This window comes from Tumebacillus amylolyticus, from assembly GCF_016722965.1.
In the GTDB taxonomy this organism is placed as follows: Bacteria; Bacillota; Bacilli; order Tumebacillales; family Tumebacillaceae; genus Tumebacillus; species Tumebacillus amylolyticus.
Genome location: NZ_JAEQNB010000002.1, coordinates 225786 through 454403 on the forward strand (window position 1 = coordinate 225786; position 228618 = coordinate 454403).

The following is a 228618-nucleotide window of genomic DNA, read 5'->3' on the forward strand; positions in this document are numbered from 1 at the left end:
CACGGCGAAGGCATCCGGATCGAGACCCCGTTGCAGTTCCTGAGCAAAGCGGGCATCGTCAAACTCGGAGCCGAGCTGGGAGCCCCGCTTCAATTCAGCCACTCCTGCTACTTCGGTACCGACCCGTCTTGCGGCGTTTGCGATTCTTGCTTGCTGCGGATCAAAGGTTTCCAAGAAGCCGGCGTGAAAGACCCGATTCCGTACGCTGTCGAAATTGAGTGGAATCAGCAGTAAAAACGTGGACAATCCCCGTCTCTTGGAGGCGGGGATTGTTTTTTTTGCGCACAAAAAAACTCATGATCCCGTATCACTATGGGTACACTCACCAGAAATGGAGGGATTCCGATGAGCCAACTGTCTACGCTGAGTGCGGGGGCGTGGGAAACGCTCTCCATCCTCGTCCTCGTGCTCCTCTTGCTTGTGACGAACAAAGTACGCATCGATTTCATCGGGATTTTTATTCTGCTTGCTCTGGGCATCGGCGGCCTCGTCAAAGAGGAGAAGCTGTTCGCCGGATTCGGCAGCGAAGCGGTGATCGTGATCGCCGCCATGCTTGCCATCGGGGAAGCGCTGGTTCGCACCGGCCTCGCCGACCGTTTGGCTTCGTGGATGACACGCCTCGGAGGTCGTACCGAGCGCCGTCTGCTTCCCGTGATGATGGTGATCGTCGGGGTCTTGTCCAGCTTCATCAGCGACTTGGCCATCGTCGCCGTGTTCTTGCCCGTCATGCTCGGCTTTGAACAACGCTTGAAAATTCCTGCCTCGCGCCTGCTTCTGCCGCTGGCTCTGGCTTCTACGCTCGGTCTGTTCACCGTTGTCGGCTCTTCGTCGATCATCGTCGCCAACCAAGCGTTGATCTCTTCGGGAGGGAAGTCTCTCTCGCTGTTCTCCGTCGCCCCGCTGGGCTTGGCTTTGCTGACGGTCGGGACGCTGTACGTGTGGCTGTTTCGCAAATGGATTCTGCCGAAAGCCACGGGCGAGACCGATACCACCCGTGCCGCAATCGGCGTACCGGAGTATCTGACCGAACTGCTCGTCTCCTCCGATTCGTCCTGGAACGGACTGTCCTTGAAAGACATCTCCTACTTCAAAGAAAACGGCATCAACATCGTTCGCATCTTGCGCGAAGAGCCTGTCGATTTCGTCAAACCGACCACGGTCTTGCACGAGGGCGACATCCTGTTGGTGACCGCCCGTCGTGAAGACTTGCTGAAACTGCGCAGCACCCCCGATTTCTCGGTGCAAAAAGAAGTTCACAAGAGCTTGGAGGAAGCGGACATCCACCTCGCCGGAGAAGCAATCGTCCGTCAAGGTTCCGTGTTCGTCGGACGGACGCTGCAACAACTGCGCTTTCGAGAGGAATACGACGTCACCGTGCTCGCGTTGTACCGGGACGGCCATTCGATCTCCCGCCAGTTGGCCACCACCCCGCTTCGCACAGGGGACATGCTGCTCCTGCAAGGGTCTCGGGACGCCATGTCGGAAATCAACGACGACACGGGGTTGCTGATGATCTCCCAGACCTCTCACAACCCCCAAGCGCGGAAAAAAGGACCGCTCGCCCTCGCGGTCCTCGCCTTGATGCTGACGCTCTCTGCGACCAACTGGATGCCGATCACGACCGCCGCCGTCCTTGGCGTCGGGTTGATGGTGATGGTTCGCATCATGAGCATGAACAACGTCTATCGGGCGATTGAATGGCACATCCTGGTCTTCGTCGCGGCGATGATTCCGCTGTCCACCGCGATGAAAGACACAGGGCTGATCGATCTCATGTCACACGCCATCGTCTCGGCCGTCGGAAGTCTGGGGCCGTATGCGTTGCTCGCGGTGACGTTCTGGATCGGAGCGCTGATTACGCAGGTTTTGAGCAACACGGCGACGGCGCTGTTGCTCGCCCCCGTGGTCATCGGAGCGGCGACCACGATGGGCGTCAACCCGGTGCCGTTTGTCATCGGCATCATCACCGCCGTCAACGCCGCCCCGATCACGTACATCGCGCACAAAGTCTACCTCGTCGTCATGGCACCCGGCGGCTACAAGTACAAAGACTATGTGAAATTCGGCTTGCCGATGACTCTGCTCTCCTTCGGGATCACGATGCTCCTCGTTCCGTTGATCTGGCCGTTTTAAGCAAAAAAAAGCCCTCGTCCGCAACACGTAGGACGAGGGCTTTTTTTCAATATCTACTTCGGCAACACCAGCGAAACCGAACGGCGGTCCGGCACGAGGTGGTCGCGCAGGCGTTGGTTGACCTGTTCCAGCGTGATCTCTTCAAGCACGGAGACGATGTCGAAGTACTCGGCGTCCTTGAATCGGTACGAGGTGAAGTTGCGGGCGATGCCGCGCGGGGAGTCGAGTTCCGCCATGCTGCGGCCGATCAACTTGGCGCGCGCACGCTTGAAGTCGGCTTCGGAGATGCCGTTTTTGACCACGTCGGCAAATGCTTTCTCAACTTCGCCGAGCAGTCGCTCCGGGTCCTTGCTGTCCCCGCCAAACACCGAGTGTGAGAAGTTCGGGGTCGAGTCGTAGGACCAGCCGAAGTTTTTGTCGACCACGCCGGCTTCGTACAGAGAGTTGAACAACGCCGAGCTGCGGCCGATGATCGACTCCAGACCAATCGCCGTCGAGTACTCGTTGACAAGCAGCTCACGACCGGTCAAACGGCTCGGGTCTTTGTACCCGAACTGCACTTTCGGGATCGAAACCGACATGTGCTGTTCCACACGCTGCTTGTCGGCACTCGGCTTCTCCTCGGGGAAGAAGCGCTGAATTTCCGGTTGGCGGGTGAAGTCCTTCGCCGCTTGGTTGTCGCGGACGAGGGTCATCATCTGCTCGGCGTTGACGTCGCCGACGAGCACGAAGTTCATGTTGCTCGGGTGGTAGAACGTGTTGTAGCACTGGTAGAGCGTGTCTTTCGTGATGTGCGAGATCGACTCCACAGTCCCGGCGATGTCAATTTTGATCGGGTGTTGCTCATACATCGCGGCGAGCAGGTTGAAATACACACGCCAGCCCGGATCGTCGTCGTACATGCGAATCTCTTGGCCGATGATGCCTTTTTCCTTCTCCACGGTCTGCTCCGTGAAGTACGGGGCTTGCACGAAGTTCAACAGCGTTTCGGTGTTCTCCGCGAGGTTGTCGGTGCAGGAGTACAGGTACGCCGTCATGTCAAACGAGGTGAACGCGTTCGCCGACCCGCCGTATCGAGCGAAGGTGTTGAACACGTCTTCGCCGTCCTCTTGCTCGAACATCTTGTGCTCCAAGAAGTGGGCGATCCCGTCCGGCACGACGATCGCGTTGTCCTCGCCCGGCACGACGAATTCACGGTCGATCGAGCCGTACTTGGTCGAGAACATGGCAAACGTTTGCTGGAAGCCCGGACGCGGAATCACGTAGACGTTCAGCCCGTTGCTCAGTTGTTCGTGAAAGACACTGATCTCCAATTTCTCATGGCGCATCTCACGCATGGGACTCTCCCTCCTTGTCTCGCAGCATGTACACGGTGTCGAGTTGGACGCCTTGGGCCACGCGGACGATATCGTCCTTGGTCACTTTCTGCAACTGCTCGATCAACTCTTCGTGGCTGCGCATCTTGCCGCCCACCAACCCGTTCAAGTGGCTGTCCGCGAGCGTCGTCGGCTGGTCGAGCGAGGTCTTGAAAGCGTTGATATAGCCTTTGAGCGTGAAATCGAGCTCTTGGTCTGTGATGTTGCCCTTCTTCATCTCTTCCAACTGCTCTACGATGATCGCGAGCGCTTTCTCCATGTTGGCGAATTCAACGCCCGATTGCACATAGAGAATTCCTTTCAAGCCGTCGTGACGAGACGACGCATAGTACGCGAGCGAGTTTTTCTCCCGCACGTTGAGAAACAGCTTCGAGTGCGGGAAGGTGCCGTAGATGCCGTTGAACATCAGCATCGCGCAGTAGTCGTCCGAATCGTAGTCCAAATTCGTCCAGAAGCCGACGTTCAGTTTGCCTTGCTTGACGTCCATATGGTCGACGACGCGCTTCACTTCGCGTTTCTCATGCGCTCTCTGCGACGGCGCGAACAGATCCTGCACCGTGCGCTCAAAGCCCAATGCGCGGAAGATCTGCTCAAACACTTGCTCCGGCTCTACATCGCCGATGACGTAGACCTGCGTCGGAGCGGTCTTGATGACCTTTTGGTAGAGGGAGTACAGCTCTTGCGGGGTGATCGTTTCCAGTTCGTTTTCAAAGCCCAGACGCGGGAGAGAGAACGGTTGGCCCTTCGTCATCTCTTCCAAGCATCGCTCTCGGGCGTACGAGTTTTTGTCGTCGATGATCGCAGCCATGCGTTTTTTCTGCTGTTCTTTCTCCGCGTTGACGTACTCCGGTGAGAAGCCTCCGTTTTCGGTCACGGGGTCGATGAACACACCTGCGATGATCTCCAACGCTTTCTCGAACAAGTTCTCTTCGGTGTTGAGGAACTTTTCATTGGGGACGGACATCGTGAAATCGATGACCTGACGATCGCCTTTTTTGAGGATGGCCGTATGTAGAGTGGCGCCGTAGAGATCATCCAGTGCAAGTTGGAGTTTCTCCGCTGTCGGATGTTGCTTGGTGCCGCGCATGAGCACGTACGGGATCAATGCCATGCCCGTCACGGTCTCCGCTCGAATCTCCTGAACGAGGTCTACCACGATGGTGGTCATCTTGTATTTCTTGGTCGGCAGGACGTGGACGTGCATGCCATGTCCCTCGCGCGTAACGAACTGACTCATCCTGGTTCATCCTTTCTGCCTTGTGCCTTCGCCTGATGCCGGGTCTTGGCATATTATATTCCTAGTAGTACCATATCAGCCGTGCAAAAGCAAAAAACCCCCTGAACCGTAACAGAGGGGTTTCAATTCACTCCTGAGTCTAACTGCGCTTGACCAGCGTGCGCGCGGCAGCCTGAGCTACATCGAAGTCTACCTTCGAGATGATCGAGGATTCCTTGATCCATTTCTGAACATCTCGACTCATCGTCGGAGAGACGTACTTCGGAGCGCCATAGTGGTTGATTAGTTCCTTTTTCGACAAACCATGCTGGGACAGACAGTGAAAGTTGGTGAGGATCTCCATCAACTCTCCGCAAGCAGGGCACTGAAACATGGACACAACCTCCTGTAGTCAGGATTCGGCCATTCGCAGACCGTGAACTTCCTACACGCCGTTTTCAGAAAACATATTCTATTTTACTATCCAGTTTACACGGCTTGGCCCCAACTCTCATGAGTCTGCAGTCCCATTCTTTGTAAAAAAGCTCCCTCCAATTGTGGAGGGAGCTTTTTGAACAAGTTAAAGCAGTTTGTTTTTCAGGTTGCTGAGCTGTTTCCAAACGACGCCGAGCCCTGTGAGGTAATACCCGATGAGCACGATCCAACCCGTCGAGTCAACCCCCATCGCCCAAGCGAGAACCAGCATCGGCAGTACCGTCGTCATCATGTCGCCAAGCACGCCGGACAACGTGTCAGCCGAGAATGTTTTGCCGACAAGCGAACGATACATATCAACCAACCAGTTCAAACCGATCAAGCCGAGAACCGCCCACATTGTGTACAGCATCCACCCGGTAAGCATTTTTGCTTCCCCTCCGTTACGGATTTAGATGAAAAGATCTTGTACTGTACAATATGAGAGGAATGGCGTTCTCGGCGATAGGCAACTGCGGAATTTTGAGCTTATGCCTTCTTGAATTTGCTGAGGATTTCCAAGCGTTCCTCTTCGGTGCCGGAGAAGTTCGCCGGGGTGAAGCGATGCTCCGCCCAACGGATCATCTCTTGGCGCGACGTGAAGTCATATGTGTGCTCGCCTTCGATGGAGGAAATCTCCGAAACGACGAAGCGTCGGCCGTGTGCGTGGATGTTCATCTGGTTCCAGTTGTCTTCCTTGTACACGTTCAGACGTTTCCCGTCATTGTTGTTGTTGTGACCCATCTTATGTACACCTCCTGATGTTGGAAAAAAGTCCTTCCACGCAGGCGAGGAAGGACTTTTGATTGTTGGTGGAGATTACTTCTTGAAGAGAGCGCCGATCGTGCTCAAGTACCGCAGTTTGGATGCGTCCTTGATGCGATATGCGACCCAGCCCTTCGGCTTGAACTTCGGCGAGAGGTTCGCGACCGCTTCCTTGCGTCCCAGAGATGCGACTGCGCCGTAGAGGTGCGGATCGAACTTCTCCAGTTTGATGTGCTTCATCGTCGCGTAGATGTTGACGGCAGCGTTGGCGCCCATCTGCGTGGAGATCTGTGCGGTCGGCGGGTACGGACGGCCTTCCGGAGTCAGAACGAAGCAAGCATCGCCGATGATCCAGACGTTTTTGTGACCGAGAGCGCGCATGTGCTCGTCCACTTTTGCACGGCCGCGCGGTTCGGTTTCAAAACCGGCGTCGATGACTTGTTGCACGCCGCGTACGCCGCCGGTCCAGATCATGGTGTCGGTTTCGATGATGTCGCCGCCCTTGAGGTGGACTTTGCCCGGCTCAACTTGAACGACCGGAGTCCCGATCGAGAACTTGACGCCGCGCTGTTCGAGCGATTGCTTCGCAAAGTCGACAAGTTCCGGATCGAAGCCCGGCATGATCGACGGAGCTGCTTCGACGGAGAAGACTTTGACTTTGTCCTTCGGGACGTTGTACTTCGCGGTCAATTCCGGCAGCTTGTCCGCCAGTTCGCCGACGAGTTCGATCCCGGAGAAGCCCGCGCCGCCGACTACGAAGGTCAGCATGGAGTCGCGCTTTTCCTTGCTGTAGTTTTCGAAGCACTTCTCGATGTGCTCACGGATGCGGTTCGCTTGGTTGACCGACTTCATGGTGAAGGAGTACTCCTTGAGACCCGGGATGCCGAAGAATTCGGTTTCGGAGCCCAGTGCCACCACGAGGTAGTCGTACGCGATCGTCGAGTGTTCCAGTTCCACGGACTGCTGTTCTTTGTTGATCGAGACGACGGTGTCTTTGATGAACTTGATCGGCTTGGAGCCCAAGACCGAGTTCAGCGAGACCGTGATGTCTTCCTGCTTTTTCGCACCGACAGCCGGTTCGTGCAATTGCGTGATCAGTTGGTGATAATCATGTTTATTGACAAGGACAATTTCAGCATCTTGCGAGGTGGCCAGCTTGTTCAGTTCCAATGCGCAAACCAAGCCAGCGTAACCGGCGCCCAGAATCACAACTTTTTTCGCCATAATTCCCCACCCTAATTGTGTCGAATTTCACATACTACAGTAATTCTATCAAAAATGTGACAAACGTCAATCGAAACTGTTACTTTTTTATGACTTGTATTGTCTGACAACTTGAAGTCAGACTTCTTCGTGTGCTACAATAGATGAGGTTGATTCCAACTTGACGTAAATTGTCAGACATTGTCGATTTTGAACGAGACAGACGGAGCGAGGAAGTGGCTCCGTCTTTTTTTGTTGAACTGTCGGTGTCAGTAGCTTGTACGGAGCACCACTCTGTTAGTCACAATTCACGAGATTGAGGGCGTAGACAAGTTTTGGAATGGAACTTTCTTCTACGGTTGCCCCGTATTGGTTTTTGAAACTCGACACGATTTGGTAGAGGCGTTCTTCGCTTCCGTCCACCAATTCGAACTCGATTTCATAGAGTTTGTATTCGCGGCAGGTGCCGACGATGGAGACGTCGTCGAAGCAGACTTCCGCTTTCACGCCTTGTTCTTCGATTTCGTAGATGAACCGCTCGGTACGCAACATGACGAGCGGCGCGATGTCGTCGTATTGGATGCCGACTTCGGTCATCAGCTCTTGCAACGCCGGGCTGTGGGGCGGCAACGACTCGGGCGCGTCCTCGTAGGTTTCTTCGATCTCGATTCGCTTGTGTGCTTCGTCTGTGGAGCGCTTGACGGCGAGGATGGAGCGGTCTTCCAGCACCCGCAGTCGCAACCCGATTTCCTTCGCTCCCAGACGCCGGTCCGAGGTGTCGTAGTATTGATTCGATTGGCGTTCGATGTGATGCAGGTCCCGCTCGCGATCGTAGTCGGACTTGATCTTGGCCCACGTGTCCGCATCCATGCGGAATTTGACTTCCATTTCAATAGCCATGAGGTTGCCCCTCTCCTTTTTCCCCCATTGTACCAAAAAGTGTGAAAAAAAAGCCGCCGGGTCACCCCCCGGCGGCTTTTTCCTATTGGCGAATGAACTCCTGCGTCCAGTAGTAGCCGTATTGGCCGCCGACCGCGACGCCGCAGCCGATTTGGGTGTATTCTTTCTTGAGGATGTTCGCGCGGTGACCCGGCGATTTCATCCACGCATCGACGACCGATTCCGGCGTTTGCTGGCCGGCCGCGATGTTCTCCCCTGCGTACGAGAAGTGGACGCCGAACGACTTCATCATGTCAAACGGCGACCCGTATGTCGGGCTCTGGTGGTCGAAGTAGTTTCTGTTGCGCATGTCCTCCGATTTCACGCGGGCCATGCGTTGCAGTTCCCAGTTCATCTTGAGCGGCGCGAGACCGTACTTGGCGCGCTGGGCGTTGGTGAGCGAGACGACTTTGTTTTGGAACGACGTGACTTTCGGGTTGAGCGTCGGGATGATCAGATGTTGACCCGGATAGATCATGCTCGGGTTTTTGAGGTTGTTGGCTTGGACGATTTCCGTCACGCCGATTTGGTACTTGGTGGCAATCTTCCAGACGCTGTCCCCGCTCTTGACGGTATAAGCGACGGAGGACTCGGCGTGCGCCGGAGCCGGGGTTATTGCGTTTGCAGGCAGGAGCACGGCGGCGGCCAAGGTCAGAGCGGCGAGAGCTTTGAATGGTTTTGCAAAGCGTTTGTGCATGGTGGCACCCCTTTTCGTTGAACTTCGTTCGTAGTTTGTGTCCCCGTTGCCACTCTGCATCATGGAAGTTCTGGTACAATAGGAGTACAACTGCCAACTGCTCAGGAGGTGCATGCCATGATCACCGCCCATCTGCTCGTGTTCGTCACGGTCGCGGAGAAAAAAAACTTCTCGCGAGCGGCAGAGGCGCTGTCTTTGACTCAACCCGCGATCTCACAGCAGATTCAATCACTCGAAGACTATTACGGCACCAAGCTGTTTGAACGCACCAGCAAACGCGTCGAGCTCACCCGCGCCGGCGAAGTGCTGTTGCCTTTTGCCAAGGAAATTCTCAACGTTTCCGCCGTCGCCAAGGGCGCTCTCGACGACCTCGTCGGGAAAGTCACGGGCAAGTTGACGATCGGCGCAACGTTCACGATTGGCGAATACATCCTGCCTTTGGTCCTTGCTCAGTACACGAAGAGTTTTCCCGACGTGGAGGTCAGCGTCCTGATCGCCAACACCGAAGAAATCGGGGAAAAAGCGCTCGATCACTCCATCGACATCGGACTGGTCGAAGGTCGGCTCGTCCATCGCAACTTGAACTTGACGCCGCTCATGGAAGATGAGATGGTATTGTTCGCACCCGCAGGACATCGTCTTGCAGGACAGGCTGTGACACGTGAAGAATTGAGCCGAGAACCCTACATCTTGCGAGAGCCCGGTTCCGGAACGCGCGTGATCGCCGAGGAAGTCTTGGTGAAACTCGGCGTTGTGCCCGCGAAAGTATTTTCCATGGGCAGCACCCAGTCGATCAAGGAAGCTGTCGAAGCAGGGATGGGTCTCGCGATTCTCTCCAAGTGGTGCATTCGCAAAGAACTGCTCTACGGCACGCTCGTACAACTGACGCCGGACGGCTTCTCCTTTACTCGTCCGCTCCAAGTGTTGGAGCGCAGCGGTCACTTTCAAACCAAAGCGGTGGAGGAGTTCCTGACCCTCGTCCGCGCATTTCCCCCCACTCACAACGCATCCTAACTCTATATTCAATCAAGGAGGACGTTCTCAATGCTTTCCAACATCGGCGTACCCGGCCTGATTCTCATCCTCGTGCTCGCCTTGATCATCTTCGGCCCGAACAAACTCCCGGAACTGGGCAGATCGTTTGGCAAAGGTCTCAAGGAATTCAAGAACTCCGTCAAGGACATCACGGACGACCACGACGACGCACCGAAAAAATAGACCGCTCGCATTTGCGAGGCGGTCTTTTTTTTACTCTTCTCCGCCCGTGATGGCCGACAGCGGCGGGATGAACTTCTCGATGGGGTCTGTCGGGCTTGGCAACCGAACGCCGAGAAAAAACAGCGTGCCCACGACCGTCACGGTGCCGAGGATCGCGAGGTAGATGTAGTAGTCCCGCTTGCCGTTTTCCTGTTTGACCCGTTTGCCGTCGAGCCACGCCACGCACCCGATCACGAAGAAAAAGAGCAGCAGCGTCACGACTTTCATCGGACCACCTCCGAGGAGGGCAGTTCCAATTGCGGGCCGAGCATCCCGATTTGGCGGACTTGCGCTTCGACGGTGACGGCAAACTTTTGCTTGGCGAACACGTCCGGCCAATTCTTTTTCAACTTCTCCCATTCATCGGGATAATGGCGGTAGATCTCCGTACCGGAGGCGATGCCGTCGCTTTTGTATTTTTGCAGTTGGTGAATGGCGTCTTGGATGTCGAGGACGATCTTGTCGGAGAGCGCACGGTTGAGTTCCTCGATGTACTTGGGATTCATGAGGTCGAGGCGTGTGGTGTTGTGTACGACGACTCCCTCCGCTTTGATGTGGTAGGAGACGACCGGCTTGCCGCGTTGCAGCTCAACTTTGGCGGTGGGATGGACTTTTTTGAGCTGAACGGTGAGAAAGTGTTCGCCGCCGGATGGAATCTTGAGCGTGACGGTGCCCTGCTTGAATTTATCCTTGAGCATCAACAGCCCTTGCACTCCATCTCCCTCGACGAACCCCACCAATTTCAGATCGCGAAACACCGCGATGCCCTCTGTCTGGAAAAGTCTCGGCTTTTTATCCGACAGTTTGTAGGACGTGACGACCGGTTGCGAGCCCGGTTGTGTCGCTTCGATGAAAAAGTCACGCAACGTGCTGCCTGTGCCAAGGCCCATTTTTTCCATCTCGCGAATGGCCTCCGACGGGTACGCTTCAATCGGGTAAGTGATGTTCAGGAGATCGCGTGCCTGTCGCCCGCGTGCAACGATGAGATACGTTCGCAGGCGGTTGGCGGGACTGCGGCTGAGTTCATCGAGCAAATCTTGCAGCCCGTACTTCGCCATGTCCTCGCCGACAGCCAGCACCCGGCGATGTGACGTGTTCAATTGCCGACTCATTTGCTTTTGAAGGTCCCACGTCAGATTGGTAAAGTCTTCGCCCTCCGCTTGCACCATCATGACCGGCTCCGTGCCTTGGTTGCTCATGCCGCGCGCCGATTGGGACAGTGCGGTCGGCACGGCGACTTGGACGGTGAACAGGAACTTGCCGTTGGACTGGCGATCCATCGCCGTTGCCATCGCAAACCCGACGTCGTTGATTTCTCGGCGGTCCCAGCAGCCGGTGAGCAGGACGACGGAGAGCAGCGTCATCAACCCAAGTCGTTTCCTCTTCATGCGTTCGACCCCCCGGGCGGTTGCGAGTTCGTGTCCGGTTCTGCCTCTTGCGGTTGGAGACGCTTGCGCATCATCCAGTGCGGCACCCGGACCAGCGTGTCTTTGACCCCTTGGAGTGAAAACGGGGAGACGGGCGAGAGATAGGGCACGCCAAAGGAACGCAGGCCGCTTAAATGAATCAGCAACGTCATCACCGCAAGCACGATCCCGAACAGCCCGAGCGTCCCCGCCAGACAGATGATCGGAAATCGGAAGAGACGCATCGCAATTCCGAAGTTGTAGCGTGGGATCGTGAACGACGCAATGCCGGTGATCGAAACGACGATGACCATTGGAGCTGAGATAATCCCCGCTTCCACCGCCGCTTGTCCGATGACCAACGCCCCGACGATGGAGACCGCTTGGCCCACCGATTTCGGCAACCGAACGCCCGCCTCGCGCAACGCTTCGAATGTGACTTCCATCAGCAACGCTTCCACAATCGCCGGAAACGGGGAGCCTTCCCGCGCAGACGCAACAGAAAGCAAGAGGTTGGTCGGCAACATCTCTTGGTGATACGTCGTGATCGCGACGTAGATCGAAGGGAACAACAACGCCATCGCTAAAAAAATAAACCTCAACCAGCGCAGAGCCGTTGCAATCGTGAAGTGGCTGTAATAATCCTCCGGCGACTGCAACGCCCCCCAAAACGTCAGCGGTGCCACCAAAGCAAACGGCGTGCCGTCCACCAAAATGGCGAACCGTCCCTCCGTCAACCCGCCCGCTACGACATCGGGGCGCTCCGTGTTTTGAATCGTCGGGAACAGACCGAACGGGGAGTCCTCGATCAACTCTTCGATGTAGTTGGATTCCAAGACGGAATTCACTTCGATCTTCTGAATTCGCTCCCGTGCCTCGCGCAACCGCTCCTCCGGCGTCACACCGTCGAGGGAGAGCAGTTGCACCGTGGTCTTGGTGAACTCGCCCAGATGAAACTCTTCCACACGCAGGCTCGGCGTTTTCATCCGGCGGCGAACCAGCGAGAGATTCAGTTCAATGTCTTCGGTGAACCCGTCGCGAGGACCGCGAATGACCGCTTCGGTCTGCGGTTCTTCGATGGAGCGATGGCGAGCGTTGTTCATGCGGACGGAGAACACTTCGTCCGCTTTTTGCTGCAAGATCAGAGCAGACCCTTCCAGCATCTCGTGAACGGCTTGCCCGAGGTTGTGGACACGTACGATTTCAGCAGCCGCCAACTTGTCCAAGCGCAGACCCTCTTGCAGCGTGGCGAGCACCGTCTCTTCCAGACGCTGCATATCGACGATGGTCCGCAAGCAGACGAGGTGTCCGGAAGGGAACGGTCGGGTGATGAAGTCGGGCGAGTTTCCGAAGATCTCTTTGAGTGCGTCGAGGTTCTGTTGAATCGAAGAACTGAGCGGGCGCTGTTGCAAGTCTTGTGTGCGGAGAGTCGGGGCGCGCTTAGACGACATCCGCATTCTCGGCGTTTTTCGTTTGGACATGCTCCCCCTCCTCTCTGCGACGAAACTTCGCCAACAGCCATACCAGCAACGGCACGAGAATGAACAGCGGCACCCAGAGCAACCACGGAACCCATCGCAGTCCAACGAAGACATGCTCGGGCAAATTGTCAGACATGAAAAAGGAGAGCAACAGGACGACCAGCGACAACGGAGCCGCTACGGAGCGGTACTCTTGCAAACGAAACAGAGAAGCCGTCCCGACGGCCGCCGCGTACAGAAACACCGAAACTTTGAAAAAAGCGGCGATCCCGATGTACACGACGATCATCGAATCCAAATTCTCAATAAAATCGGCGAGCGACACCTGCTGAACCGCGGTGATCATCGGGTAGATGTTGCGGGCAAAAAGTTCCGGCCCGAGCACGGAGACGGCAACCAAATTCAACAACGTCAACACCAATCCCGCTCCAAGCACGGAGAAAAACAGCAGGAACCGCAACAACTCCTGACGTTTGACTTGCTTGTAGAACATCACAAACGCGATGGTCTCTCCAAAAGGAACGGTCAGCCCCAACGGAATCCAATTCTCCAGCAACTTTTTTTTGTCATGCGCAATCGGCAAGAGGAACTCAAAGTTGCTCATCTTCGACCCCATCATCAGCACCGATTGAACCAGCAAAAACAAACAGAACAGGAAAAACATCAACTCCGCCATCCGCCCCACCACTTCAAGCCCGCTGCGCAACCCGTAATACACGAGGAGCAACATGCACACGAGCACGACCAGCATCGGCGTCCTCGGCAAGATGAACGAAGTCACCAGTTCCCCGAAGTCGCGCAAGACGCGCCCCGCCACGTAGAGAAACGCGAGCAGATACAAACTCGCCATCAAACGGCCGAGCCAAACGCCCAGCGTCGCTTGCAAGATCTCGACATACTCACGCCCCGGAAACTTGGCATACAAGCTGTGATAGAGCAACGTCAGAAAAAGTCCGCTTCCCGTGCTGAGCAGAGCGACAATCCAAGCATCCTGTTTCGCCGAAGCTGCGAACCCGAAGATCACATAGCTCCCGATCTGAAACAGAATTAAGAGCGCAACGAATTGAATCGAGCTGATTCTCTCCATACTATCTATGGCAACCTTCCCCAAGTAAGTGAATTCCTGTGTTTGATGTTTAGAATTGCTATAGAGTCTCTCCGCTATGCAAATTCGCCCGAACGGAGGTGCACGTGTGAGCCGCAAGCAGATCAGCTCCGGTGGGTTTACATCTCTCTTGGCCTTGGTCGTGGAAGCGACTCCCAACGCGTACGGCATCACTCCGATCGTCCAACTGGCTCACGAAGACGCCTGGATGTCTCCGCCGCTTGCCATGGCGTTTGCATTGGTGCTGATGTTTCCCCTGTTCCATCTGTTTTCCGCATTCGGAGAGGCATTGTCCCGCGAAGAGCAAGTGCTCCCGAGTTGGACAAAAACGTTGCTGGTCCTGCCGTTGATCCTCGTCTTGCTCTATTGGTTGACGTTCAACGTTCGGGTGTTCTCCGACATCATTCGCATGGCCTATCTCCCGCTCACACCGGAATGGGTGATCTACGCCGGATTCCTCGCCGTCTGCGCGTTCGCCGCCTATCACGGTCTGGAAGTGTTGACGCGCGTCGCCGTTCTCGTGGTGGCGTTGCGAGTGGCTTTCGTGGGATTCGCCCCCTTCACCGCCTACCAAGAAGGCCATTTTGCTCACTTGCTTCCTCTGCTCGCCCGCGGGCCTCTGCCTGTGCTTCAATCCACCCTCCCCCAAGTGGGTTGGTTTCTCGAAAGCGCTGTGCTCGCCCTGTTCTATCCCATGATCAAAAAACCTCGCTACCGCTCGGTGGTCTCCGGATTCGGGCTGACATTCATCACGTACTACACCCAGTTCCTGCTCACCCTGCTGGTCTTCACGGCTCCCCTGGTCTCCCGCATGATCTATCCGGCGCTGGAACTGGTCGAGATGGTGACGATTGGAGAATTTTTCGAACGGGTAGACCCGGTGATGGTCGCCGTCTGGTCGTTTGCGATGCTTTGCAAGTCGTCCGCGTTTTTGTTGATCATCACCGCTTTGCTCAACCGACTCCTGCGGGTGAACATTCGCACGCGGCTCACGTGGGTAACGGCCTTGCTGGCGTTTTTTGTGACGGCACTCGTCATCCAAGATGTCGTGGATGAGATTCGGCTCTACAGAGATTGGTGGCTGTGGACGTCGTTGTACGTGCTGCTCGACCTCTACCTGTTGGCGTGGGCCTTGCACACGCATGCGAAGAAATCTCGCGGGGAAACTAACAACGAGTCGTGGAATGTGACCGAGGGGAGTGTGACAGATGGATCAACGTGAGATGCAAGCGAACATCGAGACGTATGTCCGTCAACAGGTGGAAGCGGGACAGACGATCGAGTCGGTCGTAGACGTCGCCCGCCAGTTGGACGTGCCGGTCACGATGGTGGACCGTGCGATGCGCAACCTGTCCGTACAGGGCGTGCCCGGATTGCCATACACAAACGCAACGGAGTTCTAGCCTCAAAAAAGGGCATGAAAAAAAGCGGCTGCCATGGCCGCTTTTTTTATTTCCAGATGTCTTGGATATGTTCGGCGAGCGCTTGCGTGTTCATCGAACCTGCGCCCCCTTTGGAAATCTGGTTGGCGTAACGGTTGAAGCTCTCCGCATGCGAGGGGTTGTCGGTGATGTAGACCGTGTTGACGAGCGGGTCCATCTTGCGCAGACTTTTGGAGATGGATTCTTGCTTTTTTTTCGTGATATCGCCTTCGGTTTGCACACGCAGTTTCTCGTTGGTCTCCTTGGGCGCGTCGCGGTCGTACTTTTGCTTCTCCCCCGTGTAGATCGCCACGTAGGCGTTGTGCTCTTCGTCAAGCAGGACGGTACTGCTGACGATGCCTTCCAGTTGGGACACTTCGGAGGACAGCGTTTGACTGTAGAGCAAGTGCGGGTTTTTGTCGTCGTTTTTCTCTTGCAAGATCGCGAGCGGGTCGTTTTGCTTGCGGGGGGTTGATTCTATTTTCGCTTTGTCCTTTTTCTCTTGTTTGCTTTGTGTCGTAGCGGTGTCGCCGCCGCTTTCGCCCTTGCCGCCGCTTTGTTTCTTGTCTTCGCCGCCGCTTGATTGGTCAGAGCCTTGACCTTCTTGCTTTTTCTTGACTTGACCGCCGTTCTCGGCGATTTTCTGCTTCTCATACGGGGTGCGCAAGACCGTGCAACCGCTGGTGGTACCGGCGACCAGCAGAGCCGCGAGGGTCAGCGCAATCCATGATTTCTTCATCTCAGGGCCACCTCCGACGCTAGTATCCCCTGGCAAAAAAAGAAGCATTCGCCACAGGGCGAACGCTTCTACTTTTCAATTACCGCTTGTTGAGGTTGGAACGTTTGCGCGAGTAGCCGAAGTAGACCACGAGGCCGACGACCAGCCAGATCACGAACGCCAACCAGGTTTGCCATTTCAGTTGCACCATGAGGAACAGGCAGAACAGCACGGCGAGAATCGGGAGCACCGGCACGAACGGCACGCGGAACGAGCGCTTGAGGTTCGGTTGCTTCTTGCGCAAGACCATGACGGCGATGGAGACCAAAGTGAACGCTGCGAGCGTCCCGATGTTGGTCAACTCGGCGAGCGTGTCGAGCGGAACCAAACCGGCAATCAACGCGCAGATGATCCCGACCAACCACGTGGAGCCGTACGGAGTCTGGTACTTCGGATGAACTTTGGAGAACATCTTCGGCAGCAGTCCGTCGCGGGACATTGCAAACGAGATGCGGGTCTGTCCATACGTCATGACGATCAGGACGGTGGTGATCCCGAGAATCGCGCCCAAGTCCACGAAACCGGCGAACCAGTCTTGGCCTGCCACTTGCAGAGCCAACGAAATCGGATGCGCGATGCCTTCAAACTGCGGGTACGGCACGATCCCGGTCATGATCAGCGTGACGATGATGTAGAGCGCGGTGCAGATCAACAGGGAGAAAATGATCCCGCGCGGCAAGTCGCGCGCCGGGTTCTTAGCTTCCTCCGCCGCAGACGAGACCGCGTCAAACCCGATGTAAGCGAAGAACACGAGCGCTGCGGCTTGGAACACACCGGAGAAACCGAACGGCATGAACGGATGCCAGTTGCCCGGCTTGACGAAACGGAACCCGACGATGATGAAGAGCAGAACGACGATGACTTTGACGACAACCATGATGTTGTTGACGCGGGTCGATTCCTTGACACCGCGCGAGAGCAAGAACGCAACCAACAACACGATCAGAAACGCCGGCAAGTTGAACGCGGTGCTCACTCCCGGAACGGCGCCCGGCGCTGCAGTGAGCGCGGTGGGGAGTTCATAGCCTGTGATACCTTTGAGTAAGGATTGGAAGTATCCTGACCACCCGACGGCAACCGCGCAGATGGCCAGCGCGTATTCGAGCATTAAGTCCCACCCGATGATCCAAGCGATGAACTCGCCGAGGGTGGCGTAGCTATAGGTGTAAACCGAACCTGAGACCGGAATCATCGACGCAAACTCTGCGTAACAGAGCGCGGCGAATGCACAAGCGAGACCGGCGAGGATGAACGAGAGAACCAGTGCGGGACCTGCGGTCAGCGCACCTTTTCCCGTTAGAACGAAAATCCCCGTGCCGATGATCGCCCCAATGCCAAGCATGGTGAGGTCGAACGTACCAAGTGATTTCTTGAGCGTCTGCCCAGATTGCGATGTGCGGATTAAGTCGTCAATGCTTTTCGTGCGAAATAAGCTCATCTCGTTGCCTCCTTGATCGCTGTGTAGTAGCTAGATAGTTTAGTAGTAGGAAGATGGCATACAAGTCATTGTAGGGAGTAGTTCGAATTTTGTCAAATACCCGAAAAAACGTGATCCCTCTGTCTATGGTACACTAAAGTAAGAAGGTACCAGAAAGGAAGAGTGTACAAATGAGTGCAGGAATGCTTGCCGATATCGCGCAGATTTTCATAGATCAAGTGTCGTCCGAGTGGGGACTTGATTATTCGGAAGAAAGTTTGAAACAGGTGGACCGCTTGCTGAATTTGGTCTCAAAGCCGGGACACGCTCCCGACCCGACGCTGGTGCTGTCGGTCGGAGCCTACTTAGGGGAAACGACCGTTCGCCTGTTGGACGGTGAGTGGAAACTGGACGAGGCCGATATCGCAGACTCAAGCGTCGTTGTCAACGACTGCGAGATGTGGCCGTTCCGCCGTGCCCGCCAACGACTCTACTACGGCACGGATCGTCCGCTCTACGCCTGGTTTGAGATGGCAAAGTCCGCCAAAACCGATGAAATAAAAAAGCTCCTGCAAGGGCAGGAGCAAGTGACCATGATCCGCCCGACCGGGCAAGACCCTCTGATCATCAAAGTCGAGAAAACGAAAAAGTAGTTATAAGATCTCTTCGCAGCCGGTGATCATCAAGTTCAAGTGTTGCGACAAGTCGATCTCGCGGGTCGGAATGTCCTCGCCGTCCTCGTTCTGCAACACGCGCAGGATGGGGCGGTGAGGGAATTTCGTGTTGATGTCCACGACGACCGCACGTTCGCCGGTGTTGAGCACGACGGTGAGACCGATCGGGTAGAGCGCAACGTTGTCACGGAATTTGCGAATCAATTCGTGATCGAACCCGTTGCTCGACGCAAACAGCATCTCCAACGCTTCATGAGGCAGGAACGCTTTGCGGTACACACGGTGCGACGTCAACGCATCGTACACGTCTGCAATGCCGACGATCTGCCCGTAGAGGTGGATCTCGTCCGCTTTGAGACCGCGCGGGTATCCGCTGCCGTCGAGACGTTCATGATGCTGAAGCGCGCAATGAGCCGCAATCAGAGGAATATCAGGATGCTCACGGAGCATGTTATAACCGATGGTGGTATGCTCCTTCATGATGGCGAACTCCTCCGGGGTGAGCTTGCCCGGCTTCATGAGGATCTCCATCGGAATCTGCGTTTTGCCGATGTCGTGCAACATCGCGCCGATCCCGAGGTCAAGCAGTTGATCGTGCTTGAGACCCAAAGCCAACCCTAAAGCCGCCGAGTAGATCCCGACGTTGACCGAATGGCTGTACAGATAGTTGTCTGTCGTGTAGATCTGGGTCAAGTTGATCATGACATTCCGATGAGTTCGCAGTTCTCCCAGAATGTCCTCGAACGCGCGACGGAACTCACGTCCAAGACGCGGATTGGCAACCGTTCGCGTCCACTTGCGCGCTTCGATCATTTCGTTAAAGGATTTGTACACGGCACGGACGGCACGGTTGCGAGTCTCTTCGGAGACCGCTTCCTGAATCTGCAGGTCGTCCGTGCGTGGATCTTGGATATAGACCTGCGAAATTCCGAGATCGAGTAGGCGTTGAATCATCGCTTGGCTCAACTCCTTCCCTTCCGCCAACAGCACGTTGCCATTGCTCATGTAGATGTTCTTGCCGAGCTTGGCACCTGGCTGCAGTGATTGGGTTGTCGTGATATGCATCTATGACATCACCCTCGCTGGATGGAAATATGGATCGAAAAATGATGTACTCTCGATGTTTTTCGACATCGACCCCCCTTTCACCTGCTGGATTTACGAACTGCTTAAAAGAATTAGACGGCTCTTGCTAAACAGAGTTTCATCCTTACAGGAGGAGATGTCGACGATGTACATACAGGAATTGTTTGAGCTCGACGCGCACCTCCCCATCTTGGACGAGTTGGAGGATGTGGTCATGAAATCGGGCGGGCACTTTGAACTGGTCGCCCACAAGCCTCTGCGCTTTCTCGTCTACAGCGAACCCGAGCAGGTGGAAGTGCTCGCCGATCTCTTGATCCGCAAAGGTTGCACACGGTTGCACTCGACAGACTTGGACGTACAGCCCGCCCCCAAAGACGGCGTCGTGCCAAACGACTTTCACTCGACTTCCAACTTCCCGACCTATGTATTTCATGAAGGGTCATGGCAACGGGTCGAGCAATTGCGCATGGACGGCTGTGTGATTCTCGCAAACGGCAAACCGGTCTGCACCCTCATGCGCAATGTCAAAGGAGGCGACCTCGTCGTCTGCGGCGAATCGGGCGTCCGCATCTCCGTGCTGTCCCTGCCCAACAACGAAGAAAAAGAATTCGCCTTCATGACCTCCGAAGTCTCCTCCGAGCGACAAGTGCCCGTCCTCATCCGCAAGATCGCCCGCGAGATGAAAGACATCCGCGACGCCGGTGGCCGCATCGTTTTCGTCGCAGGTCCGGGCGTCGTGCATACAGGCGGGATGAGCGCATTCTGCGGCTTGATTGAAAAAGGCTACATCTCCGCCGTCCTCTCCGGCAACGCATTGGCCACACACGACATCGAAAACGCGTTTTTCGGCACTTCCCTCGGGGTGAACACCGCCACGGCTGTCGGCGTCCCCGGCGGACATCGCCACCATCTGGTCGCCATCAACAGAATTCGCTACCACGGCTCGATTGCGCAAGCGGTGGCAGCCGGAGAGTTGACGTCGGGCATTATGTACACGCTGGTCAAACACAACGTCCCCTACGTGCTGGCCGGTTCGATTCGCGATGACGGGCCGCTGCCGGACACGCAAATGGATTTGATTCAAGCGCAGAACGACTATGCCAAGCTCGTCCAAGGTGCGAACATGGTCATCATGATCTCGACGATGTTGCATGCCATCGGTACGGGCAACATGATTCCGGCGACTTGCAAGACGATCTGTGTGGACATCAACCCCGCCGTCGTCTCCAAACTTGTCGACCGCGGCTCCACCCAAGCAACGGGTGTCGTCACCGACGCCGGCTTGTTCGTCGAAGGTCTCAACCGCGAACTGCAAGCCCTCGAAAGATCCTCGTAAAAAAACCCGGCGATACCGCTCGGGTTTCTTTTTTGCGATCTATTGTTGGTATTTCCCAAATGTTTTCGTGATTCGTTCCATCGCGTCGGCTTGCTTCGTGATTCCGCCCCCATAGAGGATCACGTTGCCGTGTTGGAACAAAGGCAACGGCGCACTCTCTTCGAGTTTGCGACCTTGCAGTTTCGCGATCTTCTGGTCGTAGCGCTGTTGGTCTTCGAATTCCTGGCGCACTGTCAACGCCTCTTCGTAGGCCGTTTGCGCATCCGAATAGACGTAGACCTCCGTCCAGCCGTTGTTGACTTCATACTGATCGATATAATCGATCTGCAAAAGATAATGAGTCCCCGTTGCGTTGGGCAGCAACTGTCCGTTGCCCTGATCAATCGGATAGTGAGCCGTAATGCCGAACTGCTTCAAGGTCTGGAGCAATGAGTCCGTCGTATATTGCGGTCCCTGTACATTCAGGTCACACCCGCTCAGCACCACCATCATGATCCCCACGATCAGATACAGGCACATCCGTTTGAATTTCCCCTGATTCAATCTGAAAATGCCCCCTTTCCCCATACCCACATTCTATGCATAGCTTACACTAAAAGACAGACAATTCACAAGAGATAATTTATTTGTACAATTTTAAATAAGTGCTCAAATGGAGGCAGAACCTGCTTATGATTCTAGGAGTTCCGGCGATTTTACGTTATACTGAATGGGCTACTTAGGAAAAAGGAGGAACTCACTTCGTGCTATCCTTACTTCGGGCTTTGTTGATCCGCCCTCATGCCATCCTCGCTCACATCTTGAAGAATCCGAGCCCGGAAGCTTCCTCGCGACTGAGCTTCGTCATCATCGTCATGACGATGATCGACACCGCCATCGTCGTCGGACAGAGTTCGGAACTCGACAAATACTTTGGCACCGAGACTTCTTGGCTCAAGTGGTTGCTCGTGCTCATCGCGCCGCCTGTGCAATTCGCGTTGCAACGCTTCTTCTACCTGTTGTCAGCCCGCCTCGGACTGCTGATGTTCGCGTCCGACAAGCTGCCGAAAACTCCGGAGGAGCGCCGTCAGAAACACCACTTGCTCCGACTCGCTTTTCCGTACATCATCTACCCGATGACGTTCTTCTCGTTGATCTCGTCTCCGTTCTTGGATTTCGCATTTGTACAGAATTGGTTTTTTATTCTAGGCTTAGTATATTTTTTCCTGCTTTCTGTTTACTCGTTGATCACACTTTTTGGAGTTTCTTCGAATGTCGCGTTCTGGGGCCCGCTGTTGGTGCAGTTTTTGATCTTCCTCGCCCTGGTCATCGTCGTGATGATCGTGCTGATGTTCTTGCTTCTCGGCGGTGTCATCAACCTCCCGGACTTGCCCTCTATGTAAAAGTAAAAAAGGTAGTCGCCCGCACATGCGGACGACTACCTTTTTTCATGGACCGGCTCTTACATGTTGCGGCGGTATTGACCGCCGACTTGGTACAGGGCACGGGTGATCTGGCCGAGCGAGCAGTGTCGGACCGTTTCCATCAGCTCCGCGAACACGTTGCCGCCCGAGACGGCAACTTCCTGGAGGTTCTGCAGTTTCTGGGCCGAGGTGTCGGCATGCGCTGCGTGGAACTCGCGTAGGTTGTTGATTTGCAGTTCTTTCTCTTCCTTGGTTGCACGAGCGAGTTCGATCTTCGGCGCTTCGTAGTCGTCGGCGAGGGTCGCCGGGTTGAGGTACGTGTTGACGCCGATGATCGGGAGGTCGCCGTTGTGCTTGAGGGTTTCGTAGTACATCGACTCTTCTTGGATCTTGCCGCGTTGGTATTGGGTCTCCATCGCGCCAAGCACGCCGCCGCGGTCGTTGATGCGGGAGAACTCGGCGAGCACCGCTTCTTCGACGAGGTCGGTCAGCTCTTCAATGATGAACGCGCCTTGGTAGGCGTTCTCGTTTTTCATGAGGCCGAATTCTTTGGTGATGATCATCTGGATCGCCATCGCACGGCGTACCGATTCTTCGGTCGGCGTGGTGATCGCTTCGTCGTACGCGTTGGTGTGCAACGAGTTGCAGTTGTCATGCAGAGCGATCAGCGCTTGCAACGTCGTGCGGATGTCGTTGAAGTCGATCTCTTGAGCATGCAGCGAACGGCCGGACGTCTGTACATGGTACTTGAGCTTCTGCGAACGATCGTTGCCGTTGTACTTGTTCTTGATCGCGGTCGCCCAGATGCGGCGCGCAACACGGCCGATGACGGTGTACTCCGGGTCCATGCCGTTGGAGAAGAAGAACGACAGGTTCGGCGCGAAATCGTCGATGTTCATGCCGCGGCTCAAGTAGTACTCCACGTAGGTGAACGCGTTCGACAGCGTGAAAGCGAGCTGCGAGATCGGGTTCGCTCCCGCTTCGGCGATGTGGTAGCCGGAGATGGAGACGGAGTAGTAGTTGCGGACTTTTTTGTCGATGAAGTATTGCTGGATGTCGCCCATCATGCGCAACGCGAACTCGGTGGAGAAGATACAGGTGTTCTGCCCTTGGTCTTCCTTGAGGATGTCCGCTTGCACGGTGCCGCGCACGGTTGCGAGGGTGTACGCTTGAATTTGCTTGTACTCCTCTGCATCCGGTTGGCGGCCGTTTTTGGCGACGAAGAGTTCCAGTTGCTGGTCGATCGCCGTGTTCATGAACATCGCGAGGATGATCGGGGCCGGGCCGTTGATCGTCATCGAGACGGACGTGGACGGTGCGCAGAGATCGAAGCCCGCGTAGAGTTTTTTCATGTCGTCCAGCGTACAGATGGAAACGCCGGATTCGCCGATCTTGCCGTAGATGTCCGGGCGGTAGTCCGGGTCTTCGCCGTAGAGCGTAACCGAGTCGAACGCGGTGGAGAGGCGCTTGGCGTCATCGTTTTTGGACAAGTAGTGGAAGCGGCGGTTGGTGCGGTCCGGGGTGCCTTCGCCCGCGAACTGACGCTTCGGGTCTTCGCCTTCGCGCTTGAACGGGAACACGCCGGCGGTGTACGGGAACTCGCCCGGCACGTTCTCGGTCATCAGCCAACGCAGCAGGTCGCCCCAGTCTTCGTACTTCGGCAGCGCGATTTTCGGAATGCGGGTGCCGGAGAGCGATTCGGTGAAGAGTTGGGTGCGAATTTCTTTGTCACGAATTTTGGTGACAAACTCGTCGGCGGTGTAAAGTTCCTTGAGCTTCGGCCAGGAGTCCAGCAGTTGCTTCGATTGCGGATGCAGGTTGAGTTCCTGTGCGGCAATCTGCGCGTCGATCGCGGCCAGAGTCTCCGGCTGTGCTTCGAACAGGGAACGCACGCCTTTGAGTTGGAAAATTTTACGAGCGATCTCGACTTGCTGGTTCACGAATTTTTTGTACGAGTGAACGGTCGAGACGATCTCGCCGAGGTATTGCACGCGCTCGGTCGGGATGATGTAGTTTTTCTTGGAAGTGCCGTCGGTGACGACGACCGAAGATTCCCAGTTCAGGCCGAGCTTCTCGTTGATGGTGTCGACGAGCGCACGGTAGAGCACGTTGGTGCCCGGGTCGTTGAACTGCGAAGCGATTGTGCCGTAGACCGGCATCTCGTCGGTGTTCTGCTCCCAGAGGTTGTGGTTGCGTTGGAACTGCTTTTTGACATCGCGCAGGGCGTCTGCCGAGCCTTTGCGTTCGAATTTGTTGATCGCGATGAGGTCGGCGAAGTCGAGCATGTCGATTTTCTCCAACTGCGACGGGGCACCGAATTCGGACGTCATCACGTACAGCGAGAGGTCGACGACTTTGGTGATTTCCGCGTCGCCTTGGCCGATCCCGGAGGTCTCGACGATGACGAGGTCATAGCCCGCCGTCTTGACGACGTCGATCGCTTCCTTGATCGCCGCCGAGAGTTCGGAGCGGGAGTCGCGGGTTGCCAGCGAACGCATGTAGACGCGCGGGTTGTGGATGGCGTTCATACGGATGCGGTCACCCAGCAGGGCGCCGCCCGTTTTTTGCTTCGACGGGTCGACGGAGAGGATCGCGATCGTCTTGTCGGTGAAGTCGTTCAAGAAACGACGGACGAGTTCGTCGGTCAGCGACGATTTCCCCGCACCGCCGGTTCCGGTAATGCCGAGCACCGGCACGGTTTGCGCTTTTTCGGTCAGTTCATGGAGCAGTTGTTTTTGCTGCTCGTCGTTCGTGGTGACCGTTTCTTCGGCGAGGGTGATCAACTTGGAGATGGCGAGGACGTTTTTCTCCTGCACTTGGCTCACCAGTTGGTCGAGTTGCTTCGGCGTCGCGTAGTCGGAGTTCTCCAACATGTGGTTGATCATCCCTTGCAGGCCCAAACGGCGGCCGTCGTCCGGGGAGTAGATCTTGACGACTCCGTACGCTTCCAGTTCGCGGATCTCGTCCGGGACGATGACACCGCCGCCGCCGCCGAACAGCTTGATGTGGCCGGCGCCGCGCTCGTTGAGCAGATCGTACATGTATTTGAAGAATTCTACGTGGCCGCCTTGGTACGACGTGATGGCGATGCCTTGCGCGTCTTCTTGGATCGCTGCGTTGACGATTTCCTCAGCTGCACGGTTGTGGCCGAGGTGGATGACTTCCGCTCCGGAGCTTTGCAGGATGCGGCGCATGATGTTGATGGTTGCGTCGTGCCCGTCAAACAGAGCAGACGCGGTGACGAAGCGAATCTTATGTTTGGGTTTGTACAAGGTGGTTTGCATTTCACCTGTCCCCTTTCTCAATGGGAATGGATCTCGTGAAGCAAGAGCGTGACTTGACGCTCGGTGTACTCTTCCAGCGAATAATGACGGTGCAGGGCCCAGCGGCGGAATGTCCACATCTGGCCGAGCACGATGATGTTGTGCGCCGTCAACTTCACATGTTGGGGCGCGAGTTGGATCGAGCCGTCTCTGCGGCCACTCTCCAAGATGTCGGCGAACAGTTGGGTAATCTCTTCTTCCTTCTGCAACACCAACTTCAACGTCTCCGGCGGAAGCGACTTGGTCTCTTGATAGATCAAGAGCACATAATCTTGCAGTTCATCGACACAGGCGAAAAACCGCCGGATCGACATCACGAGCAGGTCGCGCCCGTTCTCTGCTTGAAGCCGTGCTTCCGTCAAACGCTTCTCGACTTCGGAGTGGATGTACGCACAGACGAGATAGAGCACGTCTTCCTTGGACTGTAGGTATTCATAGAGCGTCCCGATACCGATCCCGCTCGCCTTGGCGATCTCCCGCGTGGTGGTTTTGTGAAACCCTTTGTCCACAAACAGCTCGACAGCCGCTTGCACGATCTGCAAACGGCGCGCTTCCACCAACTGCGGGTCGAGTACGCGCGAGGGAATCGGTTTCTTGGCATCCTTCGACATGTGCCGTCACCTCCCGACCGAGCGCTCGTTCGGTTCATCTATATGTTCAGTGTATTCGCTTACGTTGTGTTTCGTCAAGGACTGAAAAAGCGCAGACACGGGGTCTGCGCTTCGAAAAAACCGTATGAGGACGAGTACGAAATTACTTCGTGAGCGTGCCTTCTTTGGAGGTCACTTTGAAAGTGGTGCCGGACTTCTCCAAGGTGTATTTCAGGCCTTTGTACTCGAGGGTGTATTTGTTGTCTTTGCCATCGATCTTCGCGTCTGCAAATTGTGCTTTCGCGCCTGCGAGGTTGTTCGCCGAGAGCTTCTTGGAGTCAGCAACAGCGGTGAGGGGAGTGAATTTCTTTTTGTCCTCTTCCTTTTTCACTGCAGCGTTGTCCTTGGTGACTTTCGCTTCGATTTGCTTGTTCGCAGTTGCGAGGTAGGTTGCGTCGCCGAGAAGCGCGTCGTATTCCTTGCCTGCTGCGTCCTTGCCCCAGTACGGGTCGAGGAAGGTCAATGCATCGTCTTTGGAACGGGACGGAGCGGAGTAGGTAACGTCTGCGCCTTTGTCGTCGATCCCTTTGACAGCTTTGCTGAATTGAGAAGTCATTTTCTCATCTGCAATCAGAGCTGCTGCAAAGACTGCGCGGTTTACTTTTTCGGTATCCACTTTCGTATCGGTCGTCGTGGTGCCGGACTTGGCGGTGTCATCGGTTTTGGAGCAACCAACGCCTGCTGCAGCGGTCAGAACGAGCATAGCAGCCAGTGCAAGTTTGGTGAAGTTTTTCATGCTGGTAATTCCCCCTTTTCAGGCTAGAGTTTATCACATACATTTTAGAATTGGAATTGATCTGGCAATTTTCGGAATATTCATTGAAACTTTTGAATAAAGGAAACACTTGGTGTTACACAACATTTACACGAAAAAAAACCGATTTCTCGCCAGCACGGCTTGCTCTGAGAAAAATCGGCCTGGTACGAAACCCTTATTCTTCGTTCCCGCCCAATTCGCGATACGCGCGGCGCAAGGCGAGTTTGGAGTTGCGGAACTCGTCATCCTCGACGGTTTTGGATTCGAAGAGGTCGTCCAATTCGAGGTCCATCAACACGATGTCATCGAGTTGGTTGCCGGTGTAGATGAGGATGTTGAAGCGCTTTAACACGGTGCGCACATACATGATGCCGTCGTGCGCTTCTTTGCTCAACAGGTTCAAGGTCTGCGTCCTCCTTGGATCAGGGTGTGGAGTTCATCGTAAAAGGGGGCCCCGTACAACTCCGTCAACAACTGCCGCCCTTCCACATAAGCCGGACGGTACGAGTCCGGCGCGAACACGTCGGGCGGCAGATTCTCTCGGATGTTCGGAGAGTCTGCCGATGCGAGGTTCTCGCGCAATTCGACGTTGGCGCAGAGATAGTCAAGCCGATAGTCCGGACCCCAGCGGGAGAACGCTGCGGTGCGTTCGGTCAGAGCGGTCAGCAGCGTGCGACCGTCCTCTTCGCTGTAGATCAAGTCGAGCGGGTAGAGCAGGCACGAGAGCGGCTTGACCGACATCGGGTTGAGGTCGGACTGCAACGCGTACCGGTGCGCCATGCAGGCAGGGCCGTTTTTTTCCACGATACAGAAATTGCAGTTGCCGTCAAACGTGCCGATCGTGCGATGACCCGCCGTTTCCAAGTGCCGTTCGTACAGCCCTTTGCGCAAGAGATGGCGGATGACATCGAGAGGCAACAGTGCGGCGATGCCGTCGAGGTGTTCGTCGAGGACGGGAAGCAGCTCCGCAGCCGGGGGAAAGGGAAACCCGCCCTCGCAACACGAGGCGACGTGCGCGAGATGGCAGTTGGCGCAGTCGAGTTGGACGAGGGTGCGCAGCGCGTCGAGATCGACGTCCACGTCAAATGCGGCAAGCGACTGAATGCTGTGCGCTTGCCGCCCTTTTTTCCAATATTTGCGGAGGTGGTAGGCTTCTCCGTCGGTCAACTCCAAGGGAGTGCCGGTGAAGAGGAAGCCGGGCTGCGTCATTCCGGTTGCGGGACCGGGAACAAGGTTTGGCCGACGTCGCGCAGGGCGAGCATCTCTTCGACCGATTCGTTCGAGCCCATGAGGATCGTGCGGAAGACGATGCAGTTGCGGCCTTGAAGTTCGACTGCGTAGAGGTCCATGCAACGCCCGATCAACACCATCGACTCGTCTCCGATGTAGACGGAGTTGATCAGTTCGAGAATCGTCTCGATGATTTTCTCCGCGCCTTGGTCGCGCAGCTCCGGCGTGAGCTCATCGAGTTGGCACAGCAAATCGACGATGCCATAGGTTTTGCCTTTGTGTGTAAATGAATAGACGTCGTTGACCGGATACGGCACCAAGCGCGTCGGTTCCCACATCGCCACCATCAGCGATTGTCCGAACTGAACCTGCCCGTTCTCCATCATGACTTCCACTTCGATTTGATTCTGGTTGTCGCTCATTGCAATTCACTCCGTTTTCGGCAAGGTGTTCCTATTATAGCATACCGAAGCGAGACGGCGTGGGAACGCGCTTACGGTTTCGGTTTTGCAAAATTGCCTGCGACTTTGGCGACGACTTTGCGCGGGAGGATGCGCGGCAACGTGGACGAGATGGCGTTCGAAGCGCCGTCCACGACGAAACTGCGACCTTGTTGGAGAGCCCGCAGCGCGGTGCTCACGACTTGCTCCGGCGAACGCAATTTGCCAAACGACGGTGCCTTCGCCACTTCGAAGAAGTTCGTCGCCGTCGCTCCCGGACAGAGGCCGAGCACTTTGACTCCGTACTTGCGATTCTCTTCCCACAACGCTTCGGACAACGACAGCACGAACGCTTTGGTCGCGCCGTACACCGCCATATGCGGCACCGGTTGGAACGCAACGAGAGACGCCACGTTGATGATCGTGCCGCTGCGCTTCTCCACCATCGCGGGCAAGTATTCGTGGATCATGTCCACGACCGTCGTGACGTTGACCATGACTTGCTGATGCTCTTGCTCGGCGTCATTGTGTACAAACTCCCCCGCCGAACCAAATCCCGCGTTGTTGATCAAAAAGTCGACGTGCAAGCCCTTCTCCCGCGTCTGGCGCGACACTTCCTTCGCCGCACGCTCCGCACTCAGGTCTGCCGTGATGACATGCGCGGTGATCCCGAACTGGCTGCTGAGTGTTGCCGCCATCTCTTCCAACTTCGCCCGCGAGCGAGCCACCAAAATCAAATCCATCCCCTGCCCTGCCAAGCGGCGAGCAAACTCCTCCCCAATCCCCGAAGAAGCTCCCGTAATCAATGCGGTTTGCTTTGCCATCTCTTTCGACACCCCTTATGTTTATTGGTTCAAACTTATAAACCAATGATTCTAAAAAAAGACTGTCTTCACAGACAGGCCTTCTCTACCGTTTCCACAAGTTGTTTGATCGTGACAAGCGCGTCGCCCAACTCCAAGCTGTAGTTGTTCTCCGTGCCTTTGCGGTCCACCGACACGAGACCGACGTCACGCAGGATCTTCAAATGATGAGAAATCGCCGGTCGTGACAACTCGATGTGCTCGGCAATCTGGTTGACGTTCAAGGGCTCATGCTCCGCCAGCAACAAGATGATATCTTGCCGCTTGGCATCGCCCAATGCGCTGAAGATCGGGATGCAGTTGCGAAACGTGCTCACTGCGAAGTCGTTGTCATCTGGGGTGTTTTTCATGTCCCTCACCTCACAATACTTATTGGTTTAAACATACGAACCATTACGTTCATCGTACAAAAAAATCGGCCCGCCTGTCAACAGGCGAGCCGCTTTCTCACACTCACACTCACACCACAACGTCGAGCAACAGGATCAGCACCAACGCGACCAGAGAGAGAATCGTCTCCATCGCCGTCCACGTCATCAGCGTCTCTTTGACCGTCATGCCGAAATACTCCTTGATCATCCAGAACCCCGAGTCATTAACGTGCGAGAGAATCAGCGAACCCGCGCCGGTTGCGAGAACGAGCAGTTCGATGTTGACCCCGGTCATCGTGTGCGCAATCGGCGCGACAATCCCGGCCGCCGTCAGCATCGCCACCGTGGCGGAACCTGTCGCGACGCGAATCAGAGCGGCAACCGACCACGCCAGCAAAACAGGGGACATGTTGGAATGTGCGGAGATTTCCGCGATGTATTTGCCGACGCCGGAGTTTTGCAAGACTTTGTTAAACGCCCCGCCCGCTCCGATCGTCAGCAGAATTCCCGCAATCGGCCCGAAGCTCTCATTGGTAAACTTCAACACCGCGTCGCGGTTGAATCCTTGGAAGTACCCCAGCGAGAAAAACGCATAGATCGTCCCGATCAACAGTGCCGTCACCGGATCGCCGAAAAAGTCGAGATAGTTGCGCGTCCAACTGTCTTTCGGATACGCGATGTCCGCCCACGACCCCATCAGCATGAGCAGAACCGGGATTAAGATCGTGAACATAACGTTTGCAAAGCTCGGCGTTTTGCGATTCGGGTTGTGACTTTGCATGTCGGCAAACTCGGCGGGAACCGTCTTGTGGATACGCTTGCCAATCCACGAGCCGTACAACGGCCCGGCGATGATCGCCGTGGGAATCCCGACGATCAACGCGTAGAGAATCGTCCGGCCTGTATCTGCACTGTACAACCCGATCGCAGTCATCGGCGCGGGATGCGGCGGTACGAGACCGTGAACGGTGGAAAGACCCGCCACGAGCGGAATCCCGATTTTCACAAGCGACATGCCGGTTTCCTTGGCAATCGTGAACACCAAGGGCACCAACAAGACGAACCCGACTTGAAAGAACACGGGGAGACCGACCAGAAACGCAACGACCATCATCGCCCAGTGGACGTTGCGTTTTCCGAAGCGGTTGATCAACGTGTGGGCAATCCGATCGGCCCCGCCGGACTCGCCCATCATTTTCCCAAGCATCGTGCCAAGCGGCAGGACGAGCGCGAGCAAGTTGAGCGTTCCGCCGATCCCGTCTTTGATCGACAGGACGATGTCGGTCGGCCTCATGCCACTGGCGAATCCGACCCCCACCGCCGTGATCAGCAAGGCGATGAACGGATTGAGTTTCCACAACGTGATCATGAGCAAAAGTGCGACGACAGCAATCACGACTATGACGAGCGGCACTGTTGATTCCTCCTTTGACTGCTCTGACTACGGTTTCGAGAACTGCCCTTTGCGTTGAAAGGCGGAGATGAGGTCGAACTCCTCCGCCACTTTTTCATAGAGGCGTTCGTAGAGGTAGTACAGTTCGAGATAGGTTTCGGTGTTTCGGGGATTCGGTTCATGGCGTTCGGAGATCTGAATCCACGATTTCACGATGTTCAGGTCGTCGATGTCTCCGATGCCTTTCAAGGCGAGCACCGCCGCCCCCAGCGCCGACGCTTCATGACTTTGCGGCACCATCACTTCCCGTCCCAGCACGTCGGAGAGAATCTGCCGCCACAGCGGAGACCGCGCAAAACCGCCCGATGCGCGCACGTCTTTGGCGTGTCCCGCCAGATCGCGCAGGGCGATGCCCACGGAGAACACACCCAAAATGACGCCTTCGAGCGCCGCCCGGACGAGATGCTCCCGTTTGTGATGCAACGACAAACCGAAAAACACGCCCCGCGCATTGGCATTCCAATACGGAGCCCGCTCCCCCGAAAGCAACGGGAGAAAAATCAACCCCTCCGCCCCCGGCGGGATGCGTTCCGCCGATCCGATCATGAGATCGTACGGATCGACGCCCAGCCGTTTGGCGACTTCCGTTTCGGCCATGCCCATCTCATCGCGCAACCAACGCAACACGATGCCCCCGTTGTTGGTCGGCCCTCCGATGACCCAATGCTGCTCCGACAGCGCGTAGCAAAACGTCCGCGCGCGCGGGTCGGTCAAGGGACGATCGACGACCGTCCGAATCGCACCGCTCGTGCCGATCGTCACGGCGACTTCGCCCGGGCCAATCGCTCCCACGCCGAGGTTGGCGAGCACGCCGTCACTCGCTCCGACGATGAACGGCAAGTCGGTCCGCACGCCCATACGCTCTGCGAGGTCGGGTTTCATCCCCGTCAACACGTGCGTCGTCGACACAGGCTCTGCCAGTTGTTCGGGAGAAATTCCGAGCAGTTGCAGAGCTTCCTCGTCCCATTGCAAGCGTTCGAGGTTGAACATCCCCGTGGCCGAGGCGATGGAGTAGTCCACGACGAACTTCCCAAACAGACGATACAGGACGTACTCTTTGATCGAGACAAACTTCGCGGTCTGCTTGAACAACTCCGGCTGCTCCTCGCGCATCCAGAGAATCTTCGCGAGCGGAGACATCGGGTGAATCGGGGTGCCGGTTCGCTGGTAGATCGCGTGGCCGCCCAATTCGGTTTTGATCCGCCGCGCTTGTTCCACGCTGCGGTTGTCCGCCCAGATGATCGTGCGGGTGAGCGGCGTGCCGTCCGCTTTCAAAGCGATCAGCGAGTGCATCGCACAACTGAACCCGATGGCCCGCACCTGGGAAGCTTCCGTGTTTGCTTTGATCAGCGCTTGTTTCACACTGTCGAGCACCGCTTGCAAAATCTGTTCAGGGTCTTGTTCAGCCCATGACGGGTGTGGTTGCAAAATCGGATAATCAACAGCATGCGCCGCGATGACTTTACCCTCTGGGCCGAATACGACCGCTTTCGTAGAGGTCGTTCCGATGTCGAGTCCCAACACGACTTGGTTGTCTATCATGTCATTCCCACCTTTTTGTACCTGTCTGGCATAGTGTTGCGTGCAAGTCCATGATTTATGAAAAAAAAGCTCTCCCCGCACCGAAGTACGGGGAGAGCTTTTTTGGGTACCAGATTCTATCGCAGGGACCTCAACCGCCAAGGTATGCTTTCTTGATCTCGTCGGAAGCTGCCAGTTCCTGTGCCGCACCTGCGAGCACGATCTTGCCGGTCTCGATGACGTACGCACGATGTGCAATCGAGAGCGCCATGTTCGCGTTCTGCTCGACGAGCAGAACGGTGGTGCCGGACTGGTTGATCTCTTCGACGATGTTGAAAATCTCGCGGACGAGCAGCGGAGCCAGACCCATCGACGGCTCGTCGAGCAGAAGCAACTTCGGGCGCGCCATCAGCGCACGGCCCATCGCAAGCATCTGCTGTTCACCGCCGGAGAGAGTGCCTGCCATCTGCTTGGAGCGTTCGCGCAGACGAGAGAAGCGCTTGTAGACGCCTTCCAAGTCTTCGGCGATGCCCTTTTTGTCCTTGCGCAGAAACGCGCCGAGTTCGAGGTTCTCTTCGACCGACATGTTCGCAAATACGCGACGGCCTTCCGGGCAGTGCGACATGCCGCGCTTCACGATCTCTTGCGCCACTTTGCCGTGAATCGCGTCGCCCGAGAACTCGATGGTGCCCGACTTCGGCTTCAACAGGCCGGAGATCGTTTTCAAGATCGTCGATTTGCCGGCGCCGTTGGCACCGATCAGCGTGACGATCTCGCCCTCCTTGATCTCGAAGGAGACCCCTTTGAGCGCATGGATCGCGCCGTAGTACACGTTGATGTCCTTAACTGCTAACATCGGGCTACACCTCCTGGCCCAGATAGGCTTCGATGACTTTCGGGTTGGTACGAATCTGTTCCGGGGTCCCGGAGGCAATCATCTGTCCGCGGTCGAGCACATAGATGCGCTCGCACACGCCCATGACCAGACCCATGTCGTGCTCAATCAAGAGAATCGTAATCTTGAACTCATCGCGAATCCAACGGATCAAGTTCATCAGATCAACCGTCTCTTGCGGGTTCATCCCCGCCGCCGGCTCATCGAGCAACAGGAGCTTCGGCTTGGCTGCGAGTGCACGGGCGATCTCCAGACGGCGTTGTTCGCCGTACGGGAGATTTTTTGCAATCTCGTCCTTTTTGCCTTCGAGCTTGAAGATTTTCAGGAACTCGATCGCTTTCTCCGCCATGTCCGCTTCCCCTTTGAAGTGCTTCGGCAAGCGGAAAATCGAAGAGAACAGACCGTGCGACGCGTGCATGTTGTACGCAACCATGACGTTTTCCAAAACGGTCATGTCTCCGAAGAGGCGGATGTTCTGGAACGTCCGTGCCGCACCGCGCTTGGTGATTTGATACGGTTTGAGTCCGTTGACGCGGGAACCGCCGAAGAGAATCTCGCCTTCGGACGGCTCGTAGACGCCGGTCAGCAAGTTGAACAGGGTGGTTTTGCCCGCCCCGTTCGGGCCGATCAGCCCGACCAGTTCGCCGTCTGCGACTTCCAAGTTTACATCGGAGACTGCCTTCAGACCGCCAAAGATACGGGAGACTTTCTCCGCTTTAAGGAGTTGTTGTTGTGCCGCCATTTTTGGTCGCCCCCCCTCTCTTCTTGAAGAGCTTCATCACGTCTACGTTGCCAAGCAAACCCTTCGGACGGAAGATCATCGTCAGGATGAGGATCAGCGAGTAGATAATCATGCGCCACTCCGGAATGTCCTGCAAGAAGGTGAAGAGCAACGTCAGCAACACCGTACCGACCACGACGCCCAGCGTACTGCCGAGGCCGCCGAGTACGACGAAGACGAGAATTTCGAAAGACTTCATGAAGTTGTAGCTGCCCGGTGCGATTCCGTAGAAGTAATGAGCGGAGATGGCACCCGCCATGCCGGCGAAGAACGCGCCGACAACGAAGGCGATGACTTTGTAGCGAGTGACGTTGATCCCCATCGCTTCTGCGGCGATTTCGTTTTCACGAACGGAGATCATCGCACGGCCGTGCGTGGACTTGACGATGTTCTGAATCACGATGACCGTGATCAAAACGAGGAAGAAGACCCACGACCAGTTCGTGACGCGCTCGATGCCGTTGAGGCCCGCCGCGCCGCCGACGTAATCGTTGTTCAACCAGACGATGCGGATGATCTCCCCGAAACCGAGCGTTGCGATGGCGAGGTAGTCGCCTTTCAAACGAAGGGTCGGGAAGCCGATGATCAGACCGGCAACCGCCGCAGCCAGACAGCCGCAGATCAAAGCGAGCGGGAACGAGTAGCCCAAGTTGGTCGTCATGATCGCCGAGACGTACGCCCCGATCGACATGAAGCCCGCATGGCCGATGGAGAACTGACCGGTGAAGCCGTTGATCAAGTTCAAGGAAACCGCCAAGATGATGTTGATCCCGAGCATGACGAGAGTATCAACATAGAAGTCATTGAGGATCTCGCCCGAGATCAGTGCTTGGACCACCCCATAGAACACAAGGCTGATCGCAATTCCTAAGAAAAACCGCTTGTTCATTGAGTCTCCACCTACACTTTCTCGCGGACGTTTTTACCGAACAGGCCGGTCGGTTTGAAGATGAGGATCAAGATCAAGATGCCGAACGCAACGCCGTCGCGCCACAGCGACATGCCCGGAATCGATTGAACGCCGGTTTCGACGACGCCAAGCAGCAAGCCGCCGACCAATGCGCCCGGGATGATCCCGATGCCGCCGAGAACCGCTGCAACGAACGCTTTCAGACCCGGAATGATGCCCATCAGCGGGTCAACGGACGGATACATGACGGCGAAGACGACACCCGCCGCACCTGCCAGAGCCGAACCGATGGCAAACGTGGCCGAGATCGTCGAGTCAACATTGATCCCCATGAGGCGTGCAGCTTCCATATCGAAGGAAACGGCGCGCATCGCTTTGCCGATTTTGGTGCGGTGTACGACGAATTGCAGAACGGCCATCAAGATGACGGTAACTGCGAGGACGATGATCTGGATGGAATCGATGGTCACATCGCCCCACAGGGTGTAGGTCGATTTCGTGACGATTTCCGGGAAGCCCTGCGCTTGTGCGCCGAGGGTGATGATCCCGAGGTTTTCCAAGAGGAACGAGACGCCGATTGCCGTGATCAAAATGACGATGCGGGCCGCGTTGCGCAAGGGCTTGTACGCCAAACGCTCGATGAGGACACCGAGAATGCCGCAGACCACCATCGCAAGAATCAGCGAGAGAATCAGTCCGAGACCCGCTTTCGCCGCGAAGTACCCGGTGTACGCACCGACGAAGAAGACGTCGCCGTGTGCAAAGTTGATCAGTTTGATGATGCCGTAGACCATTGTGTACCCCAACGCGATCAAGGCGTAGATCGAGCCGATGGAGATCCCGTTGATGAGCTGTTGGACGAGATAATCGAAAGTCATGAGTACAACACCTCTCTTCGTTCAAGTCTGTATTGAATTATTCATTTCATGAAAAAAGGGGAGCTGTCGTGTCGCTCGACACCGGCTCCCCTCCAAAAAACGCAACCTACGGTTGGACTTTGGTATTGAAAGTTTGCTTGCCGTCCTTGTATTCGAGGACAACGGCTGCCTTGACCGGGTCGTGGTTTTTATCGAGTGCAATTTTACCGGTTACGCCTTCAAAGTCTTTGGTGTTTGCGAGTGCTTCTTTTACTTTTTCCTTGTCCGTGGAGCCTGCGCGCTTGACTGCGTCAGCTACCATGAAGGTCGCATCGTAGCCGAGAACGGCCATTGCATCCGGAACGGTGTTGTACTTCGCTTTGAATGCGTCGATGAACTTCTTGACTTTCGGGTCCGGATCTTCAGCGGTGTAGTGGTTGGAGATGAAGGTGTTGTTCAGGTTGTCTTTACCTGCAATCTCCACGAGTTGCGGAGCATCCCAGCCGTCGCCGCCTTCGATTGCTGCGGTGATGCCCATTTCGCGGGCTTGCTTGACGATCTTGCCGACTTCTTCGTAGTAGCCCGGTACCCAGATGACATCCGGGTTCAAGGTCTTGATGCGGGTCAGGACCGCTTTGAAGTCGGTGTCTTTGGTTTGGTAGGACTCGGACGCTACGATCTTGCCGCCCTTGGATTCGAATTCGGACTTGAAGGACTTCGCCAGACCTTTGGAGTAGTCGGAGGAGTTGTCGATATAGATAACTGCGTTCTTCGCTTTGAGGTTGCCTGCGGAGAAGTCCGCCATGACTTTCCCTTGGAAGGAGTCGATGAAGCAAGCGCGGAACACGTAGTCGTTGAGTTTGTTTTTCTTGCTGTCGAACGTGATGTCATCGTTCGTGGCCGACGGGGTCAGCATCGGGATTTTCTTGTTGTTCGCCACTTCAACTGCAGCGAAGGTGTCGCCGGAGATCGCAGCGCCCATCAGCACGTCGACTTTGTCTTCGGTGATCAGTTTGGTTGCGGTACGGGTGGACTCTTCCTTTTTGGACGCGTTGTCCGCGGAGACGATCTCGATTTTCTTGCCGTTTACGCCGCCTGCTTTGTTGATTTCTTCGACTGCGAGGTTGATCCCGTTCAACTGGGATTGGCCAAACGCAGCGACCGCACCGGTCAACTCCAAGTTGGTACCGATCTTAATGGTGTCGCTGTTGGAGGAAGAGGTGGTTGCCTTGGAACCGCAACCTACCAGTGCAGTCGTCACAGTCAGTGCTGCCGTTACGGCGATAAACTTTTTGCCCATCATCATCGAAAAAAGCCCCCTTTTTCTTGGTCAAACCGTTATTGTGTCTGTCTATGAACAATAACGTTGTAGATTGTTACATGAGTGTAAAAGTTCAGAATTATTTATGGATTCATAGTACACGAAATATTTTGAGCCTTCACCTGCCATATCTCTTAATTTTCGACTATTTTCGCCTGAAATGAGATATTAGGATTGAATTGCGCTTGTTTTCGCGCTCCCACCTCGATTCTATGCAGGACAAGATCAAGAGATGCTAGGAAAACATAGAATCTCGTAGTATATTAACCAGAGAGACCTGAACCATGAGGTGAAAGAAAACATGAGGATCGTCTATGATACGCCTTGGTTGGATGACGGATATTGGTTGTTGATTGTCGGACTTCCGGTCTTGTTGTTCATCGGCTTTTTCTTGGCCAAGATTCTGTTCAAGGACCGGGAGTACGATGTGCCGCAGAACGTGGTGGTCATGCCGCACGATCTTTTGTGGCGGACCTATACCAATGATTACCGTATCATTATGGAAATCTCGCGAGCGGTCGTCCAAGTGCAATCGTTTCCACCCGTTACTTATCACCAGATCTACCTCCATCTGCAATCAGAAGAAGCACACCGCGTGGCGTCAACCATCGGCACGTTCCACGTCTATCGCGAGCATGACATTCGCTCGTATTTAGACGAAGTGGATGCCCTCCGCCAAAGCCAGTTCCGCGGCTGATCCCGCCGGGAGAAAGGAACGACCTCGATGCCTGCCTCTTCGTCTACCAAACAACCTTCACTTCTACAAAAATGGGTACGGGCCGTTCGACCGCCGTCCCTGATCGCGGCGATTCTTCCGGTGTTGCTCGGCGGCGGTTTGGCACTGCTTGACCGTGGCTTTGACGGCTGGACTTTCCTGCTGACGATGATCGCAGTGCTGCTGATTCAAGCGGGCAGCAACCTGCTCAACGAATACTACGACGATCTCAAAGGGGCCGACGCCCACGGCGTTTCCGACGGCGTTCTGCACAAAGGCTGGCTGCTGCCGCAACAGCTCTGGGTCAGCGCCTGGACCTGCTACATACTGGCCCTTCTGCTGGGCGGATATCTCGTCTCCGTCGGCGGCTGGCTGGTTCTCGTGCTTGGCATCGTCGGACTGCTCGGCAGCATCTTGTACTCCGCCACTTCATGGGCGCTTTCGTATCATGCCCTCGGCGAAGTGACGATGTTCCTGCTCAGCGGGCCGTTGGTGACGCTCGGCACGTACTATGTCATGGTCAAGATCGCCTACACCTACGTCTTGCTCTCCGGCGTGCCGTACGGATTGCTTGCGATGGCGGTCACGCACGTTCACAACCTGCGCGACATTCGCCACGACAAAGCGATCGGCAAGCGCACTCTCGCGTCTGTCTTGCCACAACGTCCGGCGAATCGTCTGTTCTACATCTTGCTCCTGTTCGTTTATGTGATTCCCGTCGTGCTCTGGGCGATGGAAGTCATCCCGACGCTGTCTCTGCTCCCCCTGCTCACGTTTCCGCTGGCGGTGCGCATCATCCGCACCGTTCGCCCGACGACCGATCCGGTGGAGTTGAACATGGCGTTTGGGCTGACCGCTCTGCTTGAGCTCTTGTTCGGGATCTTGCAAGTCTTCGGCGTCTTTTTGTACTACTTCACGCACCTATAGCACGCATAGAAAAAAGCCAACGTCCTCCTCGCGGGAGAACGTTGGCTTTTTTTGTTAGACCCATACGATATGCAGAAGCCACGCGACGGCAGAGCCGATGAGAGCTCCGGCTGTCACGTCAAAGGGATAGTGGACGCCGACGTAGAGGCGGGCGTACGCCATGAGCGCGGCAAGCACCAGCATCCCTGCACCCCAAATCGGCGCACCCAAAAAAACCGCGACGGCGAGCGCAAATCCGCAAGCGCTGTGGTTGCTCGGGAACGAGAAACTCGGCTCGTGCTCCAGCAGCGGTTGAAAACTCTCTTGCACGAACGGACGGTCTCGATGTTTCAAGCGTCCGATGCCTTCGTTGATCCCCCGTGTCAGAACCGCCGCTGCAACCGCTTGCAGGACGAGCCACGCGCCTGAGGTGCCCGAATACACCACCACCAACCCCATGACGAGAAACAGCCAGAGCGGGCCCTTGGAGGCCATGTGGACCATCATGCGGTCCACGGAGCGTCGACGCCCGACTACACTGCGAATTTTTTGAAGGATGATCTTGTCCATATCCCCATGATACCACAGGCTGTAGGACTAGTTCCGCTTGTCGAGGATGCGAACCGCTTTGCCTTCACTGCGTGCAATCGATTGCGGCGGGTGAATCTTCAAGCCGATGGAGACGCCGAGCGCATCTTTGAGCATATGTCCGACTCGCTTGGAGAGAGTCTCCGTTTCCGAGGCAATGGCGAGCTCTTGGAGAACTTCGACGTGCAGTTCCACTTGGTCGAGCGCCCCGTCTCGGGACAACACGACTTGGTAATGCGGAGCGAGTTCCTGTACGGTCAGCAAGATGGCTTCCAACTCGCTCGGGAAAACGTTCACACCGCGGATGATCATCATGTCGTCGATGCGGCCCTTGATCCGCGCCATCCGACGCGTGGTCCGCCCGCAAGAGCATGGCTGTGAAGTCAACGCCGAAATGTCGCCCGTGCGATAACGGATCACCGGGAACGCTTCCTTGGTCAACGAGGTGAACACCAACTCGCCAAATTCCCCCTCCGGCAGCGGTTGCAGGGTCTCCGGGTCGATGATCTCCGCATAGAAATGGTCTTCGGCAATATGCAGGCCGTTCTGCTCTTCGTGACATTCACAAGCAACACCCGGTCCCATCACTTCGCTGAGGCCGTAGATGTCGATCGCCTTCAAGCCCCAGACGCGTTCCAATGCTTGACGCATCTCATCCGTCCACGGTTCCGCACCGAAGATGCCGTATTGAATCGAGCTTTGCGCCGGGTCAAAGCCTTGGCGTTGCATCTCTTCGGCAATGTTCAACGCGTAGGAAGGCGTGCAGCAGATGCCGCGCGGTTCAAAGTCTTGGATCAACGTAATTTGGCGGGACGTCTGTCCACCCGAAACAGGCACGACCGTCGCGCCCATCGCTTCAGCGCCGGCATGCAAGCCGAGTCCGCCTGTGAACAACCCATAGCCGTATGCATTATGGAACATATCTCCCGGACGTCCGCCCGCGAGGCAAATGGAACGGGCGACGATCTCCGCCCAATTTTCAAGATCGCGTTTGGTATAGCCGACAACGGTCGGTTTCCCCTTGGTACCCGAGGAACCGTGGATGCGCGCCACTTCGTCGCGGTCGCACGCAAACAGACCGAAGGGATAATTGTCCCGCAGGTCTTTTTTTACGGTAAACGGCAGAGAAGCTACATCATCCAAAGAGTGAATCTCCAGTGGATTCACACCCATCGCTTCAAACTTCTCCCGATAAAAAGGCACGCGCTCCGCGACGCGCTTGACCGTCGCACGCAGACGCTCCATCTGCAATTCCTGTAAGCGCTTTCGCTCCAGCGTTTCCATTCGCTCGTTGAAGATCATCGCAGTTCTCCTCCTCAAACTTTGAAACTACTAAAAAGCAAAGTCGTTCGATAGGTACGAATATTCTATTTCTTGATTGTCGTTGAAATTCCTCTACGTAACCAAAAAACCCCCTCTCAAAATCGGAGGGGGTTGCTGGAATTATCGGTTGGCTTCGACGCGGCCCGAGTTCGAGGCGAGGTCGATGGAGATCGAGATGTTCGACGCGCCGGAGTAGACGTTCGACCAAGTGGAGGTCGAACCGCTGCGCGACGTCGCGTTCGCTTGGCTCATCCCCGCCATGCCCAACATGTAGGTTTCGTAGTAGGCACGGTCTTGACCCGGCGGGTTGAAGCGATCGAAGCGAAGCGTGACGTGCGTGGCAATGCCGCCGGAAATCGTCACGTCAACCGACATCGAACCTCGGTAGTAGGACAGCACGTTGCCGTTCTCACCGAGCGATTGGTTGTAGCGGAAGAAGTTCTGTACGTCCGATTTGCTGGAACCGAGCACCGATTTCAACAAACCACCGTCTACCAACGTGCCCGCTGCCGGCGGTTGCTGGACAGGCGGAGTCGGAGTTGGGGTCGGTGTGGGAGTCGGCTGAGGTGTCGGTTTCGGAGTGGGATTCGGTGTCGGGGTGGGCGTCGGCGTCGGATTCACCGGCACCTGTTGCTCCTGTGTCGGCGTGCCGCTGTTCGACGGTGCAGGTGCCGGGCTCGTACCGTTTCCGGTCGTCGAAGTTGCTGCGCCGCTGCCCCCGCTGTATGGAGACTGCGGAACATAGTTCGAGGCGGTCGCACGAGGCGATGCCTTGCCTTGGTCGCGGGCGATGGCGGTCAATTGAGTCGCCAACGGTTTGGAGATGCCCTGCGTTTGCCCCGATGCCGCCTGTTGCGTCGCGAGGCTTTTGCCGCCGTCGGGCAGCATCGCCATGTACTCCTGTGGGATCGGTTGCCCGTCTTTGAGCGCTTGCATGACGGTCAGAAGCCAACCGAGGTCTTCGCCCTCTGCGTTGCCTTGGCCCTTGAACTCGCCAATGCCTTGCGTATTGCCGGTCTCGCCGCCCTGGGCGGTCGAGGACGTTTTTTCCGGTTCAGCAGTTGTGGTCGTAGGGTTCGTTTGGGACGCGGTGTGTTGCGGTTCTTCGGACTTGGCCAATGCGGTGGGCGCGAACTTGTTGAGCAGCAAGAGACCTCCGGCCAACACGATGCAAACGCCGCCCAATGCAGCCCAAGCACCTCCGTACTTGCCCTTGCGCAAGACATTGCCCATCATCATCACCACAGAAAGTGCGGAGAAAATTCCGAGGACAATCATACCAATGACCGTCAAACTGATTTTGTCGAGAATCGAGGCTAAATCCATGGGACATCTACACCCCCAAATCTACGCTTGTTATTCGAACATCTTCGACAGATCTCCCGAAAATCCTCTTTGTGTTATTTTCTATACATAAGCGTTTACAAAGTATCCGTAATGCCATATACTGGTGCCAAGAAAGAAATTCTTGGAAAACAAGGGGGTGACCCTCATGCTTAGCGGAATGTTTGGCGGATTTGACAGAAGCATTTGGATACGGTTCTGGGGCATGACGTTGCTCAATGTCGGGACCTTTATGATACGGCCTTTTTTGGCACTGTACTTGGCAAACGGTTTAGGGGCGGGGCTGACGATCATCGGATTTGTGTTGACGGTGCGCCCGCTGGGAGCTTTTTTCGGAAACATGCTCGGCGGGTATTTCGCCGACAAGATCGGCCGCAAGCCGGTGATGATTGCAGGTATGCTGCTCGATGCGGCGGCGCTGGGCGGGTATGCATTGACCGACAGCGTGCTGTGGTTCGCGCTTCTCTCGTTCTTGCAAGGATTCGGTTCCTCGTTCGCCGAACCAGCGGTCAGCGCGATGGTGGCAGACGTCACGAGTGAACAAAACCGCGCCCGCGCATTTTCCCTGATGTACATGGGCAACAACGTCGGTTGCGCCGTCGGCCCGTTGCTCGGCGTCTCGTTGCTCCTTGCGCATCCGGCCACGTTGTTTGGCATCATGGCGACGGCGACGGTGGCCTTCGCGGTCGTGATTGCCCTCTTCATTCCCGAATCGAAGCCGGAGAACATTGTCTGTGAATCGGACGCGTGCAAACGGTCGCAGAACAAGATCGGCTACGGGTTCATCTTGCAAGATGTGAAGCTCATCCTCTTCCTGCTCGGTTCGTTTGCCATCACGCTCGGTTACAACCAGATGTCGTCGTACTTGCCTCTGCATCTGGAAAACATCCTCCCGGACGCCTCTTGGCTCTACGGGGTGATGCAATCGCTCAACGGCATCCTCTGCGTCGTGCTCTCCATGCCTGTTGCACGCTTTCTGTCGCGCTTCAACCCCTATCATGTCATGAAAGCGAGCGGCGGGGTGTATACGCTGGGAATCTTGATCCTCGCGCTCAACCACAGTTCCTCGCTGATGCTGATCGGGTTCACGGTGTTTACGCTCGGTGAGATCATCTCGGCGTCCGTTTCGAAAAAGTTGCTCGCCGACTTCGCGCCGGACGACATGCGTGCCCGTTATATGGGGGCCAGCGGCTTCTCGTGGATCGTCGCCGCCACGATCGGTCCTCTGCTTGGCGGGCAGTTGATGCAGCAATTCGGCGGGCATGTGATGCTCTTGGTCTTCACGTTGATCATGGCGCTGAGCGTGCCGGTCTACCGAATGCTCTGGATCAAGCGCAAAGCCGAGTTGCAACCTGCCTTGGAAGTAAAAAAAGCCGTTCCCCTCGCTTGAGGGGGACGGCTTCTTTTTCGTAAAAAGGACTAGCAGATGTAGGATTCTTGCTCGACGATCTTCGCCGCGAGTTCACGCTTGACTTTGACAGCGTTGATCGGGGTGGAACGAGCGAGTTTCTTGAGGACGGAGAGTTGGGTTTTGAGGACGTCGCCCCCTTCCATCGCAGCAAGGGTTTCCTTGGCAATCGCTTCGATGCGACCGAAGGATTCGTTGACGAAGACGCGGGACATGGCGATCTTGGTCGCCGCTTTTGCTTCGCCGTCGCGTGCGATTTGCTTTTGCGCACGCAGGAGTGCAGATTCAGCCGCGAAGATTTCGATCGCGATGTCTGCGACGTTCGCGAGGATTTCTTGTTGAGCTTCCAGCGCCAGTTGGTACTTCTGCACGCCGTAGCCTGCCACCATCAGGAAGATTTTCTTCGCACGGTCGATGAGGTCTTCTTCGACTGCGAGCGGGATGTCTTCGTCAACCATGCCCGGCATCAGGGACATCAGTTCTGCTTGCAGACCTTGTGCCGCTTGCAGCAGAGCGATTTCGCCTTTCATCGCTTTTTTGACGAGCGTGCCCGGGATCAGGAGACGGTTGACTTCGTTGGTGCCTTCGAAGATGCGGTTGATGCGGGAGTCGCGGTACATTTGCTCAATCGGGTATTCCTGAATGAAGCCGTAGCCGCCGTGGATTTGCACGCCTTCGTCTACGACGAAGTCGAACGCTTCGGAAGCGAAGACTTTGGAGATCGAGCATTCGATTGCGTATTCGGCAATCGCCGCGGTCACGTCACGGCCGTTGGAGGTATCCACGTCCGCCAGACCCGCTTCGATCATTCCGCCGATGCGGTAGATCATCGATTCGGTTGCGTACGCTGCGATGTTCATGTCTGCGAACTTCTCGCGAAGCAGCGGGAAGGAGGAGATCTCTTTGTTGAACTGTTTGCGTTGGTTTGCGTATTTGACGGAGTGCTCGATCGCCAGTTTGTTGGAACCGACGCAACCTGCAGCCAACTTGTAACGGCCGATGTTCAAGATGTTGAAGGCGATGTGGTGGCCTTTGCCTACTTCGTAGAGCAGGTTTTCAACCGGCACGGCTACATCTTCGAGGATGAGCGGACGGGTCGAGGAGCCTTTGATCCCCATTTTCTTTTCTTCCGGGCCGGTGGAAACGCCCGGGTAGTCTTTTTCCACGATGAACGCGGAGAACTTGTCGCCGTCGACTTTTGCGTAGACGACGAATACGTCTGCAAAACCTGCGTTGGTGATGAACTGCTTCGTGCCGTTGAGCACGTAGTGGGTGCCTTCCGCGTTCAGGATCGCGGTGGTTTTCGCGCCCAGTGCGTCAGAGCCGGAGCCCGGCTCGGTCAGGCAGTACGCTGCGAACTTCGCGCCCGATGCGAGGTCCGGCAGGTAGCGTTTCTTTTGATCGTCGTTGCCGAAGTAGACGATCGGCAGGGTCCCGATCCCGACGTGCGCGCCGTGGGACAGGCCGAAGGAGCCTGCGCGGGTGATGTTTTCGGTGATCAGGGTGGAGGAGATTTTGTCGAGGCCAAGGCCGTCGTACTCTTCCGGAACGTCTGCTGCCAGCAGGCCGAGTTCGCCCGCTTGCTTGAGCAGATCGATGGTCAGTTCGAGGTCGAGTTTCTCGATCTCTTCACGGCGCGGTTCGACTTCGCCCTTGGCAAAGTCGGCCGTGGTTTTCGCGATCATCAGTTGCTCGTTGTTGAAGTCTTCCGGAGTGAAGACGTCAGCCGGAGAGGTCTTCTCGATCAGGAACGCGCCTCCGCGTTTTTTGGTTTTTACTTCGCTCATGGTAGTTGCCTCCTCAAATGTGTGGAATTAGTTCAACAGTTCGAATACGCCTGCTGCGCCCATGCCGCCGCCGATGCACATCGAGACCACGCCGTACTTGCCGTTGCGGCGACGGAGCTCGTTGAGAATCTGGACGGTCAGCTTCGCGCCGGAGCAGCCCAGCGGGTGACCGAGCGCAATGGCGCCGCCGTTGACGTTGACTTTTTCTTCGTCGAGACCGAGTTCGCGCACGACGTGGAACGCTTGCGACGCGAACGCTTCGTTGACTTCGAACAGGTCGATGTCGTCGACCGACAGACCTGCTTTTTGCAACGCTTTCGGGATTGCGACGACCGGGCCGACACCCATGATGTCCGGGTCCACGCCGCCGATGGCGAACGACAGGAATTTCGCAAGCGGCTTCAAGCCGAGTTCTTGCGCTTTTTCAGCAGACATGACGACGACTGCCGCTGCGCCGTCTGACGTTTGCGACGAGTTGCCCGCCGTGACGGAGCCTTGGACGTGGAATGCCGGGCGAAGTTTCGCAAGACCTTCCATCGAAGTGTCCGGGCGCACGCCTTCGTCGGTGTCGAAGAGGTACTCGTGAACTTTCACTTTGCCCTTCTCATCGACCGTTTGGAACTTGACCGGGACCGGAACGATCTCGTCTTTGAACTTGCCGGATGCAATGGCAGCGGCTGCACGTTGGTGCGAGCGAACGGCGAAACCGTCTTGCATTTCGCGGGAGACGCCGAAGCGTTGCGCGACTTGCTCTGCGGTGTGACCCATGCCCATGTAGATTTCCGGCATGTTGTCGACCAACCACGGGTTCGGAGCGAGTTTGTTGCCAACCATCGGAACCATCGACATCGATTCGACGCCGCCTGCGATCATGACGTCCGCTTGGCCGGTGAGAATGGCTTGTGCAGCCAGCGCGATGGTTTGCAGACCCGAGGAGCAGAAACGGTTGACGCTCATGCCTGCGACGTTCGTCGGGAGCCCGGCGCGCATCGCTACGATGCGGCCGAGGTTCATGCCTTGTTCGCCTTCCGGAATCGCGCAGCCGATGATGACATCTTCGACTTCACGCGGATCGAGTTCCGGAACGCGGTTCAGTGCTTCGCGCACAACCAGAGCCCCGAGGTCCTCCGGGCGGGTGTGGCGCAGGGAGCCTTTATGAGAACGACCTACGGCTGTACGGACAGCCGATACGATCACTGCTTCACGCATGATTCTGTACCTCCTTCAATCGCCTCGCAAACTAGTTGCGCAGCGGTTTGCCTTTCGTCAGCATGTATTGCATGCGTTGTTGCGAGAGCGGTTCGCCGCACAGCGAGAGGAACGCTTCACGCTCAAGGTCGAGCAAGTATTGCTCGCTGACCACGGAGCCGCCGATCACTTGACCGCCTGCGAGAACGTTTGCCACTTTAGATGCGATCTTCACATCATGATCGGATGCGAAGCCGTGGAGCTTCATGGTTTGCGCGCCGAGTTTGAGCAGCGCGTAGCCGTTTTCACCGACGACTTTGATTTTCTTCGGCGTCGGGGCTACGTAGTTCGGAGCCATCGCGAGCACCGCTTGCTTCGCGTCGTGCAGCAGGTAGTCTTGGTTTACGGTCATCTCGTCAGACTTGCGGAAGTAGCCGAGTTTTTGACCGTCGCGGAACGAGGTGGACACTTTCGCCATGGCAATCGTCTCGAACGCACGGGTGACGTACGGTTGGAGGTCGATGCCCTCCGGCACGTTCTCGATGTTGCGCAGGAGAATTTCCTTGTTCCCACCGCCGCCCGGAAGCAGACCGACGCCCACTTCGACGAGACCGAAGTACGATTCTGCCGCACCGACGATTTTGTCGGCCGGGAAGCAAACTTCTGCGCCGCCGCCAAGGGTCATGTTGAACGGAGCTGCGACCACCGGACGATCCATATATTTGAGAGCCATCGTCGCATTTTGGAACATGCGAACGGTCAGATCGAGTTCATCCCAATCGTCGTCTTGCGCCGCCATGAGAATCATCATGAGGTTGGCGCCCACGCAGAAGTTGTTCGCTTGGTTGCCGATGACGAGGCCCTTGTAGTTTTGAGAAACTTCTTGTGCCGCGTAGTTCATCATCGCGACGATGTCGTTGCCGATCGCTTGGTTCGGAGAGTGGAATTCAAGAGCTGCAACGCCGTCGCCGAGGTCGATCAGAGACGCGCCGGAGTTTTTCTTGATCACGCGGCCTTGCTCTTTGAGAGCGGCGAGCGAGATGATTTCCTTTTTCTCTTCCAGACCTTTGAACTCGCCTGTGAGGGTGTAGAACGACTTGACGCCGGCTTCTTCTTCGTAGAACGATTTCTTGCCGGATGCCAGCAAGTTTTTCACCAGTTCCGGGATGGTTTCGCCTTCTGCTTCCATACGAGCGACCGATTTCTCGACGCCCAGCAGGTCCCAGGTTTCGAACGGGCCGGTCTGCCAGTTGAAGCCCCACTTCATCGCGCGGTCGATGTTGACGATGTCGTCCGCGATTTCGGATGCGTGATTGGCGGAGTAGATCAAGGTGCGTTTCAAGACGTTCCACATGAAGAGGGACGCTTGGTCTTGGCCGTAGACGAGGGTGCGCAGTTTTTCCTTCAGAGACTTCTGCTGTTTCGCCATTTCCAGAGACGCGGACTTGATCTTGGTGCGCGGACGGTACTCCATGGTGTTGTAGTCCAGCGCATGGATGTCCTTGCCGATTTTTTGGAAGAAGCCTTTTTTGACTTTCTCCCCGATCCAGCCGTTCTCGACCATTTTTTGCAGGAAGGACGGGATGACGAAGGTCGATTTTTCCTCCCCGTCTTCTACGGAATCGTGGACGTTGTTCGCTACATGAACGAACGTATCGAGACCGACGATGTCGAGCGTGCGGAACGTGGCAGACTTCGGACGGCCGATTACCGGGCCGGTCAGCGCATCGACTTCATCGACGCCAAGGCCCGCTTTCTCCATCTCTTGAACCGAGACCATCAGACCGTAGGTGCCGATGCGGTTGGCGATGAAGTTGACGGTGTCTTTGGCAAACACGACGCCTTTGCCGAGGTTTTTCTCTGCGTAGTTCGCCATGAATTCGATGACACTCGGGTCGGTATCCGGACCCGGAATGATTTCGAGAAGTTTCATATAACGCGGCGGATTGAAGAAGTGCGTGCCGAGGAAGTGCTTGCGGAACGATTCTCCGCGACCTTCTGCCATCGCAGCGATCGACATGCCGGACGTGTTGGACGAAACGATCGTGCCCGGACGAACGGCTGCTTCAATTTTTTCATACACTTGACGCTTGATGTTGAGGTTCTCGACGACAACCTCGATCACCCAGTCGCACTCTTGCAGACGATGCAGATCGTCTTCGAAATTGCCGATCTCGATGAGATCAATCACTTCCGGTGCGTACAACGCAGCCGGTTTTTGCTTCAACAGACCGTCGCGACCGCGCTTGGCAAACAAGTTGCGGTCTTGCTCCGGATCTTTGGGCACGATGTCGAGCAGCAGGGACTTCACCCCTACGTTGGCGAGATGTGCGGCAATGCCGGCACCCATGACGCCGGCGCCGAGCACCGCGACTTTGCGAATCTTGCGTTCCATGTGTCCGTGACCTCCTTCAATGGTCCCCTCTATCCCTCAACCGAACAGTCGGTCGAAGATCGATATAGAAAAGTACAAAGCGTCAGAAACAACATTGACTGTTCAGTCTAACTTTCTGATATATCGTATTCTTCACGGCCTGAAAATATCCTTCTCCGATATTCGAAAAATTCCCCCACGACGAAATTTTTTTCTGACTTCCGAGTTTTCCGGCACTGGTAGGTTTATAGACTCCCAAAACTGGCAAGTCTAGTGACAGGAAAACGTAACCAAACGGAGGTAGAAACCACATGAAAAAAACCCTGCTGGCATTCGTCTTTTCTCTTGCTTTGCTGTTCTCTCTGCTTGCAACACCAAGCTACGCGATGTACGAACTGCCCGCGCCCTACGGCGCTCCGCATACTTATGATCTCGGCGGCGTTGTGTACGGTCCGCCGCTCCCGAGCAATCTCCCGCCGGTCATCGCCCGCTCCGGCACCGATCTTTTGAAAAAAGTCGAAGAGGCCGTCCCGGAAACGCTCACCTACAAAGTGAAGCAAGGCGACTCGCTCTCGTCCATCGCCGCTTCGTTCAACACCAAGACGGAGACGCTCGCACAGTTGAACAACTTGCCCAACGCAAACGTGTTGAAAATCGACCAAGAACTGCAAATTCCGAACTTGGAACGCAAACTGCTCCAACCGGGACTCGCGGTCAAAAACGTTCTCAACGCCGACCTGACCGCCTACACCGCCGGTTTTGAGTCGACCGGCAAACATCCGGGTGATCCGGGCTATGGGGTCACTGCGTCCGGCAAAGTCGTGCAAGACCACCAAACCATCGCCGTGGACCCGTCTGTCATCCCGATCGGCACCAAAGTCTATATTGAAGGAATCGGTGTGCGCGTCGCCGAAGACACCGGCGGGGCCATCGTCGGGAACCGCATTGACGTCTATATGAGCGACCTCTCGGCCGCCATTCAATTCGGCTACAAGAAAAACATCAAAGTCTACGTCCTCGACGCTTCTCAACAATCCGCATAACCCAAAGTAGGAAAAAGGCGATGGGACCCCTGTCCCCTCGCCTATCTGAATATTCCCTCATCATGTCAACAAGAGCCGAACCAACGCAATTCCGCCCATTCCGGTAATCACCGTCAAAAACAAATTGCGCGTCTTCCACGCCACCGCAATCGTCGGCAAACTGACCCAGAAATACAAATTCGACCAGGAAAAGTCGAGATGCCCTTCCTGAAGCACGAGCGACGGAGCCAGCATCGCAGCAAGCACGGCGACGGGCACATAGCGCAGCCACGTTACGACCAGCGGCGGCAACGTTCGCCCCGCAAGCAACCAGACGGGAAGCAGGCGCGGGATCACAGTCACGAGCGACATTCCGAGAATCGTCAACCAGATTGTTTGTTCGTCCACGACTCCAACACCACCCCAAGCGTCGCGCCGAGTACAGTCGCAAGCATGACCGACCACGTCGCAAAGCCCAATAATTGAAACACAACCGCTACGATCCCGCTGAACAAAGCGACTCCCACCGCTTTCACATGATGAATCTGCAAGAGCAGCAGCGCGACGAACATCGCGGGCAACGCGTAATCCAGACCGAACGGCTTCACGTCGGTCAACATCGTGTTCGCGACGAAGCCCAACCACGAACCGAGGACCCACGAGAGATGCGACGTCACGTTGACGGCGAAGACTTGTCTGGCCCCCGGCACCCGTTCTGCAAATTGCAGGCTGTGCAGAGCGAACGTCTCATCGGTGAGTTCGGTCGCAAACAAAAGCCGTTTGGCTTGCGGCCACCGCGACAAGTACGGCGAGACCGCCGCCGCCATCAACAGATGCCGCAAGTTGACGATGAACGTGGTGAAGAGGATCGACAGCATCGGCTGCCCGCTGGCAAACAACCCGGCTGCGATCAACTGCGACGAACCTGCATAGACAATGAACGACATCAACAGCGTGGAGAACAGCGACAAGTGCGCTTGCCCGGCTAACACTCCGTAGGCGAACCCGATCGGAATGTAGCCCATCACCACAGGCAAAGCTTGCAACACGCCGCGTGTGATCGGGGAGGAACTTGGCCGCTCCTCCGAATTGACAACGCTCTGTGACATGAAAGGAAGTTCCTCCAAGGAAGTAGTCCGATTTTTTGTACATCTTGGTATATAGTCTATACAAAAACAGACTTGCACACAACTTCGCGCAAGCCTGAAAGTTAGAGCCGTTCGACACGAATGGCAAACAGATCGTGCGTGCGCAGTCGAATGCGTTCGTGAGGAGAAACGTCTTGCAAAAGTTTACCGGGGCAATAAAAACGGACTTGTTCGCCCGCGACGCCGAGCGTGACTTGGTACAGCATGCCGATGTAGGGCATTCTGACTCGAGAGACACTTTCCAACGTGCCGGTGACGAGGTCGAGGTCCTCGGGAGCTTCCAGCATTTGCGCATACGCGGCGTAATACATCGCGACCAGCATCGTGTTGGTGTACGCGGTGAGCGACCCGACGCAGACGACCAGCGCCAAGGCGAAGAGACTGATCACAACCGTCCAGCGAATGTCTTGGTGGGCGTAGAGTTTATAAAGCACAACAGACAGCACCGCTGCGACGGTGAGAGCGGCGACCGTTACCGTGCGCTTCAAGCGCAGGCGTTTGCCTTGCCACTGCGCGGCACGTTTTTTCATTTCATATGCGTTCTTCATGGAACCTATTCACCCTCTCTCCTCTACTATCATTCTACTACGCCCGCCGCGCGTTAGGAGCTGAAAAATGGTGGGAACCCCGTCTTGACCTTGCTTTTCTGCAGGGCTATATTGGGAGGAGTGGTATTTGTACTACATAGTCTAATTCAGTTTCTTTGGAGGTCCCGCAATGAGCGCAGAATTTCTAGATGGGTTTCGCTTTTATTCGCTTGTCAAAGTCCGCTTTGCAGAAACGGACATGAACGGCCACATGAGCCACGTCTCCCCGATCATCTACATGGAGCAAGCCCGCGCCGAGTTTATGGAGTCCCTGGACGTCTTCACGCCGGAGTTGCTCATCAAGGAGCGCAAAACGTTCGTGCTCGCCGGTCAATCGATCGACTACAAAGCACAGGCCTATTACAACGACCGCCTGCGCATCTACTTGCGCGTCTCACGCATCGGATCCTCGTCGCTTGACATGGAGTACGCCATCGTCAACGAGGACAAGCAACTGCTCTGTTGCACCGCTCGTTCCACGGTCGTCTTTTTCGACGCCAACATGCAAAAAAGCACTCCCTTGCCAGACGATCTGGCGGAGCGCATCGAAGAGTTGGAATCCAAGTTTGCGACCGTCTGACACGGTCGCTTTTTTATGTAGCGGGAGGGTCTTGAAAAAAGAAAAAGCCCCTTTCGTCACGTCTCTTGGCGAAAGGGACCACCTCCCATAGTGAGAATCCGCGATACGGTCGCGTGTAGATTCTCAAAAAATATTTACTTGTCAGAACAAGTTCAGAACGAACAGGCTCTGGTCGTGGACAGCTTATCGAATGATCTCGATCGGCCCTTCCCCACGCTTGAGGAGTTTCGGGTATGCTGTCTCCGGTTTGAGGATCGAAAGCAAGTAGTTAATTGCCACTTCCGGATCAACGGTATCGCCACAGGTGTAGCAATCCATAGCTGCAAAGCCTTTCTCCGGGTACGTGTGGATCGACAGATGCGACTCAGACAACAATACAAGAACGGTAGCGCCTTGCGGTTCGAATTGCTTGTACTGCACAGACAGAACGTGTGCTCCCGATTTCTCAGCTGCTTCGACCATGCGGGACTTGAGGAACTCCGCATTGTTGATCAATTCAAAATCGATACCCCACGCGTCTACAGCACAATGTCTCCCGAAAGTAGAGTATTCTTCCATCATCTACCTCTCGGCCCCCTTCCTATCAAACAATTTTTCGTCATTGTTCGCTAGGACCTACGTCATTCACTAGGGGGGAAGGTTAGTCCAAAGAGGTCCCAACCCTTTTCAGTGAATCCTGGTTCCTATTGTTCTTGACTCAACAGCAAAGAGAATATCATGTTTCCAAGGGAACTTCAATAGGTTTCTCAAAAGTTTTTCCGGAGAAATTTCTGAGAGGTATATCGAGTGCATGAAAGGGCTTTCTTGTCGATAAATGACGAATATTTATTCAATATGTCGAGATTTCGTTGTATGAGCCAAATCCACGCTTCCACGCGTATCTTATGTGCGTGAAACTTCTTTTGCCATCCGCGTTTGTAAAGATTTTGTGGAAATTAGCGAACCAGATTTCGAGCATACTACGAGCAAAGGGAGGAGGATGCACAATGGAACATGGAGAGTTGCATGAGGGCGAGTTGCACGGCGAAGTCGGTGCTCACCTCGACGAGTTGTGCCAGTCGATCTGGGATCACTACGAAGAGAACCCGAAGTCGGGTCCGGTGGAAGTGACGATCAACAGCGTCGGCACCGGCATTCTGGCCAAGAAGGACGAAGACGGGTTGTTTTTTGAAGCCAACGGAGACGAGTTTGACATCGAGGAGTTCTTTATGGAGAACAACTTGACGTCCGACACGGTGAGTTTCCAACACAAGCACTAGAAAAAAGAACCCCAGGGAGCTCTCGGCCCTGGGGTTCTTCCTCCTGCAACTTAGGTGAGGCGGTTCAATTTCATGAACAGCGCCGGACCGGCTTGTTTGACGGTCTCGATCAGCGCTTCGGTGATTTCGGTGCCACGGGTCGCAAGAACGTTGCCCCCGTCGTCGGTCAAGTCTTCACGCAACTGCTTGCCGATCAAGTAGGCGTACTGGCCACCGGGAGTCGGTGCTTCGGCTCCTTGCGGGCTTGCAGCGTCCGTACGGGTCGCTGCCGTTTCTTGGGCTGCGTGCGTGACTTCAAGCGATGCTGTGAGCGGGATGACGTTGTCTTGCGGGGCCGGCTCGTCTTGGAGCGAATCGAAGATGCGAGACTCGTCCTTGATGACGAGGACGTCGCGTCCGAAGGTCATGATGTTGTCACGGTGAAACACGCGGACCGACTCGGTGTTGCTGTGCTCTGCGAACGTGCAGGCGGTGACGGAGCCGGTTTCCTCTTCTACATAGTATTCTTGGACGACGCCCATCAGTTGACCCTTGCGAGAGAGCACGCGGGTGCCGATGATCTTGTAGCCGAGCAGAACGAGTTCGCGTGCTCCGGCGACGTCGTGCAGGTCGCGGATAGACTCGCTTGATTCAACGGTCACGGCAAAATCGCCGACACCGATGACAGATTCATACGGGAGAACGTGAACCCCGATGGCATCTTGGTCGTTGTCGACTTGGAGGAGTCGGACGGAACCGGAGGACGGTTCGAGTACCAGTTGTTTGACGCGGCCGATCTCGGCGCCTTCGGTGAGGGAGAAGATCGGGAGACCTTGAATTTGTTCAGTGCTTTTCATAGACACATTACGCCCCTTGCTTCAATTCTTCGGATGCATCCTGTAGATAACAATCGGCAATTTCCTCATCCAGCATCGCGGACAAGCTCGCCTCGGAACAATACATACGAGCTTCTTGGAACGCCAGCACAGCCTGGCAAAACTCCCCCGTCGCCTTCGCCATGTACCCCTCCGTGATTTTTTCATTCAACCACTCAGGAGACACAGCCTCCACAACAGGTGCCTCAACAGGAACTACTTCTACTTCCACCTCAGGCTCTGCTTCTACCTCAGGTTCTGCTTCTACCTCAAGTTCTGCTTCCACCTCAGGTTCTGCTTCCACCTCAGGTTCTGCTTCCACCTCAGGTTCTGCTTCCACCTCAGGTTCTGCTTCCACCTCAGGTTCTGCTTCCACCTCAGGTTCTGCTTCTACCTCAGGTTCTGCTTCTACCTCAGGTTCTGCTTCTACCTCAGGTTCTGCTTCTACTTCTGGTTCTTGTCCTATAAGTACAGGTGCTTGTTCTTGATCTTCATATGTAGTATTGCGGCAGAGGCTTAGCGCGAGGATGGCACAGGAGCATGTCGCGGCCAGCGCGAGGTGTGACACTTGCGGGGCCAGCAGCGGAACCAGTGCGAACGTCACCAGCGCGACGACCAAACTCCCCAACCAACGCATCGCCACCGACCAATTTCGGTAATACGATACCTCCTGATACAACCCCGTACACGCCAGAGACAAGCCAACAGCCAATGCATAGGTCACAAACATTGCAAGTCGCGGCCTCCCAACACACAAGTTAAAGAAACGGTGCGCCTCATGATTAACTTCTATCTTAATCTCCCCCACAAGTTTGCGCGTGAGACAAAAGGATTATTTTAAAACAACCCCCACACACCTTTAGTCCTACCTTCAATCCATAAAAAAACACCCCGGACTCCTGAGAGTCCGGGGTGTTTTTTGCAAGGAAGAAACCCTCGCTTACGCCATGCCAGCTTTCTTTTTCCATTCAAGAAGCTGATCTTCCATGGTGTTGAACGGTTCGTTAGAACCTTCGGTCTTGTAGGACATCGGTGCGGAAGAACCCTTCTTACCTGCGCCCTTCGGACCTTTGTTGTTGGTACCGCCGCCACGGCGCGGACGGTCGTTAGAACCTTCCGGCTTCGGTTGGGTTTCTTTGATCGAAAGGGAGATCTTGCCGCCCTCTACGTTCAAAACCTTAACTTGAACAACATCGCCGACTTTGAGAACGTCGTTGATATCATTGACGAAGGTATGAGAAACTTGGGAGATGTGGACGAGACCGGTTTGGCCCTCGGCAACTTCCACAAATGCACCAAACGATTTAATACCCGTGACTTTACCTTCAACGACAGAACCGACTGTGATAGACAAATTGCAACGCTCCTTTTTTGACAAACAAAAGATGTTTCCTATTATACAATTTCTTTCGCACAAACACCACAAAAAAATGATTTGAAATCAACATGTCTTTTTTGCTACAATTTAGTGTATCAACCTGTCCTAAGGCAGGTTTCGAGGAGGTAGCATTACATGCAAGGTACTGTTAAATGGTTCAACGCAGAAAAAGGGTACGGTTTTATCGAGCAAGAAGGCGGCGAAGACGTGTTCGTTCACTTCTCCGCAATCCAAACCGAAGGCTTCAAAACCCTCGACGAAGGCCAAAAAGTTGAGTTCGAAATCATCGACGGCCCGCGCGGCAAGCAAGCTGCGAACGTAACCAAGCACGCTTAATTCCCACGCACTCCACGAGAACGTTTCGTTTACTATAAAGGAACTGGACGTTTTCTACTGCGAAGAGGAACACACAGCAAAAAAGTCTCCGGCGACTCACCTCGCCGGAGACTTTTTATTAGAACGTGTAGCTCACAAAGTGCCTTCTTGTTGCTCCGCCCACCACAAATACGCGTCATGCAGGGTCGGCGAAACATGGCTGACTTCACCCTCGGGCACACATTTCGCAATCTCGCGCACGCAGACATGCGTCTCGTCTTGCTTCAACGCGAGCACCAAGCGACCGTCTTCGGACGGCACTTCCTCGGTCAAGTAGACGAAAACTTTGCCCTCGACCCACTCATACGCCGTGTGGGTGTCGACGACGACCGCGTCCTTGCCGGGATGGAGGAGGCAGACTTTGTCGAGCAGTCCTTCTACAGCATGGTCCGGTGCGTCGGCAACGACGACGACGCGGTCCTTGGCAAGCTCGCGCAGGAAGTGACCGATGAACAAGCGTTCCGACTCGCTCAAGCCGTTGAGCACTTCATCGAGCAACAGAAGCTTCGGATCGTGCAACAGTGCGCGCGCGACCAACGCTTGGGCCTTCGCCAACTTCGGCAGATTTCCAACCGTTCGCTCGGCATACGCGGTCAAGCGCATCCGACTCATCGCGTCCAACACGAGATCCGGCGTAACTCCTGTCTCCAGCAGATAATCCAACACGGTATATGTTTCAAAAGCCTCCAACTCCTGCGTGACGTAACACACCTCGCCCGACGCGTGAGCAGCGTCCGACTCGATGATCTGCTTCAAAAGCCGTGTCTTCCCCGCACCACGCGGACCCAACACTGCGTTGAAACCCGTCTCGAATTGCAGACCGTTAACTTCGATCATCATTGCAACAACACCCCCGTTTTCTAGCTCTTCCCCTTCATGACTGCGTAGACCGTACATATAAATACAGTTGGCTATGTACTCAAGTTTAGCGTCATTGACTATTTAGACGCTTGAGACCCCCATTCGGTTTCACTTTTCCGCAAACATTTTGCAAAAAAGCCTCCTCCTATTAGTCAATATGTATTATAGACTAGATTCATATTGCCAACAATCGACTTTTTTGACCCTTTACGTGTCGAAAAAATTTTGTTTACAAGGTAAAGGGTTTCCAATCATTCCATCGAACTATATGGACAATCCCCCGTCCCTCTTTTCGAATACTTTGTCGAAGGGAGGCATGAGAGATGACACAACTAAGCAGCGCGTTTCTCCGCAAACGCGATTTGGATCAATTGAAGGACGAGGAACTGGAGGACCTGGACTACCACCTGCAGAACCGTCGCAAAGGTCTGTTGCAGAAGCTGGATCAGATCAACCGCGACCTCCTCGACATTGAGGCCGATCAACAAAAAGTCAACGACACGATGTCCAAACGACAACATCTCGCCTAAATTTCAAGGGAAGACGCAACAAACTTTGTGGCGTCTTCCCTTGACTATGATTAAATTCTTGTAAATAATAATACATATAAAAATAAGAATAAGACCAAAGAAAAAGTGATTCCGATATCGAGAGTTTTTGGGGAGGGGATATCGTGTATGCTTCCAGAGGTTGGACGCGGTTTGGCCTCTTCGTTTTGCTGGTAGCCGGGACAGGCTCCTTGGTGTTGAAAGCCAAGGCGTGCGTTCACCTGCTGCGGAATTCGTCCGAAACGCCTTGGGGGGCGCTTACGGAATGGGGATTCACCTCGGTTTTTGTGCTCACCACGCTTTTGTTTTTCATCAACGCCGCACGTCGCAAATCGAAAAATCTCGACTCCGACACGCTCGTGCAATTGATCACGCCCTTTATGGACGAAGGGGTCGAGCACGTGCATGGCGAACCGAGAAAAGTCCCCCCCTCTGTCTACCATTTGTTGCAATCGCTCGATGTTCAGCGCAACATCATGCGCCAGTGCTTTGAGCATGCGCCGTTTGGCGTGTTGTTTCTCGCCCGCCGTCAGTCGATCGTCTACGCCAATCCCGTTTTTTTGCAAATGGCCAAACGATCTGCTCAAGAGCTCTACAACAAGCAGGAGGAAGCGTTTCAATCGTTGTTCGTCCAAGACGGGGCGGAGACTTGGTTCTCCACGCACGGAACGGCGCAAGGGACGCTGAAACGCAATTCCGGCTTCTTGCGCACCGTTGACGATGCGCTGCTTCCCGTGCTGGTCACCGGATTTCCGCTAACGGGCAACCAGCTCACAGAACCGGCCGGCTTCATCCTGTTCATCGAAGACATCTCACCTTCCCATCAATTACGCATCTTGCAGCAACAACATTCCTTCGTTTTGAACTCCCTGCACCACGGAGTCGTCGTCACCGACCTCGACTTTGAGGTCTCCTACACCAACGACTCGTTCGCCGAGATGTTTGGTTTGGAGAATTCCACGATGGTCGGGCAGAGACTTGGGCAGATCGTACCGCTTGAAGCAGGCCTTTCTTGCCAACTGGCTCGACAAGCTCTGGCCGCTGACGAGAGCAGGTTCGCCCAGTTCGAGTTCCCCATGAAGGAGGGCGGCGTGCGCCATCTCCAAATCACAGCGACCCCGCTTCGGGACGCGACGTCTGCCCACATGGGCATGCTCTTGCTCTACCAAGACCGTTCCGCAGAAGTGGAGTTGCAAGAAACGATGCGGCGCAACGACCAGTTGGAGACCGTCTCCCAGATGGCCGCCTCCATCGCGCATGAAGTGCGCAACCCGATGACCAGCGTCCAAGGTTTCTTGCAATTGATGGCCCGGGAGATCGACCCCAAGCACACGCACTCCATGTACTTGTCGGTCATGGAAGAAGACCTCAAGCGCATCAACGGCATCATCACCGAATACTTGAACTTCTCCCGCATGGACAACGGCGCCAAGGAACCCATTCAGATCGGCACACTCCTTCATAATACATACACGCTGTTGCAAAGCGAGGCCAATCTCAAGGGAATTCAGATTGAGCTTCGTCTGCCGGACACCGATCCGTTTTTGACCGCCAACACGAATTCGCTGAAGCAAGTCTTGATCAACCTCGCCCGCAACGCCATGGAAGCGATGAGCGAAGTGGGCGGCGGCCTGCTGACGCTCAGTCTCGAAGAGACGCCCGACGGCGTCTGTCTGCTCGTGCAAGATACGGGACCAGGCATCCAGCCTGAACATCTCGCGCGAATCTTCTCTCCGTTCTACACCACGAAGCACACGGGGACGGGTCTCGGACTTTTTATCTCCAAGAAGATCATCGAGGAGCACAACGGCACCTTGCAAGTCACCACCGAACTCGGCGTCGGCACCGCGTTTCGCATCTTGCTCCCGAGCTGAGTGAAAAAAGGAACCAAACCGCAACGGCGGTCCGGTTCCTTTTTTTATTCCAACCCCGCTCGCAGAGAGTTGATGTGCATGCGCAGCCAGATGTTGTCCGGGTCACGCTCCGCCACTTTCATCAGACATTCCAACGCTTGCTGAGGACGTCCGTCGAGGTGGTAGAGTTCGGAGAGCACGACGCACGAACTCTGGTGCTCGGGAAGCGTTTCAAGAAGCGATTCCAAGAGGCCGATCAGCCAACTGCGGCCTTTTTTTTGCACATCGGGCGGCGGCGCTTGTTCGCCAAGCCAGCCATGCACCCCATCGACGAGGCGTGTGGCGAGGTCGATCCGCTCATCCGGTCGCTCGACGAGCGCTCGAACTCCTTCAAATAACACCTGCACCCACTCCAGCGGTCGTCCCGACTCCGCCAAGAGCTCGGCGTAATTCACATAGACATTCCAGTGCGGGTCGAGGGCCCGCATCCCGTTTTGAAACGCCGTTTCCGCTTCTTCCAACCGGCCCAGCCTCTGCAACGTGACGGCGAGATTGGCATGAAACGCTCCCGAGATCGGGGAGAGTTCGACCAAACGACGGAAGAGGGTCGCCGATTCCTCATGGCGGTCGCATTCGCCGAGTACGACACCCAGTTCGTTGAGCAACGGGATGTTGTCGGGGTCGCTGACCAAGCCAAGTCGCAGTTGGGCTTCCGCTTCTGCAAATCGCCGAGACTCTCGATAGGCGGAACTCAAACGATGATGCGAGTTGAACGCAAGCGGCGCGAGTTCGCGGGCTTGCTCCATGACACGAATGACGTCTTGCACTCGTCCGTCCGCATGGTACAGCCATCCGAGTGCTTCCCATGCTTTGTGCATCTGCGGTCTGACGCCCACCAAGCGTTCCAACGTCCGCACGCCAAACGCCAACTCTTCCTCAAGTCCGACATCGAGCGCAGCCCCGATCAATTGTTCCGCGCCTTCCTCCCACGTCGGGTCTTGCTCGACCGCTTCGAAAAAATCCTCGAACACGTCCTCGCGCTGGATCTCCTCCCCCACTTCGGATGCCAGCATCCGATCCAAGGCTCCAAAAAACGCCGCATTCGCTTCCCAACGCGGCGAGAGGTCCTCGCATCCGGGAGCCAAGTGCGCTCGCTGCGGCTCGATCTCCGCCAGCATCTCTTGCAAGACCGTTGCAAAAAACGCTCGGCATTCGCCAAGCGATCCAATCACCGTGCGCGACGTTTCGCGTCCGCTCCTCACTTCAACCACTTGCAATCCGATCCGTGCGTCCTCATCGGCCAACACCAATTCCCCGCCGACCACGAAATCCGCCTCGTACTGCTCGCCAATTTCACAAAGCTCTGCCACCTGCTGCGTCTGCCCGGAGATCACCAACTGCGGGCCGTCATCCCCATCCAAACAGAACGGGGCAAAAACGGCCTCGAGCTTCTCCATCGCTTCCAGTCGTAAACTTAAATAGCGGGGAATTTGGCGCGCATAGGCGCACATTCTCTCCCCTTGTGAGTCCGGCAAACTCCACGGCAACATCAGCACACGCAACACACGCAACATCCCCCTTTCCAGAAAAAACCGACCAAAAACCCTAACATCTGACAGGATTCAACCCGCTCATTGACGAAGTACGTACAGGTAATTTAGAAATTTAATACCAAAGGAGGAAACCGTGTTGGCTCAGCACCGTCGCACATCGCGTCTCGCGATCGCCCTGCTGACCGTTCTCACCCTGCTCTTAGGCCTGCTCCCCGGGTTTGCGGAACGTGTCTCAGCCGCCGAACTGATCTCTTTGTCCAGAAGTGACTTTGTGATCGGATATCCGCCGACCACCGTCACGCTGACCGGGACCGATCTGTACAAATTCAGAAGCGATACGCGTGTCTATCTGTTTGATTCCAGAAACCAAGACACAAATGCGATCGCAGGGGTCCAAGTGGTGGACAGCAAACATCTGAACTTTACGTTGCAACCGGGGCTTGCGTCCGGAAAGTACACGATGCTGATCGTCTCGTACACCCAAACGACGGTCAACCTCAACGTCCTGACCAGCTACGATCCGACCAACATCACCGTCACACCGGGGGCCAATGACGATATTCGTGTCGATTGGAACGATCCAAGCGCCCTCGAAATCAACGACATTGTCATTCAGTATAGTCTTATCGATCAGAATTCTTACGTGTCGCCGGTTCACGTTCCTCGTGGCGTGGGCACCTACACGATCAAGAATTTACCGAACAACAAAACCTACAAGATCATGATCTATGCCACAAAAACGAACGGCTCCCGCACAGACGGAGTGGAGTTGACCAACGGCGGCCTCGGCTACAAAGCGGTCGATACCACGCCGCCGGGCGACATCACCAATTTGAACGTCTCCACGATTCCGAACGGATTCGTGCTGAACTGGCGCGATCCGATCAACCCGGACTACCCGACCAACCCGGCGCTCTCCGACTTGAGCCTCATCACCGTCCAGTATGCGGAGCACGGCACAACCAATTGGTCGGACGGCTTCGTAGTCGCCAAAGGGGTCCAGACTGCCACGCTCTCGCCGATGAACACGGCGAAACGCTATGACTTCCGCTTCACCAAGCTCGATGTAAACGGCAACTGGAACTACCAGGTGGACAATCACAACGGATACGGCTATACGGCAGATATTGTCCCGCCAAGCGATGTGTCCCAGTTGAGAGTCTCTGTCGCGTCTGACACCAGTGCGTATATCACATGGTATGACCCGACGGCGACAGACTTTCACCACGTCAACTTTTACTTGAAAAGCCCGTTGTCCCCAGACTGGATCTTGGTCGGACGTGCGGACAAAGGCTTGCAGAACTTCCAATTGAACGGCCTCACACCGGGAATCGACTACACGCTGAAAGCGACGTCCGTCGACCAACTCGGCTACGAGACCTCCGGCACGCAAGCCAACACGTTCCGCACGAATTCGCTGAGCGACATCTCCGATTTGACCAACGTAAGCATTGCGCAAGAAGTCAGTGGCGGGCTTCAGATGACTTGGCTCTCTGACGCCGTCTCTTCCGTCAACTTCAACCGCTTCAAGATGTACTACGCACCGGTCAACTCGACCAATTCTGCAGACTACAAACCGACCAGCCTCTCGAACTTGGGCACCAAGACCGCTTCGCTTCGCGACATGCCGCGCGGTCTCTACCAACTCGACATGCGCGTTGTGGATTCGTTCGGTCTGATGCAGAGCCTCAAAACCTACAACAACAACAGTTCCGGCTACTACGTCTCCGGCACCGGCAGCTCGCTCCCGACTGAAGTCGGCAACGTCAAAGTGCTCGCCACGGACGGCTCCAACCTCGACGTGACATGGGACGCTGCGACGAGCAACGGCTCGCACGTCGAAGTCTTCCTCGCCGAACGCTCTCAATTCCCGTCCTGGCGCCTCTTGGGCAAAGTCGACAAGCGCAACCAGCGCTTTACGGCGACGGGCCTGTCTTCGTCGAAGGATTACTTTTTCAAACTCGTCGTGTTCGATTCCGCCCGCAATGTAGAATCTCCTGGCGTAATCTATGACAACAGCGGATACGGCTACAACATCATCGGCGGCGACCGCTATGCGCCGCACGAAGTGACGGAAGCAGGAGCCAACGTCTACATGAACTCGCTGGTGATCTCGTACACCGAACCGACGGATACCGATTTCAACCTCGCCAACGTCTATGTACAGAAAATGAACTCCACCGATTCGATCAACCCGGTTGCCGTCGTGCGCGGCAGCAACGGCACGACGATTCGTGACTTGGTTCCGGGGGCCCTCTATACGGTTCGCATCACGACCGTGGACAACTATGGCAACGAATCAACCGGGATCAATTTGAACAACAACGGCGCAGGCTATTTGATCGGTTCCGGAAGCAACCAACCTTCCAATGAAGTTCGCAACGCCATCGCCATTCCGAACACCACGTCGATGACCGTTCGTTTCTCCGATCCGGTCAACAACGACTACGCGAAAACGTTGGTGGCGATCAAGAAAGTCGGCGACACCTCCTACTCGTCTGAACGATTTGTCAACAAAGGCACCAACGAGACGATCTTCACGGGTCTGGATTCAAATCAATCGTACCAAGTGCGACTGATCACGATGACGAGCTCCGGCAAAGCGTCAACCGGCCTCGATCTCGGCGGCGCCAACGGAATTTCGATGATCCCGATCTCGAACGTGTTCCTTGCAAACGTAACGCCGGGCGTCAACCGCCTGAACGTCTCTTGGTCCGACCCGACCACGACGACACCGACCGCCATCGCGGTCGAAGTGATGGCGAACGGCAAAACTTCATGGAGCGAACCGCAGTACGCAGATCCGGGCACCGGATTCTTGGTCCTCAACGGCCTCTCCGATTCGCAATCGTACAAAGTCCGCATCACCGCTCTGCGCAATGAAATCGGCTCGCCGAGTATCCTCCTCGACGCAAGCAACAACACGGGCAGCGGTCCGGGCTTCACACCTCGTGACGTGGGAATCGCAGCGGCACCGTCTCATCTGCAACAAGGTTCGTCCAACGACACGCAAGTTGTGACCGTCGTCGGTCGCAACACCCAGATGAGCGGAATTCTCCAAAGCGACGTCACGCTCTACGATCAAAACAACGGCATCCTCCCGAACGCCGTCAAGCAAACGACGCTGTACAGTTCCACTCGTCTCGATGTTCGTTTGACCCGCAACCTCAATCCGGGTGTCTACACGCTGAAAGTACACACCGGATCGAACGGAGACTTGACGACACAGATCACGGTGCAAAGCGATGCTCCGAAGTCGGAAATCTCCTCGTTGAGCACACCGGAAGTCACTTACTCGAGTTCTTCCTTCACCATGACTCTCAAGGGTAGCGGCTTCACGAGCAACTCGCGCATCATTGTCGACAACCGTTCGCCGCTTGCACCGTCGAGCTATGATGACAAAACTTTGACGTTCATGATGCCGTCCGGTCTGTTGCCCGGCGTTCACAAAGTCGCCGTCTCCACAGACGGCATCACCACCGTGCCGATGAATTTCACCGTCCATCCGTTCAAGAGTTCGATCGGCTTCCTGAACGTGCCGGCGATGCGCAACGGCACGTACCACGGCGAATGGAACATCTCCAACATGGACCCGAATGCACGCACGGCAAAAGTGATCTTGATCATCCGACGCAACGGAGAATTTGTGGAACAGCAAGAGCAATCCCTCTCCTTCATCGGCTATGAAAGCAAGAAAATCAAACTCGACTTCGGCGGGGCCAACACCCCGTACGCCAACGGACCGACCCAGTCGATCTCGGTGCAAGCGTTTATCGTAGACGCAAACACCCAGACTCCGCTGTCTATTCCGTCGGTGTACCGCACCGAGCTCAACCTGTAAGTAGGAGGACTCGCGATGAACTTAAAACGGATGACTCTGACCGGATGCCTGACCGCGGGACTCCTGCTCTCCGGCATTCCGTGGAGCACCGCTGCCCACGCAGACACCACCCTGAGCCTGCAAAAGCAAGGCTCAGGGGTCCTTGCGAGCGGCGTCTACACGCTTAATGGTCTTGCGCTTGGCGGCACGCCGGCGTTTCTCACCGTCAAGGATGGAAACGGCCGCCTCTACTATGCGGACCAGACCCTGACCGACAACTATGGACGCTACCAATTTCAATGGTCCATGCCAAACGCAGCACCCGACGGTACCTACAACGCGGAAATCCACATCCAAGGCGATATCGAGATCTCCACGTTCAAGTACACCGCAAGCCAGAACCACGGCGGCGCCGTCCTGCCGGTCGGCGACGGTGCGTATCGCTTCACAGGCGAGTTGAACGCCGGAGCGAAGCAAGCGGTGCTCTATGACACCAAGACCGGTCTGAGCTATGCCACGCCGATCAACAACGCCGTAAACGTCACGCTCGACACGACCAAAGCGAACTACCAAATCATGTCGAACCAAAGCTCCACGACCTACCTGACGATCTCGGTCCCGACCGACACGACCAAGAACACGGTCAACGTGCCGTCGGCCGTCCTTCGTCAGTTGGTCAGTTCCTATGGCAACAATGCACACATCCTCGTCGCAACGTCGGTCGGCTCCTTCGACCTTCCGCTGGCCGCCGTGCCGAGCGTCCTGCTCGACAACGTGAAATCCAACGGCGACGGCGCGCTGGTCTTCACCATTGACCGCGTAGACGCCACCCGCTCCAACTCGCTGCTGGGCGAGTACCAAGCGCTCGGCACGTCTCCGTTGCTGTTGCCCGTAGAGTTCGGCCTCAACGCCTACTACGGCGGCCGTAGCCTGCCGATCAAAGACTTCGGCAACTCCTACGTCCGTTGCTCGCTCGACATGACCGGCGCCAAACTCACAAGCGGCTATGTAACGAGCGCCCAGTTCTTGCAACCGTACACCGGACACCTCGTTCCGACGCCGTCTACGATGTTCCGTGACGCAGTCGGCCACGGCAAGCTCGTGATCTCCCGCACCGGACCCGGCCTGTATGTCCCGATTCAGAACGTGAAGTCGTTCGATGACACTTCGTACACCGCGCTCAAAGGCCGCATCCACGAACTCGCCGCCAAAGCGATCGTCAGCGGCAAGAGCTCGACCAAATTCGATCCGTACGGCCCGATCACCCGCGCTGAATTCTCGACGCTGATGGTCCGTGCGCTCGGTCTTTCGGACAAGACCGGCAGTTCGAATTTCTACGACATTCCGAACGGCCAATGGTTCACCGAGTACGTGAACATCGGGTCGAGCCTCGGCCTGATCGCCGGGTACACGCCCATCCAGTTCGCACCGGAAGATTCGATCACCCGCGAACAGATGGCCGCCCTGCTCGCCCGCAGTCTCAACTACGTTCAGACCCGCCCGTTCGTCGATACCACCCGCGTCCTTGGCAGTATCAACGACGCAAGCGACATTTCGGGCTGGGCACGCGAGGACGTGGCGTTGGCGATCCAGACCGGCATCTTGCCAAGCACAGGCAAGATCGAACCGCAACGCAACGCCACCCGCGCGGAGAGCGTGGACATGTTGTACAATTTGCTGAACTACCTGAAATTCATTTAATCCATACAAAAAAGTACCATTCGCCTGCGGGCGGTGGTACTTTTTTTACCCCGTGAAAAAACAGCCCCATATGCAAAAAGGGTACCTTCGCTCCTTGGCGATGGTACCCTTTTTAATCACTGGTTCGTATCATAGACCTGTTACCACAGATCCGTCCGATGCAGGTTCGACTCGACTCTCACGCTCCCTCTTTTTACAGGTTGGAAGTGATTGGGCTGGTCTCTGCTTGAGGCGCTCCTTTCATCTCGTGTTGAAAATTCACACCATGTAGAACGCGAGTATCGGACATATTCGGTGGTCGTTGCCTCCTCTCTCCCCTCACCGCTTTGCCGTGGGGGATTTCTTGTGTTTAGTATATCCAAACATTCAGATAATTCAAACACCGTTATTTCGACTCCTTTCGCAGTCTCCCCCGATCTTCGTGACTTATCTCCCTCTGACGACAAATTCCTTACGAAATCTTCACATTACAGAAAAAAAGGCCGGATGCGCTCGTGCGCGTTCCGGCCTCTTTTTTCACGAGGCTTACTTGCCTTGGATGTAGGTGGTTTTGAGTTCGTAATCGACGCCAAACGGGAACGAGATCAGGCCCTTGACGTACGGCTTGGTTGCATACGCTTTGCCACGGAAGAAGATCGGACCGATCGGCATGTCTTTCATGAGCAGCTTCTCTGCGTCCACAAGTTCTTGTGCGCGTTGCTTCGGATCTGCCGTGATCTTCGCTTCGTTGATCAACTTGTCGTACTCCGGGTTGGAGTAGTTGACGGAGTTGAACTCGTTTTTGGTGACGAACATGTCGAGGAAGGTCATCGGGTCGTTGTAGTCCGCGCCCCAGAGGGTGGACGAGATGATGTAGTCGCCCTTGCGTTCACGTTCCAGACGCAGTTTGAACGGTACGTTTTCGATCTCGACATCAACGCCGATCTTCGTGCGCCATTGTTCTTTGAGGAATTCGCCCGCTTTTTTGGCAACGTCAGTATCGTCGATCAGCAATTTCAGCTTGAGGTCGGAAGCGGACATCCCCGCTTCTTTCAGACCGTCTTGCAGCATTTGCTTCGCTTCTGCGTCGGTGTGCTTGGTCAGGGTGTCGCCTGCCGTCTTGCGGAAGTCGCCGCCTGCGGAGTCCGAGGTGCCGTTCGGAACGAAGCCGGTCGCGCCCTTGGTGCCGTTGTGGTAGATGATGTCCGCGTACATGTCACGGTCGACCGCCCACGTCAGCGCGGTGCGGATCTTGCTGTTTTCAAGGCCCTTGATCGCCGGGTTGAAGATCAAGTAGCCGTTGGTCAGTTCGTTCTCCACGGAGTACTCGTCCGCTTTGTCCTTGTATTGGTCGATGAAGTCACGGACGAGGCCCACGCGGTCGATTTGACCGGATTCGTACATGTTGACCATCGCGGAGGTGTCCTTGACGACGTCAAACGTGACTTTCTGGAGCTTCACGTTGCCGACATCCCAGTAGTCTGCGTTTTTCTCGATGTTGACGTTCGTTTCATGCTTCCAGTCCGTGATCTTGAACGGACCGTTGGACAGCGAAGTTTCCACCGAGGTTCCGAAGTCTTTGCCTTTGGATTCGACGAACTTCTGGTCGAGCGGGAAGAAGGTCGGGAACGCCATTTGGTTCAGGAAGTACGGAGTCGGGTTGTTCAGGGTGACTTCGACCGTTTTGTCGTCGACAGCCTTGATGCCGATCTCGTCGGCAGAGCCCTTGCCGGAGTTGTATTCCTTCGCGCCTTTGACCGAGGAGAGCATGAACGCGTATTGCGATGCGGTCTTCGGGTCGAGGGTGCGCTTCCAGGAGTAGACGAAATCGTTGGCGGTTACAGCGTCGCCGTTCGACCATTTCGCGTCACGCAGGTGGAACGTGTAGGTTTTGCCGTCTTGGGAGATGTCCCAGTTGGTGGCGAGACCCGGAACTGCTTTGCCGTCCTTGTCGAGACGCACGAAGCCTTCCATGGTGTTGGACAGGATGTTGAACGAATACTGGTCCGTTGCCAGCGCGATGTCTGCAGACGGCAGGTCATCCCCCATCGTGAGGTGCAATTCTTGGGCGCTGTTGTCGCTTTGCCCGGACGCGTCGTTGTTTCCGCAACCGACCAGTACGGTCCCCATGACGACAGCCACCATTGCGGTGCCAAACCATTTTTTGTTCATAGTGCTACTCCTCCTACAATCTATCGTATTCTCATCATTTCTAGCGTTAGGTATACGAAGTATGATAGGGGAGTCTGGATTTTTAGTCAACGAATGTACCAAATGTCCCAACCTTGCGAACCTTGCCAACAATAAAAAAAGACCCATTAGCGGGTCTCTTCGAAAAACTTCAATACCTCCACCGCCACTTCGTTTGAATGGCAACTAATAAAAAAAAGAGCCACTTTGGACAGTGGCTCTTTTTCCAAGACCGAATTAGCCGCGGGTTTTGCGGAATTCCGGGTTGTGCTCCGCTTTGACTTTGGTGTAGATGCCGCCGCGGACGTTGAAGTCGCCTTCCACTTCCATCCAACGCGGGTCGAGTGCTTCGACGAGATCGTTGAGGATCAAGTTGGTCACATCTTCGTGGAAGTGACCTTCTTCACGGAACGTCCAGAGGTAGAGTTTCAGGGATTTCAGCTCGATGAGCTTCGGGCCCGGTACGTAACGGACGATGATGGTTGCGAAATCCGGTTGGCCGGTGACCGGGCAGAGCGCGGTGAATTCCGGGCAGCGAATTTCCACTTCGTAGTCGCGGTTCGGATGCGGATTCGGAACCGGATGCAATTCTTTGGACGGTTTAGTAGTCATATGTAAGGACCTCCAAGCAGGTGTAAAAGTCTAAATTCCAATATATATCAGAGCACGGATGCGGTCAAGGCAAAAACAGCCTGCACGAGGCAGGCTTAGAATTGTTGTTGCATCGGATCGTTGTTCATCGGGTTCATGCCGGTGCCTTTTTGCGGTTGGTGTTGGTTGAGTTGGTAGGTCGGAGCGGCTTGGCTGAGTTGGCTGTACATGCGGTCTGCCGATTGTTGCAGTTGGCGCAATTGAGACTCTTCTTGGCGTTGGTCGAAGTACATTTGTTGCGGGAATCCTTGGCTGCCCAACTGAGTGGACATCATGCGGGTGGTGTTTTGCTCGTGGCGGATCAGGGAACCGATCATCTGGCGGACTTGGCGCAGTTCCACTTGCAGGCGTGCGATCTCCGATTCGAGTTGATGCATTTGTTGTTGCATGGGTGTTGTTCCTCCTGACGCGGGTTCGAGTTTACGTTCCTTCACTACGATGCCCGTATTGGATGAGTTTTAGTAAAAGGCGATGCATATTTGTTCCATGATGCGGGTCAGGATAGGGTAGGAAGATTTTTTTGAACCGAGGAGGCAGATGTCTGATGCAAGAGAGCATTATGCGCATGTCGGGACAGGTGCAAGCGATGCAACAAGAAGTGATGGAGTTGCAACACCTCGCCCAACAATTGACGCAGTCGAACATGAGTCGGTTCCAGCAATTGCAAGGGATGAGCCAGCAGAGCAACGACTTCTACCAACTGGCGGGCAATGAGCAAGCGTCCGTGCAGATGTTGTACAACTTGACGCGGGTGTGTGAAGAGATGAACCAACATCTGCGCAATATTTCGACGCAGATGAACAGTGGCGGGCAGCAGCAGAGCATGAGCCAAGGCGGTGTGCAAGGGTCGAACCGAACGTTTGCGATGCAGCAATCCTCGCAAGGGCAGATGATGCAACAGCAAGCTCCGGAAGGACCGATTGCCACCGACACGACGCATATTCGTCGGATGACTTCGGCGACCGATCTCAACAACCAACTGGATTCGACGATGACGTCTTCGTCGGATACGAACCAAGGCGGTTCGATGCAGAGTCAAGGCCAAGGTCAAAGTCAGAGCCAAGGTGGTTCCTCCTCCCTGTCGCAACTGGCGATGATGCAGCCCCTGCTGAGCACCTCGCAAATTCAACAGCAGCTACAAGGCGGAAGCACGAACCAAACCTCCATGAGCCAAGGCGGGGGCATGGGTCAAGCCTCCATGAGCCAAAGCGGTGGTATGGGTCAAACCTCTATGAGCCAAGGCGGTGGTATGGGTCAAACCTCCATGAGCCAAGGCGGTGGTATGGGTCAAGCCTCCATGAGCCAAGGCGGTGGTATGGGTCAAGCCTCCACTATGAACCAAAGCGGAGGTATGGGTCAAACCTCTATGAGCCAAGGCGGGGGTATGGGTCAAACCTCCATGAGCCAAGGTGGTGGTACGAGCCAAACCTCCTCTATGAACCAAAGTGGTGGTATCGGTCAAACCTCTATGGGCCAAGGTGGTGGTACGAGCCAAGCCTCCTCTATGAGTCAAGGCGGGGGCATGGGTCAAACCTCCTCTATGAACCAAAGTGGTGGTATGGGTCAAACCTCCATGAGCCAAGGTGGTGGCACGAGCCAAGCTTCCTCTATGAACCAAGGCAATGGCATGGGTCAAACCTCTATGAGCCAAGGTGGTGGTATGGGTCAAACCTCCTCTATGAACCAAAGTGGTGGTATGGGTCAAACCTCCATGAGCCAAGGTGGTGGTACGAGCCAAGCCTCCTCTATGAACCAAGGCGGTGGCATGGGTCAAGCGTCCATGACCCAAGGCGGGGGCTCGAACAACTCTTCTGTGGGGAAAGGCTTCGTTAGCACGCAAGGCACTACGAAGGGCTCTATGAGCCAAGACAGCATGAATCAAGGCAGCATGGGTCAAACCTCGATGGGTTCCATGAGCCAAGGCAGCATGGGGTCGCAATCGAGCCAGATGAAGTCCGGCCAACAAGGGCTCATGAGCATGCAACAGATCGGTCAGCAGATCGAATCCGATCTCAAAGGCAACTCCAACGAAAATCGCGAAGAACCGCACCACCAACTCTACCCGTACAACCGCTTCACCACCTGATCCCCTTTTTACCGAGTAACGAAAAAAGACCCTGCTCCCTCACGGAGTCGGGTCTTTTTTTATGTACCTAATGAACCTGCCCTTGACGCTTCTTCAGCGCCTCTTGGTAATGCTCGTACAGCATCTTCTGCCGCTCGCCGTCCTTGATCGTGGACAGGTAGGCATCCCGCAAATCCATTCGCTCATCCGGCGTCATGATCGCCTCAAAGTCGGCCGCGATCAACGCCACGACCTGCTGCCGCTCCGTGGCGGTCCACGTCAAAAACTGCTCATACGGCAGCATCATCATATCGCTCCGAAACTGCGCCAACTGCTCCTTGGGAAATTCTTCGTACTTGATGCCCACGACGTTGTCCCCCTTATACGTTTCCGTTATCGTATCACAAATTCCCGAGCCAACTCCAGAAAAAAGCTCCCCGTCCCGCTGCTCTGCCGACTTTTGTACCTCACTTTTCGTTGGCGAGACTTCCGCCTTGGTAGACGACATGGTCAATGAGCCAGCCCGTTGCGTACTTTCGCAACGTCAACGTGGCGGTAGAAGGGTCGGAGCCCGGCATAGTCAGTTCGAGATCGTAGACCGACTCGGAATCGTTGGTGTGCGAGATGTGCAAAATTTTGAACCCGCTCGGGTTGGGTTTGGACACGCCGATGGACCATCCTGCTTCGCGGTAGAGTGAGCGGACGCGTTTTTTCAAGGCGGGTGAGAACAGGCGGAACTCTTCGACCCCGTTGCGTTTCTGCAGGGCTTGCACCCAGAGGCTCAGCAGTCCGTCCGGCACCGTCTGTTTCAAACTGAACTCATTGCGGTCGTACACCACGCCAAACCCTCCGTCTACGTGCGAGAGCTCCACGACCGCTTCCTGCCTGCCTTGCGTGTAGTTTGTCGCTACTCCCGGTTGCAGGTCGACGTCGAGTGTCGCCGTACCGACGATGTCTTCGCTGTACGTGCCGTCCTGTTGAAAGTCCACAATTGTGACGCGGCGCACTTCCTCCCGATTCAAGGTTTCGGTCAAAAACTTCGCAATCGCTTGCGTCTCGGGCGTTTTCAATTGAACGTCTACCCAAGTGCTTCCCATCTCTTGCAACGGAGCCGCACACTTGCACTCTCCACCTCCCGTTCTCAAAAAAGCTCCCATGTCTGCGCGATGCAATCCGTACCCAACACCCGCGCCGAGCAAGATCGTGATCCCCACAGCGACCGACGAAGAGCGCAACGTGCGACGGAGGCGGTTTTTTCGAACGGTGCTGCGGATGAGGGCTTTGGAGGGCTGCAGAGGGCGTGTCGACAGCGGAGCCTCCTCCAGCGCTCGGATGCCGCCCAGGCGCGCATCCGCCGCGTCTTCCCACGACGTGGACGGGATGTCTGCTTTCAACGCCTCCGCTTGGCGGAGTTTTTTCTTGCGCAGTGGGTCGCGATGGGTGTTGACGACCATCGTGTACACCCACGTTTGCAACGTGCTGTCTCCGCGAAACGACGTCAACCGCACGCAAATTTTCGCCAGCACCTCTTGCGCCAAATCTTCGGCGTCGTGTTGATGGAGGGTCAAATGAAACGACAGGCGAAACACGAACGGCTCCAAGTCCACGAGCAACCGCGCCATCTCCGCCTCGTCCACCATTGCGCGCCTCACGATCTCATGTACCACATCATCGCCCCCTCTCTGTCTCGTCTCTTCTAAAGCGTTCGACGTCGTGCAACTTCCTTCGGTTACATCCGTATATAAAAAAAGACTGAATGATCGATAGAAGGAGAACTCTCCATGAACTTTTTGGGACGTGTCGGCTTTTGGTTTGATGTGATCCGCACGTGGTGGCTGGACCGTCCGTTCCGTCCGGGGCGGGTGCTCGGCAGGCGTTATGAAATCGAGCGGTGCTTGGGGATGGGCAGTTACGGCATTTCCTACCTCTGTCGGGATCGGGAGAGCGGGCAACGCGTGGTGTTGAAGCAAGTGCGCCCTACGAGACGGCACGGGGCAAAAGGCTATCCGATTTTTGAATATGAGACGACGATCTTGGAGTCGTTGCAACATCCGGCGATCCCTCGGTTGTTTGAAAAGTTTCGCCATCGGGGGCATTGGTTTTTCGCGATGGAATATATGGAGGGCCTGAATGTAGAAGACGCGATCTTCGCCGAGGGCTTGAAGTTTGGCGAGCGGGAGTCGTTGCAGATGATTCGCGACTTGCTGGAGATCGTGGCGTACGTGCATGAACAGCGCATCGTACACCGCGATGTGCGGATTCCCAATGTCATTTTGCAAGACGGCCGCCTGAAACTGATCGACTTCGGCCTCGCCCGCCGATTGGGTGACCACCCGACACAGGTGGCGGAGGACTTGCGCGACTATCAGATCGAAAAGCAGATCAAGCGCGAAGTGGAGTTTCGCAGTGACTTTTACTCGATGGGTCACTTTTTGCTGTTCTTGCTGTATACGAGCTTTGAGCCCGCGACGGAAGAGGAGCGCAGTTGGGAGGAAGAGTTGGACCTCCACCCGCTCACCAAGTCGTTGCTCAAGCGGATGTTGCAGTTGGAAACGCCCCACTTCGTCCATGCGAACGAACTGGCGGCGGCGTTGGAAGAGGCCATTCGAGAGACGGAGGCGTCGTCGTGATCTCCCCGCAGAACGAAGAGCGTTTCATCCAACTGCTTCTCGAACAGAACCCCAAGATCGTCATGAAATAAAAAAACCTCCGCCCGTCTGTTGCCGGGTGGAGGTTTTTTCGCCTCATTAGGAGGAAAAGATGCTGAAGCTCAAGCTGTGGTGCTTTTTCTTGTAGTGATGGTGGCCGTGGTTGGAATGGCCGTGGTGACCATGGTGGTGGTCGCTGGAGCTATAGTGATGCACCGGGCGATGGTGGTGATGATCGCTGCTGCTGTAGGAACGATGGTGGTGCGTGCGATGACGATGGTGGCTGGAGCTATAGTGATGGGTGGCTTCATGAACGACTTTTTTAATGAATTTGCCAAACAACGACATTGCGGGTTCCCCCTCAAAAGGTTTTATACCTCTATGTACGGAGCAACTCCCGAAAAGTTTCAAGTCGGTCCGTTTTTATTCCGGCCATTGGAATTGCGGGATGGTCATCTTGCCGTCGGTCAGCGTATACTGGGAAAGGCTCCCTTCTTTGGCTTGAATCACGATGTAGTGCAGGTCTTCAGAGGAGTTGTTCCGCCAGCAGCGTACACCGTTTGGAGCCACGCGAACGGTGGAACCCTCGCCGACTTCGAGCACTTGGCCGTCGATGTAAAATTGGCCTTTGCCTTTGACGAAGATGTAGAGTTCTTCGTTTTGCTTGTGCTCGTGTGCGTACGGCACTTGCGTTCCCGGTTTCATGACGCCCAGCGAAACTTCCATCCCGTTGAGACCCAGCGCTTCGTTGAGAAACACTTTGCCCGGGAATTTGAATTGCGGGGCCGGGGAAAATACATAGTCCATCATCTCATCCCACGGACCGGCATGCGCCGCCGTGAAGTTCTCTCCTTGTACGATTCCGCCTTTCATTTCCATCTAAAATCCCTCTTTTCATTTGTAGTTGTACTTAGAATAGTACAGGGCTCGCTTCCAGTAAAATGTTTTTTGATTGGAGAAGGGAACTGCAGGCTGATTGACGTATTTATATATTGATTTACTTGGTGAGACGAAAGGAAACAGGCCATGGTATGGATCGATAAATTTTTCATTAACTTATGTATTCTCGTAACGTGCTTGTTTTTTTTACATCAGGTCTTCAAAGACCGCAACGTTACCCCTACAGACAAACTGTATAAACGAATCAACTTCGGACTGGTACAGGGTGTGCTCGGCTGGTTGCTGATGCACTACTCCCTGCAACTTGGCGGGGGCGTGGTGTTCGACTTGCGCATGATCCCGATCTTCCTCGCTGCGGCTACCGGTGGTTGGGCTGCGGCACTTGCCGCCGCGTTCGCAGAAGCGCTCGGGCGCATCATCCTGTTCTCGTGGACTCCGGCGACGATGGTGGCGACCGTAACCCTCACCCTCACCGCGATTGTGTCGGGTTCGATCACACGGTGGGTCTCAAACGCTCCCCGTAGTTGGATGTATATGGTCTTCGCGAACTTGATCGTGGTCTGCGTCGGGTCGATCTATGCGGTGCCCGACTCGCATCTGCGCTTGCTGATCATGTTGCAGTACGCGCTCGTGCTCTCCATCGCGAGTTTGTTCACCTACCTGCTCGTTCATCGTTTGACGAGTTCCCATGAGATGTTTGTGAAAATTCGCGACTCCGCCCGCGTTGACTTCCTCACGGGGCTGAACAACGTCCGCTCCTTCGACGAAGCGATCAACTCGCTGTTGCAGAAAAACATGGACTACGGAGAAAACCTCTCCTTCCTCATGATCGACATCGACCATTTCAAAAAAGTCAACGACACCTACGGCCATCCGGCCGGTGACGAAGTGCTCAAGCAGTTGGGCGAACTTTTGACGCACACCTCCCGTGGACGTGATATCGTGTCGCGCAACGGCGGCGAGGAATTCTCGGTCATCTTGCCCGGCTGTTCGCGGGAGAATGCCCTGCACGTCGCGGAACGTCTGCGCGCCGTCATTGCACGCCATCCCTTCCAATTGCCCGATGACCAAGTGATCAAAGTGACCGTGTCGCTTGGATTGGCCGTTTCGACGCCCGACGTTCCCTTGACGGTCGATGAGTTGGTCCACCTCGCCGACGAAGGTCTCTACCGGGCGAAACGGACCGGACGCAACCGAGTCTGCGAGTTTCAACCGCTCGAAGGCTAACCAGTTTGGAAAAAGAAGACCCAACCGCGCGGGCGGTTGGGTCTTTTTTTTCGTGGGAATTACTTGCCGGCGAGGATTTGGTCCCAGAGGGCGCCGTCTTGGTAGAGGTCTTTGCGAACTTGGTCCCAGCCGCCGAGGTATTTGATGTCGTAGAGGCCGGCCGGGGTTTTGTATTGGGCTTCGTATTGCTTGGCGACGGTCGGATCGACGGAACGGAATCCTTTTTCGGCGAATGCTTTCTGGGCTTCGGCGCTCCAGAGGAACTCGACGAACGCGTCGGCGACTTTGCGCACGCCGTGTTTGTCGGCGTTTTTGTCCACGACGGCCGCCGGGTTCTCGATGAGGATCGTGTAGTTCGGGACGACGATGTTATAATGCTGGCCTTCGAGGTTGCGCCCGATCAGTTCGTTTTCGTAGGTGACGACGACGTCGCCGGTGCCGTTTTCAAACGTGGTCATCGAGGCGCGGCCCGATTTGTCGAGGGCTTTGACGTTTTTCTGGATGCGTTTGAGCAGGTCGGCGGCGTAGGCGGGGTCTTTTTTGCCTTTTTCTTCGGAGATTTTCAGGCCGGAGCCGTAGATGGCGTTGACGTCCCATTGGGCGCCGCCAGACGTTTTCGGGTTCGGGTAGAGCACGCCGATGCCCGGTTTCGCGAGGTCTTCCCAGTCTTTGATGTGTTTCGGGTTGCCTTCGCGGGTGCCCAGAGCTGCGACCGAATCGGTGATCATGCCTCCGTGCGGTTTGGTGCGCCAGTCGGTCGTGATCAGGCCGGCTTTTTGAATCGTGTCGATGTCCGCTTCGAGCGAGAGGGCTGCGATGTCCGCTTCAAAACCGCCCGCAATCGCACGCGCTTGGGTGCCGGATGCTTCGTAAGACTCTTGGAAGTTGACGGTCTGCCCTGTTTTTTCCTTCCATTGTTTTTGGAAGGCGGGGATGATGACTTTGAACGCTTCTTGCGGGGTCGAGTAGGCGCCGAGGATGAGGGTGACGTCCCGGGCGTCGTCCATCGTTGCGGCGGTGGTTTCTGTGGAAGAAGAGCCGCACGCGGTCAAGACGGTCATCGATGCGAGCAAGAGGCTGGTCAGGGCGAGCTTGGTTTTGTTTTTCATGAGGTGGAGTCTCTCCTTCTAGATCGCGCGGGTGTTGGCGCGTTTGAGTTCGTTTTCGAGGAACAGGCTTTCGTCGTTTTGGAAGAGGTGCAGGGAGTGGATGAGCACGGCGACTTTTTCGCCGGTCAACAGCGTTTCTTTTTCAAGCGAGCGGTGGGCGATCAAGCGGTGCTCGCCGACTTCGACTTCCACTTGCCAGAGCGTGCCGCGGAACTGGACGCTTTTGACGATGCCCTTGGTGGCGGCGGCGAGGTTGGAAATCTCGTGCTCGCGTCCGACTTCGATCGACTCGGGGCGGATCAGCACGCGGGTTTTGGCGAGGCGTTTCTGAAGGACCGATTCAAAGCCGACGAGCTGTGCGGTGTCGGACAGGAGGTTCGATTCACCGAGGAATCCGGCGACGAACGGAGTTTGCGGTTCTTTGTAGACTTGCCACGGTGTGCCCTTCTGTTCGAGACGGCCCTTGTTGATGATCATGATTTCGTCGGCGACTTCGACGGCTTCCTCTTGGTCGTGGGTGACGAAGATCGACGTGACCCCCACGCGGGAGATCATCTCGCGCAGCCACGTGCGCAGTTCTTTGCGAACTTTGGCGTCGATGGCGGCGAACGGTTCGTCGAGCAGGAGCAGTTGCGGCGACGGTGCCAAGGCGCGGGCAAACGCCACGCGTTGGCGCTGACCTCCGGATAATTGGTGGGGGTAGCGGTCGTGGAGCCCTTGCAAGCCGATCAATTCGATCAGTTCGAGAACGCGGTTGTGGATCTCACGCTTGCTTTTTTTCTGTACGGTGAGCCCGAACGCGATGTTGTCGAACACGGTCATGTGTTTGAAGAGCGCGTAATTTTGAAAAACGAAGCCGATGCCCCGCTCCTGCGGCGGCAGATGGTTGACTTTGCTCCCTTGGAAGAGGATGTCGCCACATGTGGGGGTCTCAAGCCCTGCCAACATGCGCAAGATCGTGGTCTTGCCTCCTCCCGAGGGGCCCAGCAGACCGATCAGTTTGCCTTCTTGAATTTCAAAATTGACGTTCTCGACGGCGGAGAATTGCCCGAATTGCTTGGTCAGATTGCGCACTTCGATCTGCATCGTCAGCACACTTCCTTTCTTTTCTTGGCCCATTCGAGGAGCAGAAGCACGACGATGGAGAACGCCGCGAGTACCAGCGCGATGGAGTTGGCGGCGACGAAGTTGAAGTTCTCGACTTGTTGGTAGACGAGCGTCGTGGCGGATTGGGTTTTGTTGATGATGTTGCCGGAGACGACGAGCACCGCTCCGAATTCACCGAGAGCGCGGGCGATGGTGAGCACGACGCCGTAGAGCACGCCCCAGCGAATCGCCGGCCACGTGACGCGCCAGAACGTCAGCCACGACCCGGCACCGAGCGTGTAGGCGGCCTCCTCTTGCTGCGTGCCGACTTCCTGCAGCACCGGCATCACTTCGCGCACCATCAGCGGGAACGTCACGAACAGCGTCGCGAGGATCATCCCCGGCATGGCGAAGACGATTTTCAGACCGTGAGCTTCAAAAAAAGTGCCCAGCGCCGTGTGCGGGCCCATCAGCAAGACGATCATGAGCCCGCCGATGATCGGAGAGACGGCGAACGGCAAGTCGACGACGGAGTTCAAAAACTGGCGGATGCGACGCGAGATTCTCGTCTCGCGCACCAGCAACACGGCGAGCAAGACGCCGAACAGCGTGTTCACCACGGTGACGGTGCCGACGATCAGACCGGAGACGAGAAACGCGTGCAAAGCTTCCGGAGTGGAGAGCGCGTGCCAGAAGCCTGAGCCCCCCGTGGAAACGGCGCTGGTGAAAATCTTGCCAAGCGGGATGATCAACAGCACGAGAAACACCAAGTACGTGATGGAAATGGACAGTCGTCTCATCGTGCATCCCTCCCGGCGGTCAAGAGATTGACGCTCCACAACACGACGAACGAAAGCGTGAGGAGCAGGACGGAAACAGCGGCGGCTCCAGTCGAGTTGGCACTTTCGACGTTGCCGTAGATTTGAACGGAAGCGGTCAGCGTTTTCCCCGGAATGTTCCCGGCGACGAGTACGACGGCACCGAATTCAGCGAGCGCTCGGGAAAAAGCGAGCATCGCGCCGCCGACCACACCGGAGCGCATCGCGGGGAAAATCACGCGCCAGAACGTGCCGGAGCGCGAGGCTCCCAACGTGAAGGACGCCTCCTCTTCCGTTGGGTCGAGTTCTTCGAGCAGGGGCTGGATCGTGCGGATTACAAACGGGAACGTAACGAAGATCATGGCGATGACGATGGCGGTTGGCTGGTAGACGATTTCAATGTCATACCCCTTCAAAAAACTGCCGAGCCAACTCTGCGGCCCGAGCAGGAGCAAGATCATCAACCCGCCGACGGCTGTCGGCAAAGCAAACGGCAGATCGACCAACGAGTTGAGGAGACGGCGTCCGGGAAATTTGTACCGAACGAGCACCCAGGCGATCAGCGTGCCGACGGCGGTGTTGATGACGGTGGCGATCAACGCCAATTTGATGGTGCGGTACACGGCATCCCACGCAATCGGCTGCGTGATGCTCTCGACGAACTTCGCCCAGCCGCCGGACAGTCCTTGGACGTAGACCCCGACGATCGGCACGACGATCAACAGCAGGAAATAGACGAGCACGGTGCTTTGTACACTGCGCTTCAGCCAGGAGTTTTTGACAACCATGACTTGGGATTGGCCCCCCTATTCATAAGATTTTCTAATGGGCGGTATTAGGATTTCTTATCCTGACGATACACAGCGTATTACAGACACCTGTCCTGTGTGACTTCATTCGACCGTTTTTTTTGAGAACAAGAAAAGGCTCCACCGCAACTCAAATCAGCCACGGCTCACGTTGTCGCTTGTCGCGTGGGTTGATGTAAGTGCTGGTGGAGCCTTCGGTGGTCCGATCGGCTCGTGTCGCATCTACGATTTTTCAAGTTCATTCAAGACTTTGCGGCCAGTTTGATGGGAGCCTTTGAGCTTTCGAGCGGGAAGCGGTGCTTTTCGGTGCGCTCGATTTGTGTGATTTGCGCACTGTGGACGGTGATGAGCACCGTTCCGTACTGCATGCCTTCCAACGCGTGCAAGATCTGTTGGACTTGCGGGGAGTTCGGGTCGGGTTTCAAAACGTTCTCCAACTGGATCACCTCTTGTATCAGTTTTTCTAATGGTTGTGATAAGATTTTGTTTTTCCTACAAAATCACTATGAATTATTGGTTTTACTATAAAATGGGCGACCGCCTTTTGTCAATCTTGTTCGAAAAAAAAGATCCCGACGCTATTGGCGCGGGATCACATGGTTTGCGACGATCTCGCCAACGGCGTGGGCGTCGCTTTTTTTCGCGGTGAGGTCTTCGTCGTGGTCGAGCGGGAGCAACGGGAAAAGCAACTCGGCCACTCGGTACGCTTCTTCCAGATGCGGGTAGCCGGAGAGGATGAACGTCTCGATCCCGAGGTCGGCGTACTCTTGCATGCGGGCAGCGACTGTTTGCGGGTCCCCGACGAGGGCACAGCCTGCACCGCTGCGCACGAGTCCGACGCCTGCCCAGAGGTTCGGGGAGACTTCGAGCGCGGCACGGCTGCGGTCTTTTTTGCCGCCGTGCAATTCTCCTTGGCGGCGCATGCCGACCGAGTCGTACTTGGCGAAGATCGCTTGGGCTTTCTCGATGGTCTCGTCGTCGACATAGGTCAGCAAGTCTTCGGCAGCCTCCCACGCGGCTTCCTCGGTTTCGCGCACGATGACGTGCAAGCGAATGCCGAAGCGAACGGTGCGGCCCTGCTCGGCGGCGAGGGCGCGGACGCGCTCGATTTTTTCCTTGACTTGGGCAGGCGGTTCGCCCCATGTGAGATACACGTCGATGTGCTTGGCGGCGACGGGCAGAGCGGCCGGTGACGAGCCTCCGAAGAACAACGGCGGGTACGGCGATTGCACGGGCGGGAGCATCTGCTGCCCGTCTTGAATCTTGAGATGGTCGCCGTCGAAGTCGATTTTTTCACCGCTGCACAGCGCACGCCAGACTGTCAGGAATTCGTCGGTTACGTCATAGCGCGCGTCATGGTCGAGGAACAGACCCTCTGCCGCAAGTTCGACAGGGTCGCCGCCGGTGACGACGTTGATCAAGCAACGGCCGTTTGAGAGACGGTCGAGGGAATTCGCCATGCGGGCGGCGGTGGCGGGCATCATCAGGCCGGGACGCATCGCAACGAGAAATCGCAGGCGTTCGGTGGAGGAAAGTAGAGACGCGGCGGTGACCCATGCGTCCTCGCAGGAGCGTCCGGTGGGGAGCAAGACCCCGTAATAGCCGAGATCGTCCGCCGCCTGGGCGATTTGGCGCAAGTAGTTGAACGTCGTCGCACGACCGCCGACAGACGTCGCGAGATACCGTCCGTCGCCGCCCGTGGGGATGAACCAGAACACTTTCATTTCTATCTCTCCTTAATGGCTTGTATTCGGGTTGATTTACTCTGAGAGTACCACGAATTCCGAAAACGTTCTACCTCCTCTCCCCCCGCTCATACCCTAAAAGGTACTCTACACATCGGACAAGGGAGGGCTTGCCTGTGGCGTTGCCGATTCGAGAGTCGGGGATTTTGAGCATGGCGGATTTGGTGGCGCGGATTCTGGGCTTGTTGTTTCTCTCGCGGTTTTTGACAGAGATGGGCTTGGGCGCGAGTGCGTCGTTTCGAATACTACTGCCGTTGATCGGCGTGGCGGCGAGTTTCGGGAGCATCGGGGTGCCGCAAGCGTTGACGAGGCTGTTTGCCGGGGGTCATGGAAATTGGCGAACCGCTTGGTGGAGCACCGTCGCGGCGGCGGGCGTGTCGGTCGCGGGACTTGGCGCTCTCGCTTGGGTCGCCGTTTGGCAAAGCGGGCACAACGTCGAGGGCATCGTGCGCGTGACGATCGCCGCCGTTCCGCTGTTGGTGCTGACTTGTGTGAACGGCAGTCTGCGCGGAATTCTGTTTGGACTGGGCCGGACGATGGCGCCGGCGTTGGCGCAAGTTTTGGAGATCGGCACGCGACTTTGGGTGCTCACCTACATCTGGCCTCTATTAAAAAGCGACCTGCCCACCTCCGGTGCGCAAGTCGGTCTCTATGTGCTGACCACGGGCGAAGTGGCGGCGATGGTGTTTTTGGGGCTGGCGTTGTGGACAGCGGCACGCCGCGCGAGGGGTCGGGTCGCTTTTTTGCAAGAGGCGTCACCCTATCGCCTGCGTTCCGTGTTGCGCATGGCGTGTGCTCCGGCGGGACAGGCGTTGTTTGCGAGTTTGGGGTATGCGATGGAATTGCCGCTGGCCGAGGCGTGGATTGCACAGACGCATGGTGTGGAGACGGCAAAGCACTTGATTGCCGATTACTCGGCGGTCGCTCTGCCTCTGCTCTGTGCGCCGATGGTGCTGACGGACGGACTGGCGACGGCGTTGTTGCCTGCAGAATCGGCAGGGCGCGGGAGGACCGAGCGCGAGGAATCCCGTACCCTCGCCGCTCGTCGAGCTTCCCTGCAATTGCGCCGTGTGATTGGGGCAGTCGCCCTCATCGCGGTGCCCGCTACGGCAGCTCTGCTCGTGTTGGCACCCGTTCTCACGCAGACGTTCGGCTCCTCCACCGCCGCAGACTTGCTTGTCAAACTAGCACCTCTCACTCTCCCGCTCTACTTGCAAGCGCCTCTCGCTTCTCTCCTTCAAGCGCACGGACGCAGCCGGTCGCTGCTGTTCGCGGGGATGTTGGGCGACGGAGCACGACTTGGCGCGTTGTACTTCGCGATTCAGAGTTTGCATCTCACACGCGCCGCTCTCCCCTTGGCTTTTGCGGCATCTGTCTGCGTCCAGACGGGACTTTTGTTGCTCGGAGCGATCAAGCTGACCTCCAAACGAACTCGCACACGACTCCCGTGGCGAACGTTGATCCACTCCGCAGGTGCCGCTCTGCCCTTGACGGCCCTGCTCCTGCTCGGCTTGCACGGCCCTCATCCGTTTCTCTGGTGCCTCCCTGCCGTCGCAGCCGCTTTTCTCCATCTACGCTGGGCAGGAGAAGTTCCGCCGTTGCCGCATCTCTTACGTCGTTTTACAGAAAAAGAACACCCCTGAGCTCCGGCTCAGGGGTGTTCCTTTTTTCCACATCCTACATGGCAGCTTGCTTCGTTACCTCTCGATGAGACCGCCAGCGCAAATACGCGAGGCAGGCCACCGTCACCAGCACCGGCACGAGGAGATATCCCTGTGCGAACGGCGCGACGCCCAGACAGAACAGCGCCGACAGCATCGACGTCCACCGCCCGACTTTGTCGTTCCACAGCAGTTTCACACAGGCAAACGTCGTGATGATGTACACGAGGATGCCGAGCGTCACCGGCACGAGGATCAGTTTGTCGACGGACAGGTCGAACACGTAGCAGATCAACAGCGTCACCGTATTGGTCACGAACAAAAACCACACGGCGCGGTTCGGGACATCCCGGCCGCTTTTTTTCTCAAACCAGCGCGGAAACACGCCATCGCGGGCGAGTGCAAACGCCAACCGCGACGACGATGCGAGATAGACGTTGACCGTGCCGAGGCAGACGATGCACGTGATGACCGCCGTTACAACTCCGGCCCCGACGCCGAGCGCTTGGCTCATCAGCACGGCAAGCGGTGCGCTCGATTCGCTTCCATCTCCCGACGTGCCCGTTCCGATCGTGACAAACGCAAGCAGCGTGTACACCGCTCCGACCAACACGACCGAAACCCACGTCGCTTTCATGACATCGCGATGAGGATTCTTGAATTCCGGCACCAAGTGCGTGATCGATTCCCAGCCGAAAAACGCCCAGAAAATCAACACGCAAGCAGAGCCCACTCCCGACAACCCATGCGGCGCAAACGGTGTAAAATTCACGCTCTCCACATGCGGCATCGAGAAGAGAATCGTCGAGACCAGCAGGAGCAACACCACGCCGCTGAGCAAAAGCGACAGGTTGCCGCTCATCTTCATCCCGATCAGCGCCGTCACGAGCGCCACGACCAGAAAGGAAAACGCAAACCCGTACATCGCGTCACGCCCCAGATGAAACGCCGACGTGATGTAACTTGATCCGGTCACACCGACGACCGCTTCGCCCACCGAGACCCAGACCATGAAGTACCAGCCGACGATGGCACCCATCGTGCGGCCGAATGCGTTTTTCACAATGACGGAAATTCCGCCGAGGTCTTGGTAGCGCAACGCAAGTCGAGCAAACGTGTACGCCAGCGGAAAACTGAGCAGGGACAACAACAACCAGGACACCACGGCGGCGGGTCCTGCGGCATGAACCGTGTAGCTTGGCAAGATCAAAATGCCCGACCCGAGCACCGCTCCCATGTAGAGGGCGATGCCTTGGGCGAACGTGATCGTGGGACGAGGAGAGGAACTCAAATTTCTACTCCTGTACCAGTTCGCTTTGGAGGTACGCCGTGATCAAGCGCACCGAATTGTCGAGTGCGTCCTTGTGGCAACGCTCGTTGGCGTGAGAAGCGTCGATGCCCGGCCCGATTAGGCCGTGCTTGACGTCAACACCTGCACGCAGGGCTGCCGAAGCGTCAGAGCCGTAGTGCGGGTAGAGGTCCACTTGGTAGTAGATGTCGTTTTTCTTCGCGAGTTCCACGAGGTGTTTGCGCAGAGCGTAATGGTACGGGCCGGAAGAGTCTTTCGCACAGATCGAGACACAGTATTCGTCGGTGGTTTGACCGCGACCAATCGCGCCCATGTCGATGGCGAGCATCTCGACCGTCTCCGGGGTGATGTTCGAGTTCGCGCCGTAGCCGATCTCTTCGTTGTTGGACACGAGGAAATGCGTGGTGTACGGCAGTTCTTCCCCTGCTTCGCGAATCGCTTTGATCGCACCGAACATGCAAGCGACCGACGCTTTGTCATCGAGGTGGCGGGTTTTGATGAAGCCGGTCGGAGTGACTTCACAACGCGGAGCAAACGAAACGAAATCGCCGACGTCGATGCCGAGTTTTTTGACATCGTCCGCGTTTTTCACAACGGCGTCGAGGCGGACTTCCATCGTGTCTTGGCTGCGCTCGATGGAACCTGCGTCCTTGTAGACGTGAACCGACGCGTTCGTGGAGAGGATCGTACCGGTGAAGATGTCGCCGGCAGACGTTTCGATTTCGCAGTATTCGCCTTCGATGGAGTTGAACGTAAAGCCGCCGATCAGCGAGAGTTTCAGACGGCCGTTGCCTTTGACTTCCTTTACCATCGCGCCGAGGGTGTCGACGTGCGCCGTCAGGGTACGGTGGATGGAGTTGTTCTTGCCGGGCACGGTCATGAGCAACGCGCCTTTGTTGTTGCGCTTGTGGGAGATGCCCAATTTGGACGCTTCCTCCTCGACGAAGCGGATGACGCGCTCCGTGTTCCCAGACGGACTCGGGATGTTGACGAGGTTTACGAGCAGGTCGAGCACATAGTCGACATTGGCTTTTACGGTCATGAGAGCAGCACTCCTCTTGGTATGTATCTTCTCAGATTCTACCATAAAAAAAGCCCCCCCGGCGCATGTCGGGGAGGCTTTTTCTCATCTCAGGGACCGCTGGAAACGTTGTCGATCTGCCAAGGTCCGTCCTGGTTCTCTTGCACGACGGTGAAGAACATCGCGTTGGGACCGCCGTCCACTTCGTAGGTTTTCATCGCGGCGTACCGTCGATTTTTGACCAAATACCCGGCGGTGACGTCCACCTGACCCGGCGTGTTGTCTTCGCGGAATTTGACGGTGTATTTCACGCCCGTCTGAATCTGCGGCCCGTAGTAGTTGTCGGTCACAATCGGCGTCGGAGTGCCGCGGTCCACACCGTTGGTCTGCAAGTAGAACTGGTACGACAAACTGAGCAACGAGGACATCGTGGCACGGTCTTGTCGGTCGTTGGCTTGGAGGTACTTGGTAATCACTTGATCCGGCGTCCACTTCACCCTGTCGCTCGTGTACGATTCCAACTTCTCCGCTTTCGTCCACTCGCCCCATGTCTGCTTCGTGATCTCGCCGAACAGTTTGTTGTCCAGCGAAGCCATCGCACTTCCGCCAAGCGACCGCATCCAAGCGCCGACCAACCGCTTCCCGGAGAACACCCCAATCACTTCGCTGTCTTGGTAGCCCTCGATCCGACCTCCTGCGAACGTCTCTTTCAACGGGAGGATGTACACGGTGACCGACTGTCCCAGATACGGCGTCAAATCATAGCCGATCTGCTTTGAGAGCACGTTGGCGTAGTCATAGTACAACCCGAACGGCGGAGTCCCCGGCACCGGTTGGAACGAAGCCGGCAGATCGGTGGTGACAATCGTCGGACCGGTCGAACTCAACGAGTAGTGATACTGGCCCAGCAAGTCTTGTATCTGTTGCACAGGCTCTTTCAATTGCGTGACCGTCTGCGGCGGCTGTTTCTGGTTCGGTTGCGTGACGACATCGCTCTGGCTCTTGCCCGAGCCGAACAACGCCGGGACTTGGGTCGCCGCCAACACCACACAGGCCGCGACCGCTCCGGCCGACAACCACTTGGTGTAGCGACGGCGTTTGTGTGAAGTAATCACCGCTTCAATCTCGGCAGGTGAGGGCAGCAACGAACGAGTCGGCCGAGGAATCGCCACCCCTTCGACCGCAATCCCCAACTCGGCGAGCGACGCTTGTTCGGAGCGGCAGCGGGCACAGCTTTGCAGATGCTCTTGCACCTCCGGCGTGATCTCGCCACACCACATCAACTCTTGGATTTCTTTGCAGTTCACAACGCTTCACCTCCCGTCGGACTTAATTGTTCGCGCAGTCGGTCCCGCAAACGGAACAACCGCGTCTTGACCGTCGCTTCCTTCATCTCCAACATCTGCGCCACTTCCTTGACGGACAGGTCCTGCTCAAAACGCAGGATAAAAATCTGCCGGTCCAACTCAGGCAAGTCCTTCAACAGCTTCTGCACCGACAATTTCAACGACAACGTCCCTTCAAAACCTTCGGACGTTGAGGACGACTCTTGAATCTCCACGAGCGAGACGTTTTTTTTCTTGCGCACGGCATCGCGCTGCGTGTTGAGACAGATGCGATACACCCACGATTGAAACGCACAATCACCGCGATAGGAATGCAGATTGCGACAAACTTTCAACAGCGAGTCTTGCGCGAGGTCTTCCGCATCTTGTCGGTGCCCCGTCAGGTGGTAACTCACCCGATAGACGAACGGTTCGAGTTCCCGCAGAAACTCCGTCATCGCCTCGGCACTCTGCAAGGCGCGCTGAATCTGGTGCTCCATCTGCTCACCCCCTTCTCCACGTACTCTCTTACCACGTAAGACGCACAATTTCGACGTCAGGATTCAACATTTCGAAAAAAAAAAGCACCAAACCGTCACCCGGTCTGATGCTTTCTCGCTTATGATTCGTTGGCTCGCTGTGCTTCCGGCGAACTCTGCATCTCCAGCGGTGTCGGCAAGTCTGTCTCGCCCGGAGTCGGCATGATGTCGAGGTCGTCCTCGTCCAAATCCTCCGGCTCCTCCGCCATCGACTGGTCCACGTCGCTGTCTTCCCAATGAAGTTTCAACGTCAGCGAGTGGTCACGGCCTTCCTTTTTGTAGTCCTGTCGTACAAACACCACGTTGGCGAGCGGAATCGGAATGGCGTCCAGCGTGACGATGCTCTCCGCGTCGATTTGGTTCGCCCAATGGCGCAACAGGTCGGCCACCTCACGCGTAGACATCACTTCGCGGCGCTTGATTTTGATCTCCGAACTTCTCATCGGGCATCCCTCCCTCTCGTTAGTCTACCCGAACCAAGCCGGCTGTAGAATTACGAGTACGGCAGTTGAATCGTAAACGTACTGCCTTCGCCGATTGTCGACGTCACGTGAATCGTGCCGTTGTGACCCTCGATGATGCGGTGCGAAACGGCGAGTCCAAGGCCCGTGCCGTTCTGCTTGCGGGTGTAGAACGGCTCGAAGACGCGCTCGATGGTTTCTTTGTCCATCCCGACGCCGGTGTCTCTGAAGTGGACGGCGACGTGCGAGATGCAATTCTGCATCTCCAACTCCAAACGTCCGCCCTCGCTCATCGCATCGATGGCGTTGTTGGTCAAGTTCAAGAACACCTGCAACATCTGGTCGCGATCCAACGCCACACGTCCGCTCAAATGCTCCGCTTTGATCACCGAGAGCTCGACGTTCTGCATGATCGCTTGCGGTTGAATCAACGCCGCAAGATCGTCGATCAGATTCGGCAGCGAGTCGATCTTCAATTTCGGTGCGCTCGGTTTGGCGATCATCAGGAAATCGGTGATGATCTCGTTGGCGCGGTCGATCTCCGGGATGACGACTTCCTTCAGTTGGCGAATCTTCGGGTCGGGCGAATCGCTTGGCAACAGTTGCAAGAAGCCTTTCGCCGTCGTCAACGGGTTGCGAATCTCATGCGCAATCCCCGCGGCAAACTTGCCCAGCACGGAGAACTTCTCCGCTCGGCGCACTTGCTCTTCCAGGAACAAACGGTCTGTCAAATCCTCGAATATCCCGATGGCGCCGAGAATTTCGCCGTCCTCGCCCATCAGCGAACGCGTCGAGGTCTTCAAGATGCGCTCCACTCCGTCGGACGACGAAATCGTCTGTTGAATGTCTGTAAAATGACTCCCCGTACGCAACGTCTCATGCAACAGACTGAGATGATCGTCCATCTGCAACTTCTCCAAGAACAGCGAACCTTTGTGGTTGACCATCTCATTGCGCGAGATGCCAAACAACTGCTCGGCGCGCGAGTTGAACGTGGTGATGATGTTGTCCTTGTCGAGAATGACCAAGCCTTCGGTCATCGCGTTGAAGATAAACTCCGTCTGCGCTTGCAAGATGCGGTAGTATTCCAACTCCCGCACGATCGGATAGCCGATCAGAATCGAACCGCGTCCGTCGGAGAGCGGGATCAGCTCTTGCGTAATCCAGATCTTTTTCCCCGAACGGGAGTAGCCTGGGAACGGCAACAAATTGTCGAAGTGACGGCCGATGATGTCGTCCTCGTCCACTTCCATCAATTCGAGCGCCGTGTGGTTGGCATACGTAAGCAAACCGTTCTCGTCGTAGGTCAAGATCGAGTTCGGAATGGAGTCGAGGACGATCTCCAAGTTCTGCAGATGCGTCTCTTCCATTTTGCGTTCGCGGTTGATCACATAACGTTCCAACAATTCGGAGTGGTTCACTTCGAGCAATTTCATCGAAGCGTCCATGATCTCAAACGGATCGCCCGCGTCCTCCGACAAGCGGGAGACTTCGCGGATGACGATAAACAAAATCCGGCGCGTGCCTTCCAAAATCTCGCGGATCTGCTGAAGAGAGGCTCCGTGATCGCCAAGCACGTCTCCAAGCTCCACAAATTCCGGGTGGACCACCACACCGACTCCCTCTAATAGACAATCCATCAACCAGTGCGTAAATTCACGTATCGGAGCGGCCAATAATTTGGTCTGCGCAAATGTCTCTGTGTTCGCTGCGCAATCAATAATCTCTTCCAACTGGTCGCGTACAAATGAGTTCAACTCGATGTGGCTCACGATCCCACCAACCTTGTTTTGTATAAGTCGTCCCTACTCCTTCTCCTTCACAATTCGTCATATGGGTGCATTTTCCTCCTTGATCATTAAAATTAATACTTACTTTCGACCCACCAAAAAAAGACCCACGGCACTTGGCCTGTGGGTCTTTTTTCTCTACTTCGCGAACGTCTGGGCCAATTGGATCAGCGTTCGGGTGGAGAACGCCGTGCCGCCGGTAACGGTGTAGCCCTTGGTGGAGTTTGCACGAGACATGTTCGCCATGTCGATGTGGCAGAACGGAACGTCGTCTGCAAACGCCGCGATGAACACCCCGCCGGCAATCGCGCCTGCGTTGCGACCGGAGTAGTTGATGTAGTCCGCGACTTTGGAGTCGATCAAGTCTTGGTACTCTTCGAAGTTCGGCAGCGTCCAGAGCTTTTCGCCGACTTCTGCGCCCGCCAGACGCACTTGCTCGACGAACGCGTCGTCGTTGCCGTACAGCGAAGCCGATACATAGCCGAGTGCCGAAACGACAGCCCCCGTAAGCGTTGCCGTATCCACAATCGCCGTTGCGCCGAGATGTTTCGCATAAGCAACGCCGTCCGCGAGAACGAGACGCCCTTCGCAGTCGGTGTCGATCATTTCGACCGTCTTGCCGTTGAACGCCACCGCCACATCGCCCGGTTTGAACGCACGACCGGAGATCATGTTCTCCGCGAGGCAGAGGATGCCGATGACGTTGACTTTCAATTTCTTGCGTGCGATCGCTTGCATCGCAAACAGCACGCAGGCGGCACCGCCCATGTCGGTATGCATGTTCGGCATGCCGGCTTCCGGTTTAATGATGTACCCGCCCGTGTCGAACGTTACGCCTTTGCCGACCATGCCGAGAGTTTCTTGGCTGTCCGGTGCGCCAACGTATTTCAAAACGACGAGGCGCGGCGGAATGTCAGACCCAACCCCGACGGCGTGCAAGAGGTTCAGACCTTGCTCCTTGAGTTGGTTTTCGTCGAGAATTTCGACGGTCAAGCCTTCCGCTTCGCCGACTGCCTTGGCTTTGTCCCCAAAAATCACCGGGTCGAGCAGGTTCGCCGGCATGTTCACGTAGTCGCGGGCCACATTGACCGCCTCTGCGTGAATTTGTGCAGCTTCAACGACAGACGCGATGTCGCCGTTGGAGAGCACGAGCAATTCGGAGAAGCGCTTGTCTTCCTCCGGCTTCGATTTGTGAGCCGAATAGACATAGCGACCCATCAACAGACCTTCCACCGTCGCCAGCGCGAATTCATCGGTGAACGGAGCCACCGCCACGGTGCGGCCCTTGAGCGAGCGAGCGGCGCTGCCGGCGGCCTCTCGCACTTTTTCCGCATCGAGTTTGTCCGATTCGCCCAAGCCGACGAGGAACAGATGCGTCGCTTGCAGACGTCCGGACGTGCGGATGTGCGCGACCGAGCCGTTCTTGCCGGACAATTCGCGGTCTGCAAACATCGCTTTCAACTCGCCGCCAAGCTCCGTATCCAGTTCGAGCAGTTCCGGCGAGAGTGCATCGCTTTTCGTGTAGAACACAAGCAGGGAGTCGGCTGTAACCGCTTCCAAGCTCGTAAAAGTATGTACGTGTACGTTCATAAAAAAGTTCCTCCTTGGTGCTAGTCCTTCTCAGTATACAATACCCATCGGGTTTTTACGATTCATCCCGGTCCGTCTTCATGCTATACTGAGAAAAATAACAAAGAGAGCCGAGCATTCGGCTCTCTCTTGTTTTTTTTCAAAAAGGCAGTCATACACTAGCCGTAGGAGGTGAGCGACATGGATCAGAATCCTTACAAGACAGACGGCAAGGAAGCGTGGCAAGCGTTTGGGCTGGTTTCCGCAATCGGGGTTGATCTGGCGTCGTGTGTGGTCGCCGGGGTCTTTCTGGGCAAATGGTTGGATGGATTGTGGGGTACAACTCCGTGGATGTTGTTGCTGGGGATCTTGCTCGGTCTCACCGGCGGCGTCTTGGGTGTGGTGAAATTGCTTCAGAAGTACGGCCCGGAAGCCCGCTCCAAAAAGCAGTAAGCAGGGGATGGGGTTAGGTTTCTTTGTTGAAGCGGTTGTTTTTCAAGATCTCGTCGACTTTCTGGACCTCTTCTGCAAACGACCGCAGCCGCTCCGAAGCTTCTGCTTCGAGATCGGTCAGCCCCAGCCGCTTGGCATTGGCGTACTCATCGAGCACGATGTAGATGTGGCCCAGCAAGATTTCGCGGCTCAACCGCAGATCAAAATCGGGCGCGAGTTTGCGCTCCGCGAACGGGCCGTCATCCATGATCAATCCATTCAAGTAGAGCGTTCGATACAGCTCGCCCCGTATCGTCTGGTACTTTTCCCCTCGCAATTGCAGGTCGGTGATCAGCGCATCGATCACTTTGACCATCCTGCCATCGCTTTTCTTCACTCGCATGTACTCAATCAACACATGCAACGACTTCCCGTTCTCATACATGTAAAAAATCACTTCGTCGTCCTTCACGTAGAGGTGAAAGATCAACGTCTTGCCCTTTCCCTTCTCTTCCATCTGAATCCCGGAACGAGCAACCCGCGTCTTCCATTGGTCTACTTGGGCACGGGTCGTCTCGCCTGAAATGTTCCGATAGATGACAATCTGGTTCTCCATCTAGCGACACCTCCCCTTCGTGCCCGCCGCGTGTAGTACCATCACTATATGCGTGGAGAGGTCGGTTTTGTTCAAACAAAAAAAGCCCTCGGCCGAAGCCAAGGGCTTTTCTTATTGAAGTTTGACGAGCGCGGACGTCACGTAGCCGTACATGCCGGTCGAGGTCTGTACATAGTACCAGTCGTTGACTTGTTCCTCGACGGTCAGCACATCGCCTTGGAACACTTGCCCGATCACTTGGTACTCGGTGCCCGGCTTTGCGCGCAAGTTCACCGTTTCTCCGGTGACCACGGCGGTCTGGCCGGAGCCCGACTGAGCGGTGGAGCTGCTGCCGGTGCCGCCGGTTCCGTTTTTGCCTGAACCTGTGCTGGTGCCGCCAGTGCCGTTTTGACCCTGGCCTGTGCCGGAACTCCCGGTCCCATTTTTCCCGGAGCCCGTGCCCGAACTCCCGGTTCCATTTTTCCCGGAGCCCGTGCCGTTCGCATCTTGCGCGGCACCGGCGTTCGGATCGTTGAGTATCCCCTGCACATAATCCCGCACTTGACCGACGTTTGGCATCAGCACCGCTTCGTCGCCCACGTACGTCTCCGTCAGCGCTTCCACCGGCGGAATCTGCTCGGTCTTCATATTCGACGAATCCAACGACATCGCCAACGTCCCCAGCGAGAACAAGTTGTCTCCGAGATTGGACTGCGTATAAGGCTCAATCGTTTTGAGAATCTGCGGAGCTTTCATCAACATGCTCGGCGACTTCATTTTCTCCGCAACCAGTTTGACGACTTCGCGCTGGCGCTCCGTGCGGTCAAAGTCTGCACGCGGCGTCCCACGGAAGCGCACGTATTCGAGTGCCTGCTGCCCGTTGAGGTGCTGCTGGCCTTTTTTCAAATTGATGTCGTAGATCCCGTCGTCGGCGTGTACGAAGTCCTCCGGCACGTTGACGTCAATTCCGCCAATCGAATCGATGATCTTCGCAAACCCTTCAAAGTCGGTCGCCACGTAGTAGTGAATCGGGATCTTCAAGAAATTCTGGATCGTATCGATCAACAACTCCGGACCTCCGTCGGCAAACGCCGCGTTGATCTTGGACCTGCCGACTCCCGGGATGTCCACATACGTATCCCGCATAATCGAGAACACCGAAACCTGCTTCGTGTCCGGGTTGAGGCTCGCCAACAGCATCGTGTCCGAGCGCGGACGGTCATTCGGATCGCGACGGTCCACCCCCATGAACAGGATGTTGACCGCACCCTTGCCCTCCCATTTCGCCGTGTTCAACGGCTGGTCTCCGGTCGAGAACGGTTTGTTCGCCGAAACCGTATGGAAGAACGAAAACATCGAATACACATTGTATCCGGCAAACAGCACCACAACCACCAGCACGAAGCCAATGAGGCGCCACCATACTTTTTTCTTCACTGGAATCTCCTCCACATCATCTTCTATTCCACGCGTCGGCGACTTTTCCCTTCGAATCTGGTACTCTACATACAGGACAACCATATCGTGCCAAGGAGGAATTGTTTCATGGATTGCATCTTCTGCAAAATCGTCGCAGGTGAAATTCCGTCGAAAAAAATCTACGAGGACGACCACGTTTTCGCCTTCCACGACATCAACCCGATCGCCCCGGTCCACGCCCTCGTCATCCCGAAAAAACACATCCAAAACGTGCTGGAAATCACGCCGGACGACAGCGAGACCCTGCTCAAACTGCACCAAGGCATCCAACACGTCGCGCGCGAGCTCGGGGTGGCCGAATCCGGCTTCCGCGTCATCACGAACACCAACGAGCACGGCCAACAGACCGTCTTCCATCTCCACTACCATGTGGTCGGCGGACGACAATTGGAATGGAAGATGTAAAACTCTTCTACTTTTTTCAACAAAATGGTACACTGGATGTAACTTGATGTAGAGAAGAGGGGATTGTTTCGTGGCGAAGTTCGCTCCATTTTTCAACACGTTGCTGTTCACATTGGTTGCGACGCTCGGCGTTTCTCGTATTCTGGCCCATACACCAGTTTCCCCGTATCTTCCCTATATCAACGTCCTCATCTCCGCCTTGATCGTGCTGTTCTTCTACCGCAAGATGAAGATCAGCATCGAACGCTATTACCAGGCGAGCGCCCGTCGGCGCCGTTCCTCCAATTCATGAAAAAAGACCGCGCCCGTCACTCGGCCGCGGTCTTTCTTTGTACTTTCGCCCGAATTTTGCGGAGCAGCGAGCGGTACTGGGCCACTTCGTCCGGTTGCAGGTAGAACAGTTTGCGCACAGGATAGCCGGTCAAACGTCCAAAGCTGTACACCGTAACGAGGAACATCGTCATATACGCGAGCGTCTTCGCCCACGCACTGCCCATCATCCCCAAGTGCGGAATCAGCAACACGGAAACCACGACGTTGGTGAGAATCGAAACGAACTGCAACATCGTCGTCACACGCGGACGTCCGAGTTGGTTGTTGAAAAACGTCGTCAGCACCGTCGTCAGTCCGTACAGGGCAATCCCCGGAATTACGACGTGGAAGATCGGTGTCGCCGCCATAAACTTCGCCCCATACGCCAACTGCATCACCCACGTCATGATCGTGTACATCCCGATCACCGAGAGAATGACGACAACCGCCGTATGGCGGAAGATCCTCGCCGTCAATTGCGTGGAGTCTTTCTCTTCGAGCGTCGACATCCGCGTCAGCACGACTTGCAGAATCGACGAGGAGAGCACGTTCAACAGTTCCGCCGTGATGATCGCCGTCGAGTACACGCCCATGTTGGTCGGTCCGAGCAGCCAGAACACCAGCGTCATGTCGATGCGCGCATTCAGAATCCAGAGCAAGTTTGCGCCGACCAAATTCAAGCCGAAATTCATCGTCTCGCGGCGGATCGTTTTGTCCCCACGAAGCGTAATGCGGAAGTTGGTCTTGCGCCGGACCACATAGAGCGAGAACATCGAGGTCAGCACGTAGGAGCCGAACCACGCCCCGATCACATAGATCGTCTGGCTGGCTTCAATCGGTCTGAATCCGAACACCACGAGGAGCATCAGCAGAAGGAACACGACCGCCTGCACGGTGTTCAAGCGGTTCAACCATTCCAATTCGTTCATGCCCCACATCAGACGCGTCACATAGACGTGGAACATCGCAAACGGTGCCATGATGCCCACAATCCAAGCGCCGCGGGTCGCCAATGGGTCGATGCCCCAGAAGCCGCCCCACAGCCATTTCGTCCCCAAAAGCGCCAAAGCAAACAGTGTGCCTGCGAGCACCGCGTAATATTGAAGCGATGTCGAGAAGACCGCCTGTGGATCGCGCTTCTGCTTGTTGATCCCGTATGGAATGTATTCACTGAACGTTCCGATTACCGGCGAATAATAGCTGAAATAGTTTTGCGTGTTCGTCAGATACCCTCGCCCCGTCGGGCCCAGATAGCGAGCGGTGATGATCGAGGTCACAAACGACACCCCGGAGAGGAAAAACTTATAGAACAATGCCCAAAAGATCCGCATCAACGGAGTCATTCTCTTACACCTTCATTCGACTTGACTTTGTTACACTCCTCACATTGTAGCATAGAGCAGAAAAAAGGGCATCGTCCGCAAGCGCGGAGATGCCCTTTTTTAGCCAATCATCAGGCTCTCATCATCTTCTCGACATCTACGCCGCTTCCGTATTGGGAGCTCCGACGCCGTTCTCACGGCGAATCACACGGCTGAAGATCGCGAACAAAACCACGCCCGAAAGCGCTGCCAATCCGCCGCTGAGCAAGATGACCGGCCGGATCGTGAACGCTTTGAGCAACCAGCCGGACGACAGCATCGTCATCACCATAAACCCGTTGAAAACCGTCGAGGCCGACATTTGCGTGCGTCCTTGGAACGTAAAGTCCACTTTGGTTTGCAGAATCGTCGTGATTCCGACATTGACCATCATCAGTCCAAACGAGAACACCACAAGCGACGCCGCCGTCATGTAGAAGTTGTTGACGGCGACCATCCCGGCGAGAAAAGCTCCCGCAATGAGCATCCCCATCGAAACCATACGATGCAGCGGTACTTTCAATTTGCCGATGATCAGTGAGGACACGAACATCCCCGCCCCCTGCACCGAAGCCAGAATCGCCATCATTTCCTTGGGCAAGCCGAGGAAATCGGTGACGATGAACACTTCCAGCACGTTGATGATGCCGGCAGCCATCCCGTACATCATGTACACGAACAGCACCGGACGAACGTACGAATTGCCCCACGAATACTGGAATCCGGCTTTGACATCCACCCAAATTCCACTGAATGTCCGCACCTTGCTCGATTCCGGTTGATCGACACGGATGGTCGAAAGCAGCCAGACCGCCACGAGAAACAGCGTAACCGTCACAGCCAGCCCGCCGCTCGCCCCGATGAGCAAATAAAACGCCGCCCCCGCCGTCGGCCCCAGCAGTTGGACCGCCGAGCTGGATGCTTGACGCAAACTCGTTGCATATTTGCGGTCCTCCGCGTCCACGAACAGCATGAAAAATCCCATGTTCGAAGAGCGGAAAAACAACGTGCCAATCGCGGAGACGAAGGCACAAGCATAGATCATGTACAACGATCCGTTCAGATAGGCAACGACCAACAACGCCATAATGAGTGCTCGGAATAAGATCGCTCCCATAACCGTTCGCTGGCGATTCCATCGATCCGCCAACGCGCCCACAAACAACCCGAAGAGGAAGATTGGAGCGTACTCACAGAACAAATTGAATGAAAGTGACAGCGCAGAGCCCTTTGAGAGGTCCAGCACCAAGAACATCATCGTGATGTTTCGCACCCAGTCCCCGAGATCGGAAGCCCATGTGGCCAACCAAAACCGGAAGAATCTGGGGTTGCGTTTCATGAAAGCAATCATTCTGACACCCCTCCCCTTGTCCATTTTATCTTACCTCTTGCAAATTCCCAAAGAGTATAGTCAAAAATTTTTTGTATGCTTCGATTGTATTCTTAACTTATCCCTCGTGTAAAGTACAAATTCTCTGAAAACACAAAAAACCCCAGCCCCCATTCCCTTTCGCATGTCCGCGTTTTGCACCGCATAGAATCCCAAAGAGGGACAACTGTGGACAGGGGGGAGATCGCGAATGCCCTTTTTCAGTACGGTCGTGTTGGACTTTTTCGTGGCGCTCGGGATCGTCCTCGGCGGTTCGATCATTGGCGCCCTCGGCGCTTTTCTCATGCATCACCCGCCCATGAATTCCATGCTCAAACTCGCCGAGCAGTTGAAAATCTGGGCGTTGGTCGCAGCCCTTGGCGGCACGTATGACACGCTCAAACTGATCGACACCGGCGTGTTCGATCTGCAGTTCAACGGGATCGTCAAACAGTTTTGCTACCTGCTCGCAGCCTTTTTGGGCTGCAACGCCGGATTCTATATCGTGAAGTGGTTGGTGGGAGACATCCGATGAAGAACCGCCAATTTTTTGCCACCCTTGCGGTCGGGACGCTGTTTGGCGCGGCCGCCCTGCTTGCGATGCGCGGGCATGACCTCGACTTGCTCTATCTCAAATACCTGCAGTGCCGGGAGACCGCCCAACAATTGCTGGAAGACAAGCAAAAACTCGAAGACGAACTCTCGCACGCACAGAAGTACAAAGACCGCCGCCTGCGCAAATTGAACATCGTCGTCGAACAGGCCCCCGACGAATTCGCCAAAGTCGCCGTCCAGCGGGAAGTCAAACGCCAGCTCAACACCATGCTCGACAAAGAACTTTCCCTGCTGGAGAACGACCCCAACTTGTTCAAAAGCCTCCTCGAAGGCAGAAGCCTCGAAATCGGCGGGCAGACCCTGCACCTGCAAATTACATCCGTCATCATCGGCGAAACCACCACGGTCTACGTCAACGCCCTCAAGGAACAAAAAACCATCAAACACGAAAGCGAGCCCCCAACGGTGCTTCCCTAATAAAAAGAGACCCTCGCGGCCGAGCCGCATCGGGTCTCCTTTTGCTTACTCGGCCAGGAATTGCGCTTGTGCATTCATGCGGATCATCTGAATGCGCAGACGGTGCAACTCCTGTTCCTCCAATTGGCAGACAAACGTCGGGACGTTGGACAGATAGGCGACCAGTTGTTCACGTTCGGCGAACTTCGGCGGTACTTCATCGCTCAAGACGAGGATGCCCAGTTCGGCGACCGATTCGAGCATCGCTTTGTCCGCTTTCCATTCCAAACGGAACAGCGCGGTGTGCTCCGCTTCACGCAGCGCATAGTCGACACGTCCGATCAAATGGAACGTCTCTTCGAATACGACGAGGCCCGTCACCATGCCATACGTCAATTCCTGCTCGTCGCCTTGGTGTAGACGAATCTGCACACCACCCTGTGGCACCAACATCGGCCACGTCAACTCCTGGTCGGGGATATGTAGAATGCCTGTGCCGACAGGCAAGGGATAGTTGCGAAGCTCCGCCAACGCGTCCTGCCCGGAGAGCAGGCCGAGATAGGGTTGTTTCTCCATGTGCGGTCATTCCTCACTTCTACTCTAGGTTCACTTTCTACTATTAAAATGCTATTGCAGTTTGATCTTCAAACTGAGCATGTCTGTGCGGGAGCCGTCCTTGGCGCTTTTGGTGTAAAAGTCCACGGTCAGCGTCTGCCCTTTGTACTCGGGAGGAAGCGAAAGATCGGCTTTGATCGTGCCCCATTCCGGTGCGCCGGCGCTGGCTTTGATCCCGCTTTCCGATTCGATGACCACCTTGTTCTGATCACGAACACGGAAGTACCCCACCGCTTCGAAAGCGCGCATCTTGCCGATGAACGAAAGCGTCTTGCTCGATTCGCTCCAATCGATGCGTTCGAGTTGGAAGGAGTTGTTCGAGAACGCCGCCCCCTTCAAGGGATACGAACCGCTTCCCGAATACGCGGAGAGTGTGATGACATCGGACGTACTCGGTGTGGGCGTGGTCGTCCCTCCCTCGGAGGGTGACGGATCGTTGGTGCCGTTGCTTGGGGTCGTGCTGTTGTCTTGAGGAACAGGGGCCGGTTGCGCTGGTTTCGTGGAGTCGGAAGGTTGCGACGGAGTGGAGTCGACCGGTGCCGTGACGAGTTTGTCACCTTGGGTGTACTGGTACGCCGTGAATCCGCCGCCGCCGAGCACGATCACAACGGCTCCGGCTGTTGCCCATTTCTTGAAGCTCATTCTAACGCCCCCTTGCCTTGTTAAGAATCGTATTAGTTCCTAGTCTATACCATATAGCCTCTCGGAGACAACGTCTGGAGATGTGGTATACTGGATTCATCTTACTTTTGATGGCAAGGAGTCTTCTAAGATGGCGAAATTGTACCGAGACATGACCCACGAAGAACTAGAAGCAGAAATGACCCGCCTGCAAGACGAAGGGCACCGGGCCCTCTCCGACGAGCGGTATGAAGAACTGGACGTCTTGGAGCGCAAGTACTACGTCGCGAAATCGTACCTGCTTCCGCTCGATGCCGTGGAAATTGGCAAGACGTACACCGTGATTGACACCACCGACCGTTTTGAGATCACGCGCATGGACGGCGTGATGGCATGGGGCTATCGCAACGGGGTGCGTTTGGAAGAAGCGTACCCGATGGCGATGCTGGTATAAGCACATGGCCAAGAAACACCGTCACCGCGAAAACGGCGTGACCAAAATGCACACGATCATCGGCGGCTACGAAGCTGTTCTGGACGACCTCGCGAAAATTCCCGGCGTGCAGTCTGTCATCACCGGGGTCATTTCGCCGAACAAGTCGGAGCACGAAGAGCTGACCTTCCAATACTTCACCGACAGCGGCCTCAAGTTGCTGGCCAAAACGACCGTGGCTGTCCAAGAAGTCTTTCTCGTCACCAAGGACAAACAGGGTGTCCTCGCCGAGCTTCGAGGACGTGGACACTTGAATGAAAGGGTGAAATCCACGATGAGCACCAACAAGAAAAAATCCGGCAAGAAGCCGGCCACCGGCGTGGCGGGCAATACCCCGCGTCACGACCAACGCTACAACCAAGGCGACCTGCCCAAGGACAAACCGACCACGCTCAAAGACCTCCTCTCCCCCGAACAACTCGCCAAACTGACAGAACAGTCCAATGAGTTGAAGGAGCAGGAAAAAACCGCCCAAGAAACCAAACGCAAAGCCGAACTCGACCGCCGTGAGAAAGAGAAAAAGGAATTGGAGAACAACTTCGAGTACCTTCTGAACAACACCAAGATGGACTGGAAGAACTACAAATAAGTAAGTCGAAAAGTGTCGATCATACTCACGTGATCGACACTTTTTTTATGTGAAGAATATCCTTCTCTCCCCTTGCTCATTCTATCATCGTTGAACGGAGGTGATAAACCCATGACTGTTTCTCAACAGGTAAAAACCACACTGGCTTCCTTGAAAGGCGCCCAAGCGAGCTTGGAAACATTCGCACTGGGCACGCAGAACCAAAAAGCCAAACAGATGTACACCCAAGCCGCACAGCAAACCCAATCGATCGTCAACACCATGCAGCAACGAGTCAACGAATTGGAAAAAGAAGAGCCGACCTACAAAGGCTTCTAATCATGTTTTTGGAAAAGGAGAGGTCTCTGCCTCTCCTTTTTTTGAGGAGGAATGGAGATGCCGGAATGGGTGACGATTGTCATTCGGTCCATGGTTTCGATCGTAGCCGTGTTTATTTTCACCAAAATGATCGGCAAACGCCAACTGTCGCAGATGACATTTTTCGAATATACAGTAGGGATTGCCATCGGGGACATGGCTGCGATCATCGCGGACGATGTCAACGGGCCGATGTACAAAGGCCTCCTCGCGATGTCGATCTACGCCCTCTTCCCGATCTTGCTCGGCTGGTTGGCTTTGAAGAGCAAGATCATCCGCAACTTTGTGGAAGGCAAAGGCCGCGTCTTGATCAAAAACGGCAAAGTCATGGAAGAAAACCTCAAAAAAGAACGCATCTCCACCGACGAACTGCTGGAGCAACTGCGCCTAAAAAGCGCGTTCAAAGTGGCCGATGTCGAGTTCGCGTTGATGGAGACCAACGGACAGGTCTCCGTGCTGCTCAAAGCCGAGAACCAACCGATCACTCCCAAGAAAATGAACTGGCAAGTCGCACCGGAGAAAGAACCGCAAGCGGTCATCATGGACGGCACCATCATGGACGAATCGCTCGCCACCTTGGGCATGAACCGCCGGTGGTTGAAAAGCGAATTGGACATGCAGGGCATCGCTTTGGAGAACGTATTTCTCGCGCAAGTCGATTCGAACGGCGAGATGTCTGTCGATCTCTACGACGACAAACTGCAAGTCCCCAGTCCCCAACCGCGCCCCTTGGTCTACGCAACGCTCAAAAAATGCCAAGCCGACTTCGAACTCTACGCGCTCTCCACCCAAAACGAGCAAGCCAAATTGCTCTATGAAACCGGCGCCCAACAACTGCAAGAAATCCTTGACGAACTCACCCCGTACCTCATGCGCTGAAAGGTGTGATCCCCTTTGGCAACAGCAAACAAGAAAAAACTCACCCTCGTCCAACAGCAATACCAACAACTGGCGAAGTCTCACGAACCGCCTCGCCCGCTCGCCAAAAACTTCGTCCGCGCGTTTTGGGTCGGCGGGTTGATATCGGTGCTCGGACAAGGGATTCAGATGTTTTTCATCCACTACTTCAACTTTACGCAAAAAACGGCCGGCAACCCGACCGTCGCCGTGCTGATCTTGCTCGCAACACTGCTGACAGGATTTGGTGTGTTCGACCGCATCGCCCAATGGGCCGGTGCAGGAACTTCCGTCCCCGTGACGGGTTTCGCGAACTCCATCGTATCAGCCGCGTTGGAGCACAAAAGCGAAGGCTATGTCCTCGGAGTCGGCGGGAACATGTTCAAACTGGCAGGCTCCGTCATCGTATTTGGCGTCGTGGCGGCATTTGTGATCGGCTTGCTCCGCACGATCATCGGAATGGGAGGGTAACATCGCATGCTCAAAGGACACCAAACGTGGGAGTTTGCAAGCAAACCTGTGATCTTGGCCTCGGCCGCCGTCGGCGGGCCCTTTGAAGCAAACGGGCCGCTCGCCAATGACTTTGACTTGTTGCACGGCGACATGCTGTTGCAACAAAAAAGCTGGGAGCAAGCTGAAAAAGTGCTTCTCGAAGAAGCCTGCGACAAAGCGTTGGAAAAAGCGGGCGTCCTCAAAGAACACGTAAACTTTTTCCTCGGCGGTGATCTGATGAACCAGATCATCTCTTCTTCGTTTGCCGCACGTTCCTTGGCAGCTCCCTACCTCGGGTTGTTCGGAGCCTGCTCGACCTCTATGGAAGGCTTGGCGTTGGCTTCATTGCTCGTCGACAAACAATCGGCCGACTACGCATTGGCGGCGACGTGCTCGCACAACGCATCCGCAGAGAAGCAGTTCCGCTATCCCACCGAGTACGGATCGCAAAAACCGCCGACCGCTCAATGGACGGTCACGGCAGGCGGTGCAGCGGTCGTTGCCCGAAACGACGGAACCCGCAATCGCGTGCATGTCACGTCGGCGACGATCGGCCGTGTCGTCGACATGGGTCTGACAGACCCCTTCAACATGGGAGCGGCGATGGCACCTGCTGCATTTGATACGATCGAGGCGCACTTTCGCGACCGTAAGTTGCCGTACGATACATATGACTTGATCGTGACCGGCGACCTCGGACGCGTCGGGCACAGTATTTTGTGCGACTTGTTCGAGAGGCACGGGATCACCATTCCCTTGCAGACCTATCAAGACGCCGGCATCATGATCTACGGCGACAACCCCGACGTTTGGTCCGGCGGAAGCGGATGCGGATGCTCGGCGGCCGTTACATACGGACATCTCTTGAACCGAATGCGACAAGGCGCATGGCAAAAAATCTTGGTCGTCGCCACGGGTGCGCTGCTCTCTCCGCTGTCGTTTCAACAAGGAGAAAGCATTCCTGGCGTCGCGCATGCCGTTTCGATTGAGATGTAGAAAAGGAGGATGTCCTCATGATGATTTTCGTTTGGGCCTTTTTGGTCGGGGGGGTCATCTGTCTGATCGGCCAATTTCTCATGGACGTAGGCAAACTCACCCCCGCGCACACGATGTCCACGCTGGTCGTCGTCGGAGCCGTGCTTGGGGGATTGAATCTGTATGAACCGCTGATTCAATTCGCCGGAGCCGGAGCCACGGTGCCGATTACCTCCTTCGGCAACGCACTGGTACAAGGGGCGATCGCCGAAGGGAAACTGCATGGCGTCGTCGGCGTGCTGACGGGGATCTTTGAAGTGACGAGCGCCGGAATCTCTGCGGCAATCGTGTTTGGATTTCTGGCATCGCTCGTCTTTCGGGCGCGCGGGTAGAAAAAAAGCTTCTGAATCCCCGCGGGGTCCAGAAGCTTTTTTTGTCTCAACGACTTTATAAAAACGTGTCCGTAACATTGTTGATCAGTGCGTACAGCGCGTAGAACGGAGCGATCGCAACAGCAGCGAAAGGCAGAACGATTCCCAATAGAAAACCACCGAGTTTCTTCATGGCTAAATCATCTCCTTCATATGAAATTGCAAGCTCAGACAAGTTCCTTCGATGCACGAAATTATCTGGTTTGAAACCCATTATACGCCTCTTGCGATATTTGTCAAACTTTTCAAAAAAGAGCCTGACTTCGCGGGATGCGGAGTCAGGCTCTTTTTTTATGCAAGGCGAGCGAACAGTGCATCGCGGAATTCCGCTTCCACGTCGGCGAGCTCACGGATTGTGGTTACCAACGCTTGAATCTGTTCGGAGAGAAGCACCGTATGCGCTTGGCCAAACAGTCGGGCTTGGCGTTTTTTGATCGAGGCAAGTTCCGGATCGCGGGTTTGGAAGTACGCGGTGTAGTCGAGGGCGCGCTTGGCTCCAAGGCTGAAGAGGTAGTGCGCGAGATGCCCGCGCATTTCCGGAGAGACTCCCTCTGTGGCGATCGTCTCCGCCAATGCGAGGATCGCGTCGCGGCCTTGTGGCACGCCGTTTTGGTCCGCGTAGGCAGAAGCGTCGTCATAAGTGGATTTGAAATAGCGCAGGGCTCCCTCGTAAGTCTCTTCCTCACTTGGCGTTTTCACACGCGCCGGTGCCATCCAGCATTGGTACGCCTCAGGACGGTAAGAGAAGCAATCTGTACGCCACGCCGGAATCAACTGCTGAAGCGTCAGTCCCACATGAGGAAACCCTGCCGGATCGTGGAGGTAGAGATACTCGTCGTCCATGTCGTACGCGAACACGTAATGGTCAGTGCCGAACAGCCCTTGCGCGTTCGGGTTGTAGCTGAGATAGCCCATGTCGAGCGGCCCGAGCACGACGGGGCCTTTTTTCAAATCGGCACGCAGTTCAGCGAGTACGGCGGACGGGTCGGCGTCGCGAGTTCGGACTTTCTCGGTGTAGGTGAAGCCGAGCATCTCCAACGCTTTGCCAATTCCCGTGTACGGCGCGCAGTCCCAGTTTCCGAAATACAGCATGGAGTATTCTTCAAGCCACAGCCCGCCAAGCCCCACGCCCGTGAGCACTTCGATCAGCGACGGCGAAACCTCCTCGCCGATGCTCTGCAACAACATCGCAGTTGAATCGGCGTAGCTGTACGCCCCGTTTCCTATGTAAGGAGTCATACTAGGCACGCAACCAATTCTCGAAAAAGTCGCGGTAGCCTTGCTTCATCACCGTCGCCGAGAATTTCTCGAACCCGTACTGACGGTTGTCCATCGAGAACTTCTGCGAGGACGCCACCGCCATGTTGACCAGTTCGAACCAGTTCTTCTCATTGCCCGCAAACGAATGCGTCGACGAGATGTGATCATAGCAAGGGTGCTCCGGCTTGACCACGATCTTGCCCATCGCCAACGCTTCTGTGAGCGGCATCGCGAACGTGTCGAACTTCGAGCAGCTCCAATACACTTTGGCCGAGTTCATCAGCGCGAAAATTTCATCTTGCGTCAGCGCGAATCGAAGTTTCACGTTGAGCGGGATGTCGTACTTTTTCATGCTCTCTTCGTAGCGGCGACCGCCGAAGACCATGTAGACTTCCTTGTCCGGGTTCTGTCTCGCGTACTCCAAGACGAGGTCGGGACGGCGGTTCTCTTCGTCACGTCCGATCCACAACACGCGGTTGTCCACGATCTGCGAAGGATCGAAGTGCCGTTCGGCGAGGTCTTCGTTGAACCCGATCGGGATGACGTTCACATCGGTGACGCCAAAATTGCGGTGAAGTTCACGTTTGAGGAACTCCGTCTGCACCACCGCCTTGTCCACAATCGAGTAGAACGGTTTCATCATCTCATAGCCGGTCAACGCCGGGTCCGGGAAACTGTGCGGGAACAACACGCTGTTTTTGACAAACATCTTGAGGAACGTGAAGCCGGACACCGTGTAGATGACATGCTCGATGTTCTGCGAATGAATCTGGTCGAGGATGATGTCGTAATTGACCAGATCGCCTTTCTCGTGTTCGAAGCCGGGCAGCCAGTCATAGCCGCTGACATTTCGCTCCGGAGACAGGAATACGATTTCCACGCCGAGTTCGCGGGAGATGTCCTTCAACCGATCTGCAAATACACGCGGGCCCTGTGCTTCTGTAAACTGGATCTTGCGCATCACCAAACCGACTTTTTTCATAGAGTCCCCTCTCTCTGCTTCCTTGCGCGTTTCGCCGCCGGACGAATCAAATACAAATGTCGGTCATAGAATCCCTGACGAGCCAAAAAGGTATGCAGCGGGTCTTCCACGAACATGCGCCACAGCACGCGGCGGGTGCCCTGTTCCGGGAAGATCACATACCGACGAATGATCTCCGTCCGATGGTCGGCCAGCCACAGCGACGTCGTGTCGCCGAAATCGCAGATTCGCTTGAACAGCACCGCTTGGCGACAGCGCGGGCACACCCCCGCTTGCCACAGCACGTCTTCAAACGCTCCCTCCGACACCGGAATCTCATCAAAATACGCACCCTTCGCTTCACAATGCGGGCACGTCACCCGATCTCCGTATCGCTCTTCATAGACCATCATCTGACGGACACTCCTCTCCTCATCAGCTCCGGCAAACAAATACAAAACCGCCTGAGCTCGGTCGAATTCCTTCGTCCCTTTGTGCCCAGGCGGTCCGGCTTATCTACATTCGCACTCCCTCGTGGTTGCTTCCACGTTTCCGCCAGTCATGCGAATTGACTCTTGCGTCTACATTAGGTATTTCCATTCTACCGCAGGGTTCGGCTGGGGTGCAAGACCCGCTTGGTTTTCATCTCGAACAGCCCTTGGGACGACAACCGCACTTCCGGCAAGTGAGCCGAAGAGAGGAACAACAACGTGTAGATCGGGTCGTAATGCGGATGACCCAGCTCTTTGAGCACAGCCAAGAGCTCTCTCGATGCTTTTACCAACTCTTCCACGGTCTGGTCGCCCATCGAACCGCCGATGATCAGCGGAAGTTCGTAGATCACGTTGTGGTTCTCGTCGACGATGACAATTCCCCCGCCGATTTCTTGGACGCGTTCCAACGCGGCGGCCATCGCTTTTTTATCACGACCCAGCACGAGATATTCGCGCGCGCCCGTGTAGCTCGACGCTAGCCCCGCAAGACTCGTTGCGAAGTGCTGAATGACGCCGTTGCACACCCACTCGGCTTCGCGTTGCAGAAGCGAGACATAGCAGAGGTCTTCCGAATTCTCCACCAGTCCCACGACACGCCCGCTTGCGTCTTTCTCCACGGGCATTTCTTCGCGGCGGGTAATCGCCGGATTGCTCAGGCGCATGACGGGGAACGTGTCTCCGTCCGTATAGACATCAAACCAGTTCGGCTGAATCGGCGATCCCAGTTTTTTCACAGGCGGCATGCCGATTTCGGCCCACGACGGGCCTTTCAAAGGCTCGACCAATTCACCGTCTCGCGCCACGATGCGGCCTTCGGCGATGACGAGCTCCGGCGTCGGATTCAGCAAATTCGACAGCACATTGATGTCGGCGATACGGCCCGGTGCCAAACCGCCGATCTCTGCATCGACTCCGTAATACGTCGCCGGGTTGATCGTGACGAGTTGATACGCCGTAATCGGATCCATGCCCAATTCAATGGCATGACGAATCAAAAAGTCGGTATAGCCGTTCTGCAGGTATTCCGGTGTCGGGCCGTCTGTCGTCATCATCACACGGCTCCAATTTTTCACTTGCGGGATCAGTTCGGGCAGAATCTGCGGAAAGTCCGGACGCAACGAAGAATGACGCAAAGTCGTCCACACTCCAAGTCGCAAACGGCGCAAGGCTTCCTCTGCGTTGATCGCTTCATGGTCGGCGGTGACCCCCGCCGCCGTCAACACGTTCAGCGTATCCCACGAAACGCCCGCTGCATGGCCTTCGACCCGCTTGTGCATCGCTCGGGCGGTCAGTGCGTTGTCGCGCATCTCTTCGTCGCCGTCGATCCATGATTTCCAGTCTGTCACTTCTCCGACTTGCCATACGTACGGGTTTTTCAACAGGCGCGAAACCGGGATGTGTCCGAACTTGTGTTTTTTCTCCGGCAGATGCGCCTGCGGGTCGAGTCGCAAGCCCCAGATCATCTTGATCGGCAACTGCGCCATCAGTTCAAAAAAGCGCCCGACCTGTGCAAATTCCATCCCCAGCACCAACATCAAGTTGTCGTTGACGCTGAGCGTCGTCCCCCGCGCGAGAATCGTCTCGGCATAGCGCATCGGGTTGTACAATTGGAACGGGTGCGCATGCGGTTCAATGTAGCCGGGCGACACCACTTTGCCTCTTGCGTCGATCACTTGCGCTTGCGTGCCTTCGTAGACGCGCGGTCCCAGATACGCGATGCGATTTCCCACGACCCACAGGTTGGCTTCCATCAACTCTCCGCTGTAGACGTTTAGGATCGTGCCGCCTTGGACGACCAAATCCGGCTCCGTTTGACCTTTGGCACAAGCCACCAGTCTGCCCCATTCTTGCTCCGTGATGCTGCGCACTGTATTTGCCGCCATGCCGAACCCTCCTACCTCGTTCAAACTCTATCTCTCAACAACTACGACAAAACGCCGTCGGCCTCCTCTGAGGGCAACGGCGTTTTTATGAACTTTATCGCAAAATTTGGGCTGTTAGGTAAAAAACAAGCGCATACGCCACGCCGATCGCCAGCCAAAGCCATGCTTGCGTCTTGCCGGAGCGGGCGTGATAGCGGTACGGCAACAGAGCGCCAAGCAAACCGGCTTCCACGACTGTAATCGCGGAGATCGTCGACGCGAGGCCCGATTGCGGGGTCCCGATGCTCTTCAGGACGGAGATTCCGAGGTAAAAAGCAAACATAATCGTCAAGATCACGCCTGCGAGGTAGATGACGAACATCGCCCCGCCTTGAAACGAAATCAAGTTGTCGTTTTGCAAAGCGCGTCTACGGATGACGGCAAACAAAATGACCGCCATCGCGGCCCCGAAAATCAACGTAAACAACAGCGGGCCCCAATGGGTCGCCGTCGCGACGACAGGTTGGTTCATAGGGTTCATGTCGTGCTCTCTCCTTTTGTATCGCGATCATCCGATTCAGACCACTTCCCGGCAAAACGCTCGACATATTGGCGGAACACCTGCTCCGTGATCGGGCCGAGATTCACTTTGTACATCCCAAGCGAAATCTCGAATCCGTCGCGGTTGTCCCGACTCTCAAACGAGGCATGCAACGTGCGGCCATCTTCGACTCTGTATGTAGTGTGATAAGACATGGGTTGATACGCTCCTCTCTCCCTTCTTACTATACTTCATTTGCGGGGAAAAGAAAAAATCATTCCCTTCGTTTTACGGTAGGCAAAGCTTGTCTAAAACACTATAATGTAGTGGAACCTCTCAATTGAAAAAAAATCACAAAACCATATCCACAGAAACGAGGTCAGACATGATCCTTCTTCCCACGCTGAACCCGCGCTTGGAACAACGCTTGATCGAACTGTACCAAGATCATCTCACCCGCGCAGCGGCGATCGACTGGAGCTACCACGAGTTTGTACCGTGGGGCCAGGGCCAATGCTTCAAAGAGAATCCTTGGTCGCTCGAACAGCGCAAACTGCCCCCGGCGATCTATACGGCGATTGAAACTGCCCTTTTGACCGAAATCAATCTGCCGTGGTTCACCACGTATCTGAGCTCGACGTTTATCGGCTCGCTGAACGTAATGAGGGAGTTTATCCATACTTGGGTAGCGGAGGAAGACCAACACAGCAACCTCTTGGAGAATTACCTGATCCTCACTCGCAATTCCAATCCGACCGAACTGCACCACCTGCGCAAAACCGTTGTGCAAGGCGGATTCGAATCGAACTTCACCACCCCGATCGAAGCGATCACCTACGCTTCGTTCCAAGAGCTTTCCACCTTGGTCTTCTACAACAATGTCGCCAAGGCCGCAGCGCCTTATGATCGCACGCTGAGCACCCTCCTGCGCCGTCTGGCGAAGGACGAGTCTCTGCACTATGCGTTCTACCGCGACGCTGTCAAAGCACATCTCGACTTGGAACCGAACTACATCCTCTACGTGCGCAACGTCCTGCTCGGCTTCTTCATGCCGGGTGAGCACATGCCGGACTTCGAAGACCGCATGAAGACCATCGCCCGTGAAGCCAGTTACGGTCCGCAGAATTACTACCAACAAGTCGTGCAAGTCTTGGTCGACTATTGGGACCTCGCGAACCTCAAACCGAGCGCTCCCGAAGCCGAATTGGCACGCCTTGAGATCCTCAAATACTGCAACCGCTTGGAGCGAATCGCCAAACGTTACGCATAAAAAAAACCGCTGGAAGCCCTGTGCTTCAGCGGTTTTTTATCTATATGATTACTGAGCCGCCGTGTCGGAAACGCCAAATGCGGCCGTGATCAATTTGTCGTTGTCGGCGGTGAGCTTCCACGAATTCCCCGACTTCTCCAAGTTCACCGTCACATCGGTGGTTTTCTTCGGCGTGTTCGGGTCTTTGATGGCTTTGCTCAGGGCGTCTTGCGCTTTTTTCTCCATCTCGGCTTGATCCGGAGTCTTGGTCGGGTCAGCCAATGCCGCGCTCATCGCTTCGCCCATCATGTCTTGCATCATCTTCGTCATCAGGTCGGTGAAATCGACCGCGTTGACTTTCACTTGGACGGTCGCTTTGTTGCCGTCCACTTTTTCTTCCCCGATTTCGTAGGTCATCGAGCCGAGCATGTCGGTGAGAACTTGTTGCGATTCCTTGGTTTCTTCGCTGTTGAACAGATCGGGATTGTCACCGGTGGTGAACTTCGCCGCTGCGTCGAGGTCTGCTTTTTGCAGCGTGGTCAGGAAGTCTTTGACGACGTCCTTCGGTGCCGTAGCGGCTGCTTCCTTGGTGGCCGTGGTGCCTCCGTTCGACGACGTGGTCGTCGAAGAACCGCCACACCCGATCATCATCGCACTGACGACCGCCAACAAACCGATTGCAATTGCTTTTTTCACTTTTAAACCCCCACCTCTCTATTTGCTTGAAGAATAACATACTTTTCCAATTGTCGCATCAGAAAGGACATGACAAAAAAAGCGCAGGAGGCTTCCCTCCCGCGCTTTTCCTTTGTTTTCTATGAAATTCAAGGGTGATCCGTTACTTTCGAACCATTTCAAATGTGTCCGTGACACGCACATAATCGTTCGCGGCGAGACGACCGATCGGTTGGAGACCTTGCACGTCGATCTTGCCGCCGGGTAGGTGGATGTCGTCGTCGACGTGAATCTGCACGACTTCCCCGATGATCAGAGCAGACGCGCCCGCTTCGTCACCGCCGACTTCGACGATCTGGTGCAGTTTGCATTCGAAATTGATTTTGGACTCGGCGACGCGCGGCGGTTTGACGACCGTGCTCGGAGCCGGCGTGAGACCTGACATGTCAAACTCCGAAACGTCCGGCGGGAACTCGGTTGCGGTGACGTTCATCGGTCCTGCGAACGATTCGCTGACGATGTTGACGACGAATTCCTTGGTGGCTTCGATGTTGCGCAGCGTGTCTTTTTTCGCTCCGTCTGTACCGCGACGCATGACGGAGATGCAAATCGTCAGCGGTTTGGCGGCAACGGCGGTGAAGAACGAAAACGGCGCGAGATTGAGCGTGCCTCCCTCGTCAACAGAGGAAACGAAAGCGATCGGGCGCGGAAGAATTGCGCCGTTGAGGTATTTGTAAGCGTCTCTCCACGGGAGGGACTGCGGATCGATTTGCATCGCGTGGTGCCTCCCTTAGCCCTGCGGGTTCCAGGACATCATGTACTTCGGATCTTCCACGTTCGCCGCTTGCTTTGCAATTTTGAGCGGGCGGAACGTATCGACCATGACGGCGAGTTCTTGCGTGTCTTTTTTTCCCAGCGAGGCTTCAATCGTGCCCGGATGCGGACCGTGCGGGATGCCCATCGGGTGCAGGGTGATCGAGCCTTCCTCAATCCCTTTGCGGCTCATGAAGTTGCCGTCCACGTAGTAGAGCACTTCGTCCGACTCGATGTTCGAATGGAAGTACGGCGCCGGAATCGACTCCGGATGGTAGTCATAGAGACGCGGTACAAACGAGCAGATGACGAAGTTGTGCGCTTGGAACGTCTGATGAACCGGCGGCGGCTGGTGCAGACGTCCGGTGATCGGCTCGAAGTCCTCGATGTTGAACGCATACGGGAACAGATAGCCGTCCCACCCAATGACATCGAGCGGATGGAAGTCAAAAAAGTACGCGGTCAACATGCCGCGAGCTTTGACACGGACTTCAAACTCGCCCTGCTCCGTGTGCGTTTCCAACGCGGACGGCGGACGAATGTCGCGCTCGCAGAACGGAGAGTGTTCGAGCAGTTGTCCAAATTCGTTGCGATAGCGCTTCGGCGTCTCGACGGCGCTTGCCGATTCGATGACGAGAAACTTCGACGGGAGTTCGGTGACGACACGGTATGTTGTTCCCATCGGGATGACGAGATAGTCGCCCTTGCGATACGGAATCGTGCCAAATACAGTCTCCAGCTTCCCTTCCCCATCGTGTACAAAAAGGACTTCGTCCTCTTCGCCGTTGCGATAGAAATACTTCATCGGCTCCATCGGTTGGCAGAGGCCGATGGTAACGTCGTCGTTGAAGAGGAGCGTGCGGCGTCCGTCAATCGGGTCGCCGCCTTTTTCCAAACGGGAGGTGAAAAAGTGGCGATGTGCCAGCGGGACTTGTGCTTCAGCTTCCAACACGATGTCGCGGACTTTCTCCACGCGCTTCACCTGCGTCGGCGGGTTGGAGTGGTAGAGCAGCGACGAGATGCCGGAAAAACCCTTGGTGCCCATCAGTTGTTCACGATACAGCGTACCGTCCGGTTTGCGGAACTGCGTATGGCGCTTGTGCGGAATCTCGCCAAGAGAATGGTAGAAAGGCATGGGACGATGCCTCCTTTTTTAGATGATGGAATTGCGGAGGATGCCGAGGCGTTCCACTTCGAGCTCGACGACATCTCCCGGTTCCAGCCAACGATGAACGTTGGTGGTCAATTCGAGGATGCAGCCGGTGCCGACGGTGCCCGTGCCGAGCACATCGCCCGGATAGAGCGTGACGCCGTCCGATGCGCGGGCGATCAATTCGCCAAGCGAGAAGTAGATGCCTTTGAAGTTGCCGCGCGAAAGTTCAAGGCCGTTGACGCGGGCGGTCATTTCCAGTGCCCAGCGATTCCCGTCGCGCACGTCTTCCAACTCGTCCAGCGTGAGCAAGTACGGGCCCATCGACGTGGCAAAGTCCTTGCCTTTGGCGGGGCCGAGTCCGACTTTGACTTCCTGCATCTGAATGTCGCGGGCACTCCAATCGTTCAGGACCATCAAACCGGCGACGTACTCGTGCGCATCTTCCGGTGCGATGTCACGGCCTTGCTTGCCGATGACGATGCCGATTTCCAGTTCATAGTCGAGCGCTTGGGTGTAGCGCGGACGCTCCACTTGAGCTTCCGGCCCGACGACAGCTTGGTGGTTGGAGAAGTAAAACACCGGGAAGTCGTACCATTCAGGGACCATGTCCGCCCCGCGATTGCCACGCGCGGTCTTGACATGCTCTTCAAACGCGTAGAAGTCTCGGAAGGAACGCGGATTTGGGAGCGGAGCGAGCAAGTTCGCTTTTTCAAGAGGTGTGGCAAAATCCTCTGCCGTCCACGTGGTTTCTTCTCGGAAAAACGCGGCCAATTCACGCGCGTCACAGCCCAATTCCAGAAAACGGAGAAGAGACGCGGGGTAGGAACGCTGCTCGAGGCAACGTCCCTTCTCCTGCGCCCATTGAAGTCCCCGTTCCAAGTCGGCGATGTGCCCGCCGATCAACAGACCGGCGCGGGCATCGCCTGCGGTATCGAGGTAGGTGACGTATTTCATTAGAGGGTTCCGCGCAGCTCTTGTTCTTTTTCAATCGCTTCAAACAGCGCTCGGAAGTTCCCTTTGCCAAAGGAAGTTGCGCCTTTGCGCTGGATGATTTCAAAGAAGAACGTCGGACGGTCCATGACCGGCTTGGAGAAGATCTGGAGCAAGTAGCCGTCTTCGTCACGGTCGACGAGGATGTTCAGTTCCTTGATTTTCTCGATTTCTTCGTCGATGCTGCCGACGCGTTCTTTCAGTTCTTCGTAGTAGGAGTCCGGTGCTTGGAGGAATTCCACGCCGTTGGCACGCAGTTTCGCCACGGTGTCGATGATGTCGTGCGTCATCAGCGCCATGTGCTGGGCACCCGGAGATTTATAGAAGTCGAGGTATTCCTCGATTTGCGATTTCTTCTTGCCTTGCGCCGGTTCGTTGAGCGGGAACTTGATGCGGCCGGTGCCGTTTTGCATGACTTTGGACATCAGAGCGGTGTATTCGGTGGAGATGTCCTTGTCATCGAAGGAGAGCAATTGAGAGAAGCCGAGGATGTTGGCATAGAAATTGACCCATTCGTCCATTTTGCCTTCTTCGACGTTGCCGACGATGTGGTCGCAAGCGACGAGACCTGCGTTGTTGACTTTCATGTTGCCTTTGTACGGCATGAAGCCCGGGAGGAAGATCCCGTTGTAGTCATCGCGTTCCACGAACGTATGCAAGGTTTCGCCGTAGGTGTAGATGGCAGCGGTTTTGACCGTGCCGTGCTCATCGGTGTGCGTTTGCGGAGCTACCGCAGAGACTGCACCGCGCTTGATCGCTTCGTTGTACGCAAGTTCTGCGTCGTCCACGCGCATTGCGATGTCCTTGACGCCGTCGCCGTGCAGTTTTACGTGTGCTGCAATGTCGGTGTTGTCATCCAACGTGCCCGTCAGGACGACGTGGATATCGCCGGAGACCATATAATAGGAAACGCGATCGCGGCTTCCGGTTTCCAAACCTTTGAATGCGACCGGGCGGAACCCGAACGCAGATGCAAAGTAGAACGCCGCTTGCTTGGCGTTGCCCACCCAGAATTCTACAAAATCAACGTGACGAATCGGCAAGAAATCGTATTGGTCTGCCATGTTTATGAACCTCCCCAAATTGTCAGAGAAACCGTTTTCAGATAGTTGTCAAAGTTAGAGTATCAACCGAATGGTTGGTCACGCAAGCATGCACGTTGCAACGAAAAGGTTTTCAAGCGTTAAAGCATCATAGTCTTCGGGTAGGATTTGCAAAGAGAGGTCATACTACGCCTAGACCCAATTTGAAAGGAGTGCATGTGGATGCCGGAAGTACGTTGTTCTGTTTCGAACTGCAGTTACTGGGCAGAAGGCGGTGCGTGTGCAGCGAACGCAATCCTCGTAGACATCGATGCTCACGCCAACCGCGATTTCCAAACCGAGTTCGGCAACGACCTCGGGGAGAACGTGCACGAAGATACGGCAGCCAACAGCCGTTGCACCATGTGCCATACTTTCAAAGCGAAAGAGTAGTGAGGGTTTATGGAGAGAGCAACCACTTTTGGTTGCTCTTTTCGTTTTGAAAAGGATACACTGGGGAGTAAGAATACAGATTCGGAGTTGATCGCATGAAGATCGAGTGGATGAAACTCGAAAATTTTCATGGTTTTCGGGAAAAAGAGATCACGTTCCACCCCCAGTTTACCGTGCTCGTTGGAGACAATGCCTCCGGGAAGACGGCGGTTCTTGAAGGGGTTTCGGTGGCGATTGGGGAGTATGCAAATCAACTCATACAAAACTACAATGATAAGAGAGAGATAGAGCTGGAAGAAGTACGCTTACAAAAATATCAGCATGATGAAATACCGACCCTTGAGCCGCAGTTTCCTGTTTACGTGAAATACGGATTCAAGATCCATGACAGACACATCGATTCACTTCTGATTAAAGAAAAGGCCTACGGTCATGCTAAAACTTTCATCGATAAAATGGATCTGTATCTTGCAGCAAACGAACTCTTAGCCAAAGTTAGTACGGGCGAACAGATCGAAATTCCTATTTTCTCCTTTTTTAAAACGTCACGGCTTTGGAGTCAAGAGGAGTCCACGAGCAAGGATCATCACTCACCCGGTTCCAGATTCGAAGGCTACCGCAATTACCTGAACCCGAACGCCAACGAATCTTATTTCACAAAGTGGTTCATTCAGATGTCGATTGCCGAAATCAGAAGACGTGAACCACTTAAGGTGCTTGAATCCGTCCGTAGAGCCATTGTCAGTTGTATGTGCAAACTTGGCGTTCAAAAAATCGACTACGATCCACTGCGTAATGAAATCCAAGTCTTTCTTGAGAACGGCGAACAGATTCCCTTCCGTCTCCTCAGCGACGGTTATCGCAACACGATGGGCCTCGTCGCAGACATCGCACATCGCATGGCAGTTCTAAATCCTTTTTTAGAAGACCATCTCCAAACTCCGGGCATCGTCCTCATCGACGAACTAGACTTGCACTTACATCCAAAATGGCAACGCCACATCGTAGAGGACTTGAAAACTACGTTCCCCAACGTTCAATTTATTGTAACCACCCACTCCCCTTTTGTTGTGCAATCCTTGGAAGAAGGGGAACTTCGAGTGCTCGACGAGGACATCGTAGTCAAAGACGTCCCCCCTTCCACCTACGTCAACAAAAGCGTCGAAGACGTCAGCGAACATGTCATGGGCGTTGATCTCCCTCAACGGAGTGAAAAACTACAAGAGTTATACGAGTCTACCAAGCATTACTACCTCTTACTAGACCGCCTGAACGACACGCAAGAACCCGAACTGCGTGAACAACTTAATGCCGAAATCTCAAAAACCAAACATAGAATCGACGAACTTGATTCCCTTTTCAGTGACAACGTCGCATTTCACGCCATTCTAGAGCTGGAACGTTTACGGTTGCTTAGAGGAGCAAACAATGAGACCGATTGAAAAAGGTAGTCACCCCAAGGATGATTCCAACCAAGACGTTCTTTTTCAGAAGTACCAACAAGCACACCCAGAACTTATCTCCCGACTCGGTGAGTTCTGCTCCTACTGCGAAATGCGGCTGGAGGCTGGTCTTGCTGTCGAGCATGTTCAACCCAAAACGTTATATCCCCAATTGGCCCTGCACTGGGACAATTTCTTATTAGCCTGCCCTCATTGCAACCCGACAAAAGGACACAAAGACGTACAACTGGCGGACTACGTTTGGCCAGATTTGGATGACACGCACATGATCTTCGCCTATCTTGAAGATGGTCGAGTGAAAGCCGTCGATTCTCCCTATCACGCCAGAGCCACCAATTTGATCAACCTCGTCGGACTCAACAAAAACCCCACGCCCTCGGAAAGCAATGACCGAAGGCTACATAACCGTAGGCTCAATTTTGAGTTAGCGAAACGCTATCGGGACTCATTTGCCTCCCGCCCTACTGACGACCTGCACGTGGATTTGCTCGTAACAGCAGCTCAAAAGAGCGGCTACTGGTCCATCTGGTACACGGTCTTCCGTGACTACCCGGAAATTATCCGCCGCTTCAACGAATCCTTCCCAGGCACCAGTCCGCATTGCTTCGAAACCGATACCTACCAAGCTAAATCACGACACAACAGACCCTAGCACCACACGGAGGCACGCCATGTCAAACCAACCATCCCCGACCCGTCGCTGGGTCGAACACACCATAACCGACGCGGAAGTCGGCAGATCGGTCGAGGAAGTTCTCATCGGCACCCTCTCCATCTCCCGTCGCATGATCCAAAAACTCACGCGCAGCAAAGGCATTCTGCTCAACGACAAGCCCGCTTTTCTCAGCAAAAAAGTCCGCGTGGGCGACGTCCTCCGAGCGGCGTTGTCTTTCACGGAGGAAACGGGTCTTGAAGCGGTCAAGATGCAGCTTCACATCGTGTTCGAAGATGCCGACCTGATCATTTTGAACAAACCGCCGTTCCTGCTCGTTCACCCGACTTCCCCGCAGCAGACCGGCACGCTTTCCCACGGCCTCGCTTATCATTTTCAAGAGCAAGGTCTGTCCACCAAGATTCGCCCCGTCCACCGAATCGACCGCGACACTTCCGGACTGCTCGTCGTCGCGAAAACGGCATTCGCCCACCAGCACCTCGACCGCCAATTGCGCGACCGAGAACTAAAGCGCGAATACCTCGCCTTCGTGGACGGCACGTTCTCTGAAGACAGCGGCGTCATCGACGCCCCCATCGGCAAAAACAAAAACGATCCCAACCTGCGCGCCGTCCGCCCGAACGCAGGTGAATTCGCGCTGACTCGGTACAAAGTCGTCGAACGCTACGACGATGCCACCCTCGTCCACCTCGAACTCGAAACGGGCCGCACCCACCAAATTCGCGTACACATGGCCCATCTCGGACACCCGTTGCTCGGCGACCGCCAGTACGGAAGCGCCGGCCTGACGCTGTTGAAACGCCAAGGTCTGCACGCCTCCCGCCTGTCGCTCACGCATCCGACAACAGGTGAAGCCATGACGTTCGAAGCCCCGCTTCCCTTAGACTTAGCCTCTCTGCAGGCCCATTTGAAAGAAGGAACACAGGCATGAAAAAAAAGCAACGCCTCCTGCTCCAAAACCTCCTCACCTTCGTCTCCTTTCTCGTCGCCGTCTCCGGCACGGTGATCTGGTGGCGATTTAAATCAGCCGGGACCCCCGCTCCGCTCTGGTTGCTCGGCGTCATCGGGTACGGCTGGACCTTCCTCGCCCTGCTCGGCATGAACCGAATCGGCAAGTTCTACTCCCGCAAACGCCGCTACTAAAAAAAGGCAAGGCCCCGAAGAGGTGCCTTGCTTTTTTTTCATGCATCAGCGGTAGATCTTGCCTCCTGATTGGAGAAACTCTTCCGATTTCTCTCTCAGACCCAGTTGAACTTCGGCAGATTCGCGAATGTCATGCGAGATGCGCATCGAGCAGAACTTCGGCCCGCACATCGAGCAGAAATGCGCAGTCTTGGCAGGTTCCGCGGGCAACGTCTCGTCGTGGAACTCGCGTGCGCGCTCAGGATCGAGCGAGAGGTTAAACTGGTCGTGCCATCGGAATTCAAAGCGGGCTTTCGACAGCGCATCGTCCCGATACTGAGCGGAGGGATGTCCCTTGGCCAGATCGGCGGCGTGGGCGGCGATTTTGTACGCAATGACACCGTCGCGGACGTCTTGTTTGTTCGGGAGCCCGAGATGTTCCTTGGGCGTGACATAGCAGAGCATCGCCGTTCCGTACCAGCCGATCATCGCCGCACCGATCGCAGACGTAATATGGTCGTACCCCGGTGCGATGTCGGTCGTCAACGGACCCAGCGTGTAGAACGGTGCTTCGTGACAGATCTCCATCTGGAGGTCGACGTTTTCCTTGATTTTGTGCATCGGCACGTGGCCCGGCCCTTCGATCATGACCTGCACGTCGTACTCCCACGCGATCTTGGTCAGTTCGCCCAACGTCTGCAGCTCGGCAAATTGCGCCTCATCGTTGGCATCCGCGATACTCCCCGGACGCAATCCGTCCCCCAGCGAAAACGCAATGTCATAGCGGGCGCAGATCTCGCAAATCTCGCGGAAGTGCGTGTAGAGGAAGTTCTCCTCATGATGCGCCAGACACCACGCCGCCAGGATCGAACCTCCGCGGGACACGATGCCTGTCACACGGTTCACCGTCAGCGGAATGTAGCGCAAAAGCACGCCCGCATGAATGGTAAAATAGTCGACGCCCTGCTCCGCCTGTTCGATCAACGTATCCCGGTAGACTTCCCAGCTCAGATTTTCGACGATGCCGTTCACTTTTTCAAGAGCTTGGTAGATCGGCACGGTGCCCACGGGAACCGGCGAGTTGCGGAGAATCCATTCGCGCGTGGTGTGGATGTCCTTGCCTGTAGACAGGTCCATGATCGTATCTGCACCCCAGCGGATTGCCCACGTCATTTTTTCCACCTCTTCGGAAATGGACGACGTCACGGCGGAGTTGCCGATGTTGGCGTTGATCTTGGTGTGAAAATGACGACCGATGATCATCGGTTCGCTTTCCTGATGGTTCACGCAGTTCGGGAGAATGGCACGTCCGCTTGCAATCTCCGATCGCACAAACTCCGGGCTCAACCCTTCACGGATGGCGACGAACTCCATCTCCGGTGTGATCATCCCCTGCTTGGCGTAGTGCATTTGCGTCACGATCCGGCCGGGCTTCGCTCGAAGCGGTCGAACCTTCTGCCCGGAAAAAGCCTCGTACTCCTCGACATCGCCCCGCTCAAGAATCCATCGACGACGCAACGCGTCCAACCCTTGCTCGATATCCGTCTCCACTTGCGAATCCGTGTACGGCCCGCTCGTGTCGTACACGCGGATCGGAGCGTTGTCACCGCTTTGCTCGATCTCGCGCATTGGCACACGCACATCGGCGCGCGACCCTTCGACGTAGACCTTGCGGCTGTTGGGGAACTTCTGAATTTCGGTGGACATGAAACATACCTCCCAGTCTGAGGATCTGCTCAACTTCATGCCTTCCCGGAGGACAATAAAAAAACGCAAAGGGAGGTCCCTTCGCGTTCTACACACGTGCGATCCCTCCGCTGGAATTACCCAGATCAGGTTAAACGGTCGATGGTAGACTTCCCATCCTCTCAGCCTGGTTCAACCAAGCTCCCGTGTCTCTGAAGTTGTCTTTGTCAATGTATCTTAAAATGAAAAAAACCGCAAGACTTTTGTCCGCGGTTTTGTTTTTTACTCGTGCATGTTCATGTTCATGTGGCCTTGTGCATCATGAGCGGCCATGTTGCCACCGCAACCGGTGAACGTCAAGGAGACGACGACCAGCAGACCTACCATCATCAATTGGCGCAGTTTCATAGTTCCGAAACACCTCCATGTCCTTATTGTATCACGAAAGCGGAGGTTTCCATGCCAACAGCGCCAAAAAATCTTGAGCCGCTCTTGGCAATTCCTTGTTGCGCGGCGTGATGATATACGTGCTTACCCTTGGCAAACGCAGATCAGGCGTCGGCAATTCCACCAGCCGCCCCTCTCGCAGATCCTCCTCAATCGCCATGCGCGGCAAAAACGACACCCCTAAACCCTCGATGATTAATTTGCGCGTGATATGCGTCTGGTTGACCGGCATCGGGCGGATCGGCGCTTGTGTTTCATGCAGTTGATGCAGAATCTGCTCCCAATACTCGGGATGATTCTCTGTCAAAAGCGGATGATCCAACAGCACCTCGCGATAATCGGTACGCGCAGGGTCAATCGAACGCGGTGCCACCAACACGACTTCGCCTTCGGTAAAAATGCTGGTCTCCGTATCCGGATGCTGGGACGGCAACAAGCCGATGCCCACATGGGAACGCCCGGCTGCAATGCCCGGCCCGACAGAAGGGGAACGCGTCGTGTAGATTCGAACTTCTACATTTGGATGCACCGTGGCAAATTGCTTCCACAGCGGCGGCAAGAGATGCTCGGCACAAACGGGAGAAAGCAAGAGATCGAGCCGGTCGTCATACCCTGCCTTCCAACGAGCCAAGTCTGACAAAGCCTCGTCATGCGCTTGCAAGATTCGTTGGGCATGCAGACGAAAACGTTCACCGGCAGCGGTCAAGCGAACTTTGCGCCCCGATCGCTCGAACAGCGGATAGCCCACCTGCTCCTCCAATTGACGGATGTGAACCGAGACGGTCGGCTGAGCCAGAAACAACCGTTCTGCCGTGCGATGGAAGTTCAATTCTTTCGCCATCATCTCAAACGTGCGGAGCAGTTTGACATCCATGCTCTCACCCCCTGTGTTATTTTCTCGAAACCAAGAACACGCTCATGAGGATCAAGAGCATCCCCACGAAGACCTGCCCCGTAATCGCTTCCGCCAAGAACAGAGCCCCCCAGATCGTGCCAAACACCGGAACGATAAACGTCACCGTCAACGCCTTGACCGGTCCGACACTTTTCATCAACCCGAAATACAACAAGTACCCGATCGCCGTGCAAAAAACGGCCAGAACCAAGACCGACCAGACCACATCCATCGACGGAAACTCACTTGGCAGCACGAACAACGAAACCGGCAACAAGACCAGCGCAGCCGCCAACTGCTGCCCGATCGCCATGTCCATCGAAGTCTCTCCCTTGAACGCTCGGGACGAGAAAACGCCCGCGACGGCGTAGAGCAACGCAGCCAGCAAAGAACAGACCACCGACCAGAGAATGGACTCTCCGCTGTTCTGCGGGTCCCAACCGACGAGCACCACAACGCCGAAGATACCGAAGAAGATGCCGAGCAGTTTTTTGAACGTGAACGGTTCCTTCAACCATCCCCACGCCACAACCGCTGTAAAAAGCGGCGTCGTTGCGTTCAAGATCGCCGCCAGAGAAGCAGACAGATGCAACTCCGCCGTCGCGATGAAGCAAAACGGCAACGCGGCGTTCAACGTGCCGAGCAACAAGTATTTTTTCCACAGGTGAAGAATCCGGATCTTGTGCTTGAGCACCGCTGCAAACCCGAGCAACGTAATCCCCGCCAACAACACGCGAAGTTCAATCAAGACCACCGGCCCCAGAGCCGGAGCTCCCACGCGCATGAACAAAAACGAAGAGCCCCACATGGCGGCTAGTGAAAACAGCATGAGATAATCTTTCGGTTTCACAAAAATCCCTCCCGGAAATACGCTCTAGTACAGTTATAGAGGATTTTTGCGCGCCTTGCTTTGGTATTCTTGGGTTCTCATCCCGAACAAGGTCCACAGATCCAATGATGTTTTACCTCTATTTCGATTATAAACGATTAAGAAACGTAATCGAAGCCCCTAAAAACCTCTATTTCCCCTTTCGAAATTGTGTCGATATACTGAAGATAGAAGAAAGGGGATGGAAACTATGGCAGATACTCTCGTTTCCCTCGGTCTGGAAAATGTAGTGGTAGCAGAGACCGATCTCAGCCTTGTAGACGGGCAGAACGGTCATCTCGTATATCGTAACAATTGGGCGCGCGACCTCGCGATCCATCATACGTTCGAAGAAGTTGCACATCTGTTGTGGTACGGGCACCTCCCGAATGCGGAGGAATTGAAAGCGCTTGTAGACGCTCTGGCGGCTCAACGTGAACTGCCGGCTTACATTCAAGCTTTGATCGATTCGATTCCGGCGGATGTGGAGATGATGTCGGTGTTGCGTACGGCCGTTTCGGCTGTACACGTTTCGGGCGAAGCATTCCCGCCGACACTTGCTCAAATACTTGAATTGACGGCGAAATTGCCGACGATCATCGCACATCGATACGCTCGTTTGAACGGTCGTGAACCGATTGCACCGCGTGCCGATCTGAATCATACGGCCAACTACCTGTACATGCTCAAAGGAGAAGTACCGTCTGCGGCGCATGTTCGTGCTCTGGATGCGTACTTGATTTTGACGCAAGAACACGGTCTGAACGCTTCGACGTTTGCAGCACGAGTTGTTGCCTCTACGCAATCCGACTTGGTTTCGTCGATCACGGCGGCGATCGGTGCCTTGAAAGGCCCGCGTCACGGCGGAGCTCCGTCGGAAGTCACGGAGATGATTGAAGCGATTGGAACCAAGGAAAATGCAGAGCCGTGGATGCGCAAACGTCTGGAGAGCGGCAATGTCCTGATGGGCTTTGGGCATCGCGTATACCGCACCCGCGATCCGCGTGCAACGGCACTGAGCGTGGTGGCACAGGAATTGGCCAAGGACGATCCGTGGTTTGACCTCGCTCTTCATGTGGAGAACACTGGGTTGAAGTTGTTGCAAGAATTCAAGCCGGGCCGTCAGTTGAACGTGAACGTGGAGTTCTATGCGGCGATTGTGATGCGATCGATTGGATTGCCGGATTCGCTGTTTACGCCGACCTTCGCCGTGTCCCGCACAGTCGGTTGGAGCGCGCACATCCTCGAAGCGGCGCAGATGCGCATCATTCGTCCGCAATCCACTTATACCGGGATCATGCCGGACTAACAAATTGTCAGAACCAGCAAGAGCGAAAGTGCTTGCTGGTTCATTTTTTTATGTTGCAAGGAGCTCTTGACCCTTAACAGAAATCCAAGCTAGGATATGATTATCCTATTGGAGAAGGGACGTCCCAAACTCATGACAGATTCCCAAAAAATCGACCTCCTCGTCACCGCCGTCACAGGCATGCAACATCAAATCACAGGCATACAACATCAAATGACAGGCATGCAACAACAAATCGACAGCCTCCAAGACGAAATGCGCACCGAATTCGCCAACGTCCGTTCGGAGATGCGTACCGAATTCGCCAACGTCCGCTCAGAAATGCGAGCCATGCACGACAAACTAGACAGCAAGATCGACTCAGTCAAACACGAACTGGACAGCAAGATCGACTCCGTCAAACACGAACTGCAAGAGGAGATCTTCCTCAATCGCCAGGCGATTTTTGAGTTGAACGAGCACGTCAGGGAACGTGACACCCACAAAGGCCTCGACATCGAACAACTCAAACAAGCCCACGAAGACTTCCGCCGCCGTTTCGCTCACTTGTACAAGCAGCAACGCCCGCCCTTCACAGAGTAACCCCCACCCATCGCCAAAAAAAAGACCTGGCCTCCGTCGCCAGGTCTTTCACTTTCTACACGCGAAACTTCCCGATCTCTGCACGTAATTGGTTGGACATCTCAGCGAGCGACTCCGCCGAAGCCGCGACTTCCTCGATGGAAGCCGACTGCTCTTCGGACGTGGCCGCCACCGTTTGCGCCGAGGTGGACGACTGCTGTGCAATCTCCATCATCTCATTGACCGTATCCAAAACCTGCTGCGAATTCGCCGTCATCTCTTGCGAAGACGCCGAAACATCTTGAATCTGATCGGAAACCAAACGACCGGCCGTCAGAATGCGCGTAAACGCATCCCCCGCTTCCGAAACCGCGTGCGTGCCCGACTTCACTTCGCCGATCACGCCGTCCATCGAATACACCGCTTTCGAGGTCTCCTCTTGGATCGAACGAATCAACTCGGAAATCTGTCCCGCCGACATGCTGGACTGCTCCGCCAATTTGCGCACTTCGTCTGCAACCACGGCAAACCCTCGCCCTTGCTCTCCCGCACGCGACGCTTCAATCGCAGCGTTCAACGCGAGCAAATTGGTCTGCGCGGCAATTCCCGTGATCACTTCGACAATCTGTCCGATTTCCAGCGACCTCGTCTCCAATTGCTTCACACCGGTCGCCGTCGTGTTCACAGAGACCGCGATGGTTTCCATCTGACGAACCGCCTGCTGCACCGCATCGTTCCCGACTTCCGCTTCACGCGTTGCTTCCAAGGAAGTCTCGGCAACCGCCACTGCAGTCTCGGCGATTTTTTCGATGCCCATCGACATGTCTTCCAACGCCCGCGCCGCTTTGGATGCGCTGTATACTTGGTGCTCGGCACCCGTTGCCACATGCTGAATGCTGTGCGTAATCTGCTCGGTCGCAGCGGCGGTCTGGTCGGTCGTCGCCGAGAGCTCCTGTGACGAACTGGCCACTTGCTCCGCCGTTTCGCCGACATGCCCGATCAGGCCCCGCAAATTCGCGACCATCTCGTTGACGGAGTTGCCCAATTCGCCAAACTCATCCTTGCGGGTGGAGTTCAACGCTTCCACCGTCAAGTCTCCCGCCGCCACACGCTTCGTGATCGCCGTCAAACGACGAAGTGGACGGGCATTGAATTCCGCCACCAGAGCGGCCACCAAAATTCCCACGAGCAAACCCACGATCCCAAAGATCCAAACTTTGTTCTGGAACCGGCCGATGATCGTGTCAAAAGCCGTGCTCGGCACGCCGACAAACCAAATTCCGATGATCTCGCCCTTGACGTTTTTGATCGGCTCATAAGCCGTTTGGTTCGATTTGTTCACAACGGTCGCTTCCCCGACATACGTCTCGCCGTTTTTGAGCACTGCAGTCGCTACCGTTTCGCTGACTTTGGTCCCGACTGCGCGAGAGCCGTCGTCTTTTTTCACCGTCGTTGCGACACGGGTGTCGTTCATGAAGATCGTTACATTATCCCCCGTCGCTTTTGAAATCTCATCCACGACTGTGAAATTGTCATTCATCGCCGTGGTCCCTTTGTAGAGTTTGCCGTCCTTGAGTTCCCAATCTCCGCTGTACTTCTCCTCAATCAACGTCCGACCCATCGCCAAGTCCGACTTCAGCTTCTCCTGTGACGCGCTGACGATGTCACTTTTGATCGAGTAGCCGGCAAACGTCCCCATCGAAGCCGTTCCAACGGTAATCACAGCCGAAAACATCAGAATAATCTTCGTGCGAAGTTTCATGGTCTCACTCCCAACTATAAGTCCATAGACACACATATTATGACACGTAACCGGAATGTTGTCATCGCTTCTTCAAACGAAATTCCCACAACACATTAATAAACTACAAAAACTTAATCACACAGAATTTTCGTAAAAAAACACCCCGCACGCCGAGGCGAACAGGGTGCTTTCTTTTTCGATATACGTCTTACTTGCTCTTCTCTTTCGCACGCGGGAGAATTTTCTCCACGTTGACTTTAAACGTCGTATCCCACGTGGACTCCTCTTCCGGGTCATACTGTTCGAGGAAGTCGATCACTTCCTTGGTCACTTGCGTAGGCGTGGAGGCACCGGAGGTGACGGCGACTTTTTTCACACCTTGCAGCCAGTCGCGTTGCAGTTCGGAGAGGTCGGCGATGCGGTACGACTTGGTGTTCGCAATCTCTTCGGAAACTTGTGCGAGACGGTTGGAGTTGTTCGAAGCCGGGTCGCCGACGACGATCGTCAGGTCAGCTTCTCCCGCTTGCTCCGCCACCGCTTCTTGGCGAACTTGGGTCGCGAGGCAGATCTCGTTGTGAATTTCGACGTGCGGGTAGCGTTTGAGCACTTCGTTCATCAGCGCTTTGGTGTCCCACTGGCTCATCGTGGTCTGGTTGGTGACGAGAATGCGCGACGCTTCAATGGACAGCGATTCCACGTCCGACACTTTCTCCACGAGATGGACTTTGTCCGGGGCCACGCCCATTGCGCCCTCCGGTTCGGGGTGTCCCTTTTTGCCGATGTAGACGATTTCGTAGCCTTTGGCTACTTTTTCACGAATCAGGTCGTGCGTTTTGGTCACGTCCGGGCAGGTGGCGTCGACGGTGGTCAGGCCCTTGGCGATGGCTTTCTCCTTGACTTGCGGCGAAACGCCGTGCGCGGTAAAAATCACCGTGCCCGTTTCAATCTCATCGAGCAGCGCGAGACGGTCTGCGCCGTCGAGGGTGATGATGCCTTGCTTGTCGAACGCGTCCACGACGTGCGAGTTGTGGACGATCTTGCCAAGTATATAGATCGGACGGGGCAGGTCGAGGTCCTTGGCCGCTTGTTGAGCCAACACCATCGCATCCACCACGCCGTAACAGTACCCACGGGGCGAAATCTTAATGACTTCCATGTGCGTTCCTCCTCTGTATATCCTCAAAATTTAGTATAGCACAGTCATTGACAAAGGAAGGGGTTGTCGCGCATAATCGAGAGCAAGAGTAAATTCTAGGAAATGAGGGATGTGCCATGGCAAAAGTTCTGATGAACGCTTTCGACGTTTACGGGATCACTATGTCCATTTTTGGCGCATCACTTACCCCGCCGGCTCCCTGAGTCGGTTTGCAACGTGCTGAGGAGTACAGCCGTGGGTGGTGTAGCCGCCCGCGGCTTTTTTTGTTGCCTTTTTTGAGAGGAGTGTGTTTGGAATGTGGAAGGATTTGCTTTTGTATCGCGATTTGATGCGCAATCGGAACTTCGGGTTCTATGCGTTCAGCTATTATTTGGCGTCGATCGGCGGGGCGATGACCTTGTTCGCCATTTGGTCCCAAGCGGCGACCTTGACGGAGAACAACCCGATGGCCATCGGCTTGTCGGGCATCCTCGACACCCTGCCGTCGATTCTGTTCGCTCCTTGGGCGGGGTTGCTTGCCGACCGTTATAACAAACGGACGCTTCTAATCGCGTCTCGCATTCTACAAGCGGCTGCTGTGCTTGGCATGGTGTTCACCACCGAGCTCTGGCAGTTGTATGTCCTGGCCGCGTTGCACTCGACGTTCACCGCTTTTGAAACGCCGCCGCATCGGGCGTTGTTGCCAACCTTGGTTCGCGAAGACCAATATGTGACGATGAACTCGTTTATGGTCACGATGAATTCGCTGACCCAGTTCTTCCGCCCGGCCCTCGCAGGGCTTGTCGTCTCGACATTTGGCTATCACGCGGGGTTCTCCGTGAATGTCGTCGTGCAACTGCTCGCAGCGGCCGCGTTGCTGTTCGTCACCGTCAAACCGTCCACCCAACCGGCGGCCGATGAATCGGGAGAAAAAACCGGCATGTGGGGCGGCGTGCGCGAAGGGATGGCGTACATCCGCACCGAGCCAATCCTCATGTATCTGTTTTTCTTCTCCGTGATCATGACGTTCTGCTTCTCCACTCAAGGCCCTCTGACGCAGGTCTTCGTCGGACAGTACCTCGCCGACTCCCCCGATCAAGTCAGCGCCCGCGTGGGATGGTTGTTTTCCAGCATCGGGGTCGGCGGCGTGCTCGGGGCGTTGGTGACGCCGAAGCTGATCTCCCGCCTGCCTGTGTTTCTGCTGTTGATCGCGTCGTTTGCGTTCGACGGACTCGTGGTCATCGTGTTCTCCCAGAGCAACACCCTGTGGCTTGCGATGGTCTGCTACTCGCTGTTTGGCATCATCGGTTCGGTGAACATGATCGTCACCGATACGCTGATTCAACGCATCGTCCCGGAAAACTTGCGCGGTCGGGTCTACGGTGCATTCGGCCCGATCAACGGGCCGTTCTCGATGCTGTCGATTGCGTGCGGCACCTCTCTGGCGACGGTGATTGGCGTGCGCGGCGTCTTTCTGCTCTGCGGATTGCTTGAAATTCTGGCACCGATCGTCTGTCGTTTGCTTCCCTCGTACGGAAACGTCCGTTCAAAACTTCAAGAAAAAAGTGGATAAATGCAAAAAAACCGGGGTTGCCCACCCGGTTTTTTTCATACACTTTTTGTACTTAGGAGTCGAACGAAAGGAGGGGGACGTCGAATGAACATGCCGGAGATTTCCGAAGGCGAAGCGCGAGGTCGCTTGCGTCAGTTGTATCACACCATCAAAGCGACGATGCGCGTCCCGCTCGTCAGTGAACCCTTGCGTGCGTTGGCGTTGTATCCAAATTTCCTGCATCTGGTGTTTGAGGCGAGCCGACCGAATTTGCTCTCCGTCCATGTGGAACGAATGGTCTCCGAACTCACCACGTACCGCAAACCACCTCTGCAACCTCCGCCTATGTCCACTTCCGTATTGCCTCGCGACCGCCGGGGCGCGCTTGCACTGCTGCCTGTGTTTCGCTATGAGACGGCCAAACTTCTCCTGTTGCTCACCGCCTGGCAAGAAACACTCGCAGAGCGTCCGATCTCCGGTCAGAACCACGAGGACGCATTCTGGCCACCGGGCATTTTGCCGCACTTCCCTCGCAACATCCCACTCCTGCGCATCGAACACGCAACGCACACCCAACGACACGTTTTCCAAAACATCCTCGCCGCTCACGACCTCTTCACTCTGCCCGATGTCTATCGAGCCCTCGCTCATCACCCGACATTTCTCACCGGCGCTTGGGAGCCGCTGCACCCGCTGGTGCAAACGGACGCCTACGAAGACGCCGCCCGACACATCCGCCGTCGCGCCAAACAACTCGTCCACGCCTTGCCCCATCCCCTGCCGCTGACTCCCAACCGCTTGCTGCTGCAAGTAAGCGAACGCGAAGTCACCGCCGGAATCGGGCTGATCACCGCTTACCGTCACACTCTGCCGCGCCTCCTGCTCGACGTGGAGATGATGACGCAGATGTTGCAAGTGTAAAATTACGTCGCTTTTTTCACAGCCAGCGTGACCCACTCGTCGCCTTGCAAGCGGGATGTGACGTGCCAACCGAGTTCGGAATAGGTGCTGACGACTTGCTCTTCGATCCATTCGACGATGCCGGAGAGCAACAGAGTTCCGTCCGTTCTCACGATGCGCAGGCAGAGCGCGGCGAGATCGATCACTTCCTGACCTCCGATGTTGACCGCGACCACGTCGAAGTGATCTACAGTCTCTGCAAATTCGGCAAAAACGTCCGCAATGCGCACGTCAATTCCCGAAACGCCGTTGAGTTCCATCAGATACTCCACGGCACTCTTCGCCGATGGATTCAGATCAATCGCCACCACTTCGCTTGCACCCTTCATGCGCGCAAACAAACTCAAAATCCCCGAGCCCGCCCCAAAGTCAGCAAACGCTTCTCCCTCTTGCAAGAGCTCGTCCAGCAATTCCAGACAGTGCCGCGTCGTCGGATGTTCCCCCGTGCCAAACGCAGCTCCCGGCTCGATCACAATCGTTCGTTCCCCCTCGCGACGCTCTTCGTCCCACGGGGGACGGATGACGAGATCGGGCTTGATCTCGATCGCGTTGAATTGGTACACGGGGTCTTCCGTGACGGCTTGCGGAATTCTTGCTTCTATAGAATACGCGAGATTCCCCATCCACTCGGTCATCTCGATACGCAGTCGTTCCAGAACCTCCGGAGTCAGTTCCTCCTGCGTCTCTTCATAGGCGCGGACGACGACTTGCTCGACCTCAGCTTCTTGGAACCCGTAGCCGTCCGGCGTTACAAACGTCTCGATGGGAGCTTCCTCCCAGACGTATTCAATGCCTCGTCCCTGTAATCGCGCGATGACGTCCTCGGTTCGATCTGCCTCGACAGTCAACGCATATTCGACATAGCGTGGTTCGTGCTCGTTCATGGTGTCGAATCCTCCTGCGAAGCGCTGCTTTTGTGTCGATGGTGATGGCGGCGGGCTTTCTCCCGATTTCCGCAGACCTCCATCCGGCACCAGCGGCGCGTGTTGTTTTTGGATGTGTCATAATAATATTGGATGCAGAGGTGGTTGCCGCATTTTTTCAACCGAGCAACCTGCCCCACGGTGAGAAAATCAAGCAAGGAGCGCAGCAACAGCCAGCTCATTTTTTCCAAATAGCATCCATATGGGAGGAACTCTGCAAGGCCGTCTCGGTACGTCCAAGTACCGGGCAACGCGGCGAGTTGGTCGTTCAACCACGCGAGATGCCCGTCGGACAAGCCTCCCTCCTCCGCGATGTGACGCAATTGCGCGCGCAGGACCTTGAGTTTGGAAAAAGCGTCCTCGTCGAGGACGAGCTCTCCCACTCCCGCCCCCTGTATCCAAGTATGTAGGTCCTTCAGGTCGGCGAGCCCGTCGCGGACTTCTCCCGCCTCCAAAAATTGCGTGTTCACGAAGTCCAGCCATAATGTTCCGCCATGATAGGAAAACATCTCCACCTTCACCCCTATTTGAGTATACACCAATTTATTTTGTGTTCGCAGGAAAACAACAGTCGCAAATAGGTAAATTCTTCCGTATACTCTTACCATGCAAGTGAGTGAAATCATAAAGGAGGCGTTGACTCATGGCAACGACCAACGAAAAGGTAACACGTATCGAGTTCATGGAAGAACTGAACCAGATCGGATTGTCGCCGAACGTAACGGGCGCACCGGCGGACACTTTATCCCGGGCCGAGGCAGCTGTCTTCCTCGCTGAAGCACTCCCGCCGCTGAACACCGGTTTTGCCGGGGGTCAGCCCGCGCCATTTCGTGACTTGAACTCCCTGACGACCGGGCAACAACAGGCGGTCTCGACCTTGTACAGTCTGGGAATTGTGCTCGGGGACGGGAATGGATTGTTCCACGGCAACCAAGATTTGACCCGCGATGAGCTGGGAATGATCGTCGAGCGGACGCAAGCGCGTTTGCAAGCTGCCGGGGCTTCTACTTCCACAACGAACCCGACGAAACCGACCGGTATCATCCGCCCGACGTCTCCGTCGACGGAACCCGCAAGTTCGTATCAAGTAATCACCGATCTCTCTGCTCTACCGCAAGACGTGCAGAACACGGCGCTTGCGGTCCAAGGAACTTCGGGCGCTGTCTCACTCGACAGCGGAGACTCCACCTACCTCTTGATTTCAGCCGGTGAGCGCAACACGGGCGGTTATGCCGTCACCGTGGACAGCGTCAACGAGACGGATACACGAATTGAAGTGACGGTCGGCCTGACAACTCCGGCTGCCGGCACGATGTCTCTCCAAGCGATCACCTACCCGCAAACGGTCGTGGAGTTCGCACAGACGGTGAAGCCCATCGTGGTGCTAAACCAAGAAGTGCTCTCCGCGTAAAAAAACAGCTCCCTTCGTCACGGCGAAGGGAGCTTTCCTTTTTTCCCTGTTCCAAAAAAACTCACGCGTGCCCCCCGCAGCCTCCGATGGTCGGCAGTCCGCCCGTCTCTCCCCCGTGCTCAAACGCAGCTTCCAACCGAATCCCGCTCGGGTCGTAGAAAAAGATCCCGGCCAGACGTCCGTACTCCCCAAGTCCGTCGTATTGAATCGGCACTTTGCGCTCGCGCAGACGGTTTTCCAACTCCTGCAGCGTTTCCAAGTTCGGCACGCGAAACGCCAGATGGTGCAGACCGGCCGTGCGGAGCGTTGCTTCCTGCTCCGCCGTTTGCCAGAGCGTGATCATCGTCGTGCCATCGGTGAGAAACGCCGACTTGCCCTCCTGCCCGCCCGCGACTTCAAACCCGAGCACCTCGGTGAAAAAAGACTGCGACTCCGCCAAACTCCGTACAGACAAGCCTACATGGTGAACGCCCATCGTCATGTTCGTCATCTCTAACTCCTCCTCTTAGTTCGCTTTGATCAATTTCGGAATTCGTTTCGAGCAGTTCGTGTACACGTCGCGCACCGTCACGTAGACAACTGAGAGTGCGCCGGGAAACAGTTCGAGGTCTCGTGCATCTGTGGAAATTCGGGCCACGCCGTTCACGCGCAGGCGTTGGCCTTTTTCAAAATCGATGAACAGCATGCCGATGTGCGGGTTTTCGAGGAGATTGCCGAGACTTTGGTAAAGCCCGTTGCCCGGATAGTCCGGGAACACCAACGTCTGCGGGTCCAACACGCGCACCGTCCCCGGCCCGCCTCCGCGAAATGAACAGTCACACTCCCCCGCTGAATTCGACGTCGCCAAAAAGAAAAACTCGCTGGCTTCGATGTACATCCGAAACAGCATCGACACTTGCGAACTCACCAACCGCTCCGTCAACTTCGCTGCCTGCTCCTCCGTACCAAACTGCCGCCGAAGTTGTGCTTCACCCGAAAGTATCTGCGCCACCGCCTAACCATCTAAAATTGTTTTGTTGGTTATATATTATGCGCCGCACCCAATCTTTGTCAACCCGTAACAATCGAGTTCGTTGAAACGTCTATCTACAAACGAAACAAACCAAGGAGGTTTTTTCGATGAAAACAAAATTTTCCCGCTTGGCGGTGCTGGCGACGGTACTCTCCGTCACCCTCATCGGATGCGGGCAAAAAACGTCGTCGACGCCTGCAGATTCGATGAACGTAGACACGTCCCCTGCCGCAACGAGTCCTACGACGAACCCCGCTCCTGCCAACCCGACTCCCTCCGTTCCCGATCAACCGGCCACGTCCGTTCCGAAACCCGCTGACACGGCACATCATTCCTATTCGGTGACCGCTCTGGACTTTGCCAATTCGAATTGGGGCTGGGTCGGCGGCAAGGGCTTTATCCTGAACACCACCAACGGCGGGCATGATTGGAATGTCCAATACGACGGCCCTTATGAAATCGACGCCTTCTCGTTTCTCAACGCCAACACAGGCTGGGCGCTTGGTCATGACGGCGATGGCGAAGTCGGGGGTGTCGTCCTGCAAACCAAGGACGGCGGCTTGCATTGGAACGAAATTTCCCACCCCGCCCACGTTCGCAACCTGCATTTCGTCTCCGAGACCACAGGTTTTGGCAGCGATATGATCACCCAAGACGGCGGCAAAACGTGGACACCTGTGAAGGCACCCGACTCCCTCATGGGCAATCCCGCATTTTCCGACGCCAACCACGGCTGGGCTGTCACCGCAGAGGGCAATTCCTTTCAGATTCAACACACCGCAGACGGAGGTCAGACGTGGACGAAGCTGTTCTCCCGTCCGACGCAAGAACCTCCCGTCACCGCTTCGGTGCAAACGACGAGCCCTGTCGACGCGTGGGTTATGATCGTCGGTTCATCCGGCATGACGCAGACTTCCTTTTCGATTTTTCACACATCGGACGGCGGTGCGAATTGGCAACCTGTGATCGCGCAATCCACAGCGGGCGGCGGAACTGCTCCCGGCTATGACACACCGAACACCGGTCCGAAAGGCCCGGCCTCCAAGCCCGGCTACCTCGAAGTCGTAAACTCCCAAGTCGCCATGCTCTCCGGATTCTGCGGGGCTTGTGGTGAAGGCACGATCTCGACAGGCTGGACCGTCAACAACGGCAAGACGTGGACCAATTCCACACAACAGATTCCGGGCTCCGGCGGTCAGCTCTCCTTTGTCAACGCAAACCAAGGCTGGCTGATCACCTCCCCCTATGACAAACCCTCCGTCCTCTACAACACCCAGACCAGCGGACAGACGTGGACGCAGGAATTCGTGTTTGGTCCCAAGTAATTGTCAAAAAACCTCACCGCCGCCATAGCGATGAGGTTTTTTTCGTACCCTGCAGCACTTGCGTAGGATTTCCAGCTTGCTACAATAGGAGGAGGACAAGTACCGGAACTTTGATTGGAGGATCACACGTGAAGAAACGCATTTGGATGACCGCATTGCTTAGCACCGCTCTCGTTGCAACCCTGCTTGCAGGTTGCTCCCGCGACGATTCGTCGGCTGCACCGACGACTCCCGCGCCGACCAAGGACAGTACCACCACGACCCCGGCGAAGGACACCACCTCGACCGACACCAAGAGCAAAAACAACAAGTATTCCAAAGCTCCGGACATGACGATCGACAAAGCCAAGAAGTACACGGCGACCGTCAAAACCAACAAGGGCGATATCAAAATCAACCTCTTCGCAGACAAAGCCCCGATGACCGTCAACAATTTCGTGTTCCTCGCGAAGGATCACTTCTACGACGGGATCAAGTTCCACCGCATCATCCAGTCCTTCATGATCCAGACGGGCGATCCGCTCGGTACGGGCACAGGCGGTCCGGGCTATCAATTCAAGGACGAGCTCCCGCCGGCGAAGCCGTATGCGGCCGGCATCGTGGCGATGGCAAACGCAGGTCCCGACACCAACGGCAGTCAGTTTTTCATCGGCAGTGGCGATGATGTGGCGAGCTTGAACCGCCAGCCGAACTACACGGTGTTTGGCGAAGTCGATCCGGCAAGCATGAGCGTTGTGAAAACGATCGCTGCGACTCCGGTCGGCGCTTCCGGAATGGGTGAGAATTCAAAACCGCAGGAAGACATCGTGATCAACTCTGTCGATATCTCGGAGCAGTAAAAGGAAGACTCTGTCGTCTACGGACGGCAGAGTCTTTTTTTCTTCGACATTTGCAGAAGAGGCTGTCGATTTCCCGGGCAATTGTCGAGTTGGCGTGCGGGTTTGTCAGATTGACACGCGTGATGTGCAAGTCGGCATAGGCTGTGGAGAGAGGTGATTGGGGATGGCCAAGAAGCGAAAGAAGCGAGAAGAGCAGAAGCCGTTGATTCAGGGGTTTGAAAAAATCCCACGGACGATTGAGGGCGTGCCTTTGAAGCCAAAGGTGAAGAAAAAAGGGGCGAAGGTGAAGCCGCCTCAGTTCTCGGAAGAAACCGTGCAGGAGAGCCAAGGGTTTGGCGGGTTGTTTTGGCCGGGGTTTCCAGGGTTGTCGGAGTCGTTTCGTTCGTCGATGGTGGAGTATTGGAAGCAGTTTCCGACTGATGTGGTGCCCAATACGTGGTTGTTTTCGTACAATCCGCCGGGATTTGGGTCGTCCGCATCAGCCGTGCGGTTTGAGTCCCCGATTGTGACGGGGCAAAAGTTGTTTGACGATCCCTTTTATACGGAGCTGCCGGCCCCGCCGTTGGGAGAGTTTGATTCTGCGTATCCGATGTGGGTGAAAACGATAGAGGCGGCACAGAAGCGTGTGGAAGCGTGTCCGATTGGTCAGGAAAGCCCGGAGTGTGATGCCGCTCGGGAGGCGTATTATGCGGCTTGTCGGGCGTATGCGAAAGAGTTGGATCGCGTGTGGGGATTGCAGCGGTTTCAGGATAAGGGGCAGAAGAAAAAGAAATGAGAAAAAACCACCCGAGGCTCGGGTGGTTTTTAGCGGAGATAGTACCAAACGTTATACGTATACTCATGTCCGTTTCCGTCAACAGGATTCCCATATTGATCCACAAGCCCCTTACCCTGATACGTGCCACCGCTGGTACTGGAAGAACTTTCGCCTTTTTGGTGAGGGAGGCTGCTCACAGAACTCTCATGTTCAAGATGCCCACTCGTATCTGCACTAGTCCCTGCGGGACCCACAGTTCCCGTTCCTGTGGAAGACTCTTCAGAACTTATTGTCCACGTTCCTGTAGAAAACTCTTCAGGACTTGTTGTCCCCGTTCCAACGGAAGACCCTATGGAACTTGAGGTTCCTGCACCAGCGGAAGACCCTGTGGAACTTGAGGTTCCTGCTTCAGCGGAAGACCCTGTGGAACTTGAGGTTCCTGCTTCAGCGGAAGACCCTGCTGAACTGATTGTTCCCGTTCCAGCGGTAGACCCAGTTGAACTAGAGGTTCCCGCTCCTGTAGCAGACCCTGCAGAACTTGTTGTTCCCGTTCCTGCAGAAGACCCTGTGGAACTTGAGGTTCCCTCTTTAACGGAAGACCCTGCCGCACTTGTGGTTCCTGCTCCTGGAGCAGACCCTGCGGAAGTCGAGCTTCCTGTGGTGGCTCCTCCGGTGGGGGTTGAGGTTCCCGATTTGGCGGTGGTGGATGTTGTTGTGGGGGGAGGTTCGTTGCCGGCTGTGACGCTTTCGAGGGGGAGATTTTCTTTTTTGAAGATGGGTTTGAGTTCTTTGGTGACTTTGGTTTCTAGTTTTTGTTCAGCTTCAGCCGGGGTGACGTATTCTTTGATATCTTCGGAGTGCGCTTTTATCGCGCCTGTGGTTCCGACTTGGAGAATCGAGGAGTTGGACATGGAGTTGATTCGGAGCGACCCGATGGAGATCGTCTGCGTGACGCGCATCGCGACACCTCCTTTTTTCTTAGACTCCAGTCAAAATGTTATCGTCAATCAGATCGTTGTCGTTCGTGTTCGTCGAACTGACGACGTTGTAGGTTTGCGGGAAATCACCCGTGTTGAACGAGCCGGAACCCGAGTAGGTTTTGGCAGTCGTCTTCGGCGCAATCACGCCGCAATCCCCGATGTGCAAAACTCCCCCCGACGAGATGTTTATGACTTTCAACGTTCCCAAAATAGCGGGCACGACGCCACCACCACCCTTCTCCCGTCAACGTTCTTACTCGTATCTTATGCAGGACGGATACCCATGGGTGAGTACCTGCACCTCTTTCCTTCCCCCGCCATAGCCTATTTTAGACAAACGCCCAGGAGGCGAACGCCCATGTTCCCCCGCAACAAGTCTCGGCAACTCGTGATCGCCAATGCCAAAGTCCTTTTCGTCGCCAACAGTGCGGTTCTCCAAATCGGTGACGTCTACGGATGTGTCGACCCGTTCTCCTATGGGGAAGCGTATGGAGGCTATCGTGGGGCTCCAAGTTTCATCACCAAAGAAACAGCCGAGCCGATCAACACGAACCTGCACTTTGCGAACCAAACGGACGAAGATACCACCGACTCCAATTTCATTGGCGAAGGTCAAGAAACGATCATTCCCAACATTCGAGGTGTAAAAGCGCGATGAAAGTGAGAATGTATGTCGAAAATACCGGCGACGTGAAGATCGGAGACGTCAAAATCAACTCGATTTCCTCATCGGCCATCGTCATCTTCGGCGATGCTGAATGCTTTACGCCGCACAACGTGTCGATCACCCGCGGTCTCGCCCAACAGGTCGTCGTGGGACAGACGGGTCCCGGCGGTCCCGTAGGAGCAACTCGCTAAAGCGACGCACACGAGTTTGTCCGCTGTCATATCCTACTAGAGAATCACATCACATTCTCTTAGGAAGGAGCGATTGCCATGCCTTCCATTATCGGAGGCCCGCTCAAGATCGTCAGCAACTCCGGCGAGTTGGTGTTTGGCGACACAGGATTCATTGCCCCGAAATCGGCCAGCAAATCCTACGCCGGTTCCGGCGGCGGTCTCACGGGCGACTTCGGCGTCTCGATCACCGGCGTCAGCAGCACCAACACCGTCGACATCGACGGTATTGACAACAACACGGTCGCCGGGGTTTAACCACCCTTGTGTACAAAAAAAGACCTGCCCCCGGTGTGGGGGAGGTCTTTTTTCTATGACTTTTTTTCAATCACTCGCTGTTACGCGAGAGCTTTTTTCAGTTCTTCGGTGAGCAACGGAACGATGTCGAACAAGTCGCCGACGATGCCGTAATCTGCCACTTTGAAGATCGGAGCTTCCGGGTCTTTGTTGATCGCAACGATAACCTTGGAGTTGGACATCCCTGCCAAGTGTTGGATCGCGCCGGAGATGCCGCATGCGATGTAGAGGTCCGGGGTTACAACTTTGCCGGTTTGCCCGATTTGCAGCGCGTAGTCGCAGTATTCTGCGTCGCAAGCACCACGGGAAGCACCGACAGCTGCACCCAGCAGGTCTGCCAGTTCTTGCAGCGGTTTGAAACCGTCTGCCGATTTCACGCCGCGGCCGCCGGAGACGATGATCTTCGCTTCGGACAGGTCAACGCCGCCGGTAGACTTTTTCACAACTTCTTTGATGAAGGTGCGCAGGGAGTCAGCCGGGAGATCGACGGAGAGGGTGACGACTTCAGCGGTAATGCCCGCTTCCGGCTCGGATTTCTCCAAGTTGTTCGGACGGACAGTTGCGAAGACGAGGTCGCCTGCAACGACGTTCTTGGTGAACGCTTTGCCCGCGTAGATCGGACGGGTGAAGGTCAAGTTGCCGCCTTCAAGTTCCACGCCGATGATGTCGGAAACAGCGCCGGCGCCAAAGCGTGCCGCCAATTTCGGAGCCAAGTCGCGGCCGATTGCGGAGTGCGCGAGGAACACGACGTTTGCTTTCGATTCGTTGATGACGGATTCCAGAGCTTTTGCATAGGCATCCGGTACGTAGTTTTCAAGTGCTGCGTTTTCGACGACGAAGACTTTCTCCGCACCATATTGTGCGAGTGCGTCTGCGTGTGCCGCTGCACCGTTGCCAGCGAGGACCGCTGCATATACAGAGCCGCCGTCTGCAATTTTCTTTGCTGCGGACAGGGCTTCAAAAGTTACATTGCGCAGACCGCCGTTGCGGAGGTCAGCCAGTACGAGAACGTTTCTGCTCATGAGTTCTGCTCCTCTCTGTGTGTCAGGATACCGATCCGATTACAGGACTTTGGCTTCGTTTTTCAGCAGGTTGACGAGTTCCGTCACGCGCTGTGCGTTGTCGCCTTCGATGATGCGACCCGCTGCTTTTGCCGCCGGCAGAAAGGTTTCCTGCACAGAGGATTTGGAAGAGATCGCTGCGTCTACGCCGAGGTCGCCTGCAGACGGGGTGTCGAGCGGTTTTTTGTTCGCTTTGCGAATCCCGATGAGAGACGGGTAACGCGGATCGTTCAGACCTTGTTGGCAGGTGACGAGCAGCGGCAGTTTCGCGCCGACGACTTCGAGGTCGCCCTCTGCGTCGCGATGTGCCACGACGTCGGTGCCGTTGATCTCCAATTTGGTGATCGTGGAAACGTGCGCGATGTTCAGCAGTTCCGCCAGACGGACAGCCGTTTGACCGGAGCCGGAGTCAACCGCTTGGTTGCCGGTGAGGATGATATCGAATTCCTTGCCGTTGAAGTACGAAGCGAGGACGTTGGAAACTTTGTACTCATCGCCGAACAGCGCTTCGTCGGTGATGTGAACCGCTTCGTCAGCGCCCATTGCCAGTGCGGTGCGCAGAGCTTCCTGTGCGCGCTCCGGGCCGACGGTGACGACGGTGACTTGGCCGCCGAGTTCGTCGCGCAGTTTGATCGCTTCTTCCACCGCGTATTCGTCATACGGGTTCAGGACAAAACGAACGCCGTCTTCCTTGACGGAACCGTTTTCAACGACGATCTTCTCTTCGGTATCAAACGTTTGTTTGAGAGCTACGAAAATATTCATGGTGGGAAACTCCTTTCAGAGTGGGGTTCGTTACTTGTGCGAATGAATCTGACCGGCGAGGCCGCCGATCATCAGCTCGCATACCTGCGGAATCAAGGACAGGAGATCGTATTTCGCACCTGTCAAAATCCAGGCGGTAATCGTCTCATCCATTGTACCAAAGATCATGCGCCGTGTGATGCGTGCATCGAGTCTTTCTGTGAAAACTCCGGCTTCAATCCCCTTGGCGATCACCTCGTCGATGATCGTGTAATAGGGTTTGATGATGTCGCCGATCTGCTTGCGCATCTCGGCATTCGACTGGCGCAGATGCACCTGCGTGAACATCGCGAGGTCCGGATTGGTCCCGAGCGTCTCAAAGTAGACGGTGACCAATCGCTTCAAACACGCAACCGGGTCCTCCAACCCCTGCAACTCCTCACCGAGACGGTCGACGATGGTGCCGATGGTCTCGCGGAGAATCGAGATGAGGATGTCTTCCTTATTCTTAAAGTAGAGATAGACAGTTCCGTCAGCGACCCCGGCTTCCCGCGCGATCTTGGAGATCGGGGCGTTGTGGTAACCGGCTTGACCGATCACCTTGACGGCGGCGTTCAAGATCGCTTCGTACTTTTCATTATTTTTTTTCTGTGCGATCGTTCTCACCTCAATGAATGAGTGTCCATTCATTACATGTTTCTATTTTAGAACAGTCAGTCTAAATCGTCAACCGTACGTTTGGTTTGTTCGGAGAAAAAAAGAACTCCCGCCAACATTGTGGCTGAAGTTCTTTCTCCATCAGGAACGACCGATGAACTCCGACACGATCTCGTACGAGCGCAACCGAGCGTTGTGGTCAAAAATCTGCCCGTTGACGATCATTTCGTCCGCTTGGGTGTCGTCGAGGAACTTTTGCAGTTTTTGTTCGACGACTTGCTTGCTGCCGACGATGGAGGAGCCGATGCGTTGTTGCAGGGCGACTTTTTCATATTCGGTCGCGATGAGGTCGATGCTCTCAATCGGAGGCTGCAATTGGCCCGGACGGCCGCGCAGGAGGTAGAGGAACTGCTGTTGCATCGAAGTTGCCAAGAATTGCGCTTCCTCAGCGGTGTCAGCGGCACAGACGTTGACGCCGACCATCGCGTACGGTTTGTCCAACACGTCGGACGGTCGGAAATTCTTGCGGTAGATTTCCAACGCTGACAGCGTGAACTCCGGCGAGAAGTGGCTGGCGAATGCGTACGGCAAGCCAAGCAGTGCCGCAAGCATCGCTCCGAAGTCGCTGGACCCCAGCAGGTAGATCGGGATGTCCAAGCCTTCGCCCGGAACGGCCCGCACCGGCATTCTCTCCGGATCGACCGGCGGTTTCAAGAACGAGCGCAATTCTTCGACCAGCTCCGGGAAGTCGTCGCCGTTGCTTTTCAAACCGCGGCGCAACGCACGAGCCGCCGCTTGGTCGGAACCCGGTGCGCGACCCAATCCGAGGTCGATACGTCCGGGGTACAGCGATTCCAGCGTCCCGAACTGCTCCGCGATTTGCAGCGGTGCATGGTTTGGCAACATGATGCCGCCCGAACCGACACGAATCGTCGACGTGCCGCCCGCAATATATCCGATCACGACGGAGGTCGCCGAAGACGCGATTCCGGTCATGTTGTGGTGTTCAGCCAACCAGAACCGATGGTAGCCCCACTTCTCTGCGTGTTGAGCCAAATCCAAGCTGTTTCGCAGCGAGTCGGCGGGTGTCCCCCCTTTGATCACCGGGGAAAGATCCAGAACGGACAGTTTGATATCTTGAAGTTTTTTTCCCATGACAGAATTCACCCTCCTTGGTAGATACTCTGCCCTGATTATAAAAAATGACGGCTTGCAGATTCTGCAAGCCGTCATACGGTTCTCGTCTTTCAAATATGTATCCCGCCTGTGCCGTCGAGCTCTGTGTTTCAGAACCTGCTATCAGCAGGTGGGTGACCCGTCGCGGTTTCTGACTTCCCATACGTCCTCGAAAGGAGGTGGGCGTGTCATTCACTCGCGAGTTCTGTCTCCCTGGAAACACTCAAGGTTCAAAACACGAAGAACCCAGACGAACACCGCAGGAATCAACGTTAGATTCACTGGTGTGTATGTTGCTTAGTATGATCAAGCGTTCGTTGTTGTATACGTTGGTGCGTGGTTGATGTCCTTATCATACTGCTTCGAAAGCTTCCCCTCAACTTAACGGTTTCAACAAGCGACCCCGTAAACACGAGCAAAGCGGTTCTGCGGGGTCATTTCTTCACGTATCTCAAAAGTTATGTTTTCCGGTCTGACTTGCCTATTCCGCCGGGATGTGTTGAGTTGACAGGAGCTTGAGGAAGTTCGGCGGGATGAATTCAATCGAATTCAAATAGCTGCACACATACAGCATGAGGAACGACAACGTGTCTTCCCCACGCTCCAACGCTGTCATCCGAGAGCTCTCCAGCGGGAAGTACCGCGCTTCTTGCGTCATCGGGTCGTCGTAGAGCACCAGACCTTGTCCCAAGACAAATACGGCGCTGACCCGTTCGGTCAACGGCACATCGCGTTGTTGCTCCACGAGCAGGTCTCGGATCTCCGTCAGCGACAATTCACTGGCGGCACAGACGATCAGACCCATCGTAACCGGACACTCGGTCGGCAACGCACGAACTTGTTGGAGATGTTGTGCCTCGTCGATCAGGATGTTCTCCGTCAGGCATTCCACCGTTTGAATCACCGCCCCGGTCGTCTCGACGGGAATCAACGGCACGACGCCGCTGCGCATCTTCGGCGTATGCAGGCGGTTGAAGAGAATCAAATCGCTGCTGCGTTCCATGTGCGAACCGTCCACGGCATAGACATAGCCGCTGGTGACGGCATACCGACGCTGGATCGTCTGCTCAAAATAATGCGTCAAGAGTTGTCCCAGAGTGCCTTGTCCGGACAACAGGCGTCGTTCCTCCCGGTGTACTCCTTTAAAAAAAGCCTCCCAAACCACAACTCCACTTCCCCTCATCTACTTCTCACCCTTTAGTATGGCAGACCGAGACAGGGTTCGACAAGGGAATCACGTAAAAAAAGGCCCTTTCCGCGTCTCAGCGGTCAGGGCCCCTTTTTACCCGATTGAGCCTTTCATTTCGAACTTGATCAGGCGGTTCATTTCGACGGCGTACTCCATGGGGAGTTCCTTGGTGAACGGTTCGATGAAGCCCATGACGATCATCGTGGTGGCTTCTTCCTCCGTCAAGCCTCTGCTTCGGAGGTAGAACATCTGCTCTTCCGACACTTTGGAGACGCTGGCTTCGTGTTCGAGCGTCACACCCTCCGACCGCACGTGGTTCACGGGAATCGTGTCGGACGTCGAAGTTTCGTCAAAAATCAGCGTGTCACACTTGATGTTCGCTTTCGACCCCGTCGCTTTCGGCCCGAATTCGCAGAGCCCGCGGTATGTCGTCTTGCCTCCCTGTTTGGAGATCGACTTGGAAACGACCGTCGACGTGCAATCCGGTGCCAAATGAACGACTTTGGCACCGGCGTCTTGGTGCTGACCCCGACCCGCGACCGCGATCGAGAGAATCGTGCCTTTCGCGCGCGGACCCAGCATGTAGACGGCAGGGTACTTCATCGTCAGCTTGGAGCCGATGTTGCCGTCCACCCACTCCATCGTGGCGTCTTCGTAAGCAACCGCCCGCTTCGTGACGAGGTTGTAGATGTTCGGTGCCCAGTTCTGAATCGTCGTGTACCGACAGCGTGCCCGGTCGCGAACGATAATCTCGACAACGGCCGAATGCAGGGAGTCGGTGGAGTAGATCGGAGCTGTGCAGCCCTCTACATAATGTACGAAACTGTCATCTTCGGCGATGATCAGCGTCCGTTCGAACTGGCCCATGTTCTCCGAGTTGATGCGAAAGTACGCTTGCAGCGGAACTTCACAGCGGACTCCCTTGGGCACGTAGACGAACGAGCCGCCCGACCAGACGGCGGAGTTGAGAGCTGCGAATTTGTTGTCGTGCGGCGGGATGACGGTGCCGAGGAATTTTTTGAAAATCTCAGGATGGTCGCGGAGTGCCGAGTCGGTGTCGGTGAAGATCACGCCCTTGTCGGCGAGGTCTTGTTGCATGGAGTGGTAGACGACTTCGGACTCGTATTGCGCGGAGACGCCGGCGAGGAAACTGCGCTCCGCTTCGGGGATGCCGAGTTTTTCGAACGTGTCTTTGATCTCCTCAGGCACCTCTTCCCACGTCTTGCCTTGGCGGTCGGTGGGCTTGACATAATAAGTGATATCGTCAAACTTCAAGCCGGAGAGATCGCCGCCCCAGGTCGGCATCTCTTTTTCAAAAAAGATCTCGAGTGCCTTCAAACGGAAGTCGGTCATCCAGCCGGGTTCGTTTTTCAGGGAGGAGATCTCTTCGACCGTTTTGCGGGTGAGGCCTTTTTGGAACTTGACGACGGAGATGTCTTGGTCGCGAAATCCAAAGCGGTAGTCGGTGGAGAGAGTCGGGAGTTCCTTGGGTGGTTTTTTTTCAGGATCGCTCATGGGGTGGTCCCTCCAATCGCCTGCTCAAGAGCGTTCCACGAGAGCAGGGCGCATTTGATGCGAGCGGGAAACTGGGCGACGCCGACGAGGACTTCGAGATCGCCCAAGAGGTGGGGATCAGAGGTATGGCCTTGCAAGAGGTTGCGAAATTCGGTGTTGAGGTGGAGAGCCTCTGAAAGCGGAAGTCCGATGACCGATTCGGTGAGCATGGAAGCGGACGCCATCGAGATCGAACAACCGTGGCCTTGAAAGGAAGCCCTGTGGATCACGCCGTCCTGCACGTCGAGAAAAAGCGTCACTTCGTCGCCGCACGTTGGATTTCGCAAGGCGACGGTGAGCGCTCCGTCCAGCGTTCCAAAATTGCGCGGGTGCTGGGAATGGTCGAGGATGACTTGGCGGTAGAGGTCGGAGAGGTTCGGGGTCATGGGTGGAACACCTCTTTTACACGAGCGAGTGCGGTTACGAGGGCGTCGACGTCAGCGCGTGTGTTGTAGATGCCGAAACTGGCACGGACTGTCGAAGTCACTCCCAGCCAGCGCATGAGAGGTTGGGCGCAATGATGGCCGGCACGAACGGCGATGCCATGCGCGTCGAGGACGGTCGCGACATCGTGCGGGTGAATCGTGCCGAGATTGAACGCGATGACGCCGCCCCGCGAGGTGGGGCCGTAGAGAGTGAGTCCTTCGATCTCACGCAGTTTTTCATACGCGTACTGCGTGACGTCCTGTATGGTTTCGTGAACATGCTCCATCCCAAGCCATGTGAGAAAATCCACGGCGGCACCCAATCCCACAGCTTCTGCAATGGCAGGCGTCCCCGCTTCAAACTTCCACGGCGCCGGCTTCCACGTGGAATCGTACAGTTCAACGGTGTCGATCATCTCGCCGCCCGATTGCACCGGCTCGGTCTGGGCGAGCAGTTCTGTTTTTCCATAGAGAGCTCCGATGCCCGTGGGGCCGTAGGTTTTGTGTCCGGAGAAGGCGAGAAAGTCGCAATCGAGCGCTTGCACATCCACCGGCATATGCGGCACCGATTGGGCGGCATCGACGACAATGACCGCGCCTGCCGCATGTGCAAGATCGGCAAGCGCACGAATCGGGTGAATGGTGCCGAGGACGTTGGAGATGTGGGCGAGAGCGATGCATTTCGTGCGCGGCGTAATTTCTCTCGCCGCGGCCACGAGATCAATCGTTCCATCCGAAAGCAGCGGCAAAAAGCGAAGCACCGCCCCCCGCTCCTTGGCCACGCGTTGCCAAGGCACGAGATTGCTGTGGTGCTCCGACACCGTCAACAAAATCCGATCCCCCGGCTGCAACTTTTGCGCGAGATACCCCTGTGCAACGAGATTGATCCCCTCCGTCGTCCCCCGCGTAAATACGATCTGTCCCTCCCCTTGCGCATGCAAAAAAGCGGCGACCTTGGCCCGCGCCGCTTCGTACAAGTCTGTCGCTTCGGCGGCAAGTTGGTAGACCCCCCGATGGACGTTGGCGTTGTGCATGCGATAGTACCGCTCCATGACGTCGAGGACCCGCTGGGGTTTTTGCGTCGTCGCTGCGTTGTCGAGGTAGACGAGCGGACGCCCGTTCATCTCCCGTTCCAGCAATGGAAAATCGTTCATCTCAGCACCCCCTTTCGATCCAGCCACTTGTCTGTCAGCACTTCCATTCCCACCGGCAACGGCGACGTTTGCACAAGCGGGGCGAGGAAGCTCTTGAGCAACAACTTGCGCGCTTCAAAGTCGGTGACGCCTCTTGATTTCAGATAGTACAACTGCTCTTCCGACAGCGGTCCGACGGAGGCCGAATGGTCGCAGCGCACGTCTTCTTCGTTGATCAGCAACATCGGAATCGGATTCGCCTGCGCCGTTTTGCTCAAGAGCAGGACGCGCTCTTCTTGGGAAGAGTCGGTGCCGACGGCTCCTTTTTCAATCTGGGAGACGGCACGGCAAGTCGCCTTGGCATGATCGGTCAGCAGGGCTCGCGTGCGAATTCGGGAGAGCGTATGGCGGCCGATGTGTTCCGCTTTCAACGTCAAATCGAGGTGCTGCTTCCCCGTTCCGGTCACCAACCCGTCGAGCCAGACTTCCGAACCGTCGCCCGTTTGTTCGACGATCACGTCCACCAAACCCGTACCCGATCCACGGTCATGAGCAAAAATCTGCACCCTCGCATCTCGTTCCACTTTCGCCCGAACATGCGCCGCTCGCGTCATCTGCGGGTCATGCTCTTGCAAAAAAGCCAACCGTACTTGCGCGTTCGGCTTCGCAAAGATCTCGGCGACAAAAACGCCGAACGCTTGCTCTTGCAACTTCGAGACTTCGCCTGCGACCACCGTTACGTCGCTGCCCTCCTCGGCGACGACGAGCAGACGGGGATGAAGCTGTCCGCCGCCGACGGTGCGTTGCCACCAGGCTTGCAACGGGACGCGGACCTGCACGTTTTTTGGAACGTAGACGAAAACGCCCAGGTTCCACACGGCCGTCGAGAGCGCCGTCCATTTGTCGTCCGCCGTGACCGCCTGCCCGAGATACGGTTCGACGAGGCTTGGAAACACGCGAACCGCCAAGGACAAGTCGGCAAAAATGACGCCGTTCTCCGCGACTTCCATGTCCAGATGATGTGCAATCTTGCGTTCATTGGCGTAGACGAGGCGGGAGACCTCGGCTTTTTTTCGACCGCGTTCCGATTGAAAGGGCGTCATCATCTCCCAGCGTTCCGGACAGGCGCGGTCCGGGTCGCGCGGTGCAAACGGGCCGAAGGGTCGAGTGCGTAGATCGAGGGTGTGCGGGGCGGGCAATTGTTCGTAGGCCGCCAATGCCTGTTCACGCATCTCGCGCAACCAGTTCGGCTCCTGCCGTTGCGTGGTCAAGATCTGCACCAGTTGTTTGCCCACCGCATCTACCGTCATGAGAAACAACCCCCTTCCGGCGGGTCGAACGCTTCCGGAGGTCGCGGATCGGAGGCGGCGAGTTTGGCTTGATCCTCGCGTTGCTTCTCTTCCTTGACCCAGTCGTAGCCTTTTTCTTCGAGTTGCGCGGCGAGTTCCTTGCCCCCGGAACGGACGATCTGACCGTCGAGCAGAACGTGGACGTGGTCGGGCTCGATGTAATTCAGCAATCGCTGGTAGTGCGTAATGACGAGGACGCCCATCTCGGGATTGCGCATCTCGTTGACCGCTTTGGCGACGATTTTCAGGGCGTCGATGTCGAGACCGGAGTCGATCTCGTCGAGGATGGCGATGCGCGGTTTGAGCAGGGCCATTTGCAAGATTTCGTTGCGTTTTTTCTCTCCGCCGGAAAAGCCTTCATTAAGACAGCGTTCGGCAAAGGACGGCTCGATGCCGAGTTCCTTCATCTTCGCCATCAAGTGGCGGTGAAATTGCAAGACAGGCAAGCCGTTGCCCTCTCCTCGTCGTGCGTTGACCGCAAGTCGCATGAAGTTGGCATTGGAAACGCCGGGGATTTCGGCGGGGTATTGCATGGCGAGAAACAGGCCTGCTCTCGCCCGTTCGTCAACGCTCATCTGGAGCAGGTCTTTGCCGTCAAGCACGGCCTTGCCTGCTGTCACTTCATAGCGCGGGTGGCCCATCAAGGCTTGGGCGAATGTGCTTTTTCCGGTTCCGTTTGGGCCCATGACCGCGTGAACTTCGCCGCCCTTTACTTCCAGGTTGAGCCCTTGCACGATGGGTTTGCCGTCTACGGAGACTTGCAGGCCCTCGATCTGTAACAGCGGTTGTGCCATTTGAGAAGCCTCCCTCCATGTGGGTACTACAGCATATGACGGAAAAAAGCCCGATGCGCTCGTTGGCATCAGGCTTTTTTGGAGGAAAGTGCAGGTATGTGTAGAGTGCTCGGCTGTGTAGATCGCTGCAACTCGTATTGGGTTTGTGAATGACTGGCTTGCGCGGCGGTCGACAGGACGGCGTCTCCCGTTGCGAGTCCAAGCAGAATCGCGAAGAGGAAAACAGGCCATCGTGGGCTTTTCATGGGAATTCGACACCTCTTTGCAGGGAGAGTAGGGGGATACTCAAATGTTTCGAGACCGCGGCTCGCGATGCGCGGGTCGTAAGTGTGGAAATTTCGGCAACTCTCCATTTTTATGCAAAAGAGGTCGTCCTTGGAGACTTCTAAAATAAGTAGCGAAACACGGTCTTGGCTTCCTCCGACATGAGGTCTTTTGACCAAGGGGGCGAGAATGTCAGCTCGACGTCGACCGTCTCCACGCCGGGGAGTGCGGAGACTCGACCGACGATGTCGTCCCGCATGGAGTCAAACGCCGGGCACCCCATGGCAGTGAGCGTCATCACCACCCGAACACGGCTTCCCGCTTCCAGAACCTGCACTTCATACACCAACCCCAGATTGACGATGTCCATCATCAACTCCGGGTCCCATACTTCCAACAACTCGTTGCGCACGTCTTCCTCCGTGATCACCAGACCGCTCCTTTCGCGTTGTGGGAAAGGTTTTGTCACAGTCTATGCGGAATTTTGGCGTTTTTTCTCGTGTTGGAGTTTTTTTATACGGGACAATCGCACATTTTCGTTCGACCCCGTCCATCCGCCTATTCCGATTTGACTCGTGGGACATAGGATACAGCATGTTCTCGGAAAGGGGGATTTACTGATGGGTACCTTTGGTGGCTACACCCGTTGGGCGGTTGTGTTCTTGATCATCTTCGTCCTGTTCGTTCTGCTAACCCCGGGTTACGGCGCGGGTTGCTAATCCCCCGACGTGAAAAAAAAAGGAGCGACCGCTATGTGCGGTCGCTCTTTTTTTGCTTAGAAAAAGGAGTTGTTCTGCTCTTGTTGATGAAGCACTTGCTTGATTTCTTCGGACAGGTGTTGCAAGGCTTGGATGTCCTCGGACTGTGCTTCGTGGAATTTCTGGTGGTATTCGGCGGCGAGTTCGAGATGGCCGTTGTGAATCATTTTTTCAATCATGGAGAGGATGTCGGCCACGGTGTTCGATTTGGTCTCGAACAGGATCTGCGCCGCTTTGATCTCGTCGCGGATCGCCGACATCTCGCCGTCGAGACGGTAGGAGGCTTCGGCAGCGCGGACCAGTCGTTCGCGGACTTGTTCCGGGATGTTGCCTTTGTATTTATAGTTCAACGAGTGCTCAATCGTCGCCCAGAAATTCATCGCCAACGTCCGCAATTGGACCTCCGCCAACAGTTCTTGCTCGCCGTGTACCGTCTGTACCGGGTACTTCACGATAAAGTGGTAGCTGCGATACCCGCTCGGTTTGCGGTTGGTTACATAGTCGCGCTCTTCCACGACGGTCATGTCCTTGCGCGCGCGGATGTGCTCGGCGACGCGGTGCATGTCTTCTTGGAACTGGCACATGATTCGAATGCCGGCGATGTCCGGCACTTCCTCTACGTTCTCCAGCGGGATGTTGAGGATCTTGGCTTTTTCGATAATGCTGGAGACTTTTTTGACCCGACCGGTGCAGAATTCGATCGGGGTGTATTCTTCCTTATGTTTAATTTCGGTTCGCAAGGAGCGGAACTTGACCTTGAGCTCCTCCACGGCCTGTTCGTAGGGAAGTAAGAACGTCTCCCAATCACGTCCGTACACACGGGACGCCCCCTTCTTCTCGCAATTCCAATCACACATTTGATCATAGCAAATTTGGCGGGATTCATCCATTTTTTATGATGCCTTATTATTGTATTCTCCGCAAGTTTGTACCCATGCGTGAGAGATTCTGTCGAAGGCGGGGGTTGTTTTGTCGCTTTTGTAGTATGGCTTGCGGGTGGGAATTTTATGGAAGTGAAAAGTAAGAGGAGCCGCGTGGTGGGCTCCTCTTTTTTGAATTAGATGAGTTCTTCGCCGTATTCCTTCACGAAGCTGGGGGCGTGCATACGGGCGTAGCGGATGGTGCCTTGGTCGTTGGTTTGGAAATGGATGGTAACCGGGACCCAGTTGCCTTTTTCACGGTAGCAGATGACCGTTTGGTGGCGGGTGGTGTGGGTCGGAATCGGGTTGACGATGTCGAGTCCCAGCAGGCGGGCGCCGAGTTGGTCGGCCGCTTCGCGCGTCAGGGGTTGCTCGTTCGGGATGTATTCGTACGCGATGGTTTGAATGGCGGTTACGTAGTCTTGGTAGTTCATGGGTAGATCGCTCCTTCCTTCGTCATGATAGCATATCTCCTCGGCAAATCAACTGGTACGGGCATCGTCCGCACGTGCCAAGTTCTTCGGTCTGCGCAAAGTCGGTCTCGTCGTCATGCATGGCGATGTGGTCGCAAGCCGCTTGGAGGCGGGATTGCATGGTTTCGAGATCGGCCGGCGCAATCGAGACTTCCGATTCCTCGTCGAGGGCTGTGAAATAGAGAACGGCCCGCTCGACGTGCCAACCGAGCAGTTCAACAGCGACGAGCGTATAAAGTTGCAACTGCGGCGTGTAGTGGTGCGTCGTTCGCTTGAGTTGCCGGCGGGTGATGCGGTTGGTTTTGTAGTCGAGGACGACGGCACGTCCGTTGTCTTTTTTGTAGAGCTTGTCGATGACCCCCGTGATGGCGTGGCGACCGGCGCGCAGGCGGAACATCATCTCGCTGTGTTGTTCGGTTGCCGATTGGACTTCGCGGAAGATCTCGCTCTGCGTATAGCGGACCAGGTCTCCCTCTAGGATCGGAATCCAAGCGTCCGCTTCGTCCCCGACGATTTTGCGTTCGGCGAGGGCATGGCGAAGCAGTGTTTGCAGGTCTGCCGGGTCTTGCAAAAGTTCCAAGACGCGGTGGACGAGCGTGCCTCGGACGGTCGGGTCGTGCTCGGCGTCGGTGTCGGCCAGTTCGGTGGAGGTGAGGTTGGGCTCCTCTACCGTTTCGTCCGCATCGAAGAGTGAAATTTGTTGCGTGTCTTCCAGCGGTCGTGCCAGTTCGGGCAGACGAAGTGCGTACTTGTAGAAGTATTGGCGCGGGCAGGTGAAGTACGTGAGCAGGGCGGAGACGGACAGCGTAAGCCCCGGCATCTCGTCAGCACGCGGTTGGATCGGGCCGAGCAGCGGGAAGAGTTCCGTGAGCGGAGGTTCCGATGTGCCGGGGCGTTCCGGGATTTCAAGGGTTGGTGTGGCTTCTGCGACTGCTGTATTTTTTTCAAAAGTGCCCTCGGTCGGTCCGATCTGCACCCAGCGCACGCCTTCCCAGTTCTGGACTTCGGCTGCTTGGAGCCAGCCGAACCAGCGCGAGTCTTCGAGCGTGGGGGCTGTTTTTTTCTCAAGGGCGCGGGTGCCGACGAGCAAGAGGTAGTCGCGGGCGCGGGTCATGGCGACATAGAGCTTGCGGCGTTCTTCGGCGAGGGCTTTTTGTTTGTTGTCTTCGGACAGCTTGGTCGAGTAGCCGAAGTCGTTCCAAGCGTCGTTCTCCGTGAAGGACGGGACGAGGCCCAGTTTCGAATCGTAGCGGAACTTGCCGCCCTCGCTCAAGTTGAACGTGCGGGCCATGTCGGGCAAGATGACCACGGGGAATTCGAGCCCTTTGGACTTGTGGATCGTCATGATCTTGACGACGTCGCTTTGGTCGGACTCGACTTGGGCGTCCTCCTCCCTGACTTCGCCGTCGATGCGTTTCTGGACTTCGGATAAAAACGCCAGCACACTTCCCCGCTCGGGGGGCTGGTCGTAGGCGATCTCCACCAATTTGCGGACGTTCCCGACTTTTTGGTCACCGCCGAACGTGAGGAGCAGGGCTTGCTCGTAGCCGGTGTGGTGGAGGATGGAGGTGAGAACTTCGGCGGCGTTTTTGTAAGACTTCTCTTCGCGCCAGAGTTGGAAGAGAGTTTGGGCACGCATGAGTTTTTCGCGGTCATCGAGTGCGAGGCGGTGCCAGTTTGGGAGCTCTCGCCAATCGGGGGCTGTCAGTCCCTCGCGACCGAGCCAGTAGAGGGCTTCGTCAGAGACCCCGAACAACGGCGAGCGCAGGGCTCCGATTCGGGCGACGGTATCGTGTTCCTCAACCAGCACTTGCAGGACGGAGACGAGGTCGAAAATTTCCTGACGGCGGAAAAAATCGCGGGAGCCGACGATGTAGTACGGGATGCCCGCTTGTTGCAAAGCGTGCTCATAGATGTAGACGTGCGTCATCGCGGAAAAAAGGATCGTGATGTCGCGGTATTGGACGGTGCGCAGGGTACCGTCTCGGTTCGGGAGTAGGGACTCTCCGCAGGAGCCATCGAAATCTTGCGTGCTACCTCCCCCGACCATTTCGCGAATTCTGGTTGCGACGATGCGGGCTTCGATCAATTTTTGTTCGAGGGAGCCGGGTTCCTCGGTCAAATGCAGGACTTCAACCATCGGCTGGTCGTGCGTCGCCGGGCGAGTCGCTTGCATCGGTTCGTACGTGCCCGGCATGAGCAGGTCGAACAACGAGTTGACGAAGGTGATAATCGGCTCCTGCGTACGAAAGTTGTGGGCGAGCGGGACGTGTTCCCCGCCGGACTCGCCGACTTCGCGCTGCGTGTCGAGAAATACTTGCAGGTCGGCTCCGCGGAACCGGTAGATCGATTGCTTGGCATCCCCTACGACGAACAGGCGCAAGTCGTCGTTGCCTGTGGTGAGCGCGTCGAGGAGATGTTTTTGCACGGGGTTGGTGTCTTGGAACTCGTCCACCATGAGAAAACGCAAGGATTTCGCCTGCCAATTGCGCACGTCGGGACGTTGCAAGAGACGGACGGCGAGGTTTTGCAGGTCGGTGAAATCGAGGGCGCGGTCTCGATTTTTTTTCTCGGTATAGAGCGTGTGGACCGCTTGTAAAAGATCGGCGAGGTACACGACTGTATCACGCAAGCCGGATGGGACGATGTGGCGAGAAACGGAGGGTACGTGGGCTTTGAGAGCGTTGACGTCAGGTTTGAGTTCCTTGACGAGCACACCCCAGCCGGACGTGAGTGTTTCGAGAATCACGGCGATGTCAGGCGTATACTCCCAGCCGCTTGCCCGCCATTGGGTGAGGACTTTGGAGATCGCCGGGTACTCCGCACGAAGGCGAAGGGCGCGGGCGACAGAGCCTTTTTTTGCATCGAGAGCGTCGAGGTCGAGGCTGAGGATGTTGCCGATGAGGGATTCCAGCGTATCGACAGCCGATTCAAGACCTGCGCTCAGTTCGTCCAGCATGGCAAGCGTGTGCGAGGTCATGCCGGTGAAGTCCTCCGTCTGTTCACGAACGCTCGGGTAAAAATCCATGATGTGGCGGAGAAGCGGTTCGTAGGCGTACTCGGTGATCAGAGCGAGCGTGCCTGCGTCCTCGCGGGCAAGTCCTTCGTCGAGGGCTTCGCGCACCGCTTCTTCGAGGCGAAACATCGCTTCGCTCTCTTCCAGTACGCGGGCTTGCGGATCGATGCCCGCTTCTAATGGATATTGGCGCAAGAGGTCGGAGCAATACCCGTGGATCGTCGTGATCGTGGCGCGTTCGACTTCTTCTTGCAAGAGCGCGATACGGCGTTTGTCCTCGTCGGCCGCTTCGTGCTTCCAACGAGAGAGTCGTTCCCGAATTCGCGCCTTCATCTCCCCTGCCGCTTCCTTGGTGAACGTGATCGCGACAATTTGACCGGGTCGGCTGGGATGTTGGTCGGAGTCTGCGTTTGCTTCAGTTTCGAGTTCCAGCGGCGGCAGAATCAGCGGATAGCCTGCGAGCATGGCGGTGTAGCGTTCGGTCAGCACCCACGTCTTGCCCGCACCGGCCCCTGCGGAGACGGTCAGATGACGTTCAAGATCGCGGATGGCTTTCCATTGGCCTGTTGTGGGTCGGGGGTCGGTCATTCGGACACAGCTCCTCTCTGCAGGGTGCGCAGGGCATTGTGGCGACAGACTTTTCGGAAGTCGCAGAACGTGCAATGGGTTTCGTCGCTCGGCAAGACAGGGTATTGACCGTCTGCCATGCGTTGGCGGTAGTCGTGCATCATGACTTCAGACGTGGAAAGCAACTCGTTCCACGATTCGTCGTCAAACTTGGTTTTTTTCTTGCCCATGCCAAGGGCGTCGAGATAGGGGGCCTTCACGAGTGCGCTCGTGGAACGGTCCACTTTTTCGATTGAATAATACGCAGCTCCAACGACTTCTCCGTCAGGGAAAAGCGCTTGTTCCACGGCGCGCACGTAGACGGGAAGTTGGAAGTCGATACCGTTCTGGATGGCGCGGGGCATCGGTTTGGTGTTTTTCGCTTTGTAGTCGACGACCATGAATTTGCCGTCGCGCGTGGCGTCGATGCGGTCGATCTGCCCGCGAAGTTTGAGGTCGCCTACGGTGATCGGTTCGCGCTGGGATCGCGGGTCGTGCTCGGGGCCGCTGTTCATGCCGAAGACCCATTCGAGATAGCGCGGGACGAGGGCGATGCCTTGGGCTTTCCAGGCTTCTGCTTCGCCGTCGAACCAATCGCGGAGTCGGCGAAGCAAGCGGTCGCGTTCGAGTTGTTGACGCAGGCCGACTTCGGTGTAGCGGTTGGATTGGGCGCGGGACCATTCCTCGGAAAAAAGCGTCTGAAGTTGGCTTCGCATGAAGTCGATCAACTCAGTGGTCACGCGGTCGACTTCGCGCAGTTGGTCGTAGAGTCGGTTCAAAACGCGATGGTAGAGGTTGCCCTTCTCCATCGCGGAGAGTTCGGCTTCCTCCTCCGATGTGGAGTCGAGGTTGAGCACGCGGGAGAGGAAAAATTTATAGCCGCACTCGCCGTAGCGGTTGAATTGCGAAACGCTGTAGATGCGTTCGGTGGAGTAGCGGTCGCTGAGTTCATCACGGATTTCTTGAGATTGGAGCAGGCCGTCGAAGCGGCTCTCTCCGACAGATGCGGCGCGGGCTTGCTCGCCTTCGACTTGGGAACGAACTTGCTTCCAGAAGTCAGGCTCGACTTGCAGAAGAGCTTCAGCTGCGAGTACGTCTTCGGCGTTCCGGTTCGTGCGACGCTGCATCGCGGCCAGCCAGTCGCGGGCTTCCGCTTGGTTGGAGATGTCCTTGGGCGACTGCGGGTAGAGCGCCGAGCCGCCCAGATAGTCGTCCGATTCCACAGCGAGATGAGGTGCAATCTCAAACAGTTGAGAGAGGAAGCGGGACGGGAGGTCTTGCTTGGATGCGCTGACGTAGGAAAAAGAGACCCCGACGGTCGCGGTGTGCAAGCCCATGAGGAAAAACAGGCGTTGCTGGTCGATCTGCACTTGCGGAGCGAGCAACGAGACGCGGTCGGTCAATTCTTCGCGCAAAGCGTCTCGCAGCAACCAAGAAGCACTCGGGACGGTCGGCCATTGGCCTTCGTTAAGGCCGACGAAAAAGACATGCTTAAACGTGAGTCCCCGCGCGGCAGAGGGGTTCAGCAGAGCAACGCCGTTCGGTTTGCCGCGTTCGAGAGTGATTTCCTCCGCGTTCAGGTAATTGCCGAGAAGTTGGACGAATTCCGTTCGGGTGTAGGCACTTTCTTCATCTAATAGGGCGTCCATGTGCTCGAGGGCGTCGAGCACTTTTTCCAAAGACTCGCGGGCACGGAGGTCGCGTTGCAAGTCGTTGAGACCGTAGCCGGAGTTCTCGCGGTATCGCTGAACCAGTGCATGTTGGAACGTCCCCTGCTCCGGTAAAAGCGCCCGCATCGCTCCCGCATGCGTTGCGCCGTCTGCTGTGCGCGGGAGTGAAGCGGTTTTGGCGGCGAGCAGGTTGAGGAAGTCGTAGAGGGCACGAAGTTCTGCGTTGGGCGAGCCTTCGAAGTCGAATCCCAGTTGCTCCTCGACTCTCTTTTTCCATAACGCTTGGCCTTTGACGACGCCGAGTTGGCGGGAAAGGCGTTGCGGGATGGTTTGTTTGCCTTTTAACGGGTGGTCTCCGAGCAAAGCGTCGGCTCCGGCGAGGACTTCCAGCGTGTCGCGGTGCCAGATCGCGTCGTCGAGGGTGTAGAGGGTCAAGAGGTCTCTCAACCACGGGACACGGTCTACGGGAAGTGAGACGTTTTGCTGGAGAGGCACTCCTTCGCGGGTGAGGACGCGGTGCAAGAGACCTCCGTGTTCCAGTTCTTGCGTTGTGAGGACGGCGATGTCGCGCAGGGAAACTCCCTCATGGTGCAAGTGCTTGATCTGCTTCGCGACCCACAGCCATTCTTTCTCCACCGTTCGCGCACGGAAGGTGCGAAGGGACGGTGTTTTTTCCAGAGATTGCGGGTGCGGGGCGAAGAGTCGGGCTTGGAGGTGCAGGAGATCCTCGGGGATGTCTGGTTCTGCGGCGGGATCGGCGTCCTCCAACCGCACTTGCAAACCATTCGCCAAAAACTGTGCCAGCGTCTGCTCCATCAAACCTGCCGCGCTTTCCATCCAACGCCAACGCTCCGTCTGATACGGCAAATAAATCTGCACTCGCTCAGCATGCAAAAACGGAATCACGACTTCCATCTGGTGCGGCAGGAAGTCCACGAAAGAGTCGATGAAGATACGGTCCACTCCGGGGAACAGCTTCTGCAAGCCGTCTTCGCGCAAGATGCGGGCAGCTTCGACGTAGGTTTCTTCCGTATCCTGAAGCGGGTACGCGCCGTTTTTCAACTCGCTGCGGTAGGATTCGTAGACTTGCGCGAGGACTTCCATCGCCTGTTCGTCTGCCGTTCCGCGCACCATCTCCACGATTTTCGACGGGTTGAGACGCGCTCGCGTCAATTCGCCGATGTGGCGTTGAAACGCAGAGACGACACCCGGACTGTGCGCCAGTTCTTCCAGTGATGCCCCGTTCCAGTGAACGCCTGCTCGTCCGAGCGTACGCAACACTTTTGCGACCAACCGTTCCGTCGCGAGAGCATCCAGTCGGACATAAGAGTTCCCGCTGCGACGCAGGACTTCCTCGACCACTTCAAACAGGGTGAGAATCTGCTCCCCCACCACGCCGGGCAGTCCTTCCAACACTGAATCCCGCACGACCCCTGCCAATCCGCGCGTCGGCACGATATAAAGGCAGGTCTGCGCGCGACCTGCCTCCACCAACTCTCGAAATTCCTGTACCCACAGTTCACGATGCCCGCTGTGGAACGGGCCGCAGATCACCTCTCGCATGTAGTTCCGACCTCCTTGTCTATCTCTCTATTCTACATGCATACAAAAAAGAGGGGTAGCCCCCTCTACAAGTGTGTACGAGCCAAATTATGCTTTTTTTTGTCTACGCTTGCTCACCGCAACCGCAATCGCCCAGAGAATCGTGACGGCTGCAATCGAGCAAATCCACGTGAAGTAGGTCACTTGAATCTGATCATGGAACTTCGCGATGGAGACCTCCGCTTTTTCCGCTAAGTTGTCATCCCAGAACTGTCCGCGGCGCACTTCGAAGACGATTTGCACCGCGATGAACACCAGCAAGAGCAAGGAATACACATAGACGGAAGCTCGAGCGAGGCCGGTTTTCTTTTTCATTTCGTTCATGAGAACCCCTCCCTCTTCTAGCCTATTCAGGGGTTCTCAGGTCTTGCCTACAAATAAAAGTCGCGGTACTGCTCCCGCAGCGCTCGTTTCAAAAACTTGCCGACGGACGTTTTCGGAATCTCGTCGAGGAGCACGACGTCGTCGGGAATCCACCATTTGGCGAATTGGCCTCGGAGATGGTCGAGGAGGTCTTGTTTGGCGACACTGTCCTTCTGCTTCAACACGACGAACGCAAGCGGGCGTTCGTCCCATTTGGCATGCGGGATGCCGGTGACGCAGGCTTCAAATACGGCGGGGTGTGCCATCAGGGCGTTCTCCAAATCGACGGAGGAAATCCATTCGCCGCCGCTTTTCACGAGGTCTTTCGTGCGGTCCACCAGTTTGACGACGCCCTCTTCGTCGATGACGGCGACGTCTCCGGTGTGCAACCAGCCGTCGCGAAACGAATCGGCGGTGCGGTCGTCTTCAAAATATTCACTGGCAATCCACGGACCGCGCAGCAGAATTTCGCCCATCTCTTGTCCGTCCCACGGGACGTCGCCGTTTTGCCCGACGATGCGCATCTCCAAACCCGGTACGAGCATGCCTTGTTTGGCACGGATGTCGAGACGCTCCTCCTCGGGGAGGTCTTGCTGGTAGCTCTTCAGGCGCGAAACCAGCGCAATCGGGGCGGTTTCAGTCATTCCGTAGGCATGGAGGAACGGGATGCCCTTGGATTCGTAGGCGGCGATCAGTCCGCGCGGAGCTGCCGAACCGCCGCAGAGGGTGGCGCGCAGAGACGAGAGATCGTACGATTTCTCCTCCAACGCTTTCAGCACGCCGAGCCAGACGGTGGGCACGCCTGCGGCCAGCGTCACTTTTTCCCCCTCCATCAGTTCCAGCAAGATGTGCGGGGTCGGTGCCGGGCCGGGCAAGACTTGCTTGGAACCGAACCAAACACCTGCAAACGGCATGCCCCACGCGTTGACGTGGAACATCGGGACGACCGGCAAGAGCGAATCGCTTTCGGAAATGGCCGTGGTGTCTGCCAAGCCGAGGTTCATGCTGTGCAGGAAAATTCCACGGTGCGAATAGGTGACGCCCTTGGGGTTGCCTGTGGTGGCCGATGTGTAGCACATGCCGGCGACCGCGTTTTCGTCGAGGTCTTGCGGGTAGGCGTAGGTTTCGTCTGCGTCTTGGAGCAGTTTTTCGTAGGAATACGCCGGGGACAAGGTCGTCGGCGGGAGTTCGGGCTTGTCAGTCATGATGATGTAGGCTTCGACGGTGGTGAGCTGATCCGCCACTTTTTCCAAGACGGGGATCAAGGTTTCGTCGACGAGCATCACGCGGTCTTGGGCGTGGTTGACGATGTAGGCGATATGTTCAGGCGAGAGACGGATGTTGACGGTGTGCAAGACCGCGCCCATGCAGGGAATCCCGAAGTAGGCTTCCAAGTGGCGATGGTCGTTCCATGCAAATGTCGCGACTCGGTCTCCCCGCTCGATGCCCAGCGTTTCGAGAGCGCTGGACAATCTGCGCGTGCGGCGGGTGTAGTCGGCGTAGGTGTATCGGAACAGGCCCGAGAGTGTGCGGGAGACGATTTCTTTTTTCGGGAACAGTTTTTCGGCGCGTTCAAAAAGAGTGCGGAGTGTTAACGGGAAATCCATCATGGACGAGGCTTCCTCCTCTGGTGGCTACAGGCCTAAGTTTTTCGCGATGATCACTTTCATGATTTCGTTGCTGCCGGCGTAGATCGCCGAGACGGGAATGTCACGGAAGCGGCGTGCGATCGGGTATTCCTCCATGTAGCCGTAGCCGCCGTGCAGTTGCATGCATTGCGCGGAGACGCGTTTGGCCATTTCGGTGGTCCACCATTTGGACATGGAGACTTTGGTGACGATGTCTTCGCCGTGGATGTGGTCGGCGATCAGTTGGTCGAGGAAAGCGCGGCCGACTTCGATTTCGGTGGCGAGTTCCGCAATTGTAAACTGAGTGTTCTGAAATTTACTGACAGATTTGCCGAATGCTTCGCGGCTTTTTACGTAGTCGATCGTCATCTTGAGCATTTCTTCCGCCGAGACTTGGGCGGCGATGGCGACGACGAGGCGCTCCTGTTGGAGTTTTTCCATCATGTACTTGAAGCCGTGACCTTCTTCGCCGAGCAAGTTGATCGCGGGGACACGGCAGTCTTCGAAGATCAGTTCAGCAGTGTCTTGCGCGTGCAGGCCGATTTTGTTCAGCTTGCGACCTCGGGAGAATCCGGGAGTGTCGCGCTCGACGAGCAGAAGCGAGATGCCCTTGTGAGCCGGTTGGGCTTTGGGGTCGGTTTTGCAGGCGACGAGGATGAGGTCGGATTGGATGCCGTTGGTGATGAATGTTTTCTGCCCGTTCAGGATGTAGTGGTCCCCGTCGCGAACGGCGGTGGTGCGGATGTTCGAGAGGTCGGAGCCTGCGCCTGGTTCGGTCATGGCGATGGCGGTGATGATTTCGCCGGTGCAGCAACCGGGGAGCCAGCGTTGTTTTTGTTCCTCAGTTCCGAATGCTGTGATGTACGGGACGACGATGTCGCTGTGGAGCATGATCCCGACGGTGGAGGAGCCGATTCGTTCGAGTTCTTCATTTAAAACCACTGAGTAGCCCCAGTCTCCCCCCGCGCCTCCGTAGGCTTCGTCGATGTCCGGGCAGAGGTAGCCTTGGCTGCCGAGTTTTTCCCAGAAGGAACGCGGGATCAGGCGGTCTTCCTCCCATTGGTCGTAATGCGGAGCGGCTTCGCGCTCAAGAAATTTGCGGACTGCTTTGCGAAACATATGATGCTCGTCCTGTAAATATAAGTGTGGCATACGTATAGCCTCCATTCGAACTAACGGTCGTTTGAGGATAGTATAACAGGAAAAAGGGGTTGGTGGGTGGGTGTCGAATCCTTTCACCAACAAGAATTGCATCGACCAAGGAGGGCTTCCCCTGTGGAACGGCACACCCAAGGCAAATCAGAGCGCCGAGCAAGTTCCCCCACCGCTTCAACCACGCAAGCCAAAGCGATGCAGAAGCCCTCGGCTCCCGCGACAGGGCGAGGAGGGCTGTCCCCTCAACATCTTATGCAGATGCAGAAGACCGTAGGCAACCGTTCCGTTGCCCGCTATCTCGCCGCCGCGCAGAGAAAGCAACAGGTCGTCCAAGGGAAGTTTGAGTTCGGTGGAAAGTCCTACGACAAAGGAACGCTTGAGGACGATGACGTCGCCGACCCCGAGGGTTCGGAGGGCAAGATCACCAAGTACCAGTCGGATTCGAACCTGCCGACTTTTTACGGCGTGCTCAAATCGATTTTTCAGGACAATCTCAATCCGAACGCGTTTCCCACGAGCAAAGACTTGGGCGAGAACATCGACCGGCCTCATTCGGTATCCGCCACGTTGAACAAGCAAAGCCAGCCGGACGCCCGCCAAGGCAATCCGGTGGTCACCGCGATCGGCCGCTTGGGGAACGAAGAGTTGCTTTTGCGAGACGGGTTTGACAAAGCACGTGCAACGGCGTATGACGGCGGGCATCTCGTCGGCTATCAAGTTCTGGGCGGCTCCAATGCGGACAGAGCGTGGAACGTGGCTCCGCAAGATCGCGAGAACAACCAAGGGGCGTACAACTACACGATTGAACAGATGTTGCGCAAAGCCAAAAAAGGAACGGTCATCTCCTACACCGTCGAACTGGGCTACAAGAGTCTGAACTTCTCCGTCGACCAGAACCAATTGCTGGAACACAAAGTCATCTTCAAACTCGACGACACCAAGCCGTGGGAAATTCAACTCCCCTCCCGCATCCCGTACAAATGGGAAGCGTCTGCGCAGATTACGAACCAAGGCGGTTCCTTCGGAGCACCTGCCGTTGACAACAGCAACGGAGATGACGACATGAGCCGGACGTACAAGCAGTTGACGAACAACTTGGACAACGACAAACTCGTTCATGACGATTCGCAATACACCGCGCGCTACATGCTCAAGTTCGGAGACAAAGACGCGCAAGACATGAAGCACGACGACGCCATCTCCGACATTTCAAAGGTACGTTCGGTCAACTACCGCATGATGCAAGTCCAACCGGAAGAGCGCGACCTCAAGGGCAAGCCGATTGACTGGAAAGGTCCGGAGAAGACCAACTACGGCGAAGTCAAACTGAATGAAACCACGCTCCAAGAAATTTTGGATCTCGAAAAAGAACTCAATCAGTTGTTGCAAGACGTGAAGGGCGACGAAGAGCAGTTCCAAAATGACGATGCGTACATGAAAGAGTTGAATGAACTCCCCGATGACAGTGTATCTACGGAACAAGCATACGGAATGGGCGTGAATTTCCTCGAGATCATGCCTGAAGCCAACGAGTTGCAGTTCTTAACCACCGAGGCGTTGCGCTTCCAACTGATGCAGTCTGATGATAACGCGATGCGGGATGAGATTGAACTCGAACTGAAAAAAGCCCAAGACCCACTCGATGACAAAACTCCGCAAAAACAACTCCTCTTGCGCAAAGTGATCACGAAAACGCACATCCGCCGACTCCAAATGGTGAAAGCGAACCGAGCGCAGCGCAAGGATTTGCACGGGAAAGTGAAACTCAAACGAAAAGCCTTCCAAGGCCTGATTCACAACGTCATCGCACTCAATACGTTGAAAGGCAAGAAATATACGATCAGTTCGGCAGAGAAACGGAAAATCTCCGGCCTGTTCGACTTGCCCCGCGGGGAGCGTTCTCCCTCGAAGATCCTCAAGAAATACCGGGTGAAATTCAAGTAATGACGCAAAAAAAGACTCGGACGCTCAGGGCGTTCCGAGTCTCTTTTTTTCATCTCGTCGTTACTCTTCCACTCGCAGATAGCCGACCATCGGGCCGTGTTGGTCGAGAGTGGGATGCGTGAGGCAGACGATCGGGAAAGTCCCGACTTTGTCTGGCGTGAACTTGACGGTTGTGACTTTGCCTTTTTGCACATCGCCTTTGACGCCGAGCCCTTGGATTTCGAAGGGGTGGGCTTTGCCTTTGACTCCGTAGAAATGCAGGGTGACCGGCTTGCCCTTCTGCACGACGAGGAATCCGGGGTCCCAGCGGTAGACTTCCATCTCCGGCACTCCGTCCTTCGCCGGGGATTTGATCTCGTTCGTGACGATCCAATACTCTTGCTGGGCCACAGGCTTTTTATCCGCGATATGGGCGGTGTTTGTGTAGGTGTGGGTCTCCGCTCGTACATAGTCCGGCGCGGTCAGTGCGGCGGCAAAAAGGGCGACGGTGGTGCCGAGGAGCCATTTGCGGCAACGGGTGTAGTTCATCGCGACAAGACCTCCTTTTTCAGGTAGTCTTCCCAGCGATGGACGTTCCATCCGTTACGGCACTTTCACTTGGGTTGTTGCTACTACAGTCGTCCCGCTTTCATCGTAGATGTGGATCGTCAGCATCTTGCCAGACAGCCCCGAGAGCTTCAACCGGGTGAGCGGTATCCGCAAGACTTGCAGGTGTCCGGGGACATGCGAGATTTTCACTTGCAGGTCTCCCTCGCTGAGCGTCATCGACTGCAAGCTGCCGTTCAGCAGGTAATACCCGACCTCCCGCGCCGGATCGATTTGCTTGTCGGACGGGAGATTCGCCGTGCTCAACCATTTCTGCGCGCTCGTGGCATCGAGGAACGTTAGCTCCTGAGTCGGTAAGTTCGGCACGTTCGAAGCTTCGTACACCACTTCTTCAATTGGGGGTTGGGCTTGTTTCGCAGTCGAAGGCGACGGCGACGGGTCGTGTTGCACAACCACAGGCTTGGCAACGAGGAACCCAACCACCACTGCCGTACAGACTCCAACGACGACCATTCCTTGACGAAGCCAGCGGACTCGATGATGAAATGCAGCCCGACGCTCATACTCCCGCAAGACGCGCTCTTTGAAAGCGGCGGGGTCCGCAGGGGTGTCCGGCGATTTTTTTCCAAGGGATTTCAATTCGTTCGGCAGGTGGTTCCAGCGCGGATCGCTCATCGGGTGCTCACTCCTTCCTCGGCCGCTTGTGCCCATTCGTCAAAAAGCGGGTCTTCGCCCAGCAGTTGTTGCAATTTTTTCATCGCGCGGTGCAGGGTCGTGCGCGTCTTTGCAGACGTCCAGCCGAGAATCTGCGCAGTCTCTTCTGTGGAGAGCTCCTGCATCATCCGAAGCACAACGACGTCGCGCATGTCTTGTTTCAAGTCGCGGACTGCTTGGCGCAGAGCGGCTTCCTTGGCGTGCCGTTCCGCCGTTTCGTAGGCGGTCTGTTCAACGCTTGCGATCTCTTCGGCGTGAGATAGCGAGAACCAATTTTTCAACCGCTTCTTGCGATACCAATCCACGACCGTCCTCCGGGCAATCGTCAGAATCCACGTCTTCGGCGTGGACAATCCCTGAAAACGCTCCGCTCCCAGCAACACGCGCACAAACACTTCCTGCGCGATGTCTTCGGCGTCCTGCCGACCTCGCACCTGATAGCCGATATACGCAAACACATCTCGGTGGTAGAGCCGGTACCACTCGTCGAGATCGTGTTCCACCATCGAGCCCACCCTCTTTCTCTCTCTCGCGAATTCCTTTGTCTATGTAGTCGGTAGAAAAGTCCGGAACGTTACAAACGTCCGCGTTTTTCGATGGCGAGGAGGATCGGCGGGGAGTTTTTTTGATTCCAGAAGCGGTACATGAGCACATGCGCTTCTTTTTTATGAAGGTGGTGCGCCCAATCGAGGACCGCTTCGGACTCGACTTTGCCCTCGTCATGTCCCGCGTAGAGCATCACGGAGAGGATGCCGCCGGGGACGAGCAGGTCGAGCGCGGCTTGCAAGGCGGGTACGGTGCTCGCTTCGGTCGTGACCACCGAGAGATCACCGCCGGGCAAGTACCCAAGGTTGAACGTCACCGCTTTCACACCTGCCGGAACGAACTCGCGCATCTCGGCATGACTCTCCAGGAAAAAAGCGGCTCGCTCCGCCACGCCTGCTTCCTCCAAACGAGCCCGTGCCGACGCCAACGCCTCTGCTTGAATATCAAACCCGTACACGCGCCCGCTCTCTCCCACGAGTTGCGCCAAAAACAGCGTGTCATGCCCGTTCCCCACCGTCGCGTCGACGGCGACGTCTCCCTCATTCAAAACCTCCGTGAGCAACGTTCGTACATACGCCAACATCGGCTTGATCACCATGTCGGACAAAACCTCCCTTGCTGTTGTAAAATTTTCTCAAGAATGGACTGAACCTTTTCCGGGTCCAGAGCGAAGATACGTATGAAAGCACGATGGGAGGGCCCCCCAATGATCCAGTTCACTGATCAGGAATGGCAAGACTGGCTAGAAAAATTGATCGCCGGCGATCGCAACGCCTTCGAAATTGTCTATACAAACACCTGCGAGGATATCTACCGCATCGTGTCGTTTCTCGTCACCGACAGACAGGACGTGGCCGACATCGTCAACGAGGTGTACATCCGAATGTGGAAGTCGCTGCACCGCTATGATGCCACTCGCGAGTTTCGCTTTTGGTTGCACGGACTCGCCGTTCACACCGTCCAAGATTGGAAACGCAAAGTCTGGCGCCGACTGCGTTTGATCGACCGCAAGAAGTCGCTCGAAGTCGAAGAACATGTTCACACGGAAGACCAAGTCCTGCAAGACGAGACGCGCCAAGAGTTGGTGGAGCGAGTCGCCCAACTGTCGCACAAACTGCGCGTCGTCGTGATCTTGCGCTACTTCCAGCACTACAGTTTGGAGCAGATCGCGGAACTGCTGACCATCCCGCTTGGCACGGTGAAATCCAGACATCATCTGGCGTTGAAGCAACTGCGCATCTCGTTTGAAGAACCCTCGGTACCGCGAAAGGTGGAAAGCCCCCATGTCTACTGAAAACCAGCTTCAGCACGACCTCGCCAAGCAAGCGTCCCGGATGACGCCCCCTGCCGATCTGAAAGACCGTGTCCGCAACTCCTACGAACTTCATCTGAAGGAACAAAAAAAGGAGAGATCCCCTATGAAAAAGAAACTTCTCACCGCCGTTGCCGCCGTTTGCCTGCTGGTTCCGAGCGTCGGGTTCGCCGCCGACAGCGGGATGCTCGGGGACGACATCTACGGGTCGTTCCAACAAGCGAAGAAATCATTCAAGAGCTTCACCAAGGAAACCTACGCCGGATTCGCGCTCAAGCTCTCGGGAGCGAAACGCGAACTGGGTGAGGAAGAATACGCGAAGTTCGTCGCGATTCGCAAGCAGTACATCGGGTTTCTGTCTGAGCACGGCGACAAGTACGGTCACATTGACGTCGACAAGCTTTCGGCGGAAGATCGTGCGACGCTGAAGCAACTGATGGCTTCGATGACGCCGGACGATGATAAACTCAACCACAACAAATCTACCCGAGACGTGCTGACGGCCGAGGAATACGATCAGTACTTGGAAGCGCAGTTGACGTACCAGACGGTGATGGCGCGGACGGGTGTGGAGTACGACCGGGAGATCGACGTGGAGAAACTGCCGGACGATCTTAAAGACCGCTATGTGTCCGCGAATGATCTCATCGAGAGCGTCAATGAAAAAATCCACCTGCCCAATGAGTATGAGCAGAAGGAGATCGACACGATCGGGGAAGCGGACTATCAGAAGTACCGTGACATTCAGAACCAACTCAACCACCTTCGTAGACAGTACCAGCCGAACAACATGTTGCTCAACTACAACCAACTGCCGGCGGAAGCGCGTGCCCAAGCGAAGGAACTGCTCAAGCAAGAACAGCCGTACTTGGAGCGCATCCGCCATCAGAAACTCCAAAGCCAAGATGTGCTGACCCCGCAAGAGCAGGACGCTTACTTGGAAGCCCTGATCACGTTCGACTCCATCCAAGCCAACCACTACGTCCTCAAAAACAAAGCCTACCGCTTCGACGAATCCGCCGTCACCGGCGATGAGAAAAAACAATATGATCAAGCCTTGGCGGTCATCAACCAAGTCTCCGAACGCCTCAAATAAGAGCACCCACTAAAAAAATACCCCTGCGGGACTCCCCACTCCTGCAGGGCCCCCTGCCTGCATACCCTGCCTTCGCAATCCCACCATCCCTGCACGCAAAAAGAGAACCCTTGCCAAGAGGGTTCTCTTTTTTTCCGTATGCCCTGTGCGGTTACGCTTGTGGGTCGTAGAACTTGCCTTGCCAAGAGTCTCGCTTTTTCATCTCGGCATCGATGCCGTTGAGCACCGACCACTTGTCCAAACTCCACAGCGGGCCGATCAGCGTATCCGGCGGACCGTCGCCGGTCAGACGGTGGATGACCATGTCCGGCGGCAGAATTTCCAGCATGTCGCACACCAAGTTGATGTAGCGATCTTGGTCGATGAACTCCACCATGCCTTCTTCCCACTGCTTCACCATCGGCGTATACTTCAACAGATGCAACAGGTGAATCTTGATCCCCTGCACGTCCATTTTCGCCACGGCCCTCGCCGTCTCCATCATCATCTCGTCCGTCTCGCCCGGCAACCCGAGGATGATATGCGAACAAACGCGGATGTCCTGCTTGCGTAAACGATCCACCGCATCGAGGTACGTCTGAAAATCGTGCGCCCGATTGATCGTCTCCGCCGTCGATTCATGCATCGTCTGCAACCCGAGCTCCAACCACAGATACGTCCGCTTATTCAAATCTCCGAGATACTCCACCACATCATCCGGCAAACAATCCGGGCGCGTCGCAATGGAGAGCCCGACGACATCCTTTTGCTCCAAGATCGTTTCATAATACTCACGCAGCGTCTCCACCGGTGCGTACGTGTTCGTGTACGCTTGGAAGTACCCGAGGTATTTCGCCTTGGGCCATTTCTTGTGCATCCGCTCCGTCACCTCGTGAAACTGCGTCACGAGATCGTCCGTGCGGTCTCCCGCAAAGTCCCCCGACCCGCGAGCCGAGCAAAACGTACAACCGCCCGTCGCAACCGCTCCGTCCCGATTCGGGCACGTAAACCCGGCGTCGAGCGGCACTTTGAAGATCTTCTCCCCAAAGATGCCGCGCAGATGATGATTCCACGTATGATAGCGCTTGTCCCCCCACAACAGCGGGGTGCGCGAAGATTCGATGTGAGTCATGTCGTGACTCCTTTCCAGTAACTTCATCGTTATATTGTAGCCTATTTTCAAGAAAAAATCTGCATTCTCCCTGAGTCCCCGGTACCATCCACCCATACGGGACATATGATACAGCACAACCAGCGGGTCATGAAGCACACTAGGGTCAGGTTCCAGTCATGTTGAAAAAACACCCTCCGTTACCAGTCGAACGGAGGGTGTTTTCTGTCTTTCTCTTAATACAGCGTCACTCGGTGCATCAACCGGTTGCCCGCTTCCCAGCCGGACGAGAACGAGAGCTCCGACAACTGCCCGACGCCCTGTACCCAGTCCCCCGCAAACACGGCGTTCGCGCAAGAATGGAACTGCACCGGCATCAGCTTCTGGTCATCTTCGACTTTGATCTCCTGCGCCGCCGCGCGCTCTGTATAGCGCTTGGCGACCAGTTCGTCACGCCAGCCCGGCAAGTGCTTGTCAAACAGTGCTTCGATGTCGCCCTTGCGTTTTTGCGCGTGCTCACGGTCCCCGACTTCCTCCGACTTCAGGTAGGCAATCGCCTGAATCAACTGCCCGCCCTCCGGAACACACTCCGGATCGTAATGCGAGATGTCGGTGAGGAAGACTTTGTGTTCCTTGTCATAGATGTACGTGTACGGCGTCTCGACTCGATTTTTCAACCCGATGTCATAGACGAGCACCGTGTTCGGGCGTTGCAACAAGTACGGCGCGATGGCATCGGCCAGCGGCGTGTCTTGGAAGATCTTGCCCAACTCCTTCGGCGGGCAGGCGAACACGAACTCATCGCCTTCCATCAAGCCCTCCGACGTCTCAACCGCAACCACCCGATTTCCTTCAAAAATCACGCGGTCGATTTTCGCCTTCGTGATGATCTCCGAACCGTTCTCGCGGATGACGCGTTCCAACTCCGCGACGAGGCTCTCCCAGCCGCCCGCGATGTACGCCACGGCCTTCGAGGTTTTGAACATGCGTTGGTAATACTTGAAAAACACCGTCGACGGAATCCGCTCCGGCTCTTGGGTGAAGAAATTCGAAGACGCCAGCAACAGCATCAATTGTTGGATCTCGGGCGTTTTCTTCGTGCGCTTCATCCATTCGCCGATCGTCACACCCTCTTCCCCGCGTTCCAAAAGGCAGACCGTTTTCATCACTTCAATCGCAAACGCAGCCTTTGCCGTCGTCGCGGAGAGGATCTTGGTTTTGTACAAGCCTTCCAGCGTCGCCGGCATTTCGGTCAGTTCTTCGCCGAGATCGTAGCGGGCTTTTTTCGGATCGAAGTCGCGCCAGTTGACGGTGATGCCCAGTTCCCGTTCCAGTTTGCGAATGTAGGAGGAGTCGCGCGTGTAGATCGCGTGCGCTCCGAAGTTGAAGTTGAAACCTTTGAGCGGAATCGTCACCGCACGACCGCCGGTCTTCGGTGCTTTTTCCAGCAATTTGACTTGCAATCCGTTCTTCGCCAGACGCGCCGCGACACTCAGGCCGGCCAGACCCCCGCCAATCACTACGGCTCGCTTTTTCATGGGTGAATACCCCCGTTTTCCGTGTTTTCATATTTGTCACACATCATGCGACCTATATCATTAATGGACTTAGTACATTATAGACTCAGTACATTTATGATAAGGGTACATCAGGTGGTGTGTCCAGCAGATTTTTTTAGTAAAATATAGTGAGAACGAATGAACCTGGGGGTTGCAACATGCCGACACGACGAGAGCGCAAAAAACAAGAGACGCGCACGAAAATTTTCACCGCCGCGATGAAATTGTTCCAAGAGCGCGGCTATGACGCCACCACCATCGACATGATCGCCGAACACGCCGATGTCGCACGAGGGACGGTGTTCCTCCACTTCCCGACCAAGGAAGCCATCCTCGCCCACTGGGGTCAAGAGCCGCTCGAAGAAGTCATCGAACGCCGCAACGAGTGGGACCTCGACGAATGGACCTGCGAACAGAAGATCATGCAAATTTTCGAGATCGCCATGACGACCAACCGGGAAAACCTGCCGCTCGTGCGGATTTTCGTCAAGTCTTCCCTTGGCACGCCGTCTGCCGTCATCCAAGGCGGGGACATCCTGTCGCTTCGCAATCTGTTCGCCGACATCCTCGAAGCCGGTCAGGAAAAAGGCATCTTGCAAGACACCATCGACCCGATCATCGCCGGCAACATGATCGAGAACATCTACCTCCACGCCGTCAACGACTGGGTGCTGGCAGAAGGCCAGTGGCCGATCGAAGAGATCTTCCAGACGAAGATCCACTACTTATTTAATGGCTTGAACGCTTGAAATCTATGTATGAAGGACCCGTCCCACGAGTATCCTAGTGCAGGGGACTTGGAAAAAAATCTTGGCATCCCTTCCTAACTAAGTTATGATATATCTATGTATAAAAACTCTTCACCTACATAGGAGGAATACGAAATGGCACATCAACTTCCGGCACTTCCGTACGCATTTGACGCTCTTGAGCCGCACATCGACGCTCAAACCATGGAGATCCACCACGATCGCCACCATGCAACCTACGTAACCAACCTCAACGCAGCTCTCGAAGCACACCCGGAGCTCGCTGAGAAATCCATCGAAGCTCTCATCGCAAACATGGACGCGATTCCGGAAGGCATCCGCGGCGCAGTTCGCAACAACGGCGGCGGCCATGCGAACCACTCCCTGTTCTGGGAAGTCATGACCCCGGGCGGCAAAGCTCTCTCCGGCGAACTGGCTGACGCGATCAACGCGACCTTCGGTTCCTTCGACAACTTCAAAGCCGAGTTCACCAAAGCAGGCGCAACCCGCTTCGGTTCCGGCTGGGCGTGGCTCGTCGTTGACGGCGGCAAACTCGCTGTCACCTCCACCCCGAACCAAGATTCCCCGCTGATGGAAGGCAAGACCCCGATCCTCGGCATGGACGTTTGGGAGCACGCGTACTACCTCAAGTACCAAAACAAGCGCCCGGACTACATGAACGCATTCTTCAACGTCATCAACTGGGATGAAGTTGCGAAGCGTTACGCAGCTGCGAAGTAATTTCGCCTGTTTGGAAAAAAGAGAAGCCGTCACCCCTTGCGGGAGACGGCTTCTTTTTTTATCGCATGAGGTAGTAGAAGACGAGGACGTGCAGGGCGAGCAGCAGGATGAAATACGCGAAGTCTGTCATCCCCACCTTCAACTCGCGGTAGAACGTCCGATTGTGCGTGCCGTCGAAACCGCGGGCTTCGAGGGCGACGGCGACTCGTTCGGCTTTGCGGATGCCTTGGGCGAGGAGGGGGATCGTGTAGCGGGCGAACGCTTGGAATTTGCCTCGCAAGCCCGGTACGCGGGCGACTCCTCGAACGCGATGCGCCGCTTTGATCTGCTCATACTCTTCGCGGAACATCGGGAGGAAACGGAACCCGGCGAGGAGTGCATAGCCGATTTTGGGCGGCAGTTTGAGTTGTTGCATGAGACTCAGGGAGAGCAGCGTGACGTCTGTGGTCATGGCGAACAGCGCTCCATAAGAGACGAACCCGAGCATGCGCAGGCCGATGTTGAGGCCTTTGACCAGCCCTTCCTCCGTGATCGTGATCCAACCGCCGTGCCACCAGACCGTTTCGCCTTGGCCGTATGCGGCGAGGACCCACGTGGTGGAGACGAAGAGAATGAGGAACGGAGCCATCCGTTTGAGAAACGTCCAGAGAGGGATGCGAGCGGCCGTGAGCGTGATCACCATCGGGATGAGCATCAGCACGAACGCCACCTTGGGCTCGTGGACGAAGATGAAAACCAACATGCAGAGCAAGTGAAGCAAGAGCTTCACCGACGGATTCACGCGGGCGACGAGACTCGAAGCCGCCGCTGGGAGGACTTGCCCGGCAGTATGATCATGGCTAGACACGGAGGGTTCCCTCCTTCTGGCGAGAGGCGTTCGAAAAATCAGAGTCCTCAGTGGCGTTGTTCGCTTCCTGAACCACGTTAGCCTTCGAGACTTTCTCCTCAGGATCGGCTGTGATTATGACGGCCTCGTTAGTCTTTCGTTGCAACTCGCCTGCTTGCTCAAACCGACGCAGTTGGTATTCATACGCGAGCGGTGCGGTGAGCGACGCTTTTTGCAAGAGGTCCGGTTGTTGGAACAGGTCGTGCGGGGTGCCGTCGAAGAGCAGAGTTCCATCGCCGATGACCAGCACACGAGACGCATATTCCGCGACGAGTTCCACGTCGTGCGTTGCCATGAGGATCGTGGTACCGGCAATGTTTCGCTCTTGCATGCGTTGGAGCAGCTCCGCCGTCGTCGCCGCGTCTTGCCCGAAGGTCGGCTCGTCGAGGAGCAACACCTCTTGGCGTTTGAGCAGCATCCCGGCGACACTCAGTCTGCGTTTCTGCCCTTGTGAGAGCGTGAACGGGTTCTTGTCCCGCAGGTCGAGCAGTCGGAAGTCTGTCAGCAACTGCGTCGTCTCCCGCTCGATCTGCTCCTGCGGCCATCCCGCGACCTTGCCGCCGAATGCGACCTCCTCGTACACCGTGTCTGCAATAAACTGATGCTCCGGATTCTGAAACACGAACCCCACCGCATCGTACAACTCCGGTGCGCGATACTTGCTGAGATTCTTGCCTTTCAAGAGCACCTGCCCCTGCGTCGGGTCCATCAACCCGCCGACCGTTTTCAGGAACGTACTTTTCCCCGCCCCGTTCGGTCCGAGGATCGCAACCCATTCGCCGGGGTGGATGGTGACGTTGAGACCTTGCCACACGACATGGCCGTTTTTGTAGCGAAGCCCTGCGTCACGGACGTCCAGAATCGGAGCACCGTCGGTGCGGACCGGTTCTCTTTTTCCCGAAGTCAGTTGGGTTTCCAGACGTTCGGCCAGCGGATGCGGCACGGTGGCCAGAAGTTCCTCCCATGTGACGGGCCAGAGCTTCGGCTGCCAGATGCCGTACTCGCGAATCATCTCAGCGTGTTCCCGCAAGACTTCCTGCGGAGTTCCGTCCGCGACAATCTGCCCCTCAGCATTGAAGAGCAGCACGCGGTCGACCCACTCGATGACCCCGTCCAACTTGTGCTCGATGAGCACGATCGTTTTCTGCCCCTTGAGTCGGCGGAGGTCTTCGATAACCAGTTGCGTGTTCAGCGGGTCGAGTTGCGCGGTCGGCTCGTCGACGAACAGCACGTCAGGTTCCAACGCCAGCAGGCATGCCAGCGCCAACCGTTGCTTCAGCCCGCCCGAAAGCTCGCGAATCGGAGTTTGGAGCGGGATGTCGAGACGGACGTCGCGCATCACGTTTTCGATGATCCCGCGCATGTCCTGACGCGGCACCAGACGATTCTCCAGCGAAAACGCGATCTCATCTTCCACCGTCAGCATGCAAAACTGCGCATCCGGGTCTTGAAACATCACGCCCACACGATCCGGGCGGGTGACGGTGCCTTTGAACCACGCTTCAATCGAGCGCGGGATGATGCCGGAGAGGACTTGCAACAACGTGCTCTTGCCGGAGCCGGAAGGGCCGAGGAGGAGCACCGCTTGATTTTTTTCAATGGTGACGTTCATCTCCCGCAACACGGGCGTATCACGGTCAAAAAATTGCACAGACACCCCTTCACTTGCGAGAAAGGGTGTCTTGGTCGTCGTCGTATTCATTAGAAGGACGGTTTACGGTCCGTCTTGCTGCGGATCAGTTGGTAGGAGTTCAAAACGCCCGTTTTCGCCAGCAGGTCGCCGACGATTTTGCCGAGCACGCCGGCAAACAGGGCGCCGGAGAGCAGACGCAGAGCGATTTTGAGGACCAGCATGCCCGTGGTGAGGTCCCCGATGTAGCCTTGGTAGTAGTCAATCGGCACACTCGCCGCCGCCGAAGCCATGCCTGCGAGAATCACGGTGCCCATGTTGAAAGTACGATAGCGGAAACCCGCGAAAATAAGTTCAGCTGCTGCGCCTTGGATCAAGCCGAACACGAGGGTGCTCAGGCCCCATTGACCGCCAAAAATCATTTCCACAAAAGCGGCTGCCACTTCGGACAGCATCGCGATGCCCGGTTTTTGCACGATGTACGCGGTGAGGATCGACGCGACGAACCACAGGCCGTAGATAATTTCAGACGAACCCGGAAGCCCTGCCTCCATCACGTTGTACAAAAAGCCCCAACCAAAGTACGCGACCCCGCAAATCATCGAAAGAATGACGGTGATCATGACTTCTCTGAAGTTCACGACACGACTAGTCTTCATGTCTTACTTCCCCCTTAGATAGTCTGACACGAGTTCGTTGCATAAAAAAATCCTCTCCCGGTTCCCGGCAGAAGATTCGTTGTTGGTAGACATCAGACGACAAACACATGCCCTGTTGCCTCGCACATGCCATCGCAGTCTCCGTCACTTCCTCACGCCGGTATTACCCAGGATCGAGTTCAGAGGGTTGGCGCGGATCTCGCCTCTCAGCCATTTGTACGGCACCCCTAGCAACTGCTCGTATTCAATTAAGTACTCCCCCATTGTAGTCCTCGGACAAAGTGTTTGTAAAGGGAAAAAAAGCGCCCACGTCACGGGAGCGCTTTTTCCCTACCCTCTCTTACTCTCTTACATCTCCGGGTCGATCGTGTCCACGACCCAGCCTTTGCCTTGCACCTGTACGAGCGTAATGCCGACGGAGTGATCTCCTTGAGTGTAGCGGTAGGTTTTTTTATCGGCTGTGGAATCTTGCACGGTCGTCAACACGCGCAGGTCGCTGCGATTGACAGGTTCTTTCAGCCAACTCAGTTTCGGGATGGCTGCGTTCATGGTCTGCGCAGCATGGCTGTTCCACTCGTTCGGAATCCCGCCGCCTTCGTCACCTGCGTAGTAGCCCCGCATCTGCCAGAGCGTGTCGTACGCACCGGCGTCCGGATTCTGATACGCCCCCTTGGTGTACTCATTCGTGTACGCCGCGAGTTTGTCGAACGCATGGCTTGCCGGATTGTATTCGTACAGCTCCTCCTTGGACGAGCCCGTTGCATCGTAATCTCGGCTGGAAACCACGACCTTCAGCTTGCCATCGAGCGTGAACACATCCGCCCGAATATCGCCAAAGAAATTCTCGACCTCCACCGGCTTCCCACCGTCACCAAGCGAATACGCGGACAACCACATGCCATGCATCCCCGCTCCGCCCGAGATCAACGTCAACGTCTGCTCCCCTTGAGCAACCGTCTGAATCGTGGCACCCGTTTCAAACTTGGATTGAAGTTTCGTCTCCGAACCGTCCGATTTGACGAAATACACTCCGTCAGGCACATGCCCTTCCTTGCGCGTCACAACGGCGGTGTAGGCATCCCCCGTCGAGGAAAACTTGATCCCCGACTTCACCGCACCGATCAATTCCCCCGGATGCTTGGCGGCAAATGCCTGCAACCACGCAAGCCCGTTCGACTCCGGCAACGAAACGATGTTGACGAGCCTATCGCTTTCACTCCACTGCACCAACGCGCCCAAGTTCTCGGCGACGAATCGCGCCGGGACGTAGACGTGGTCTTGGTACGAGATCGCGACATAACCCTCGTCGAGCTTTTTTTCCTGCCCGTCAAAAACGAAACGGACGCCCCTCGTATCCACTGTGATCGCGCCTTTGGCCGGCTGGTACGTGGCGGGCGGCGAGATCGTCGAGCCCTTGCCCGATTGGAAACGCACCGTCTGCGTCGCTTCGTCCCACGACACATCCGCCCCCATCTGCTCGGCAACGAACCGCGCCGGCACGTACATGTGGTCCTGATACGAAATTACGGTGTACCCGTCACCGAGAAATCCCCAGTTTCCATTAAACGCAAAGTCTGTAAACGTGCTCTCCGCCGTCACCTTGGCTGCGAACGTCGCTTTCGGACTGACGAAACCGCTCAGAAGCAACACCAGTGCCGCCCCCGCTACCATCCATTTTTTTCTGGATTTCAAAGTAAACCCTCCATTCCTCCCAAACTTCTACTCACAATGTAACACCAATCCCAACCCAATTGAAGAAAAAAATTCCTGCACCGTCCCGTGACGGCCAGGAATTCTTTTTCCTACATCGTGAGCACGGCCCCTTCGATTCGCTTGATGCCCCGGACTTTTCCGAGGTCTTCCGCGAGTTTGAGGCAGGCGAAGTCTTTCTGCTTGGCTTCGACCATGACGTCGATGCGCGGGAGACCGTGCTGTTTGCAAGCTTTGAGGAACACCAACAACCGCTCCGGGTCGATGAAGTCGCTGTGGGCCCGGAAGTCGCTCTCGTCTTTGGGGGAAGAGACGTGCATCTTCATCGGGGTGTCCCCCCACGTAGCGGCGATGCGCGGCAGGAGTTCGAGGGGCGTCTGCTCGCTTGGGTTGCACCAGTCGTGGTGAATGTCGAACATCATCGGTTGCCCGACTTTTTCACAGACTTGAAGCGTTTCAAGCAGGGTGTAGGTCTTGTCATCGTTCTCAAACGTAAGTCTCCGCCGCACGCTGTCCGGCACGAGCGGGAAATTGTCGTAGAGGGTCTGGGTCGCTTTTTCCTTGTCTCCGTAGACCCCGCCGATGTGGATGTTGACTTTGTGCTGGTGATCGAGCCCCATTCCGTCGAGGAGGTCGGTGTGGTATTGGAGGTCTTTCAGAGCGGCGGAGACCACTTTTTCCGAGCCGTTGAGCAGAGTGAATTGGTTGGGGTGCATGGTGAGCCGGATGTCGTGTTGCTTGGCAAAGTCGCCGATGGCTCGTAACTCCTCCGGGTACGTCGCTTTCACATCGATTCCCACATCGGGATGAGTCGCCAAGGGAATGACCGACGACGAGAGCCGGTGCAGTTTGATCCCGTGAGCGGCGTTGAAATAGAGGACGCGTTGCGTGGCGCGCAAGTTTTTGCGACCCACCTCAATGGCGCGGGCCATCGCTTCCTCGAACGGGCGTTGCTGAAACAGTTTATAGGTAAACGTCGAGCTCGGCGTATTGTTGAAGATCGCCAGCGCGATGGAAACGAACCCGATCCGCACTTCCATAAAAAAAATCACCTCGCACACAGTGTACCATGCGTGCGAGGCGATCATGTACGTCCCTGCTTATTTGAGAGCCTTGCGCTCCTCCAAATACCGCCGCAGCCAATGCTCCGCGATCTTCGAAACGAACGCTTCTTCGCCGTCGATGTGCAAGACCGGGATCTTGTCCCAATACTTTGCATTCACAGCCTCATCTGTCGTAATGTCAAACTCCTCCACCACCATCGGATAAAAAAGGCCCAGCCGATCCAAGATCGCCTTCACCTTCACGCAAAGCGTACAGCCATCCTTGGTGTAGAGGGTGATGTGAAAGGGTTGCATGTCGTTCTCCACTCCTTCTCCTCCCACTATACATATCTCCCCACCCCCTTGCAAAACCTACCTCTACCATGCAGTGATAAGGGGGCGGTGCGCGTGCAGTTAGTTTTGATCGTGGGGGTCATTTTGGTGCCGATACTCATGTTTGTGCTGCGACACCGCTCGGTGGCGGCTGTTTTCGACCTGATCGCGGCGCTGTCCGTCTTGCTCGCCAACATCGCAGCGGGGCTTGCGGTGCTGGAGATCAAGCAGGAGAACACCGAATTCACCACGCATGTTCACGAAATCTTCATGGACCCGCTGTTCCTCGCCACATCCGGCTACATCGGCGTGTACAGCGTCTACCGCCTGCTCGTCGCCACGTCCCGCACGTGGCAGGCCAAACGAATCTAGACAAAATAAAAAGCGGGCGATCGTCGAAACGATCCACCCGCTTTCGTCCTGTCTTCGCTTAGGGCTCCACAACCCTACTGCAAGCGAAGACTCCGCATATAAATATGTCGGCTCATTGGTTTCATAATACCACAGGCGACATCAAAAATCTAGATCCGTTCCCGTTTTGCCATCAACTTCCCAATTCGCTTGAGCTGAATCAGTTCCCGCACCTGCGATTTCAACACTTTCAACACCGTCTCGTCGCTCATCTGCTCCACGACTTCCTCGCCGTGATGGCGGACGGTCGCCTGATACTGCTTCACCAAAAAATCATAGTAGTCCTCTGCCCTATAGTCACCCGGAACATACTCGGCCAACTCCGCCGCGTACGTCCGCAGTTCACTTTCCAATCGCGCCAAATATTTTCCCTCCAAACTTTTCACAACTCCCCTCTACTGTACCCGATTTTCAGGTACAATAGAAAGTGAAGAAGGAGGTTGACCTATGCAGACTGTAGACCAACGCATGACCATTCTCGACAAAGCACAACAACTTGCCGGACTGCTCGCCCAATCGGAAGAGATGCAACGCTTCCGTCAGGCTGAAAATAAAATCAACCGCCACGCCGACGCGCAAGCTCTCATGTTCGTCGTGCGGGCGAAACGCAACGCCTACTCCCAGACCTCGCTCCGCCACGGATACGAACACCCGGCGACGGAGAAGGCCAAGGCGGAATACGATGACGTCCTCAACCGCATCGCCCAGATTCCGCTGATCGACGAATACAAGGAAGCTCAGGATGAAGTCAACGACATCGTCCAAGGCGTGCTCCAAACCATCGTCAACACCCTCTCCTCCGACGTTCCGGTGGAGAAAAGCGAAGACCCGGGTGAGAGCTCATCCGGTGGTGGTTGCGGCAGCTGCGGTTCCGCAGGCGGCTGCGGTCGACACTAAGAAAAAGGGCCCTCCGGTTTCGAACCGTGAGGGCCTTTTTTTCTACGCGTTGCGTTTGTACCACTGATCGGCTCCCCACGTCTCGGCCTTCCACGGGAGCGTCTCGGGAACTGCGAGGTGCAGGATTTCCTTCCAAAATTCGAGACGCTCCCACTCTTCCATCGGCGTGAAGTTCTCGGCGACGGAGAGGTTCTGCTCCAGTTGCTCCATCGTTTCCATGCCGACGATGGTCGTGGAGATCGGGAGCGAGAGCGTGTAGCGCAGCGCTTTTTCATACCACGGAGCGAGTTTGCCAAGCGCCATGACTTTCATCCCGATCACCGCCACGCCCTTCTCCCGCGCCAACGGCAGGAACTCATGAGCAAACGAGTAGATGTGATGATCGAGCGCCGACAACGCCACCAACGAAGAGTCAAAGTCAAACCGCCGCAACGCTTCCACCAAAACCTGCGGGTTCGTATGACCGCTGATCGAGAGCTTTTTCACCACGCCCTGCTCCTGCATCTCTTGCAACGCTTGGATCGCACCGCCCTTGGCGAAGATGGCGTCCAATTCCTCCAGCGTCACGACGTTGTGTAATCGCCACTCGTCTACATGGTCGGTCTGAAGCCGCTTCAAACTTCCCTCCAGCAGTTTCAGCGAACCGTCTCGCGTCCGATCATGGGTCTTGGTCGCAATTCGCACGTTCTCACGACGACCCTCCGTCAACGCCAATCCCAACCGATACTCCGATTGACCGTCCGAATAACTCGGTGCCGTATCAAAATACGTAATGCCCCGCTCAATCGCCGCCCGCACGATCTGAATGCCTTGCTCCTCCGTGCAGTTGTGCTCGTCCACGATGCGTTGCGCACCGAAACTCAACAGCGGAACTTCCCAACCTGTTCGTCCGAATTGCTGTGTGATCATTGTCGAGTTGCCCTCCTTTTCTTCCTCCCTATTATTGCCTACGATCTCCCATAAAAAAGACTACGGCACGCGAGGGTGCCGTAGTCTTTTTTTCATGCCTCCGGGATAAACAGCGGGGTGAGATGGTTCGTGGTTCCGAGGATGTAGAGAGTATAGGTGACGTTCGGGTCGACCTTGATCGGCGGGATGCGCAAGAGCGTTTCATGCTTGCCGGCCGCGCGCAGTTCAAGCTGACGAGTGCCGGGGCTGACTTGGAAGTAGGGCGACTTTTGTTTGAAGATCAAGTGCCCGATCAACACTTTGCCATGCGGCAACGTCACGTCCACCGCCGGCGCATTCGGCGAGAGATGAACGACTTTGACGCGGGCGAAACCGGGTTTGCCGCCTCTTTGATGGTCATCGATCACCACCGAGCGCAAGTTGCGCAGGAAGCCGGAGACGGCGACCGTATAGTGACCGTCGGGATGCAACTGCGCCGTGGTGTCGATGAGCGCACCGGCCGCTTTGCCTGCCGGGAAGGCTTGAATGCGATGACGACCCGCGTCAATCGGCAGGTACGGGGTAATTCCGTGGAACGCGACGTCGGTTGCGTATTTTTTCCCGTTGATGTAGATGTCTACGTGCCCTGCATCCGGAGAGGCGTGCAAGAAGCGAACACGCGCTTTCGGCGCATGGGCGATCGGCTTGACGACCGGCACCGCTTCTTCGCCCACGTTTTCGGAGATCGGGATGTCCTCGGCAGGCATGCCTTCCGAAATCGGGATGTCGACGCCCGGAACTCCCTCCGACGCGGGAACCACTTGCGGTTCTGGCGTGGGCATCGTGTGCGATCCCTGTTGCAACTCCGGCGTGCCGGGCGCCATCCCGTCGCCGGTCGGTTGTTCCTCCACTTTCGAGACGTTGATGGTGATGTACTTCGAGAGGTTGACGATAAACTTTCCGATCTCATCCAACTTGGCGAGGATTGCTTCCGTCGAGAGCACGCGGCCGCGCAGGTCTTCCACCTCTTGGGCTTGCGCTTGCAGCAGACGGTACGCTTCGGTGAGAAACGCCTGTTGGTTCTCTTGACTCTCCTGCACCAACGTGACCAACTTTGACACTTCGACAGCCACCTCGTGAGTGACAGCCTGATTTCGTTCCTTCAATGCCCGGACCTCCTCCTTGAATCTGGAGCCTCTGTCGGCTTTCCCATCTTCAAGGTATTAGAACGCCCAAGCAGTCGTGCGTGTCGAGCCTGACAAAATTTACAACAGAGGCGACAACAACCGCGCCCCCGACTCTTTGAAGCGATCGGACAACGGCCGTGACTTGTACGACTCCAATTCCACCAAGATCGAATCTTCGATGTCCTGCGTGAAGTCCTCTTGCAACCGCTTCACGAAGTTCCGATCATAGACCAGAGCGCTCGCTTCGAAATTCAACTGAAAACTGCGGATGTCCATGTTCGCAGAGCCGACGATGCCGATTTCGTCGTCGATCATGATCACCTTCGCGTGCAAGATCCCTTTTTGATACTTGTAGATCTTCACGCCCGCTTGCAACAGCTCTTCGAAATACGACCGCGAAGCCCAGTACGTCAACTGATACTCCGGAATCCCCTGCACGATCAACCGCACATCGAGCCCGCTGAGCGCCGCGGTCTTGAGCGCCATCGAAATGCTCTCGTCGGGGATGAAATAGGGAGTCTCGATGTAGACTTTCTCTCTCGCGGTCGCCACCGCCGTGAAATAGACCTGCCGAATCGATTCCCAATCGGAATCCGGCCCACTCGCGACGATCTGCGCGTATTTAGATCCCATGTTCTCAAGCGGCGGGTAATAACGTTCGTCCTCGATGCGCTGACGAGTGATGAAGTACCAATCATTTAAAAAGATCGTCTGCAGACGATGCGCACTCTCCCCCTCCAACACCAAGTGCGTGTCCCGCCAAAACCCGAATTCCCGTTTGCGGGACAAATACTCGTCTCCGATGTTCATCCCGCCGAGAAAGCCCACCTTGCCGTCGACCACCACGATCTTGCGGTGGTTGCGGAAATTCAACCGACTCGTGATAAACGGAAACTTCACAGGGAAAAAGTACTCGACCTGCACACCGCTGCTCGACAATTCGTCCAAAAAGTCTCGGGAAATCTCGCGACTCCCCAAGCCATCGATCAACACGCGCACCTCGATGCCTCTCCGTGCTTTTTGGATCAAAAGCCGTTGGATGTCGCGCCCGATCTCATCTTCCTTGAAGATGTAGTACTCCAAGTGGATGTGATGCTCGGCCCGTTCGAGCGCGTGGAACAATTCCTCGAACTTGCTGGGTCCATCGGTCAGCACGCGCACGCTGTTGTTGGTCGTCAGCGGCGAGTAGGCGCTGTTCAAAAGCAAGCGCACCAAGCGTTGCTGTCGATTCTCACCCCCGCCGCGCAGCAGTTCATCCTCCGTCATCTTGAGTGACTGTTCATGCACCAGTTTTTTGAGTTGGGTATCGCTGTTGTGTTTGTGGTGAAACAGCTTGCGTTTTCGCGCATTGCGTCCAAATACGAGGTAGAGCAGGAAACCGATGACAGGCAACACGATCAAGATGATCAACCACGCCACCGTTTTTTCCGGGTTGCGATTCTCTAAAAAGATGACGGTTCCTACCAACAGCAGTACCACGACCGCCATGAAAAGCAGGACTGCTACCGTCCACGCGATACGAATCACCACCCTTTCCCAGCTCATCCGTGTTTCCCCGTAGTATGCACGAAAAAAATCGCCTCCATGAGGAGACGATTTTTTGTGAACTCAAGAAGCGACTTCTGTCCCCGTCTGTCGGAGCGGGAGAGTCGCCGGTTCGTGGAACCGCTCTTGCCACCAAGCGGTGCCTCGACGCCCCAGCCAGCAGGTAAGCGTCGCAAGTCCGATGCCCGCGATGACGTCGATGACATAGTGATAGCGCAGATACACCGTCGAGATCAGAATCGAAACGACCAACGGCCCGTAGAGCCACATCCACTTGCGGCGGTACGTCCATACGAAGTACAACATGACGCACGAGATCGCGGTATGCAACGACGGGAAGCAGTCGCGGGAGATGTTCATATCCTGTTGCGAGGTCACCACCGCTCGTTGCATCTCCGTAATTCCCCCGCCGGAAAGCGAGGTGGTGTACGTGTCGGCCAGCGAATACAGCGGGCCGATCGCCGGCACGATCGTATAGCTCACATACCCCACATAAAAAGCAAAAAGCGCCGCCGCCACGTACCCGCTGACCGCTTGCCGCGACTTGAGCATCATCAGAAGCAAGGTGAAAAAAATCATCGGGAACCAGATCATGTACACGAAGCTCAGGTAATCGGTCAGCCACGGGCGAATCAGCGGCTCCAACCAGATCGACGGTTGCACGCCGAACATCCACGCGTCGATATGCAACAACCAGCCGTCGCGATCAATCGGGGAGAACAACGGGATGTAAAAATCGAGCGCCCGGTAGATGATCAGCAACACGCAGAACGGCAAGCCAAAGCGTGCGACGCGCAGCGTTTGCCCGACGCCCCATTTCAAACCGGGCTTCCAGGCGACTTTCCAGGAACTTTTTTCACGACGGGATTCACGGAACCAGCCGAGCAAACCGAGACCCAGCAGTGCGTACCCCAACGCTTTCGGGATGAAGTCGCGGTAGATCGCCCAAATCCACGACAGCGGAACCCAGTGCCAGCCCGGTTCCCCCTGCTTGGCGTCGATCTCGTCCCCGAGCGCGAAGAACCCGATCACGCACAGCAAGGAGACGAGAATCCCGATCACCTCATACAATTCCAGTTTCCGTACCCAACCACAAGTCTTCATCTCTCCATCCTTTCTATTGCAAAACGGCAGGTTGCGCCTCCCGTCCCAAATCCCGACGGCGCGTGTCCAGCAGAGACTGCACACGCTCGTCCATGCCTTCGTAGAGTCGATCGTCCGGCAATCCCAACGTCTCTTGCGTTTGGTCGTCGGCGCCCCAGAGGAGCCATTCGATCGTCTGCACCTCTTCGCCGTCGACGAGACTGCGCAAGATCAGCACGCTGTAGCGGTCGTCGTCGGTGCGCCATTCGATCGTTCCTTCCACTTGCATCTGAAGCATCGCACAGTCGTTCGCATAACCTGCGATCACTTCTTGGGACATTCGCAACACCCGGTGGTCCAATTCGCTGAGTTGAGCGGGTGTCATGGCGTTTGCTGCGTGCGTATCGTAAGAGACCAATTTGCGTACCCCGAGCCGGTGCAACGTGCGCTCGATACGCGCCATCTCCGGCCCGCCGTACTGCTCAATTTGCCCGATCGGACGCAGACTCAAGATGAAATAGTCCTTGTAGACCCAATAGCCGATGCAGTCCTTCCAATCCACGCGCGTTTCATAGGTTCCCTGCCCCGACAGCCCTCTGCGCACGGGGTAGATCGAAATTCCCTTGCGATCAAAAAGCATCTCCAATGCATTCACCGTTTTGCTCCGGCGATAGATCATCCACAGAATTCCGACGACAAAAACGCCGATGGCAATCCCGAGAAGCACCGCACCCTGCAACTCGCTTTCCTTTTTGTACTCCGGTTGCTGCATGTAGATGAACTGCACGACACCGAGTGCAATGGCCAAGAGATAGATGCGATTTAACAGTTTCGTAACCGACTCTCTGCGAATCGGCTCGACTTCGCGCTTGACGATGAGATGCTCCAACTTGTCGTGTGTCGCTTCATATCGGCGCAAATACCACCGGCGAACCGGAACGTTCAAGCCAAACATGGCAAACCAGACGCCGATCGTCAGCAAGCTCGTTTCCAGAAAAATACCCGTCCATTCACTCACGACAGCACGACCTCCTCTCGCTGTTCCTGCACTTCGCCGATGACACTGCCGATCCATTTTTGCAAATGATCCACCGCATCTTGACCGCGCGCACCGATCAGGTGTCCGATGTTGCCCGAACTTTGCCAGAGCGGCAACATGCTCGATGCTTTCTGCTCTCCCGCTTCATCCAAGAGGTTGAGTTGCAACCAAGAGCGTGAATACTCCTCGTGCAACCGATCTCCCGCCACGTTGCGGATGACGCCAAACTCCACCTGCAAGTCCAACTCGTCCAACTCTTTGCGGTACAAGTCGATGAGGTTCCATCCCATCTCCGTCAATTCGTCCTCCAGGCGGTAAAAGTACGTCTCGTCAAACTGCCCAAGCCAGATGCGGTCGCTCGGCTCCCCACGCTTGACGTTGAGAGACGAGAGCAAGTCCCGAATCTTCTCAAAATCACGGGCGTTGTACTCCACCTGCAACTTCTGCTGTTCCGCGCGAAAGAACTGCACATACCCGCCCTCATAGCGGTACGAATCGATCTCGCTCCAAGAGACGTGCTGCCTCGGCTCAACGTTCCACAACGTCTGCCCCCCAGATGCGGCAAATACCAAAACAGACTTGTCCGTCAGCACGAACGTCTGGTACTTCTGCCACGGCGCACGCCCGTACATCTGGCGTCCCCAGAGAAAAGAAGCGACCAAAACGCCGAATTCAATCCACTTCGGCTGGTCGTACAAGATCACAATCCACACCACCAGCAAGCAAAGCGTGACCCACTGCGTCACCGGGTTCGGCGCGATTTGGTAGCCCTCCAAGCGGGTGTTCACATCGGAAATCAACTTTACGCGCTCCTGTTTGCGCAGGTTGCGAATGACGCGTGTTTTCCACCAAGGGTACGTCCCCCAGATCAAATAACTTAACAAAAACGCTGCTGCAGCCGCCACCAGACAGCCCCCCAGCGTGCTCAAAATCTCTGACATACCTACCCCTCCAAATTCAAGCAACCTGTGTAAATTTCGAGTTTTGTCGACAAATCTCCTGCTGGGAGGCGTTGGAAAAAAAGACCGTGTCCGCAAATTTGCGGACACGGTCTCTTTTTCTCAAATCAGGAGGCGAACATGCTCTCCCCGATTTCGGCTTCGCGTTTGAAGAGGCGGGCGTAGACGCCGTTCTGTTGCAACAGGTCTTCATGGAGACCGCCTTCTACGACGCGTCCGTTCTCCAATACGATGATGCGGTCGGCGGAGAGCACCGTGGAGAGTCGATGCGTGATGACCAGCACGGTTTGCTTGGTGCGTCGTGCGGCGATCGCCTCGTTGACGAGATGTTCGGTAATGGGGTCCAGCGCTGAACTCGCTTCATCGAGGACGAGGATCGGCGCGTTGCGCACGAGGGCGCGGGCCAGCGAGAGGCGTTGTTTTTGTCCGCCCGAGAGCAAGTTGCCCCGTTCCCCGACGGAGGAATTCAGGCCGTTTGGCAGGGCGTCGTAGAATTCTTGAAGCCCGGCGTCGCGGATGGCGGCTAACAGGTCTGCGTCTGTCGCATCCGGGTTGCCGAGGCGCAAGTTTTCTGCCAGAGAGCCGTTGCGCAGTTGGACTTCTTGGGAGACGACGGCGACTTGGTTTCGCAGCCAGCGAGCGTCAAGTTCGTGCAGAGAGCGACCGTCGAGTTGGATCGAGCCCTGCTCCGGTTCGTAGAGACGCAGGAGCAAGTCGACCATCGTCGATTTGCCCGATCCGGAAGGGCCGACCAGTGCGACCGCTTCCCCCGGCGAGACGTGGAACGAAATGTCGTGCAGAACACGGTCCGCCTTGCCCGGATAGCCGAATGCGAGGTTTTCGATGTGCAGTTCGCCTTGGACTTGGGCAGGCGTTGCACCGCGCTCCGTCTCCGCCGGAGAGGTCGCTTCGGAAAGCAACAGGTCAGAGCGGTCGAGTGCCGGTCCCGTGCGACGAACGGAGAGCCAGTTGCGCAACATTCGCTGCAGTTGGTTCGCGGCAATGGCGACCAACGAGGACGCGGCGAGCATCTCCCCGGTGGAGAGCTTGTCGTTCCAGATCAACGCGGCGCTGAGGCCGTAGACGACGGCAAGTGCGATGCCGTTGTACGAACCGATGACGACGAACGCTTGCAGGCGCGCTTTTAGTTCACGACGGCTCTCGCGAATGAACGACTTGCGAATTTCGGCGACACTTTCGATTTCCGCTTCTGCAACGCCCAGCACCCGCGAGAGATGGATGCCGGTTACAGATTCGCGCAAACGTTCCAAGTAGCGCGACGCTTCTCGGCGTGCGTCTGCCGAAGCGAGGCGGGTGCGGTCTCCGAGCTTGTTGGATGTCCAGTAGAACAGGACACCAAGCCCCAGTGCAACAACGGCCAGCCACGGGTTGATAAACGCCAAGACCGCGTAGTAGAGGATCGAGCCTTGCACAGAGGCCATCAGCGTAGAGCCTTCCCACGCGAGGAAATTGTGCAGGGTGTCGGGGTCGTCGTTGACACGGGCGAGCAGTTCCCCCGTGCGGTTCTCATGGTAGAAGCGGAACGGCAAGAGCTGCAGATGGCGGAACAGTCGGAGTTTTTGCGTCATCGTGACGGTCTTCGCCACTTGGTGGCAGAAGTATTCGTCGATGACCATCATCGTCAGGTCGAAGATCGCAGCGAACACCAGCAACCCTGCCAAGCCCCAGAGCAGGCCCGTTGCGTTGTGCGGCAAGATCTTGTCGAGCAACCAACTCTGGGCCAGAGCCGGGAGCAGTTCACCGGACGACTGACTCAAGAGGATGACGATGGAGTCGGCGATGACCCATTTTTTGACCGGACGGAGCAGTTGCAGAACGCGGCGTCCGTCGCTTACTTTGGGTTGTGTCATACGACTTCCCCCCTCTCCAGTTCGCTGTACTGTGCCATGTAGAGTTGGTGGTACTCCCCTTGCAGAGCCAGCAATTCCTCATGCGTGCCGGATTCGGCAACTTGCCCGCCGACGAGCACGAAGATGCGGTCGCAGTTGCGAACGGTGACGAGACGGTGCGCGATCGTGATCGTGGTGCGACCGGGAATCAACTCTTCCAGTGCGGCTTGCACGCGTTCTTCGGTCTCACCGTCCAGGGAAGAGGTGGCTTCGTCGAAGATCAAGACTTGCGGATGGCGCAGAATCGCCCGTGCCATCGCGACGCGTTGCTTTTGCCCGCCGGACAGTTTCAGTCCGCGCTCCCCGACAACCGTTTCATAGCCTTCTGAAAGTCCATCCACGAAGTCTGACAGACCGGCTGCCTCGACGGCGCGGTCGAGTTCGGCTTGCGTGGCGTTCGGTTTGCTGTAGAGCAAGTTTTTGCGCAAAGTTTCGTTTAGCAAAAATGTCTCCTGAGAAACGACACCCACTTGCAAGCGGAACGAATTGCGGTCGTACTCATTTAAATCGCACCCGTCTACGGAGACACGTCCCTGCTCCGGCGTATAGAGGCCGAGCAAGATCTGGATCAACGTCGACTTGCCGCCGCCGCTCGCTCCGACGAGACCGATGTGCTGACCGGATTCGATCGCCAATGTGATCCCGCGCAAGACAGGGTCTTCCGTTCCCGGATAGCGGAACCAGATGTCTTCCATCTCGATCTTGCCGTTCACCGTATCGAACTTCGGCAGTCCAACCGGCTGTTCTTCGGGCAGATCAAAGTATTCGTACAAGCGGTGCAACGCGGGAATCGCTTGTTGGATCGTCAAGGCGTTTTCTGCCAGGGAGCGGATCGGCATGAACATCGCCGGGATGAAGCCGATGCAGGACACCAGCGTACCGGCTGTGATCTCTCCGCGCCAGACCGCATAGCCGCCCAGCAACATGACGAGACCCGGCACGATGATTTGCAACGCATTCCCCAACCGCCAGTTGACTTTGGAAATCAGAGCCGCGCGGATCGCGAACTTTTTCCAAGCGTCGAGACCGTCGTTTTGGTGTTGGTATTCACGGTCTTCCAAGTGCAGCGTGCGCACGAGTTTGATCGACTCGATGCTCTCTTGCGCATGGCTGTACAGCTCCGCAAGCATATCGCGTTGTTTGGCGCTCAGGCCCCGGACTTTTTTTCCTAATTTGAATGAAGGCCACAGGTAGATGGCGAACACGGCAAGCATGAGCACCGCCACCGGCCAGAACAGCGCGATGACCGCTGCAAACGCCGCGACGGCGCCGAGCAATTGTTGGACGAAGCGAGGGATAACCGTCGAGTTCAGTTGTTGAATGGCTTCAACGTCGTGCGTCAGGCGGTACAAGATGTCCCCGCGCGGTGTCGTGGCAAACATCGACATCGGAGCGCGATGCAACTTGCGAAAGGCACGCATCTGCATGTCGGAAATGACGTCGAGACCGATCCGTACTTGGATGTACTCCTGCAGGGATTCGAACATCACCTTCAGGAAAAACGAACCCAGCACCGCGACCACCAACCCATACATCGCGGTCGTCAGATGCATCGGCAACACTTCGTCAACCAGTTTCCCGGTCAAGATCGGCGGCAACGTCGCGACAGCACCGGCGACGACGGCACACAGGAACGTCAGCAGGATTTGCCCTTTGTACGGCTTGAAGTGTTGAATTGTTTTGCGAAACAGACCCACAGTTTCTTCCCTCCTCTTATGAGTGGTTATTATATCGCTTACTTACAGGGAATGGAAGAGGGGTTTGAAAAAAAGAAAAAACCGCCTTGCTTTTCGCAAGACGGTTTTCGAGAGTTACTCCGGTATTACTTCTTGGTCACGAAGGAGGATACATAGACGCTCGTCAGAAAGACCAAGCCAGCGAATGCGAATGCACCGAGTGCGAAACCGATCAGTCCCATAACTCTACCTCCTCCAAATTACTTCGCGATCGCGGATAATTTCTCACCGCACCACGAAGCGAATTGGCCAACGGTGATCATGTCCGTTACAACCAGGGTCAAGATGCCCAAGAGAACGGTGTACATGAACACGGACATTGCTGCCGGTACCAGACGGCGAAGCGCTTTTTCGTTGCGCTCTGCGAAGTGTTTCCCGATCAGCAGAATGAAGATGATGTCGACTAACGCAAGTGCAAACTGTAACGAGTACAGTGCAAGATGCGTGGTCCACGCGGCCGTACCGAGGTAGTACGCGTCAACCAAGAGCCACATTTGCAGAACAGCGTACCCGAAGAATGCGAGAACCGCGATGATCATGGTGCCTTGGAACTTCTTGTACTGGTTGTTGCGGAAGAACGAACCCGCGAGCAGTACGACGAAGCCGGCAACCAGCAGACAGATGGTGGTCAATGCCGGAAGGTCGGCATTGGCACCAAAGTCTACGGTGAACTTGTCAGGCGCCCAACCGCGCAGGTAAACGTTCGCTGCAAGGAAGGTGCCGTAGAAGAACGTGAACGAAAGCAAACCGAGCCACGTTGCCAGGATGCCATCGTCTTTCGAACCGGTCCCGCTGCGATGCGGGACCCAATCCGGAGCGTGATGTGCACTCATCTTATTCCCTCCAATCCTACAGAATTACAGCAAAGATGTTTCGACGATGAACACGATGCTCATCGAAGTCAAGTAGATCAACGAAATCACGAACGATTGTCGAGCCCAACGGATCGTGTCTTGTGCGAAGAAACCAACGAAGGTATGGACCAGCCAGATCAGGCCGATTACCATCATCGTCACGAGATACCCCAAGTCTGCGTGTGTGAATTCAAACACGAGAATGGAGGTAGGAATCATCGCGGCAACGTAGCGCAACATATGGCGCTTGGTCACTTCAAAGCCCTTGACGACCGGCAGAACCGGGATGCCCGCTTTTCCGTAGTCTTGCGAACGACGGATCGAGAGCGCCAAGGTGTGGGGCATTTGCCACATGAACATGATCAGGAAAAGCGTCAACGCCCCCATGTCGAGGTTGTTGGAATACGCCGTCCAGCCCATGACAATCGGCACAGCGCCGGAAATCGCACCGCCGATGGTGGAAAGAGTCGACGTGCGCTTCAGCCACATGGTGTAGACCACCACGTAGTCGAAGAGACCGATCAGGCCGATGACAGCGGTCAGCGGATTGACGAGGAACGTCAGGATCGCGCTGCCGACCAGAGCCATCCCGATCCCCATCCACATCACAGTGGTCGGGTTCAGGCGGCCTTTGGCGAGCGCACGTTTTGCGGTACGCTCCATGTAACGGTCAAGATCACGGTCGATATAGTTGTTGAGGCAGGTGCCGGACATAATGACCAGCGCCGTGCCAAGCAAAGTCCAGAGAATCAAAGTCCCGTTCGCTTGTGCGGTCGAGGACAGCCAGAGACCTGCAAACACCGTCATAAGGTTGGCCACGGTGATGCCGACCTTCGTCACGGAGACGAAGTCACGCCACGTTCCCGTCTCCGAGAGCGGACCCGGTTCCATAACCGGATTCGAACGTTGAGACTTAGTGCTTGCAACTTGTGCCATCTGTTCCATCAATACCCTCCCCAATCTATCTCAAAAGTTGCTTAGTTCGATCCGACGACAACGGGGTTGCCGACCTGCTGGCCGGCTTCCTTTTTGCTGTTCACGGTTTTCACCGTTTTGGCAAAGTGAGCTCGTGCTCCAATGTACACACCAACTACCATCGTCAGCGCGGCGCCTCCCAAGTGAGACGTCGCAGGAGACAGGGCCAATTCCGTGCCCAGGGTCACGAATCCAAGCAACATCTGCATGAGGACGATCACCACAAGCACAATCGCCGAGCGAACGAACATCTTGTTTCGCAGCGCTTGCGCAACCACCCAGACGGTGGCGGCAACAACCAAGACCGTAATCATGATGTGAAACATCAGGAATGCGTTCGCGAAGGTCGCGGACGGCATGTAGTCTTGGAAGTGGTTCTTAATGTAGTCATTGCGTCCAAACAGCGCTTCCGAAGCGCCGGTGTGGCGGAACAAACCGCCTACGATGACTTGCAGAACCGTGACGCCGACCATCAGCGCGGCCGGAGTGAACATCGACGCTTGACGCGCATCCGTTTCCTCCGCGGCACACTTCTCCACAACCTCGCGGTTGCGGAATTCCAGAGCGGTCAACGCTGCGAAGATGCTAACCAGGAACATCCCGTTGGTCACGTCAATCGTGGTCATGTAGCCCGGAAGCTTAAACACCACGATCGCCGCACCAGCCAGGGCTTGCAAAGCGAGGCAGACTACCGTCGCAATCGCGAACTTGAGATAGACGCGATTTTGTTTGCGGTAGCGCCAAGCTTGGAAGGCCGTCACCATGATCAGAAGTCCGCCCAACGCACTTGTGGTTCGATGGAACCATTCGACCATCACAAGCGGGTCATCAAACGGAGGAATGATCTGACCGTGACAGAGCGGCCAATCAGGGCAAGCAAATCCGGCTTGCGTCCCAACGACAACGGCGCCGAGGATCATCATCAGAAACGTGACGATGGTCGTAACCAGTGGCAAACGATAACCCATGAGTGAACCTCCTCCTCTCTAGTCTCAGTCAAACATCCAACCGCTTGCGACCCGCTTCAACGGGCCATACTAGAATCAACGATTACGCGGTTACGCCGTCGTCGTCGAGAGAGCCTTTTTTGGTCTTCTCACCGAAGTTGTACGGCTCCGAGGTAACATGCGGAAGCGCCTCGAAGTTGAACTCGGACGGCGGAGTTTGGGTGTGCGTCCACTCGAGAGTGTCTGCTCCCCACGGGTTGTCAGAGGTAACTTTCTTACCTTTGAACATGGAGTAGAACAGGTTGAAGACGAGCAACAGAGAAGCGAGACCGATCAGGTAGGAACCTGCAGTAGCCACTCGGTTGAGCGTTTCGAGTTCCGGTTGGTAGTAGAACACGCGGCGCGGCATCCCTTTCATACCGATGAGGAACATCGGGAAGAAGGTGATGTTCGTACCGATGAAGTACAGCCAGAACGAGAACTGACCAAACTTCTCCATGTACATGCGGCCGGAGACTTTCGGGAACCAGTAGAACATACCAGCGATGATCGCAACCATCGAGCCGCCGAAGACGACATAGTGGAAGTGACCGATAACGAAGTAGGTGTCATGCAAGTTCAAGTCGATCGGAACCGCACCGAGGAAGACCCCGGACAGACCACCGATGGTGAACAGACCGATGAAGCCAAGAGACGCGAACAACATCGGAGTGGTGTACTTGATCGAACCGCCCCAGAGGGTAGCCAACCAGTTGAAGATCTTGATGGCCGTCGGAACCGCGATGATCATGGAAGTGATCATGAACGGAATCCCGGAGGACATTTGCATACCTGCTACGAACATGTGGTGAGCCCAGACCAAGAAGCCGAGGAAACCGATCATAACAGAGGAGTATGCGATTGCTTTGTAACCGAAGATCGGTTTACGAGCAAAGACCGGCATGATCTCGGAGACGATACCCATCGCCGGGATGACCATGACGTAAACAGCCGGGTGAGAATAGAACCAGAACAGATGCTGGTACATCATCGGGTCACCACCGTTTGCTACATCGTAGAACGCGGTGTGAGCGTGACGGTCCAAGAGCAGGGTCGTTACTGCACCCGCCAGTGCCGGCGTACCGAACAACTGAATGAAGGAAGTTACCAAGTTCGCCCATACGAACAGCGGCATGCGGTTGAGCGTCATGCCCGGAGCGCGCATGTTGAGCGTGGTAACGATGAAGTTGATTGCTGCCAAAATCGACGAGAGACCCAGAATGTGGACTGCGGTGACCCACAGGTCCAGACCTGCGCCTTGCGATTGGATCGAGTACGGCGGATATGCCGTCCAGCCGACATCCGGAACTGCGCCTACCAGGAACGAGACGAACAGCACGAGGCCGCCCAACAGGAAGAGCCAGTAGGACAGAGCGTTCATTTTCGGGAACGCCATATCGTATGCGCCGATCATGATCGGTACCAAATAGTTACCGAACGCGCCGGTCAGCATCGGAATGATCCAGAGGAAGATCATGATCGTACCATGCACGGTGAACGCTTGGTTGAACTGTTGAGGTTCGAGAACCACAGAGTTCGGAAGCGCCAGCTGGGTACGGATCAGGATTGCAGCCGCACCACCAACAAAGAAGAACACCAGCGAGGTGAACAGGTACATCAGACCGATCTTCTTATGGTCGACGGTGAGGATCCAATCACGGAAGAACGACTTGCGTTTAACCTCTCCCGTAGCTGCCAAGTTTTACACCCCCAACGTGATTTGAGTAGTTATTGTTACTTAAGGGTCTTGATGTAATCGACTACGTTCTTCAGCGATTCATCATCGAGTTGGAACGTAGGCATCATGCCCGGTTGGAAACCTTCCGCGACTTTCGCGTTCGGGTTGGTGATCGACTCTTTGATGTACGCATCGTCAGCCTTGACGGTTTGACCGTTCGCAAGCTTGTGGTCGGAGTCTGCGAGACCCTTCCAGCTCGGACCTGCGGACTTGCCGCCGTCGATGGTGTGGCAAGACGTACAACCGTTCGCTTGAATAACAGACGCTGCGTCCGTTTTCTTGCGGGTTTTCTCGGTTTCTACCCAAGAGTCAAATTGCTTGCCATCGTCGATGAAGAGATTCGCCAACATCTTCGAGTGGTTGTTCCCGCAGTACTCGGCGCAGATGATGCGCTCTTTGTACTCGGTCCCTGCTTGTGCAATGTCTTTGACATTGACGGTAAACGAAGTTACACGGCCCGGAACAGCATCCTGCTTCATGCGGAATTCCGGAATCCAGAACGAGTGGATTACGTCCTTAGACGAGATCTTGAACATGACGTTGCGGTCATTCGGTACATGGAGCTCGCCGTAAGACTTCGCGCCGTTCGGATACTCGAACTGCCATGCCCATTTCATACCGGTGACTTTGATTTCGTAGACGTCACTCGGCGGGGTTTGGATGGTGTAAACCATCCCGGAACTCCACACCCCGATAAAGACCAGAATCAACGCCGGAATGAGGGTCCAGATGACTTCAGCCTTGGTGCTGCCATGGATCGCATATCCTTGCTTATCCGGATGTTTACGCTTGTACCGAATAAGGAAGATTGCCAAGAGGCCTTCGACCAGAACAAACACGACAAGAGTGATCCAGAAGATCATACCAAACAGACCGTCGATGTCTTTTGCGGTCTGGGTCAGCGCCTCTGGAAACCCAAAATTAAATCCTCCCACTTGTCCTCCTCCTATCTACGAATAATTGCCTGTGGAACACGCAACCAGTGCAACGAAAACTCGACGTGTTCAGACAGCATTCTACCATCGTATTATACTAGTTCTTCGGTTCTTCATGTTTTCTTTTTTGTGTCCAATTTGGTCATTTTCTTGACAAAAGTGTGTCTGCGGACATGAAATCTTCGTTTTTTAGAGGCATACTTCGAAGAGCTCACTCTCGTCTGACCCCCATCACTCCCTATCAATCATTCGGGTTTTGAATCATATGCAGTATAACAGGTCAAGACATGCAGATGATAGGGGTTTGTCGCAATTTGTAACATCTAGCAGAACTAGAAAAAAACCCTCTCCAGACTTAGGAGAGGGTTTCTTGATTCTCGGAATGTTCACGCGACGGGCGCGGCGGCAGTTTGCCGAGGTATTGGTAGAGGTTGCATTCAATTCTACCATTATAGAGTTTGCGTTTTTTGTCCGCTCTTTTTCCATAGAATTGCTCGAACATGAGATTCGAGGTCAGCACGAACACGGAGAGCGTGTCATTTTTGCGGGCGATGTCGCCGAGTTCTTTGTAGGCGCGCTCCACTTCCTTGCGTTCGCCAATCCGTTCACCATACGGCGGGTTGGAGACGATGACGCCGTATTGCTGGTCGAGGCTCATCTTGGCGACCGGCAAGTTTTTCAACTTGATCGCTTCCCCGAGCTTCGCTTGGCGGATGTGATAGTTTGCCAGCGACAACACTTCCGGGTCGATGTCAGAGCCGAGGATTTCCAACGGCAGATCGAACTTGGCGAGGTCTTTCGCTTCTTGGCGGGCGCGATCCCAGATCGACTGCGAAATCGTCGGCCAGTTCTGTGCGGAGAAGTCTCGATGCAGACCCGGCGCGATGTTTCGGCCGATCATCGCAGCTTCAATCGGGATCGTGCCCGAACCGCAGAACGGATCGATAAACGGACGATGCGGAGCCCAACGGCTGAGGTCAACCAGCGCTGCAGCCAGCGTTTCTTTGAGCGGGGCTTGGGCGGTCAACTGACGATAACCGCGCTTGTGCAAACCAACGCCCGAGGTGTCGATGGTGATCGTCGCGATGTCTTTGAGCAACGACACTTGAATGCGGTACATCGCGCCCGTTTCTTGGAACCACTCGATGTTGTACGCTTCCTTCAACTTCTCGACGACCGCTTTCTTGACGATCCCTTGGCAAGCCGGGACGGAGGAAAGTTGGGACTTCTGCGACTTCCCGTCAACGGGGAATTCGGCGTCCTGCGGGATCCAATCCGGCCAATTCAGGGCTTTGGTGCCTTCGAACAGTTCATCGAAGGTAGTCGCTTTGAACTCGCCCATTTTGATCAAGATTCGATCGGCGGTGCGCAACCAGAGGTTGCAACGGGCGATGGCACTTTCGTCTCCTTCGAACTCCACGCGACCGTTGTCGGTGCGCACGTTCGTATAGCCGAGATTTTTTACTTCGCGAGACACGATCGCTTCGAGGCCCATCGGGGCCGTGGCGATCAGGGTGATTTTCGTCATGGGGTATCCACTTCCGTTTTCTCTTGGATTCTTATGTAGTGTTGCACGTTCCGCAATCCATCATCCATTATACCGCTGGAATTGCAAAAACTCGACATTATTTCCCAAGCAATAGTCCTCCTCGACAAAAAAGACCAGCACCGACATGCGGTTCTGGTCTTCTATAAGGTAATGGGGTCGGGAGACCCAGGTGAAACACAATGCCCTCCACTCATCTCTTCTGGCTCAAAAATCGCCTCAGCTCCACTGCTCAACTCTACTCAAATCAACTTCAGCCCGTTCTGAATCAGGCTTCTCAACTCAGGCTTCTCGGCAGCGATCTGTTCCAAGATCTCACGTACTTGGCTCTGACCTTCTGAGAGAACGCGATGTGCGGTGAGAAGTTCGAGGATTTCGACATGAAGCAACCAATCTCGGACTCCGTGTTCCTCGATCTGATCGAGGACGAATTGCACGCCCTCTTCCAAACGATCACGGCTCGGCTTGCTTTCACGCAAATCCCGAATGCTCCGGTACAGCGAATGCACAAGTTTCTCCACGTCGATGTAGTTCGGGCGAACGGTGCGCGTCTCAGACGGTTTGTAGGCGTGTGCATGGAACCGTTCCGGATCGGCGACGCCGGCGTACACAGACGTGATCGCCTGACCGACCGCCATATCGAACGTTCCCCATGCGGCTTCAAAAAGTACCGTATCCGCAAGCGTCACGGTACACGCTTCAAACCCGATCAACACAAGTTGGCCGCCTTCACGGTGGACATACTTCACCACACCCTGTACATGCACGCCGGATGCAAACTCCAACAGGGTTTGATGCCCGGTCACAATTCCGTGCTCGCGAAGTTGCGCGTCTGTAAACTCCTCCAACGGCGTCTCGATTCCACGCAACAACCCGATCGGAGAGCCGAATCCTTGGCTGTGGTAGTCGATGCCGTGCCCCGGCAGTTCCTGATCGGCAAACGCCAAGGCAGTCGGGCCTGTCGTCTTCAAGTAGACGGCTTCCCCCGCTTCATCAAACTCCAAAGCGGTGAATTCACCACTCACTTGCAGACCGGAGGAGTAGACAGCGGTGGCCGGCGAGCCGGAATCCAACGCTTTTTTCAAGCTGGAAGTCCCGCCTACACGGAACGCCATCGTGTCGGCAAAGCGCTCCACCGCTTGCGTCAACTCGTCGAAATCGCGGCAGACGAACAATTGCGGCTGCGGACGGGTGATGTCAAAGTCGGTCGCGAGCACGCCCTCAAGCGTAAACGGAATCCGTTCAACCGGGGGCAACAAACAACTGCGGCTCTCCCCCATCGAAGACAGCAATCCCGCGCCGTACAGCTTCGGATCGTCAACTTCACCGATCAAACCGTATTCCACGGTCCACCAGTAGATGCGGGAGATCAACGTTTCTTCAGAAATCTCCGTCTTGGCAGCCAAGGCAGCGTCCAAGTTCTGCTCCGCTTGGAGGATGTCCTCCTGCGTGGCGCTCGGGTCTTCCTTCAAAATCGACACCAACCGCATCGCTTCGTAGACCGCGACGTCCTGTTTGGAAGACAGGGCCTTCGCCCCAATGCCTCCAAAGAGTTTGAGAAACTCTCCATACCCCGGATGGATCAACATCGGGGCATGGCCGGCCGATTCGTGGATGATGTCGGGAGCCGGGGTGTAGGCGATGTTCTGGAACATGCGAATGTCGCTCGAGATCGGCAACAAGCCATGCGCTTGGAAATCAAAAAACGTGACAGACGGAATGAACCCGTCAATCGCAACGGCGCCCCATCCATGCGGAGCCAGCACCTCGTTCATTTCCTCCACGCGCGGAATTCGCTCAACAGACATGCCCGTGAACGCCAGACCGTCCCGATACGAGCCGAACCCCTTTTCGCTCAAAAACGCGCTGTTTTGGCGCAGAACATAACGCCACACAGCCTGGTCAACCGGCGTATAGCGCGGATAATCCTGTTCCACCACAAACGGGCGCAGATGCGCAGGGATGCGTTTCGTTGAAGGTACGGTACTGGTTGTCATCGCTTACTCCTCCTCATTGTGAGATTCTGGTTCGAACGCTTTATTACCCAAAAGCATAAAAGCCTAACAGCGTTAAAGCTATCCTAGCACGGTCGCTTCGATGTGGCAAGGAGTTATTTTGTGGTATACTAGTCCATGTGATTTTACATAACGAGGGAGATGTTAGAGACATGACGACGCATCCGACCCCGGCTGCAGAACAGCCGAAAAATGAAGCCCTGATGACCCTGGAGGGCTGGTACGTTCTCCATGACTTCCGCAAGATCGACTGGGAAGCGTGGAAAATGGCTGATGAAGAAGACCGCCAAGCAGCGTTGGACGAGCTCCAATCCCTGCGTGCTTCTTGGACGCAAAACCAAGCAGACAAAAACGGCAGCACCGCTCATTACAGCATCATCGGTCACAAAGCGGACATGGTCTTCATGTTCCTGCGCCCGACTTTTGAAGAGCTGCAAGAAGTGGAGCTTGCGTTCAACAAAAGCAAGTTCGCCGACTTTACGATCCCGACCTATTCGTACGTGTCCGTGGTGGAACTCTCCAACTACGTCAACACGCCGGGCGAAGACCCGTACGCGAACCCGCAAGTCCGCGAGCGCCTCTACCCGGAACTGGCTCCGTACAAGCACATTTGCTTCTACCCGATGAACAAAAAGCGCTCCGGCGCTGACAACTGGTACTCTCTGACCATGGACGAGCGTCGCACCCTCATGCGTTCGCACGGCATGACCGGCCGCAAGTACGCAGGCAAGATCAAGCAGATCATCACCGGCTCCGTCGGCTTCGACGAGTGGGAATGGGGCGTCACGCTGTTCTCCAACGATCCGGTGAACTTCAAGCACATCGTCTACGAGATGAGATTCGACGAAGTCTCCGCGAAGTACGGCGAGTTCGGCGACTTCCTCGTGGGGAACTTGCTTGAGGATGATGCGCTGGTGAAAATGCTGGCGATCTAGGTTTTTCGGGCTTTTTCTGAGCCCGAAACGCACGAACGTATCGTATTGAACTTTGGAATCGTCAGTACGATACGCTCCGAGCGTAGTTTGCACCCCTCGATGAAGGACATCGGAGGGGTTTTTTCATGAACAAAAACGAATTGCAACCCGTAACCCGTCCTCACCGCCACGCACACCCACTGTACCTTTCAGCTAAGAAGATGGCTAGAGCACGAGGAGCTCTAACACCTGTTGCCTACGTCTCACCTCGTTGAAGAAGTCCGCGACTACACTATAATTTGGATTTCGTGATGATGTGTGATGAAGACTCTCATGCTTGACACTGGTATTCGCATCAACGAAGTTCTCTCTATTGAAAAGAGAACCACCGTTTTTTTTAATAATCAAATAGTTATCACCGACAGAAAATACGAAACATTCCAAGTTGAGTTATGATAAAATGTAGTGAATGTATAACGTAGTTAACCCTTATGAACAAAGGAGAACTAAAAATGAGAAAGCTCGTTCTATTTCTGCACGCATCACTTGACGGTTTTGTAGAAGGTCCGAACGGTGAAATGGACATTGGCTGGGTTTCCCATGATGCTGACATGGAGAAGCACGCGAAAGAGATTCTGAGTACTGCCGACACTGTCATATGGGGACGTGGGACTTATCAGATGATGCACAGTTACTGGACATCTGTGCCTTCGGACCCCTCATCTTCGCAGCATGAATTGGATCATGCCGAGTGGATCGAAAAGACAGCCAAAATCGTTTTTTCCACGTCGCTGGAGAAAGTCGAATGGAACAATTCCAGACTGGTGAAAGAAGATGTCGAGGAAGAGATCAAGAACCTCAAACAACAGCCAGGCAAGGATATGGTCATCCTCGGCAGTCCTAGGTTAGCACACTACCTTATGCAGCTTGATTTAATAGATGAGTATAAAATTACGGTTTCTCCCGTCCTGATCGGCAGCGGGCTGCCGTTATTCCAAGGTCTCAAGGAGAAGATCAATCTTAAACTAATCGAAAACAAGACCTTTGATTCTGGAGCCATAGCCCTCGTTTACCAGACGATTAGATAGCTCAATAAGCCGCCTCTTCAACGAGGCGGTTTTCTTATCGTAAAGACCAACATCAGGATTTTGGCGGATGGATACAAGCGTATCGTTCAGATTGCGAATACGGTTTGATGTGAAAAATACGATTGCAACTCTGAGCAGTACGGCGAGTTCGGCGACTTCGTGTGAACCACAATACGTACACCACGGGTATGTCCTGTGGTGTTTTTTATGTAAAGAAGGGGAATTTTGATGAATCTGTACGGCACTGCGATCTATATTCGAACGCTTGAACTCTCGGCCGCAGAAGCGATGTTGCGTTTGGAAGTGAGCAATCGGGGTCTCTTTTTGCGGGGGCCGTTGCAGAGCTGCTATGTGGGGATTTTTAACTTCGGGAGTTGACCTTCACGTTACGTCAAGCTGTACAGTGGAATTGTCAGGAGGCGATCACACTTGGAATATACCGTGCAAAAGCTTGGCCAGTTAGCGGGGATCAGCACCAGGACGCTTCGGTATTATGACGAAATCGGCATCCTCAAGCCGACTCGAATCAACTCGTCGGGGTACCGGATTTATGGTCAGGCGGAAGTGGACTCCTTGCAACAAATCCTGTTCTACCGGGAGCTTGGGCTCAGTTTGGAAAGCATACGGGAGATCATCACCGACCCTTCGTTTGACGGGACCCGAGCTCTACGAGACCACCGTGAACAACTCCTCGACAAACGAAAGCAATTAGACTTGCTGATTGCCAACGTGGAAAAAACAATCGCATCGTCCGAAGGGAGAATTCACATGAGCGACCAAGAGAAATTCGAAGGTTTCAAGCAAAACATGATCGAGGAAAACGAACGAAAGTACGGCAAGGAAATTCGTGAAAAATACGGTGAGGACACCGTCAACAAGTCCAACGAAAAAGTAAAAAATATGACCCAAGAACAACACGCCGAAGTCACCCGCTTGGCAGAGGAACTTGCCACCACACTGGCAGATGCCTTCCAAACCGGAGATCCGGCAGGCGATCTCGCGCAAAAAGCGGCCGATCTGCACAAGCAATGGTTGATGTTCTACTGGGCGCAATACAGCAAGGAAGCCCATGCCGGACTTTCTCAAATGTATGTCGATGACGAACGCTTCCGAGCACACTACGATGCCAAACAACCGGGCACTGCCGAGTTCCTGCGGGATGCCATTCACATCTACACCGGGATGAAAAAGTAAGCGGCCCCCCTGCAAACGACACCTTCAATCGATACAGGAAGCAAGCCACTATGCTCAACAGATCGGAAGCCACCTTAGGTAGCCGGTCAGCAATCACTTTCATGACAGGTCGGAAACCTTTTTAGCTAAACGGGTCAGTAGCAAACTCTATCATGACAGGTCGGAAACCTTTTTAGCTAGACGGGTCAGTAGCAATCCCCTTTCATGGTGGGTCGGAACCCCCTCTTCACTTCTTGTGAAGGGGGGTTTTATCATGGAATTATGAGGGCATGGCTATAGGTGATTTTGTGGATTGTGTGTATGATAGAGGAAATGACTGGAAAAGTGTAGGTTGAGGTGTGACGGACTGATGAAAAACGTTTTGCGTGCGTGTGGGTCTGGTTTGGCTGTTGGGTTTCTGCATGTGCTGCTCTTGATCTTGATCTGGTTCGGCTACTTTTTTGGGAGTTTGATCGGGGGCATGATCTTGTTTTCCGCTACGGGTGATGCGCTGTTTGCAAACAGGACGGCTCCTTTGGTGGTTGCGGGGTTGGTCTATCTCGGTTATGTCTTCGTCTGGTACATGATCTGGCTGTTGCAATTCGAGAATGGCAAGATCTCCTTTTTCTATTCGAAGTTGGGGTTTGCTCTCGTTCCTCTGGTGGTTGCGTTGGCGCTTTATCAGCCGGTCGATCCTGCGCAAGCTACGATGGCCATCCTCGACGTGCCCGACGAATTGATCAGAAGTTCTTTGCTTACAGCTCTCGTCCTGCTGCCGCTCTACTCAATCGGTCTGGTTCGATTTGTCCTCCCGAAAACTAAAAAAACCTCCATCTCATGAGCGAGAGAAGGAGGTTTTTTTCAATCATTCCCTGATGACAAACAAGACCCCGGAGAGAATCAAGAAGCTCCCCACCCAAAACAGGAAGCCCACCTGCTCACCCAAGATCAACCACCCGAGCATTGTCCCCACGAGCGGTTGGAAAAAGAAATACAGCCCGCCACTCCCAGCCTCCACCATCTGCAACCCTTGGTTCCAGAGCAAAAAAGCGCCCGCCGTCGAAACGGTCCCCAGATACAAGAGCCCGAAGATCACACTCGGCTCAAACACAGGATGGAAGTCAAACGAAGACAGTTGATACAGCGAGTACGGTGACATAAAAACAAACGCGACGAGAATCGCATAGGTCGTGATCACCACTTGAGGATAGTCGCTCGGCACGCGCTTGACCAACACGGACATCAGCGCCCACGTCAACGCGGCGAGAAACAAAATCGCTCCCCCAAGCAGGATGCCGCTGCCAAACCCGCTCTGCGCATCGCTCCCGTTTCCAAAGACGATCAGCAAGACCCCGACCGTCGCCAAACAAACGGACAATCCCTTGCGCCAATTCACTTTCTCTTGCAACAAGAACCGGGCAAACACCACCATAAACGCCGGCGTCGCCGAGGTAATCACAGCGCCCATCTGCGCAGACGAGAGCTTCGTGCCGATAAATTGCGCGGTGATCGACAAGAGATAGCCGATCAGCCCGATCGCCAACACCAGCGGTATGTCCTGCTTGCGAATCTTCCACGATTGCCGTGAGACCAGCCCCATGACAACCAGCGTCACCGACGCGATCAGATAGCGAATCCACACCAATTCAAATGGCGGTATAACTTCCAGCACGATCTTGCTCACCACGTACGTGCCTCCCCAGATGCCGGCGGCCAAGGCCAAGTACAGGGAGCCAAGATAGCGTTTTGAATTTGACATAAGTAGTAGTCCCTCCGTTTTTTCAGGTCAGCTCCATCAGCTACCTAACGGAGAAAAAATGCCTCCCTCCGTTAGCGGCGGTCGGCTTTCGGGACGTCATTTTCAAACAGCGGTTTGAGAAACATGGGGTCTCACCTCCGAACTTGCTCTCCATGATCCTATTATACGAAAATTCCTGCTACTTACCTAGCGCTTCTGAATCGTCTCGGCGATCTTCAACAGGTCTTGCGTGCTGAGGAACGGCGAGAAAATCTGATAAAACACTCCGTTTATCTCCGCCGTGATCGCGTGCGCCCCTACTTTCGCCCAGAGGAACGGTCCCGCCTGCGCCTCGCCGGAGAACACGTAGTGGCCGACGTTGCTTTTCGCCTGGTCCTTCATCGAGCTGTCGGGGGTTGCCAAGAAATACACGGTGTCCGTCTGGTTCGACGTCTCTCCGGCCATCGTGTATTCCAACTCGACCATCTGGTACATGAACTTCTCATCGCCGCCGATCAGCGACGTCGAATCCAATTGCAGCCGCTTGTCACCCAACTCCAAGAGCGGAAAACCAACTTGCGTATAGATGTTCGCAAGCGCCGCATATGCTTGGTCGCGGTCGTGCTCCACATCGGTCACCGGGCGCTCCACTGCCTGCTCCGGCGTCTTCGGATGATCCTGACTTTGCGAGAAAAACGCCGACACTTCGTGCTTCACCGCTTTTCCCGAATCGGTCCAGTTCAGAAACGCCGTGCCTGCAATGATCAGCACCGAAGCCGCGACCGCCACTCCGCGCCACCAGACGTCCATGCGGCGTTTTTGCTCCGCTTCTTCCAGACGATGCAAGGTTTGCGAGAGGATATCTCGGTGTGCGACCTGCACTTGCAACGCGCCGATGTCTCCGAACAACGCCCCAAACTCCCGAAACTCTCGGTCGCAATGGACACAGCCGCTCAGATGAGCGTGCAGCATCGTCTCTTCCTCCGCTACCAGTTCTCCGTCATAATACCGCTGAATCATGAACTCCATCTCTGCGCACGACATCCTCTCACTCACCTCCGTGTAGCAAACTTTTCAACTTCTGGCGCGTGCGGTAGAGCCGCGAACGCACATGGGCTTCCGTGACCTCCATCGTCGCCGCGACTTCCGTATAAGACAATTGCTGCAAATGACGCAACACGAAAATCTCGCGGTCCTCCGTGTTCAACTTCATAATCTCCCGCCGCAAGTCGTCCAAGCGACTGCGTGTCGCCACCGTCTCTTCCACAGACGGCGAGTAGTCGACGAAGGATTCGTCGAGCGGCACCGTGACGCGACGCTTTTTCCGAAGAGCATCGCGGTAGGTGTTCAGCACGACCGAATAAACCCAGGTGCGGAAGGAACTGTTGCCTTTGTATTGGTGCAGGGAACGGCAGATCTTCCACAGTGCGTCCTGCGCAACGTCTTCGCCGTCCATCTTGCTCCCGGTCAGGTAATAGGCGGTTTGGAACACATACGGTTCGATCATCCGCAACAACTCGGCCATCGACGAACGGCTCGCCAGCGCGTCGGCCACCAGATCTTGCTCTTTCATCCCCTTGCCTCCTCTGTCTCTCCCGGTTCTCTATACCCTTTTAGACGTGCGTTCGCAAAAAAAGTTGAAGCCCGCCCGTGCGGACTTCAACTTTTTTTCCACTCTGATGCCAGTTTGGAGTAAACGATGTGATCGACCCAGTGGTCGTACAGCCATTCGCGCTGGCGAAGCACGCCTTCGCGGGTGAAGCCGAGGCGTTCGGCGACGGCTTGGCTCTTGTAGTTCTCCGTCGCGACTTTGATTTCGACGCGGTTCAAGTTGTAGACTTCAAACGCCAGCTTGCAGAGTGCGTCTGTGGCGAGCGTCATCAGTCCCAGACCCGTGTATTCCTGACCGAGCCAGTAGCCGATGCTCGTCATGCGGTTGCCCCAGTCGATCCCGTGGAACCCGACGACGCCGGCGATCTTGCCTTCCCAGAGGATGGCGAACTGCCCGCCTTGGTTGTCGGACACTTGGCGACGCGCCATTTTGATAAACGTCAAAGAGTCGAATGACGTGCGGTTGTTGTCCACAAACGGCAACCATTCCCGCAAGTGGGCTCGGTTGCGGTCGAGCAACTCGTACATCTCCTGTGCGTCTTGCTCTTCGAACAATCGTAATTCTGCGCTTTCTCTCAACGTGTAACGAAACAACATACCCGTTCCCTCCTTGTACTGGTTCTACCAATTCCAGAGGGAGGGAGGAAATCCCTTTTTTTTGACGAAGGACTTTTAGATACCAATTGCTACCATGAGGAGCTGACGAGACGATGTATGAAGCATCTGTACAACCAAGGAAAAACCCCGACCAAGTCGCCGAAGAGCTGAAAAGCAAAGGCGCGGTGGCGTAGCATGAATCTGCCGTTGTCTACCGAGTTGGTCGTGCGTTTGGAAGAGGTCGTCGTCGAGCAGATGCGGGTTCGCCAGTCGATTTGGCGAGCGTATGAAGGCAATCCGATGAGGATCGAGATCGCAGCGTTCGGGCGGGCGACCGCATTTGTGAACCTCGGGATTCCGACACCGTTGCTCAATGTGGTGAAACTGCTCGGTGCACAAGAGCTGGAGCATCTGGATGACATCGTTGCATTTTATGAAACGCGGGGCATGGGGCCGACTTTGGAACTGAATCCTGCGTTTATGAGTCCTGAGTTTGGCAAGGCATTGGCACAACGGGGCTTCTACCAGGCGAGCTTCCAAACGATGCTCTACGGAGTGCCCACAGAGGACATTCCCGCTCCGGCGGAGGGCGTGCGGGTTCGGCGGATGAATCCAGAGGACTTCCCGCTGTTTGGCAAGTTGTACTGCGAAGGGTTTGGGATGCCGATGGAGAATGCGTCGTCCGTCGGGGAGAACAACCGAGTGCTCGATGAGCATCCGAGTTTTACGTACTATCTCGCAGAAGTGGACGGAGAGCCTGCGGGGGTGGCAAGTCTGTTCGTACACGCAGGAACCGCCTATTTCACGGCCGCCACCACGACAACTTCCCTGCGCAACCTGGGTGTGCAAAGCGCCCTGCTCCACCACCGAATCGCAGAAGCCGCCCGATTCGGCTGCGACCTCCTCTGCTCCCAAGCCCGCTTCACCAACAACAGCCTGCGCAACATGCAACGCGCCGGGCTGCAAGTTGCGTATTCCCAAGCACACTGGAACAAGCTGTAACGAAAAGAAGACCTGCCACGCGTGTGCGTGCAGGTCTTTTTTTTCATCAACCCGTATTGCGAAGTCCGGAGGAGATGCCGTTGATCGTGAGGAGGACATCGTCGATGTCTTCGGCGGATTCGCCACTTTCGCGGCGGGCGTCTCGCAGTTCTTCGAGGAGCAAGACTTGCAGGTAGGACAGCGGGTCGACGTAGGGATTGCGCAAGCGAATCGATTCTTGGATGACCGGCGCGTTGGCGAGGATGCCTCGTTCGCCGGTGATCTCAAGCACGACGCGCTTGGTGCGCTCGTACTCCTCTTGGATTTTTCCGAACACGCGAGAGGCCAGTTCGGGGTCCTCGACCAGACGGACGTATTCGGCGGCAATCAACATGTCGGCTTTGGCCAGCGCCATCTGGATGTTGTCGATCATCGCTTGGAAGAACGGCCAGAACTGGTACATCCGACGGAATTCACGCAACGACTCCGGATTGCGCTTCAACTCCGAAGACATCGCTTTCCCGAATCCAAACCACGCCGGAAGCAAGTGCCGGTTCTGCGTCCACGAGAACACCCACGGGATCGCCCGCAAGTCTTGAATGCGCGGCGAGTTTTTGCGTTTGGCAGGTCGCGAGCCGAGGTTCAACTCGCCGATGACATCAATCGGGGTCGCTTGTTGGAAGTACGGCAGGAAGTCTTCATTGCGATAGACGAAATTCTGGTACGCTTCAAACGAGGCTTGCGACAACTGCTCCATCATCTCCGACCAACGGCGCTCCGTGTCGCGCATGTACGTCGTCTGCACGTTCAAGGACGCCAGCAACACCGAGGAAACGGCCGATTCCAACGAACGCATCGCAATCCCCGGATGGGAGTAGCGTTGCGAGATCACTTCGCCCTGCTCGGTGATCTTGACCTTGCCTTGCATCGCTTCCGGCGGCTGTGCCAAGATGCTTCGCTCAATCGGACCGCCCCCGCGACCCAGCGCACCGCCGCGCCCGTGGAAGAACTTCAACTTCACGCCGTATTGCTCGGCGACTTGGTGGATCGCCTTCTGCGATTTGTAGAGCTCCCAGTTCGACGTCAGATACCCGCCGTCCTTGTTGCTGTCGGAGTAGCCAAGCATTATTTCTTGCAGGTCGCCCCGCGCTTTCACATGTTCGCGGTAGACGGGGTTTCGGAAGATCACATCGACAATCGCCGGCGCATCTCGCAAGTCCTCGATCGTCTCGAACAGCGGCACGATGTTCAAACTGCTCGTGACGCTTCCGTCCTCGTTCCATTGGAACAAGCCCGCTTCCTTGGAAAGCAACAGCACTTCGAGCAAATCGCTGACCCCTTGCGCCATCGAGATCAAGTAATTCTGGATACAGTCGGCTCCGAACAACTGCTGGCTTTTGCGCACGGTATGAAACACGTCCAACGTCTCTTGCGTCTGCTCTCCCACTACCACATGCGGGGAGCACAGCGGACGGCGGTCTTCCAACAAGCCCGTCAGGAGGCGAATCTTCTCGTCCTCCGATTGGTCCGCATACCCGCCAAGACGCGCTCGACGGAACAACTCTTCCAGCGCCGCTTCATGCACTTCGCTGTGCTGGCGAATGTCCAACGTCGCCATGTGGAAGCCGAACAGCTCAATCTGACGAATCAAAGGTCTGACCTTCACTTCCGCAATTTCCTGCGCTTTGTGTGCGTGAAGAGAGCGTTCCAGCAACCGAATGTCTGCGAGGAATTCCCCCGGACCTTCGTAGGACTTCACAAGCCCCACGCTCACTTCGCCGTGAAAACGCGCTTGCGTCGCTTGCAAGCGTTCCAGAATCTGATCGACTTTGGCGCGGTACGGCTCATCGGGCACATAGTCGCCGTCCAACTCCAAGGACTGAATCAATTCCAAACTCGCCCCCGCCCGCTCATACGATTGACTGAGGTCCTGCCCGAGCGAGCGAATCTCTTCCTCGTACTTGCGCATCGCGAGGTCGAAGTGCAACACGAGCGTTTGGAACGTCAAGTCGGCTTTGACGTACGGATTCCCGTCACGGTCGCCGCCCATCCACGAACCAAAACGCAAGAACGTCGGCACTTCCCACTCTTGCTCCGGATAGAGCGCTTGCAGTTGCTCCTCCATCTCCATATGAATCGCCGGCAAGACGTCAAACAGCACTTCGTCGAGGAAGTACAGCCCGTTGCGAACTTCATCCAACACGGTCAGTCGTTCCTTGCGCACGTTGCGCGTCTGCCAAAGCGAGACGATCTCCGCTTTCAACTCCCGCGTCAGACTCTTCATCTCACGGGTCGTGACGGACGGGTCGTCGAACTTTTCCAAGATCAACGCCATCCGATGGTGTTTGTCCAGCACCGTGCGCCGCATCGCTTCGGTCGGATGCGCGGTCAGCACCAATTCAACCCCGAGCTGATGGATCAGCGACTGCATTTCGTCCGCGTCGATCCCGTGCCGTTGCATTTTGGTGAATGCGCTCAGCAACGACCCCCGCTGCGGACGAGAGCCCGTGGTGAGTTCGTGTTCACGCTTGCGGCGGATGCGATGAGACTGCTCCGCGAGGTTGACCAATTGAAAATACAACGCAAACGCCCGGATGACTTCCTGCCGATGCAGAGCCGGAATCTCCCGAATCGTCTCTCGAAATTTCTCCCGGCACGCCTCCGTCCCGAGTTTGCGCAAGTCTTTCGCAGCCGCGCGGACATTCTCTACTTGATCGAAAATCTCTTGCCCGCACTGAGACACGATCACGTCTCCCAGCAGGTTGCCCAGAATCCGGATGTCTCTTCGCAGCGCCGACTCGCTGTCGGTCACACGGTTCTCTTCGATGAAACCTTCGCTTTCTTCTCGTCCGGTTTTGTCGTCTCCACTCCGTTGCATGCCTAACTCCTCCTTCAAACTTGCGAAGTTCGTGAGTATTCAGTCTTTTCTCTATGTATCATTAACTATAGAACGTTCGCCTTGCGGTTTCAACATGCAAAAAGCGACGCGTTACGCCTACTCAGGCGTGCGTCGCTTTTTTTATACGATCATCCATGCGGTCACAGTCCCAATCAAAGCCCCCGTCACCACATCGGAGGGATAATGCTGTCCCAAATACACGCGCGACGATCCGATCAGAAACGCCAGCGCGTAAAAAAGCAAACTCACATCCGGCAACGCCGCACTCAACACCGTCGCCATAGAAAAAACGGCCGTCGTGTGCCCGGATGGAAACGAGGCGTCCTTCCAGAGCTTGTGCCCGGTCGAGACGTTCTCCAGCGCGAGATAGGGACGCTTGCGAGGCATCGCTTTTTTGCAAAACGCGACGACGGCATGGGAGATTCCCAACGCCAGAGCCAGATGAACGCCGACTTCATGCCAGACGTCATTAGGATGTACCAAAAGGGCCAAAGACAATACGATACACCAGACAGCACCGCCGAGATGAGTCACCAGTGGCATGAAGCCATCCAACCACTCATTTTTCCACGAACGGTTCAGCCAGAAAAACGTCACAATGTCTCCATTGCGCATCATGCGCGTCATTCGTTTCATGCCACAACGCTCCTCTCGAATCTCGCTCTCTTTTATCATAACGGATTCGTATGAAAACTTCATGAAGGCTTTCTTAAAAAAACAGCGACTCTCTCCTATTTTTTCCTGAAGAACTTCCTTCAAACAAAAAAAACGCAAGACATGCGTAAAAAGGGTATCCGCAGGATTTCAAAACCCTTAACTAAATCGCAGATACCCTCTCACATTTACACTCGAAATTTGCTAAAATGAGACTGATTACAACATATCCTGAAAAATGTCGGGAAACAATTCGTGAGCGGGCCTTTGATAATAGCGAGCGAATTTGATGATCGTCTCGCGGCCGGGCTTTTTGTCCCCTGCTTCGATCTTCCGGATGTACACTTCGGAGAGGTGCAAGTCTTGCGCCACTTGAGCTTGTGTTTTATCCAACGCCACACGGCATGCAATCAACGGATATCGTTTCAACCGGCTTCCCTCACAATACAAATTGTATCACTCGATGAGTTATCTTCATCCTACGGGATACGTATTGTAGCGTAAAGAGAAATCGTGTCGAAAACCCTATGAACCGATACTTCTTGTATCTATAATGAAGATGAGGAGGTGGAATTTGTAATGTTTGGAGCAAGATTGAAGCACCTGCGTGAATCGAGAAATCTCAAGCAGCATGAAATCGCCAAATTGCTCGATGTCAATCGGGAAGCGTACAGCCACTATGAGACCGAGCGTCGGAAAGTCTCCCCGAACGTAATCGTCACGCTGGCGAAGTATTACAACGTCACGACCGATTACATGTTTGGTCTGACAGACAGCGAGAAATCGCCCGAGCAGGAACTCCTGGAAAAAAACCGTGATACGTTGCTCCGCTTGCAAGAGTTGCTCGGCTCTGGACAGCCTGCACCTCTCGCGCTGACAGACGAAGAACGCAACTGCCTGTTGAAACTCGTAGCCAACACGTTGTCGCACGACGTACGCCAAGACTCCTAAGAAAAAAGACCCGTGCTGAGCAGGGTCTTTTTTTCTCAACTCCGGTTTTTGCTATACTGAGGGGCATAGAGGAGGTGTACGACGATGTGTGGACGATTCACTCTGACGGTGACCGAAGACCAGCTCAAGATGCGCTTTGGCGTCGAGGAGATCCCGTTTGACTACCAACCGCGCTACAACATCGCACCCGGTCAGATGCTCACGGCGGTGATCCAGCATGAAGGACAGAAGCGGCTCGGGCAGTTGAAGTGGGGCTTGGTGCCGTTCTGGGCCAAGGATGCAAGCATCGGGTACAAGACGATCAACGCCAAATCGGAGACGGTGGCGGAGAAACCCGCTTTCAAAAACGCGTTTCAACGCAAACGCTGCTTGATTCCGGCAGACGGCTTCTACGAATGGCAGAAGTCGGCAAGCGGCAAGCAACCGATGCGAATCCTGCTCAAGGACCGCGAGATTTTCACGATGGCGGGGCTCTATGACACATGGACGTCGCCTGAGGGCGAGAAGTTACATACCTGTACGATCTTGACGACGAAACCGAATCCGCTGGTGTCCGAAATTCACGACCGCATGCCGGTGATCTTGCGCCGCGAAGACGAGGGTCTCTGGCTCGACCGTGAGCATTTCGACTCCGACCTCCTGCATTCGTTGCTCACGCCCTACTCCGAAGACGAGATGTTCTCCTACCCCGTCGCCGCCATGGTCGGCCATGTGAAAAACGAACTGCCGGAGTGCATCGCCGAGATCTAGAAAAAAAGCCTCGAACCGCTCAAGCGGCCGAGGCTTCTTTTTGTGACTTCTGAGGTTTGGGTTGTGAGACGTAGGAGTGGAGAACCATCCCGAGCATCACGACCGCCATCCCGACCCAGGAGAGCAGGGAGGGCAGCGAGGCGGAGAGCAACGTCACTTCGCCGAGGACGGCGAACACCACTTCCCCCGCTTGGGTCGCTTCAACCGCCGCGAGCTTCGCAGGGTCGTGGCGCACGAGATCGGTCGCGGTGAAGAAGATCACCGTCGCGAGAACGCCGGACGTGAAGGCAACCAGTGCCGATTGCCCCGTCTGGGACAGAGAGGGCATGCCGTCCGTCCAGAGGCCGTACACGGCGAGCAGAATCCAAAACGGTAAACTTGCCACCGTCATGCCCAGCACCCGTTGGTAGGCGTCGAGTTGCCCGGCGACGGCCCCCATCATTTTTCGATTGCCAAGCGGATAGGCGAACGCTGCGACGACGACCGGCACAATGCCTTGCAAAGCATCTCGCGCCGTGATGCCGCCCGCATGTTCCGCTTGCATCAGTCCCACGCCCAGCAAGATCACGCCCGACATCAAAAGTCCGGGCAGCGGAATGCGCTGACGAAACAAGGGAGCGAGCAACGACCCGCAGACGATGGTGATCTGCCATGTCGAAGCGACCAGCCAACCGGGGCCGAATGCCGCCGCAAAGGAGATCGGTCCGTAGAACAACACGAATCCGACGAAACTCCATCCCAACCAGAGACGAGGTCTTGCCCGCAGCGCTTGCCAGACCGGTTTGAGATTCGAGCGTACAGCCACAAGTGCAATCATCATCGGTGCCATGAACAGATAGCGCAACGAAGCGCTCCAGACCCAACTTCCCCCGCCGAGGTCCATCGCTCGATTCAACACGAACGTGAAGGCGAAGAAAAACGAGGCCAGCAGACCTAAGACGATCGCTTTCACCGCAAAAGTCCCCCTACTTTTTATTGACTTGCCGCGACTTCTTGGAGAGCCGAAGCGTGTTCGGCGCTGAGTTTCCCTTGCAACCAGTTCATCACATCGCGCGCCATCTGGCGGCGGTAGAGCACGATTCCCGCATGTCCGCACGGGTAGAGCACGCGATCCGGGCGGCCCCAGGCTTCCCAGAGCGCGTTGGTGTCTGCCGGCGGGATGTAGACGTCGTAGAGCCCGTGGAGGAACAAAATGTTCTCCCGAGGGACTTTGGGCTGCCAACGGGACGGCTCAGTCATTCGCCACGCATGTTCCAAGTCTTGAAGCGTAATGCCGCCCTGCTGCATGTCTTGCTTGATGAACCTGCCGATTCGCGTGTGCCACACCGAATGCACCAGCGAGTTACCGTACATGACCGAGATCACGTAATCGGCTTCCTCTTCGGCCAGCGCCATCATGTTGGAAAAGTATCCGCCCATCGAGACCCCGACGACCACCACTTTGCCGCCGCGATGCTGTTTGATCCAACGGATCAGCGCACGGATTTCCGAAGTCGTCTGCCGCATCGAGCGAACCGAATGGTCGAGATCGGCGGTGACGAGATGCTCCCCGCTGTACGAACCGGGAAGCGCCCGGTCGAAATGATACGGAGCCGTCGGGAAGTACAGATCGTACCCCGCTTGCAGGAACGATTTGGTGAACATCTTGTGTACCCGTTCGAGATGCTCCATCCGCCAACCGTGGATGACGACGACGCTGACTCGGTTCGACGGCTGTTTGTCATGGCGAATGTAATACTCGCCGCGTGCGCCGTCGTTCTCCGGATGCGTGGACGTCAGCGGGCTTTCGAAATCAAAACGGCCGACTTCATAACCGTCCGACCGTTGCGTTTCTCGATGCAGGTTCAAGTCCGGCACGTCCGGCGTGTTGTAGAACTCGTCGAAGTTATCGCTTGGAAACCCGATGCCCGGCTTGCAATGCCTCACTTTGCTGCGTTCCCTGTACAGAAATGAAATCCCAAAATGGTCGAGAGTTTTTGCAAAAAGTTTTTTGATCATGTCTAAGTACCTTCTTGTCAGTAGATCACCCAAATAAAAAAGTGCGTACAACGTAAATTATACCGATAAATTGAGTGGATGAACACCTCTGAATCGCTGGAAAGGTGTTTTTTTCCATGAGTACGAGTGGGTACGTCCCCACCCTATCTCTATGTAGGAATCGGCTTTTCACGACAAAACCCACCGCCTGAGGGCGAGTGGGTTTATTTTTTCTCCAATACAAAAATCTTCTCAAATGGGATTTGAAGCGCGTCACAGATTTTCTTCGCCGCTTCCGGTCCGACATTTCGGTTCCCATTCTCCAATTGCGAAATGAAAGGCGAACTTAATCCCGCCACCCGTGCCAGTTTTCGCTGGGAGAATCCGGCTCGAATGCGGGCGTTTGCAAAATCAGGGTATCTCGCTTTGATAATCATGCTGTTTACCACCTTCCCCGTGCTCTGCTTCCTACCGTTGTAAGCAGTCTAACACGGTTCTGATCACTCTCGCAATCACTTAAAAGACTCAGATTCATGTTGCTGGAATCCCCTTATGAGAGATATAATTTCCATGTATTCATGCAAGCATTAACAAGCAAACGCAATAGATTGCAACATTTCAACGAGGTGAAACTTTTGACACTTGGAGAATTTCTAAGAGCACGCCGGGAAGCCAACGGTTTGTCCACTCGCAAAGTCGAGGAGATGTGCGGTGTATCCGACACCTTCATCTCGCTTCTGGAGAACGAAAAGCGTGCCGCATCCCCCGACACCCTGCAAAAGCTCTCCCGCCCCTACGGCGTCTCGTACTACGAGTTGCTGCAACACGGCGGTTTCCTGCCTGAACACGCATGGCTTGCTCTGACGCTCGGCCTCTTGCGCCGCCAACAAGGTCAGACCCCGGAAGCGTTTGCCGACCAACTCGGTCTGACGATCGAAGAGTGGCAGACGGTCGAAGCCGGCGGCTCCATCCCGCCCAAGGCCTTGCAGCTCTTGCAAGATCAATTTGGAACGACCACAATCGTAGACCTGTTGAAACAAGACCGCTCCTGATGCTAGAGGGAGGCGGTCTTTTTTTCACCTGCACTCAGGGTTTTTCCGGTGCAACATCGGGAGTCTCCCTGATATCGCGACTTCCTCGGGGGTTCTATACTGAAGGCATCAAGTTCATCACCCAAACGAACCATCCCTGAGGAGGCGTTTTTATATGTTCTGTCATCAATGTGAGCAAACCCCGTCCGGCGGTTGCAAAGTCATCGGCGTCTGCGGCAAAAACGAAGAGATTGCCAGCCTGCAAGATACGATCGTATTCGCGCTGAAAGGCATCGCGGCGTATGCGGTTCACGCAAGACAATTGGGGTACAGCGATCCGTTCGTCGACGCGACCACCCATGAAGCGCTGTACATGACGTTGACCAACTCGAACTTCAACCTGCAAGAGCATCTCGACATGGCGATGAAAGTCGGTCAATCGGCGATCCGCGTCATGGAATGGCTCGACCATGCCCACACCACTCATTTCGGCGTGCCGGAACCGGTCCGCGTCTCGCAGAACAAGATCGAAGGCAAGTCGATCGTCGTCACCGGTCACAACTTGCATGCACTGGAAGAACTGCTTCGCCAAACGCAAGGCAAGGGCATCAACATCTACACCCACTCCGAGATGCTTCCGGCACACGGCTACCCGCTGCTCAAGCAATACGACCATCTCAAAGGCAATGTCGGCAAAGCTTGGTACGACCAGCGTCAGTTGTTTGAAGCGTTCCCCGGCGCGATCCTTGCGACCACGAACTGCGTCATGCCGATCCGCGGCACCTACGCCGACCGCATGTTCTCGCTCGATGTAGCAGGTCTGGAGGGCGTGGCCAAGATTGAAAACCTCGACTTCTCCCCGTTGATCGAGCGTGCGCTGGAACTGCCGGCGGCGCATGTGGAGTCGGACGAAACCCTGCTGACGGGCTTCCACCACAACACGGTGATCAACATCGCACCGGAGATTCTCGACGCGGTCAAAGCGGGCAAGATCAAGCGCTTCTTCGTCATCGCAGGGTGCGACGCACCGGGCAAGGGCGGCGAGTATTACCGTGAACTCGCAACTTCGATTCCGGAGGACTGCATCATCATGACGACGTCTTGCGGGAAGTTCCGATTCAACGATGTCGAGTACGGGACAATCGACGGCATCCCGCGCTTCATCGACCTCGGGCAGTGCAACAACTCGATCTCGACGGTCAAAATCGCGATGGCCCTCGCCGACGCGCTCGGCTGCGAAGTCAAAGACCTCCCCGTTTCCATCGTCCTCTCCTGGTTTGAACAAAAAGCGGTCGCGATCCTGCTCGGTCTCTTCTCGCTGGGCATCACCGACATCCGCATCGGGCCGAAAGCGCCGGACTTCATCTCGCCGGGGGTCCTCTCCGTCTTGCAAGAGAAATTCGGTCTGAAACTGATCGGGCAAGCGCAGGAAGACTTGATCCAGATGCTCAACTAGTGTTGAAAAAAAGAAGAACTGCCCTCTTGCGAGGACAGTTCTTTTTTTCGTTTAGGCAGTAGCTTTCTTGGATTTTGCGTCCTTGGGGAGTGCCAGCGTCAGCAAGCCCAGAATCGGCAGGAACGAACAGGTGGTCATCATCGTGGACATGCCGTAGACGTCGGCGAATTTGCCGAGCACGACAGCCCCGATCGCCCCCATGCCAAACGCAAGACCGGTGATCAAGCCGGAAACGAGACCGACGGAGCCGGGGATGAGTTCTTGGGCGTACACGACGGTTACGGAGAAACTCGAAGACAGAATGGCACCCATGCAGAGCAAGATCGGGTAGGCCCAGAACAAGCTCACATGCGGCAGAGCGAGTGCGAACGGAGCTGCGCCGATGAGCGAGAACAAAATCACGCGCCATTTGCCAAAGCGGTCTGCCAGCGGGCCGCCGAAGAACGTTCCGACGGCACCTGCCGCCATGAACAGGAATACGAATTGTTGCACGTCTGCCGTATCGAGATGGAATTTCTCGATGAGGAAGAACTGGTAAAAGTTCGAGACCGAAGCGGAGTACCACGAACGGGCGAATACGATCAGAACGAGCAGCGTGATCGCGAATTTGACGTTGTTGGTGACAATTTCGGAAACGGCTTTTTTGCCTTTTTTGATGACGGCGCCGGTGGCGAGTTGTTGGCGGTACCATTTCGAGACGCCGAACAGCACGAGGATGGCGAGGGCGGCAAACGACGTGAACCACGCGGCCCCCGGTTGACCGAGCGGGACAAATACGAAAGCGGTCATCAGCGGAGCCAGCGATTGGCCCGTGTTGCCTCCGACTTGGTAGATCGATTGAGCAAACCCTTTGCGAGCGCCTGCCGCCATGTGGGCGACGCGGGAGCCTTCCGGATGGAACACGGCAGACCCAAGTCCGACAAACATCGCGGCGAACAGGACCCAACCGAAACTCGGAGCCATCGCCAACCCGACCATGCCCGCCATCGAAGCAAGCATCCCCAGCGGCAAGAGGAACGGAGACGGTCGTTTGTCGGTGAAGTACCCGACGGCGGGTTGCAGTATCGAAGAAGTCATGTTGAAGAAGAATGAGATGAAACCGACTTGCGTGTAGGTCAAATGCATCGACTTTTGCAAGATTGGATAGAGTGCGGGCACGACGGCTTGCATCGCGTCATTGAGCAGATGCACCAAGGAGATCGCGAGCAAGATGCGATAAATCGTAGGTGCCACAGACGGAGCAGCCCCCGGAGTCAGGAGTGGCTTGGCCACGGGTTGCATGGTGGGAGATCCCCCTTTTTGGAATATGATATTGCTCTTAGCATACACCAAAATTCCGTTTCACGAAATCTTCGCAACTCACTAGATAGTTGGTTCGAGGTCGCGCTTGAACATCATTGCGCAGAGCACACCGCCGAGCGCCATGATGATGCCTCCCGCCGCAACGACGGGTTGGACGGTGAAGAAGTCGTTCAGCCAGCCGGCGCCGAACATGGCGAGCACTTGGAATCCGTTGACGATGGTGTTGATCGTCATCCCCGCGCGTCCTTGGTACTCGAAATTCACTTGGGTCTGCATCAGCGTCGCCATCCCGATGTTTAGCCCGATCTGCCCCAGAGAGAACACGATCAGCGCGAACGCCGTGGCGTAGAAACTCGGATAGGCGACCATGCCGCCAAGCCCGATTCCGGTGATCACCATGCCCCACGAGACGAAGCGCTGCATCGAGAGTTTGACTTTGGGCAGAACCAGCGAGGACAGGAGCATGCCCACGCCTTGAATCATGACCAAGGCACCCATCATTTCTTTGGGCAACCCGAGGAAGTCTGTCGTGATGAAAATCTCCAACACGGTGATCAACCCGGCTCCGAAGCCGAACAGGATGCTGGAAACCATCAGGGGACGCAAGACGCTGTTGTGCCAGGAGTACCGGAATCCATCCTTCATCTCGGCCCAGACGCCTGCCATACTCTTCTGACTTTTTGCTTCTTGCATCGTCTCTTCTACGTTCACGCTCTGGACCAGCACCCACGATGCGATGAACAGGGCAATCGTGATGCCAAGCGACCACGCCGCGCCGATCTGCATGTAGAGAAGCGTTGCAATGGGTGAGCCGATCAACAGCATCGTGCTCATCGACATCTGGCGCAGGGAGGATGCCGTCTGGCGGTCTTCCTGCGGCACGAACAGCATCGTGAACGCCGGGGCTGCCGCGCGGAAAAACAGCGTGCCAATCGCCGATACGAACGAAATCGCATAGATCAGCACCAGCGACCTCAATAAAATCGCCCCGATCAACAGCACCATCATCCCCATGCGGAACAGGGTGGCGCTGAGGATCGTTCGTTTTTTCTTCCAACGGTCTGCGAAAACGCCTACGACGAACCCAAACAGGAAGATCGGCGCGAACTCGCAGAACATGTTGATCGAAAAGGAAATCGCCGAGCCTCCCGAGAGCTCCAACACGATGAACATCATCACCATGTTGCGAATCCAGTCGCCGCCCTCCGATGTCCATGTCGAAATCCAATAGCGCAAAAACCGCGGATTCCCTTTCAAAAATGCCCCCATACGTTCACGCTCCCCTGTTCGTCTCGCTCTACTTCAACTCGTGGTTGTCTTGGAACATCGTCCAGAACAGACGGTACGCTTTCGTGCCTTCGCGCTGGATGCCCTTTTCGTACCAGCGCTCCAACATCGCCCGCATCTCGCTTCGCAACTCGGCGTACTCCTCGTGGGTCAAGTGCGCAAATCCTAGGCTCTCCGTGAATTTCTTGCGCGACTCCTCCGGGATGTCCTCGCTGCCCGGAAGGCTCAAATTGGCAATCGCCGCCTCATGCGCCCGGCGGTACGATTCCCAGAAGTCGTCCATCGCGGCGTCCTTCACTTGCTTTTTCAACACTTTGGCTTCTTGGTTCTCTTGCACGTCGTCCCACTCGATTTTGATCGTCATCGCGATGGGCAGGTAGTATTTCTCCACCACCCCGCCGCTTTGGCGGGTCTCCACCAATTGCAACAACCCGACGCGCTCCAATTCACGCACATGGTAGTGAACTTTCGAGGGCGGCAGTTGCAGGGCATCGGCGATCTGCTTGTTGGTGCGGGGCACCCAGTCGTCGTAGAGATTGAGAATCTTCACCCGCAAGTTGTTGGACAGAACTTTCAACTGGTCGAACGATTTGACTTCATATGTGCTGTGTCTGGGGTTTTCCATCCTTGCAACCCTCCACGATCAAATGTTTTTAGACCGATCAAATTTATTTGATCGTAGTTTTATGGTACATCACGCCGGCTCTTGTTTGCAAGCAGAAAAAAAGCTCCGCCCGCAGCAAGTGCGGTGGGAGCTCGTACGTTCTAGTTCAAAAAGGAGCTGAGTTGCTCGTCTGCGGCCGGCGTGCTCAGTTTTTGCTGCGTGGCGGACAGACCCAGTCGTTGGTTGAGTTGTTGGTTGATCACCGTCATCTTGCTGGTGTAGCTTTGGCAGCTCTCGATGATTTGGCGGTTGGATCGTTCCGACATGTCCAACGCCGCCATGAGATCGCCGATCGCTTGGTTGACCCCTTCCATCGACATCGCCGGTTTGCTCAACAACTCGTTCGTTCGCTCGGTCGTCGTTTTGAGCAGGCGGGCGTTTTCTTTGAATTGGTTTTCCAAGGTCTTGTTGGTGGCATCGACGGCGGCGATGACTTTTTCTTGATCGCCGAGCGCCATCGCGATCATCGCGGAGACGGTGATCAGGTTCGCGGTTTTATCAATCGCGTTGTTGACCGAGTCGATCAGTTTGTCGTTGTTGTCGTTGATGATATCGGTCGCCGCAATCGCTTGGTTGTAGAGCATGATCATCTCGGTCATCGATTGGATGCGGGACACCACTTTGCGGTGGCCGCGTTCGAGTTGCGGGCGGCGCGCTTCGTTCTCCGGTTTGTTGATTTCCGTCTCGAACAGGTTGCTCAGACGTTGACCGAATACGATCTTGGTCTGCAGGTTGTAGATCTCCTCCATCGAAGTGCGCTTGAGTTGGCGCATGTAGGCGATGTTTTCCTGCAGGGTGTCTTTGCCGTCGCGCAGGCCGTTAAGGATCGCGTTGATGTTCGTTTTGACGGACTGGTATTTGTAGACGTAGTTTTTGAACGGGCTCTTGCGCAAGAGTTTCCCGAACATGCCGACGTTCTTGCTGTCTTGGAGAGCTTCGCATTCGTCGCGGAGTTTGAGGATCATGTTCGACACTTCGTTGCGCTTGCCGGACATGAGGTCGTTGACGGGCCTGTCCAACATCTGCAGAGTTTGTCCCGCTTTTTCCTGAGTTTTGGACCCGAGGTTTCCGATCTCATCCATCAGGGTGTCCAAGGCCAAGGTGTCGGTCGTTGCGATCTTGCGAATGAGGTTTGAGGCTTCCTGCTCGACTTTTTGCTCGTCCTCTTGTCTCAGCTGCAGAGTTTGTACGCTCATGGGAACTCCTCCTTAGTAACCTTCCGATTCGTTGTAGCGGCGGTGGATCAGGTCTGCTTTGGTTTGCAACTCAATCAAGTCTTTGTATTCAATCGTCTCCATGATCGATGTGATTTTCATGTTGATGTCTTTGATACCGTTCAACAACGTGCGGCGGTTCTTGGTTTTGTTCTCACCGCTCAGGCGCAAAAACGGGGTGATGAACCCGTTCAGGTCTTTGAGCACCAAGCGTCGGACGGTGTGGTTGATGTCGCCGTTGTTCAGTTCTTCGAGGAACGGAACCAAGCGTTGGATGCGGGCAAACACGATCAGGCAACGGTCGACGATCTCGTCGTCGAGGTTGTTTTTCTGCCCTTCGGACATGACCATGTCTTCCAGAACGGCGAGGTATTCCAAGACCGGGGTGAATTCGCTCTCCGGGATCTGTGGCTGGGGAGTTGGGATTGAGGTCTCCGTTGGGGCTTGTACAGGTTCCACAGTTTGGATGTCCGGTTTCTTCGTCTGCTTTTGTAACAGGGTTCCGATGGCGATCCCCGCGATGGGGAACAGCAGCGACAGAATTTCGGGGAGGAGCGGGCTCGTCACCAAGGCGAAGAGATACCCGACGGCTCCCCCTACAAAGATTCGGTTCTTGAACAAGGTAGGTCATCTCCGATCAGCCGGTTGGTGGATTGCTCTCTCTAGTATATACGAAATAGGTCGCTTGCGGTTTCACCTTCATTAGTCTCCTTTACTTGTATACAAAAAAACCCTTCACGAGATCCGAGAAGGGTTTCTTCGATGGACGCCATGCTCTACTCCGCATCCAAGCCGTAGTTGTTGCAGAGCGCTTGCAACCCGCCGGAGAAGCCGCTGCCGATCGCTTGGAACTTCCAGTCCTGTCCGTGGCGGTACAACTCGCAGATGACGACGGCCGTTTCAATGGAGAAGTCCTCGCCGAGGTCGTAGCGCAGCACTTCTTGCTCGGTGAGCTCGTCCACGACTCGAACGAACGCATTGGAGACTTGTCCGAAATTCTGACCGCGGGCTTGTGCGTCATGAATCGTGACGGTGATGCCGATGCGGTGGATGTGGGGCGGCACTTCTCGCAGATCGACTTTGATCTGCTCGTCGTCGCCGTCGCCGTCCCCGGTGCGGTTGTCCCCCGTGTGCTCCACGGAACCGTTGCCGCTCTTCAAGTTGTTGTAAAAAACGAAGTCTTCGATGCCCTTCGCTTTGCCGTCTGCGTGGAGGAGAAACGCGCATGCGTCCAAGTCGAACGAATGCCCGCCGCTGTATTTGTTCGTATCCCAGCCGAGACCGATGATCGCTTTGGACAGTCCCGGATTGGTCTTGGTGAGGTCGATGCGTTGGCCTTTGGAAAGAGAGATCGTCATGGGGTCGGCTCCTTACGCGATTTCCAATCCGTAGTCGCGGCACAGACCTGCGAGACCGTCTTTGTACCCGCTGCCGATGGCGCTGAATTTCCACTCGCCGTTGTGGCGGTACAGTTCGCCGACGACGACGGCGGTCTCCACGGAGAAGTCTTCGCCGAGATCATAGCGAATGAGTTCCTCGTTGGTTTCGGCGTTCACGATGCGTACAAAAGCGTTGGAGACTTGTCCAAAGTTTTGGCCGCGTTCGATCGCTTCGTGGATCGTGATGCAGAAAGCCACTTTTTCCGTAGCGGACGGAATGGTTGCCAAGTCGACAGCTACTTGCTCATCGTCGCCGTCCCCTTCCCCCGTGCGGTTGTCACCGGTATGTACGACCGACCCGTTGTCGTTCTGGCGGTTGTTGTAGAAAATGAAGTCGCGGTCGTTGCTCACTTTGCCCGCACCGTTTGCACAGAAGATGGAAGCGTCGAGGTCGAAGTCTTTGCCGCCATCGTATTTGTTCGTGTCCCAGCCCAAGCCTACGACAATTTTGGTCAGGCCCGGATTGGTTTTGGTCAAATCAACTTTTTGACCTTTGGAAAGAGAGATCGCCATCTGTGAGTCCCCTTTTCTAGATATATTGAGCGGCTAAGTGGTCGATGTGCGCTGCGTGGGAGCCTTCCCCGATCGCTTTGAACTTCCACTCGCCGGCTTCGCGGTAAAGTTCGCCGACAACGAGCGCCGTTTTGCCCGAGTAGTTCTCGGTGAGGTTGAAACGAACCAACTCTTGTCCGTTCGAACGGTTGACGCAACGGATATACGCGTGTTGGATCATGCCGAAGTCCTGCTTGCGGTTCACGCATTCGTAGATGTTGACGACCGCCAAAATTTTGTGGACGTTCGCCGGGATTTTGGACAGGTCCACGAAAATTTGCTCATCGTCGCCGTCCCCTTCCCCCGTCAAGTTGTCCCCGGAGTGTTGAACCGAGCCGCAGGGGCTGGTTTTGTTGTAGAAACAGACGAGATGGGTACGAAGCACGAGTTTGTCGTTCTCGTTGAGCATGAGCACGGATGCATCGCAGTCGATGTCCACTTTCTGCTTTTTGATCCCAAACAAGCCTTTTTTGGTAACTTCGGCCGGGTCCCAGCCCAAACCGATCACGATATGGGTCAGGCCCGGATTCGTTTTGGTTAAGTCGATCTTCTGACCTTTCGAGAGACTGATTGCCATGGAACATGCCACCTCCTTTTTTAAATGTCGGAACGGTGATATCTTCTAGGATGTCCGATTTTTCGAAACTTAGAAGTCTACCACTATCGTACTACAGGTGCTTCGACAAATATAGACGAAAACTGGTAATTTTTTGAACGAAAATAAAAAGCGAAGCGGCTGCAGGAACCACTTCGCTTTTTTTCTTACTTGACCTCGATTTGAATGATCGAGCAGTCGCTGTTGTGTCCACATCCGGCACAGCCGCCCGGCGTGCAACGCGCTTGCTTGGTGCGGCGGGCGAATTGAACCAGTTGCCAAGCGGCAAATCCGAGAACCGCCGCGATGATGACGTAGATCATGTGAATCCCCGCTTTCCAAAAATGTTTTTGCGAATCTTACCAGATTACGAGACCGAGACGGTAGACACCGTATGCGACAATCCAAGCCACGCCGAAGGAGTACGCAATCGACGCGAGGGTCCATTTCCAAGAGCCGGTCTCCCGCTTCATCATCGCTACGGTGGAAACGCACGGGGTGTAGAGCAAGACGAAGAACAGGAACGCCAGCGCCGCTGCCGGTGTGAAGGAGCTTTGGAGCACGGTGCCAAGCGAGCCGGTATCCCCCGATGCGTAGGCGATCGCCATCGTCGAGACGACAACTTCCTTGGCCATGAAGCCGGTCAGCAGCGAGACGCCCGCCTGCCACGAAGCAAAGCCCATCAGCGCAAATGCCGGTGCGATAAAACCGCCGATGGCCGCGAGGAAGCTGTCGTCCATCGCCGACATGCCTGAGAACGAGAAGTTGCCGAGGAACCAAAGCAGAACCGACATGCCGAAAATGATCGTCCCCGCCTTGCGCACGAATCCGCGTGCTTTGTCCCACGTGTTCAACATGAGGCTTTTGAACATCGGGGCGCGGTACGGAGGCAATTCCATGAGGAACACGCCTTCGTCGTCCGGCAAAAAGCGCTTGAGCACATAGGCGGTGCCGATGGCCATGACGATCCCGGTCAAATAGAGCAGGAAGACGATGGTCGCTTGCCCTCTTTCAAAAAACGCCGAGACGAACAGCGAGTACACCGACAGACGAGCCGAGCAAGACATAAACGGCGAGATAAACGCTGTGACCATGCGTCCGCGTTGGTCTTCGAGAGTTCGAGTCGCCATGATCGCCGGAACGTTGCAACCGAATCCGAGGATCAGCGGGATGAACGCTTTGCCGTTCAAGCCGATCATCGACATGAAGCGGTCCATCAGTACCGCCGCCCGTGCCATGTAGCCGGAGTCCTCCAAGAAGGAGAGGCAGAGGAACAAGATCCCGATCTGCGGGACGAATACGAGTACACCGCCGACCCCTGCGAGCAGGCCGTCGATGACCATCGCACGGAACCAGTCCGGGGAGTTTAGATAGGTAAGCCCGCTTTGGAGCCAATCGGTCAAGGGGCCGCTGAAGAACGTATCGATTTGGTCGGAGAGCGTCGTCCCGATCCAAGAGAAAGTAATTTGGAAGACCAAATACATGAAGGCGAGAAAAATCGGAATGCCCAGCCACTTGTTCAAAATCAAGTTGTCGATGCGGTCCGACAACGAGCGGTTGACGGTGTTGTTTTGTTCCACGCACTCGGTGAGAAGTGTGCCGATCCATTCGTAGCGTGCGTTGCGAATGCGCTGGTCGAGATCGGACGAAGTTGCTTCGACAGACGGTGCTGCTTCCGCCACGAGTTGGTGGTTGATGCGAACGACAGGCTCGGCGTTGCGGCTTGCGTCCTTTTTTGTATCTTGCTTGCCTGCTTGCGCTTCGTGCTCGTTTGGCCCGCCGATAAAGTTCCGGCGAATGCGCTCCATTTTGTTCACGAGATCCGGTGCGATTTGCGCGCGGATGGTCTGCTCCACCGTCTCGTTGCCTTCCAGCCAGAGAATCGACATCCAGCGAGACGAGTGACGGCGGGAAGTTGCCGAGAGGTCGGAGTCGAGCAACGCCGCGAGTTCGCCGACTGCCGCTTCGATGTCTTCCGGATACGGAATGACCAGGCCGCCCGACGTGTCGAGGCCGTTTTTCAAAAGTTGGACCAATGGTTCGTGGCCTTTGGCTTTGCGTGCGACCATCGGCACGACGGGAGCTCCAAGGCGTTTCGCCAGCAGGTCGCCGTCGATGCGAAGGCCACGACCCTCGGAGACGTCGATCATGTTCAACGCCACGACGCTCGGCAGACCCATCTCGAGGAGTTGGACGGTGAAATACAAATTGCGTTCTAAGTTCGAGGCGTCCACGATGTTGACGAGTGCGCCCGGTGATTCTTCGAGCAAGTAGGCCGTTGCCAGTTTTTCCTCAAGGGACTGTGCAGACAGACTATAAATGCCGGGCAGGTCGACGATGACATGGCCCGGCAGTTCCTTGATCCAGCCTTCCTTTTTCTCAACCGTGACGCCCGCCCAGTTCCCCACGTACTGGCGCGTGCCGGTCAAGACATTAAACAACGAAGTCTTGCCCGCGTTCGGATTGCCTGCTAGGGCGATCGTCTTCATGCTCCCCACTTCTTTCTATACAGCTTCAATTAGGATATGTTTCGCTTCGGACAAACGGAAAGAGATCTGGTACCCGCGAAATTGCACGACCATCGGCCCGCCAAACGGAGCCTTGCGCACCACCGCCACTTCCGTCCCGGGAAGTAAGCCCAAGTCCATCATCCGCTTGCGGATCGATTCGTTCATGAAAAGATCCTTCACGACAGCCTTGAAACCTTCCTTGCATTCGCTCAGTCTCATCCCGCTCGCCTCCGTTGATGTTGAAAATCGTTCTCAATGTTTCGTTGCTTCAATGATAACGCCTCTCACCAGCTGTTGTCTAGGGGATTTTTTGTGTCAGGTTTTGGCGAAAAAAAAAGCACTCCTTACGCGCGGGGTGCAGAGTGCTACCTCATCTACTCCCTCTAGGTCTAAAAGGCAATTCTTCTGTTGGTGCCCTTATTTTCCTTTATTTGTTATATTAGAAGTATGGGGGTGTACTCGAATGATTCGTGGTTTGTATGAAGCTCATCTGCCCGTGCGTGATTTGGAGCGGTCTATTGTGTTTTATCAGAAGTTGGATTTGGAATTGGCGTGGCGGGATGAGGATACGGCGTTTTTCTGGGTAGAAAAAGGGAAGAGTTGGATTGGGTTGTGGGAGACGGAAAAAGTGGAGACTCCCTATCATCCGTCGCTGAGACATTTTGCGTTTGGGTGCGAGTTTGAGGAGATCGAGGGCGCGATTGCGTGGTTGCAGGCACGCGGGATTCAGCCGAGAAGAGATGCTCGGTTTGAACCGGATGTGCCCACGGAGCCGACGGTACGGCCTCATCAGGGGAATGCTTCGGTGTACTTCGACGATCCGGATGGGAACAGTTTGGAGATCATGTGTACGCTGCCGGGGGTGCCTGATCCGGAGGCGTCACGGATGTTTTTCAGTGAGTGGAAGAAGTTGAGGAAAACGGCTTTAGAGAAAGCACAAATACAAAAATCAAACTCCTGAAACGTATCGGGTATAAGTAAATTTTCCAGCCACCAGACCTCGATCATCAACAGCAGAAACGCAATCAGCGCCAACGCCGCACCCTGCGGGCTGTGAAATTCCTTTGGTCATCACCGGATTGCTCAACGCCACGAAGTCGGCATAGACGCGTTCGCCCAGCTACACTTTCCATTTCCAAGAAGTTGCTTGGAGCGTAGCGCCCGACAAAAAACCGCGCTTCAGGTGAAGAGCGGTTTTTTTGGTTAGAAGTTAGGCACGGTTCTTCTCACGAACCAGCAAACTTCCAATTATGGACAAAATCACAAATGCTCCTGCAAAGATGGCAACGCCCAAAACTTGAGAAAGACCGTCGGTGTCTCGAAGGAAGAACCACCAGATACTTGCGATCCCGTAGATCACAAAGTTCAACAGTACTAATCCGATTGCTCCCATCCGTGGTCGGAGCGCGATGTAGAGAATGGTTGCCACAACAGAAAGCAAAATCGGCAAGAGTAGAGCCATGTGGTACCTCCTTACTTTTGTGAGTTCTATTCGATCATATCTACTGGTCGTTTATCCTGCATGAGCATTAAGTCTTAAAATCCGGTCGGTCGCAGCTGCGTCCATTTAGTACGGGAACCGCCGCGTTGGCTTTTAAGTGTGAGTTTGAGGCGATCGGGGGCGCGATTGCGTGGCTGCAAGAACGTGGGATTCAGCCGAGAAAAGATGCTCGGTTTGAACCGGATATGCCTACGGAGCCGACGGTACGGCCTTATCAAGCAAACGCTTCCGTGTGTATCGATGACCCAGACGGGAATAGCTTGGAGATCATGTGTAGCCTGCCGGTAGAGATGGAGCCGGATACGGCGCGAATGCTTTTCAGAGAGTGGAAAAAACTGCGGAAGTAGCGAAACAAGCATCAGACCGCGCGTGGGCGGGCTGATGCTTGTTTTATAAAGGAGAGGTTTCGGCATAAAGCTCTTCGCCGGAGTTGGCATCGAAGACGACATACAAGGTGCGGTTCGAGACTTCGTCGGATCCGAAACTGTATCCTATCAAATCATGAAAGGACACGATGTAGGCCGGGGTGTCTTGCAAGTGTCGATTTGCAAGGTTCGGGGATGTCACGAGTTGATAGTCGATGTTGAGAGAGGAACATGATTCAAGGGCTGAGGCGTATTGCTTTTTTACAAGGTTGTAGATGTCCCTGTTTGTGAGTGTAGGCGAGGAAGTGGGTGTCGAGAATGTAAACCCTGCAAAGTCGAGTCCGTTCCTTGTTTCGTGATGGTTCATCGTGACTTTACTAGGGATTTTGTATTCTTGGACTGCAAAGAACACGGCTGGGAGAAGAAGAACCATAATCCCACAGAGCAGGAAAATGCGCGTCTTCCTCCATCTCGTGCGTTGATCGGAGTGCTTCTGCGGCGTACGTAAGTTTGCTGAGTTCTCGCTCATGCTTCGACCGTGGCGGCGTCATCGCGGTTTTCGTATTGCACCCAAACGCCCCCCTCCCCGATTGGTTTGCAGGTGACCAGTTCCAACCGCGTCAGCCCTTCCGTCGACGTCAAATCCGGCGCGACGTCTTCACGCGTGACGACGGTCAGGCCGTCGATGAATGCCCAATCAACACGCCCACGCCCGTCGAAGGCAATGAAGTTTTTCATCGCTTTCGGCTGGTAGTGCATCTCTTTGGGCTCAATGTAGTGATTGCCGAACACGAAGAACGCCTCGCTGCCCGAGATTATCCCGTCGCATTCCAACTCGTCCATCAAACGATGCACGATGTCATTCGCCCCGCCGTCAAACCCTTCCGCTGTCCATTCGTAGACATTACGCCCTGGGCCGGTGGTGATGCGGCCGTCGATGGAGCTGAACAGCACGGCGATGATTTTGGGTCTATATTTCATGGAAAAATCCCCTCTCATTTCAACAACATATCAGGCTGAGAGGCTAGCCGATCTTTTATTTTTTGGACTCTCACCTCACCGATAACGTAGCCCGTGTCTCCCTTATTTGGGCTAATATCAAATCCTAAGTTGTGAAGCGACAAACCCTCTTTCGGCCCTACAACCCACTCAACAGGTGTTTGATAGGGCCATTGCGATTCTGGGCGGTGAATA

At 55.6% G+C, this 228618-nt stretch carries 235 protein-coding genes, 1 other RNA gene, 1 pseudogene and 3 riboswitches (2 of these 240 running past the window's edge); of the genes and pseudogenes, 71 read left to right on the top strand and 166 right to left on the bottom strand.

The annotated features are described in order from the left end of the window. Positions 1-234 carry the 3' portion of a 7-cyano-7-deazaguanine synthase QueC gene (gene queC / locus JJB07_RS08010; RefSeq protein WP_201633363.1) on the top strand. 477 nt of this gene lie to the left of the window's left edge, so only the last 234 of its 711 coding nucleotides appear in the window; its start codon lies beyond the left edge, outside the window; its stop codon occupies positions 232-234. Between the two features lie 111 nt (positions 235-345). Then, on the top strand, positions 346-2133 hold the full coding sequence (locus JJB07_RS08015; protein WP_201633366.1) for an SLC13 family permease: 1788 nt from the start codon (positions 346-348) through the stop codon (positions 2131-2133). A gap of 53 nt (positions 2134-2186) precedes the next feature. Here the strand turns inward: JJB07_RS08015 and yfmH are convergent, their stop codons facing one another. The 8 genes from yfmH to JJB07_RS08055 form a co-directional block, all read right to left on the bottom strand. Next, positions 2187-3470 (bottom strand): EF-P 5-aminopentanol modification-associated protein YfmH, encoded by a 1284-nt coding sequence (gene yfmH / locus JJB07_RS08020; protein ID WP_201633368.1) that lies wholly within the window; start codon positions 3468-3470, stop codon positions 2187-2189. Then, positions 3463-4746, bottom strand: a complete 1284-nt coding sequence (gene yfmF, locus JJB07_RS08025; RefSeq protein WP_201633371.1) for an EF-P 5-aminopentanol modification-associated protein YfmF — start codon at positions 4744-4746, stop codon at positions 3463-3465. The genes yfmH and yfmF overlap by 8 nt, the downstream gene beginning before the upstream one ends. 139 nt (positions 4747-4885) lie before the next feature. Then, on the bottom strand, positions 4886-5119 hold the full coding sequence (locus JJB07_RS08030; protein ID WP_038091194.1) for a hypothetical protein: 234 nt from the start codon (positions 5117-5119) through the stop codon (positions 4886-4888). Positions 5120-5305: 186 nt separating this feature from the next. After that, positions 5306-5587 carry a hypothetical protein gene (locus JJB07_RS08035; protein WP_201633374.1) on the bottom strand — a complete coding sequence of 94 codons (282 nt, stop codon included), beginning with the start codon at positions 5585-5587 and terminating at the stop codon, positions 5306-5308. Between the two features lie 101 nt (positions 5588-5688). Beyond that, a complete protein-coding gene (locus tag JJB07_RS08040) occupies positions 5689-5943 on the bottom strand; it encodes a hypothetical protein (RefSeq protein ID WP_201633377.1) in 255 nt (84 codons plus the stop codon). 75 nt (positions 5944-6018) lie between these two features. Then, positions 6019-7188 carry an NAD(P)/FAD-dependent oxidoreductase gene (locus JJB07_RS08045; protein ID WP_201633380.1) on the bottom strand — a complete coding sequence of 390 codons (1170 nt, stop codon included), beginning with the start codon at positions 7186-7188 and terminating at the stop codon, positions 6019-6021. A 276-nt stretch (positions 7189-7464) separates the two neighbouring features. Continuing rightward, entirely contained in the window at positions 7465-8067 is a 603-nt protein-coding gene (locus JJB07_RS08050; protein ID WP_201633383.1) for a CYTH domain-containing protein, read from the bottom strand. Positions 8068-8149: 82 nt separating this feature from the next. After that, a complete protein-coding gene (locus JJB07_RS08055) occupies positions 8150-8803 on the bottom strand; it encodes a CAP domain-containing protein (RefSeq protein WP_201633386.1) in 654 nt (217 codons plus the stop codon). 117 nt (positions 8804-8920) lie between these two features. On the opposite strand from JJB07_RS08055, the gene JJB07_RS08060 reads away from it, so the two are divergent. Both JJB07_RS08060 and tatA read left to right on the top strand, forming a co-directional pair. Then, on the top strand, positions 8921-9817 hold the full coding sequence (locus JJB07_RS08060) for a LysR family transcriptional regulator (RefSeq protein WP_236587890.1): 897 nt from the start codon (positions 8921-8923) through the stop codon (positions 9815-9817). Between the two features lie 30 nt (positions 9818-9847). Then, the gene (gene tatA / locus JJB07_RS08065) at positions 9848-10021 is read left to right on the top strand and encodes a twin-arginine translocase TatA/TatE family subunit (RefSeq protein WP_201633389.1); all 174 of its coding nucleotides are present in this window, start codon (positions 9848-9850) and stop codon (positions 10019-10021) included. Between the two features lie 30 nt (positions 10022-10051). On the opposite strand, the gene JJB07_RS08070 is transcribed toward tatA, so the two are convergent. Genes JJB07_RS08070 through JJB07_RS08085 form a run of 4 tightly spaced genes read right to left on the bottom strand, consistent with a single transcriptional unit; the run spans position 10052 to position 14034 of the window. Further along, positions 10052-10288: a hypothetical protein gene (locus JJB07_RS08070; RefSeq protein WP_201633392.1), complete on the bottom strand. Its 237-nt coding sequence runs from the start codon at positions 10286-10288 to the stop codon at positions 10052-10054. Then, complete coding sequence (locus JJB07_RS08075; protein WP_201633394.1) at positions 10285-11448, bottom strand: Ger(x)C family spore germination protein; 1164 nt, start codon at positions 11446-11448, stop codon at positions 10285-10287. The genes JJB07_RS08070 and JJB07_RS08075 overlap by 4 nt, the downstream gene beginning before the upstream one ends. Further along, a complete protein-coding gene (locus JJB07_RS08080; RefSeq protein ID WP_201633397.1) occupies positions 11445-12947 on the bottom strand; it encodes a spore germination protein in 1503 nt (500 codons plus the stop codon). The genes JJB07_RS08075 and JJB07_RS08080 overlap by 4 nt, the downstream gene beginning before the upstream one ends. Then, positions 12907-14034 (bottom strand): GerAB/ArcD/ProY family transporter, encoded by a 1128-nt coding sequence (locus tag JJB07_RS08085; protein WP_201633400.1) that lies wholly within the window; start codon positions 14032-14034, stop codon positions 12907-12909. The genes JJB07_RS08080 and JJB07_RS08085 overlap by 41 nt, the downstream gene beginning before the upstream one ends. A 106-nt stretch (positions 14035-14140) precedes the next feature. Here JJB07_RS08085 and JJB07_RS08090 point away from each other — a divergent pair, with 106 nt between their 5' ends. Together JJB07_RS08090 and JJB07_RS08095 are read left to right on the top strand one after the other, a co-directional pair. Further along, a complete protein-coding gene (locus JJB07_RS08090) occupies positions 14141-15274 on the top strand; it encodes a GerAB/ArcD/ProY family transporter (protein ID WP_201633402.1) in 1134 nt (377 codons plus the stop codon). Further along, positions 15261-15455, top strand: a complete 195-nt coding sequence (locus JJB07_RS08095) for a hypothetical protein (RefSeq protein WP_201633404.1) — start codon at positions 15261-15263, stop codon at positions 15453-15455. The genes JJB07_RS08090 and JJB07_RS08095 overlap by 14 nt, the downstream gene beginning before the upstream one ends. Before the next feature lie 46 nt (positions 15456-15501). Here JJB07_RS08095 and JJB07_RS08100 read toward each other — a convergent pair whose 3' ends face one another. Both JJB07_RS08100 and bcaP read right to left on the bottom strand, forming a co-directional pair. Continuing rightward, positions 15502-16212, bottom strand: a complete 711-nt coding sequence (locus tag JJB07_RS08100) for a YhcN/YlaJ family sporulation lipoprotein (RefSeq protein WP_201633407.1) — start codon at positions 16210-16212, stop codon at positions 15502-15504. Between the two features lie 79 nt (positions 16213-16291). Beyond that, positions 16292-17689: a branched-chain amino acid transporter BcaP gene (gene bcaP / locus JJB07_RS08105; protein WP_201633410.1), complete on the bottom strand. Its 1398-nt coding sequence runs from the start codon at positions 17687-17689 to the stop codon at positions 16292-16294. A 170-nt stretch (positions 17690-17859) separates the two neighbouring features. On the opposite strand from bcaP, the gene JJB07_RS08110 reads away from it, so the two are divergent. Then, positions 17860-18321, top strand: a complete 462-nt coding sequence (locus JJB07_RS08110) for a hypothetical protein (RefSeq protein ID WP_201633412.1) — start codon at positions 17860-17862, stop codon at positions 18319-18321. Here the strand turns inward: JJB07_RS08110 and JJB07_RS08115 are convergent, their stop codons facing one another. After that, positions 18322-19407 (bottom strand): HD-GYP domain-containing protein, encoded by a 1086-nt coding sequence (locus tag JJB07_RS08115; RefSeq protein WP_201633415.1) that lies wholly within the window; start codon positions 19405-19407, stop codon positions 18322-18324. It lies immediately after the preceding gene. A gap of 166 nt (positions 19408-19573) precedes the next feature. On the opposite strand from JJB07_RS08115, the gene JJB07_RS08120 reads away from it, so the two are divergent. Next, a complete protein-coding gene (locus JJB07_RS08120) occupies positions 19574-20764 on the top strand; it encodes an ornithine cyclodeaminase, nickel-pincer nucleotide-dependent (protein WP_201633418.1) in 1191 nt (396 codons plus the stop codon). A gap of 39 nt (positions 20765-20803) precedes the next feature. Here JJB07_RS08120 and JJB07_RS08125 read toward each other — a convergent pair whose 3' ends face one another. After that, a complete protein-coding gene (locus JJB07_RS08125; RefSeq protein ID WP_201633421.1) occupies positions 20804-21307 on the bottom strand; it encodes a hypothetical protein in 504 nt (167 codons plus the stop codon). A gap of 200 nt (positions 21308-21507) precedes the next feature. On the opposite strand from JJB07_RS08125, the gene JJB07_RS08130 reads away from it, so the two are divergent. Next, entirely contained in the window at positions 21508-22146 is a 639-nt protein-coding gene (locus tag JJB07_RS08130; RefSeq protein WP_201633424.1) for a hypothetical protein, read from the top strand. A 59-nt stretch (positions 22147-22205) separates the two neighbouring features. On the opposite strand, the gene icmF is transcribed toward JJB07_RS08130, so the two are convergent. From icmF to JJB07_RS08205, 15 genes are all read right to left on the bottom strand, one after another. Next, a complete protein-coding gene (gene icmF / locus JJB07_RS08135; RefSeq protein WP_201633427.1) occupies positions 22206-25451 on the bottom strand; it encodes a fused isobutyryl-CoA mutase/GTPase IcmF in 3246 nt (1081 codons plus the stop codon). 17 nt (positions 25452-25468) lie between these two features. Continuing rightward, positions 25469-26101 (bottom strand): TetR/AcrR family transcriptional regulator, encoded by a 633-nt coding sequence (locus JJB07_RS08140; RefSeq protein ID WP_201633429.1) that lies wholly within the window; start codon positions 26099-26101, stop codon positions 25469-25471. A 142-nt stretch (positions 26102-26243) separates the two neighbouring features. Further along, entirely contained in the window at positions 26244-26876 is a 633-nt protein-coding gene (locus JJB07_RS08145; RefSeq protein WP_201633432.1) for a hypothetical protein, read from the bottom strand. 196 nt (positions 26877-27072) lie between these two features. Beyond that, positions 27073-27300, bottom strand: coding sequence for a YqgQ family protein (locus tag JJB07_RS08150; protein WP_236587892.1), 228 nt, complete (start codon positions 27298-27300; stop codon positions 27073-27075). Then, positions 27297-28106 carry a DUF3109 family protein gene (locus JJB07_RS08155; RefSeq protein WP_201633435.1) on the bottom strand — a complete coding sequence of 270 codons (810 nt, stop codon included), beginning with the start codon at positions 28104-28106 and terminating at the stop codon, positions 27297-27299. The genes JJB07_RS08150 and JJB07_RS08155 overlap by 4 nt, the downstream gene beginning before the upstream one ends. After that, positions 28103-28549: a hypothetical protein gene (locus JJB07_RS08160; protein ID WP_201633438.1), complete on the bottom strand. Its 447-nt coding sequence runs from the start codon at positions 28547-28549 to the stop codon at positions 28103-28105. The genes JJB07_RS08155 and JJB07_RS08160 overlap by 4 nt, the downstream gene beginning before the upstream one ends. 71 nt (positions 28550-28620) lie before the next feature. Beyond that, positions 28621-29391 carry an SDR family NAD(P)-dependent oxidoreductase gene (locus JJB07_RS08165; RefSeq protein ID WP_201633441.1) on the bottom strand — a complete coding sequence of 257 codons (771 nt, stop codon included), beginning with the start codon at positions 29389-29391 and terminating at the stop codon, positions 28621-28623. Between the two features lie 68 nt (positions 29392-29459). Further along, positions 29460-29780, bottom strand: a complete 321-nt coding sequence (locus tag JJB07_RS08170) for an ArsR/SmtB family transcription factor (RefSeq protein WP_201633444.1) — start codon at positions 29778-29780, stop codon at positions 29460-29462. 109 nt (positions 29781-29889) lie between these two features. Beyond that, positions 29890-31215 (bottom strand): GntT/GntP/DsdX family permease, encoded by a 1326-nt coding sequence (locus tag JJB07_RS08175; RefSeq protein ID WP_201633447.1) that lies wholly within the window; start codon positions 31213-31215, stop codon positions 29890-29892. A 27-nt stretch (positions 31216-31242) separates the two neighbouring features. After that, positions 31243-32796, bottom strand: a complete 1554-nt coding sequence (gene gntK, locus JJB07_RS08180) for a gluconokinase (RefSeq protein WP_201633450.1) — start codon at positions 32794-32796, stop codon at positions 31243-31245. A 130-nt stretch (positions 32797-32926) separates the two neighbouring features. Further along, entirely contained in the window at positions 32927-33631 is a 705-nt protein-coding gene (locus tag JJB07_RS08185) for an ABC transporter ATP-binding protein (RefSeq protein ID WP_201633453.1), read from the bottom strand. A gap of 4 nt (positions 33632-33635) precedes the next feature. Further along, a complete protein-coding gene (locus JJB07_RS08190) occupies positions 33636-34412 on the bottom strand; it encodes an ABC transporter ATP-binding protein (protein ID WP_201633456.1) in 777 nt (258 codons plus the stop codon). Continuing rightward, on the bottom strand, positions 34387-35340 hold the full coding sequence (locus JJB07_RS08195; protein ID WP_201633459.1) for a branched-chain amino acid ABC transporter permease: 954 nt from the start codon (positions 35338-35340) through the stop codon (positions 34387-34389). The genes JJB07_RS08190 and JJB07_RS08195 overlap by 26 nt, the downstream gene beginning before the upstream one ends. An 11-nt stretch (positions 35341-35351) precedes the next feature. Next, positions 35352-36239 (bottom strand): branched-chain amino acid ABC transporter permease, encoded by an 888-nt coding sequence (locus tag JJB07_RS08200; RefSeq protein WP_201633462.1) that lies wholly within the window; start codon positions 36237-36239, stop codon positions 35352-35354. A gap of 106 nt (positions 36240-36345) precedes the next feature. Next, positions 36346-37521, bottom strand: coding sequence for an ABC transporter substrate-binding protein (locus tag JJB07_RS08205; RefSeq protein ID WP_430727220.1), 1176 nt, complete (start codon positions 37519-37521; stop codon positions 36346-36348). Positions 37522-37840: 319 nt separating this feature from the next. Between JJB07_RS08205 and JJB07_RS08210 the strand changes: the two genes are divergently transcribed. Together JJB07_RS08210 and menA are read left to right on the top strand one after the other, a co-directional pair. Beyond that, positions 37841-38236, top strand: a complete 396-nt coding sequence (locus JJB07_RS08210) for a hypothetical protein (RefSeq protein ID WP_201633465.1) — start codon at positions 37841-37843, stop codon at positions 38234-38236. 27 nt (positions 38237-38263) lie between these two features. Beyond that, positions 38264-39181 carry a 1,4-dihydroxy-2-naphthoate octaprenyltransferase gene (gene menA / locus JJB07_RS08215; RefSeq protein WP_201633468.1) on the top strand — a complete coding sequence of 306 codons (918 nt, stop codon included), beginning with the start codon at positions 38264-38266 and terminating at the stop codon, positions 39179-39181. A gap of 54 nt (positions 39182-39235) precedes the next feature. Here menA and JJB07_RS08220 read toward each other — a convergent pair whose 3' ends face one another. The 3 genes from JJB07_RS08220 to JJB07_RS08230 all read right to left on the bottom strand — a co-directional run bounded on the left by JJB07_RS08220 (position 39236) and on the right by JJB07_RS08230 (position 42397). Next, on the bottom strand, positions 39236-39730 hold the full coding sequence (locus JJB07_RS08220) for a phosphatase PAP2 family protein (protein WP_201633470.1): 495 nt from the start codon (positions 39728-39730) through the stop codon (positions 39236-39238). 27 nt (positions 39731-39757) lie between these two features. Next, on the bottom strand, positions 39758-41050 hold the full coding sequence (paaK, locus tag JJB07_RS08225; protein WP_201633473.1) for a phenylacetate--CoA ligase PaaK: 1293 nt from the start codon (positions 41048-41050) through the stop codon (positions 39758-39760). Between the two features lie 141 nt (positions 41051-41191). Beyond that, positions 41192-42397 (bottom strand): hypothetical protein, encoded by a 1206-nt coding sequence (locus JJB07_RS08230; protein WP_201633476.1) that lies wholly within the window; start codon positions 42395-42397, stop codon positions 41192-41194. A 166-nt stretch (positions 42398-42563) separates the two neighbouring features. Between JJB07_RS08230 and JJB07_RS08235 the strand changes: the two genes are divergently transcribed. Then, the gene (locus tag JJB07_RS08235; RefSeq protein WP_201633479.1) at positions 42564-43805 is read left to right on the top strand and encodes an MDR family MFS transporter; all 1242 of its coding nucleotides are present in this window, start codon (positions 42564-42566) and stop codon (positions 43803-43805) included. A 29-nt stretch (positions 43806-43834) separates the two neighbouring features. On the opposite strand, the gene JJB07_RS08240 is transcribed toward JJB07_RS08235, so the two are convergent. Genes JJB07_RS08240 through JJB07_RS08250 form a run of 3 tightly spaced genes read right to left on the bottom strand, consistent with a single transcriptional unit; the run spans position 43835 to position 49193 of the window. Continuing rightward, complete coding sequence (locus tag JJB07_RS08240; protein WP_201633481.1) at positions 43835-45610, bottom strand: acyl-CoA dehydrogenase family protein; 1776 nt, start codon at positions 45608-45610, stop codon at positions 43835-43837. A gap of 27 nt (positions 45611-45637) precedes the next feature. Further along, entirely contained in the window at positions 45638-46819 is a 1182-nt protein-coding gene (locus tag JJB07_RS08245) for an acetyl-CoA C-acyltransferase (RefSeq protein WP_201633484.1), read from the bottom strand. A gap of 31 nt (positions 46820-46850) precedes the next feature. Continuing rightward, positions 46851-49193 (bottom strand): 3-hydroxyacyl-CoA dehydrogenase/enoyl-CoA hydratase family protein, encoded by a 2343-nt coding sequence (locus JJB07_RS08250; protein WP_201633487.1) that lies wholly within the window; start codon positions 49191-49193, stop codon positions 46851-46853. 290 nt (positions 49194-49483) lie between these two features. Between JJB07_RS08250 and JJB07_RS08255 the strand changes: the two genes are divergently transcribed. Further along, positions 49484-50215 (top strand): 3D domain-containing protein, encoded by a 732-nt coding sequence (locus JJB07_RS08255; protein ID WP_283809086.1) that lies wholly within the window; start codon positions 49484-49486, stop codon positions 50213-50215. 60 nt (positions 50216-50275) lie between these two features. On the opposite strand, the gene JJB07_RS08260 is transcribed toward JJB07_RS08255, so the two are convergent. The 3 genes from JJB07_RS08260 to JJB07_RS08270 all read right to left on the bottom strand — a co-directional run bounded on the left by JJB07_RS08260 (position 50276) and on the right by JJB07_RS08270 (position 51890). Further along, positions 50276-50602 carry an AzlD domain-containing protein gene (locus JJB07_RS08260; protein WP_201633489.1) on the bottom strand — a complete coding sequence of 109 codons (327 nt, stop codon included), beginning with the start codon at positions 50600-50602 and terminating at the stop codon, positions 50276-50278. Then, on the bottom strand, positions 50578-51303 hold the full coding sequence (locus JJB07_RS08265; protein ID WP_201633492.1) for an AzlC family ABC transporter permease: 726 nt from the start codon (positions 51301-51303) through the stop codon (positions 50578-50580). Before JJB07_RS08265 ends, JJB07_RS08260 begins: the two co-directional genes overlap by 25 nt. A gap of 101 nt (positions 51304-51404) precedes the next feature. Then, positions 51405-51890, bottom strand: a complete 486-nt coding sequence (locus tag JJB07_RS08270) for a hypothetical protein (protein WP_201633494.1) — start codon at positions 51888-51890, stop codon at positions 51405-51407. A 169-nt stretch (positions 51891-52059) separates the two neighbouring features. On the opposite strand from JJB07_RS08270, the gene JJB07_RS08275 reads away from it, so the two are divergent. Beyond that, on the top strand, positions 52060-52509 hold the full coding sequence (locus JJB07_RS08275; protein ID WP_201633496.1) for an acyl-CoA thioesterase: 450 nt from the start codon (positions 52060-52062) through the stop codon (positions 52507-52509). A gap of 183 nt (positions 52510-52692) precedes the next feature. On the opposite strand, the gene speD is transcribed toward JJB07_RS08275, so the two are convergent. Continuing rightward, on the bottom strand, positions 52693-53070 hold the full coding sequence (gene speD, locus JJB07_RS08280) for an adenosylmethionine decarboxylase (protein ID WP_201633499.1): 378 nt from the start codon (positions 53068-53070) through the stop codon (positions 52693-52695). A 425-nt stretch (positions 53071-53495) separates the two neighbouring features. On the opposite strand from speD, the gene JJB07_RS08285 reads away from it, so the two are divergent. Continuing rightward, positions 53496-53768 carry a hypothetical protein gene (locus JJB07_RS08285; protein WP_201633501.1) on the top strand — a complete coding sequence of 91 codons (273 nt, stop codon included), beginning with the start codon at positions 53496-53498 and terminating at the stop codon, positions 53766-53768. Positions 53769-53818: 50 nt separating this feature from the next. Here the strand turns inward: JJB07_RS08285 and JJB07_RS08290 are convergent, their stop codons facing one another. The 3 genes from JJB07_RS08290 to JJB07_RS08300 all read right to left on the bottom strand — a co-directional run bounded on the left by JJB07_RS08290 (position 53819) and on the right by JJB07_RS08300 (position 55976). Further along, on the bottom strand, positions 53819-54604 hold the full coding sequence (locus JJB07_RS08290) for a PRC-barrel domain-containing protein (protein WP_201633504.1): 786 nt from the start codon (positions 54602-54604) through the stop codon (positions 53819-53821). A gap of 7 nt (positions 54605-54611) precedes the next feature. Beyond that, the gene (locus tag JJB07_RS08295) at positions 54612-55352 is read right to left on the bottom strand and encodes a hypothetical protein (protein WP_201633507.1); all 741 of its coding nucleotides are present in this window, start codon (positions 55350-55352) and stop codon (positions 54612-54614) included. A 210-nt stretch (positions 55353-55562) separates the two neighbouring features. Beyond that, positions 55563-55976 (bottom strand): S1 RNA-binding domain-containing protein, encoded by a 414-nt coding sequence (locus tag JJB07_RS08300; protein ID WP_201633510.1) that lies wholly within the window; start codon positions 55974-55976, stop codon positions 55563-55565. Between the two features lie 159 nt (positions 55977-56135). Between JJB07_RS08300 and JJB07_RS08305 the strand changes: the two genes are divergently transcribed. Beyond that, positions 56136-56336 carry a cold shock domain-containing protein gene (locus JJB07_RS08305; protein ID WP_201633513.1) on the top strand — a complete coding sequence of 67 codons (201 nt, stop codon included), beginning with the start codon at positions 56136-56138 and terminating at the stop codon, positions 56334-56336. A 132-nt stretch (positions 56337-56468) separates the two neighbouring features. Here the strand turns inward: JJB07_RS08305 and JJB07_RS08310 are convergent, their stop codons facing one another. Beyond that, entirely contained in the window at positions 56469-57215 is a 747-nt protein-coding gene (locus JJB07_RS08310; protein WP_201633516.1) for an ATP-binding cassette domain-containing protein, read from the bottom strand. Positions 57216-57559: 344 nt separating this feature from the next. Between JJB07_RS08310 and JJB07_RS08315 the strand changes: the two genes are divergently transcribed. Together JJB07_RS08315 and JJB07_RS08320 are read left to right on the top strand one after the other, a co-directional pair. After that, complete coding sequence (locus JJB07_RS08315) at positions 57560-57766, top strand: hypothetical protein (protein ID WP_201633519.1); 207 nt, start codon at positions 57560-57562, stop codon at positions 57764-57766. 143 nt (positions 57767-57909) lie between these two features. Continuing rightward, a complete protein-coding gene (locus JJB07_RS08320) occupies positions 57910-59658 on the top strand; it encodes an ATP-binding protein (protein ID WP_201633522.1) in 1749 nt (582 codons plus the stop codon). Between the two features lie 44 nt (positions 59659-59702). On the opposite strand, the gene JJB07_RS08325 is transcribed toward JJB07_RS08320, so the two are convergent. Continuing rightward, positions 59703-61211 (bottom strand): tetratricopeptide repeat protein, encoded by a 1509-nt coding sequence (locus tag JJB07_RS08325; RefSeq protein ID WP_236587894.1) that lies wholly within the window; start codon positions 61209-61211, stop codon positions 59703-59705. Between the two features lie 115 nt (positions 61212-61326). On the opposite strand from JJB07_RS08325, the gene JJB07_RS08330 reads away from it, so the two are divergent. Beyond that, on the top strand, positions 61327-65031 hold the full coding sequence (locus JJB07_RS08330; RefSeq protein WP_201633528.1) for a fibronectin type III domain-containing protein: 3705 nt from the start codon (positions 61327-61329) through the stop codon (positions 65029-65031). Positions 65032-65046: 15 nt separating this feature from the next. Further along, a complete protein-coding gene (locus JJB07_RS08335) occupies positions 65047-66711 on the top strand; it encodes an S-layer homology domain-containing protein (protein ID WP_201633532.1) in 1665 nt (554 codons plus the stop codon). Between the two features lie 525 nt (positions 66712-67236). On the opposite strand, the gene JJB07_RS08340 is transcribed toward JJB07_RS08335, so the two are convergent. The 3 genes and pseudogenes from JJB07_RS08340 to JJB07_RS08350 form a co-directional block, all read right to left on the bottom strand. Continuing rightward, the gene (locus JJB07_RS08340; RefSeq protein ID WP_201633535.1) at positions 67237-68862 is read right to left on the bottom strand and encodes a peptide ABC transporter substrate-binding protein; all 1626 of its coding nucleotides are present in this window, start codon (positions 68860-68862) and stop codon (positions 67237-67239) included. Between the two features lie 291 nt (positions 68863-69153). Beyond that, positions 69154-69492, bottom strand: a pseudogene (gene queF / locus JJB07_RS08345) (preQ(1) synthase); the annotation flags it as partial. Between the two features lie 95 nt (positions 69493-69587). Beyond that, on the bottom strand, positions 69588-69920 hold the full coding sequence (locus tag JJB07_RS08350) for a hypothetical protein (RefSeq protein ID WP_201633541.1): 333 nt from the start codon (positions 69918-69920) through the stop codon (positions 69588-69590). Between the two features lie 155 nt (positions 69921-70075). Here JJB07_RS08350 and JJB07_RS08355 point away from each other — a divergent pair, with 155 nt between their 5' ends. Then, positions 70076-71617 (top strand): serine-rich family protein, encoded by a 1542-nt coding sequence (locus tag JJB07_RS08355; RefSeq protein ID WP_201633544.1) that lies wholly within the window; start codon positions 70076-70078, stop codon positions 71615-71617. A 67-nt stretch (positions 71618-71684) separates the two neighbouring features. Here JJB07_RS08355 and JJB07_RS08360 read toward each other — a convergent pair whose 3' ends face one another. Next, positions 71685-71963: a hypothetical protein gene (locus JJB07_RS08360; protein ID WP_201633546.1), complete on the bottom strand. Its 279-nt coding sequence runs from the start codon at positions 71961-71963 to the stop codon at positions 71685-71687. 100 nt (positions 71964-72063) lie between these two features. After that, positions 72064-73263, bottom strand: coding sequence for a sigma factor (locus JJB07_RS08365; protein WP_201633549.1), 1200 nt, complete (start codon positions 73261-73263; stop codon positions 72064-72066). 114 nt (positions 73264-73377) lie between these two features. On the opposite strand from JJB07_RS08365, the gene JJB07_RS08370 reads away from it, so the two are divergent. Then, a complete protein-coding gene (locus tag JJB07_RS08370) occupies positions 73378-74226 on the top strand; it encodes a serine/threonine protein kinase (RefSeq protein ID WP_201633552.1) in 849 nt (282 codons plus the stop codon). Positions 74227-74343: 117 nt separating this feature from the next. Here JJB07_RS08370 and JJB07_RS08375 read toward each other — a convergent pair whose 3' ends face one another. Then, a complete protein-coding gene (locus JJB07_RS08375; RefSeq protein ID WP_236587896.1) occupies positions 74344-74592 on the bottom strand; it encodes a hypothetical protein in 249 nt (82 codons plus the stop codon). A gap of 75 nt (positions 74593-74667) precedes the next feature. Beyond that, complete coding sequence (locus tag JJB07_RS08380; protein ID WP_201633555.1) at positions 74668-75123, bottom strand: cupin domain-containing protein; 456 nt, start codon at positions 75121-75123, stop codon at positions 74668-74670. A 198-nt stretch (positions 75124-75321) separates the two neighbouring features. On the opposite strand from JJB07_RS08380, the gene JJB07_RS08385 reads away from it, so the two are divergent. Next, positions 75322-76371, top strand: coding sequence for a GGDEF domain-containing protein (locus JJB07_RS08385; protein WP_201633558.1), 1050 nt, complete (start codon positions 75322-75324; stop codon positions 76369-76371). Positions 76372-76430: 59 nt separating this feature from the next. Here the strand turns inward: JJB07_RS08385 and JJB07_RS08390 are convergent, their stop codons facing one another. The 6 genes from JJB07_RS08390 to ssuD all read right to left on the bottom strand — a co-directional run bounded on the left by JJB07_RS08390 (position 76431) and on the right by ssuD (position 81917). Then, complete coding sequence (locus JJB07_RS08390) at positions 76431-77480, bottom strand: sulfate ABC transporter substrate-binding protein (protein ID WP_201633560.1); 1050 nt, start codon at positions 77478-77480, stop codon at positions 76431-76433. A gap of 18 nt (positions 77481-77498) precedes the next feature. Beyond that, complete coding sequence (locus tag JJB07_RS08395; RefSeq protein ID WP_201633563.1) at positions 77499-78566, bottom strand: sulfate/molybdate ABC transporter ATP-binding protein; 1068 nt, start codon at positions 78564-78566, stop codon at positions 77499-77501. 2 nt (positions 78567-78568) lie between these two features. Then, on the bottom strand, positions 78569-79366 hold the full coding sequence (locus tag JJB07_RS08400; protein WP_201633565.1) for a sulfate ABC transporter permease: 798 nt from the start codon (positions 79364-79366) through the stop codon (positions 78569-78571). Next, positions 79363-80172, bottom strand: coding sequence for a sulfate ABC transporter permease subunit CysT (gene cysT, locus JJB07_RS08405; RefSeq protein ID WP_201633568.1), 810 nt, complete (start codon positions 80170-80172; stop codon positions 79363-79365). Before cysT ends, JJB07_RS08400 begins: the two co-directional genes overlap by 4 nt. Before the next feature lie 263 nt (positions 80173-80435). After that, complete coding sequence (locus JJB07_RS23965; RefSeq protein WP_236587899.1) at positions 80436-80630, bottom strand: YezD family protein; 195 nt, start codon at positions 80628-80630, stop codon at positions 80436-80438. 141 nt (positions 80631-80771) lie between these two features. Beyond that, positions 80772-81917 (bottom strand): FMNH2-dependent alkanesulfonate monooxygenase, encoded by a 1146-nt coding sequence (ssuD, locus tag JJB07_RS08415; RefSeq protein ID WP_201633571.1) that lies wholly within the window; start codon positions 81915-81917, stop codon positions 80772-80774. Between the two features lie 137 nt (positions 81918-82054). Here ssuD and JJB07_RS08420 point away from each other — a divergent pair, with 137 nt between their 5' ends. Then, positions 82055-83581: an MATE family efflux transporter gene (locus tag JJB07_RS08420; protein WP_201633573.1), complete on the top strand. Its 1527-nt coding sequence runs from the start codon at positions 82055-82057 to the stop codon at positions 83579-83581. Between the two features lie 34 nt (positions 83582-83615). Here the strand turns inward: JJB07_RS08420 and JJB07_RS08425 are convergent, their stop codons facing one another. From JJB07_RS08425 to JJB07_RS08455, 7 genes are all read right to left on the bottom strand, one after another. Next, the gene (locus tag JJB07_RS08425; protein ID WP_236587901.1) at positions 83616-84890 is read right to left on the bottom strand and encodes an APC family permease; all 1275 of its coding nucleotides are present in this window, start codon (positions 84888-84890) and stop codon (positions 83616-83618) included. A gap of 4 nt (positions 84891-84894) precedes the next feature. Then, complete coding sequence (locus tag JJB07_RS08430; RefSeq protein WP_201633576.1) at positions 84895-85950, bottom strand: M42 family metallopeptidase; 1056 nt, start codon at positions 85948-85950, stop codon at positions 84895-84897. 89 nt (positions 85951-86039) lie between these two features. Then, positions 86040-87236 carry a DUF4830 domain-containing protein gene (locus tag JJB07_RS08435; RefSeq protein ID WP_201633579.1) on the bottom strand — a complete coding sequence of 399 codons (1197 nt, stop codon included), beginning with the start codon at positions 87234-87236 and terminating at the stop codon, positions 86040-86042. Further along, the gene (locus JJB07_RS08440; protein WP_201633582.1) at positions 87233-87754 is read right to left on the bottom strand and encodes an RNA polymerase sigma factor; all 522 of its coding nucleotides are present in this window, start codon (positions 87752-87754) and stop codon (positions 87233-87235) included. The genes JJB07_RS08435 and JJB07_RS08440 overlap by 4 nt, the downstream gene beginning before the upstream one ends. Before the next feature lie 119 nt (positions 87755-87873). Then, complete coding sequence (locus tag JJB07_RS08445; protein ID WP_201633585.1) at positions 87874-88236, bottom strand: hypothetical protein; 363 nt, start codon at positions 88234-88236, stop codon at positions 87874-87876. Between the two features lie 50 nt (positions 88237-88286). Then, the gene (locus JJB07_RS08450) at positions 88287-90026 is read right to left on the bottom strand and encodes an ATP-binding protein (RefSeq protein ID WP_201633588.1); all 1740 of its coding nucleotides are present in this window, start codon (positions 90024-90026) and stop codon (positions 88287-88289) included. Between the two features lie 156 nt (positions 90027-90182). Next, entirely contained in the window at positions 90183-91634 is a 1452-nt protein-coding gene (locus JJB07_RS08455; RefSeq protein ID WP_201633590.1) for a leucyl aminopeptidase, read from the bottom strand. 180 nt (positions 91635-91814) lie between these two features. On the opposite strand from JJB07_RS08455, the gene JJB07_RS08460 reads away from it, so the two are divergent. Next, on the top strand, positions 91815-92066 hold the full coding sequence (locus tag JJB07_RS08460; protein ID WP_201633593.1) for an AtpZ/AtpI family protein: 252 nt from the start codon (positions 91815-91817) through the stop codon (positions 92064-92066). Positions 92067-92079: 13 nt separating this feature from the next. On the opposite strand, the gene JJB07_RS08465 is transcribed toward JJB07_RS08460, so the two are convergent. Beyond that, on the bottom strand, positions 92080-92661 hold the full coding sequence (locus tag JJB07_RS08465; protein ID WP_201633596.1) for a hypothetical protein: 582 nt from the start codon (positions 92659-92661) through the stop codon (positions 92080-92082). Between the two features lie 111 nt (positions 92662-92772). Then, a complete protein-coding gene (locus JJB07_RS08470) occupies positions 92773-94077 on the bottom strand; it encodes an LCP family glycopolymer transferase (protein WP_201633598.1) in 1305 nt (434 codons plus the stop codon). A 108-nt stretch (positions 94078-94185) separates the two neighbouring features. On the opposite strand from JJB07_RS08470, the gene JJB07_RS08475 reads away from it, so the two are divergent. Continuing rightward, the gene (locus tag JJB07_RS08475; protein ID WP_201633600.1) at positions 94186-94524 is read left to right on the top strand and encodes a histidine triad nucleotide-binding protein; all 339 of its coding nucleotides are present in this window, start codon (positions 94186-94188) and stop codon (positions 94522-94524) included. A gap of 70 nt (positions 94525-94594) precedes the next feature. Then, entirely contained in the window at positions 94595-94816 is a 222-nt protein-coding gene (locus JJB07_RS08480) for a hypothetical protein (protein WP_201633603.1), read from the top strand. Between the two features lie 16 nt (positions 94817-94832). Here JJB07_RS08480 and JJB07_RS08485 read toward each other — a convergent pair whose 3' ends face one another. Together JJB07_RS08485 and JJB07_RS08490 are read right to left on the bottom strand one after the other, a co-directional pair. Further along, positions 94833-96167, bottom strand: a complete 1335-nt coding sequence (locus JJB07_RS08485) for an oligosaccharide flippase family protein (protein WP_201633606.1) — start codon at positions 96165-96167, stop codon at positions 94833-94835. A 148-nt stretch (positions 96168-96315) separates the two neighbouring features. Continuing rightward, a complete protein-coding gene (locus JJB07_RS08490) occupies positions 96316-97548 on the bottom strand; it encodes an MFS transporter (RefSeq protein ID WP_201633609.1) in 1233 nt (410 codons plus the stop codon). A 229-nt stretch (positions 97549-97777) separates the two neighbouring features. Between JJB07_RS08490 and JJB07_RS08495 the strand changes: the two genes are divergently transcribed. Both JJB07_RS08495 and JJB07_RS08500 read left to right on the top strand, forming a co-directional pair. Further along, a complete protein-coding gene (locus JJB07_RS08495) occupies positions 97778-98101 on the top strand; it encodes a YtrH family sporulation protein (RefSeq protein WP_201633612.1) in 324 nt (107 codons plus the stop codon). Continuing rightward, on the top strand, positions 98098-98598 hold the full coding sequence (locus JJB07_RS08500; protein WP_201633615.1) for a sporulation membrane protein YtrI: 501 nt from the start codon (positions 98098-98100) through the stop codon (positions 98596-98598). Before JJB07_RS08495 ends, JJB07_RS08500 begins: the two co-directional genes overlap by 4 nt. Before the next feature lie 45 nt (positions 98599-98643). On the opposite strand, the gene JJB07_RS08505 is transcribed toward JJB07_RS08500, so the two are convergent. Continuing rightward, positions 98644-99153: a hypothetical protein gene (locus JJB07_RS08505; RefSeq protein ID WP_201633618.1), complete on the bottom strand. Its 510-nt coding sequence runs from the start codon at positions 99151-99153 to the stop codon at positions 98644-98646. A 51-nt stretch (positions 99154-99204) separates the two neighbouring features. Continuing rightward, positions 99205-99834 carry a Gmad2 immunoglobulin-like domain-containing protein gene (locus JJB07_RS08510; protein ID WP_201633621.1) on the bottom strand — a complete coding sequence of 210 codons (630 nt, stop codon included), beginning with the start codon at positions 99832-99834 and terminating at the stop codon, positions 99205-99207. A gap of 130 nt (positions 99835-99964) precedes the next feature. Here JJB07_RS08510 and JJB07_RS08515 point away from each other — a divergent pair, with 130 nt between their 5' ends. The 7 genes from JJB07_RS08515 (at position 99965) to spoVAE (ending at position 104008) form a co-directional block, all read left to right on the top strand. Further along, positions 99965-100267, top strand: a complete 303-nt coding sequence (locus tag JJB07_RS08515) for a DUF1811 family protein (protein WP_201633624.1) — start codon at positions 99965-99967, stop codon at positions 100265-100267. Between the two features lie 4 nt (positions 100268-100271). Then, positions 100272-100895 (top strand): DUF3886 domain-containing protein, encoded by a 624-nt coding sequence (locus tag JJB07_RS24385; protein WP_201633627.1) that lies wholly within the window; start codon positions 100272-100274, stop codon positions 100893-100895. A gap of 111 nt (positions 100896-101006) precedes the next feature. Beyond that, entirely contained in the window at positions 101007-101213 is a 207-nt protein-coding gene (locus JJB07_RS08525; protein WP_201633630.1) for a DUF1657 domain-containing protein, read from the top strand. 57 nt (positions 101214-101270) lie between these two features. Then, positions 101271-102131 carry a DUF421 domain-containing protein gene (locus JJB07_RS08530; RefSeq protein ID WP_201633633.1) on the top strand — a complete coding sequence of 287 codons (861 nt, stop codon included), beginning with the start codon at positions 101271-101273 and terminating at the stop codon, positions 102129-102131. Positions 102132-102146: 15 nt separating this feature from the next. Then, positions 102147-102620 carry a stage V sporulation protein AC gene (gene spoVAC, locus JJB07_RS08535; RefSeq protein ID WP_201633636.1) on the top strand — a complete coding sequence of 158 codons (474 nt, stop codon included), beginning with the start codon at positions 102147-102149 and terminating at the stop codon, positions 102618-102620. A gap of 6 nt (positions 102621-102626) precedes the next feature. Continuing rightward, complete coding sequence (gene spoVAD / locus JJB07_RS08540; protein WP_201633639.1) at positions 102627-103637, top strand: stage V sporulation protein AD; 1011 nt, start codon at positions 102627-102629, stop codon at positions 103635-103637. 20 nt (positions 103638-103657) lie between these two features. After that, the gene (gene spoVAE / locus JJB07_RS08545; RefSeq protein ID WP_201634497.1) at positions 103658-104008 is read left to right on the top strand and encodes a stage V sporulation protein AE; all 351 of its coding nucleotides are present in this window, start codon (positions 103658-103660) and stop codon (positions 104006-104008) included. 330 nt (positions 104009-104338) lie between these two features. Here spoVAE and JJB07_RS08550 read toward each other — a convergent pair whose 3' ends face one another. The 6 genes from JJB07_RS08550 to JJB07_RS08575 form a co-directional block, all read right to left on the bottom strand. Beyond that, positions 104339-105286, bottom strand: coding sequence for a cysteine peptidase family C39 domain-containing protein (locus JJB07_RS08550; protein WP_201634500.1), 948 nt, complete (start codon positions 105284-105286; stop codon positions 104339-104341). A gap of 1 nt (position 105287) precedes the next feature. After that, positions 105288-106289, bottom strand: a complete 1002-nt coding sequence (locus JJB07_RS08555) for a glycosyltransferase (protein WP_201633642.1) — start codon at positions 106287-106289, stop codon at positions 105288-105290. Beyond that, a complete protein-coding gene (locus tag JJB07_RS08560; protein WP_201633645.1) occupies positions 106286-106681 on the bottom strand; it encodes a hypothetical protein in 396 nt (131 codons plus the stop codon). The genes JJB07_RS08555 and JJB07_RS08560 overlap by 4 nt, the downstream gene beginning before the upstream one ends. A gap of 76 nt (positions 106682-106757) precedes the next feature. Beyond that, a riboswitch (ZMP/ZTP riboswitch) is annotated at positions 106758-106841 on the bottom strand. A 28-nt stretch (positions 106842-106869) separates the two neighbouring features. Further along, the gene (locus tag JJB07_RS08565) at positions 106870-108645 is read right to left on the bottom strand and encodes an adenine deaminase C-terminal domain-containing protein (RefSeq protein ID WP_201633647.1); all 1776 of its coding nucleotides are present in this window, start codon (positions 108643-108645) and stop codon (positions 106870-106872) included. A 94-nt stretch (positions 108646-108739) separates the two neighbouring features. Beyond that, on the bottom strand, positions 108740-109165 hold the full coding sequence (locus tag JJB07_RS08570; protein ID WP_201633650.1) for a hypothetical protein: 426 nt from the start codon (positions 109163-109165) through the stop codon (positions 108740-108742). Next, positions 109162-109380, bottom strand: coding sequence for a hypothetical protein (locus JJB07_RS08575; RefSeq protein ID WP_201633653.1), 219 nt, complete (start codon positions 109378-109380; stop codon positions 109162-109164). The genes JJB07_RS08570 and JJB07_RS08575 overlap by 4 nt, the downstream gene beginning before the upstream one ends. Before the next feature lie 173 nt (positions 109381-109553). Between JJB07_RS08575 and JJB07_RS08580 the strand changes: the two genes are divergently transcribed. Next, positions 109554-110435: an acyl-ACP desaturase gene (locus JJB07_RS08580; RefSeq protein ID WP_201634503.1), complete on the top strand. Its 882-nt coding sequence runs from the start codon at positions 109554-109556 to the stop codon at positions 110433-110435. A gap of 48 nt (positions 110436-110483) precedes the next feature. On the opposite strand, the gene JJB07_RS24390 is transcribed toward JJB07_RS08580, so the two are convergent. The 5 genes from JJB07_RS24390 to hppD form a co-directional block, all read right to left on the bottom strand. Next, on the bottom strand, positions 110484-111110 hold the full coding sequence (locus tag JJB07_RS24390; RefSeq protein WP_201633656.1) for a DUF5105 domain-containing protein: 627 nt from the start codon (positions 111108-111110) through the stop codon (positions 110484-110486). A 142-nt stretch (positions 111111-111252) separates the two neighbouring features. Then, positions 111253-111864, bottom strand: a complete 612-nt coding sequence (locus tag JJB07_RS08590; RefSeq protein WP_201633659.1) for a flavin reductase family protein — start codon at positions 111862-111864, stop codon at positions 111253-111255. Positions 111865-111879: 15 nt separating this feature from the next. Then, a complete protein-coding gene (locus tag JJB07_RS08595; RefSeq protein ID WP_201633662.1) occupies positions 111880-113037 on the bottom strand; it encodes a homogentisate 1,2-dioxygenase in 1158 nt (385 codons plus the stop codon). Positions 113038-113055: 18 nt separating this feature from the next. Then, positions 113056-114009 carry a fumarylacetoacetate hydrolase family protein gene (locus tag JJB07_RS08600; RefSeq protein WP_201633664.1) on the bottom strand — a complete coding sequence of 318 codons (954 nt, stop codon included), beginning with the start codon at positions 114007-114009 and terminating at the stop codon, positions 113056-113058. Beyond that, positions 114009-115109: a 4-hydroxyphenylpyruvate dioxygenase gene (hppD, locus tag JJB07_RS08605; RefSeq protein ID WP_201633667.1), complete on the bottom strand. Its 1101-nt coding sequence runs from the start codon at positions 115107-115109 to the stop codon at positions 114009-114011. The genes JJB07_RS08600 and hppD overlap by 1 nt, the downstream gene beginning before the upstream one ends. A gap of 201 nt (positions 115110-115310) precedes the next feature. On the opposite strand from hppD, the gene JJB07_RS08610 reads away from it, so the two are divergent. The 5 genes from JJB07_RS08610 to JJB07_RS08630 all read left to right on the top strand — a co-directional run bounded on the left by JJB07_RS08610 (position 115311) and on the right by JJB07_RS08630 (position 118799). Beyond that, entirely contained in the window at positions 115311-115520 is a 210-nt protein-coding gene (locus tag JJB07_RS08610) for a DUF1540 domain-containing protein (protein WP_201633670.1), read from the top strand. A 95-nt stretch (positions 115521-115615) separates the two neighbouring features. Continuing rightward, positions 115616-116962 (top strand): AAA family ATPase, encoded by a 1347-nt coding sequence (locus JJB07_RS08615; RefSeq protein ID WP_201633672.1) that lies wholly within the window; start codon positions 115616-115618, stop codon positions 116960-116962. Beyond that, a complete protein-coding gene (locus tag JJB07_RS08620) occupies positions 116949-117635 on the top strand; it encodes an HNH endonuclease (RefSeq protein ID WP_201633676.1) in 687 nt (228 codons plus the stop codon). Before JJB07_RS08615 ends, JJB07_RS08620 begins: the two co-directional genes overlap by 14 nt. A 19-nt stretch (positions 117636-117654) precedes the next feature. Further along, complete coding sequence (locus tag JJB07_RS08625; protein WP_201633707.1) at positions 117655-118587, top strand: RluA family pseudouridine synthase; 933 nt, start codon at positions 117655-117657, stop codon at positions 118585-118587. Further along, positions 118584-118799, top strand: coding sequence for a hypothetical protein (locus JJB07_RS08630; protein ID WP_201633710.1), 216 nt, complete (start codon positions 118584-118586; stop codon positions 118797-118799). The genes JJB07_RS08625 and JJB07_RS08630 overlap by 4 nt, the downstream gene beginning before the upstream one ends. A gap of 45 nt (positions 118800-118844) precedes the next feature. Here JJB07_RS08630 and thiC read toward each other — a convergent pair whose 3' ends face one another. The 4 genes from thiC to JJB07_RS08645 all read right to left on the bottom strand — a co-directional run bounded on the left by thiC (position 118845) and on the right by JJB07_RS08645 (position 122656). Next, the gene (thiC, locus tag JJB07_RS08635) at positions 118845-120485 is read right to left on the bottom strand and encodes a phosphomethylpyrimidine synthase ThiC (RefSeq protein WP_201633712.1); all 1641 of its coding nucleotides are present in this window, start codon (positions 120483-120485) and stop codon (positions 118845-118847) included. A gap of 84 nt (positions 120486-120569) precedes the next feature. Beyond that, positions 120570-120682, bottom strand: a riboswitch (TPP riboswitch). Positions 120683-120746: 64 nt separating this feature from the next. Beyond that, on the bottom strand, positions 120747-120872 hold the full coding sequence (locus tag JJB07_RS24205) for a hypothetical protein (protein WP_283809087.1): 126 nt from the start codon (positions 120870-120872) through the stop codon (positions 120747-120749). A 31-nt stretch (positions 120873-120903) separates the two neighbouring features. Beyond that, positions 120904-121785 (bottom strand): LysR family transcriptional regulator, encoded by an 882-nt coding sequence (locus JJB07_RS08640; RefSeq protein WP_201633715.1) that lies wholly within the window; start codon positions 121783-121785, stop codon positions 120904-120906. 16 nt (positions 121786-121801) lie between these two features. Next, entirely contained in the window at positions 121802-122656 is an 855-nt protein-coding gene (locus JJB07_RS08645) for a DMT family transporter (RefSeq protein WP_347338327.1), read from the bottom strand. A gap of 229 nt (positions 122657-122885) precedes the next feature. Between JJB07_RS08645 and JJB07_RS08650 the strand changes: the two genes are divergently transcribed. Both JJB07_RS08650 and JJB07_RS08655 read left to right on the top strand, forming a co-directional pair. Then, positions 122886-123983 carry a citrate synthase/methylcitrate synthase gene (locus tag JJB07_RS08650; protein WP_201633718.1) on the top strand — a complete coding sequence of 366 codons (1098 nt, stop codon included), beginning with the start codon at positions 122886-122888 and terminating at the stop codon, positions 123981-123983. A gap of 132 nt (positions 123984-124115) precedes the next feature. Continuing rightward, a complete protein-coding gene (locus tag JJB07_RS08655) occupies positions 124116-124565 on the top strand; it encodes a coiled-coil domain-containing protein (protein ID WP_201633721.1) in 450 nt (149 codons plus the stop codon). Between the two features lie 55 nt (positions 124566-124620). Here the strand turns inward: JJB07_RS08655 and JJB07_RS08660 are convergent, their stop codons facing one another. Both JJB07_RS08660 and JJB07_RS08665 read right to left on the bottom strand, forming a co-directional pair. Continuing rightward, positions 124621-126306 (bottom strand): methyl-accepting chemotaxis protein, encoded by a 1686-nt coding sequence (locus tag JJB07_RS08660; protein WP_201633724.1) that lies wholly within the window; start codon positions 126304-126306, stop codon positions 124621-124623. 190 nt (positions 126307-126496) lie between these two features. Next, on the bottom strand, positions 126497-127444 hold the full coding sequence (locus tag JJB07_RS08665) for a 4-hydroxy-3-methylbut-2-enyl diphosphate reductase (protein WP_201633727.1): 948 nt from the start codon (positions 127442-127444) through the stop codon (positions 126497-126499). A 295-nt stretch (positions 127445-127739) separates the two neighbouring features. Here JJB07_RS08665 and JJB07_RS08670 point away from each other — a divergent pair, with 295 nt between their 5' ends. Further along, the gene (locus tag JJB07_RS08670; protein ID WP_201633729.1) at positions 127740-128996 is read left to right on the top strand and encodes an MFS transporter; all 1257 of its coding nucleotides are present in this window, start codon (positions 127740-127742) and stop codon (positions 128994-128996) included. Positions 128997-129080: 84 nt separating this feature from the next. Further along, positions 129081-129896 (top strand): halocarboxylic acid dehydrogenase DehI family protein, encoded by an 816-nt coding sequence (locus JJB07_RS08675; protein WP_201633731.1) that lies wholly within the window; start codon positions 129081-129083, stop codon positions 129894-129896. Between the two features lie 2 nt (positions 129897-129898). Here the strand turns inward: JJB07_RS08675 and JJB07_RS08680 are convergent, their stop codons facing one another. Then, entirely contained in the window at positions 129899-130819 is a 921-nt protein-coding gene (locus JJB07_RS08680; protein WP_201633733.1) for a 50S ribosomal protein L11 methyltransferase, read from the bottom strand. Continuing rightward, positions 130816-131367 carry a CGNR zinc finger domain-containing protein gene (locus JJB07_RS08685; protein WP_201633735.1) on the bottom strand — a complete coding sequence of 184 codons (552 nt, stop codon included), beginning with the start codon at positions 131365-131367 and terminating at the stop codon, positions 130816-130818. The genes JJB07_RS08680 and JJB07_RS08685 overlap by 4 nt, the downstream gene beginning before the upstream one ends. A 134-nt stretch (positions 131368-131501) precedes the next feature. On the opposite strand from JJB07_RS08685, the gene JJB07_RS08690 reads away from it, so the two are divergent. Next, positions 131502-132269, top strand: coding sequence for a protease complex subunit PrcB family protein (locus tag JJB07_RS08690; RefSeq protein WP_201633737.1), 768 nt, complete (start codon positions 131502-131504; stop codon positions 132267-132269). Between the two features lie 61 nt (positions 132270-132330). Here JJB07_RS08690 and JJB07_RS08695 read toward each other — a convergent pair whose 3' ends face one another. Both JJB07_RS08695 and JJB07_RS08700 read right to left on the bottom strand, forming a co-directional pair. Continuing rightward, positions 132331-132759, bottom strand: a complete 429-nt coding sequence (locus JJB07_RS08695; protein ID WP_201633739.1) for a VOC family protein — start codon at positions 132757-132759, stop codon at positions 132331-132333. A 15-nt stretch (positions 132760-132774) separates the two neighbouring features. After that, on the bottom strand, positions 132775-133260 hold the full coding sequence (locus JJB07_RS08700; protein WP_201633741.1) for a pyridoxamine 5'-phosphate oxidase family protein: 486 nt from the start codon (positions 133258-133260) through the stop codon (positions 132775-132777). Between the two features lie 128 nt (positions 133261-133388). Between JJB07_RS08700 and JJB07_RS08705 the strand changes: the two genes are divergently transcribed. The 3 genes from JJB07_RS08705 (at position 133389) to JJB07_RS08715 (ending at position 136220) form a co-directional block, all read left to right on the top strand. Continuing rightward, entirely contained in the window at positions 133389-134606 is a 1218-nt protein-coding gene (locus tag JJB07_RS08705) for a WD40/YVTN/BNR-like repeat-containing protein (RefSeq protein WP_201633744.1), read from the top strand. Between the two features lie 146 nt (positions 134607-134752). Further along, complete coding sequence (locus JJB07_RS08710) at positions 134753-135445, top strand: peptidylprolyl isomerase (protein ID WP_201634508.1); 693 nt, start codon at positions 134753-134755, stop codon at positions 135443-135445. A 163-nt stretch (positions 135446-135608) separates the two neighbouring features. Continuing rightward, on the top strand, positions 135609-136220 hold the full coding sequence (locus JJB07_RS08715) for a hypothetical protein (RefSeq protein WP_201633747.1): 612 nt from the start codon (positions 135609-135611) through the stop codon (positions 136218-136220). A gap of 29 nt (positions 136221-136249) precedes the next feature. Here the strand turns inward: JJB07_RS08715 and JJB07_RS24500 are convergent, their stop codons facing one another. Together JJB07_RS24500 and JJB07_RS08725 are read right to left on the bottom strand one after the other, a co-directional pair. Then, the gene (locus tag JJB07_RS24500) at positions 136250-137161 is read right to left on the bottom strand and encodes a spore germination protein GerPB (RefSeq protein WP_201633750.1); all 912 of its coding nucleotides are present in this window, start codon (positions 137159-137161) and stop codon (positions 136250-136252) included. Between the two features lie 19 nt (positions 137162-137180). After that, positions 137181-137402 carry a spore germination protein gene (locus JJB07_RS08725; protein WP_109691328.1) on the bottom strand — a complete coding sequence of 74 codons (222 nt, stop codon included), beginning with the start codon at positions 137400-137402 and terminating at the stop codon, positions 137181-137183. Between the two features lie 138 nt (positions 137403-137540). On the opposite strand from JJB07_RS08725, the gene JJB07_RS08730 reads away from it, so the two are divergent. The 3 genes from JJB07_RS08730 to JJB07_RS08740 all read left to right on the top strand — a co-directional run bounded on the left by JJB07_RS08730 (position 137541) and on the right by JJB07_RS08740 (position 138337). After that, the gene (locus JJB07_RS08730) at positions 137541-137840 is read left to right on the top strand and encodes a hypothetical protein (RefSeq protein WP_201633753.1); all 300 of its coding nucleotides are present in this window, start codon (positions 137541-137543) and stop codon (positions 137838-137840) included. Further along, positions 137837-138040, top strand: coding sequence for a hypothetical protein (locus JJB07_RS08735; RefSeq protein WP_201633756.1), 204 nt, complete (start codon positions 137837-137839; stop codon positions 138038-138040). The genes JJB07_RS08730 and JJB07_RS08735 overlap by 4 nt, the downstream gene beginning before the upstream one ends. A gap of 78 nt (positions 138041-138118) precedes the next feature. Then, positions 138119-138337, top strand: coding sequence for a spore germination protein (locus JJB07_RS08740; protein ID WP_201633758.1), 219 nt, complete (start codon positions 138119-138121; stop codon positions 138335-138337). Positions 138338-138417: 80 nt separating this feature from the next. Here the strand turns inward: JJB07_RS08740 and JJB07_RS08745 are convergent, their stop codons facing one another. From JJB07_RS08745 to JJB07_RS08835, 19 genes are all read right to left on the bottom strand, one after another. Continuing rightward, positions 138418-139398: an electron transfer flavoprotein subunit alpha/FixB family protein gene (locus tag JJB07_RS08745; protein ID WP_201633761.1), complete on the bottom strand. Its 981-nt coding sequence runs from the start codon at positions 139396-139398 to the stop codon at positions 138418-138420. 39 nt (positions 139399-139437) lie between these two features. Beyond that, positions 139438-140202 carry an electron transfer flavoprotein subunit beta/FixA family protein gene (locus JJB07_RS08750; protein ID WP_201633763.1) on the bottom strand — a complete coding sequence of 255 codons (765 nt, stop codon included), beginning with the start codon at positions 140200-140202 and terminating at the stop codon, positions 139438-139440. 30 nt (positions 140203-140232) lie between these two features. Next, entirely contained in the window at positions 140233-140847 is a 615-nt protein-coding gene (fadR, locus tag JJB07_RS08755) for a fatty acid metabolism transcriptional regulator FadR (RefSeq protein ID WP_347338328.1), read from the bottom strand. Between the two features lie 132 nt (positions 140848-140979). Next, entirely contained in the window at positions 140980-141993 is a 1014-nt protein-coding gene (locus JJB07_RS08760) for an LLM class flavin-dependent oxidoreductase (RefSeq protein ID WP_201633768.1), read from the bottom strand. Positions 141994-142091: 98 nt separating this feature from the next. Continuing rightward, positions 142092-142283, bottom strand: a non-coding RNA gene (gene ssrS, locus JJB07_RS08765) — 6S RNA. A gap of 212 nt (positions 142284-142495) precedes the next feature. Continuing rightward, entirely contained in the window at positions 142496-143128 is a 633-nt protein-coding gene (locus tag JJB07_RS08770; protein ID WP_201633770.1) for a DUF6602 domain-containing protein, read from the bottom strand. A gap of 168 nt (positions 143129-143296) precedes the next feature. Continuing rightward, a complete protein-coding gene (sufB, locus tag JJB07_RS08775) occupies positions 143297-144718 on the bottom strand; it encodes a Fe-S cluster assembly protein SufB (RefSeq protein WP_201633772.1) in 1422 nt (473 codons plus the stop codon). After that, positions 144715-145143 (bottom strand): Fe-S cluster assembly sulfur transfer protein SufU, encoded by a 429-nt coding sequence (gene sufU, locus JJB07_RS08780; protein WP_201633774.1) that lies wholly within the window; start codon positions 145141-145143, stop codon positions 144715-144717. The genes sufB and sufU overlap by 4 nt, the downstream gene beginning before the upstream one ends. Continuing rightward, positions 145140-146336, bottom strand: coding sequence for a cysteine desulfurase (locus tag JJB07_RS08785; protein ID WP_201633776.1), 1197 nt, complete (start codon positions 146334-146336; stop codon positions 145140-145142). The genes sufU and JJB07_RS08785 overlap by 4 nt, the downstream gene beginning before the upstream one ends. Continuing rightward, positions 146333-147625: a SufB/SufD family protein gene (locus JJB07_RS08790; RefSeq protein WP_201633778.1), complete on the bottom strand. Its 1293-nt coding sequence runs from the start codon at positions 147623-147625 to the stop codon at positions 146333-146335. The genes JJB07_RS08785 and JJB07_RS08790 overlap by 4 nt, the downstream gene beginning before the upstream one ends. Then, positions 147622-148458 carry a Fe-S cluster assembly ATPase SufC gene (gene sufC, locus JJB07_RS08795; RefSeq protein ID WP_201633780.1) on the bottom strand — a complete coding sequence of 279 codons (837 nt, stop codon included), beginning with the start codon at positions 148456-148458 and terminating at the stop codon, positions 147622-147624. Before sufC ends, JJB07_RS08790 begins: the two co-directional genes overlap by 4 nt. A gap of 385 nt (positions 148459-148843) precedes the next feature. Beyond that, positions 148844-149152: an iron-sulfur cluster assembly protein gene (locus JJB07_RS08800; protein ID WP_201633782.1), complete on the bottom strand. Its 309-nt coding sequence runs from the start codon at positions 149150-149152 to the stop codon at positions 148844-148846. A 345-nt stretch (positions 149153-149497) separates the two neighbouring features. Beyond that, a complete protein-coding gene (gene yjbM / locus JJB07_RS08805) occupies positions 149498-150298 on the bottom strand; it encodes a GTP diphosphokinase (protein WP_201633785.1) in 801 nt (266 codons plus the stop codon). A 239-nt stretch (positions 150299-150537) separates the two neighbouring features. Beyond that, positions 150538-150834: a hypothetical protein gene (locus JJB07_RS08810; protein WP_201633786.1), complete on the bottom strand. Its 297-nt coding sequence runs from the start codon at positions 150832-150834 to the stop codon at positions 150538-150540. Between the two features lie 22 nt (positions 150835-150856). Further along, complete coding sequence (locus JJB07_RS08815; protein ID WP_201633789.1) at positions 150857-154477, bottom strand: UvrD-helicase domain-containing protein; 3621 nt, start codon at positions 154475-154477, stop codon at positions 150857-150859. Beyond that, positions 154474-157728, bottom strand: coding sequence for a PD-(D/E)XK nuclease family protein (locus JJB07_RS08820; RefSeq protein WP_201633791.1), 3255 nt, complete (start codon positions 157726-157728; stop codon positions 154474-154476). Before JJB07_RS08820 ends, JJB07_RS08815 begins: the two co-directional genes overlap by 4 nt. Before the next feature lie 87 nt (positions 157729-157815). Then, positions 157816-158091, bottom strand: coding sequence for a hypothetical protein (locus tag JJB07_RS08825; protein WP_201633793.1), 276 nt, complete (start codon positions 158089-158091; stop codon positions 157816-157818). 47 nt (positions 158092-158138) lie between these two features. Next, complete coding sequence (locus tag JJB07_RS08830; RefSeq protein WP_201633796.1) at positions 158139-159740, bottom strand: long-chain fatty acid--CoA ligase; 1602 nt, start codon at positions 159738-159740, stop codon at positions 158139-158141. Positions 159741-159764: 24 nt separating this feature from the next. Continuing rightward, the gene (locus JJB07_RS08835; protein ID WP_201633798.1) at positions 159765-160910 is read right to left on the bottom strand and encodes an acyl-CoA dehydrogenase family protein; all 1146 of its coding nucleotides are present in this window, start codon (positions 160908-160910) and stop codon (positions 159765-159767) included. A gap of 123 nt (positions 160911-161033) precedes the next feature. Here JJB07_RS08835 and JJB07_RS08840 point away from each other — a divergent pair, with 123 nt between their 5' ends. Then, the gene (locus tag JJB07_RS08840) at positions 161034-162857 is read left to right on the top strand and encodes a DNA/RNA non-specific endonuclease (RefSeq protein ID WP_201633800.1); all 1824 of its coding nucleotides are present in this window, start codon (positions 161034-161036) and stop codon (positions 162855-162857) included. 60 nt (positions 162858-162917) lie between these two features. On the opposite strand, the gene JJB07_RS08845 is transcribed toward JJB07_RS08840, so the two are convergent. The 4 genes from JJB07_RS08845 to mnmM all read right to left on the bottom strand — a co-directional run bounded on the left by JJB07_RS08845 (position 162918) and on the right by mnmM (position 165261). Next, positions 162918-163385, bottom strand: a complete 468-nt coding sequence (locus JJB07_RS08845) for a cupredoxin domain-containing protein (RefSeq protein WP_201633802.1) — start codon at positions 163383-163385, stop codon at positions 162918-162920. Positions 163386-163439: 54 nt separating this feature from the next. After that, entirely contained in the window at positions 163440-164078 is a 639-nt protein-coding gene (locus JJB07_RS08850) for a hypothetical protein (protein WP_201633805.1), read from the bottom strand. Further along, on the bottom strand, positions 164075-164623 hold the full coding sequence (locus tag JJB07_RS08855) for an RNA polymerase sigma factor (RefSeq protein WP_201633807.1): 549 nt from the start codon (positions 164621-164623) through the stop codon (positions 164075-164077). Before JJB07_RS08855 ends, JJB07_RS08850 begins: the two co-directional genes overlap by 4 nt. A 68-nt stretch (positions 164624-164691) precedes the next feature. Continuing rightward, on the bottom strand, positions 164692-165261 hold the full coding sequence (gene mnmM, locus JJB07_RS08860; protein ID WP_201633809.1) for a tRNA 5-(aminomethyl)-2-thiouridylate-methyltransferase MnmM: 570 nt from the start codon (positions 165259-165261) through the stop codon (positions 164692-164694). Positions 165262-165369: 108 nt separating this feature from the next. Here mnmM and JJB07_RS08865 point away from each other — a divergent pair, with 108 nt between their 5' ends. Beyond that, the gene (locus tag JJB07_RS08865) at positions 165370-165957 is read left to right on the top strand and encodes a sigma-70 family RNA polymerase sigma factor (protein ID WP_201633811.1); all 588 of its coding nucleotides are present in this window, start codon (positions 165370-165372) and stop codon (positions 165955-165957) included. Continuing rightward, a complete protein-coding gene (locus tag JJB07_RS08870; RefSeq protein WP_201633813.1) occupies positions 165947-167071 on the top strand; it encodes a DUF3600 domain-containing protein in 1125 nt (374 codons plus the stop codon). Before JJB07_RS08865 ends, JJB07_RS08870 begins: the two co-directional genes overlap by 11 nt. A 151-nt stretch (positions 167072-167222) precedes the next feature. Here JJB07_RS08870 and mnmL read toward each other — a convergent pair whose 3' ends face one another. Together mnmL and JJB07_RS08880 are read right to left on the bottom strand one after the other, a co-directional pair. Further along, positions 167223-168182, bottom strand: coding sequence for a tRNA modification radical SAM protein MnmL/YtqA (gene mnmL / locus JJB07_RS08875; protein WP_201633815.1), 960 nt, complete (start codon positions 168180-168182; stop codon positions 167223-167225). Between the two features lie 215 nt (positions 168183-168397). Then, a complete protein-coding gene (locus JJB07_RS08880) occupies positions 168398-169699 on the bottom strand; it encodes a phytoene desaturase family protein (RefSeq protein ID WP_201633817.1) in 1302 nt (433 codons plus the stop codon). A gap of 179 nt (positions 169700-169878) precedes the next feature. Between JJB07_RS08880 and JJB07_RS08885 the strand changes: the two genes are divergently transcribed. Continuing rightward, positions 169879-170469, top strand: a complete 591-nt coding sequence (locus JJB07_RS08885; protein ID WP_201633819.1) for a TetR/AcrR family transcriptional regulator — start codon at positions 169879-169881, stop codon at positions 170467-170469. A gap of 135 nt (positions 170470-170604) precedes the next feature. Next, positions 170605-171210 carry a superoxide dismutase gene (locus JJB07_RS08890; RefSeq protein WP_201633822.1) on the top strand — a complete coding sequence of 202 codons (606 nt, stop codon included), beginning with the start codon at positions 170605-170607 and terminating at the stop codon, positions 171208-171210. Positions 171211-171268: 58 nt separating this feature from the next. Here the strand turns inward: JJB07_RS08890 and JJB07_RS08895 are convergent, their stop codons facing one another. The 6 genes from JJB07_RS08895 to JJB07_RS08920 all read right to left on the bottom strand — a co-directional run bounded on the left by JJB07_RS08895 (position 171269) and on the right by JJB07_RS08920 (position 177453). Further along, positions 171269-172057, bottom strand: a complete 789-nt coding sequence (locus JJB07_RS08895; protein ID WP_201633824.1) for a CbiQ family ECF transporter T component — start codon at positions 172055-172057, stop codon at positions 171269-171271. Continuing rightward, positions 172050-173798, bottom strand: a complete 1749-nt coding sequence (locus JJB07_RS08900; protein WP_201633827.1) for an ABC transporter ATP-binding protein — start codon at positions 173796-173798, stop codon at positions 172050-172052. Before JJB07_RS08900 ends, JJB07_RS08895 begins: the two co-directional genes overlap by 8 nt. Continuing rightward, complete coding sequence (locus tag JJB07_RS08905) at positions 173798-174385, bottom strand: ECF transporter S component (protein WP_201633829.1); 588 nt, start codon at positions 174383-174385, stop codon at positions 173798-173800. Before JJB07_RS08905 ends, JJB07_RS08900 begins: the two co-directional genes overlap by 1 nt. 132 nt (positions 174386-174517) lie before the next feature. After that, a riboswitch (TPP riboswitch) is annotated at positions 174518-174624 on the bottom strand. A gap of 109 nt (positions 174625-174733) precedes the next feature. Next, positions 174734-176077 (bottom strand): copper amine oxidase N-terminal domain-containing protein, encoded by a 1344-nt coding sequence (locus JJB07_RS08910; protein WP_201633831.1) that lies wholly within the window; start codon positions 176075-176077, stop codon positions 174734-174736. 110 nt (positions 176078-176187) lie between these two features. Then, positions 176188-177135 carry a UV DNA damage repair endonuclease UvsE gene (uvsE, locus tag JJB07_RS08915; protein ID WP_201633833.1) on the bottom strand — a complete coding sequence of 316 codons (948 nt, stop codon included), beginning with the start codon at positions 177133-177135 and terminating at the stop codon, positions 176188-176190. 60 nt (positions 177136-177195) lie between these two features. Further along, entirely contained in the window at positions 177196-177453 is a 258-nt protein-coding gene (locus JJB07_RS08920; RefSeq protein ID WP_201633835.1) for a glutaredoxin family protein, read from the bottom strand. Positions 177454-177546: 93 nt separating this feature from the next. Here JJB07_RS08920 and JJB07_RS08925 point away from each other — a divergent pair, with 93 nt between their 5' ends. Then, positions 177547-177843, top strand: coding sequence for a transposase (locus tag JJB07_RS08925; protein ID WP_201633837.1), 297 nt, complete (start codon positions 177547-177549; stop codon positions 177841-177843). 149 nt (positions 177844-177992) lie between these two features. Here JJB07_RS08925 and JJB07_RS08930 read toward each other — a convergent pair whose 3' ends face one another. Further along, the gene (locus JJB07_RS08930) at positions 177993-178244 is read right to left on the bottom strand and encodes a hypothetical protein (RefSeq protein ID WP_201633839.1); all 252 of its coding nucleotides are present in this window, start codon (positions 178242-178244) and stop codon (positions 177993-177995) included. Positions 178245-178329: 85 nt separating this feature from the next. Between JJB07_RS08930 and JJB07_RS08935 the strand changes: the two genes are divergently transcribed. Continuing rightward, on the top strand, positions 178330-178779 hold the full coding sequence (locus JJB07_RS08935; RefSeq protein WP_201633841.1) for a YlbF/YmcA family competence regulator: 450 nt from the start codon (positions 178330-178332) through the stop codon (positions 178777-178779). 42 nt (positions 178780-178821) lie between these two features. On the opposite strand, the gene JJB07_RS08940 is transcribed toward JJB07_RS08935, so the two are convergent. The 15 genes from JJB07_RS08940 to JJB07_RS09010 all read right to left on the bottom strand — a co-directional run bounded on the left by JJB07_RS08940 (position 178822) and on the right by JJB07_RS09010 (position 198157). Further along, positions 178822-179688 carry an aldo/keto reductase gene (locus tag JJB07_RS08940; protein ID WP_201633844.1) on the bottom strand — a complete coding sequence of 289 codons (867 nt, stop codon included), beginning with the start codon at positions 179686-179688 and terminating at the stop codon, positions 178822-178824. Positions 179689-179780: 92 nt separating this feature from the next. Beyond that, positions 179781-180833: a DUF4397 domain-containing protein gene (locus JJB07_RS08945; RefSeq protein WP_201633847.1), complete on the bottom strand. Its 1053-nt coding sequence runs from the start codon at positions 180831-180833 to the stop codon at positions 179781-179783. A 99-nt stretch (positions 180834-180932) separates the two neighbouring features. Beyond that, complete coding sequence (gene cls / locus JJB07_RS08950) at positions 180933-182399, bottom strand: cardiolipin synthase (RefSeq protein ID WP_201633850.1); 1467 nt, start codon at positions 182397-182399, stop codon at positions 180933-180935. A gap of 63 nt (positions 182400-182462) precedes the next feature. Next, positions 182463-183503: a phosphatase PAP2 family protein gene (locus JJB07_RS08955; protein WP_201633853.1), complete on the bottom strand. Its 1041-nt coding sequence runs from the start codon at positions 183501-183503 to the stop codon at positions 182463-182465. A gap of 13 nt (positions 183504-183516) precedes the next feature. Then, on the bottom strand, positions 183517-184500 hold the full coding sequence (locus JJB07_RS08960; RefSeq protein WP_201633856.1) for a hypothetical protein: 984 nt from the start codon (positions 184498-184500) through the stop codon (positions 183517-183519). Beyond that, entirely contained in the window at positions 184497-185462 is a 966-nt protein-coding gene (locus JJB07_RS08965; protein WP_201633859.1) for a hypothetical protein, read from the bottom strand. The genes JJB07_RS08960 and JJB07_RS08965 overlap by 4 nt, the downstream gene beginning before the upstream one ends. A 125-nt stretch (positions 185463-185587) precedes the next feature. Then, complete coding sequence (locus JJB07_RS08970; RefSeq protein WP_201633861.1) at positions 185588-187351, bottom strand: ABC transporter ATP-binding protein; 1764 nt, start codon at positions 187349-187351, stop codon at positions 185588-185590. Further along, on the bottom strand, positions 187348-189087 hold the full coding sequence (locus JJB07_RS08975; RefSeq protein ID WP_201633864.1) for an ABC transporter transmembrane domain-containing protein: 1740 nt from the start codon (positions 189085-189087) through the stop codon (positions 187348-187350). Before JJB07_RS08975 ends, JJB07_RS08970 begins: the two co-directional genes overlap by 4 nt. Positions 189088-189326: 239 nt before the next feature. Next, the gene (locus JJB07_RS08980) at positions 189327-189959 is read right to left on the bottom strand and encodes a hypothetical protein (RefSeq protein WP_201633867.1); all 633 of its coding nucleotides are present in this window, start codon (positions 189957-189959) and stop codon (positions 189327-189329) included. Between the two features lie 24 nt (positions 189960-189983). Further along, positions 189984-190925: a heme o synthase gene (cyoE, locus tag JJB07_RS08985; RefSeq protein WP_201633870.1), complete on the bottom strand. Its 942-nt coding sequence runs from the start codon at positions 190923-190925 to the stop codon at positions 189984-189986. 32 nt (positions 190926-190957) lie between these two features. Further along, the gene (locus JJB07_RS08990; RefSeq protein ID WP_201633872.1) at positions 190958-191923 is read right to left on the bottom strand and encodes a COX15/CtaA family protein; all 966 of its coding nucleotides are present in this window, start codon (positions 191921-191923) and stop codon (positions 190958-190960) included. Positions 191924-192005: 82 nt separating this feature from the next. Further along, entirely contained in the window at positions 192006-193640 is a 1635-nt protein-coding gene (ctaD, locus tag JJB07_RS08995) for a cytochrome c oxidase subunit I (RefSeq protein ID WP_236587905.1), read from the bottom strand. A 35-nt stretch (positions 193641-193675) separates the two neighbouring features. Next, complete coding sequence (coxB, locus tag JJB07_RS09000; RefSeq protein WP_201633874.1) at positions 193676-194614, bottom strand: cytochrome c oxidase subunit II; 939 nt, start codon at positions 194612-194614, stop codon at positions 193676-193678. A 355-nt stretch (positions 194615-194969) separates the two neighbouring features. After that, positions 194970-196142 carry a THUMP domain-containing class I SAM-dependent RNA methyltransferase gene (locus JJB07_RS09005; RefSeq protein ID WP_201633876.1) on the bottom strand — a complete coding sequence of 391 codons (1173 nt, stop codon included), beginning with the start codon at positions 196140-196142 and terminating at the stop codon, positions 194970-194972. Positions 196143-196402: 260 nt separating this feature from the next. Next, positions 196403-198157, bottom strand: a complete 1755-nt coding sequence (locus tag JJB07_RS09010) for an aromatic amino acid hydroxylase (RefSeq protein WP_201633878.1) — start codon at positions 198155-198157, stop codon at positions 196403-196405. Positions 198158-198327: 170 nt separating this feature from the next. Here JJB07_RS09010 and hemQ point away from each other — a divergent pair, with 170 nt between their 5' ends. From hemQ to JJB07_RS09035, 5 genes are all read left to right on the top strand, one after another. Continuing rightward, on the top strand, positions 198328-199110 hold the full coding sequence (gene hemQ, locus JJB07_RS09015; protein ID WP_201633880.1) for a hydrogen peroxide-dependent heme synthase: 783 nt from the start codon (positions 198328-198330) through the stop codon (positions 199108-199110). Positions 199111-199601: 491 nt separating this feature from the next. Next, a complete protein-coding gene (locus tag JJB07_RS09020; RefSeq protein ID WP_201633882.1) occupies positions 199602-200177 on the top strand; it encodes a dihydrofolate reductase family protein in 576 nt (191 codons plus the stop codon). Positions 200178-200405: 228 nt separating this feature from the next. Then, positions 200406-200555 carry a hypothetical protein gene (locus JJB07_RS09025; protein WP_201633885.1) on the top strand — a complete coding sequence of 50 codons (150 nt, stop codon included), beginning with the start codon at positions 200406-200408 and terminating at the stop codon, positions 200553-200555. Positions 200556-200606: 51 nt separating this feature from the next. Beyond that, entirely contained in the window at positions 200607-201371 is a 765-nt protein-coding gene (locus JJB07_RS09030; RefSeq protein ID WP_201633888.1) for a MerR family transcriptional regulator, read from the top strand. A 349-nt stretch (positions 201372-201720) separates the two neighbouring features. Beyond that, positions 201721-202191 carry a hypothetical protein gene (locus JJB07_RS09035; RefSeq protein ID WP_201633891.1) on the top strand — a complete coding sequence of 157 codons (471 nt, stop codon included), beginning with the start codon at positions 201721-201723 and terminating at the stop codon, positions 202189-202191. A gap of 24 nt (positions 202192-202215) precedes the next feature. On the opposite strand, the gene JJB07_RS09040 is transcribed toward JJB07_RS09035, so the two are convergent. The 4 genes from JJB07_RS09040 to JJB07_RS09055 all read right to left on the bottom strand — a co-directional run bounded on the left by JJB07_RS09040 (position 202216) and on the right by JJB07_RS09055 (position 205296). Further along, positions 202216-203109, bottom strand: a complete 894-nt coding sequence (locus tag JJB07_RS09040; RefSeq protein WP_201633894.1) for a DMT family transporter — start codon at positions 203107-203109, stop codon at positions 202216-202218. A 186-nt stretch (positions 203110-203295) separates the two neighbouring features. Then, the gene (locus tag JJB07_RS09045; RefSeq protein WP_201633897.1) at positions 203296-204132 is read right to left on the bottom strand and encodes an anti-sigma factor family protein; all 837 of its coding nucleotides are present in this window, start codon (positions 204130-204132) and stop codon (positions 203296-203298) included. Positions 204133-204136: 4 nt separating this feature from the next. Further along, on the bottom strand, positions 204137-204661 hold the full coding sequence (locus JJB07_RS09050) for an RNA polymerase sigma factor (protein ID WP_201633900.1): 525 nt from the start codon (positions 204659-204661) through the stop codon (positions 204137-204139). A gap of 86 nt (positions 204662-204747) precedes the next feature. Continuing rightward, entirely contained in the window at positions 204748-205296 is a 549-nt protein-coding gene (locus JJB07_RS09055) for a GNAT family N-acetyltransferase (protein ID WP_201633903.1), read from the bottom strand. Positions 205297-205491: 195 nt separating this feature from the next. Between JJB07_RS09055 and JJB07_RS09060 the strand changes: the two genes are divergently transcribed. After that, positions 205492-206298, top strand: coding sequence for a GNAT family N-acetyltransferase (locus JJB07_RS09060; RefSeq protein WP_201633906.1), 807 nt, complete (start codon positions 205492-205494; stop codon positions 206296-206298). A gap of 46 nt (positions 206299-206344) precedes the next feature. Here the strand turns inward: JJB07_RS09060 and ppc are convergent, their stop codons facing one another. From ppc to JJB07_RS09075, 3 genes are all read right to left on the bottom strand, one after another. Further along, entirely contained in the window at positions 206345-209155 is a 2811-nt protein-coding gene (ppc, locus tag JJB07_RS09065; protein WP_201633910.1) for a phosphoenolpyruvate carboxylase, read from the bottom strand. 141 nt (positions 209156-209296) lie between these two features. Beyond that, on the bottom strand, positions 209297-209812 hold the full coding sequence (locus JJB07_RS09070) for a phosphatase PAP2 family protein (protein ID WP_201633912.1): 516 nt from the start codon (positions 209810-209812) through the stop codon (positions 209297-209299). Between the two features lie 237 nt (positions 209813-210049). Next, entirely contained in the window at positions 210050-210259 is a 210-nt protein-coding gene (locus tag JJB07_RS09075) for a helix-turn-helix transcriptional regulator (RefSeq protein WP_236587908.1), read from the bottom strand. Positions 210260-210409: 150 nt separating this feature from the next. On the opposite strand from JJB07_RS09075, the gene JJB07_RS09080 reads away from it, so the two are divergent. Both JJB07_RS09080 and JJB07_RS09085 read left to right on the top strand, forming a co-directional pair. Next, positions 210410-210781 (top strand): helix-turn-helix domain-containing protein, encoded by a 372-nt coding sequence (locus tag JJB07_RS09080; protein WP_201633915.1) that lies wholly within the window; start codon positions 210410-210412, stop codon positions 210779-210781. 84 nt (positions 210782-210865) lie between these two features. Further along, a complete protein-coding gene (locus tag JJB07_RS09085; RefSeq protein ID WP_201633917.1) occupies positions 210866-211531 on the top strand; it encodes an SOS response-associated peptidase in 666 nt (221 codons plus the stop codon). Positions 211532-211550: 19 nt separating this feature from the next. Here the strand turns inward: JJB07_RS09085 and JJB07_RS09090 are convergent, their stop codons facing one another. From JJB07_RS09090 to JJB07_RS09100, 3 genes are all read right to left on the bottom strand, one after another. After that, positions 211551-212483, bottom strand: a complete 933-nt coding sequence (locus JJB07_RS09090) for a multidrug resistance efflux transporter family protein (RefSeq protein WP_201633920.1) — start codon at positions 212481-212483, stop codon at positions 211551-211553. A 20-nt stretch (positions 212484-212503) separates the two neighbouring features. Further along, positions 212504-213529 carry an alpha/beta fold hydrolase gene (locus tag JJB07_RS09095; protein WP_201633923.1) on the bottom strand — a complete coding sequence of 342 codons (1026 nt, stop codon included), beginning with the start codon at positions 213527-213529 and terminating at the stop codon, positions 212504-212506. A 203-nt stretch (positions 213530-213732) separates the two neighbouring features. Further along, on the bottom strand, positions 213733-213945 hold the full coding sequence (locus tag JJB07_RS09100) for a helix-turn-helix domain-containing protein (protein WP_201633926.1): 213 nt from the start codon (positions 213943-213945) through the stop codon (positions 213733-213735). Positions 213946-214086: 141 nt separating this feature from the next. Between JJB07_RS09100 and JJB07_RS09105 the strand changes: the two genes are divergently transcribed. Continuing rightward, positions 214087-214560 (top strand): helix-turn-helix domain-containing protein, encoded by a 474-nt coding sequence (locus tag JJB07_RS09105; RefSeq protein ID WP_283809088.1) that lies wholly within the window; start codon positions 214087-214089, stop codon positions 214558-214560. Positions 214561-214714: 154 nt separating this feature from the next. Next, positions 214715-215995 (top strand): hydroxylamine reductase, encoded by a 1281-nt coding sequence (hcp, locus tag JJB07_RS09110; RefSeq protein ID WP_201633932.1) that lies wholly within the window; start codon positions 214715-214717, stop codon positions 215993-215995. Between the two features lie 51 nt (positions 215996-216046). Here the strand turns inward: hcp and JJB07_RS09115 are convergent, their stop codons facing one another. The 11 genes from JJB07_RS09115 to JJB07_RS09165 all read right to left on the bottom strand — a co-directional run bounded on the left by JJB07_RS09115 (position 216047) and on the right by JJB07_RS09165 (position 225777). After that, positions 216047-217276 carry an MFS transporter gene (locus JJB07_RS09115; RefSeq protein ID WP_201633934.1) on the bottom strand — a complete coding sequence of 410 codons (1230 nt, stop codon included), beginning with the start codon at positions 217274-217276 and terminating at the stop codon, positions 216047-216049. A gap of 81 nt (positions 217277-217357) precedes the next feature. Next, positions 217358-218566 carry an MFS transporter gene (locus JJB07_RS09120; protein ID WP_201633937.1) on the bottom strand — a complete coding sequence of 403 codons (1209 nt, stop codon included), beginning with the start codon at positions 218564-218566 and terminating at the stop codon, positions 217358-217360. A gap of 28 nt (positions 218567-218594) precedes the next feature. Next, entirely contained in the window at positions 218595-219209 is a 615-nt protein-coding gene (locus JJB07_RS09125) for a winged helix-turn-helix domain-containing protein (protein WP_201633940.1), read from the bottom strand. Positions 219210-219349: 140 nt separating this feature from the next. After that, the gene (locus JJB07_RS09130) at positions 219350-220444 is read right to left on the bottom strand and encodes a toxic anion resistance protein (RefSeq protein WP_201633943.1); all 1095 of its coding nucleotides are present in this window, start codon (positions 220442-220444) and stop codon (positions 219350-219352) included. Between the two features lie 12 nt (positions 220445-220456). Beyond that, positions 220457-221083 (bottom strand): hypothetical protein, encoded by a 627-nt coding sequence (locus JJB07_RS09135; protein ID WP_201633946.1) that lies wholly within the window; start codon positions 221081-221083, stop codon positions 220457-220459. A gap of 155 nt (positions 221084-221238) precedes the next feature. Beyond that, complete coding sequence (locus JJB07_RS09140; protein WP_201633949.1) at positions 221239-221820, bottom strand: TerD family protein; 582 nt, start codon at positions 221818-221820, stop codon at positions 221239-221241. A gap of 12 nt (positions 221821-221832) precedes the next feature. Next, complete coding sequence (locus tag JJB07_RS09145; RefSeq protein ID WP_201633952.1) at positions 221833-222414, bottom strand: TerD family protein; 582 nt, start codon at positions 222412-222414, stop codon at positions 221833-221835. Positions 222415-222430: 16 nt separating this feature from the next. Continuing rightward, on the bottom strand, positions 222431-223030 hold the full coding sequence (locus JJB07_RS09150; protein WP_201633954.1) for a TerD family protein: 600 nt from the start codon (positions 223028-223030) through the stop codon (positions 222431-222433). A 185-nt stretch (positions 223031-223215) separates the two neighbouring features. Beyond that, positions 223216-223371, bottom strand: coding sequence for a FeoB-associated Cys-rich membrane protein (locus tag JJB07_RS09155; RefSeq protein ID WP_201633956.1), 156 nt, complete (start codon positions 223369-223371; stop codon positions 223216-223218). A gap of 36 nt (positions 223372-223407) precedes the next feature. Next, complete coding sequence (gene feoB / locus JJB07_RS09160; RefSeq protein WP_201633958.1) at positions 223408-225537, bottom strand: ferrous iron transport protein B; 2130 nt, start codon at positions 225535-225537, stop codon at positions 223408-223410. A 15-nt stretch (positions 225538-225552) separates the two neighbouring features. Continuing rightward, positions 225553-225777, bottom strand: a complete 225-nt coding sequence (locus JJB07_RS09165) for a FeoA family protein (protein ID WP_201633960.1) — start codon at positions 225775-225777, stop codon at positions 225553-225555. Positions 225778-226021: 244 nt separating this feature from the next. Here JJB07_RS09165 and JJB07_RS09170 point away from each other — a divergent pair, with 244 nt between their 5' ends. Continuing rightward, positions 226022-226519, top strand: a complete 498-nt coding sequence (locus JJB07_RS09170; protein WP_201633962.1) for a VOC family protein — start codon at positions 226022-226024, stop codon at positions 226517-226519. A 249-nt stretch (positions 226520-226768) separates the two neighbouring features. Here JJB07_RS09170 and JJB07_RS09175 read toward each other — a convergent pair whose 3' ends face one another. The 3 genes from JJB07_RS09175 to JJB07_RS09185 form a co-directional block, all read right to left on the bottom strand. Then, the gene (locus JJB07_RS09175) at positions 226769-227020 is read right to left on the bottom strand and encodes a hypothetical protein (protein WP_201633964.1); all 252 of its coding nucleotides are present in this window, start codon (positions 227018-227020) and stop codon (positions 226769-226771) included. Between the two features lie 929 nt (positions 227021-227949). Then, a complete protein-coding gene (locus JJB07_RS09180; RefSeq protein WP_201633967.1) occupies positions 227950-228405 on the bottom strand; it encodes a dihydrofolate reductase family protein in 456 nt (151 codons plus the stop codon). Between the two features lie 14 nt (positions 228406-228419). Continuing rightward, positions 228420-228618 carry the 3' portion of a hypothetical protein gene (locus JJB07_RS09185; RefSeq protein ID WP_201633970.1) on the bottom strand. 179 nt of this gene lie beyond the right edge of the window, so only the last 199 of its 378 coding nucleotides appear in the window; the start codon falls outside the window, past its right edge; it ends in the stop codon at positions 228420-228422.

Bases quoted from the DNA above. Each gene is read 5' to 3' on its own strand.
- JJB07_RS08015 (WP_201633366.1), top strand. From the start codon at position 346: ATGAGCCAACTGTCTACGCTGAGTGCGGGGGCGTGGGAAACGCTCTCC.
- yfmH (WP_201633368.1), bottom strand. From the start codon at position 3,470: ATGCGTGAGATGCGCCATGAGAAATTGGAGATCAGTGTCTTTCACGAA.
- yfmF (WP_201633371.1), bottom strand. From the start codon at position 4,746: ATGAGTCAGTTCGTTACGCGCGAGGGACATGGCATGCACGTCCACGTC.
- JJB07_RS08030 (WP_038091194.1), bottom strand. From the start codon at position 5,119: ATGTTTCAGTGCCCTGCTTGCGGAGAGTTGATGGAGATCCTCACCAAC.
- JJB07_RS08035 (WP_201633374.1), bottom strand. From the start codon at position 5,587: ATGCTTACCGGGTGGATGCTGTACACAATGTGGGCGGTTCTCGGCTTG.
- JJB07_RS08040 (WP_201633377.1), bottom strand. From the start codon at position 5,943: ATGGGTCACAACAACAACAATGACGGGAAACGTCTGAACGTGTACAAG.
- JJB07_RS08045 (WP_201633380.1), bottom strand. From the start codon at position 7,188: ATGGCGAAAAAAGTTGTGATTCTGGGCGCCGGTTACGCTGGCTTGGTT.
- JJB07_RS08050 (WP_201633383.1), bottom strand. From the start codon at position 8,067: ATGGCTATTGAAATGGAAGTCAAATTCCGCATGGATGCGGACACGTGG.
- JJB07_RS08055 (WP_201633386.1), bottom strand. From the start codon at position 8,803: ATGCACAAACGCTTTGCAAAACCATTCAAAGCTCTCGCCGCTCTGACC.
- JJB07_RS08060 (WP_236587890.1), top strand. From the start codon at position 8,921: ATGATCACCGCCCATCTGCTCGTGTTCGTCACGGTCGCGGAGAAAAAA.
- tatA (WP_201633389.1), top strand. From the start codon at position 9,848: ATGCTTTCCAACATCGGCGTACCCGGCCTGATTCTCATCCTCGTGCTC.
- JJB07_RS08070 (WP_201633392.1), bottom strand. From the start codon at position 10,288: ATGAAAGTCGTGACGCTGCTGCTCTTTTTCTTCGTGATCGGGTGCGTG.
- JJB07_RS08075 (WP_201633394.1), bottom strand. From the start codon at position 11,448: ATGAAGAGGAAACGACTTGGGTTGATGACGCTGCTCTCCGTCGTCCTG.
- JJB07_RS08080 (WP_201633397.1), bottom strand. From the start codon at position 12,947: ATGTCCAAACGAAAAACGCCGAGAATGCGGATGTCGTCTAAGCGCGCC.
- JJB07_RS08085 (WP_201633400.1), bottom strand. From the start codon at position 14,034: ATGGAGAGAATCAGCTCGATTCAATTCGTTGCGCTCTTAATTCTGTTT.
- JJB07_RS08095 (WP_201633404.1), top strand. From the start codon at position 15,261: ATGGATCAACGTGAGATGCAAGCGAACATCGAGACGTATGTCCGTCAA.
- JJB07_RS08100 (WP_201633407.1), bottom strand. From the start codon at position 16,212: ATGAAGAAATCATGGATTGCGCTGACCCTCGCGGCTCTGCTGGTCGCC.
- bcaP (WP_201633410.1), bottom strand. From the start codon at position 17,689: ATGAGCTTATTTCGCACGAAAAGCATTGACGACTTAATCCGCACATCG.
- JJB07_RS08110 (WP_201633412.1), top strand. From the start codon at position 17,860: ATGAGTGCAGGAATGCTTGCCGATATCGCGCAGATTTTCATAGATCAA.
- JJB07_RS08115 (WP_201633415.1), bottom strand. From the start codon at position 19,407: ATGCATATCACGACAACCCAATCACTGCAGCCAGGTGCCAAGCTCGGC.
- JJB07_RS08120 (WP_201633418.1), top strand. From the start codon at position 19,574: ATGTACATACAGGAATTGTTTGAGCTCGACGCGCACCTCCCCATCTTG.
- icmF (WP_201633427.1), bottom strand. From the start codon at position 25,451: ATGCAAACCACCTTGTACAAACCCAAACATAAGATTCGCTTCGTCACC.
- JJB07_RS08140 (WP_201633429.1), bottom strand. From the start codon at position 26,101: ATGTCGAAGGATGCCAAGAAACCGATTCCCTCGCGCGTACTCGACCCG.
- JJB07_RS08145 (WP_201633432.1), bottom strand. From the start codon at position 26,876: ATGAAAAACTTCACCAAACTTGCACTGGCTGCTATGCTCGTTCTGACC.
- JJB07_RS08155 (WP_201633435.1), bottom strand. From the start codon at position 28,106: ATGACGCAGCCCGGCTTCCTCTTCACCGGCACTCCCTTGGAGTTGACC.
- JJB07_RS08160 (WP_201633438.1), bottom strand. From the start codon at position 28,549: ATGAGCGACAACCAGAATCAAATCGAAGTGGAAGTCATGATGGAGAAC.
- JJB07_RS08165 (WP_201633441.1), bottom strand. From the start codon at position 29,391: ATGGCAAAGCAAACCGCATTGATTACGGGAGCTTCTTCGGGGATTGGG.
- JJB07_RS08170 (WP_201633444.1), bottom strand. From the start codon at position 29,780: ATGAAAAACACCCCAGATGACAACGACTTCGCAGTGAGCACGTTTCGC.
- gntK (WP_201633450.1), bottom strand. From the start codon at position 32,796: ATGATAGACAACCAAGTCGTGTTGGGACTCGACATCGGAACGACCTCT.
- JJB07_RS08185 (WP_201633453.1), bottom strand. From the start codon at position 33,631: ATGTTAGCAGTTAAGGACATCAACGTGTACTACGGCGCGATCCATGCG.
- JJB07_RS08190 (WP_201633456.1), bottom strand. From the start codon at position 34,412: ATGGCGGCACAACAACAACTCCTTAAAGCGGAGAAAGTCTCCCGTATC.
- JJB07_RS08195 (WP_201633459.1), bottom strand. From the start codon at position 35,340: ATGAACAAGCGGTTTTTCTTAGGAATTGCGATCAGCCTTGTGTTCTAT.
- JJB07_RS08200 (WP_201633462.1), bottom strand. From the start codon at position 36,239: ATGACTTTCGATTATCTCGTCCAACAGCTCATCAACGGGATCTCCATC.
- JJB07_RS08205 (WP_430727220.1), bottom strand. From the start codon at position 37,521: ATGATGGGCAAAAAGTTTATCGCCGTAACGGCAGCACTGACTGTGACG.
- JJB07_RS08210 (WP_201633465.1), top strand. From the start codon at position 37,841: ATGAGGATCGTCTATGATACGCCTTGGTTGGATGACGGATATTGGTTG.
- menA (WP_201633468.1), top strand. From the start codon at position 38,264: ATGCCTGCCTCTTCGTCTACCAAACAACCTTCACTTCTACAAAAATGG.
- JJB07_RS08220 (WP_201633470.1), bottom strand. From the start codon at position 39,730: ATGGACAAGATCATCCTTCAAAAAATTCGCAGTGTAGTCGGGCGTCGA.
- paaK (WP_201633473.1), bottom strand. From the start codon at position 41,050: ATGATCTTCAACGAGCGAATGGAAACGCTGGAGCGAAAGCGCTTACAG.
- JJB07_RS08230 (WP_201633476.1), bottom strand. From the start codon at position 42,397: ATGGATTTAGCCTCGATTCTCGACAAAATCAGTTTGACGGTCATTGGT.
- JJB07_RS08235 (WP_201633479.1), top strand. From the start codon at position 42,564: ATGCTTAGCGGAATGTTTGGCGGATTTGACAGAAGCATTTGGATACGG.
- JJB07_RS08240 (WP_201633481.1), bottom strand. From the start codon at position 45,610: ATGAGCGAAGTAAAAACCAAAAAACGCGGAGGCGCGTTCCTGATCGAG.
- JJB07_RS08245 (WP_201633484.1), bottom strand. From the start codon at position 46,819: ATGCGTGAAGCAGTGATCGTATCGGCTGTCCGTACAGCCGTAGGTCGT.
- JJB07_RS08250 (WP_201633487.1), bottom strand. From the start codon at position 49,193: ATGGAACGCAAGATTCGCAAAGTCGCGGTGCTCGGCGCCGGCGTCATG.
- JJB07_RS08255 (WP_283809086.1), top strand. From the start codon at position 49,484: ATGAAAAAAACCCTGCTGGCATTCGTCTTTTCTCTTGCTTTGCTGTTC.
- JJB07_RS08265 (WP_201633492.1), bottom strand. From the start codon at position 51,303: ATGTCACAGAGCGTTGTCAATTCGGAGGAGCGGCCAAGTTCCTCCCCG.
- JJB07_RS08270 (WP_201633494.1), bottom strand. From the start codon at position 51,890: ATGAAGAACGCATATGAAATGAAAAAACGTGCCGCGCAGTGGCAAGGC.
- JJB07_RS08275 (WP_201633496.1), top strand. From the start codon at position 52,060: ATGAGCGCAGAATTTCTAGATGGGTTTCGCTTTTATTCGCTTGTCAAA.
- speD (WP_201633499.1), bottom strand. From the start codon at position 53,070: ATGATGGAAGAATACTCTACTTTCGGGAGACATTGTGCTGTAGACGCG.
- JJB07_RS08285 (WP_201633501.1), top strand. From the start codon at position 53,496: ATGGAACATGGAGAGTTGCATGAGGGCGAGTTGCACGGCGAAGTCGGT.
- JJB07_RS08290 (WP_201633504.1), bottom strand. From the start codon at position 54,604: ATGAAAAGCACTGAACAAATTCAAGGTCTCCCGATCTTCTCCCTCACC.
- JJB07_RS08295 (WP_201633507.1), bottom strand. From the start codon at position 55,352: ATGTTTGTGACCTATGCATTGGCTGTTGGCTTGTCTCTGGCGTGTACG.
- JJB07_RS08305 (WP_201633513.1), top strand. From the start codon at position 56,136: ATGCAAGGTACTGTTAAATGGTTCAACGCAGAAAAAGGGTACGGTTTT.
- JJB07_RS08310 (WP_201633516.1), bottom strand. From the start codon at position 57,215: ATGATGATCGAAGTTAACGGTCTGCAATTCGAGACGGGTTTCAACGCA.
- JJB07_RS08315 (WP_201633519.1), top strand. From the start codon at position 57,560: ATGACACAACTAAGCAGCGCGTTTCTCCGCAAACGCGATTTGGATCAA.
- JJB07_RS08325 (WP_236587894.1), bottom strand. From the start codon at position 61,211: ATGTTGCGTGTGTTGCGTGTGCTGATGTTGCCGTGGAGTTTGCCGGAC.
- JJB07_RS08335 (WP_201633532.1), top strand. From the start codon at position 65,047: ATGAACTTAAAACGGATGACTCTGACCGGATGCCTGACCGCGGGACTC.
- JJB07_RS08340 (WP_201633535.1), bottom strand. From the start codon at position 68,862: ATGAACAAAAAATGGTTTGGCACCGCAATGGTGGCTGTCGTCATGGGG.
- JJB07_RS08350 (WP_201633541.1), bottom strand. From the start codon at position 69,920: ATGCAACAACAAATGCATCAACTCGAATCGGAGATCGCACGCCTGCAA.
- JJB07_RS08355 (WP_201633544.1), top strand. From the start codon at position 70,076: ATGCAAGAGAGCATTATGCGCATGTCGGGACAGGTGCAAGCGATGCAA.
- JJB07_RS08370 (WP_201633552.1), top strand. From the start codon at position 73,378: ATGAACTTTTTGGGACGTGTCGGCTTTTGGTTTGATGTGATCCGCACG.
- JJB07_RS08375 (WP_236587896.1), bottom strand. From the start codon at position 74,592: ATGTCGTTGTTTGGCAAATTCATTAAAAAAGTCGTTCATGAAGCCACC.
- JJB07_RS08380 (WP_201633555.1), bottom strand. From the start codon at position 75,123: ATGGAAATGAAAGGCGGAATCGTACAAGGAGAGAACTTCACGGCGGCG.
- JJB07_RS08390 (WP_201633560.1), bottom strand. From the start codon at position 77,480: ATGAAAAACAAAACCAAGCTCGCCCTGACCAGCCTCTTGCTCGCATCG.
- JJB07_RS08395 (WP_201633563.1), bottom strand. From the start codon at position 78,566: ATGCAGATCGAAGTGCGCAATCTGACCAAGCAATTCGGGCAATTCTCC.
- JJB07_RS08400 (WP_201633565.1), bottom strand. From the start codon at position 79,366: ATGAGACGACTGTCCATTTCCATCACGTACTTGGTGTTTCTCGTGCTG.
- cysT (WP_201633568.1), bottom strand. From the start codon at position 80,172: ATGGTTGTCAAAAACTCCTGGCTGAAGCGCAGTGTACAAAGCACCGTG.
- ssuD (WP_201633571.1), bottom strand. From the start codon at position 81,917: ATGAAAGTGTTCTGGTTCATCCCCACGGGCGGCGACGGACGGTATCTC.
- JJB07_RS08430 (WP_201633576.1), bottom strand. From the start codon at position 85,950: ATGACCGTAAAAGCCAATGTCGACTATGTGCTCGACCTGCTCGTAAAC.
- JJB07_RS08440 (WP_201633582.1), bottom strand. From the start codon at position 87,754: ATGGAGCACCAGATTCAGCGCGCCTTGCAGAGTGCCGAGGCGATGACG.
- JJB07_RS08445 (WP_201633585.1), bottom strand. From the start codon at position 88,236: ATGAGAAGTTCGGAGATCAAAATCAAGCGCCGCGAAGTGATGTCTACG.
- JJB07_RS08455 (WP_201633590.1), bottom strand. From the start codon at position 91,634: ATGAACGTACACGTACATACTTTTACGAGCTTGGAAGCGGTTACAGCC.
- JJB07_RS08460 (WP_201633593.1), top strand. From the start codon at position 91,815: ATGGATCAGAATCCTTACAAGACAGACGGCAAGGAAGCGTGGCAAGCG.
- JJB07_RS08465 (WP_201633596.1), bottom strand. From the start codon at position 92,661: ATGGAGAACCAGATTGTCATCTATCGGAACATTTCAGGCGAGACGACC.
- JJB07_RS08475 (WP_201633600.1), top strand. From the start codon at position 94,186: ATGGATTGCATCTTCTGCAAAATCGTCGCAGGTGAAATTCCGTCGAAA.
- JJB07_RS08485 (WP_201633606.1), bottom strand. From the start codon at position 96,167: ATGCGGATCTTTTGGGCATTGTTCTATAAGTTTTTCCTCTCCGGGGTG.
- JJB07_RS08490 (WP_201633609.1), bottom strand. From the start codon at position 97,548: ATGATTGCTTTCATGAAACGCAACCCCAGATTCTTCCGGTTTTGGTTG.
- JJB07_RS08495 (WP_201633612.1), top strand. From the start codon at position 97,778: ATGCCCTTTTTCAGTACGGTCGTGTTGGACTTTTTCGTGGCGCTCGGG.
- JJB07_RS08500 (WP_201633615.1), top strand. From the start codon at position 98,098: ATGAAGAACCGCCAATTTTTTGCCACCCTTGCGGTCGGGACGCTGTTT.
- JJB07_RS08505 (WP_201633618.1), bottom strand. From the start codon at position 99,153: ATGGAGAAACAACCCTATCTCGGCCTGCTCTCCGGGCAGGACGCGTTG.
- JJB07_RS08510 (WP_201633621.1), bottom strand. From the start codon at position 99,834: ATGAGCTTCAAGAAATGGGCAACAGCCGGAGCCGTTGTGATCGTGCTC.
- JJB07_RS08515 (WP_201633624.1), top strand. From the start codon at position 99,965: ATGGCGAAATTGTACCGAGACATGACCCACGAAGAACTAGAAGCAGAA.
- JJB07_RS24385 (WP_201633627.1), top strand. From the start codon at position 100,272: ATGGCCAAGAAACACCGTCACCGCGAAAACGGCGTGACCAAAATGCAC.
- JJB07_RS08525 (WP_201633630.1), top strand. From the start codon at position 101,007: ATGACTGTTTCTCAACAGGTAAAAACCACACTGGCTTCCTTGAAAGGC.
- JJB07_RS08530 (WP_201633633.1), top strand. From the start codon at position 101,271: ATGCCGGAATGGGTGACGATTGTCATTCGGTCCATGGTTTCGATCGTA.
- spoVAD (WP_201633639.1), top strand. From the start codon at position 102,627: ATGCTCAAAGGACACCAAACGTGGGAGTTTGCAAGCAAACCTGTGATC.
- spoVAE (WP_201634497.1), top strand. From the start codon at position 103,658: ATGATTTTCGTTTGGGCCTTTTTGGTCGGGGGGGTCATCTGTCTGATC.
- JJB07_RS08550 (WP_201634500.1), bottom strand. From the start codon at position 105,286: ATGACTCCTTACATAGGAAACGGGGCGTACAGCTACGCCGATTCAACT.
- JJB07_RS08555 (WP_201633642.1), bottom strand. From the start codon at position 106,289: ATGAAAAAAGTCGGTTTGGTGATGCGCAAGATCCAGTTTACAGAAGCA.
- JJB07_RS08560 (WP_201633645.1), bottom strand. From the start codon at position 106,681: ATGATGGTCTATGAAGAGCGATACGGAGATCGGGTGACGTGCCCGCAT.
- JJB07_RS08565 (WP_201633647.1), bottom strand. From the start codon at position 108,645: ATGGCGGCAAATACAGTGCGCAGCATCACGGAGCAAGAATGGGGCAGA.
- JJB07_RS08570 (WP_201633650.1), bottom strand. From the start codon at position 109,165: ATGAACCCTATGAACCAACCTGTCGTCGCGACGGCGACCCATTGGGGC.
- JJB07_RS08575 (WP_201633653.1), bottom strand. From the start codon at position 109,380: ATGTCTTATCACACTACATACAGAGTCGAAGATGGCCGCACGTTGCAT.
- JJB07_RS08590 (WP_201633659.1), bottom strand. From the start codon at position 111,864: ATGCAAATCGATCCGCAGTCCCTCCCGTGGAGAGACGCTTACAAATAC.
- JJB07_RS08595 (WP_201633662.1), bottom strand. From the start codon at position 113,037: ATGCCTTTCTACCATTCTCTTGGCGAGATTCCGCACAAGCGCCATACG.
- JJB07_RS08600 (WP_201633664.1), bottom strand. From the start codon at position 114,009: ATGAAATACGTCACCTACCTCGATACCGCAGGCGATGCCCGCGCCGGT.
- hppD (WP_201633667.1), bottom strand. From the start codon at position 115,109: ATGGCAGACCAATACGATTTCTTGCCGATTCGTCACGTTGATTTTGTA.
- JJB07_RS08610 (WP_201633670.1), top strand. From the start codon at position 115,311: ATGCCGGAAGTACGTTGTTCTGTTTCGAACTGCAGTTACTGGGCAGAA.
- JJB07_RS08615 (WP_201633672.1), top strand. From the start codon at position 115,616: ATGAAGATCGAGTGGATGAAACTCGAAAATTTTCATGGTTTTCGGGAA.
- JJB07_RS08620 (WP_201633676.1), top strand. From the start codon at position 116,949: ATGAGACCGATTGAAAAAGGTAGTCACCCCAAGGATGATTCCAACCAA.
- JJB07_RS08625 (WP_201633707.1), top strand. From the start codon at position 117,655: ATGTCAAACCAACCATCCCCGACCCGTCGCTGGGTCGAACACACCATA.
- JJB07_RS08630 (WP_201633710.1), top strand. From the start codon at position 118,584: ATGAAAAAAAAGCAACGCCTCCTGCTCCAAAACCTCCTCACCTTCGTC.
- thiC (WP_201633712.1), bottom strand. From the start codon at position 120,485: ATGTCCACCGAAATTCAGAAGTTCCCCAACAGCCGCAAGGTCTACGTC.
- JJB07_RS24205 (WP_283809087.1), bottom strand. From the start codon at position 120,872: ATGAAACTGCGCCAATTGATGATGGTAGGTCTGCTGGTCGTCGTCTCC.
- JJB07_RS08640 (WP_201633715.1), bottom strand. From the start codon at position 121,785: ATGGATGTCAAACTGCTCCGCACGTTTGAGATGATGGCGAAAGAATTG.
- JJB07_RS08650 (WP_201633718.1), top strand. From the start codon at position 122,886: ATGGCAGATACTCTCGTTTCCCTCGGTCTGGAAAATGTAGTGGTAGCA.
- JJB07_RS08655 (WP_201633721.1), top strand. From the start codon at position 124,116: ATGACAGATTCCCAAAAAATCGACCTCCTCGTCACCGCCGTCACAGGC.
- JJB07_RS08660 (WP_201633724.1), bottom strand. From the start codon at position 126,306: ATGAAACTTCGCACGAAGATTATTCTGATGTTTTCGGCTGTGATTACC.
- JJB07_RS08665 (WP_201633727.1), bottom strand. From the start codon at position 127,444: ATGGAAGTCATTAAGATTTCGCCCCGTGGGTACTGTTACGGCGTGGTG.
- JJB07_RS08670 (WP_201633729.1), top strand. From the start codon at position 127,740: ATGTGGAAGGATTTGCTTTTGTATCGCGATTTGATGCGCAATCGGAAC.
- JJB07_RS08675 (WP_201633731.1), top strand. From the start codon at position 129,081: ATGAACATGCCGGAGATTTCCGAAGGCGAAGCGCGAGGTCGCTTGCGT.
- JJB07_RS08680 (WP_201633733.1), bottom strand. From the start codon at position 130,819: ATGAACGAGCACGAACCACGCTATGTCGAATATGCGTTGACTGTCGAG.
- JJB07_RS08685 (WP_201633735.1), bottom strand. From the start codon at position 131,367: ATGTTTTCCTATCATGGCGGAACATTATGGCTGGACTTCGTGAACACG.
- JJB07_RS08690 (WP_201633737.1), top strand. From the start codon at position 131,502: ATGGCAACGACCAACGAAAAGGTAACACGTATCGAGTTCATGGAAGAA.
- JJB07_RS08695 (WP_201633739.1), bottom strand. From the start codon at position 132,759: ATGACGAACATGACGATGGGCGTTCACCATGTAGGCTTGTCTGTACGG.
- JJB07_RS08705 (WP_201633744.1), top strand. From the start codon at position 133,389: ATGAAAACAAAATTTTCCCGCTTGGCGGTGCTGGCGACGGTACTCTCC.
- JJB07_RS08710 (WP_201634508.1), top strand. From the start codon at position 134,753: ATGACCGCATTGCTTAGCACCGCTCTCGTTGCAACCCTGCTTGCAGGT.
- JJB07_RS08715 (WP_201633747.1), top strand. From the start codon at position 135,609: ATGGCCAAGAAGCGAAAGAAGCGAGAAGAGCAGAAGCCGTTGATTCAG.
- JJB07_RS24500 (WP_201633750.1), bottom strand. From the start codon at position 137,161: ATGCGCGTCACGCAGACGATCTCCATCGGGTCGCTCCGAATCAACTCC.
- JJB07_RS08730 (WP_201633753.1), top strand. From the start codon at position 137,541: ATGTTCCCCCGCAACAAGTCTCGGCAACTCGTGATCGCCAATGCCAAA.
- JJB07_RS08735 (WP_201633756.1), top strand. From the start codon at position 137,837: ATGAAAGTGAGAATGTATGTCGAAAATACCGGCGACGTGAAGATCGGA.
- JJB07_RS08740 (WP_201633758.1), top strand. From the start codon at position 138,119: ATGCCTTCCATTATCGGAGGCCCGCTCAAGATCGTCAGCAACTCCGGC.
- JJB07_RS08745 (WP_201633761.1), bottom strand. From the start codon at position 139,398: ATGAGCAGAAACGTTCTCGTACTGGCTGACCTCCGCAACGGCGGTCTG.
- JJB07_RS08750 (WP_201633763.1), bottom strand. From the start codon at position 140,202: ATGAATATTTTCGTAGCTCTCAAACAAACGTTTGATACCGAAGAGAAG.
- JJB07_RS08760 (WP_201633768.1), bottom strand. From the start codon at position 141,993: ATGGGAAAAAAACTTCAAGATATCAAACTGTCCGTTCTGGATCTTTCC.
- sufB (WP_201633772.1), bottom strand. From the start codon at position 144,718: ATGAGCGATCCTGAAAAAAAACCACCCAAGGAACTCCCGACTCTCTCC.
- sufU (WP_201633774.1), bottom strand. From the start codon at position 145,143: ATGACCCCGAACCTCTCCGACCTCTACCGCCAAGTCATCCTCGACCAT.
- JJB07_RS08785 (WP_201633776.1), bottom strand. From the start codon at position 146,336: ATGAACGATTTTCCATTGCTGGAACGGGAGATGAACGGGCGTCCGCTC.
- JJB07_RS08790 (WP_201633778.1), bottom strand. From the start codon at position 147,625: ATGACGGTAGATGCGGTGGGCAAACAACTGGTGCAGATCTTGACCACG.
- sufC (WP_201633780.1), bottom strand. From the start codon at position 148,458: ATGGCACAACCGCTGTTACAGATCGAGGGCCTGCAAGTCTCCGTAGAC.
- JJB07_RS08810 (WP_201633786.1), bottom strand. From the start codon at position 150,834: ATGAACTACCAAGACTACGTAACCGCCATTCAAACCATCGCGTACGAA.
- JJB07_RS08815 (WP_201633789.1), bottom strand. From the start codon at position 154,477: ATGACCGACCCCCGACCCACAACAGGCCAATGGAAAGCCATCCGCGAT.
- JJB07_RS08820 (WP_201633791.1), bottom strand. From the start codon at position 157,728: ATGCGAGAGGTGATCTGCGGCCCGTTCCACAGCGGGCATCGTGAACTG.
- JJB07_RS08825 (WP_201633793.1), bottom strand. From the start codon at position 158,091: ATGAACGAAATGAAAAAGAAAACCGGCCTCGCTCGAGCTTCCGTCTAT.
- JJB07_RS08830 (WP_201633796.1), bottom strand. From the start codon at position 159,740: ATGATGGATTTCCCGTTAACACTCCGCACTCTTTTTGAACGCGCCGAA.
- JJB07_RS08835 (WP_201633798.1), bottom strand. From the start codon at position 160,910: ATGCCACACTTATATTTACAGGACGAGCATCATATGTTTCGCAAAGCA.
- JJB07_RS08845 (WP_201633802.1), bottom strand. From the start codon at position 163,385: ATGAACTACACCCGTTGCCGCAAATGGCTCCTCGGCACCACCGTCGCC.
- JJB07_RS08850 (WP_201633805.1), bottom strand. From the start codon at position 164,078: ATGAGCGATCCGCGCTGGAACCACCTGCCGAACGAATTGAAATCCCTT.
- JJB07_RS08855 (WP_201633807.1), bottom strand. From the start codon at position 164,623: ATGGTGGAACACGATCTCGACGAGTGGTACCGGCTCTACCACCGAGAT.
- mnmM (WP_201633809.1), bottom strand. From the start codon at position 165,261: ATGGTGATCAAGCCGATGTTGGCGTATGTACGAACGTTGCTCACGGAG.
- JJB07_RS08865 (WP_201633811.1), top strand. From the start codon at position 165,370: ATGATCCAGTTCACTGATCAGGAATGGCAAGACTGGCTAGAAAAATTG.
- JJB07_RS08870 (WP_201633813.1), top strand. From the start codon at position 165,947: ATGTCTACTGAAAACCAGCTTCAGCACGACCTCGCCAAGCAAGCGTCC.
- mnmL (WP_201633815.1), bottom strand. From the start codon at position 168,182: ATGACTCACATCGAATCTTCGCGCACCCCGCTGTTGTGGGGGGACAAG.
- JJB07_RS08880 (WP_201633817.1), bottom strand. From the start codon at position 169,699: ATGAAAAAGCGAGCCGTAGTGATTGGCGGGGGTCTGGCCGGCCTGAGT.
- JJB07_RS08885 (WP_201633819.1), top strand. From the start codon at position 169,879: ATGCCGACACGACGAGAGCGCAAAAAACAAGAGACGCGCACGAAAATT.
- JJB07_RS08890 (WP_201633822.1), top strand. From the start codon at position 170,605: ATGGCACATCAACTTCCGGCACTTCCGTACGCATTTGACGCTCTTGAG.
- JJB07_RS08900 (WP_201633827.1), bottom strand. From the start codon at position 173,798: ATGAATACGACGACGACCAAGACACCCTTTCTCGCAAGTGAAGGGGTG.
- JJB07_RS08905 (WP_201633829.1), bottom strand. From the start codon at position 174,385: ATGAAGACTAGTCGTGTCGTGAACTTCAGAGAAGTCATGATCACCGTC.
- uvsE (WP_201633833.1), bottom strand. From the start codon at position 177,135: ATGGAAGTGCGGATCGGGTTCGTTTCCATCGCGCTGGCGATCTTCAAC.
- JJB07_RS08920 (WP_201633835.1), bottom strand. From the start codon at position 177,453: ATGCAACCCTTTCACATCACCCTCTACACCAAGGATGGCTGTACGCTT.
- JJB07_RS08935 (WP_201633841.1), top strand. From the start codon at position 178,330: ATGCAGACTGTAGACCAACGCATGACCATTCTCGACAAAGCACAACAA.
- JJB07_RS08940 (WP_201633844.1), bottom strand. From the start codon at position 179,688: ATGATCACACAGCAATTCGGACGAACAGGTTGGGAAGTTCCGCTGTTG.
- cls (WP_201633850.1), bottom strand. From the start codon at position 182,399: ATGAGCTGGGAAAGGGTGGTGATTCGTATCGCGTGGACGGTAGCAGTC.
- JJB07_RS08955 (WP_201633853.1), bottom strand. From the start codon at position 183,503: ATGAAGACTTGTGGTTGGGTACGGAAACTGGAATTGTATGAGGTGATC.
- JJB07_RS08965 (WP_201633859.1), bottom strand. From the start codon at position 185,462: ATGTCAGAGATTTTGAGCACGCTGGGGGGCTGTCTGGTGGCGGCTGCA.
- JJB07_RS08970 (WP_201633861.1), bottom strand. From the start codon at position 187,351: ATGACACAACCCAAAGTAAGCGACGGACGCCGCGTTCTGCAACTGCTC.
- JJB07_RS08980 (WP_201633867.1), bottom strand. From the start codon at position 189,959: ATGAGTGCACATCACGCTCCGGATTGGGTCCCGCATCGCAGCGGGACC.
- cyoE (WP_201633870.1), bottom strand. From the start codon at position 190,925: ATGGAACAGATGGCACAAGTTGCAAGCACTAAGTCTCAACGTTCGAAT.
- JJB07_RS08990 (WP_201633872.1), bottom strand. From the start codon at position 191,923: ATGGGTTATCGTTTGCCACTGGTTACGACCATCGTCACGTTTCTGATG.
- JJB07_RS09005 (WP_201633876.1), bottom strand. From the start codon at position 196,142: ATGACGAAAATCACCCTGATCGCCACGGCCCCGATGGGCCTCGAAGCG.
- JJB07_RS09010 (WP_201633878.1), bottom strand. From the start codon at position 198,157: ATGACAACCAGTACCGTACCTTCAACGAAACGCATCCCTGCGCATCTG.
- hemQ (WP_201633880.1), top strand. From the start codon at position 198,328: ATGACGACGCATCCGACCCCGGCTGCAGAACAGCCGAAAAATGAAGCC.
- JJB07_RS09020 (WP_201633882.1), top strand. From the start codon at position 199,602: ATGAGAAAGCTCGTTCTATTTCTGCACGCATCACTTGACGGTTTTGTA.
- JJB07_RS09025 (WP_201633885.1), top strand. From the start codon at position 200,406: ATGAATCTGTACGGCACTGCGATCTATATTCGAACGCTTGAACTCTCG.
- JJB07_RS09035 (WP_201633891.1), top strand. From the start codon at position 201,721: ATGAAAAACGTTTTGCGTGCGTGTGGGTCTGGTTTGGCTGTTGGGTTT.
- JJB07_RS09040 (WP_201633894.1), bottom strand. From the start codon at position 203,109: ATGTCAAATTCAAAACGCTATCTTGGCTCCCTGTACTTGGCCTTGGCC.
- JJB07_RS09045 (WP_201633897.1), bottom strand. From the start codon at position 204,132: ATGTCGTGCGCAGAGATGGAGTTCATGATTCAGCGGTATTATGACGGA.
- JJB07_RS09050 (WP_201633900.1), bottom strand. From the start codon at position 204,661: ATGAAAGAGCAAGATCTGGTGGCCGACGCGCTGGCGAGCCGTTCGTCG.
- JJB07_RS09055 (WP_201633903.1), bottom strand. From the start codon at position 205,296: ATGTTGTTTCGTTACACGTTGAGAGAAAGCGCAGAATTACGATTGTTC.
- JJB07_RS09060 (WP_201633906.1), top strand. From the start codon at position 205,492: ATGAATCTGCCGTTGTCTACCGAGTTGGTCGTGCGTTTGGAAGAGGTC.
- ppc (WP_201633910.1), bottom strand. From the start codon at position 209,155: ATGCAACGGAGTGGAGACGACAAAACCGGACGAGAAGAAAGCGAAGGT.
- JJB07_RS09070 (WP_201633912.1), bottom strand. From the start codon at position 209,812: ATGAAACGAATGACGCGCATGATGCGCAATGGAGACATTGTGACGTTT.
- JJB07_RS09080 (WP_201633915.1), top strand. From the start codon at position 210,410: ATGTTTGGAGCAAGATTGAAGCACCTGCGTGAATCGAGAAATCTCAAG.
- JJB07_RS09085 (WP_201633917.1), top strand. From the start codon at position 210,866: ATGTGTGGACGATTCACTCTGACGGTGACCGAAGACCAGCTCAAGATG.
- JJB07_RS09095 (WP_201633923.1), bottom strand. From the start codon at position 213,529: ATGATCAAAAAACTTTTTGCAAAAACTCTCGACCATTTTGGGATTTCA.
- JJB07_RS09100 (WP_201633926.1), bottom strand. From the start codon at position 213,945: ATGATTATCAAAGCGAGATACCCTGATTTTGCAAACGCCCGCATTCGA.
- JJB07_RS09105 (WP_283809088.1), top strand. From the start codon at position 214,087: ATGCAAGCATTAACAAGCAAACGCAATAGATTGCAACATTTCAACGAG.
- hcp (WP_201633932.1), top strand. From the start codon at position 214,715: ATGTTCTGTCATCAATGTGAGCAAACCCCGTCCGGCGGTTGCAAAGTC.
- JJB07_RS09115 (WP_201633934.1), bottom strand. From the start codon at position 217,276: ATGCAACCCGTGGCCAAGCCACTCCTGACTCCGGGGGCTGCTCCGTCT.
- JJB07_RS09120 (WP_201633937.1), bottom strand. From the start codon at position 218,566: ATGGGGGCATTTTTGAAAGGGAATCCGCGGTTTTTGCGCTATTGGATT.
- JJB07_RS09125 (WP_201633940.1), bottom strand. From the start codon at position 219,209: ATGGAAAACCCCAGACACAGCACATATGAAGTCAAATCGTTCGACCAG.
- JJB07_RS09130 (WP_201633943.1), bottom strand. From the start codon at position 220,444: ATGAGCGTACAAACTCTGCAGCTGAGACAAGAGGACGAGCAAAAAGTC.
- JJB07_RS09140 (WP_201633949.1), bottom strand. From the start codon at position 221,820: ATGACGATCTCTCTTTCCAAAGGCCAACGCATCGACCTCACCAAGACC.
- JJB07_RS09145 (WP_201633952.1), bottom strand. From the start codon at position 222,414: ATGGCGATCTCTCTTTCCAAAGGTCAAAAAGTTGATTTGACCAAAACC.
- JJB07_RS09150 (WP_201633954.1), bottom strand. From the start codon at position 223,030: ATGGCAATCAGTCTCTCGAAAGGTCAGAAGATCGACTTAACCAAAACG.
- JJB07_RS09155 (WP_201633956.1), bottom strand. From the start codon at position 223,371: ATGATCTACGTCATCATCGCGGCGGTTCTCGGATTTGCCGCTTGGCAA.
- feoB (WP_201633958.1), bottom strand. From the start codon at position 225,537: ATGAAGACGATCGCCCTAGCAGGCAATCCGAACGCGGGCAAGACTTCG.
- JJB07_RS09165 (WP_201633960.1), bottom strand. From the start codon at position 225,777: ATGAGACTGAGCGAATGCAAGGAAGGTTTCAAGGCTGTCGTGAAGGAT.
- JJB07_RS09170 (WP_201633962.1), top strand. From the start codon at position 226,022: ATGATTCGTGGTTTGTATGAAGCTCATCTGCCCGTGCGTGATTTGGAG.
- JJB07_RS09175 (WP_201633964.1), bottom strand. From the start codon at position 227,020: ATGGCTCTACTCTTGCCGATTTTGCTTTCTGTTGTGGCAACCATTCTC.
- JJB07_RS09180 (WP_201633967.1), bottom strand. From the start codon at position 228,405: ATGAAATATAGACCCAAAATCATCGCCGTGCTGTTCAGCTCCATCGAC.